Origin of the sequence: Yinghuangia seranimata (assembly GCF_029953285.1) — a bacterium.
Lineage (GTDB): Bacteria > Actinomycetota > Actinomycetes > Streptomycetales > Streptomycetaceae > Yinghuangia > Yinghuangia seranimata.
Genome location: NZ_JASAOI010000010.1, coordinates 57277 through 287962, shown reverse-complemented (window position 1 = coordinate 287962; position 230686 = coordinate 57277). Strand labels below are relative to the sequence as shown.

At 73.6% G+C, this 230686-nt stretch carries 179 protein-coding genes and 1 pseudogene (1 of these 180 cut by a window edge); 105 read left to right on the top strand and 75 right to left on the bottom strand.

Features of this window, described 5'->3' with window-relative positions; genetic code table 11:
• Window positions 1-215 precede the first annotated feature (215 nt).
• Window positions 216-1217 carry an S-methyl-5-thioribose-1-phosphate isomerase gene (gene mtnA, locus QI554_RS07500; protein ID WP_281467232.1) on the top strand — a complete coding sequence of 334 codons (1002 nt, stop codon included), beginning with the start codon at window positions 216-218 and terminating at the stop codon, window positions 1215-1217.
• Between the two features lie 102 nt (window positions 1218-1319).
• On the opposite strand, the gene mtnB is transcribed toward mtnA, so the two are convergent.
• A complete protein-coding gene (gene mtnB / locus QI554_RS07495) occupies window positions 1320-1979 on the bottom strand; it encodes a methylthioribulose 1-phosphate dehydratase (RefSeq protein WP_281467230.1) in 660 nt (219 codons plus the stop codon).
• A 322-nt stretch (window positions 1980-2301) separates the two neighbouring features.
• On the opposite strand from mtnB, the gene QI554_RS07490 reads away from it, so the two are divergent.
• The 3 genes from QI554_RS07490 (at window position 2302) to QI554_RS07480 (ending at window position 6317) form a co-directional block, all read left to right on the top strand.
• Window positions 2302-3078 carry a mechanosensitive ion channel family protein gene (locus QI554_RS07490; protein WP_281467228.1) on the top strand — a complete coding sequence of 259 codons (777 nt, stop codon included), beginning with the start codon at window positions 2302-2304 and terminating at the stop codon, window positions 3076-3078.
• Window positions 3079-3202: 124 nt separating this feature from the next.
• Window positions 3203-4426, top strand: coding sequence for a hypothetical protein (locus QI554_RS07485; RefSeq protein ID WP_281467226.1), 1224 nt, complete (start codon window positions 3203-3205; stop codon window positions 4424-4426).
• A gap of 178 nt (window positions 4427-4604) precedes the next feature.
• Window positions 4605-6317: an alpha/beta fold hydrolase gene (locus QI554_RS07480; RefSeq protein ID WP_281467224.1), complete on the top strand. Its 1713-nt coding sequence runs from the start codon at window positions 4605-4607 to the stop codon at window positions 6315-6317.
• Window positions 6318-6331: 14 nt separating this feature from the next.
• Here QI554_RS07480 and QI554_RS07475 read toward each other — a convergent pair whose 3' ends face one another.
• The 3 genes from QI554_RS07475 to QI554_RS07465 all read right to left on the bottom strand — a co-directional run bounded on the left by QI554_RS07475 (window position 6332) and on the right by QI554_RS07465 (window position 8309).
• Window positions 6332-6913: a hypothetical protein gene (locus tag QI554_RS07475; protein WP_281467222.1), complete on the bottom strand. Its 582-nt coding sequence runs from the start codon at window positions 6911-6913 to the stop codon at window positions 6332-6334.
• A 50-nt stretch (window positions 6914-6963) separates the two neighbouring features.
• Window positions 6964-7371, bottom strand: coding sequence for a VOC family protein (locus QI554_RS07470; protein WP_281467220.1), 408 nt, complete (start codon window positions 7369-7371; stop codon window positions 6964-6966).
• Between the two features lie 131 nt (window positions 7372-7502).
• A complete protein-coding gene (locus QI554_RS07465) occupies window positions 7503-8309 on the bottom strand; it encodes an enoyl-CoA hydratase/isomerase family protein (protein ID WP_281467218.1) in 807 nt (268 codons plus the stop codon).
• 236 nt (window positions 8310-8545) lie between these two features.
• On the opposite strand from QI554_RS07465, the gene QI554_RS07460 reads away from it, so the two are divergent.
• Entirely contained in the window at window positions 8546-8728 is a 183-nt protein-coding gene (locus QI554_RS07460) for a hypothetical protein (protein ID WP_281467215.1), read from the top strand.
• A 102-nt stretch (window positions 8729-8830) separates the two neighbouring features.
• Here the strand turns inward: QI554_RS07460 and QI554_RS07455 are convergent, their stop codons facing one another.
• Window positions 8831-9895 (bottom strand): MsnO8 family LLM class oxidoreductase, encoded by a 1065-nt coding sequence (locus QI554_RS07455; protein WP_281467213.1) that lies wholly within the window; start codon window positions 9893-9895, stop codon window positions 8831-8833.
• An 87-nt stretch (window positions 9896-9982) separates the two neighbouring features.
• Between QI554_RS07455 and QI554_RS07450 the strand changes: the two genes are divergently transcribed.
• Window positions 9983-10624: a pentapeptide repeat-containing protein gene (locus QI554_RS07450; RefSeq protein WP_281467211.1), complete on the top strand. Its 642-nt coding sequence runs from the start codon at window positions 9983-9985 to the stop codon at window positions 10622-10624.
• Window positions 10625-10660: 36 nt separating this feature from the next.
• Here the strand turns inward: QI554_RS07450 and QI554_RS07445 are convergent, their stop codons facing one another.
• Window positions 10661-11167, bottom strand: a complete 507-nt coding sequence (locus QI554_RS07445; RefSeq protein ID WP_281467208.1) for a methylglyoxal synthase — start codon at window positions 11165-11167, stop codon at window positions 10661-10663.
• A 139-nt stretch (window positions 11168-11306) separates the two neighbouring features.
• Here QI554_RS07445 and QI554_RS07440 point away from each other — a divergent pair, with 139 nt between their 5' ends.
• The 3 genes from QI554_RS07440 to QI554_RS07430 all read left to right on the top strand — a co-directional run bounded on the left by QI554_RS07440 (window position 11307) and on the right by QI554_RS07430 (window position 13787).
• The gene (locus tag QI554_RS07440; protein WP_281467206.1) at window positions 11307-11690 is read left to right on the top strand and encodes a DUF488 domain-containing protein; all 384 of its coding nucleotides are present in this window, start codon (window positions 11307-11309) and stop codon (window positions 11688-11690) included.
• Between the two features lie 163 nt (window positions 11691-11853).
• Window positions 11854-12945 (top strand): Dyp-type peroxidase, encoded by a 1092-nt coding sequence (locus QI554_RS07435; RefSeq protein WP_281467204.1) that lies wholly within the window; start codon window positions 11854-11856, stop codon window positions 12943-12945.
• Entirely contained in the window at window positions 12942-13787 is an 846-nt protein-coding gene (locus tag QI554_RS07430) for a family 1 encapsulin nanocompartment shell protein (protein ID WP_281467202.1), read from the top strand. The genes QI554_RS07435 and QI554_RS07430 overlap by 4 nt, the downstream gene beginning before the upstream one ends.
• 77 nt (window positions 13788-13864) lie before the next feature.
• On the opposite strand, the gene QI554_RS07425 is transcribed toward QI554_RS07430, so the two are convergent.
• From QI554_RS07425 to QI554_RS07415, 3 genes are all read right to left on the bottom strand, one after another.
• Window positions 13865-15166, bottom strand: coding sequence for a hypothetical protein (locus tag QI554_RS07425; RefSeq protein ID WP_281467200.1), 1302 nt, complete (start codon window positions 15164-15166; stop codon window positions 13865-13867).
• Window positions 15163-15741 carry an RNA polymerase sigma factor gene (locus QI554_RS07420; protein WP_281467442.1) on the bottom strand — a complete coding sequence of 193 codons (579 nt, stop codon included), beginning with the start codon at window positions 15739-15741 and terminating at the stop codon, window positions 15163-15165. The genes QI554_RS07425 and QI554_RS07420 overlap by 4 nt, the downstream gene beginning before the upstream one ends.
• 80 nt (window positions 15742-15821) lie before the next feature.
• Window positions 15822-16739, bottom strand: coding sequence for a LysR family transcriptional regulator (locus tag QI554_RS07415; protein WP_281467198.1), 918 nt, complete (start codon window positions 16737-16739; stop codon window positions 15822-15824).
• Window positions 16740-16811: 72 nt separating this feature from the next.
• Between QI554_RS07415 and QI554_RS07410 the strand changes: the two genes are divergently transcribed.
• Together QI554_RS07410 and QI554_RS07405 are read left to right on the top strand one after the other, a co-directional pair.
• On the top strand, window positions 16812-17807 hold the full coding sequence (locus QI554_RS07410; RefSeq protein WP_281467196.1) for an NAD-dependent epimerase/dehydratase family protein: 996 nt from the start codon (window positions 16812-16814) through the stop codon (window positions 17805-17807).
• A 181-nt stretch (window positions 17808-17988) separates the two neighbouring features.
• Window positions 17989-18927, top strand: coding sequence for an aldo/keto reductase (locus QI554_RS07405; protein ID WP_425527932.1), 939 nt, complete (start codon window positions 17989-17991; stop codon window positions 18925-18927).
• Window positions 18928-18942: 15 nt separating this feature from the next.
• Here QI554_RS07405 and QI554_RS07400 read toward each other — a convergent pair whose 3' ends face one another.
• A complete protein-coding gene (locus QI554_RS07400; protein WP_281467193.1) occupies window positions 18943-19851 on the bottom strand; it encodes a LysR family transcriptional regulator in 909 nt (302 codons plus the stop codon).
• A 123-nt stretch (window positions 19852-19974) separates the two neighbouring features.
• Entirely contained in the window at window positions 19975-22893 is a 2919-nt protein-coding gene (locus QI554_RS07395; RefSeq protein ID WP_281467191.1) for a SpoIIE family protein phosphatase, read from the bottom strand.
• A gap of 587 nt (window positions 22894-23480) precedes the next feature.
• Between QI554_RS07395 and QI554_RS07390 the strand changes: the two genes are divergently transcribed.
• From QI554_RS07390 to QI554_RS07305, 18 genes are all read left to right on the top strand, one after another.
• Window positions 23481-23972 carry a winged helix-turn-helix domain-containing protein gene (locus QI554_RS07390; protein ID WP_281467189.1) on the top strand — a complete coding sequence of 164 codons (492 nt, stop codon included), beginning with the start codon at window positions 23481-23483 and terminating at the stop codon, window positions 23970-23972.
• 236 nt (window positions 23973-24208) lie between these two features.
• Window positions 24209-24616, top strand: coding sequence for a rodlin (locus tag QI554_RS07385; RefSeq protein ID WP_281467187.1), 408 nt, complete (start codon window positions 24209-24211; stop codon window positions 24614-24616).
• A gap of 374 nt (window positions 24617-24990) precedes the next feature.
• A complete protein-coding gene (locus QI554_RS07380) occupies window positions 24991-26022 on the top strand; it encodes a 2,5-dihydroxypyridine 5,6-dioxygenase NicX family protein (RefSeq protein ID WP_281467184.1) in 1032 nt (343 codons plus the stop codon).
• A gap of 71 nt (window positions 26023-26093) precedes the next feature.
• Window positions 26094-27365 carry an FAD-dependent monooxygenase gene (locus tag QI554_RS07375; RefSeq protein WP_281467182.1) on the top strand — a complete coding sequence of 424 codons (1272 nt, stop codon included), beginning with the start codon at window positions 26094-26096 and terminating at the stop codon, window positions 27363-27365.
• A 66-nt stretch (window positions 27366-27431) separates the two neighbouring features.
• On the top strand, window positions 27432-28319 hold the full coding sequence (locus QI554_RS07370; protein ID WP_281467180.1) for an FAD binding domain-containing protein: 888 nt from the start codon (window positions 27432-27434) through the stop codon (window positions 28317-28319).
• On the top strand, window positions 28316-30928 hold the full coding sequence (locus QI554_RS07365; RefSeq protein ID WP_281467178.1) for a xanthine dehydrogenase family protein molybdopterin-binding subunit: 2613 nt from the start codon (window positions 28316-28318) through the stop codon (window positions 30926-30928). Before QI554_RS07370 ends, QI554_RS07365 begins: the two co-directional genes overlap by 4 nt.
• Complete coding sequence (locus QI554_RS07360) at window positions 30925-31452, top strand: (2Fe-2S)-binding protein (RefSeq protein WP_281467176.1); 528 nt, start codon at window positions 30925-30927, stop codon at window positions 31450-31452. Before QI554_RS07365 ends, QI554_RS07360 begins: the two co-directional genes overlap by 4 nt.
• Entirely contained in the window at window positions 31452-32147 is a 696-nt protein-coding gene (locus QI554_RS07355; protein WP_281467174.1) for an SRPBCC family protein, read from the top strand. The genes QI554_RS07360 and QI554_RS07355 overlap by 1 nt, the downstream gene beginning before the upstream one ends.
• Before the next feature lie 131 nt (window positions 32148-32278).
• Window positions 32279-32959 carry an isochorismatase family protein gene (locus QI554_RS07350; RefSeq protein WP_281467438.1) on the top strand — a complete coding sequence of 227 codons (681 nt, stop codon included), beginning with the start codon at window positions 32279-32281 and terminating at the stop codon, window positions 32957-32959.
• A 211-nt stretch (window positions 32960-33170) separates the two neighbouring features.
• Window positions 33171-34064 (top strand): alpha/beta fold hydrolase, encoded by an 894-nt coding sequence (locus QI554_RS07345; RefSeq protein ID WP_281467172.1) that lies wholly within the window; start codon window positions 33171-33173, stop codon window positions 34062-34064.
• Window positions 34065-34165: 101 nt separating this feature from the next.
• On the top strand, window positions 34166-34642 hold the full coding sequence (locus tag QI554_RS07340; protein ID WP_281467170.1) for a MarR family winged helix-turn-helix transcriptional regulator: 477 nt from the start codon (window positions 34166-34168) through the stop codon (window positions 34640-34642).
• 70 nt (window positions 34643-34712) lie between these two features.
• A complete protein-coding gene (locus QI554_RS07335) occupies window positions 34713-35468 on the top strand; it encodes a maleate cis-trans isomerase family protein (RefSeq protein ID WP_281467168.1) in 756 nt (251 codons plus the stop codon).
• Window positions 35469-35708: 240 nt separating this feature from the next.
• On the top strand, window positions 35709-36983 hold the full coding sequence (locus QI554_RS07330; RefSeq protein WP_281467165.1) for an ABC transporter substrate-binding protein: 1275 nt from the start codon (window positions 35709-35711) through the stop codon (window positions 36981-36983).
• Window positions 36984-37023: 40 nt separating this feature from the next.
• Entirely contained in the window at window positions 37024-37887 is an 864-nt protein-coding gene (locus QI554_RS07325; RefSeq protein WP_281467163.1) for a branched-chain amino acid ABC transporter permease, read from the top strand.
• Window positions 37884-38930 carry a branched-chain amino acid ABC transporter permease gene (locus tag QI554_RS07320; protein ID WP_281467161.1) on the top strand — a complete coding sequence of 349 codons (1047 nt, stop codon included), beginning with the start codon at window positions 37884-37886 and terminating at the stop codon, window positions 38928-38930. The genes QI554_RS07325 and QI554_RS07320 overlap by 4 nt, the downstream gene beginning before the upstream one ends.
• Window positions 38927-39703: an ABC transporter ATP-binding protein gene (locus tag QI554_RS07315; protein ID WP_281467158.1), complete on the top strand. Its 777-nt coding sequence runs from the start codon at window positions 38927-38929 to the stop codon at window positions 39701-39703. Before QI554_RS07320 ends, QI554_RS07315 begins: the two co-directional genes overlap by 4 nt.
• Complete coding sequence (locus QI554_RS07310; RefSeq protein ID WP_281467157.1) at window positions 39696-40421, top strand: ABC transporter ATP-binding protein; 726 nt, start codon at window positions 39696-39698, stop codon at window positions 40419-40421. The genes QI554_RS07315 and QI554_RS07310 overlap by 8 nt, the downstream gene beginning before the upstream one ends.
• A 246-nt stretch (window positions 40422-40667) precedes the next feature.
• Window positions 40668-41690, top strand: coding sequence for an alpha/beta hydrolase (locus tag QI554_RS07305; RefSeq protein ID WP_281467155.1), 1023 nt, complete (start codon window positions 40668-40670; stop codon window positions 41688-41690).
• 90 nt (window positions 41691-41780) lie between these two features.
• Here the strand turns inward: QI554_RS07305 and QI554_RS07300 are convergent, their stop codons facing one another.
• Complete coding sequence (locus tag QI554_RS07300) at window positions 41781-42365, bottom strand: TetR/AcrR family transcriptional regulator (RefSeq protein WP_281467153.1); 585 nt, start codon at window positions 42363-42365, stop codon at window positions 41781-41783.
• Window positions 42366-42524: 159 nt separating this feature from the next.
• Between QI554_RS07300 and QI554_RS07295 the strand changes: the two genes are divergently transcribed.
• Together QI554_RS07295 and QI554_RS07290 are read left to right on the top strand one after the other, a co-directional pair.
• Window positions 42525-43679 (top strand): NAD(P)/FAD-dependent oxidoreductase, encoded by a 1155-nt coding sequence (locus QI554_RS07295; protein ID WP_281467152.1) that lies wholly within the window; start codon window positions 42525-42527, stop codon window positions 43677-43679.
• Window positions 43680-43806: 127 nt separating this feature from the next.
• Window positions 43807-44040: a DUF6296 family protein gene (locus QI554_RS07290; protein WP_281467150.1), complete on the top strand. Its 234-nt coding sequence runs from the start codon at window positions 43807-43809 to the stop codon at window positions 44038-44040.
• A gap of 156 nt (window positions 44041-44196) precedes the next feature.
• On the opposite strand, the gene QI554_RS07285 is transcribed toward QI554_RS07290, so the two are convergent.
• The 3 genes from QI554_RS07285 to QI554_RS07275 form a co-directional block, all read right to left on the bottom strand.
• The gene (locus QI554_RS07285; RefSeq protein WP_281467148.1) at window positions 44197-44832 is read right to left on the bottom strand and encodes a DUF3060 domain-containing protein; all 636 of its coding nucleotides are present in this window, start codon (window positions 44830-44832) and stop codon (window positions 44197-44199) included.
• A gap of 180 nt (window positions 44833-45012) precedes the next feature.
• Window positions 45013-46095 (bottom strand): sensor histidine kinase, encoded by a 1083-nt coding sequence (locus QI554_RS07280; protein WP_281467147.1) that lies wholly within the window; start codon window positions 46093-46095, stop codon window positions 45013-45015.
• Window positions 46092-46829, bottom strand: coding sequence for a response regulator transcription factor (locus QI554_RS07275; protein ID WP_281467145.1), 738 nt, complete (start codon window positions 46827-46829; stop codon window positions 46092-46094). Before QI554_RS07275 ends, QI554_RS07280 begins: the two co-directional genes overlap by 4 nt.
• 111 nt (window positions 46830-46940) lie before the next feature.
• Between QI554_RS07275 and QI554_RS07270 the strand changes: the two genes are divergently transcribed.
• Together QI554_RS07270 and QI554_RS07265 are read left to right on the top strand one after the other, a co-directional pair.
• Window positions 46941-49193: a molybdopterin-dependent oxidoreductase gene (locus QI554_RS07270; protein ID WP_281467143.1), complete on the top strand. Its 2253-nt coding sequence runs from the start codon at window positions 46941-46943 to the stop codon at window positions 49191-49193.
• Between the two features lie 160 nt (window positions 49194-49353).
• Complete coding sequence (locus tag QI554_RS07265; protein ID WP_281467141.1) at window positions 49354-50268, top strand: LysR family transcriptional regulator; 915 nt, start codon at window positions 49354-49356, stop codon at window positions 50266-50268.
• A gap of 11 nt (window positions 50269-50279) precedes the next feature.
• On the opposite strand, the gene QI554_RS07260 is transcribed toward QI554_RS07265, so the two are convergent.
• Entirely contained in the window at window positions 50280-51806 is a 1527-nt protein-coding gene (locus QI554_RS07260) for a DUF2079 domain-containing protein (protein ID WP_281467139.1), read from the bottom strand.
• A gap of 273 nt (window positions 51807-52079) precedes the next feature.
• On the opposite strand from QI554_RS07260, the gene QI554_RS07255 reads away from it, so the two are divergent.
• Window positions 52080-52262, top strand: coding sequence for a hypothetical protein (locus QI554_RS07255; protein ID WP_281467137.1), 183 nt, complete (start codon window positions 52080-52082; stop codon window positions 52260-52262).
• Between the two features lie 249 nt (window positions 52263-52511).
• A complete protein-coding gene (locus QI554_RS07250) occupies window positions 52512-53699 on the top strand; it encodes a PP2C family protein-serine/threonine phosphatase (RefSeq protein ID WP_281467135.1) in 1188 nt (395 codons plus the stop codon).
• Between the two features lie 24 nt (window positions 53700-53723).
• On the opposite strand, the gene QI554_RS07245 is transcribed toward QI554_RS07250, so the two are convergent.
• Entirely contained in the window at window positions 53724-54650 is a 927-nt protein-coding gene (locus tag QI554_RS07245; protein ID WP_281467133.1) for an NADP-dependent oxidoreductase, read from the bottom strand.
• A gap of 245 nt (window positions 54651-54895) precedes the next feature.
• Here QI554_RS07245 and QI554_RS07240 point away from each other — a divergent pair, with 245 nt between their 5' ends.
• Window positions 54896-55876, top strand: coding sequence for a zinc-binding dehydrogenase (locus QI554_RS07240; RefSeq protein ID WP_281467131.1), 981 nt, complete (start codon window positions 54896-54898; stop codon window positions 55874-55876).
• Window positions 55877-55927: 51 nt separating this feature from the next.
• On the opposite strand, the gene QI554_RS07235 is transcribed toward QI554_RS07240, so the two are convergent.
• The 4 genes from QI554_RS07235 to QI554_RS07220 form a co-directional block, all read right to left on the bottom strand.
• Window positions 55928-56758 carry a hypothetical protein gene (locus QI554_RS07235; RefSeq protein ID WP_281467129.1) on the bottom strand — a complete coding sequence of 277 codons (831 nt, stop codon included), beginning with the start codon at window positions 56756-56758 and terminating at the stop codon, window positions 55928-55930.
• Between the two features lie 30 nt (window positions 56759-56788).
• Window positions 56789-57301 carry a SigE family RNA polymerase sigma factor gene (locus QI554_RS07230; protein ID WP_281467126.1) on the bottom strand — a complete coding sequence of 171 codons (513 nt, stop codon included), beginning with the start codon at window positions 57299-57301 and terminating at the stop codon, window positions 56789-56791.
• A 100-nt stretch (window positions 57302-57401) separates the two neighbouring features.
• A complete protein-coding gene (locus QI554_RS07225; protein ID WP_281467124.1) occupies window positions 57402-58118 on the bottom strand; it encodes a TSUP family transporter in 717 nt (238 codons plus the stop codon).
• 474 nt (window positions 58119-58592) lie between these two features.
• Window positions 58593-64022 carry an ATP-binding protein gene (locus QI554_RS07220; RefSeq protein ID WP_425527927.1) on the bottom strand — a complete coding sequence of 1810 codons (5430 nt, stop codon included), beginning with the start codon at window positions 64020-64022 and terminating at the stop codon, window positions 58593-58595.
• Window positions 64023-64504: 482 nt separating this feature from the next.
• Between QI554_RS07220 and QI554_RS07215 the strand changes: the two genes are divergently transcribed.
• The gene (locus QI554_RS07215) at window positions 64505-64765 is read left to right on the top strand and encodes a hypothetical protein (protein ID WP_281467120.1); all 261 of its coding nucleotides are present in this window, start codon (window positions 64505-64507) and stop codon (window positions 64763-64765) included.
• Between the two features lie 48 nt (window positions 64766-64813).
• On the opposite strand, the gene QI554_RS07210 is transcribed toward QI554_RS07215, so the two are convergent.
• From QI554_RS07210 to QI554_RS07200, 3 genes are all read right to left on the bottom strand, one after another.
• Window positions 64814-65695 (bottom strand): acyl-CoA thioesterase, encoded by an 882-nt coding sequence (locus QI554_RS07210; RefSeq protein WP_281467117.1) that lies wholly within the window; start codon window positions 65693-65695, stop codon window positions 64814-64816.
• A gap of 181 nt (window positions 65696-65876) precedes the next feature.
• The gene (locus QI554_RS07205) at window positions 65877-67028 is read right to left on the bottom strand and encodes a penicillin-binding transpeptidase domain-containing protein (protein WP_281467115.1); all 1152 of its coding nucleotides are present in this window, start codon (window positions 67026-67028) and stop codon (window positions 65877-65879) included.
• A 167-nt stretch (window positions 67029-67195) separates the two neighbouring features.
• Window positions 67196-67753, bottom strand: coding sequence for an arsenate reductase/protein-tyrosine-phosphatase family protein (locus QI554_RS07200; protein ID WP_281467112.1), 558 nt, complete (start codon window positions 67751-67753; stop codon window positions 67196-67198).
• A gap of 165 nt (window positions 67754-67918) precedes the next feature.
• Here QI554_RS07200 and QI554_RS07195 point away from each other — a divergent pair, with 165 nt between their 5' ends.
• Both QI554_RS07195 and QI554_RS07190 read left to right on the top strand, forming a co-directional pair.
• The gene (locus QI554_RS07195; RefSeq protein ID WP_281467110.1) at window positions 67919-68188 is read left to right on the top strand and encodes a hypothetical protein; all 270 of its coding nucleotides are present in this window, start codon (window positions 67919-67921) and stop codon (window positions 68186-68188) included.
• Window positions 68189-68428: 240 nt separating this feature from the next.
• Window positions 68429-69829, top strand: a complete 1401-nt coding sequence (locus QI554_RS07190; protein WP_281467108.1) for a DUF5685 family protein — start codon at window positions 68429-68431, stop codon at window positions 69827-69829.
• Window positions 69830-69919: 90 nt separating this feature from the next.
• On the opposite strand, the gene QI554_RS07185 is transcribed toward QI554_RS07190, so the two are convergent.
• The 7 genes and pseudogenes from QI554_RS07185 to QI554_RS07155 form a co-directional block, all read right to left on the bottom strand.
• The gene (locus QI554_RS07185) at window positions 69920-72778 is read right to left on the bottom strand and encodes a serine/threonine-protein kinase (protein ID WP_281467106.1); all 2859 of its coding nucleotides are present in this window, start codon (window positions 72776-72778) and stop codon (window positions 69920-69922) included.
• Window positions 72779-72892: 114 nt separating this feature from the next.
• Window positions 72893-75187: an FdhF/YdeP family oxidoreductase gene (locus QI554_RS07180; RefSeq protein WP_281467104.1), complete on the bottom strand. Its 2295-nt coding sequence runs from the start codon at window positions 75185-75187 to the stop codon at window positions 72893-72895.
• A 69-nt stretch (window positions 75188-75256) separates the two neighbouring features.
• Window positions 75257-76840 carry an FAD-binding oxidoreductase gene (locus tag QI554_RS07175; protein WP_281467102.1) on the bottom strand — a complete coding sequence of 528 codons (1584 nt, stop codon included), beginning with the start codon at window positions 76838-76840 and terminating at the stop codon, window positions 75257-75259.
• Window positions 76841-77209: 369 nt separating this feature from the next.
• The gene (locus QI554_RS07170; protein WP_281467100.1) at window positions 77210-78829 is read right to left on the bottom strand and encodes an ABC transporter substrate-binding protein; all 1620 of its coding nucleotides are present in this window, start codon (window positions 78827-78829) and stop codon (window positions 77210-77212) included.
• 2463 nt (window positions 78830-81292) lie between these two features.
• Window positions 81293-82024, bottom strand: a pseudogene (locus tag QI554_RS43530) (serine/threonine-protein kinase); the annotation flags it as partial.
• A 607-nt stretch (window positions 82025-82631) separates the two neighbouring features.
• On the bottom strand, window positions 82632-83819 hold the full coding sequence (locus QI554_RS07160) for an acyl-CoA dehydrogenase family protein (protein ID WP_281467096.1): 1188 nt from the start codon (window positions 83817-83819) through the stop codon (window positions 82632-82634).
• The gene (locus QI554_RS07155) at window positions 83819-84868 is read right to left on the bottom strand and encodes an acyl-CoA dehydrogenase family protein (protein WP_281467094.1); all 1050 of its coding nucleotides are present in this window, start codon (window positions 84866-84868) and stop codon (window positions 83819-83821) included. Before QI554_RS07155 ends, QI554_RS07160 begins: the two co-directional genes overlap by 1 nt.
• 249 nt (window positions 84869-85117) lie before the next feature.
• On the opposite strand from QI554_RS07155, the gene QI554_RS07150 reads away from it, so the two are divergent.
• From QI554_RS07150 to QI554_RS07140, 3 genes are all read left to right on the top strand, one after another.
• Window positions 85118-86173, top strand: a complete 1056-nt coding sequence (locus tag QI554_RS07150; RefSeq protein WP_281467092.1) for a hypothetical protein — start codon at window positions 85118-85120, stop codon at window positions 86171-86173.
• A 421-nt stretch (window positions 86174-86594) separates the two neighbouring features.
• Window positions 86595-87167, top strand: a complete 573-nt coding sequence (locus QI554_RS07145) for an ATP-binding protein (protein WP_281467091.1) — start codon at window positions 86595-86597, stop codon at window positions 87165-87167.
• 532 nt (window positions 87168-87699) lie between these two features.
• The gene (locus QI554_RS07140) at window positions 87700-87936 is read left to right on the top strand and encodes a DUF397 domain-containing protein (protein ID WP_281467090.1); all 237 of its coding nucleotides are present in this window, start codon (window positions 87700-87702) and stop codon (window positions 87934-87936) included.
• A gap of 165 nt (window positions 87937-88101) precedes the next feature.
• Here QI554_RS07140 and QI554_RS07135 read toward each other — a convergent pair whose 3' ends face one another.
• Entirely contained in the window at window positions 88102-88968 is an 867-nt protein-coding gene (locus QI554_RS07135) for a helix-turn-helix domain-containing protein (protein ID WP_281467089.1), read from the bottom strand.
• Between the two features lie 290 nt (window positions 88969-89258).
• On the opposite strand from QI554_RS07135, the gene QI554_RS07130 reads away from it, so the two are divergent.
• Complete coding sequence (locus tag QI554_RS07130) at window positions 89259-90638, top strand: SWIM zinc finger family protein (RefSeq protein WP_281467088.1); 1380 nt, start codon at window positions 89259-89261, stop codon at window positions 90636-90638.
• Window positions 90635-93442 carry a DUF7824 domain-containing protein gene (locus QI554_RS07125; RefSeq protein WP_281467087.1) on the top strand — a complete coding sequence of 936 codons (2808 nt, stop codon included), beginning with the start codon at window positions 90635-90637 and terminating at the stop codon, window positions 93440-93442. The genes QI554_RS07130 and QI554_RS07125 overlap by 4 nt, the downstream gene beginning before the upstream one ends.
• Before the next feature lie 592 nt (window positions 93443-94034).
• On the opposite strand, the gene QI554_RS07120 is transcribed toward QI554_RS07125, so the two are convergent.
• The gene (locus QI554_RS07120) at window positions 94035-94697 is read right to left on the bottom strand and encodes an O-methyltransferase (protein ID WP_281467086.1); all 663 of its coding nucleotides are present in this window, start codon (window positions 94695-94697) and stop codon (window positions 94035-94037) included.
• A 242-nt stretch (window positions 94698-94939) separates the two neighbouring features.
• Between QI554_RS07120 and QI554_RS07115 the strand changes: the two genes are divergently transcribed.
• Window positions 94940-95305, top strand: a complete 366-nt coding sequence (locus QI554_RS07115; protein ID WP_425527931.1) for an ankyrin repeat domain-containing protein — start codon at window positions 94940-94942, stop codon at window positions 95303-95305.
• Window positions 95306-95338: 33 nt separating this feature from the next.
• Window positions 95339-96067, top strand: coding sequence for a hypothetical protein (locus QI554_RS07110; RefSeq protein WP_281467084.1), 729 nt, complete (start codon window positions 95339-95341; stop codon window positions 96065-96067).
• A gap of 101 nt (window positions 96068-96168) precedes the next feature.
• Here QI554_RS07110 and QI554_RS07105 read toward each other — a convergent pair whose 3' ends face one another.
• The 4 genes from QI554_RS07105 to QI554_RS07090 all read right to left on the bottom strand — a co-directional run bounded on the left by QI554_RS07105 (window position 96169) and on the right by QI554_RS07090 (window position 100271).
• Entirely contained in the window at window positions 96169-97575 is a 1407-nt protein-coding gene (locus QI554_RS07105; RefSeq protein ID WP_281467083.1) for a M16 family metallopeptidase, read from the bottom strand.
• Window positions 97572-98936: a M16 family metallopeptidase gene (locus tag QI554_RS07100; protein WP_281467082.1), complete on the bottom strand. Its 1365-nt coding sequence runs from the start codon at window positions 98934-98936 to the stop codon at window positions 97572-97574. The genes QI554_RS07105 and QI554_RS07100 overlap by 4 nt, the downstream gene beginning before the upstream one ends.
• A gap of 217 nt (window positions 98937-99153) precedes the next feature.
• On the bottom strand, window positions 99154-99582 hold the full coding sequence (locus tag QI554_RS07095) for a type II toxin-antitoxin system Rv0910 family toxin (RefSeq protein ID WP_281467081.1): 429 nt from the start codon (window positions 99580-99582) through the stop codon (window positions 99154-99156).
• Between the two features lie 209 nt (window positions 99583-99791).
• Window positions 99792-100271 (bottom strand): winged helix-turn-helix transcriptional regulator, encoded by a 480-nt coding sequence (locus QI554_RS07090; RefSeq protein ID WP_281467080.1) that lies wholly within the window; start codon window positions 100269-100271, stop codon window positions 99792-99794.
• 93 nt (window positions 100272-100364) lie between these two features.
• On the opposite strand from QI554_RS07090, the gene QI554_RS07085 reads away from it, so the two are divergent.
• From QI554_RS07085 to recD2, 3 genes are read left to right on the top strand one after another with little or no spacing between them, the layout of a single operon-like run.
• A complete protein-coding gene (locus tag QI554_RS07085; protein WP_281467079.1) occupies window positions 100365-101861 on the top strand; it encodes a DHA2 family efflux MFS transporter permease subunit in 1497 nt (498 codons plus the stop codon).
• Between the two features lie 2 nt (window positions 101862-101863).
• The gene (locus QI554_RS07080; RefSeq protein WP_281467078.1) at window positions 101864-102760 is read left to right on the top strand and encodes an SCO6745 family protein; all 897 of its coding nucleotides are present in this window, start codon (window positions 101864-101866) and stop codon (window positions 102758-102760) included.
• A 54-nt stretch (window positions 102761-102814) separates the two neighbouring features.
• Window positions 102815-105103: an SF1B family DNA helicase RecD2 gene (recD2, locus tag QI554_RS07075; protein WP_281467077.1), complete on the top strand. Its 2289-nt coding sequence runs from the start codon at window positions 102815-102817 to the stop codon at window positions 105101-105103.
• 265 nt (window positions 105104-105368) lie between these two features.
• Here the strand turns inward: recD2 and QI554_RS07070 are convergent, their stop codons facing one another.
• The 7 genes from QI554_RS07070 to QI554_RS07040 form a co-directional block, all read right to left on the bottom strand.
• On the bottom strand, window positions 105369-106088 hold the full coding sequence (locus tag QI554_RS07070; protein WP_281467076.1) for a response regulator transcription factor: 720 nt from the start codon (window positions 106086-106088) through the stop codon (window positions 105369-105371).
• Entirely contained in the window at window positions 106067-107272 is a 1206-nt protein-coding gene (locus QI554_RS07065) for a sensor histidine kinase (protein WP_281467075.1), read from the bottom strand. The genes QI554_RS07070 and QI554_RS07065 overlap by 22 nt, the downstream gene beginning before the upstream one ends.
• A 48-nt stretch (window positions 107273-107320) precedes the next feature.
• Entirely contained in the window at window positions 107321-108085 is a 765-nt protein-coding gene (locus tag QI554_RS07060; protein ID WP_281467074.1) for a rhomboid-like protein, read from the bottom strand.
• A 47-nt stretch (window positions 108086-108132) separates the two neighbouring features.
• On the bottom strand, window positions 108133-108861 hold the full coding sequence (locus QI554_RS07055; protein WP_281467073.1) for a rhomboid-like protein: 729 nt from the start codon (window positions 108859-108861) through the stop codon (window positions 108133-108135).
• 168 nt (window positions 108862-109029) lie between these two features.
• Window positions 109030-109872: a CDP-diacylglycerol--serine O-phosphatidyltransferase gene (pssA, locus tag QI554_RS07050; protein ID WP_281467072.1), complete on the bottom strand. Its 843-nt coding sequence runs from the start codon at window positions 109870-109872 to the stop codon at window positions 109030-109032.
• A complete protein-coding gene (locus QI554_RS07045) occupies window positions 109859-110536 on the bottom strand; it encodes a phosphatidylserine decarboxylase (protein ID WP_281467071.1) in 678 nt (225 codons plus the stop codon). The genes pssA and QI554_RS07045 overlap by 14 nt, the downstream gene beginning before the upstream one ends.
• A 355-nt stretch (window positions 110537-110891) precedes the next feature.
• Window positions 110892-112577, bottom strand: coding sequence for an N-acyl-D-amino-acid deacylase family protein (locus tag QI554_RS07040; protein ID WP_281467070.1), 1686 nt, complete (start codon window positions 112575-112577; stop codon window positions 110892-110894).
• A gap of 155 nt (window positions 112578-112732) precedes the next feature.
• Between QI554_RS07040 and QI554_RS07035 the strand changes: the two genes are divergently transcribed.
• The 3 genes from QI554_RS07035 (at window position 112733) to QI554_RS07025 (ending at window position 115221) form a co-directional block, all read left to right on the top strand.
• Entirely contained in the window at window positions 112733-113344 is a 612-nt protein-coding gene (locus QI554_RS07035; protein ID WP_281467069.1) for a TetR/AcrR family transcriptional regulator, read from the top strand.
• A gap of 127 nt (window positions 113345-113471) precedes the next feature.
• Entirely contained in the window at window positions 113472-114341 is an 870-nt protein-coding gene (locus tag QI554_RS07030) for an alpha/beta hydrolase (protein WP_281467068.1), read from the top strand.
• A gap of 79 nt (window positions 114342-114420) precedes the next feature.
• On the top strand, window positions 114421-115221 hold the full coding sequence (locus QI554_RS07025) for a TIGR03084 family metal-binding protein (RefSeq protein WP_281467067.1): 801 nt from the start codon (window positions 114421-114423) through the stop codon (window positions 115219-115221).
• Between the two features lie 57 nt (window positions 115222-115278).
• Here QI554_RS07025 and QI554_RS07020 read toward each other — a convergent pair whose 3' ends face one another.
• Together QI554_RS07020 and QI554_RS07015 are read right to left on the bottom strand one after the other, a co-directional pair.
• On the bottom strand, window positions 115279-116184 hold the full coding sequence (locus QI554_RS07020) for a haloalkane dehalogenase (RefSeq protein WP_281467066.1): 906 nt from the start codon (window positions 116182-116184) through the stop codon (window positions 115279-115281).
• Window positions 116185-116243: 59 nt separating this feature from the next.
• Window positions 116244-116834: a TetR family transcriptional regulator C-terminal domain-containing protein gene (locus tag QI554_RS07015; RefSeq protein WP_281467065.1), complete on the bottom strand. Its 591-nt coding sequence runs from the start codon at window positions 116832-116834 to the stop codon at window positions 116244-116246.
• A gap of 97 nt (window positions 116835-116931) precedes the next feature.
• On the opposite strand from QI554_RS07015, the gene QI554_RS07010 reads away from it, so the two are divergent.
• The 3 genes from QI554_RS07010 to QI554_RS07000 all read left to right on the top strand — a co-directional run bounded on the left by QI554_RS07010 (window position 116932) and on the right by QI554_RS07000 (window position 119283).
• The gene (locus QI554_RS07010) at window positions 116932-117660 is read left to right on the top strand and encodes an aminoacyl-tRNA hydrolase (protein ID WP_281467064.1); all 729 of its coding nucleotides are present in this window, start codon (window positions 116932-116934) and stop codon (window positions 117658-117660) included.
• A 253-nt stretch (window positions 117661-117913) separates the two neighbouring features.
• A complete protein-coding gene (locus QI554_RS07005; RefSeq protein ID WP_281467063.1) occupies window positions 117914-118288 on the top strand; it encodes an STAS domain-containing protein in 375 nt (124 codons plus the stop codon).
• Between the two features lie 80 nt (window positions 118289-118368).
• Window positions 118369-119283 carry an NAD-dependent epimerase/dehydratase family protein gene (locus QI554_RS07000; protein WP_281467062.1) on the top strand — a complete coding sequence of 305 codons (915 nt, stop codon included), beginning with the start codon at window positions 118369-118371 and terminating at the stop codon, window positions 119281-119283.
• Between the two features lie 18 nt (window positions 119284-119301).
• On the opposite strand, the gene QI554_RS06995 is transcribed toward QI554_RS07000, so the two are convergent.
• On the bottom strand, window positions 119302-120501 hold the full coding sequence (locus tag QI554_RS06995) for a phytanoyl-CoA dioxygenase family protein (protein ID WP_281467060.1): 1200 nt from the start codon (window positions 120499-120501) through the stop codon (window positions 119302-119304).
• Window positions 120502-120721: 220 nt separating this feature from the next.
• Between QI554_RS06995 and QI554_RS06990 the strand changes: the two genes are divergently transcribed.
• From QI554_RS06990 to serS, 3 genes are all read left to right on the top strand, one after another.
• Complete coding sequence (locus tag QI554_RS06990) at window positions 120722-122128, top strand: peptidoglycan-binding protein (RefSeq protein WP_281467058.1); 1407 nt, start codon at window positions 120722-120724, stop codon at window positions 122126-122128.
• A gap of 44 nt (window positions 122129-122172) precedes the next feature.
• Window positions 122173-123579 carry an SPFH domain-containing protein gene (locus QI554_RS06985; RefSeq protein ID WP_281467056.1) on the top strand — a complete coding sequence of 469 codons (1407 nt, stop codon included), beginning with the start codon at window positions 122173-122175 and terminating at the stop codon, window positions 123577-123579.
• 211 nt (window positions 123580-123790) lie between these two features.
• Entirely contained in the window at window positions 123791-125077 is a 1287-nt protein-coding gene (gene serS, locus QI554_RS06980) for a serine--tRNA ligase (RefSeq protein WP_281467054.1), read from the top strand.
• Between the two features lie 57 nt (window positions 125078-125134).
• Here serS and QI554_RS06975 read toward each other — a convergent pair whose 3' ends face one another.
• Window positions 125135-126058 carry a winged helix-turn-helix transcriptional regulator gene (locus QI554_RS06975; protein WP_281467053.1) on the bottom strand — a complete coding sequence of 308 codons (924 nt, stop codon included), beginning with the start codon at window positions 126056-126058 and terminating at the stop codon, window positions 125135-125137.
• Window positions 126059-126158: 100 nt separating this feature from the next.
• Here QI554_RS06975 and QI554_RS06970 point away from each other — a divergent pair, with 100 nt between their 5' ends.
• The 5 genes from QI554_RS06970 (at window position 126159) to QI554_RS06950 (ending at window position 132945) form a co-directional block, all read left to right on the top strand.
• Window positions 126159-127622, top strand: a complete 1464-nt coding sequence (locus QI554_RS06970; protein ID WP_281467051.1) for a carotenoid oxygenase family protein — start codon at window positions 126159-126161, stop codon at window positions 127620-127622.
• Window positions 127619-129373: a class I adenylate-forming enzyme family protein gene (locus QI554_RS06965; RefSeq protein WP_281467049.1), complete on the top strand. Its 1755-nt coding sequence runs from the start codon at window positions 127619-127621 to the stop codon at window positions 129371-129373. The genes QI554_RS06970 and QI554_RS06965 overlap by 4 nt, the downstream gene beginning before the upstream one ends.
• Window positions 129370-130605, top strand: a complete 1236-nt coding sequence (locus QI554_RS06960; RefSeq protein ID WP_281467047.1) for an acetyl-CoA acetyltransferase — start codon at window positions 129370-129372, stop codon at window positions 130603-130605. Before QI554_RS06965 ends, QI554_RS06960 begins: the two co-directional genes overlap by 4 nt.
• A complete protein-coding gene (locus tag QI554_RS06955) occupies window positions 130602-131828 on the top strand; it encodes an acetyl-CoA C-acyltransferase (protein ID WP_281467045.1) in 1227 nt (408 codons plus the stop codon). Before QI554_RS06960 ends, QI554_RS06955 begins: the two co-directional genes overlap by 4 nt.
• Before the next feature lie 151 nt (window positions 131829-131979).
• Window positions 131980-132945: an LLM class F420-dependent oxidoreductase gene (locus QI554_RS06950; RefSeq protein ID WP_281467043.1), complete on the top strand. Its 966-nt coding sequence runs from the start codon at window positions 131980-131982 to the stop codon at window positions 132943-132945.
• Between the two features lie 79 nt (window positions 132946-133024).
• Here the strand turns inward: QI554_RS06950 and egtD are convergent, their stop codons facing one another.
• The 5 genes from egtD to QI554_RS06925 all read right to left on the bottom strand — a co-directional run bounded on the left by egtD (window position 133025) and on the right by QI554_RS06925 (window position 138209).
• On the bottom strand, window positions 133025-134005 hold the full coding sequence (gene egtD / locus QI554_RS06945; protein WP_281467041.1) for an L-histidine N(alpha)-methyltransferase: 981 nt from the start codon (window positions 134003-134005) through the stop codon (window positions 133025-133027).
• 6 nt (window positions 134006-134011) lie between these two features.
• A complete protein-coding gene (gene egtC / locus QI554_RS06940) occupies window positions 134012-134755 on the bottom strand; it encodes an ergothioneine biosynthesis protein EgtC (RefSeq protein WP_281467039.1) in 744 nt (247 codons plus the stop codon).
• Window positions 134755-136107, bottom strand: a complete 1353-nt coding sequence (egtB, locus tag QI554_RS06935; protein WP_281467037.1) for an ergothioneine biosynthesis protein EgtB — start codon at window positions 136105-136107, stop codon at window positions 134755-134757. The genes egtC and egtB overlap by 1 nt, the downstream gene beginning before the upstream one ends.
• The gene (gene egtA, locus QI554_RS06930; protein ID WP_281467035.1) at window positions 136088-137443 is read right to left on the bottom strand and encodes an ergothioneine biosynthesis glutamate--cysteine ligase EgtA; all 1356 of its coding nucleotides are present in this window, start codon (window positions 137441-137443) and stop codon (window positions 136088-136090) included. The genes egtB and egtA overlap by 20 nt, the downstream gene beginning before the upstream one ends.
• A 202-nt stretch (window positions 137444-137645) precedes the next feature.
• The gene (locus tag QI554_RS06925) at window positions 137646-138209 is read right to left on the bottom strand and encodes a hypothetical protein (RefSeq protein ID WP_281467033.1); all 564 of its coding nucleotides are present in this window, start codon (window positions 138207-138209) and stop codon (window positions 137646-137648) included.
• Between the two features lie 109 nt (window positions 138210-138318).
• On the opposite strand from QI554_RS06925, the gene QI554_RS06920 reads away from it, so the two are divergent.
• Both QI554_RS06920 and QI554_RS06915 read left to right on the top strand, forming a co-directional pair.
• The gene (locus tag QI554_RS06920) at window positions 138319-138996 is read left to right on the top strand and encodes a response regulator transcription factor (RefSeq protein ID WP_281467031.1); all 678 of its coding nucleotides are present in this window, start codon (window positions 138319-138321) and stop codon (window positions 138994-138996) included.
• Window positions 138993-140366, top strand: a complete 1374-nt coding sequence (locus tag QI554_RS06915) for a sensor histidine kinase (RefSeq protein WP_281467029.1) — start codon at window positions 138993-138995, stop codon at window positions 140364-140366. Before QI554_RS06920 ends, QI554_RS06915 begins: the two co-directional genes overlap by 4 nt.
• 329 nt (window positions 140367-140695) lie before the next feature.
• Here the strand turns inward: QI554_RS06915 and QI554_RS06910 are convergent, their stop codons facing one another.
• Window positions 140696-141178 (bottom strand): OsmC family protein, encoded by a 483-nt coding sequence (locus QI554_RS06910; RefSeq protein WP_281467027.1) that lies wholly within the window; start codon window positions 141176-141178, stop codon window positions 140696-140698.
• Window positions 141179-141320: 142 nt separating this feature from the next.
• Between QI554_RS06910 and QI554_RS06905 the strand changes: the two genes are divergently transcribed.
• The 6 genes from QI554_RS06905 to QI554_RS06880 all read left to right on the top strand — a co-directional run bounded on the left by QI554_RS06905 (window position 141321) and on the right by QI554_RS06880 (window position 147446).
• On the top strand, window positions 141321-142013 hold the full coding sequence (locus QI554_RS06905; RefSeq protein WP_281467025.1) for a DUF6629 family protein: 693 nt from the start codon (window positions 141321-141323) through the stop codon (window positions 142011-142013).
• Window positions 142014-142136: 123 nt separating this feature from the next.
• Window positions 142137-143081, top strand: coding sequence for an NADP-dependent oxidoreductase (locus QI554_RS06900; protein WP_281467023.1), 945 nt, complete (start codon window positions 142137-142139; stop codon window positions 143079-143081).
• 148 nt (window positions 143082-143229) lie between these two features.
• The gene (locus tag QI554_RS06895) at window positions 143230-144027 is read left to right on the top strand and encodes a metallophosphoesterase family protein (protein WP_281467021.1); all 798 of its coding nucleotides are present in this window, start codon (window positions 143230-143232) and stop codon (window positions 144025-144027) included.
• Between the two features lie 33 nt (window positions 144028-144060).
• Window positions 144061-146574 carry a DEAD/DEAH box helicase gene (locus QI554_RS06890; protein ID WP_281467019.1) on the top strand — a complete coding sequence of 838 codons (2514 nt, stop codon included), beginning with the start codon at window positions 144061-144063 and terminating at the stop codon, window positions 146572-146574.
• Between the two features lie 174 nt (window positions 146575-146748).
• A complete protein-coding gene (locus tag QI554_RS06885) occupies window positions 146749-146964 on the top strand; it encodes a chaplin (RefSeq protein ID WP_281467435.1) in 216 nt (71 codons plus the stop codon).
• Window positions 146965-147122: 158 nt separating this feature from the next.
• Window positions 147123-147446: a hypothetical protein gene (locus tag QI554_RS06880; RefSeq protein ID WP_281467017.1), complete on the top strand. Its 324-nt coding sequence runs from the start codon at window positions 147123-147125 to the stop codon at window positions 147444-147446.
• Here the strand turns inward: QI554_RS06880 and QI554_RS06875 are convergent.
• The gene (locus QI554_RS06875; RefSeq protein WP_281467015.1) at window positions 147426-148391 is read right to left on the bottom strand and encodes a slipin family protein; all 966 of its coding nucleotides are present in this window, start codon (window positions 148389-148391) and stop codon (window positions 147426-147428) included. The two genes, QI554_RS06880 and QI554_RS06875, sit on opposite strands and share 21 nt — an antisense overlap.
• Before the next feature lie 167 nt (window positions 148392-148558).
• On the opposite strand from QI554_RS06875, the gene QI554_RS06870 reads away from it, so the two are divergent.
• On the top strand, window positions 148559-149647 hold the full coding sequence (locus QI554_RS06870; protein WP_281467013.1) for a PP2C family protein-serine/threonine phosphatase: 1089 nt from the start codon (window positions 148559-148561) through the stop codon (window positions 149645-149647).
• Window positions 149648-149740: 93 nt separating this feature from the next.
• On the opposite strand, the gene QI554_RS06865 is transcribed toward QI554_RS06870, so the two are convergent.
• Window positions 149741-150766, bottom strand: a complete 1026-nt coding sequence (locus tag QI554_RS06865; protein ID WP_281467011.1) for a terpene synthase family protein — start codon at window positions 150764-150766, stop codon at window positions 149741-149743.
• Between the two features lie 284 nt (window positions 150767-151050).
• On the opposite strand from QI554_RS06865, the gene QI554_RS06860 reads away from it, so the two are divergent.
• Together QI554_RS06860 and lnt are read left to right on the top strand one after the other, a co-directional pair.
• The gene (locus QI554_RS06860; protein WP_281467009.1) at window positions 151051-152796 is read left to right on the top strand and encodes a GMC oxidoreductase; all 1746 of its coding nucleotides are present in this window, start codon (window positions 151051-151053) and stop codon (window positions 152794-152796) included.
• A gap of 45 nt (window positions 152797-152841) precedes the next feature.
• Window positions 152842-154536 (top strand): apolipoprotein N-acyltransferase, encoded by a 1695-nt coding sequence (lnt, locus tag QI554_RS06855; RefSeq protein WP_281467007.1) that lies wholly within the window; start codon window positions 152842-152844, stop codon window positions 154534-154536.
• A 36-nt stretch (window positions 154537-154572) separates the two neighbouring features.
• On the opposite strand, the gene QI554_RS06850 is transcribed toward lnt, so the two are convergent.
• Window positions 154573-155223, bottom strand: a complete 651-nt coding sequence (locus QI554_RS06850) for a VOC family protein (RefSeq protein WP_281467006.1) — start codon at window positions 155221-155223, stop codon at window positions 154573-154575.
• 200 nt (window positions 155224-155423) lie between these two features.
• Between QI554_RS06850 and QI554_RS06845 the strand changes: the two genes are divergently transcribed.
• From QI554_RS06845 to QI554_RS06830, 4 genes are all read left to right on the top strand, one after another.
• Window positions 155424-156335 carry a class I fructose-bisphosphate aldolase gene (locus tag QI554_RS06845; RefSeq protein ID WP_281467004.1) on the top strand — a complete coding sequence of 304 codons (912 nt, stop codon included), beginning with the start codon at window positions 155424-155426 and terminating at the stop codon, window positions 156333-156335.
• 186 nt (window positions 156336-156521) lie between these two features.
• The gene (locus tag QI554_RS06840) at window positions 156522-156899 is read left to right on the top strand and encodes a DUF485 domain-containing protein (RefSeq protein ID WP_281467003.1); all 378 of its coding nucleotides are present in this window, start codon (window positions 156522-156524) and stop codon (window positions 156897-156899) included.
• Window positions 156896-158584, top strand: a complete 1689-nt coding sequence (locus QI554_RS06835; RefSeq protein ID WP_281467000.1) for a solute symporter family protein — start codon at window positions 156896-156898, stop codon at window positions 158582-158584. Before QI554_RS06840 ends, QI554_RS06835 begins: the two co-directional genes overlap by 4 nt.
• 380 nt (window positions 158585-158964) lie before the next feature.
• Complete coding sequence (locus tag QI554_RS06830; protein ID WP_425527930.1) at window positions 158965-160020, top strand: cytochrome c oxidase assembly protein; 1056 nt, start codon at window positions 158965-158967, stop codon at window positions 160018-160020.
• 66 nt (window positions 160021-160086) lie between these two features.
• On the opposite strand, the gene QI554_RS06825 is transcribed toward QI554_RS06830, so the two are convergent.
• Complete coding sequence (locus QI554_RS06825) at window positions 160087-162063, bottom strand: hypothetical protein (RefSeq protein WP_281466998.1); 1977 nt, start codon at window positions 162061-162063, stop codon at window positions 160087-160089.
• A 61-nt stretch (window positions 162064-162124) separates the two neighbouring features.
• Window positions 162125-162712 carry a TetR/AcrR family transcriptional regulator gene (locus QI554_RS06820; RefSeq protein ID WP_281466996.1) on the bottom strand — a complete coding sequence of 196 codons (588 nt, stop codon included), beginning with the start codon at window positions 162710-162712 and terminating at the stop codon, window positions 162125-162127.
• A 104-nt stretch (window positions 162713-162816) separates the two neighbouring features.
• On the opposite strand from QI554_RS06820, the gene QI554_RS06815 reads away from it, so the two are divergent.
• Window positions 162817-163680 carry a TIGR03620 family F420-dependent LLM class oxidoreductase gene (locus QI554_RS06815; RefSeq protein WP_281466994.1) on the top strand — a complete coding sequence of 288 codons (864 nt, stop codon included), beginning with the start codon at window positions 162817-162819 and terminating at the stop codon, window positions 163678-163680.
• A gap of 225 nt (window positions 163681-163905) precedes the next feature.
• On the opposite strand, the gene QI554_RS06810 is transcribed toward QI554_RS06815, so the two are convergent.
• The 5 genes from QI554_RS06810 to QI554_RS06790 form a co-directional block, all read right to left on the bottom strand.
• Window positions 163906-164430 (bottom strand): hypothetical protein, encoded by a 525-nt coding sequence (locus QI554_RS06810; protein WP_281466974.1) that lies wholly within the window; start codon window positions 164428-164430, stop codon window positions 163906-163908.
• Between the two features lie 37 nt (window positions 164431-164467).
• Entirely contained in the window at window positions 164468-166009 is a 1542-nt protein-coding gene (locus QI554_RS06805; protein ID WP_281466972.1) for a glycoside hydrolase family 31 protein, read from the bottom strand.
• A gap of 206 nt (window positions 166010-166215) precedes the next feature.
• Window positions 166216-167571, bottom strand: coding sequence for an ABC transporter substrate-binding protein (locus tag QI554_RS06800; protein ID WP_281466970.1), 1356 nt, complete (start codon window positions 167569-167571; stop codon window positions 166216-166218).
• 253 nt (window positions 167572-167824) lie between these two features.
• On the bottom strand, window positions 167825-168787 hold the full coding sequence (locus QI554_RS06795) for a carbohydrate ABC transporter permease (RefSeq protein WP_425527926.1): 963 nt from the start codon (window positions 168785-168787) through the stop codon (window positions 167825-167827).
• Window positions 168784-169668 (bottom strand): carbohydrate ABC transporter permease, encoded by an 885-nt coding sequence (locus tag QI554_RS06790; protein ID WP_281466968.1) that lies wholly within the window; start codon window positions 169666-169668, stop codon window positions 168784-168786. Before QI554_RS06790 ends, QI554_RS06795 begins: the two co-directional genes overlap by 4 nt.
• Window positions 169669-170109: 441 nt before the next feature.
• Here QI554_RS06790 and QI554_RS06785 point away from each other — a divergent pair, with 441 nt between their 5' ends.
• The 7 genes from QI554_RS06785 (at window position 170110) to QI554_RS06755 (ending at window position 180086) form a co-directional block, all read left to right on the top strand.
• Window positions 170110-171111: a LacI family DNA-binding transcriptional regulator gene (locus QI554_RS06785; RefSeq protein ID WP_425527929.1), complete on the top strand. Its 1002-nt coding sequence runs from the start codon at window positions 170110-170112 to the stop codon at window positions 171109-171111.
• A 125-nt stretch (window positions 171112-171236) separates the two neighbouring features.
• The gene (locus QI554_RS06780; RefSeq protein ID WP_281467430.1) at window positions 171237-173306 is read left to right on the top strand and encodes a beta-galactosidase; all 2070 of its coding nucleotides are present in this window, start codon (window positions 171237-171239) and stop codon (window positions 173304-173306) included.
• Window positions 173307-173358: 52 nt separating this feature from the next.
• Window positions 173359-174450, top strand: a complete 1092-nt coding sequence (galT, locus tag QI554_RS06775; RefSeq protein ID WP_281466964.1) for a galactose-1-phosphate uridylyltransferase — start codon at window positions 173359-173361, stop codon at window positions 174448-174450.
• The gene (galK, locus tag QI554_RS06770; RefSeq protein ID WP_281466962.1) at window positions 174447-175631 is read left to right on the top strand and encodes a galactokinase; all 1185 of its coding nucleotides are present in this window, start codon (window positions 174447-174449) and stop codon (window positions 175629-175631) included. The genes galT and galK overlap by 4 nt, the downstream gene beginning before the upstream one ends.
• A complete protein-coding gene (locus tag QI554_RS06765) occupies window positions 175628-176740 on the top strand; it encodes an aldose epimerase family protein (RefSeq protein ID WP_281466960.1) in 1113 nt (370 codons plus the stop codon). The genes galK and QI554_RS06765 overlap by 4 nt, the downstream gene beginning before the upstream one ends.
• A gap of 84 nt (window positions 176741-176824) precedes the next feature.
• Window positions 176825-178732, top strand: coding sequence for a glycoside hydrolase family 5 protein (locus QI554_RS06760; RefSeq protein ID WP_281466958.1), 1908 nt, complete (start codon window positions 176825-176827; stop codon window positions 178730-178732).
• Between the two features lie 220 nt (window positions 178733-178952).
• On the top strand, window positions 178953-180086 hold the full coding sequence (locus tag QI554_RS06755) for an MBL fold metallo-hydrolase (protein WP_281466956.1): 1134 nt from the start codon (window positions 178953-178955) through the stop codon (window positions 180084-180086).
• A 78-nt stretch (window positions 180087-180164) separates the two neighbouring features.
• Here the strand turns inward: QI554_RS06755 and QI554_RS06750 are convergent, their stop codons facing one another.
• A complete protein-coding gene (locus QI554_RS06750; RefSeq protein WP_281466953.1) occupies window positions 180165-180707 on the bottom strand; it encodes an ArsR/SmtB family transcription factor in 543 nt (180 codons plus the stop codon).
• 66 nt (window positions 180708-180773) lie between these two features.
• Here QI554_RS06750 and QI554_RS06745 point away from each other — a divergent pair, with 66 nt between their 5' ends.
• Complete coding sequence (locus QI554_RS06745) at window positions 180774-181994, top strand: MFS transporter (RefSeq protein ID WP_281466951.1); 1221 nt, start codon at window positions 180774-180776, stop codon at window positions 181992-181994.
• Here QI554_RS06745 and QI554_RS06740 read toward each other — a convergent pair.
• From QI554_RS06740 to QI554_RS06730, 3 genes are all read right to left on the bottom strand, one after another.
• Window positions 181979-182404, bottom strand: a complete 426-nt coding sequence (locus tag QI554_RS06740) for a VOC family protein (protein ID WP_281466949.1) — start codon at window positions 182402-182404, stop codon at window positions 181979-181981. The two genes, QI554_RS06745 and QI554_RS06740, sit on opposite strands and share 16 nt — an antisense overlap.
• Before the next feature lie 34 nt (window positions 182405-182438).
• Entirely contained in the window at window positions 182439-183053 is a 615-nt protein-coding gene (locus QI554_RS06735; protein ID WP_281466947.1) for a DUF6461 domain-containing protein, read from the bottom strand.
• A gap of 173 nt (window positions 183054-183226) precedes the next feature.
• Window positions 183227-186481 (bottom strand): hypothetical protein, encoded by a 3255-nt coding sequence (locus tag QI554_RS06730; RefSeq protein WP_281466945.1) that lies wholly within the window; start codon window positions 186479-186481, stop codon window positions 183227-183229.
• A 457-nt stretch (window positions 186482-186938) separates the two neighbouring features.
• Here QI554_RS06730 and QI554_RS06725 point away from each other — a divergent pair, with 457 nt between their 5' ends.
• The 7 genes from QI554_RS06725 (at window position 186939) to QI554_RS06695 (ending at window position 200459) form a co-directional block, all read left to right on the top strand.
• Window positions 186939-187973 carry a C40 family peptidase gene (locus tag QI554_RS06725; protein ID WP_281467428.1) on the top strand — a complete coding sequence of 345 codons (1035 nt, stop codon included), beginning with the start codon at window positions 186939-186941 and terminating at the stop codon, window positions 187971-187973.
• Window positions 187970-188662, top strand: a complete 693-nt coding sequence (locus tag QI554_RS06720; protein WP_281466943.1) for a hypothetical protein — start codon at window positions 187970-187972, stop codon at window positions 188660-188662. The genes QI554_RS06725 and QI554_RS06720 overlap by 4 nt, the downstream gene beginning before the upstream one ends.
• 89 nt (window positions 188663-188751) lie before the next feature.
• Window positions 188752-191298 carry a hypothetical protein gene (locus tag QI554_RS06715; RefSeq protein WP_281466941.1) on the top strand — a complete coding sequence of 849 codons (2547 nt, stop codon included), beginning with the start codon at window positions 188752-188754 and terminating at the stop codon, window positions 191296-191298.
• A gap of 896 nt (window positions 191299-192194) precedes the next feature.
• Entirely contained in the window at window positions 192195-193463 is a 1269-nt protein-coding gene (locus tag QI554_RS06710) for a hypothetical protein (protein WP_281466939.1), read from the top strand.
• 540 nt (window positions 193464-194003) lie between these two features.
• Window positions 194004-195470, top strand: coding sequence for a hypothetical protein (locus tag QI554_RS06705; RefSeq protein ID WP_281466937.1), 1467 nt, complete (start codon window positions 194004-194006; stop codon window positions 195468-195470).
• Between the two features lie 119 nt (window positions 195471-195589).
• Window positions 195590-198007, top strand: coding sequence for a hypothetical protein (locus QI554_RS06700; RefSeq protein ID WP_281466935.1), 2418 nt, complete (start codon window positions 195590-195592; stop codon window positions 198005-198007).
• A 70-nt stretch (window positions 198008-198077) separates the two neighbouring features.
• Window positions 198078-200459, top strand: a complete 2382-nt coding sequence (locus QI554_RS06695) for a hypothetical protein (protein ID WP_281466933.1) — start codon at window positions 198078-198080, stop codon at window positions 200457-200459.
• A 90-nt stretch (window positions 200460-200549) separates the two neighbouring features.
• On the opposite strand, the gene QI554_RS06690 is transcribed toward QI554_RS06695, so the two are convergent.
• Together QI554_RS06690 and QI554_RS06685 are read right to left on the bottom strand one after the other, a co-directional pair.
• Complete coding sequence (locus QI554_RS06690) at window positions 200550-202127, bottom strand: amino acid permease (RefSeq protein ID WP_281466931.1); 1578 nt, start codon at window positions 202125-202127, stop codon at window positions 200550-200552.
• 52 nt (window positions 202128-202179) lie between these two features.
• Window positions 202180-203190 carry a phosphotransferase gene (locus QI554_RS06685; protein ID WP_281466928.1) on the bottom strand — a complete coding sequence of 337 codons (1011 nt, stop codon included), beginning with the start codon at window positions 203188-203190 and terminating at the stop codon, window positions 202180-202182.
• 242 nt (window positions 203191-203432) lie between these two features.
• Between QI554_RS06685 and QI554_RS06680 the strand changes: the two genes are divergently transcribed.
• The 4 genes from QI554_RS06680 to QI554_RS06665 all read left to right on the top strand — a co-directional run bounded on the left by QI554_RS06680 (window position 203433) and on the right by QI554_RS06665 (window position 208340).
• Entirely contained in the window at window positions 203433-204209 is a 777-nt protein-coding gene (locus QI554_RS06680) for a GntR family transcriptional regulator (protein ID WP_281466926.1), read from the top strand.
• A complete protein-coding gene (locus QI554_RS06675) occupies window positions 204206-206728 on the top strand; it encodes a GcvT family protein (RefSeq protein ID WP_281466924.1) in 2523 nt (840 codons plus the stop codon). Before QI554_RS06680 ends, QI554_RS06675 begins: the two co-directional genes overlap by 4 nt.
• An 82-nt stretch (window positions 206729-206810) precedes the next feature.
• Entirely contained in the window at window positions 206811-207542 is a 732-nt protein-coding gene (locus tag QI554_RS06670; protein ID WP_281466922.1) for a DUF7873 family protein, read from the top strand.
• A 642-nt stretch (window positions 207543-208184) separates the two neighbouring features.
• Window positions 208185-208340 carry a hypothetical protein gene (locus QI554_RS06665; protein WP_281466920.1) on the top strand — a complete coding sequence of 52 codons (156 nt, stop codon included), beginning with the start codon at window positions 208185-208187 and terminating at the stop codon, window positions 208338-208340.
• A gap of 82 nt (window positions 208341-208422) precedes the next feature.
• Here the strand turns inward: QI554_RS06665 and QI554_RS06660 are convergent, their stop codons facing one another.
• The 4 genes from QI554_RS06660 to QI554_RS06645 form a co-directional block, all read right to left on the bottom strand.
• Entirely contained in the window at window positions 208423-209928 is a 1506-nt protein-coding gene (locus tag QI554_RS06660) for a sialidase family protein (protein WP_281466918.1), read from the bottom strand.
• A gap of 286 nt (window positions 209929-210214) precedes the next feature.
• Window positions 210215-212752 (bottom strand): Tex family protein, encoded by a 2538-nt coding sequence (locus QI554_RS06655; RefSeq protein ID WP_281467426.1) that lies wholly within the window; start codon window positions 212750-212752, stop codon window positions 210215-210217.
• A gap of 133 nt (window positions 212753-212885) precedes the next feature.
• Complete coding sequence (locus tag QI554_RS06650) at window positions 212886-213296, bottom strand: nuclear transport factor 2 family protein (RefSeq protein WP_281466916.1); 411 nt, start codon at window positions 213294-213296, stop codon at window positions 212886-212888.
• 54 nt (window positions 213297-213350) lie between these two features.
• Entirely contained in the window at window positions 213351-214271 is a 921-nt protein-coding gene (locus tag QI554_RS06645; RefSeq protein ID WP_281466914.1) for a zinc-binding dehydrogenase, read from the bottom strand.
• Window positions 214272-214472: 201 nt separating this feature from the next.
• Between QI554_RS06645 and QI554_RS06640 the strand changes: the two genes are divergently transcribed.
• The 7 genes from QI554_RS06640 (at window position 214473) to QI554_RS06610 (ending at window position 227515) form a co-directional block, all read left to right on the top strand.
• Window positions 214473-215414, top strand: coding sequence for a LysR family transcriptional regulator (locus QI554_RS06640; protein WP_281467424.1), 942 nt, complete (start codon window positions 214473-214475; stop codon window positions 215412-215414).
• Window positions 215411-217453, top strand: coding sequence for a hypothetical protein (locus QI554_RS06635; RefSeq protein ID WP_281466913.1), 2043 nt, complete (start codon window positions 215411-215413; stop codon window positions 217451-217453). The genes QI554_RS06640 and QI554_RS06635 overlap by 4 nt, the downstream gene beginning before the upstream one ends.
• A gap of 216 nt (window positions 217454-217669) precedes the next feature.
• Complete coding sequence (locus tag QI554_RS06630) at window positions 217670-220486, top strand: fibronectin type III domain-containing protein (RefSeq protein WP_281466911.1); 2817 nt, start codon at window positions 217670-217672, stop codon at window positions 220484-220486.
• 29 nt (window positions 220487-220515) lie between these two features.
• Window positions 220516-221529, top strand: a complete 1014-nt coding sequence (locus QI554_RS06625) for an AAA family ATPase (protein ID WP_281466909.1) — start codon at window positions 220516-220518, stop codon at window positions 221527-221529.
• 211 nt (window positions 221530-221740) lie between these two features.
• Window positions 221741-222937, top strand: coding sequence for a DUF58 domain-containing protein (locus QI554_RS06620; protein WP_281466907.1), 1197 nt, complete (start codon window positions 221741-221743; stop codon window positions 222935-222937).
• Window positions 222938-223096: 159 nt separating this feature from the next.
• Window positions 223097-225442: a transglutaminase TgpA family protein gene (locus QI554_RS06615; protein ID WP_281466905.1), complete on the top strand. Its 2346-nt coding sequence runs from the start codon at window positions 223097-223099 to the stop codon at window positions 225440-225442.
• Between the two features lie 906 nt (window positions 225443-226348).
• The gene (locus QI554_RS06610) at window positions 226349-227515 is read left to right on the top strand and encodes a methyltransferase (RefSeq protein WP_281466903.1); all 1167 of its coding nucleotides are present in this window, start codon (window positions 226349-226351) and stop codon (window positions 227513-227515) included.
• Between the two features lie 4 nt (window positions 227516-227519).
• Here the strand turns inward: QI554_RS06610 and QI554_RS06605 are convergent, their stop codons facing one another.
• A protein-coding gene (locus QI554_RS06605; protein WP_281466901.1) for an FtsK/SpoIIIE domain-containing protein crosses the window boundary here: on the bottom strand, window positions 227520-230686 show its 3' portion. 1345 nt of this gene lie beyond the right edge of the window; 3167 of the gene's 4512 nt are visible here — the last part of the coding sequence; its start codon lies beyond the right edge, outside the window; the stop codon is at window positions 227520-227522.

The following is a 230686-nucleotide window of genomic DNA, read 5'->3' as shown; positions in this document are numbered from 1 at the left end:
CCGGCAGGTGGCTGGAACTTAACACCCCGTCTCGCCAGGTGGTCAATATGTCCAGCATGTGGGCAGCGCTGTGAGATTCCCGGTTGCGTCCCGTTAACAACCTGGTCATACGATCGACTGTCCGGCTGACCACCGCCGGCCGTCCGGCGACGGGCCCCGCCCCCGGCCCGCAGCGCTCCGGACCGCCCGACCGCACCACACCCCTGGGGAACACCGTGGCCCTCGAAATCCGGTCGCTTGCCTGGCACGGCAAGGGACTTCACCTCATCGACCAGACCGCGCTGCCGCACGAGATCGTCCGGCTCGACGTCACCGACGTCGACACGCTCGTCGACGCCATCCGCCGGCTCGCGGTCCGCGGCGCGCCCGCGCTCGGCGCGTCCGGCGCGTTCGGTGTGGCGATCGCCATGCTGCAGGCCGAACGCGAGGGCTGGGACGCGGCCGCGCTCGACGCGGCGATCGCCCGCATCCGCGACGCCCGGCCGACCGCCGTCAACCTGGCCGGCGGCGTCGACCGCGTGCTGCCCAAGGTCGCGCTCGGTGTGGACGCCGTCGTCGCCGAGGCCGAGGCCGTCGTGCGCGAGGACGTCGCCGCGAACAAGGCGATAGGCGCGCACGGCGCCGACTGGATCCTGGAGCGCGTCGCCCGCCGCCCGCTGCGCGTGCTCACGCACTGCAACACCGGCTCGCTGGCCACCGCCGGATGGGGCACCGCGCTCGGGATCATCCGCGAACTGCACGCGCGCGGCGTCCTGGAGGTCGTGTATGCCGACGAGACCCGGCCGCTGCTGCAGGGGTCCCGGCTCACCGCGTGGGAGCTCGACCAGGAGGGCATCGCGCACTACGTCCAGCCCGACGGCGCCGCGGCCAGCACGATCCTGCGGGGCCTGGTCGACGTGGCCGTGATCGGCGCCGACCGGATCGCCGCCAACGGCGACACCGCCAACAAGATCGGCTCGGTCGGCGTCGCGCTGGCCTGCGCGGACGCGGGCATCCCGTTCGTCGTGGCGGCGCCGCAGACCACCTTCGACCCGGCGACGCCCGACGGCACGCGGATCGAGATCGAGGAGCGCCCCGAGTCCGAGGTGCTCGAGTGGGGCGGCGTCCGGGTCGCGCCGGCCGGCTCCCGCGCGTTCAACCCGGCGTTCGACGTGACCCCGGCGCGCCTGATCAGCGCGATCGTCAGCGAGGACGGCGTGCTCGAGCCGCGGGGCTGAGGACGGAGTCCGCCGAAGGGCGGGCTGTTCGGCCGAGGCCGCCGGGATTGCCGGGGGCCGTCCACAGGCGCGGTCGGATCGTCGTACGAGCGGGTGGGGCCGTCAGCCTTCCGCGACGCGGTACTCCAGCAGCCACTGCACGACCTCGACGTGGTGCCGCGCCTGCATCGGGTCGGCGCCCCACACGTACATGCCGTGCGACGCGACCACCACCGCCGGGACGCCCTCGACCATCGCGGCCTCCAGGCGGTCGCCGAGCTCGCCCATGTCCTGGCTGTTCGCGATCACCGGGATCGTGACCGTCTCGTCGTGCGCGGACCGGCCGATGCCCTTGAGCATCTCCAGGTCCCGCAGCTCGATGCCGCCCGGCCAGCGCGCACCCGCCTGCACCGCCTGCAGCGTGTGCACGTGGAACACCGCGCCCGCGCCGGTCAGCGCCACCACGCGGGCGTGCAGCGCGGCCTCCGCCGACGGCTTGCGCGGCGTGCCGGGACCCTGGTCGGCCGGCACGGGGACGCCCGCGCCGTCGACGACCACCAGGTCGTCCGGGCCCAGCTCGCCCTTGTCGAGGCCGCTCCCGGTCACCGCGAGCCGCACCGGGTCCCGCGAGACCACGACCGACAGGTTCCCGGACGTCCCGCGCATCCACCCGAGCCCCGCGAACCGCGCGGCCTCCTGGGCGAGCACCATCCCGGCGGCGGCCCGGTCGGCGGCCGTCACCACGGCGGGAGTGGGGGAGGCGGGCGAGACAGGCGAGCTCATGGTGCGGGTCCTTCGCAGACGTACAGCGCGGCATCCGGGCGGTATGGGGGCGCCGGTCGGCCATCATCGCATCCGGATGTTGCCGGCGGGCCGACGGTTCCGCGATCCGGGACGGCTGCGGGGCCGGGCCCGAGGCGCCTCGCCCGCCACGCCGTCCACCGGGTCGCTCGAACGGGCGGGAGGCCCACCCGGTCGGGCTATTCAGGCCGTTCGCGGGGCGACGGGGCGCCGTTCGCGGTGCTACCACATGGCGTCATCCCGTCGACGCCGCGCGCTTTGTCCCGCGCGGCGTCCGCCTCCCCGCAAGCAGAGAGACCAACGCATGTCGCAGAGCCTTGCCCTGTCCGTCGACTTCGGCCAGGGGTTCACCGACGCCTGGGCCGGCGTCGCGAAGTTCGTGCCGAAGCTGGCGGCGTTCCTCGTCGTCATGTTCGTCGGCTGGATCGTCGCGAAGCTCATCGCGCGGATCGCCGACGGGGTGCTGCGGCGCGTCGGTTTCGAGAAGGCCGCCGAGCGCGGCGGGGTCGCGCAGGCGCTCAACGGGTCTGCGTACGACGCGACCGGCGTGATCGTGAAGGTCGTCTACTACGCGATCCTGCTCATGGTGCTGCAGCTGGGCTTCGGGGTGTTCGGCCCGAACCCGGTCAGCGACATGCTGCGCGGCATCGTCGCGTGGCTGCCCAAGGCGATCGTGGCGTGCGTGATCATCGTGGTCGCGATGGCCGTGGCCCGCGCGGTGCGGGACGTCGTGGGCGGTGCGCTCGGCGGCGTCTCGTACGGCAGGACCGTGGCCACCATCGCGTGGGTGTTCATCGTCTCGCTGGGCACCATCGCCGCGCTGTCGCAGGCCCAGATCGCCACGTCGGTGACCGGCCCGGTGCTGATCGCGGTGCTGGCGAGCATCTCGGGGATCCTGGTCGTCGGCGTCGGCGGTGGGCTCGTCCAGCCGATGCGGTCGCGGTGGGAGCGCTGGCTGGACAACGCCGAGCGCGAGTCCCTGAACGCGCGGGCGAGCGTCGAGGCGTACCAGCGCGGACGGGCGGACGCCCTGGCCGCGGCCGAGGCGGCGCGCCGGGAGCACACCAGCCTGAGCGCCTGACCGACCTCGTGCCGGTGCGTGCGCGCGGCCGTCGCCCACCCGGGCGGCGGCCGCGCCGCGTTCGGGGGAACCTCGTACCCACCCCGGCATGGCAGAACGGGCATTTCGGGCGTTGTGGTGTTGTATGCCGATCATGTTGTCGTCCGCCGGCCGCTCGGCACGCCGCACGTCCACGGCACTCACGCTCGTGGGCGCGGTGCTCGTCCTGCTCCTGACCGTGTACCTGGTCGACCCGGCGTCGGCGGCGGACCCGGCCGTCGCGCGGGGCCGGCTCGTCCGGCTGGAGATCAGCCGGGTCCCCGCGCTCGGCCTGACGGCGTTCGACGGCGCCCACGGCAAGGCCGACACCCCGCCGCCGGAGTCCGAGGACCCGGGCGACTACACCGACCCCGACGGCGTGCTCGGCTATGTGACGATCGGTGCCGGCACCGTCCGCACCGCGCGCAGCTCGGCGAAGCTGTACGCGCAGGCGCACATCAGCGGCATCGAGGTGAAGCTCAACGGCCGGGCGCTGGTCAAGGCGGAGCCGAGGCCGCAGGCGCCGGGCGGTGGTTCGGCAGGGGCGGTGGACACGTACGCCGAGTGCACGCCGGCGCCGTACCTGGTCACGGCGTTCGCGTACGCGCGCGTCGACGGCGGCACCATCACCGTGCTGGGCCACCTCGTCCCGATCGGCACCACGACCGTGGGCTTCACCGGCTCGGACATCGGGCGCACCGGCATCGGCGCGAGCACCCTGACGGTCACCGTCGCGCCGTACCAGCGCCCGGACTCCGGAAGCCCGGTCGTCGGCGCCAAGGCGGCGCGCGCCGGCGTCGACGTCACCGTGACCGGCACCGTCAACGACACGCACGGCACGCGGCTCTACCGGGGGCCGGTCACCGCACTGCAGCTCGGGCACGTCGAGGTCGTGTGCGATCCGGCGGTGATCCCGCCTACGCCGACCCCGACCAACACCGAGGAAGACCCGACGCCGCCGCCTCCGCCTACGAGTTGGCCGCCTACGACTTGGCCTCCGACGAGTCATCCGCCGACGAGTTGGCCGCCCACCAGCCAACCGCCGACGAGTTGGCCGCCGACCAGCCAGCCGCCTACGAGTCGGCCGCCGACCAGTCCGCCGCCGACCAGTACGTCGTCGAAGCCGCCGGCGTCCGGTTCGCCCGTCCCGCCGGTCACCGGCAACCCGCCGCCCGACACCGGTCGGCCGGTGCCTCCCCGCCCCCGCCCCCGCCCGCTCCCGGGCACCGGCATGCCGTCGATGCCGCTGATGCTGAGCGCGGCCGCCGGGTTCCTGGGCATCGGCACCGTTCTCGTGCTGGCGGTACGGCGCAGGGACGACCGGGACTGAGGCCGGAGCGCCGGAGCGCCGGAGACGCGTCGTCGTGGCGCGTCCCCCTGGCCCGTCCGGGAGGGATGACCGGCCGCGGCCCCCTCAATCCCTCCGACTATCCGACTTTCTGGGGTGCGGGTGAACGGGCGTGGCGCCTGCGGGATTTCGCGCGGCGCGCGTGATGGCATCGCGGACGATGGCTGTCCTCTCCTCATCCCCCGTCGCCGGGCTGCGCGCCGTGCTGCGTTCGGCCGCGCGCGCGGTCCGGCGTACGCCCGCATCGGTGCCGGCCGTGCTCGCCGCGCTCGCGCTCGCCGTCCCCGCCGCCCCCGCCGCGTTCGCCGCCTCCGGCGGCCCGCTGCCCGACCCGATCGCGCTGGTCCGCCCGCCCGCGGCCGTCGTCGGGGCGCCCGCCCTGACATGGACGCCGTGTCCGGCGCCGCAGACCGGGTTCGAGTGCGGGACGGTCCGCGTGCCGCGCGACCACCGGAACCCGCTCGGGCCGACCATGCCACTCGCGGTCATCCGCAAGCCGGCCGCCGACCCCGCGCACCGCATGGGCACGCTCGTCCTGCAGCCGGGCGGGCCCGGCGGGTCGGGTGTCGACTTCGTCGTCGACAATTACGCCGACCTTCCGTCCCAACTGCGGGACCGTTTCGACGTGTTCGGGTTCGACATGCGCGGCGTCGCCCGCAGCGGCGCGCTGCGCTGCTGGGACGACACCCGCTACGCGCGGGCCGTCACCGAGGCGCTCGGGCACCCGGGAGACGGCGCGTTCGACCGTGCGGTGGGAGAGGCAGCCGACTTCGACGCCGCCTGCCAGGCCGGGTCGGGCGATCTACTTCCGTACGTCGGCACCGACTTCGCCGCCCGCGACCTCGACCTGCTGCGCGCCGCCCTCGGCGAACGGCAACTGACCTTCTACGGTCGGTCGTTCGGCACCTACCTCGGGGCGGTCTACGCGGACCTGTTCCCCGACCGGGTCCGGGCGATGGCGCTGGACGGCGCCTACGACCCGGTCGCGTACGCCGACCGGCCCTACAGCTACGACCTTCCGCAATACCTGGCGCTGGACGGTGCGTTCGGCCGGTTCCTCGACTGGTGCGCGGACGCCGGGGCGGCGTGCCCGTTCGGCGGCGGCGACCCGCGCGGCGCCTTCGACCGGCTGCTGGGGGCGCTCGACGCCGACCCGGTCGTCGTGCCCGGCCGCGGCACAGCCAACGGCTACACGGTCGTGTACCGCGTGATGTTCACCGTCAACTCCGGGCGTGCGGACTGGCCTTCGCTCGCCGACGCGCTTGCGCGCGCGGAACGGCGCGACCCGGCCTCGTTCGTGCTGCGTCCGCCGTCGTCGGCCTCGTACGCGTTCCTGACCCCGAACGTCGTGGTGGAGTGCGCCGACCGCGACTACCCGGCCGACGACGGCTACACGCTCGCGGCACACCTGCGGACCGCGTCCGAGCGGGCGCCGCTGCTGGGGCCCGCGATGGCGTACGGGCCGCCGACGTACGACCACAACCATGCGACGGCGTGCACTCGTTGGCCGGCCGAGCGGCTGAGCCGCCACGAAGGTGATTACAGCGCGGCGGGTTCGGCGCCGATCGTCGTGCTGGGCACGACCGGCGACCCGGACACGCCGTACCAGGACGCCGTCGCGCTCAGCCGCACGCTGGACAACGCCCGGCTGGTCACCTTCGACGCGGAGGGCCACACCGCGTTCGGCCGCAGCCACTGCGCCCAGGCCGCCGTCGTGCGCTACCTGGTCGACCTGATCCCACCCGACGACGGCCTGGTCTGCGCCGACGAACCCGACACGAGCGGCCAACGCTCCACGTTCGGCCCCGACACCCATGGCGGAGCCGCCGAGCCGGGCGACGACACCCGGGAGCTGATCGGCACCCCGAGCTAGCGCTGTCCGCCGCACTAGCGTCGGCGGGGGTCCTCCGGCGGTTGACCGCGCAGGACGCGCCACGGGACGAGGTGCGCGTCGACGAGGTAGACGTGTGGTGCCAGGACGTCCAAGGCCCTTGCCATGGCCTGCATTTCACGAGGCTCCCACTGGGTGGGCACGCTGGTCGTCGACACCGGCAGCCCGATGCCGAGCGATCGGTCGCTCATGCGGTCGAGCCGACGCGATCCCCGGCCGGTGCGCTCGCGGTACGCCTCGGTGGTGGCGACGCCGAGGTGATGGCCTTGCCCGTGGCGCGGATAGGCCGCGATGCCCTCGACGTCCGCCCACGGGATCCTGACGGCCTTCCGAAAGACCGGGATGGGTGCGAGGAACACGCCCTCGGCGTCCAGGCGGAGGACCAAGGGGGCGTACCGCGGCATCAGCCCGACCGCGAGCATCGGTACGGTCAAGACGGCCAGAGCGAACGGGATGTACGTCCACGGGAAGTTCGGGGCGAGCCCGAGCAGAGGCATGCCGATCCCGGCCGCGCACATGAGCCAGTGCAACACGGTGTAGCGCCGCCGCAGGTCGAACGTGCTCTCCAACTGCTGCATGCGCGGGATGGTGGCGGAAAGTCGATCACATGTACATGGGTGCCAAGCGGTCAGTCGCGTGCGGGGAGCGGTCCCAGGGTGGTGAGTTCGACGAAGTTGCCCGAGGGGTCGGAGACGAATGCGGCCCAGTTCTCGCCGTTGTGGAACGGGTCGATCAGGAACGGTACGTCGGCGGCGCGGAGTTCGGCGATGAGCGGGTCGTAGTCGGCGGGGTCGACGTGCAGGGCGATGTGGGGGAGGCCGCCGCCCGGGGTGGGCATGTCGTCGGTCTGGACGAAGTGCAGTTGCAGGTCGCCCACGCGCAGCCACATACCGGGGCCGATGTCGTCGGGGCGGGGGAGTTCCTCGAAGCCGAGGAGGCCGGTGTAGAAGGCGCGGGCCGCGTCGAGGTCGGTGGCGCCGACGCCGATGTGGCTGTATCCGCGCACGCGGGGGCGGGCGGGCGTGGTGTCGGTCATGGGCGTGCCTCTCCGTGCCGTGGGGTAGCTGCGGCCGACCGCGGGCGTTCGGCCGCATTCTGGCACGGGAGGCGCATTGTCGAACAGGTGCTTCGACTAATCGAACGGCGGGCTACGCGCCCATCACGTGCCTACATGCCCTTCCACACCGGCGCGCGGCGCTCGCGGAACGCCGCGGCGGCCTCGGTCATGTTGCCGGTGAACGTGCCCAGCACCTGCGTGCGGTTCTCCAGCTCCAACTGCTGGCGCAGGGAGGTCGCGTCGACGCCGGACCACAGGCCCTTCTTCGTCATCCACACGCCGTACTCGGAGTTCTCCGCGATCGCCGCGGCCAGTTCGAGCGCCGCGTCGACGTGGCCGCCCTCCGGGGTGAGCCTGTTGAGCAGGCCGAAGCGGTCGGCCTCGTCGGCGCTGAAGTGCCGGCCGGTGAGCATCAGTTCGGCGGCGCGGGTGGGGCCGACGAGGCGCGGCAGGAAGTAGCTGGTGCCGACGTCCGCGGACGACAGGCCGACCTTGATGAACACCGAACCGAACTTCGCGGTCGGGTCGGCGACGCGCAGGTCCGCCGCGAGGGCCAGGGCGAGGCCGCCGCCGACGGCGGCGCCGTGCACTGCGGCGATCACCGGCTTCTCGCACTCGTGGACGGCCAGGATCAGGTCGACCAGGTGCTCCTGCGTGCGGTAGACGAGGCCGAGTTGGCCGCGCCCCTCGACGTCCGGCGCCGGGTCGGACTCGCCGCTCAGGTCGGCGCCGGAGCAGAACGCGCGTCCGGCGCCGGTCAGCACCACGGCGCGGACGCCGCGCTCGCGGTTGACGGCGCGGAACGCGGTGATGGCGTCCGACACGAGGCTGGGGCTGAGCGCGTTGAGCCGCTCGGGTCGGTTGAGCCGGATCAGGGCGATGCCGTCGGCGGGGCGCTCGATCTCGGCGTACTTCATCGACGGCTCCAGTGCTGCTCGGGGCGGGACGCGCGGTGTGGTGCGGGGGTGGCGCTGTGGGGTGGCGCTGTGGGGTGGCGGGCGCGGAGGGCGCACGGCGAGCCTCAGGAAAACAGGTTTTCCCGGCCGGGGCAAGAGGGGCGGTGGGCCCACCACGGGGGTGACGGTGCGCTACCGCTCCGCCACGACAGGGCGTACGCTCGGCTGATCCGCCGACCCGGAAGGGGGGAGGCCCGATGTCTGAGTCGCTGTACCGGCCCGGACGAGGCAAGGGTTTCGCGACCGAGCGCACGCACACCGATGGGTCGCGGCACGATTGGGCGCAGCTCGGGCCCGGCACGTGGCAGTGCCGCGAGTGCCAGTTCCGTACCTCGCGCGCGCCCTCGCTCGTGGACGACGAGGCCGAGCGGTCGCTCTGACGGCCGGCGGGAGACGTTTCCGACGCCTGATGCCGGACGCCGGACGCCGGACGCCGCGCGTCTGGTGTCGCGGTGCGTGGCCGACGGCCGACCGTGGTGGTGTCAGGCCGCCGGCGTCCACGCCGCGTCGTCGGCGTCGTCCCTGTGAACGGCGTCTTCAGGTGTCGCGCCGAACAGGCCCGCCAGCCGCGTGTACGTGTCCAGTTGGGCCGCGCGGTCGTACGTGCTCGTCGTCACCATGAACTCGTCGGCGCCGGTGCGCGCGAGCAGGCGTTCCAGCGCGTCGGCCACCCGGTCCGCGGTGCCGCGGACGTGCCCGCGGCGGGACTCCTCGAGGTGGCCGCGTTCGCGTTCGGTCATCGCCAGGCCCTTGATCTCGGCGACGGGGGCCAGCGGCGGGAACACCCCGTGCGTGCGTGAGTAGGCCGCCGACCAGGCCTCCGGCAGCAGCAGGTCCTCGGCCTCCGCGTCGTCGTCCGCGACCACGACGGTGCCGGCCACCGTCACGTACGGCCGCGCCGCCCACTCCGACGGCCGGAACTCCTCCCGGTACCGCTCGACCGCCCGCAGCAGCCGGTCCTCGCCGCCGAACGCCGCGATGACCAGCGGCACTCCGGCCCGCGCCGCGTGTCCCGCGCCCTCGCCGGTGGCCAGCACGAACGGCGCCGGGCGCAGCCCCTCGGCCGGGCGCGCGTGCACGTCGGGGTGGACGTCCTGCGTGCCGGTGAAGTAGCCGAGCAGTTCGGCGAGGTGGCCGGGGAAGTCCTCGGCGTCCGCCTTGTCGTGCCCGAGCGCCCGCCGGATGCCGTCCGTGAACCCGACCGAGCGGCCCAGCCCCATGTCGACGCGGCCGGGGAACAGTGACTCGAGGACGCCGAACTGCTCCGCGACGACCAGCGGCCGGTGGTTCGGCAGCATCACGCCGCCGGTGCCCACCCGGATGCGGCTCGTCGCCGCCGCGACCGCGGCCGCGAGCACGGTCGGCGCGGATCCGGCGACGCCCGGCACGCCGTGGTGCTCGGACACCCAGAACCGGTGGTAGCCCAGCGCCTCCGCGTCGCGGGCGAACCGTACCGTCGCACGGAGCGCCTCCGGGGCGCTCTCGCCCTGGCGGGTCCGCGAGCGGTCGAGGACCGAGAACGGCGTGGTCTGCAGCAGAGAGGTCACCTCTGCGACAACGCGCGCTCGGGCGCGGCATTCCCGGGCGGGCGCGCCGTGGGGCGCGGTGTCGGTGCCGCCGTGTTGAATCGACGGATGACCGGACGCACCCCGCACGACCCCGACCGCCCCGGCTCCGGCGAGCCGCCCGAGGACGACGAGGGGCGGGTGGTGAGCGGCGAGGACTGGTACGCCCGCGAGTTGGTCGACGAGACCTTCACCGGCTGGACGTTCATCGACACCGACTGGACCGAGGTGGCCGACGACGGCTGCGTGTTCGACCGCTGCACGTTTGTGAACGTCGGCTTCAACGCGTCCCGGCACACCGCGGCCGCGTTCACGAACTGCCGGTTCCGCGCGTGCACGTTGTTCGACGTCGAGTTCGCGGACTGCAAGATGGTCGGCAGCAGCTTCGAGCGGTGCACGTTCACGCTGCTGAAGGCGACCGGCGGCGACTGGTCGTTCGCGGCGCTGCCGGGCGCCGGGCTGAAGGGCGCCACGTTCGACCGCGTGCGCATGCGCGAGGCCGACCTGACCGGGGCGCGCCTGGAGAAGGCGCAGGTGACCGGCGTCGACCTGTCCGGCGCGTCGCTGCGCGGCGTGGTGCTGACGGACACCGACCTGCGCGGCAGCGACCTGTCCGCGCTCGACCCGCGCACCGCGGATCTGCGGGGCGCGACGATCGGGCTGGAGCAGGCCGCGGTGCTCGCGGCCGGGTTCGGGATGACGATCGCCTGACGGCGGGGGCCCGTGTGCGCCGGGGCGGCGCCGGGGTCAGGACGCGAAGCGGCCCGCGAGGCGGTGTTCGACCGGTTCGCGGTGCCCGCTGCCGCCGAGCAGCGGCGAGGTGATGATCAGGTCGGCCGTGGAACGGTTGCACGCCACGGCGACGTTGGCGAGCACGGCGAGGCGCAGCAGGGCGCGGACGTCCGGTTCGTGCGGCTGGGCGGTGAGCGCGTCCCAGAAGAAGATCAGCAGGTCCACCTCGCCCTCGGCGATGCGGGCGCCGACCTGCTGGTCGCCGCCGAGCGGGCCGCTGCGGAACCGTACGACGTCCAGGCCGGTCGCGTCGGCGACGAGGCCGCCGGTGGTGCCGGTGGCGTAGAGGCGGTGGCGGGCGAGCACGTCGCGGTGCCGGTTCGTCCACTCGACCATGTCGGGCTTGCAGCTGTCGTGGGCGACCAGGGCGATGCCCATGTCCTCGCGGAGCGCCGGCTCGGCGAGGCCGGTGTCCGCGGTGCGTGCGGTGTCGGCGGTGCGTTCGGTCGGTATGTCGGTCACAGAGCTCTCTTCCGTGTCGGTCGGGGGCGGTTTCCGGCCGGGTCCGGTCGGCTGACGGCAATTATCGGTCAGCACGGTGGCGGCGTGTCGGCCGCGTTCCGTCCGTGAGATGAACGCGTCCGGCGCGGATACTCGACGCATGGCCAAACGCTCCGCGGACTTGCCCGTCTTCCGCCTGCGCCGCGTGCAGGACCCGCCCGAGGCCGCCGACGGCTGCCGCGTGCTGGTGGACCGGCTGTGGCCGCGCGGCGTGAGCAAGGAACGGGCCGCGCTGGACGCGTGGGCGAAGGAGGTGGCGCCGTCCACCGAGCTGCGCAAGTGGTTCCACGCGCAGGGCGAGGGCGTGTTCCCGGAGTTCGCGGCGCGGTACGCGGCGGAGCTCGAGGGCGACGAGCAGCAGGCCGGGATCGCCGATCTGCGGGCCCGGGCGCTCGACGGGCCGGTGACGCTGCTGACGGCGGTGAAGGACCCGGCGGGCAGCTACCTGTCGGTGCTGCTGGAGGAGCTCACGGGCGACGCGTAGCCGGCGCTCCCGCGCTCCCGCTGACCGGCGGCGAATCGGCCGATATGGCGTAGGTCTCCCCATCTCGGGACCAACGTCACGCATGGCCCGGTGCGGTGCCGGGCACCGTCACGTGGTCCGATCGCCGAGCCGGCGACTCCCGACCGCCAGGAGAGCGCACCGCATGACCGAGCCGCGCCCCGAGCCGCAGCCGCTCCTCGCCCCGCTCACGAGCTCGGCGATCTTCCTGGTCGCGACGATCGAGCCGGGCGGCGAGCGCACCGTGCGCGACCTGCTGTCCGAGGTGCCGGGGCTGGCCCGGGCGGTCGGGTTCCGGGCGCCCGAGTCCCGGCTGTCGTGCGTCGTAGGGGTCGGCTCGGACGCGTGGGACCGGCTGTTCGCCGGGCCCCGCCCGGCCGAACTGCACCCGCTCGAGGAGCGGGTCGGCCGCGTCCACCGCGCCCCCTCGACACCCGGCGACCTGCTGTTCCACATCCGCGGCCAGCGCATGGACATGTGCTTCGAGCTCGCCGGACGCCTGGCCGGACGGCTCGCGAACGCCGCGGCCGTCGTCGACGAGGTGCACGGTTTCAAGTACTTCGACAACCGCGACCTGCTCGGGTTCGTCGACGGCACCGAGAACCCGGTCGGCTCGCCGGCGTACCGGGCCGTCGTCATCGACGAGACGCTCGACCCGGGCGCGGACGCGGCGTTCGCCGGCGGCAGCTACGTGGTCGTCCAGAAGTACCTGCACGACCTGACCGCGTGGAACGCGCTGCCCACCGAGGCACAGGAGCGCGCGGTCGGCCGCACCAAGCTCGCCGACGTCGAGCTCGACGACGACGTCAAGCCCGCCGACTCGCACGTCGCGCTCAACACGGTCGAGGACGAGGCCGGCAACGAACTGCAGATCCTGCGCATGAACATGCCGTTCGGCTCCGTCGAACGCGGCGAGTACGGAACCTACTTCATCGGCTACTGCAAGACGCCGTCGGTCATCGAACGGATGCTCGACAACATGTTCCTCGGCGACCCGCCCGGCACCCACGACCGGCTCCTCGACTTCTCCACGGCGGTCACCGGGTCGCTGTACTTCGTGCCGTCGCAGGACTTCCTCGACGACCCGCCGCCCGCACCCGGCGCGGCCGACACCACCGAACCCGTCCCCGAGACCGCATCCGAACCGGCGTCCGAAGCGCGGGCCGAGCCGGACGCCGCCGACGCGCACGCCGGCTCGCTGCGCATCGGCAGCCTGAAAAGGAGCACGACCCGATGAACAACCTGCACCGCGAACTCGCGCCGGTCTCCGACGCCGCCTGGGCCGAGATCGAGGAGGAGGCCCGGCGCACCTTCACCCTGCACCTGGCCGGCCGCCGCGTCGTCGACCTGTCCGGCCCGTCCGGACTCGGCGTGGCCGCGGTCGGCACCGGGCACCTCGCGCCCCTCGACCCGCCCGCCGACGGCGTGACCGCGCACACCCGCGTCGCGCAGCACCTGGTCGAACTGCGCGTGCCGTTCACCCTCGACCGGCAGGCCGTCGACGACGTGCTGCGCGGGTCCAACGACTCCGACTGGCAGCCGGTCAAGGACGCGGCGCGCACCATCGCGCTGGCCGAGGACCGGGCGGTCTTCGAAGGCTGGCGCGACGCCGGCATCACCGGCATCCGCACCGGCGCGAGCACCACCTCGGTCGCCCTGCCTGCCCGCGTGGAGGACTACCCCGACGCGGTCTCCCGCGCCCTGACGGGCCTGCGCCTCGAAGGCGTCGGCGGCCCGTACGCGCTCCTCCTCGGCGCCGACACCTACACCGCCGTCAACGAGACCTCCGACCACGGCTACCCGGTCCGCGAACACGTCGCCCGCGTCCTGTCCGGCGGCGAGATCGTCTGGGCCCCGGCCATCGAAGGCGCCGTCCTGCTCTCCACCCGCGGCGGCGACTTCACCCTCCACCTGGGCCAGGACCTCTCGATCGGCTACGACTCCCACGACGCCACCAGCGTCGACCTCTACCTGACCGAGTCCCTGACGTTCTCCCTGTACTCCCCGGAAGCCTCCGTCACCCTGACGACCCCGACCCGCGCCAAGGCGACGAGCAAGACCCGCGCCTCGAAGTTGTGACGGCCGCGGTCGCGGGGTGACGCGCCGGGAGCCGGCCTCCGGGTGGGGGCCGGCTTCCGGGGTGGGGTGGGGGTGGGTCAGTGGTTCCAGGGGGTGGTGGGGCCGCAGGTGGGATCGACGTGGACGCCGATGAGGGTGTCGCATATCTTCTCGTCGTTGTCGCGTTCGGCCAGGAGGGTGCCGCCGGCGTCGTAGGCGCGGATGGCGGTGGTACCGGCGGCCGGGTCGAGCTTCGAGGGGTGGGGGAAGTCGCCGTCGGCGAACCAGACGCCGTCGCGGACGACCGCGCGGGTGACCTTGCCGTCGGGGGTGGTGACGTCGACGCGGGCGACGTCGGCCGAGACGCGGCCCCACAGGGCCGAGCGGTTGTTGACGACCTCGGGCCGCTCGTCGACGAGCTCCATCGGGACGGCCGTCATGTTGACTTCGATCGGGCCGGAGATGCGGCCGTCGGCTCCGACGAGGATCGCGGACGCGACGAACTGCCCGCCTCCGAACGACGTGCACTCCAGCAGGCCCGTCTGCCCGGCCGCTCGGCCGAGGACGAACGGCTCGAGGCCGCCCTTGGCGTTCGTACGCCATGCGGTGAAGTACGGCTGGTAGTCGGTGTTCGGGTCGACAGGTTTGATCACCGGCGGGTCGCCGTACGGCACCGGCGGCACGGTGAACGGGCCCGGCGACATCCCCGGGGACAGCGGGCCGACGGACGCCGACGCGACCGCGACGCCCGGTCCGCTCGGCGATGGGCCGCCGGGCAGCGCCGCCGGGTCCTTCGGATCGTAGGCAGGCAGGGTCGTCGGGCGGTCCGTCACGGACGACGGGAAGCCGGGCGGGTACTCGCCTCCGGTGCTGAACCCCGGCACGGTGGCGGTCGCCGTCGGCTTCGGCTCGGAGGCGCCCTTCGGCACGCCCGGGGATGGGGACGCCCCGGGACCGAACGGCCCCGGTACGCCGCTCTTCATCGGCACCGGCCCCGGTACGCCGCTCTTCGCCGGCACCGGGATCGCCGAGGCGCTCCCGAAGGCCTCCCCGCCCGACACGCCGCCTGATCCGGAGCCGTTCTTCATCGCGCCCAGGCACGACTTGAGCGCCGCCTTCGCGTCGGCGGCCGGCACGGGGTCGCCCGGCTTGGCGCGGTCGCGGGGTACGCCCTGGTCGGCGGCCGTGGACACGTTGTGGCCGTCGGACGCCCACGGGCGCGCGACCACCACGCCGACCGCCGCGGTCGCCAGGACCGCCGCCGTCGCCACCAGCGGCACGACCGCGCGGCGGCGGCCGCCCGCGCGGTCCAGGTCCGCGTCGTCGGTGTCGATCAACGCCATCAGCTCCCCGCGCCGCCGGTCGTGCCCCGGCAGCCGGTCCTCGTCGTACGGGCTCATGGGTTCCTCTCCAACTCCTCCGGCACCAAGGTGCCGAGCCGCTTGCGCGCCCGGTGCATGCGCGACTTCACCGTCCCCACCGACACGCCCAGCGCGGCGGCCGCGGCCTGCTGGTCGAGGCCGCCCCACACGCACAGTTCGACGACGTCCCGCTCGTGCCGCGGCAGCCGGCCGACCGAGCGGCGCAGCGCCCTGGCCTGCTGTTCGGCGTCGAGGCGGGCCGCGACGTCGTCGGCGTGGTCGGGCACGTCCGGCGGCGCCGGGGTGCGTTCGACCAGGTCGCGGTAGCGGCGCAGCGCGCGGCGCCGGTTGGCGAGCGTGTGGTTCGCGGTGCCGAGCAGCCACGGCAGCGCGCTGTCGCGGTCGAGGGTGATCTCGCCGCGTCGCCGCCACGCGGCGAGAAACACCGCCGAGGTCAGGTCCTCGGCCTCGGTGTGCTCGCCGGTGCGGCGCAGCAGGTGGCCGTACACGGCGCCGGCGTGCCGGTCGAACAGCGCGCCGAACGCTTCGCGGTCCCCGACGGCTATCTGCTGCCACAGGTCGGCGTCGGACCGGTCGTGCCGTTGATGGGTCATCACGTCCCAGGAGTGTCCGGCCGCACGGGGAGGGTTCCCGGGTGTCGGCCGAGACGTCCCCCGAGGCCCGGCGGCCGGGGTCAGCCGGCGGGCGCGTGCTCGGCGGCGGCGGTGCGCAGGGCGTCCGCCATCGCCGCGACCAACTGGTGCGAGGAGCGGGTGCGGCGGGCTGTGACGATACCGAAGTGCCGTGTCGGGCGCGGGGGTTCTACGGGCAGGACGACGACGCCGGGCGGCGGTGCGAGCAGGGACACGTACGGGGCGAGGGTGATGCCGACGCCGGCGGCGACGAGGGAGACGGCGAAGAAGTAGTCGGAGGTGCTGCCGGAGATGCGCAGGTCGAATCCGGCGATGCCGGCGTAGCGGCGCAGGAACGCCTCGGTCTTGCGGCAGCCGAGGACCCACGGGTCGTCGGCGAGTTCGCTGATCTCGACGGTGTCGCGGCCGGCGAGCCGGTGACCGGTCGGGACGACGACGGAGAGGGGGTCGGCCATGAGGGGTTCCCAGGCCAGTCCGGAGCGGTCGCCGGTGCGGGCGGGCGGGGGACCGTCGAAGTGGTAGGCGAGGGCGAGGTCGGCGACGCCCTGCCGGACGAGCGGGAGGCTGCCTTCGGGTTCGTGTTCGACGACGTGGACCTCGACGCCGGGCTGTGCGGCTGTGAACACCGTCAACGCGGCGGGGAGGAGGTGACGGCCGCCGCTGGTGAACGTCGCGACGGTGAGTCGGCCGCGGCCTTCGGAGAGCCGGGCGATCTGGTCGCGGGCGTGCCGCAGCTCGGCGGAGATGGCCTCCTCGGCCTCGACGAGGAGCCGTCCGGACTCGGTGAGCGCGACGCCGCGCGGGCTGCGCGCGACGACGGCCGTGCCGACGCCGCGTTCGAGCGCGGCGATCTGCTGCGAGACGGCGGACGGGGTCACGTGCAGCGCGGCGGCGGCCTTGTTGAAGCTGCCGTGCCGGGCCACCTCGCTGAGTACGCGCAGCCGCTGCAGATCAGTCATTAGCGATCCCTTAAAACCGGTTAAGCAAGTCAGCAGTTCCGCTGAACACCGTCAGGCAGCAGAGTCTGACGCATGCGAAACGTCCTTGTCATCGGCGGGAGCCGGTACTTCGGAAAGATCCTGGTCGAGCGGCTGCGGGACGCCGGCGACCGGGTCACCGTCCTCAACCGCGGCTCGGCGGTCCCGCCGGCCGGCGTCGGGCACGTCGTCGCCGACCGGTCCGACGAGGCCGCGCTGGCGGCCGCGCTCGGCGCCGCCGAGTTCGACGTCGTCCTCGACCAGGTGCTGTACAACCCGGCGGACGCCGCGGTCGCGGGCCGGGTGTTCACCGGGCGCGCGGGCCGGTACGTGATGACCTCGACGATGGAGGTGTACGACCCGGCCACCTCGGCCGTGCTGCCCGCGCCGGTGCCGGGCCGTCCGGTCGCCGAGGACGCGGTGGACCCGGCCGGGTGGAAGGTCGACGAGGAGCTGTGGCGCGACCCGGCCCGGGTGGCCGCGCTCTACGACGAGGCGACCGCGTACGCGGAGGGCAAGCGGCAGGCCGAGGCCGTCCTGGCGCGCGGCGCGGTGGCCCTGCCGTACGCGGCGGTCCGCAGCGCGCACGTGGTCGGCGGCGGCGCGCAGGACTTCACGGGGCGGCTGGCGCACTACGTGGAGCGGATCGCGCAGGGCCGCCCGGTGGTGGTGCACAGCGACCCGTACGAGACGTCGTTCGTCGGGCACCGGGACGTCGCGGCGTTCCTGCACGCGGTGGCGGGCTCGGACGCGGTCGGCCCGGTCAACGCGTGCATGACCGCGCCGCTGTCGGTGCTGGACCTGGCCGTGCTGGTCGGGGAACGGGTGGGCCGGGCGCCGGTGTTCGCGGCGCCGGGCGAGGTCCCGGGCGAGGTCCCGGGCGAGGAGGTCTCGCCGTACTCGTTCGACCGCTACTACGCGATGGACAACCGGCGGGCCGAGGCGCTGTGGGGCGCGGCGGTCGGGCGGGGCGCCGCGGCGCGCTTCGGACGGACGGTCGACACGCTCGCCGAGGCGGTCGACGCCGCGGCGCGCGAGGCGGGGTACTGAGATGCGGCCCGCGACGGGGGCGCGCACGAAGGAACCGGGGAGTGGCACGGGAAGGGGCACGGGGATGGGCGCGGCGACGGGCACGGCGAGGGGAACGACGGTGGGAACGACGGTGGGAACGGGATCTGACATGGCTGCTGGCATCGGGACTGGCACTGCGGCTGGCGTGCGCGCTGGGCTGGTGGCCGGCGAGGGGAGCGCGGTAGCGCGCGGCGCGGCCACGGGGGAGCAGCGGAGGATCGGCCGCGTCGAGGTCGGCGCGATCGGCCTGGGCGCGATGCCGCTGTCGATCGAGGGCCGCCCCGACGAGGCGCGGGCGATCGCCACGATCCACGCCGCGCTCGACGCGGGCGTCACGCTGATCGACACCGCCGACGCGTACCACCGCGACGCGGGGGAGGCCGGCCACAACGAACTCCTCGTCGCCAAGGCCCTGGACGCCTACGGCGGCGACCGTTCGGCGGTGCTGGTCGCCACCAAGGGCGGCCGCGGCCGCCCAGGCGACGGCAGTTGGACGGTCACCGGCGACCCGGACCACCTGCGCCGCGCCGCGCACGCGTCGCTGCGCCGGCTCGGCGGGGACAGCATCGGCCTGTACCAGCTCCACAAGCCGGACCCGGCGGTGCCGTTCGCCGACTCGGTGGGCGCGCTGAAGGAGATGCACGACGAGGGCCTGCTGCGCGCCGTCGGCCTGTCCAACGTGACGGTGGAGCAGATCCTCGAGGCGCGGGGGATCCTCGGCGACGCGCTGGTGTCGGTGCAGAACGAGTACTCGGCGGCCGTCCGCGACAGCGAGGCGCAGCTTCGGCTGTGCGAGGAGCTCGGGCTCGCGTTCCTGCCGTGGAGCCCGCTGGGCGGCATCTCGCGCAGCTCGCTCGACGGCGCGTCGGGTCCGACGTCGGCCGGGACGGCGTTCCACCGGGTCGCGGCCGCGCACGGGGTCGGCCCGCAGCGCGTCGCGCTCGCGTGGCTGCTGGCCCGCAGCCCGGCGATGGTCCCGGTGCCGGGGGCCAGCCGCCCCGAGACGATCCGCGACTCGGCGGCCGCCGCCGGGCTGCGCCTGGACGCCGCCGAACTGGCGCTGCTGGACGCACCGGACGCGTTGGACGTGCGGGGCTGAAACGGGGCGGCCGGGTCAGTCCTCGGCCGGGGGGCGCTGCGCCAACGCGTCCTCCGCGGCCCGCGCGAACGCTTTGATCCGCTCGTTCTCCCCGCTCGTGTGCCACACCAGCGCCCACTCGGTGCGCGGGTCCTCGGCCAGCGGCACGAACACGAGGCCGGGATGCGCGTAGTAGCGGGCGCCGTGCCGTCCGGCGTACGAGATCGCCAGGCCGGCGGACACGATCGAGAACAGCTCGTGGACGGTGGCCGCGTCGGGCCCGGCCGGGATCGGACGGCCGCTGGGCGTCACGCGCGGCGCGTGCGCCTCGATCCAGTACGAGGGGGCGCTGCCTACGCCGGGCTGCACCGTCACCTCGTCCGCGAGCTCCTCCATGGAGACCGACTCACGCCCGGCGAACCGGTGCCGCGCCGACACCGCGACGACCACCGCGTCGGTGCCGACCGTCGGCCCGACCGTGAGGTCCGGCTCGCGCACCGGCAGCCACATGACCGCGACGTCGACGTCGCCGGTGCGCAGCGGCTCGAACGGGTCGGCGAAGTGGATCTCCCGGATCTGCACCTCGCAGTCCGGGTGCCGGGCGCGGAACAGGTCGAGCACGTCGAGGATCTCGTTGCCGTACGCGCCGAGCACGCCGAGCCGCAGCACGCCCGCCACACCGCGGGCCGCGGCGGTCGCGCGGGCGAAGCCGTCGAGCACCGCCCGGTACGGCTCGGCGACGTCGTCGCGCAGCCGGCGGCCGAGCGGGGTGAGGCTGACCCGGCGGCTGGTGCGTTCGAACAGCGGTGCGCCGATCCGGCGCTCCAGCTTGCTGACGGTCTGGCTGACCCGGGCGCGGGACACCAGCAGGCGGTCGGCGGCGCGCCCGAAGTGCAGTTCGTCGGCGACCGCGAGGAACGTCTCGATCTCGTGCCGCTCCAGCACGCCGCGAACCCCCTCCTGGCCGACCGGTCGCACGGTGGTCCGTACGGTGCCGATCCTGGCCTGTCCCGGGGCGGCCCGCAATTGTCGCACCGGTCCGACCGCGCCGGTCGGCGGGTGGGCGCGCTACTCGGGCAGGCCCGCGATGAGGAGCGCCACGTCGTCCTCGGGGCCCGCGGGCAGGATCCGCAGTGCGGCGTCGCGCAGCTGGTTGGGGTCGGGCGGCGGCACGGTGCCGGGCCGGTTGGCCGCGTCCAGGGCGCCGACCAGGTCCTTGATGCCGGTGTCGATGTCGTAGCCGCGGCGTTCGACGAGGCCGTCGGAGTACAGCACGATCGTGGCGCCGGACGGCAGCAGGCTGGACGTCTGGTCGAACGCGATGCCGCCGATGCCGAGCAGCGTGTTCGGCGGTCCGTCCAGCACCCGGGTCGGGGCGCCGGGGACGACCAGGAGCGGCGGCGGGTGGCCGGCCCGCGCCCAGGTGAGCGTGCGGTGCGCGGGGTCGAAGACGGCGTAGACGCAGCTGGCGAGTTCGCCGTCGACGGCGAAGTCGTCCATCAGCGAGTCGACGTGCGCGAGCAGCGCGGCGGGCGGCAGGCCGAGCCGGGCGACCGCGCGCACCGCGACCCGCAACTGGCCCATCAGCGCGGCGGCTTGCAGGCCGTGTCCGGTCACGTCGCCGACGACGAGCGCCACGCGGCCCTCGGCGAGCGGGATGACGTCGTACCAGTCGCCGCCCGCGAGCCGGTCGGTGCGGGCGGGCTGGTAGGCGTACGACAGGCGCAGGCCCGCGACGGAGGGCAGGTCGCGCGGCAGCAGGTGGCGCTGCAGCGTGCGCACGGCGTGCCGCTGGCGCACGCGGGCCTGGGCGTTGTCGATCGACGAGGCCGCGCGCAGGCCCAACTCCTCGGCGGTGGACACGTCGTCGGCCTCGAACGCGGGACTGCCGGCGACCCGCGCGAACACCGCGACACCGAGCGCGCGGCCGCGGGCGATCAGCGGCACGATGATCCGCGAGTGCATGCCCGCGGCGATCAACGGCAGTTTGAGCGGCGGGGGTTCGGGCTCCTCGCTGTCGAGGTCGGGCTCGGACAGCTCGGCGCGCTGACGGCGCAGGGCGGACCGGACCGAGTCCGGTGCGGGGAACGGGGCCTGGTAGTCGCGGACCGAAAGCCCGGCCAGGACGGGGGCGTCCGGCGTGAGGACGGCGGCGACGGTCCGCATGGTGGCGCCGTCGGGCGGCTCGAACCCGGCGTCCGGGCCGGGACCGGGAGCGACCGGGGTGTCGAAGAGGGCGACGGCGGCGGCGTCCGCGAACGACGGGACGCACACGAGCGGCACCTGCTCGGCACACCCGGCGACGTCCTGGCTGGACCCCATGCGCAGCTCGGCCTCGCTGACCAACGCGAGGCGGGCGCGGACCTGTTCGAGCCGGGTGAGGGCGGCCTGGTCGCCGGTGACGTCGGTGACGGTGACCCCGACGCCGCGCGGGCCGTGCTCGTCGCGCACCGGCCAGACCCCGAACGTGCACAGGTAGGAGACGTCCGCACCGGGGAGGAGGCCTCGAATGACCCGGTGCACCTGCGGGACCCCGTCCTCGAGGCACCGCAACACGGCGGCGGTGACCTCGGGATGCGCCAGGGGCCCGGGCAACTCCCGGACGTGCGTGCCGTGCAGGTCCGACGCGGGTAACCCGTGCAGCGCCGCCAACGCGTCGTTGGCGGCGAGCACCCGCGCCTTGTCGTCGAGGATCCCGAGCCCGAACGGACAGTCGGTGAACAGGGGATCACTGGCACTGACCGCCCACCAGTCGCCCCCGGCCTCCGACGAGGAGGAGGCCGAGGGCCCGCCGGACGGAGGCGGGCTGACAGGTTCCGACGTGGCCGCGCTCTTGCCGAGCCGCGGCCGGGGGCTGGGCGACGCGGACGGGTCGGGTTGCTGCGTGGCTGAAGCAGCAGGCTCGGCCGCCGACTTCGCGCGGCGGATCCGGCCCCGGGGCGCGGTCTCGGCGACCGGCGACGCGGGAGCGGGTGCGGTCGACTCGGGTGCCGGGGCGGAGGAGGCGTGCTCCGGCGCAGGCTTCGGCTTGCGGATCCGGGGACGCGACGTGGTGGAGCGGGCAGGCGCCGGCGGTGTCTCCGGCTCGGCCGCAGGGCGGGTGCCGTTCACCCGGGCGGCCGGGTCCGGTTGCGGCGTGGGCGAAGCATCCGGCTCGGCCGCCGACTTCGCGCGGCGGAGACGGGGACGAGAGGCGGCGGGACGCGCGGTCGCCTGCGGGGTCTCGGACGCGGCCGCAGAGGGAGTGCCGTCCATCTGCGAGGGCGAGGACACCGCCTCGGCGGCCTGCTTGGCCTTGCCCAGGCGCCGCCGAGGGCTGGGGGCGGGCGCGTCGGCCTGCGGCGTGGGGGAAGCCGCGGGCTCGGCGGCCGACTTCGCGCGGCGTGTCCGGCCTCGGGGCGCGGTCTCGGCGACGGGTGGCGCGGGAGCGGGAGCGGGTGCGGCGGGCTCGGGTGCCGCGTGCTCCGGTGCGGGCTTCGGCTTGCGGATCCTCGGGCGCGGCGTGGCGGAGCGGGCAGGCGCCTTCGGGGTCTCCAACTCGGCCGCGGGGCGGGTGCCGTTCACCTGGGCGGGCGAGGGTTCGGCGGCCTGCTTGGCCTTGCCCAGGCGTCGCCGGGGGCTGGGGGCGGGTGCGTCGGGTTGCGGCGTGGGCGAAGCATCCGGCTCGGCCGCCGACTTCGCGCGGCGGATCCGGCCCCGGGGTGTGGTCTCGGCGACCGGCGGGGCGGGAGCGGGTGCGGTCGACTCGGGTGCCGGGGCGGAGGAGGCGTGCTCTGCCGCGGGCTGCGGATTGTCCGCGGTGCCGGGTATTCGGTCTGGGGTGTCCTGCTTGGCGGCGGGGCGTTCGCCGGCGGTCGAGGTGCCGTTTGCCTTGGGCTGCTTCGGGATCGCGGCCGTGTGGTTGGGGCGGTCGGTGGGGTCGGCGTTCGGGCGGGGGTTCTTGCGCGTGCTGGTTCGCGCACCGGCGCGTGCGCCGTCACGTGTCACGCTCGACTCCTCGGCCGCCGTGGCGTCGATGTGCGACCTCCCAACCCCGTGCGTCCGCTCGGCGTGTTGCCCTCGCAGACCAGGATGTCGCACGTCAGGCCGGTCGTCAGGGGCATGCCTCGCGATGTTTAGAGAACGTTTGTACACGGTCGGGCGACCCCTGTGTGCGCCGGAGCGCGGATCGACGATCCGCAAACCGTACGAATCACCGCGTTCACCCGTCCCGGGCATTCGCCTGCATGATCGTTCAGCCCGGCGGTCGACCTGCCGATGCGGGACGCGACGACAGGTCGGGAGCGGTTTCTACGGCGATCGGGGCGCGGCGTGACAGGTGGCAGGGTGCGGGTGCAGTCCCTGGTCTGGACCGTCGGGGGCGTCTCGCAAGGGGAGTTCGGCACGACCCCCGGCGCCGGGCGCAGGGCCGACGCGCCGCCCCGGCAGGGGCTGTCGCGGCTGCTGCCGGGTCCCCGCGCGGCTATGGCGAACGCCACAGCGTCCGGTGACCGGTTGATCGCCAAGGGTTCTGGACACGGAAAGTAGCGCCTGTTTGACTGCACGTCAGGATCGGCGTCATCGAAGGGGGAATCATGACGCATCGACCGGACCGGTCGGCTCGCGCGACGATCGCGGGAGTGAACCGGTCGGCAGTCCGCGGCCACCGAGTGTGGCGTACGGCCGTCGTCGCACGGGGCGGCCATCCGCCGCCCCAGCTCGCGGTGGCGCGTAGGACGCTGGGTTCGGCGGCGCTCGCGCCGGACCCGGTGCTCGGTGACGGCCGCTTGGTCGTCGACCCGAACGACCGGACGGTGTCGGTTGCCGGGCGGGTGGTGGAACTGGCGTATCTCGAGTTCCAGTTGCTGCACCACCTGATGCGGCATCCCCGGATGGTGTTCACGCGCGGGCAGCTCATGTCCGCGGTGTGGGGCTATCCGGAGGCCGGTTCGGGCCGCACTGTCGACGTCCACGTGGCGCGGCTGCGCCGCAAGCTGGGCGCCGAGGCCCGGGAGGCGATAGTGACCGTGCGGCACGTCGGCTACAAGTACGTGCCCAAGGCGGAGCCCGCGCTGGTGCGGGGGTAGTGCCGGGCGGTTCCGGCGGTACGGCGGCGGCGCGGGTCCTGTGGCGGCAGGGTCCGCGCCGTCGGCGTTCCCGGCATTAAGCAGTTCGTCGGTTCATCCGACCGCACCGATTTGTTGCTGCATCCGGGTGAACGCGCGCAACCCCTGGGCCAAAACCGAAGTTGGGTAGTTTGCCGCGGCAGCGGAGAAGGAACGCAGAACCCCAGATTTTCCCCCAGCGTGAGAACGGAAGACTCATGTCCAACCTGCTCAAGAAGATCAGCGCCTCGGCGGCCGTCGTCGGCGCCGTCGTCGGTGTCGCGGCCGCCACCGCGCCCCAGGCCGTCGCGGCCGGCAGCAACGACGGCAACAACGCGGCGTTCATGGGTAACTCCAACAAGCAGGCGATCGGCAACACGAGCAGCAACGGCAACCTCAGCCCGAACTTCGCGCTGATCCAGGGCGGCGTCGCCAACTGCGTCGACATCCAGAAGGTCGAGGCGCAGATCCCGGTCGCGGCCCTCATCGGCGTGGCGGTCCCGATCCAGGACGTGCTCGGCAACGACCAGATCAACCAGACCTGCACCCAGCAGTCCGTGCAGCAGAACGGCGACGACCCGCTGTCGCACATCCTGACCCACGTGCTGTCGGAGAACGGCGGCTGAGTCCAGCCCGTCTCGCGTCGCAAGGTCGCCGGGCCCCGCGCCCGGCGTCTTGCGGCGCTCCTCCCCTCGTGATCCGCAGGGGCGTGTTCGTGCGGCGGCACCCGGAATGCTTCGGCCGGGTGCCGCCGCCGCGCGTTCGGGGGTCGGGCGAGAATCGAACCGGTTGGGCGGTCGCGGCCGCGTTCCGGGGGGTCAGGAAACAACCGTGTTAACTCGCGCCGGCACCCTTGCCAAGCCGAGATAGTACGTGTTCGGATTATCTCCGTCGGGCCGCTCCGGTCCGGCGCACCGCGCGGTGCCGCACGCCCTTCACCGGGCGTTGTCCGGCGCGCGCTCCGTGACACGGCCGTCCCCGCGAGCTTGGGAGCAACGCCTTGTTCGACTTCACTTCCGCCGACCTGCTCGACGCCTTCACCCGCGAACTGCGGCTGTGCAAGCTGGTCCCCGGCGAGCACGTCGTCGTGCTCGCCGAGCCGACCAGTCGCGGCGACTACGTCGCGGCCGCGTTCGGCGCCGCGAAGGCGTGCGGCGCGCACGTCATCGCCGCCACCGTGCCGGGCGGCAGCCCCGCCCCGATGCCGAGCACCCACACGGGCGCCGGCCCCGGGCTGGCGTCCGTGCTGGCCGACACCGCCGCGCAGGACCTGCTGAAATCGGCCGACCTGGTGGTCGACCTGACCCGCGAGGGCTTCATCCACGCGCCGGTGCAGCAGGAGATCCTCAAGACCGGCACCCGCATCATCTTCGTCTGCGACGCGCCCGACGTGCTGATCCGCAACCTGCCGTCCGAGGGCGACAAGGCCACCGTGCTTAATGGAGTAAGCAGGTTGAAGGAGGCCGCGGTCATGCGTGTGACCTCGGCGCACGGTACCGATCTGACCGTGCAACTCGCGGGCTCTAAGCCGGAGTTCCAGTGCGGTTTCGCCGACGACCCGGGCCGCTGGGACCACTGGCCGAGCACCATGGTGCTGTGCTGGCCGGAGATCTCCGACGGCACGCTCGTGCTCGCGCCGGGCGACATCCTGCTGCCCTTCAAGGAGTACGTCCGCGAACCCGTCTCCCTGACGGTCGAAGGCGGCCACATCACCGCGATCGCGGGCGGCGCCGAAGCCGTGCTGCTCGAGACCTTCTTCGCCGACGCCGCCGACCCGTGGGCGCGCAGCCTCTCCCACCTGGGCTGGGGCCTGATGCGCACCGCCGACTGGTTCGCCACCGCGATGTACGGCAAGGGCGACCTGATGGGCATGGACGCCCGCGCGTACGCCGGCAACTTCCTGTGGTCCACCGGGCCGCACCCGGTGCTCGGCCGCGAGTCGTACGCCCACCTCGACATCGCGATGCGCGGCTGCACCGTGGCCGTGGACGACGCCGTGGTCGTCGACGCCGGCGAACTCGTCGACGCCTGAACAACCACACGCGAGACCGCGCCGGCGCCCACCCGGCGGGCGCGGTCGAGAGAACGAGAGGAACAAGGCCAGTGGCCTCCACCCAGTCGTACGAAGTCACCGTCGTCGGCGGCGGACTCGGCGGGCTGACCGCCGCGCTGGCGATGCGCCGGCGCGGACTGCGGGTCACCGTCCTGGAGTCCGCGCCCGAGCTCGGCGAGATCGGCGCGGGCATCCAGACCGCCCCGAACGCCAGCCGCGTGCTGCTCGGACTCGGCCTGCGCGAACGCCTGGAGGCCATCCACACCGAGCCGCTCGACCAGGTCCGGCGCCGCTGGAAGGACGGCAGCGTCATCGGGCTGACCCCGCTCGGCGAGACCGTCAAGCGCGCCTACAACGCGCCGTACTGGCACTACCACCGCGCCGACCTGCACCGCGTGATCCTCGACGCGTGCCTCGACCCGGACGAACCCGGCCCAGTGGTACAGATGTTCACGGACAGCCGCGTCGTCGAGCTGGACCGCTCCGACCCGGCCCGCCCGGTCGCGGTCACCGCCGGCGGGCGCCGCCACGTCGCCGACGTGCTGGTCGGCGCCGACGGCATCCGCTCGACCGTCCGCGACCTCATGGGCGCCGAGGACACGCTCGTGTTCTCCGGCGAGATGGCGTTCCGCGCGCTCATACCCGGCGAGCTCGTCGCCGCCGACCCCGCCACCCGCTGGCTCGTCGACCGCTACCAGAGCACCATCTGGTACGGCCCCGACCGGCACCTGGTGCACTACATGATCCGCCGCGGCGAGTTCCTCAACGTCGTCGCCTGCGTGCCGTGCACCGACGAGGTCGCCGAACGCTGGACGGTCCCGGCGACCACCGCCGAGCTCGTCGAGGCGTTCACCGGATGGGACGACCGGGTCGCCGCGATGCTGTCCAAGGCCAAGGACGACGTCGCCGCCTTCGCCCTCTACCACCGCCGCCGCGACCCCGTGTGGATGGACGGCCGGGTCGCCCTGCTCGGCGACGCCTGCCACGCCATGCTGCCCTACCAGGCGCAGGGCGCCTCGCAGGCCATGGAGGACGCGGCCGTGCTGGCCGAGGAGTTGGGCGCGGTCACCCTGGACGGCGTCGAGGGCGCGCTGCGCCGCTACGTCGACCGGCGCGCCACGCACGCCGGGATGGTGCAGCACGCGTCGCTGCGCAACAAGGACCTCTACCACCTGCCCGACGGGCCCGAGCAGCGCGAGCGCGACGACAAGCTGCGGCGCGGCTTCACCGGCGAGTCGGACCTCTCGTACGACTGGCTGTGGTCCGGAACCCCGCTCAACGACCCCGACCAGCACGCGTTCGCCTACCAGTTCGCGCGCTGACCGCGGCCCGTCCGGATCCCCGGGAAGACCCCGGGGAACCGCGACGGCCACGTCGAGGAGACCCCCATGAAACCCGCCCCGTTCACCTACCACCGGGCCCGCGACACCGAGGGCGCCGTGCGGCTGCTCGCCGAACTCGGCGACGACGCCAAGCCGATCGCCGGCGGCCAGAGCCTGGTCGCGATGATGGGCTTCCGCCTCGCCCGCCCCCGGCACCTGGTCGACATCGCCCGCCTGCCCGACCTGGACTACCTGCGCCGCGACGCCGACGGGGCGCTGCGCATCGGCGCGCTGACCACCCATCACACCGTCGAGACGGCCGGCGACGGCGCCCTGGGGGCGGGGTACGCGGTGCTGCGGGACGCGATGCGGTGGGTCGGACACCTGCCCATCCGCACCCGCGGCACCGTCGGCGGGAGCATCGCGCACGCCGACGCGACCGCCGAATGGTGCCTGCTGGCGGTGCTGTTCGACGCCGAGCTGACGGCCTACGGGCCGCACGGCGAACGGCGCATCCCGGCCGCGGAGTTCTTCCACGGCTTCTACACCAACGCGCTGGAGCCGGACGAACTCCTCGTCGACGTGCGGTTCCCGGCTCCGGCGCGGCACGCCGCGCTGACGGAGTTCGCCGAGCGGCACGGCGACTTCGCGATCGTGTCGGCGGCCGTCACGCTCGACTTCGGTCCGGAGGAGGGGGCCGGACCGGGGACCACCCCGCTGCGGGGCGGGCGCGTCGCCCTCGGCGGCGTGGCCCCCACCCCGGTGCGCGTCCCCGAGGCGGAGGAGGTGCTCGCCGCGGGCGGACGGGCCGACGCCGCGCTGTTCGCGGAGTGCGCGGCCCGCGCGGCCGCCGCCGTCGATCCGCCGGGCGACGCCAACGGCAGCTCCCAGTACCGGCGTTCCCTCGTCCGGACGCTCGTCGAACAAGCACTTGAGGAGGCGGTGAACCGATGACCACGACCGCGAACCCGACGAGGGGCGGCCTGACGGCGAGGGCACTGCCGCCGGAGAACCTGGTGACGGCGGGGGAGGTGGCGGCGAGGGAGGGGACGGCAGGGCGGCCGCGTGCCGCGGACTCCTCTGCGGCCCGCCGGGCGGCAGGCTCCGTCCCAAGCGCCGCGACGGGCGGCGAGGCCGCGCACCCGACCGCCGTGGACTCCGGTGCGCGCCACCACCGGCCCGCCGGGCGGCTGGTCGGCGCGTCCGTCCGGCGCCGCGAGGACCCGCGCCTGCTGACCGGGCGCGGCCGGTTCGTCGACGACCTCCACCCCGCCGGCGTCCTGCACGCCGCGTTCGTGCGCAGCACCGTCGCGCACGCCGAGGTCGCCTCCGTCGACCTCGCCGACGTGCTGGCGACGCCCGGCGTCGTCGCGGCGTTCACCGCCGACGACCTCGGGCTCGGCGACATCTCCGCGCGACTGGCGCGCCCCGTCGAGGAGTTCGTGCCCACCGACATGCCGATCCTGGCCCGCGACCGGGTCCGGTTCGTCGGGGAGCCGATCGCGATCGTGATCGCCGACGACGCGTACGCCGTCGAGGACGGCCTGGAGGCGGCCAAGGTCACCTACCGCACGCTGCCCCCGGTCGTGTCCGACACGGCCGCGCTCGCGCCCGGCGCCCCGCTCGTCCACGACAACGCGCCCGCCAACACGCTTGTCGACGTCGCCATGTTCGCCACGCCCGGCATCGACGAGGTCTTCGCCGGGGCCGCCTGCGTCGTGCGCGTCCGCACCAAGACCGGCCGGCAGAACGCGCTTCCGCTGGAGACCCGCGGCGCGGTCGCCGAGTGGATCGACAAGGACGGGCAACTCGTCCTGCACACCTGCACGCAGACGCCGCATCAGGTCCGCACCGTGGCCGCCCGCAGCCTGGGCCTGGACGAGCAGGCGGTCCGCGTCGTCGTCCCCGACATGGGCGGCGGGTTCGGCATCAAGTGCGTCGTCGGCCGCGAGGAGATCGCCGTCGCCGCCGCGGCGTTGCGGCTGCGCCGCCCCGTGAAGTGGATCGAGGACCGCAAGGACGCGCTCACCGCGTCGTTCCTGGCCCGCGAGCAACGCTACGACGCACGCGCCGCGTTCGACGCCGAAGGCCGCATCCTCGCGCTCGACGCCGACGTGGTGTGCGACATGGGCGCCTACTCCTGCTACCCGTTCACCGCCGGCATCGAGCCGCTGATGGCGTCCGCCGAGATGCCGAGCGTGTACCGGGTGCCGGCCTACCGGGTGCGCGGCCGCGCCGTCACCACGAACAAGGCGCCCACCGCGCCCTACCGGGGCGTCAGCAGGCCGCAGTACGTGATGGTCGTCGAGCGGCTCTTCGAACGCGCCGCCCGCGAACTGGGCCTGGACCCGGTCGAGATCCGCCGCCGCAACGTGATCACGGAGTTCCCGTACACCGGCGTCAACAACATCACCTACGACCCCGGCTCCTACCGCGAGTCCCTCGACCTGTGCGAGCGGCTCGTGCGCGAGGAGGGCTGGTATGAGGCCAAGGCGGCCGCCGCCGCGGAGGGCCGGCACCTGGGCATCGGCTACTCCTGTTTCAGCGAGCGCACCGGATACGGCTCCGCCGCGTTCGCCGCCCGCAAGATGGAGGTCGTCCCGGGCTTCGACATCGCCGAGATCCGGATGGACACCACCGGCGCCGTCACCGTCACCAGCGGCACCCAGAACCACGGGCAGAGCCACGAGACGACGCTCGCGCAGATCGTCGCCGACCGGCTCGGCCTGGACCTGGCCAAGGTGCGGCTCCAGCAGGGCGACACCGACCGGATCACGTACGGCTGGGGCACGTTCGCCAGCCGGTCCGTGGTGGTCGGCGGCAGCGCGGTCGGACGCGCCGCCGCGAAGCTCGCCGACAAGCTGCTCGTGCTCGGCGCACACCTGCTCGGCACCGAGGCCGGCGAGGTCGAACTCGCCCCGGGCGGCGGCGTCCGGGTGCGGGGCGACCACGCGCGGGCGGTGCCGTACACCGCGATCGCCGAGATCGCCTACCTCAAGTCCAACCTGCTGCCCGAGGGTTGCGAGCCGGGGCTGGCGGCGACCGCGTCGTTCGACGTCCTCGACGACGGCACGTTCTCCAACGCCACGCACGCGTGCGTCGTCGAACTGCACGCCGGCACCGGGCGCGTGGAGATCCTGCGCTACATCTGCGTCGAGGACTGCGGCGTCGCCGTCCACCCGCAGGTCGTCGAGGGCCAGTGCCGCGGCGGCATCGCGCAGGGCATCGCCGGCGCGCTGTTCGAACAGGTCACCTACGACGACAACGGCGAACCGTCCGCGACCAGCTTCATGGACTACAAGGTGCCCACCGCGCTGGAGATCCCCGACGTCGCCATCCACCACCTCGAAACGCCGTGCCTGTTCACGGAGACCGGCGCCAAGGGGGCCGGCGAGGGCGGCACCATCGGCGCACCCGCCGCCGTGCTCAACGCCGTCAACGACGCGCTCGCGCCCACCGGGACCGAGCTCGACGACACCCCCGTCACCCCCGAGACCGTCCGGAACGCGCTCGCGAACGGCCCCCGGGCCGCCGCGGCCCCGACCGGGGAGGAGGACCGATGACCGCCGAATCCACGGCGCAGGCCCGCACCGGATACCGCGAACGCCAGCTCGTCGTGCTGGACGTCAACGGCACCGAGCACGAGGTCCTCGTCGAACCCCGGCGCACCCTCGTCGACGTGCTGCGGCACGACCTCGGGCTCACCGGCACGCACGTCGGCTGCGAGCACGGCATCTGCGGCGCGTGCACCGTCCTCGTCGACGGCCGACCCGCCCGCGCCTGCCTGATGTTCGCCGCCCAGGCCGAGGGTTCGGCGGTCCGCACCGTCGAGTCGCTCGCCGGGCCCGACGGCGAACTCAGCGACCTGCAGGAGGCGTTCACCCGCCACCACGCCCTGCAGTGCGGATTCTGCACCCCCGGGTTCCTCATGCTCGCCGAGGGCCACCTCGCCGCGTGCCCCCGGACGGACAAGGCGGAGATCCGCGAGGTCGTGGCGGCCAACCTGTGCCGCTGCACCGGATACCAGACCATCGTCGAGGCCATCGACGACTGCGCGCGGCAGCGCAGGAACCGCGAGGAGGACTGATGCGGCTCACCAACACCGTCGCCGTCGACGCACCGCCGGACGCCGTGTTCGCGCTCGTCAACGACGTCGAACGGGTCGCCTCGTGCATGCCGGGCGCCCGCCTGGAGGGCCGCGACGGCGACGCGTGGCGCGGCGGGGTCAAGGTCAAGGTCGGCCCGATCACCGCGGCCTACGCCGGAACCGTGCGGTTCCTCGAGGTGGACCCCGAGAACCGGACCCTGCGCGTGCACGCCCGCGGCGCCGACACGCACGGCAGCGGCGACGCCGAGGCCGAGGTCGTGCTCGTCGTCGCGGAGACGCCCGGCGGGGCCCGGCTCGACCTCACCACCGACCTCGTCATCCGCGGCAAGATCGCGCAGTTCGGCAAGGGCGCGATCGGCGCCGTGTCGGACCGCATCCTGCGGCAGTTCGCCGCCAACCTCGGCGGACTGCTGCACCCCGAACGCGCACCGGACGCGGCGCCTGTGCCGGGGACCGCGTCCGGTGCGCACGCTCCCGCCGCGGGTGGGGCCACGGCCACCAGCGCCGCGCCCGCGGCGGAGGCGCTCGACGGACTGGCCCTGCTCGGCGGACCCGCGCTCGCGAAGTACGCGCCTGTGGCCGCGGCGTTCGCGTTCGGGGTGTTCGAGGGCTGGCTGCTCGGACGCCTGACGTCGATGAAGCGGGAACTGCGGGCGATACGGAGGGGCGCGTGAACGCCCGGGACAACGACGGCGCGGCGCGCCTCCGACGTGCGGGAGCCCACCCGACCGAGGCCGCGGGCGAGGAACGCGCCGGGCTGCGGGTCGTTCCGCCGCCGGGACCGGACGGGGCCCGGGCCGCGTCGATCCGGGCGGACGCCGGGTCCGACGTCGAACAGACCTACCTGCGAGCTGGGTTCGGCGCGGAGGTACGACGGGGGACGCGGCCCGCGGTGGTCGTCGTCGACCTGACGCGGGGGTTCACCGAGCCCGGCTATCCGACGGGCGCCGACCTGACCGACGAGGTCGCCGCGACCGGCGACCTGCTCGCGGCGGCCCGGCGCGCGGGGGCGCCCGTGGTGTTCACGGCGATCGCCTACACCCCGGCGGAGGCCGACGGGCACGCGGTCGTGTGGCTCGACAAGGCGCCGGGCATGCGCGCGCTGCGGGAGGGCTCCGACGCGGTCGCGCTCGACCCGCGCCTGCCGATGCGGGAGTCCGACCACCTGGTGGTGAAGAAGGGCGCCTCGGCGTTCTTCGGCACCGGCCTGGCCGCGCTGCTGTCCGGCATGGGCACCGACACGGTGCTGGTGTGCGGCGCCACGACGAGCGGCTGCGTACGCGCGACGGCCGTCGACGCCGTGCAGTCCGGGTTCCCGGTGCTGGTCCCCGCGGAATGCGTAGGCGACCGCGCCCGAGCCCCGCACGACGCGGCCCTGTTCGACATCCAGGCCAAGTACGGCGACGTCGTGACCCTCGCCGACGCCGTGGCCTACCTCGACGGCCTCGCCGCGCGGGACGAGTCGGGTCAGGAGGAACGCCTGTGAACAACGTCAACGCGCGGAAGGGGAGGCCACTTCCGAGCACACGCGGCGCTGCGCGACGGGACTCGTGCACGCACGGGTCCGCGTCGGCCGCCGGGCTGAGCGGTCGGCCGCGAGTCGGCGGTACGCAACATGTCGGCTGTGCGCGCAGGCCGTCGGGCCGCGCCGCCGTGGCCCCCGTCCAGTGCTCCGTCTCACGTCCGGGAGGGCGTTCATGACCGTGACCAGTCTGTCCGCCGGCGGCTCGCTCGGCGTCGTTCCCGCTGGGGAGCGGGTGGTGCCGGGCGAGGCGCTCGAGGACCTTGCGGAGCTCGACGCCGTCAGTCGGTGGGTGCGGGTTCCCGGTGGGCCCGTTCTCCACGTCCTCGACTACGGCGGGGCGTTGCCGCCCGTGCTCGTCGTGCCCGGGATCACCAGTCCGGCCGTCTCGTTCGACTTCGTGGCGCGGGAGCTCGTCGACCTGGTGCGGCCGATCGTGCTCGACACGCGCGGACGCGGGCTGTCCGGGTCGGGCGGGTCGTACACGCTCGACGACTACGCCGCGGACACCGAGGCCGTCGCGATCGCGCTCGGGCTGGACCGGCCGCTGCTGCTCGGCCACTCGATGGGGGCGCGCGTGGCCGCCGCCGTCGCGGTGCGCGGGGTGGTGCCGGTCGCCGGGTGCGTGCTGGTCGATCCGCCGATGAGCGGGCCCGGGCGGGCCCCGTATCCGACCACCCTGGAGGTGTTCATGGCGCAACTCGCCGAGGCCCGCGAGGGCACCGACGCCGAGGCCGTCGCGCGGTCCTGGCCGCGCTGGCCGCACCGCGAACAGGCGCTGCGGGCGCGCTGGCTGGCCAGCTGCGGCGGTGACGCCGTCGCGGAGACGCACGCAGGGTTCGAGGCCGAGGACTTCTTCGCGCTGTGGCCGCAGGTGCCCGCGCCGGCGGCGCTGCTGTACGGCGCGGACAGCCTCGTCGTCACCGAGGCCGGTGCCGCCGAGGCGGTGCGCGGCAATCCCGGCGCGCGGTACGAGGCGGTCCCGGACGCCGGACACATGGTGTTCTGGGACAACCCGCCCGCAGGGCTGGCCGCGACCCGTGCCGCGCTGTCCGCGATGCTGCCCTGACCGGCGGCCCGCCGCCGCCCGGCCGGGCCGGGCGCGGTCCGCGCGGCAGTCCCGGCGAGGGGCCGCCCCGGCGGGGCCGCGGCCCGTGCTCAAATGGGCGTATGGCAGACGACACCGCAGCCCGTACCGTCCCCGGACCTCCCGCCGCGCTGGCGGCCGCGCCCGGATACCAGGTACGCCGCCTGTACCAGGCCTACCTGGCGGCCTGGGTCCGTACCGTCGACCCGGTGCTGACCGGCCCGCAGTACGCGGTGCTGACCGCCGTGGACAGCGAGCCCGGGCGCGACCAGAGCTCGCTCGCGTCGGCGGTCGCGCTGGACACGTCGACGATGGCGGACGTGGCGCGGCGCCTGGAGACCCGCGGCCTGATCGTGCGCCGCACCGCGGCCGGCGACGGTCGCCGCAAGCTGCTTTTCCTGACCGAGGAGGGCGAGAAGGCCCTCCACAACACCAACGCGCGGGCACGCGCGCTCGACGAGCGCCTGCTCGCACCGTACGACGCGGCGGAACGCGCCCGGCTGATGCAGCTGCTGGGCGAACTGGCCGCGCACTGGGAGAGCGTCACCGAAGGCTCGTAGGCCGCCGCTCCGCGGCGGGCCGGGCCGGGCGGCGCGCTCCCGCCCCACCCTCGACCCCGCGGAGCACTTCGTGACCGAGCACCACATCGGCCTGATCGTCCCCAGCTCGAACCTGACCATGGAGACCGAGCTCCCGCGCATGCTGCGGGCGCGCGAGCTCGCCGACCCGGACGGCACCGGCGACCGGTTCGTCTTCCACAGCAGCCGCATGCGCATGAAGCACGTCACGCCGGAGGAACTGGCGCGGATGAACGCGCAGACCTCCCGCGCGGCGGCCGAACTCGCCGACGCGCGCCCGGCGGTGGTCGCCACCGCGTGCCTGGTCGCGATCATGGCGCAGGGCCCCGGCTTCCACTGCACGGCCGAGGCCGAGATCACCGCCGCGCTGCAGGCCGAGGGCCACGACGCGCCGGTCGTGTCCAGCGCGGGCGCGCTGATCGACGGTGTGAACGCGCTCGGCGCCCGCCGCGTCGCGATCGTCACCCCCTACATGAAGCCGCTCACCGAGAAGGTCGTCGCGTACCTGGAGGACGCGGGCGTCGAGGTCGTGGACGCGCTGAGCCTCGAAGTGCCCGACAACCTCGCCGTCGCGCGCCTGGACCCCGAGGACCTGACCGAGCACTGGCGGCGCCTGGACGTGTCGCGGGCCGACGCGATCGTGCTGTCGGCGTGCGTGCAGATGCCGTCGCTCGCCGCGATCCCGCGCGTGGAGCGGGAGTCGGGGCTGCCGGTGCTGTCGGCGGCCACGGCGACGGCGTACCGCGTGCTGCAGTCGCTCGGCCTGCCGCCGGTCGTCCCGGACGCGGGCGCGCTGCTCGCCGGCTGACCCCGGCCGGCTGACCCCGCCGGGTGACCCGCAGTGCGCGGGCCCGGCCCCGACCCGACCTCCGTCCCCTCCCGTCCCCGCCCTACCCACCCCGTTCCTCCGCTTCTCCTCCGTTCCAGACCCCGCGATCCGCCCGGGGACGGCGCACCGGCCGCGCCGTCCCCGGGTACCGCACACCCTCGTGCAGCGGACAAAGACCCCGAAACGCAGTTTTTTCCTCCCCCTGTCAGGAGACCTGCCATGAGAACCAGCCTGCGTCTGGCCGCCGTCGCGTCGGCGGCCGTCCTCGTCCTCGCCGCGTGCGGCGGCAAGGACCCCGCGTCCGGAAAGGGCGGCGGCCCGCAGCAGAACGCCGCCGGCAACGGCGCCAAGGGCACCGTCACCGTCGGCCTGCTCAACCCCGTCACCGGCCCGTTCGCCGCGCTCGGCACCGACGTCAACGCCGGGTTCGAGCTGTACCTCAAGTCGAAGGGCGGCGTGCTGTCCGGCTACGGCGTCAAGACCTCCAAGGCCGACGAGGGCACCGACGCCGCGCAGGGCACCACCAAGGCCCGCCAGCTCGTCGAGCAGGACAAGGCGCAGGTCGTCGTCGGCCTGGTCAACTCCGCGATCGCGTACGCCGTCGCGCCGTACCTGGAGCAGGCGGACGTGCCGCTGCTGGTCACCGTCGCCGGCGCGGACGGCCTGACCCGCAAGCAGAACGGCAACACCTTCCGGCTGAGCTACACCAGCTCGCAGGACTCGATGCCGCTCGGCCCCTACGCGTGCAAGGACCTCGGCTACAAGAAGGCCGTCATCCTGGGCCTGGACTACTCGTTCGGCTGGGAGGCGGCGGGCGGCTTCGCGCGCACCTTCAAGGACGCGGGCTGCACGGTCACCAAGGAGATCTACGCTCCGCTCGGCACGCAGGACTGGGGCCCGTACGTCAACCAGGTCGACAAGGACGCCGACGTCGTGTTCGCGGTCGCGCCCGGCCAGGACGGGGTGCGGCTGCTGAAGGCGTACCGCGACTTCGGCGTGAAGGTGCCGGTGATCGCGCACGGTTCGACCGTCGACGAGACGATCCTGCCGACCGAGGGGGCGAGCGCCGAGGGCGTCGTCTCGTCGCTGCACTACACGCCGCAGATCGACTCGCCGGCGAACAAGGAGCTGGTGAAGGCGTTCTCCGACGCCAACGGCGGCAAGAGCGCGAACCAGTACGCCGAGGAGGGCTGGGCGGCCGGCATGGCGCTCGAGGCCGCGCTCGCGCAGATCGACGCGGACCCGACGCCCGCCAAGATCCGTGCCGCGCTCGCCAAGGTGAAGATCGACGCGCCGCGCGGACCGGTCTTGTTCGACGCGTACGGGCAGGCGATCTACCCGGTGTACATGCGCAAGGTCGAGTCCAAGGACGGCAAGCGTGTGAACAGTGTTGTCAGCACGGTCCCGAACGTCACCCAGTTCTTCACCTACGACCCGCAGGCGTACCTCGCCTTCCCGGGCTACGACAAGCTCAAGGGCTCGTGGGCGAAGTGACCGACCGCCACCCGGCGCACGCCGCCCCGGAGGAGGCCGGATGCTGACCTGGCTCACCCACACCGTCAACGGACTGGCCTACGGGTCACTGCTGTTCCTCGTCGCGAGCGGCCTGACGATCACGTTCGGCCTGCTGCGCACCGTCAACCTCGCGCACGGCGCGTTCTACCTGCTCGGCGGCTACCTCGCGTACGACCTGGCGTCGGACGGCACCGACTACTGGATCGCGCTGGCTCTCGCCGTGCTCGCCGCGGCCGCCATGGGGACCGTGGTGCAGCGCGCGTTCCTGCACTACGTCGCGGGCCGCGAACTGCCGCAGATCGTCCTCACGTTGGGGATCGCCTACATCATCGGCGACCAGATCCTCGCGAACTACGGCGGCGACCCGGTCGCGCCGCAGACCCCGCCGGGCCTGGAGGGGCCGGTCACCATCGGAGACTGGACGTTCCCGAAGTTCCGGCTCGTGATGATCGGCGTCGCGATCGCGGTCGCCGTGTTCGCCGGCGCGCTGCTGCGGTTCACGCCGACCGGCGCGAAGGTCCGGGCGGCCGTCGACGACGAGGAGATCGCCCGCGCGGTCGGCATCCGCGTCCCGCTGATCTTCCTGCTGGTGTTCGGTTTCGGCACCGGGCTCGCCGCGTTCGCGGGAGTGTGGGGCGGGGCGTTCACGTCGCTGTCCCCGGACAGCGGGTTCGACATGCTGCTGCTCGCGCTCATCGTCGTGGTCGTCGGCGGCCTCGGCTCGATCGGCGGCGCGCTGCTCGCGGCGTTCGCCGTCGGGCTGATCGACCAGTACGGCAAGGTGTGGTTCCCCGAGTGGGCGCTGTTCACGCTGTACGCGTCGGTCGCGGCCCTCCTCGCGGTGCGCCCGCGCGGGCTGTTCGGGAAGGCGGTCACCCGATGACCACGCCGACCTCGACGAAGCCCGACACGCGGCCCGCCGCCGCGGCCGCGCCCGGGAGATCCGCGCCGCGGCGCTGGGCCCCCGGCGCCGGCGTCCTGGTCGCGGTGGCGCTGCTGATGTTCGTGCCCGCGGCGACCGACTCCTTCTACACGTTCGTCGCCACCCGCATGCTGCTGCTCGGGCTGCTGGCCACCGCGTTCAACGCGGTGTTCGGGTTCGGCGGCATGTCCTCGCTGGGCCACGCCGCGTTCTTCGGCATCGGCGGCTACGCCGTCGGTATCGGTGTCACCCGCTGGGACTGGTCGCCGGGCACGGTGCTGGCGGCCGCGCTCGCCGCGGGCGCGCTGGCCGGCGCCGTGTTCGGGCTGGCGTGCCTGCGGGTGCGCGGCATCTACCTGCTGCTGCTCACCCTGGCGCTCGCCCAGGCGCTGTTCGGGCTGGCGTTCTACCAGACCGAGTGGACGGGCGGCGACAACGGCATCCCGAACATCCCCCGGGACGGGCTGCCCGCCGCCGTCCGGGAGGGCGACGGCTACTACCGGCTGACGCTGGTCGTCGTCGTGCTCTGCGTGGCGCTGCTGTGGATGTACCAGCGCTCGCCGCTGGGCATGTCCGTCGTCGGCACCCGCGAGAGCGAGTCGCGGATGAGCGCGGCCGGCTACCGGCCGGGTGCGCTGCGCACGGTGGCGTTCGCGGTCTCCGGCGCTTTCTCGGCGGTCGCCGGGGTGCTGGAGGTGTACCTGCAGGGCTCGGTGTCGACGGCGTCGATGTCGTGGCAGATCAGCGCCGACGTGCTGGTCTACGCGATCCTCGGCGGCGCCCGGCACTTCTTCGGCCCCTTCCTGGGCGCGGTCGCGGTCACCGGCCTCGAGGTGTGGGTGAGCACCTACACCGACCGCTGGATGACGGTGCTGGGCGTCGTGTACGTCGTCACGGCGCTGTTCCTCGCCGACGGGGTCCTCGGCCGCGCCGCGTCGCTGCTGCGGCTCGCCCGCACCAAATCCGGTGCCGGATCCGGAACTTCGGCGGAGGCGAGGACATGACCACGACGACGACCACGACCCCTGAGTACGCCATCGCGGCCACGTCCCTCACCGTCCGGTTCGGCGCGTTCAAGGCGACCGACGACGTCACGCTCGGCGTCCCGGTCGGCGAGCGCCGTGCGCTGATCGGCCCCAACGGGGCCGGGAAGTCCACGCTGTTCAACCTCCTCGGCGGCCAACTGCGGCCCACCGAGGGCCGGGTCAGCCTGCTCGGGCACGACGTGACCCGGCTGCCCGCGCACCGGCGCTCCCGCCTCGGGCTCGCCCGCACGTTCCAACTCACCAACCTGCTCGCCGAGCTGACGGTGCGGCAGAACGTCGAGCTGACCCTGGCCGCGCGGTCCAAGGCGGCCTGGGTGTTCTGGCGACGTCTGGGCGCCGTCGACGGGCTGGCGGAACGGGCCCTGGACGTCCTGGCCCGCTGGGACCTGGACGGGTCCGCCGACCGCCCGGTGCGCGAACTCGCGTACGGGCAGCAGCGGGTGCTGGAGATCGCGCTCGCGATGTGCGGCGACCCGGAGGTACTGCTGCTCGACGAGCCGACCGCCGGACTGTCCCCGGCCGACGCGCGGCGGCTGACCGGGCTGGTCGCCGACCTGCCCAGGACGGTCACCGTCGTCCTGATCGAACACGACATGGAGGTGGCGTTCGCGCTGGCCGACCGGGTCAGCGTGCTGCAGGCCGGGCGCATCATCGCGGACGGCACACCCGACGAAGTGTCCACCGACAAACGGGTCCTGGAGGCCTACCTGGGGGAGGCGACCAGTGCTTGAACTCGACGCGGTGCACACCTACTACGGCGCGAGCCACATCCTGCAAGGCGTCTCGCTGACCGTCGCCGAGGGCGAGGTCCTCGGCGTCCTGGGCCGCAACGGCATGGGCAAGACCACGCTCGTGCACACCGTCGCGGGGCTGCTGCGGCCGCGGCGCGGCCGGATCAGGTTCCTCGGCCGCGACATCACCGGGGCGTCCGCCGAGCGGATCTCCCGCGCGGGCATGGGGCTCGTGCCGCAGGGGCACCGGGTGTTCCCGTCGCTCAGCGTCAAGGAGAACCTGAAGGTCGCGGTGCGGCGCGCCCGGTCGGGCGGCCGCGCGCGGGGGACGGTCGCCGACGGCGTCCCCCGGTTCCCCGTCCTCGGCGAACGCTGGGGCCTGCCGGCGGGCGTCCTGTCCGGCGGCCAGCAGCAGATGCTGGCGCTCGGCCGCGCGCTCGTCGGCAACGCCCGGCTGGTGCTGCTCGACGAGCCGACCGAGGGCCTCGACCCGCAGACCGTGGCGCGCGTCGGCGACGTCGTCGACGAACTGCGCCGCCGCGGCACTTCGGCGGTACTCGTCGAGCAGAAGGTCGACTTCGCGCTGCGGCGCGTCGACCGGGTGGTCGTCATCGGGCGCGGCAGCGTCGTGCACGAATCGGCCGACCCGGCGGGGCTGCGCGCCGACACCGCGACCCTGCGCGACCTGCTGGCGGTCGGCGGAACGGTGGCCGCCTGACCGCCCTTTGAACGTCCCGCCACGGCACGGGCGGGAGCCCCCGGTCGGATGGCCAGGTACGGCCGGGGGAGTGCGGGTGCGCGTCCGCGTACGGACGCGGCACCAGAAGCACGGCCCGTACCCGCACACGGCACGGGCCGCACAACCCGGTACGCGCCGCACACGCGGCACGCACCGGGCGCACGGCACGCACGGCAGCAAGGCACCTCAGCACCACGCACTCCTGCACACCGAAAGGCAACGCTCGTGCCCTTGTCCCGCAGAACCGTCCTGGCCGCGACCGCCGCAGCCCCCGTCGCGGCGCTCCTGCCCGCGTCCGCGGCCGTCGCCGCACCGTCCGTTTCCCCGGCGTCCCGGCCCGGTGCCCCCAAGGGGCCCGACCACGGCGCCCGCGTCGTCGCCGAGGAGCGGCTCGACGCACGCCTCCTCGACCTGACGATCGACTCGCCCGCGCTCGGCCGCACCGCCAAGGTCCGGCTGCTCCTGCCGACCCGCTGGGACCGCGAGCCGCACCGCGACTGGCCCGTGCTCTACCTGCTGCACGGCGCGTTCGGCGACCACACCACGTGGACGAACCACCCGCTCGTCCGCTCGCTGACCGAGGACTACGGCGTCCTGGTCGTGATGCCGGAGGCCGGCGCGGTCGGCTACTACTCGAACTGGTGGAACCAGGGCGCGTGGGGCGCGCCCGCGTGGGAGACGTTCCACATGCACGAGCTGCGCCGACTGCTCGAACACGGCTACCGGGCGGGCGACGCGCGCGCGGCGGCCGGGCTGTCGATGGGCGGGCAGGGGGCGCTGACGTACGCAGCCCGCAACCCCGGCGTCTTCCGCGCGGCCGCGTCGTACAGCGGCGTGCTGCACACCGCGATGGTCGACGGAGACCTGTCCGGGCCCGACGTCATTGGTAAGTTCGTCGGGTTCGGCGGCCTCGACCCGTCCGACCTGTGGGGCGACGTCGAGGCCCAGCGGTGGCTCTGGGCGGGGTTCAACCCGTACGATCTGGCCCCGCTGCTGCGCGGCGTACGCCTCTACGTATCGTGGGGGAGCGGCGCGCCGGGTCCGTTGGACCCTGCGGGCACCAAGACCGACGACATCGAGCGGCTGTGTGGACGGATGTCGGAGCTGTTCGCGGCACGTGCGCGGCGGCTGCGCCTGGACATGGCGGAGGTGACGGGGCCCGGCACGCACACCTGGCCGTACTTCGAGCGGGGACTGGCCGATTCGTTCCCGATGCTGATGGGGACCATCGGCGCTCGGCGCGGCTGACGCCCTGAGACTGGGGCGGGGTTCGGCACCCAGGGACGGCTGCCGCACCCCGCCCCGACCCATGCCCGGGCCGTTTCGGTCAAGCTTCGGTCAGCGTGCGCTGAGGAGCCGCACCACCTGGTCCAGGTACGCGCGCCGGTCCTCCTTCGCGTGCGGAAGGACGCCGGGCGTCGAGTGCGCGAGCTGGCCGTGCCCCAGGAAGGCGCTGTAGGCCAGCAGCGCGCGTGAGCGGGCCTCGTCAGGTGCGAAGCCGAGCTCGGTGAACAGGCCGGTGACGGCGGCGAGCCGGGTGTCGGTGACGCGTTCCAGCACCGGGGCGACGGCGGGGTGGTGCGCGCTGGCCAGCAGCGCGAGGCCCACGGGGTCCTGCTCGGCGGTCGCGACGACCCGCACGATCAGCAGGCGCAGCATCGCGGCGGGGTCGAACGCCGCGTCGCGGACGTCGCGCAGCACGGCCGTGGTGGTGCGGTCCTCCCAGCGCGCCAGCGCCGCGTCGAGGAGCGCCTCCCGGCCGGCGAAGTGGTGGTAGAGGCTGCCCTTCGTGGTGCCCACGCGGGCCGCGAGCGCGTCGACGGTGACCGCCGCGAGTCCGCCCTCCGCGATGAGTCCGAGGGCCGCGTCGGCCCAGTCCTCGGGGGTTCTGCGGCGGCGGGGCCTTGCCGTGGCGTCGGTCATGTCCATACCTTAGTGAACGGAAAACATTCCATCCAGTATGTTCTGGAGGAGGTTCGGTATGGAGCGCGGCACCGGATACGACGTGATCGTGGTGGGCGCCCGGGTGGCCGGCGCGGCGACCGCGCTGCTGCTCGCCCGGCGCGGGCTGAGGTCCTCGCCGTGGACCGGGCCGGCTTCCCCAGCGACACCGTCTCCTCGCACCAGGTGCAGATCCCCGGCGTCGCCCGGCTCGCCGCCTGGGGTGTGCTCGACCGGCTGCAGGAGGCCGGCACCCCGCCGACCCGCCGGATCCGCTTCGACGCGCAAGGCGTGGTCCTCGACGGGGAGTTCCCGGCCGGCGACGGCGGCGTCGACACGCTGTACTCGCCCCGCCGCTCGCTGCTCGACAGCGCACTCGTCGACGCCGCCCGCGCGGCCGGCGCCGAGGTGCGCGAACGCGCGCGCGTCGAGGAACTGGTGTGGAGCGAAGGCCGCGTGACGGGGGTTCGGCTCTCCTCCGGGCGCGGCGGGGCGGCGGTGACCGAGTCCGCGAGGCTGGTCGTCGGCGCGGACGGCAAGCACTCGTCCGTCGCGCAGGCCGTCGGCGCGCGGGTCTACCGCGAGGTGCCGGTACGGGCGTTCGCGTCCTACACCTACTGGCGCGGCCTACCGACCGTCGCGGGCGGAGGCGAGATGTACCAGCGGCGCGGACAGGCCGTCGCGGTGTTCCCGACCAACGACGACCTGACGATGGTGTACCTGTCGTGCCCGATCGCCGAGTTCGACGCCTTCCGCACCAACCTGGAAGGCAACTACCGGGCTAGGCTCGCGCGTTGCGGGGACCTCGGTGAGCGGCTGGCCGCCGCCGAACGGGTCGAACGGCTCCGCACCACGCCCGACCAGCCCAACCGCTTCCGCGTGCCGTACGGCCCCGGCTGGGCGCTCGTCGGCGACGCCGGGGTGGTCATGGACTCCGTCAGCGCGCAGGGCATCAGCAACGCGCTGCGCGACGCCGAACTGCTCGCGGACGCGGCGGGGGCGGCGCTCCTGGACCCGCCCGCCCCGGGCCCGCACGGCGAAGCGGCGCCGTTCGCGGCGTACCACCGGCTGCGCGACCGCGGCATCGCCCCGATGTACGGCTTCACGACCGACCTCGCGCGTCACACGGCCGGGCGTACGGAACGGCTGTTCTTCGCCGCGCTGGCCGGACGCCCCGACGAGATCAGCCGCTGCCTCGGCGCGTTCGCCGGAATCACCCGACCGGACCGCTACTTCACCGCCGGGACACTGCTGCGTGCGTACGGCGGCCGCGTCTGTTCCCGTGCCGCCGCGTGACCCCCGGCCCGACGGACGGGACGGGGGCCACGGGACCCGGTGGGGGACCGGGTAGGCGGATCCGCGCGGCGCTCGGGGTTCGACGCCGCCGGATGCGGACCCGCCGGGTCCGGGTGAAGGTGGTGCCATGACCGATGCCCCCGAGCGCTGCGCCGTCAGCCTGCCCGGCCGACCCGGCACACACGCCGCGCCGACCGCCGTCATCGTGCGACTGACCGGCGGGACCGGCCCGCAGGGCGAGCCCGAATACGCCGCCGAGGACGGCACACTCGTCGTCCGCGTCACGGGCGACGTGGCCCAGGTGGTGGCGGGAGCGGACGAGTACCAAGGGCAGTTGCTGGCGGTCGTGCCGGTGGCCTGACGCGAGAGCCCGCAGGTTGGCGGGTGCGCGGGGCGCACGTGGCCCGACCGCCGGATGAGGCACCCCCTGCGGCCACAACGGAGGGTGGGCGCGCAGGGGATCCGGGCGTGGTCTCGGTCCTTCGTGCGAGTGGCGTGCGCCCCCGCGGCGTGGGCGCTACTTGCTGTGCAGCTGGTTGCTCGTGCCGGTGTCCTTGACGGTCGGCGCGGTGCCGTCGCCCTTGACGCCGTAGAGGACCAGGTTGTCCGAGCCGGTCACGGTGATCGTGTCGAACCAGCCGGTCTCGATGCTGCTGTCGTTGCCGATCACGGTCAGCGACTTGCAGGTGCCGACGAAGCTCATCGACACCGTGCTGGCCACGATGCTGACGTCACGGCCCGTGCAGTCCGTCGTGGGCTGGTCGCCGTCGGCGGTGATCGAGATCGTGCCGGTACCCGTGGGCTTGACGGTCGTGCCGGACTTGGGCTTGCCGGTGCCGCTGCCGCCGCCTGCGGTGGTGTCGCCGGTCGCGGTGGTGGACTTGCCGGCGCCGGTCGGCGTCGCGGGCGTGCCGGCACCGGCCGACGCACCCGTGCTTGCGCCCGAACCCGCCCCGGCGGACGCCCCGGCCGCCGAGCCCGCGACGGAACCCGCGGAGTTCCCGGCCGACGCCCCCGCCGCCGCACCGGTGTTCGAACCGCTCTGTGAGGCGGCCCCGTTGTCCTTCTTCTCCACGCCCGCCTCGCACGCCGTGGCGCCGAACACGACGGCACCGACGAGGACGGCGGACGGCAGGACGGTACGAATACGCATTGGAATCCCCCCATGGTTGGCCGCGGCCCCCTCGGCCGCTGCACACAACGCTAGAGACCGCGTGTCGCGGCGATGTGGCGGCGATCTACCAGCCCTGAGACACGCCTGTACACGCAGCCCGACGCCCGTCGAGGCACGCCCGACCCGCCCCCGATGCCCGCCGACGCCTCGTGGCGCGTGTCAGGCGCTCGGCAGTCGCAGCCGTACGACCGTTCCGGACTCCGGACGGCTGCGGATCTCGCACCGGCCGCCGTGCCGGTCGACGACGGCGTGCACCAGGGCCAGGCCCAGCCCGCTCCCGGGGGTGCCCCGGGCATCGCTGCCTCGCACCAGTTCGCCCCACACATAGGGGAGTTCGTCGGCGCGGATGCCGTGCCCGGTGTCGGCGACCTCGACGACGACGTAGCCGTCCTCCTCGAACGCGCGCAGCTCGATGCGGCTGCCGGGGCCGCTGTACTTCAGCGCGTTGCCGACCAGGTTCTCCAACGCCAGCTCCAGCAGGTCCGGGTCGCCGGCGACCGTCGGCAGCGGCCACGGCACGCGCGGCACCGACACCGACACGTCCCGCTCGGCCCCGCCCGGCAGTTCGCGGGCGGTCTCGCCGGCGTCCTCGAGCAGCACGCCGACGTCGACGGGCAGACGCTCCAGCGGGCGCGACTCGACGTCGGCCAGCTTGCGCAGGTCCCCGGTGATCCGGGTCAGCCGTGCGACCTGCTCCTCGACGCTGCGCACGGTCCCGTCGCCCTGCGCGTCCAGGCGGCCCGACGCCGAGACGTTGGCCAGTCCGAGCCGGATCGCCGTCAGCGGGTTCTTCAGCTCGTGGTCCAGCCGCCGCAGGAACCGGTGGTGCTCGGCGGCGGCCTCCGCGGCCACCTGCGCCCGGGCTTCCACGACCCGCCTGGTGAACAGCAGCCGGACACCGAACCCGGCGGCGACGAGCGGCCCGAGGACGGCCACCGCGAGCACGGGCGCGAACCGCAGGTACACGCGGTAGTCCGACGCGAACACGCCCGTGACGGCGACGGCCGCGCCCCAGACGCCCAGCGCGACCGCGTAAGGAACGGCCCGCCGCGAGATCCGTGCGCGTCGCGCGACCGGCGGCTTGCCGGCGGGGGAGGGCGATGCGGGCGCCGTCCTCGGTCGCGGTACGGGAGGCGGCAGTTCGTGCAGCGCGAGCGGCCGCCCCGCGCCTTCGGCAGGCGCCGTGCCGGGCGGCGTTCCGCCCGGGAACTCGTCGGGCGGCGTTCCGTCCTGGCCCGTCATCGTTCGGCCTCCACCCTCGGGACGAAGCGGTAGCCCTCGCCCGTCACCGTTTCGATCCACGCCGGTGCCGCCGGGTCGTCGCCCAGGGCTCGGCGGAGTTCGGCGACGCGGTTGTCGACGGCGCGGGTGGTGCTGGCGGACTCCCAGCCCCACAGGACCTCCATCAGCCGTTCCCGCGACAGGAGTTCGTCGGGGTGGGTGACGAGGTAGTCGAGCAGCGCGCCGGCCTTCGGGGTCAGGACCAGTTCGCGGTCGGCGAGCCAGGCGCGGCGGGCGGTGCGGTCGACGCGCAGCGCGCCGGCGCGTAGCACGCGCGACGAGGCCAGCGGTGGAAGGCCGGTGCGGGAGCGGCGCAGCAAGGCCCGCATGCGGGCGATGAGTTCGTAGGGGTCGAACGGCTTGTTGAGGTAGTCGTCCGCGCCTTCCTCCAGGGCCATGGCGCGTTCGGTCGACTCGCCGACCTGGGTGAGCAGGATGACCGGGATCCAGGCCCCGTCGGCGCGTATGCGGCGCAGGACTTCGCGTCCGTCCATATGCGGCATGAGGACGTCGAGGACGACGAGGTCGGGTGCCGGTGCGCCGGTCGCGGCGGCGAGGGCGGCGGTGCCGTCGTGCGCGGTCCGGACATCGAACCCGGAGCGTTCGAGGAGCGGCCCGAGCTGTTCGGTGATGGCGGTGTCGTCGTCGGCGAGCAGCACGGAGGGCCGCCGGGTGTCCGGTGTCGGGCGGGTCACGGCGCCAACGTACCCGAGGCGCCCCGAGGGCATTTAAAGGATGTCTTTAACCCGGTGGGCTTCTCTGCCATAGTCGGCCTCCGCCGCGACGCGCCCGGGGAGGCACCGACCATGAGCAGCGCACCCGACAGCACGGGGAACAGCACCGTCCACCACCGCACCTGCCATCTCTGCGAGGCCATGTGCGGCCTGGAGGTCCACGTCTCCGAGGGCCGGGTGCACAAGATCCGCCCCAACCGCGCCGACGCGTGGAGCAAGGGCCACATCTGCCCGAAGGGCACCACCCTCGGCGCGCTCCAGGACGACCCGGACCGGCTGCGCGCGCCCGTGATCCGTACCGGCGACACGTGGCGCGAGGTGACGTGGGACGAGGCGTTCGCCGAGTGCGAGCGCCTGCTGCGCCCGGTCCTCGAGGAACACGGGAACCAGGCGCTGACCGCGTTCCTGGGCAACCCGCTCGCGCACAACATGGCGCTGGCCCGCTACTCGGGGATCCTCATCGGGATGGCCGGGATCCACCACATCTACTCTTCCGGCACCGTCGACCAGTGGCCCAAGAACGTCTCGTCGCTGCTGATGTACGGCGGCATGTGGACCATCCCCGTCCCCGACCTGCGCCGCACCTCCGACCTGTTCGTCGTCATGGGCGCCAACCCGCAGGCCTCGCAGGGCTCGCTGCTCGCCTGCCCGGACGTGATGGGCGAGATCAAGCGCATCCGGCGCGGCGGCGGCAAGGTCGTCGTGGTCGACCCGCGCCGCACCGGCACCGCGGACGCCGCCGACGAGTGGCTGCCCATCGTGCCCGGCACCGACGCGGCGCTGCTCATGGCCGTCGTCCACGTGCTGTTCGCCGACGGCCTCGTCGACCTCGGCCCGGCCGCGCCGCACATCGCCGGGCTCGCCGACCTCGAGGAGCTGGCGCGTGACTGGACGCCCGAGTCGGTGGCCGGCGCCTGCCGCGTCCCGGCCGACCGCATCCGCCGGCTCGCGCACGAACTGGCCGCCGCCCGCTCGGCCGTGGTCTACGGCCGGATCGGGCTGTGCAACCAGGAGTTCGGCACGCTCGCCAGCTGGCTCGTCGACGTCGTCAACATCCTGACCGGCCACTTCGACACGCCGGGCGGGCTGATGTTCCCCAAGCCCGTCAACTGGTCCGTCGCGACGCTCACGCAGCACGCCAAGAAGGCCGAGGGCGCGCCGTTCGGACGCTGGCACTCGCGTGTGCGCGGCGCCCCCGAGGTGCTCGGCCAGGTCCCCGCGTCGTGCCTCGCCGAGGAGATCGACACCGACGGCGAAGGGCGTATCCGCGCGCTCGTCACCATCGCCGGGAACCCGGCCGTCAGCGCGCCGGGCGCCGACCGGCTGCGCGCCGCGCTGCCCCGCCTCGACGCGATGATCAGCATCGACAACTGGCTCAACGAGACGACCCGGCACGCCCACGTCGTGCTGCCCGGGCCCGGCCCGCTGGAGACGGCGCACTTCGACGACCTGATGTGGAACTTCGCGGTCGGCAGCGCGGGCAAGTGGTCCGAGCCCGTGCTGCCGCCCGCCGACCCCGACCGGCCCGCGGAGTGGGAGATCGTGCTGCGCCTGGCCGGCATCGCCGCCGGGCAGAAGGCCGACGCGGTCGACGTCAAGGCGCTGGACGACATGTGGTTCTCGGTGCTCGTCCGGGCGTGCGGCCTCGACCCCGACGAGGTGCTGCCGCACTACACCGAGGGCGGCCCCGAGCGGATCGTCGACCTGTCGGTGCGCACCGGCCCGTGGGGCGACCGGTACGGGCGGGTCGAAGGCGGCCTGACGCTCGCCGACTTCAAGGCCGCGCCGAACGGCATCGACCTCGGGCCGATGGTGCCGCGCGTCGCCGAGGTGCTCGCCACCGACTCCGGCAGCGTCGAGCTGGCCCCCGCGTACATCACCGCCGACCTGCCCCGGCTGCGCGCCCACCTGGACCGGGGCGGCGCGGACGAGCCGGGCGGGCTGGTCCTGGTCAGCCGCCGCCACCTGCGGTCGAAGAACTCGTGGCTGCACAACGTCCCCGCGCTGGTCGGAGGGAGCAACCGGTGCACGCTGATCATGCACCCGGACGACGCGGCCCGCGCCGGGCTCGCCGACGGCGGCACGGCCGAGGTCGCGTCCGAGGCCGGCAGCCTGCGGGTGGCCGTCCAGGTGAGCGACGAGATGATGCCCGGCGTCGTGTCGATGCCGCACGGCTGGGGCCACGACGACCCCGGCACCCGCATGGCGACCGCCCGTGCGCACGCCGGCGTCAACTCCAACGTGCTCGCGCCCGGCACGTTCGTCGACGCGATCTCCGGGAACGCGGCCGTCAACGGCGTCGCGGTCACGGTGACCGCCGTGTGACCCCCGCCTGATCGTTAACCGGTGATGAACGACGGGCCCGTCCGTTTCGCGCGGACGGGCCTGACCTCCACCGGCGGCCGAAGATCACATTAAGGTGATCCACGGCAAGACGCCGGATGCACCATTCATCACCGGTTATCGGTCCGGAGGGAGACCATTGATGGAGCGGCACGAGATCGAGATCTTCCTGACCCTCGCGGAGGAGCTCCACTTCGGACGTACCGGGGAGCGCCTCCACGTGTCCGCCGCCATGGTCAGCCAGACCATCAAGAAGGTCGAGCGGCGGCTCGGCGGGCCGCTGTTCGAACGCACCAGCCGCAAGGTCGAGCTGACCGCGCTCGGCAGGCAGCTGTACGACGACCTGCACCCGCACTACGTCGGCATCCAGCAGGCCGTCGGCCGCGCCGCCATCACCGCCAAGGGCATCGCCGGGACGCTGCGCATCGGCTTCCTCGGCGACCTCGCCGGCGCCCAGGCGCACGCCGCCGCCCGGGTGTTCCGCGAACGGCACCCGGACTGCACCGTCGAGATCAACGAGGTGCAGATCGGGGAGTACATCTTCCCGCTGCGCGACGGCGAGCTCGACATGATGATCACGCTCTCGCCGCTCGTCGAGCCCGACGTCACCGTCGGGCTGATCCTGCCGCGCCGCCAGACGTACGCGGGCCTGCCGTCCGGGCACCGGCTCGCCCAGCGCGAGTCGCTGGTGCTGGAGGACCTCGCCGGAATGGCGTTCCCGTCGCTGGTCGAAGGCGTCCCGGACTACTGGATCGAGCCGTACCACCCGCGCTGGACGCCCGGCGGCCGGTCGATCGGGCGCACCTCGCAGCGCTGCGCGACCTACCCCGAGTTCCTCGCGCTGGTCGCCTCCGGGCAGGCGGTGTGCGTCGGTGACAGCCAGGTGCTGGACTTCTACACGCGGCCGGACGTCGTGTACGTCCCGCTGCTGGACGCGCGCCGCATCGAGCACGCGCTGGTGTGGCTGACCTCCGCCGAGAACGCGCGCATGCGGGCGTACATGGAGGCCGTGCGCGACACCGCCGAGACGATCCTCCCGGAGGTCGGCGCGGCCTGACGGCCGGTCCGTCAGTCCCGCCGCAGCAGCGTCACCCCCGCGTCCGACGCCACCGGCCGGAAGCCGTTGCGCTCCAGTTCGGCCGTCCACGCCGACACCCACTCCTGCTTGCCGTCCCACACGTCCACCACCGCCCAGCCGGGCCCGGGCAGCACCACCGGGAAGTTCGTGACCCGGGTGCGGGACGTCAGGTGCGGCGCCAGCCGCTCGGTCGAGGTGACCTGGACGTCGTCCGGCACCAGGGCGACGATCCGGTACGCCCGCTCCACCTTGTCCTCGACCGCCCACGCGCGCTTGTGCGCCAGCTCCAGCATCGGGAAGTCCCGGCACAGCGCGAGCGACACGGCCAGCGGCACGATCGCGGCCTTGGCCGCGTACCGGCGCAGCCAGTCGCGGCGCGACGCGCGCAGCGTCACCACGGCGTCGGCGAACGCCGCGAACACGATGGGCATCAGGACCGCGCTGTAGTGGAACCACGGCCCCCAGTACAGCTGGTTGCTGGACGTGAACCGCCACAGCAGCGTCGGCACCGCCATCGCCAGCAGCGGCGAGCGCAGCGCCAGGAATCCCGTCGGCAGCAGAAGGGTGAACAGCGTCATCCACTTCTGCGACGGCAGCAGCATGTTGTGCGGCAGCCCCAGCAGCAGCGTCCCGACCGGCACGTCGTGGTCCCGGTTGCCGGCCGCCGCCGACCCGATGCGGGCGCCGCCGCCGTCCATGCTCTCCCAGAACGGGTACGCGCCGTGCGGGTTGATCGCCGGCAGCACGACGAACACCACCAGCGTGAACACCGCCACCCCGGCAACGGCCGCGACCACCGCCCACCGCCACTGGCGGCGCACCGCCAGGAACACCGACGCGGCCGCCACCGCGAGCGCCAGGTCCTCCTTCACCAGCATCGACGCGCACAGCCACGCCATCCCCGCGCCGTACTCGGCCTTGAGGAACCGCTCCAGGCCGAACGCCAGCATCGGCACCGCGAAGCAGACCTCGTGGAACTCGAACGACACCGCGCTCTGCAGGCCCCACGACAGCGCGTACGCCGCCCCGAACACCGCACCGCCCAACGGCCCGAACGCCCGCTGCCCGATCCGGGTCATCGGCACAGCCGACAGCGCGATCAGCATCGCCTGCGCCACCAGCAGCGTGTCGGCCGACGGGAGCAGCCGGTACACCGGGCCCAGCAGCGCGAGGACCGGGTGGAAGTGCTCGCCGAGCACGTTGAAACCCGGCTCGCGGATGTCCGAGACGGGCGCGCGGAAGTGCGCGTAGTTGCGCACCACCTGCTCGAACAGGCCCAGATCGTAGGCGTGCGTCTCCATGCGGCGGTGCTTGAGCAGCGAGTACGTCGCGTACAGGACGAACGCCGCCGGCCCGATCAAGTACGGCACGTCCGCCGCCCGGAACAGCGGGCCGCGCCGCGGCTTCGGCGGCGTCCGCGGAACGTGCACCAGCGCCGTTCCGGGACGCGGTCGTCCGACCTTCGCCAGGGCGGACGACCGGGCGTCGGACGGGGTGCGAGGAGGTGTGGTGGCCATGGTGGCTGGGACCCTACGGCGGCCCGCGGGCCCGCGCGGGCGACTGCGGCCGACAGCCCGCCGGAAGCACTCTTTCGGGCGAAATCGGCAGGGGCCTTAGGCGCGTTCTGAGGTGCCTTAGGAGGCGTCTAAGGCCCCCCGGGCCGTCAAGATCGGGCATCCGCCCGATGCCCCGGGCCCCTCTGGGGCGCGAACCTTAAGGCATGCCCCGGACGCCGGGGAAGCCCCCGGACGGACAACCGGGCGGGGGAAACGCCATAAGGAGTCACCGAGATGATGCAGTACCAGCTCTTCCAGGCCCGCCAGCAGGAGCTCCACCGCGACGCCCAGCACGAGCGCGTCGTCACCCTCGCCCTGCGCGGCCGCCGCGCCGCCCGCCGCACGCAGCGCGCCGAGGTCGATTCCGACGCACGGGTAGCCGGTGGCCTCGCGCGAGCAACCAGCCGCGCGGCGTGAGCCGGCAGCCGGCCGGTTCGCAGCCACGCGGGGTGCGAGGACCGGTCGGACCACACAGGGGTCCAGGCGCTGTAGGGGGCGCCTGGACCCCTTAGGTCGTTCCCGTTCGCTCCCGTTCGTTCCCGCCGTTTGTTCGTGCGCGATTCCCGGTCATTCCGGGGGCTGATTCGCGGGGACGGCCGCGCGTCACCCGATCGGCGGATGCCGCAAAGCGCGGCAGGGGCGCCGTCGTTGGCGACCATGGGACAGATGATCGGTCTCGACGCGCAGCGTGCGACCGCAACCGCCACACGGCCGCTGTTGCGGCAGGTCGGGCTGCCCGTCGCCATCCTCGTCGTGGTCACCGTCGTCGACCTGGCGACCGGGCCCGACACCGTCTACTACCCGTTCCTCCTGCTCGCCCCGACCCTCGCCGCCGCCACCGCGCGGCCCCTCGCCATCCTGGCGATCGGGAGCGTGTCGCTGCCGCTGCGCTACTGGCTCGCGTCCGAGGACGGCTACCAGAACACCGAGCTCTTCCAGGTCAGCACCTGGATATACGTCATGGCGACCGGCCTGGCCATGTACCTGTCGGCCGCGCGCCTGCGGTACGAGCGGTCGCTGGTCGCGCTGTCCCAGGTCGCCGTCGCCGCCCAACGCGCGATCCTCCTGCCGCCGCCCGACGGGCTCGGCGGCGTACGGCTCGCCGTGCGCTACTTCGCGATGGCCGACGAGGCCGAACTCGGCGGCGACCTGTACCTCGCGCTCGACACGCCGCACGGCATGCGCATGATCATCGGGGACGTGCTGGGCAAGGGCCTCGGCGCGGTCCGCACCGCGTCGATCACCATCGGCGCGTTCCGCGAAGCCGCCTACAACCAGCCGGAGCTGGCCGACGTGGCGCGGCTCATCGACGAGAGCATCGTCCGCAACGCGCCCGCCGAACAGTTCGTCACCGCGCTGCTCGTCGAGGTCAGGGACGGGGAGGTCGAGTTCCTGCACCGGGGCCACGAGCAGCCCGTGCTCATCGGCGCGGACGGCGGCGTGCGCGTCCTGGAACCCCCCGACCCCGGCCTGCCGCTCGGCCTGACCGAACTCGCCGCGGCGAACGGCTCCGAAGCGTGGGCGGTGCCGTTCGGCGGCCGCGACCTGCTCGTCCTCGTCACCGACGGGGTCGCCGACGCGCGCAACGCGGACGGCTGCGACTACCTGCTGGTCGAGCGCATCACCAAGCTGCTCGGCGGCACCGCGTACGTGCACGACCCCGCGGTCGCGGTCGAACGGCTCGGCGACGACCTGAGCCGGCACGTCGGCTGGCTGCCCTTCACCGACGACGCGCTGATCATCGCGCTCGCCCGCGCGGCGGCCGGCCCGGCCGGCGACGGGCACGCCCCGGCGGGTGACGGGCACGCGCCGACGGGTGACGGGCACGCACCAGAGGGCGGCCCGGGGCACTGACCGGGCCGCCGCCCCTTCGCTTCGCTAGCCCGCCACGGTCAGCACGACCTTGCCGCGCCCGTGTCCGCGCTCGACGTCGCGGTGCGCGTCCGCGGCCCGCTCCAGCGGGTACGTCGCGCGGATGTGCAGCGTGAACGCGCCGTCCACCCACAACTGCGCCAACTCGCCCAGCAGCGCGCCGGAACGCACACCCGACCACTCCGGCAGGCCCAGGTCGCGGGCGGTCTCGTCCGCGACCATCGTCAGGATCCGGCCGCGGTCGGCGACCACCTCGACCGACGCGTACAGCGCGTCGGGGCCCGCGGTGTCCAGGGCGGCGTCGACGCCGTCCGGTGCCACCGCCCTGACCCGGTCCGCCAGGCCCGGACCGTACGTCACCGGCACCGCGCCGAGGGAGCGCAGGTAGTCGTGGTTGGCCTCGCTCGCCGTCCCGACCACCCGGGCCGCGCCCCACGCCCGTGCCAGCTGGACGACGATCGTGCCGAGGCCGCCCGCCGCGCCGTGCACGAGCACGGTGTCGCCCGGCCCGACGGCGAGCTGACGCAGCGCCAGGTACGCGCCCTGCCCGTTCCCGGACAGCGCCGCCGCCACGTCCCACGGCATCGAGGCCGGTTTCGCGGCCAGCTGGTCGGCCGGCACCACGATCTCCTCCGCGTACCCGCCCGTCGTCGAGAACCCCAGGACCTCGTCGCCGGGCGCGAACCCGGTCACCCCGTCGCCGACCTCCGCGACGACGCCCGCGAACTCGTTGCCCGGAACAGCAGGTTTGTCGGGGAACCCCGGTGTCATCGTCGGCGGGAACTTGCCCGCGCGCAGGCCCGTGTCGAACGGCAGCACACCCGCCGCGCGGACCGCGACGCGTACCGCCCCCGGGCGTATGGCCGGCGCGGGCGTCTCCGCGAGCCGCAGCACCTCGGGGCCGCCGAAGGTGGTGAACAGCGCTGCCTTCATGGTCTTTCCGTCCTTTCGTCCGACGCGGTCACGGCGCGGCCTCGGGCGCGGTCGGCTGCCGCCGCGGCCGTCCCGTGGACGGTAGGCCGCGGCGCGGCGGAGAACCCCAGGTCGCGTGACGGGTATCGACAACCCGGTCGATGCCGCGCGCAATCCCGGTCATCCGACGGAAATCCGCCGGCACCCTGCGCGGTTGGCGTTGGTGGAGTTGATCACCGCAGTTCCGCACACCTCACGGAGGACCCGTGCACGCCATCACACTCAGCGCCTTCGGCCCCGCCGAGAACCTCGTCCACGCCGAAGTCCCCGACCCGGAGCCGGGCCCCGGCGCGCTCCGCATCGCCGTCCGCGCCGCGGGAGTCCACCTGCTCGACGCCGCGTTGCGCGAAGGCGACGCGGCCGGCCTGCCGTTCCCGCTGCCGGAGCTGCCGATCGTGCCCGGGCGCGAGGTCGCCGGGGTCGTCGACCGGGTCGGCGACGGCGTCGACCCGTCGTGGCTCGGCCGCCGCGTCGTCGCCCACCTCGGGACCGCCAACGGCGGCTACGCCGAACTCGCCGTGCGCGAGGCCGATGCCGTGCACCCGATACCGGACGGGCTCGGCTTCGAGGCCGCGGTGGCGATGATCGGGACGGGCCGCACCGCGCTGGGCATCCTGCACGTCGCGCAGCCGACCCCCGACGACGTCGTGCTGGTCACCGCGGCGGCGGGCGGCGTCGGAACGCTGCTGGTGCAGGCCGCGCTCGGCGTCGGCGCGACCGTCGTCGGCATCGCGGGCGGCGACGCGAAGGTCGAGCGGGTCCGGGCGCTCGGCGCGCACGCCGTCGACTACACGCGGGCGGACTGGCCGGAGCGCGTGCGCGAGGTGCTCGACGGCCGCGACGTGACGGTCGCGTTCGACGGCGTGGGCGGCGACGCGGGCCGCGCGAGCCTCGAACTGCTCGGCTTCGGCGGCCGGTTCATCATGTTCGGCTGGTCCGCGGGGAAGCCGACCGAGCTGACGGGCAAGGACCTCTACGACAAGGTCCTGAGCGCGACGGTCGCCCTCGGCCCGCGCCTGCTGTCGGCCCCGGGAGGGCTGCGCGGCCTGGAGGAACGCTCCCTGGCCGAGGCGGCGGCGGGCCGGCTGGTCCCGGCGTTCCAGACCTTCCCGCTGCGCGAGGCGGCGCAGGCGCACATCGCGGCGCAGGGGCGGGGCACCGTGGGGAAGACGGTGCTCGTGCCGTAAGCGCGTCCGCGCACCCGCCGGAGGGCGGCGGGTGCGCGGACCTGCGGTTGTTCAGGACGCCGGGCGGCCGGTGGAGCCGGGCGGCGTCTCGACCGCGTCCGAGGCCGCGCCGACCATGGCGGCGTACACGTCGGGCTGCGACGCCAGTTGGGTCAACTGGGCGACGGTGAGGAGCTGGACGTCGGGGCCGCCGGGGCCCTCGACCAGGTTGTTGTTGCTGTCGAGGCCGCGGGACGTGCCCCCAGGCGCGATCAGGCCGAGCGAGATGATGCGCTTGCCCTCGCCGTCGCGCCAGTCGCTGCTGATGGTCTTGGCGCCGTTCGGCAGCGTGTCCCGCTTGCAGCCGGTCGGCAGCGGGGCGCCCTTGCGGTCAGGCATGAACGACGGGTCGCACATGTCGTCGGGCTCGGAGCCGGGTGCCTTCGCGTTGCCCACCGTGAAGGACAGGACGGACTTGGAACCGTCCTCGCGGGTGAGGATCATGCTGTACGGGGAACCGGGCTTGGGCTCGGCGCTGACGATCCCCGCGGGCAGATGCGCGGACACCGCGGCCAACAGGCGGACGCTCGAATCCATGGGCGAGACGGGTTTGCCGCTCGGCGCGCCGCCGCCGGCGGGTGCCGACGGGGACGGCAGCCCGGCAAAAGGCGGGACCGCCGCGGGATTGGTCTCGGACGCCGGCCCCTTCGCCAGCACGGTCGCCCCCACCACCGCGCCGCCCAACACCGCCGCCACGGCCACGGAGCCGGCCGCGAGCCGGATGCGGGCGGTCCTCCGTACCCGCGCGCCGCGCGCCTTCACCGCGGCCACGTTCACGATCACCGGCGGGTCGTCGGTGAGCAGGTCGTCGAACATCGCGTTCAGCTCGTTCTCGTCACGCATGGTCGTTGTCTCCGTAGTCGTCGATGCCGGTCAGGCACGGGCGATGTCGTGCACGGACTCCCCGAGCACGCGCCGCAGTTGCTCGAGCCCGCGGGTGGTCGCGGACCGCACCGCCGCCGAGCTCTTGCCCAGCAGCGCCGCGGTCTCCTCGACGCTCTGGTCCTCCCAGAACCGCAGCACGAGCACCGCGCGGTAGACGGGAGTCACCCGCGCCAGGGCGGCCAGCAGCGCCAGCCGCCGGGCGCTGTCCTCGCCGGCACCGGGAGGCACGCCGGGGTCCGGGATGTCCGCGGACGGGAGTTCCTGGCTGCTGCGCTTGCGCCGGGTGTCGACGTACACGCGCACCAGGACGCGGCGCGTGTACGCCTCGACGGACTCCGTGTCGTGGACGCGGTGCCAGACGGCGTAGAGCTTGGCGAGCGCCGTCTGTACCAGGTCCTCCGCCAAGTGCCAGTCGCCGCACAGCAGATAGGCCGTGCGCAGCAGCGGACGGCTGCGCGCCGCCACGAACTCCTCGAACTGGCGCTCCAGCGCGGGCTTCATCGTGCGTTCCCCCGGGGGGTCGGGTGTGTTGCGGACACCCTTATGAACGGGCCCGGTCTTGAGGGATGTTGCGTCAGGACGTCGACCGGTGGCGAGATACTCAGATCCGCAGCAGGCCCTTCGCCAACGTCCCCGCTCCGCCCGCGAAGGCGAGTGCGAGGACGACCGCGGTCAACCGGTGCGCGGGGAGGCGGCGGGCCAGGAGTTGGCCCAGGGTGATGCCCGCGGCGACCGCTCCGGCGCACCACAGCCATACGGCCGTCGAGAGGTCGGGCGTGCCCCTCGCGGCGAGGGAGGCCGCGTTCACCAGGACGCCGTAGAACTGGGCGTTCGCGACGAACTCGGGTCCCTGCCAGCCGGCGTTCACCGCGTACAGCGCCACCGGCGGGCCGCCCACGCCGGCCGCGGCGTTCATGACCCCGCTGGCGGCCCCGGCGGCGACCGCGCCGCGACGGCCCTTCAGCGAGCGCACCCGTATCCCGGCCGCCGTCACCGCGACCGCGGCCACCACGACGGCGCCGATCGCCGCGAGCAGCGCGGGCTCGGGCAGCACCCGTACCAGCGACGCCCCGACCGGAACGGTGACCACGGCCGCCGCGACCAGCGGCAGCATCGCGCGCAGCCGTACACGGCGCCACGTCACGGCGAGTCCGGCCGCGCTGATCGCCCCGGCGGCCGCGTTCGACGCCCCGACCCCGGCCGCGGGCCCCAGGAGCACGACGAGGCCGGGCCCGGCCACCAGGCCGAACCCGAGCCCGGTCGCGCGCTGCAACGCGGCCGCGACCAGCACCACGGAGGCCACCGCCAGAAGCTCCACCGGCGGATCGTCCCACCACGGGGAGGGGCGGCTCGGGGCGGGGTCCCGCCGCACGCGGGATGCCGACGCGGAGCCGGCGCGCCTCCGGCCTGATGCCCCCGCTTTCCGCCGACGCGGGATGCGGACGTTGTTGCTCGGCCCCTGCCGGCGCACCCGGGGGTGGCGTCGGTCGCGGTGGCGCCGCGGCCGAGTGCCGTGACGGGCAAGATCGGCGTCGCGCGGTCGTTCTCGGTAAGCCGTCGCTGCGCGCCTTGCGCGCCTTGCGTGGCCGTCACCGCCTCGAACCTCGCCGTCAACGCTCCCTCGCGGCCGTCCGCGCGTCTCGCCGCCGTCCGATCCACGCCGCGGCCACGCGTCCGCTCACCCGGCGGCCGCCCGCTCACGCCGCGGCCCCCCGTCCGCCCGTCCGCGAAACGCCGGAGGCCGCCGCGTCCGTCCCCCGTAGGGGCGGACACGGCGGCCTCCTGTGCCGACTTAGCGCGTCGACCAGCGCTTCATGCCGTCCTCGACCGCCTCGACGATGCGCGGCCGCAGCTCCGCGGCGTTGATCACCGCGTCGACCGAGCCGACCTCGACCGCGCGTCGGATGCTGTGCACGCCGTCGAACTCCGCGGCGACCTCGCCGAGCTTCTCCGCCCGTACGGTGGGCCGCAGTTCGGCCAGCTGCGCGTGCAGCGCGGCGCGCGCTGTGCCCTCGGCCGCGCCGGCCCGGGCCTGCAGCTCGGTGACGCGCGGGTCGTTGGCGGTGCGCTTGTCGACCTCGCCCGAGAACACCACGGCCGCCGCGGGCGCGCCGCCGAGCACGGACGCGAACGAGCCGTCCAGCGCGAGCACCGTCATGTTCGGGTTGAGCGCCTTCGAGAACACCACGAACGCGCCGCCGTGGTACCGCGAGATCACGCAGAACACGATCGGTCCGTCGAAGTTGACGACCGCCCGGCCGATCTCCGCGCCGTACTCCAGCTGGAGCTTGCGCATCGACTCCGGCGAGCCGTCGAACCCGGACAGGTTCGCCAGCACCACCACGGGCCGGTTGCCCGACGCCGCGTTGAGCGCCCGCGCGGTCTTCTTCGACGACTGCGGGAACAGCGTGCCCGCGGTGTACGTGTCGGGGCCGTCGGTGGGCGGGAAGCCGCGCCGCGGCACGGCCCGCGACTCGATGCCGATCAGGCACACCGGGCGGCCGCCGAGGTGCACGTCCTGGACGACCGAGGTGTCCGCGTCCGCCATGCCGGACCACCGCTCGAGCACCGGGTGGTCCTGGTCGGCGAGCGCGCGCATCACGGTGCGGATGTCGAACGGCTTCTTCCGGTCCGGGTTGTGCGCCGCCGAGAAGATCTCGCCGACCCGGGTGAAGTCGCTGCCCTCGACCGCGTGCGGGAAGTCCGACACGTCGCGGTCGACCGGGTCCGTGGTCGCGGCGGTGCGCGGCACCGACTCGCCCGCGGCGACGTAGCTGTGCTCGTAGTGCGCCATCAGCACGTCGTGCGCGGCCGGCAGGTTCGGCGCCCAGTACTGCGCCTGGCCGTTCGGGCCCATGACGCGGTCGTAGCCGCCGATGCCGTGGTTGTCCTCGGCCGACACGCCGCCGGAGAAGTCCAGCGAGTGCTTGCCGGTGAGCACCATCGCCGACTCCGGCGTCATCACGAGAACGCCCTTGGTGTGCATGAGCATCGTGGCTTCGGCGTTCCAGTACGGCTGCGCGCCGACGTTGATGCCGGCCACGACGATGTTGATCTCGCCGCCGTTCTGCGTGAACTCGATGATCCGCTTGAGCGCCGCGGCCACCCAGTCCATGTTCTCGGTGCCCGAGTCCATGGAGATGCGGGCGCCGGCGGAAAGCGCGTACCACTCGAGCGGGACGCGCATCTGCTCGGCGAGGTCGAGTGCGGCGATGATGCGGCGGCACTCGGGTTCCGACACGGCGCCGAGCGCCTTGATCGGGTCGCCGAGCAGCGCGACGCGGGTGACCCCCTGCGGGTGCCGTTCGGTGCGCTTGGTGACGACGCCCGCCACGATCCCGGCCTTGTTGCGGCCCTTCGGCCGGTCGACCGGGACGAGGCGGTGCTCGGCGTCGAGGTCGTGCTCGACGAAGTCCCCGAGCATGTCGGTCAGTTCGTACGGGTACGTGGTGTTACGGGCCTGGGCGCGCAGCACCTTCAGGCGGTAGTCGTCGAGCGGCTCGACCGCGTCGACGGGCGGTTCGCCGATGATGAGTTCGGCGCCGCCGGCCCCGCTGAAGGAGAACCGCACCGCGACCTTGCGCAGCGCGCCCGTCTCCTTGTCGCGCTGCCGCGCGATGAAGAGGATCTCCTCCAGGCCCGCGCCCGCGGTCGTCGGCATCATGCGGCGGCCGATCATCTCGACCTCGGCGCGCGTGAGTTCGATGGGCGGCCACACGTACACCACGACGCGGTTCGTGTGGAAGCGGCGCTGCGCCGGGCGGCCCGCGTGGGCGCGCCGGATCGAGTCCAGGCACGCCGCGACGGTGTCCTCGGCGGTCGGCAGCGAGACCAGGTTGCCTTCGTGGTCGCGGAGTTCGGTCAGGTCGCGGACCTGGGCGAACGCCACGAGCCGGTCGTCCGCCGGGTTTTCGCGTGCCACGCACTGGAAGAGGTAGACCTCTTCGTCCGACGACGGCAGGCGGGTCAGGTCGAAGCCGCTCCACCGCTCCATCTGCATCCGCTGCGCGATGTAGGGGTGCAGGCCGCGGATCAGCCGCTCCTCGACCATCCCGGACTCCGACGGGCGGAACGTGAAGTGGTGGTGCATCACGGCGCCGCCGCGGCCGGCGACCGTCGCGGTGATGCGGCGGACCGAGCCCGGCAGCGGGTGCGCGGCGAGGACGTCGCGCAGCGCGGCGGCCATCGCGTCGAAGTCGCGCGGCTGGCTCTCCCACGCCAGGTAGATGTCGGCGTCGATGGGCTGCGCGCCCTCGGCCAGCTCCGCGAGGCCGCGCAGCGCGTCCCCGAGCCCGTCGAAGCGCACCGCGGCGGACGCAACGTCGGCCTCCGCGCGCTGGGCGACCACGAACGTGCAGCCGGCGGACTCGCGGGTGGCGACCGAGATCAGGCTCTTGTTGCCGTAGTAGCGGCGGGTCAGCACCTCGAGCATGTCGGCGTTGTCCAGGCCGTCGCGGACCAGGCGCTGGCCGAGCAGGCGCACCAGCGGCTCGGTGCTGCGGACCATGTCGGCGATGCGCTCGTCGCGGTCCGGCGCCGCCGGGTTCGCGTCGAGGTGGCGCAGGTGCGCGCGGATCCCCGCGTACACGCGCGCCCGGTTGCGGCGCAGCAGCGGACGGGCGAACCACGCGAACACCACGCCGCGCGCCAGGTCGGACACCACCGGGAAACGGACCTGCGTCGCGGTCACCAGGTGCTCGAGCGCGCGGCCGACCGGCTCGCGCAGGCTCTCCTCCGGCGGCATGTCGTCGAGCCACTCGCGCAGCAGCGCCGCGACGAACTCGGCGTCGGCGGACGCGCGCCGCTGCGCGAGGAAGACGCGGAACACCGCGGACTCCAGCTCGGGCGTGCGGTCCAGGCCGGTGACGCCGTAGCGGCCGAGGGCCTTCGTGAGGCGGGCCTGGAACGCGGCGGGCAGGCCGGCGCGTTCGACGTCGAGGCTCTGCAGGTAGCGGTGGAAGTGCTCGCGGGCGCTGTAGGCGTGGCCGTCGCCGACGTCCTCGCTCGCGGGGCGGTTGCGGCTCAGCTCGGCGAGGTCGGCGAACGCGCCGATGAGCTCCATCTCCTCGGCGAGCGGGCGGCGCCCGGCGGCGGCGAGCTCGCGGCGCGCGGCCAGGTAGTCGTCCAGCACGCGGCGGTCGTCGTACGGGTCGACGTCGTAGCCCAGCAGCAGGCTGCGCAGGTCCTCGAGGCCGCGGGCGGCGCGCGCGGCGGCGGCGACGTCGCCGGGACGGCCCGGCAGGTCCGGCGCGACGGCCTCGGCGGCCGTGGCCTCCTCTTCGGCGCCGTCGCCCACCGGCTCCAGGCGCAGCAGCGGGGCGCCGGTCTCGACCTGGCTGCCGACGGAGACGACGCACTCCTTCAGGCGCGCCTTGAACGGCGCCCGCAGCACGGTCTCCATCTTCATGCTCTCGAGCACCAGCACCGGCGCGCCGGCCTCGACCTCGGCGCCGACCTCCAGCGGGGTCGCGACGACGAGCGCGGGGGCGGGGGAGCGGACTACGCCGCCCTCGTCCAGGCTGACCCGGTGCGCCACCCCGTCGACCTCGACCAGGTAGGTCGGGCCGTGGGTGCCGACGAGCAGGCGGAAGCGGGTGCCGTTGACGACGATGCGGCCGGAGTGCTCGTCGAAGCGCTGCAGCTCGACGTCGGCCGTGTGGACCTCGCCGCCCGCCTCGATACCGACGCGGAAGCGGTCCGCGCCGACGCGGGTGGCGCGCACCCGGTAGGCGACGCCGCGCAGCCGCAGGTCGAGCGGGCGGCCCGACTCGTGGCGGACCTGCGGGCGGCCGCCGAACGCCGTGGACAGCAGGCGGGCGCGCTCGACGCGCTCCTCCTCCTGGTACGCCTCGACGGCCGCGGCCGCCAGGGCGACACCGGAGTGCCGGTGCGAGACCAGCCGGCCTTCGCCGCGGACCCGGTCGATCCAGCCGGTGTCGGCGGAGCCGTCGATCACCTCGGGCTGGTCGAGCAGGTCGAGGACGAAGCTCTTGTTGGTCGCGCCGCCCTCGATGACGACGGTGGTCTCGGCCATCGCGCGGCGCAGGCGGCCGAGCGCCTGCTCGCGGTCGCGGCCGTACGCGATGATCTTCGCGATCATCGAGTCGAAGTCCGCGGGGATGTCGTCGCCCTCGCTGACGCCCGTGTCCACGCGGATGCCGGGGCCGGCGGGCAGCACGAGGCGCGCGATGTGGCCCGGGGACGGCGCGAAGTCGCGGTCGGGGTCCTCCGCGTTCAGCCGTGCCTCGACGGCGTGGCCGAGCTCGGCCGGACGCTCGCCCTCCAGGCGGCCGCCGCTCGCGACGTGCAGCTGGAGGCGTACGAGGTCGGTGCTCGTGGTGACCTCGGTGATCGGGTGCTCGACCTGGAGGCGCGTGTTGACCTCGAGGAACGCGAACAGCTTCTCGCCCGGGTGGTACAGGAACTCGACGGTGCAGGCGCCGCGGTACCCGACGGCCAGCGCCAGGCGCTCGGCCGAGGCCTTCAGCTCGTCGGCCTGCTCGGGGGCCAGCACCGGGGAGGCGGACTCCTCGATGATCTTCTGGTTGCGGCGCTGCACCGAGCAGTCGCGCACGCCGAGCGCCCACGCGGTGCCCTGGCCGTCCGCGATGACCTGCACCTCGACGTGCCGGGCGCCGGTGACCAGGCGCTCCAGGAACACGATGCCGGAGCCGAACGCGCGCAGGGCCTCCTGGCTGGTGCGCTCGTAGGCGTCCGCGAGGTCGTCGGGCGACGCCACCATGCGGATGCCGCGGCCGCCGCCTCCGGCGGTCGCCTTGAGCATCAGCGGGTAGCCGATCTCGCCGCCGGCCCGCAGCGCCTCCTCCAGCGTCGCGACCTCGCCGCGGCTCCACGGCGCGACGGGGACGCCGACCTCCTCGGCCAGCAGCTTCGCGCCGATCTTGTCGCCGAGCCGGCGCATCGCCTCGGGGCTCGGGCCGACGAACGTCACGCCGATGCGGTCACAGAGCTCCGCGAACCCGGCGTCCTCGGCGACGAAGCCCCACCCGACCCAGGCGGCGTCCGCCCCGGTCTCCCGCAGCGCGCGGGCCAGCAGCTCGTGGTTCAGATACGGCCGCGCCGACGCGGGGCCCAGCGGGTAGGCGACATCGGCCTCCCGGACGAACGTCGCGTTACGGTCGGCATCGGTGTACAGCGCCACCGTCTCGATCCGGGCTCCGGTCTCCGCGGAAAGGTCCCGCACCGCGTGAATGAGCCGCATCGCGGCCTCTCCACGGTTGACGATGGCGATACGACGAAACACGGACTGGGCCTCCCAAGCGCCTGCGCATCACAGGTGACGGATCCGGGTTAGGTCGCCCACCTGCACATGTGTCTCCACCCTGCTTGATCGCGGTCGTCGATACCAATGCCTCAACCACGCGTGCCGGAGCCCTGATGTTGTAGAGACCCTACAAAACGACCCCGAAGGTGGGCCGCACGGGGTGCTGCCGCCCCTCGAAAAACCGACTGTTAGGTTCCTCTCTCGTCCCCCAGTAGTCACACCCCTCCCTTCCTTTCTCATCCCCCTCGCGTGTCTCCCCGGAAAGCAGTCGCACCCATGCACCACCCCCGCCGCACCCTCGCCCTCACGACCGCCGCCGCCGTCCTGTCGCTGACAGCGGTGGCCGGGTGCTCGGGCGGCGGCGGTGGGAGCGCTAAGGGGCGGAAAATGGCGTCGGCTCTGACGGGGCGGAATGAGGCGTGCTGATGCTCGGGGTGGCCGAACGGGCGGCAGAGGAGAGCCAAGGAGTATCCGGCGCCTGGTGGGTCGTGCTGGCCGCCGCGTGGGTGTTCACGCTCCTTGCGTGGCGATTCCTTCGCTACGCAAAGCGGCGTATGCCCGAGATGGGGCCTGATGAAAGGGAGTTCATGGAGCGGCGCGTCGGGCCTCTCAGGGTGGTCGCCGCCGTGTTCACAATCGGTGCGATAGGGACCACGATCACGCTGATCCGGCAGGCGTGAGCGGCTCGACGTAGCTCCGCGTCATGCGGGTCGCGCTGCTGCGTGGCGTCAGTGTTGGCGGATTACGGCTTCTTGGACGGCGCTGGCTACGAGGGTGCCGTTGTGGTCGTAGAACTCGCCCATGGCGAAGCCTCGGGCGTCCTGGGCGGTGGGGGAGGCCTGGGCGAAGAGGAGCCATTCGTCGGCGCGGAAGGGGCGGTGGAACCACATGGCGTGGTCGAGGGACGCCATCTGGAGGTTCTGGGGGTCGGTGATGTGGGGGGCGGCCGCGGTGCCGGCGAGGGTGAGGTCGGACATGTAGGCCATCGCGCAGACGTGGAGCAGCGGGTCGTCCGGGAGCTTTTCGGCGGCCTTCATCCAGACGCGCTGGTGGGGGATGCCGTCGGTCAGGTGGGTGGCCGGGTCGGCGGAGGTGGGGACGAAGCGGAGGTCCATCACGAGGCGGGTCTGCGAGACCTCGTAGTGGCGGCGGGCTTCGCGGGGGAGGCCTTCGTACGGGTCGGGCAGGTCCTCGGGGCGCGGGACCTCCGGCATGGCGCGGCGGTGCTCGGGGGTGGTCTCCGGGACCTTGAAGGACGCGGAGAGCGCGAAGATCGTCTCGCCGTTCTGGACGGCGGTCACGCGGCGCGTGGTGAAGGAGCGCCCGTCGCGGACCCGGTCGACCAGGTAGACGATCGGGGTCGTGGTGCGCCCCGGGCGCAGGAAGTAGCTGTGGAGCGAGTGGACGTGCCGGTCCGAGACGACCGTACGGCCCGCCGCGATCAGGGCCTGCGCGGCCACCTGGCCGCCGAAGGCACGCAGCGGGGCGCCGGCGTGGCACGTGCCGCGGAAGATGTTCTGCTCGATCTCGTCGAGGGCGAGGAGGTCGACGAAGGTCTCGGCACGGCCGCCGGCGAACGAGGCCGGCCGGTCCTCAGAAAGATCGCTCACCGGGTCATGGTGCCAGATGGGGGCGAGGGAGGGGAGGGCGCGGCTTCCGTGTTGGGTTCGGGACGCGTGGGCGGGTTGCGCTACGGAGCGGCTCGGGGAGCGATGCGTCGGCTTCGGGGCCGCGGTGCGCAGGTCCGGGTGGTCGGGGCCCGGCGTCGAGGCCGGGCCCCGCGCCTATCGGCTAGCTCGGGACGGCCGCGAGGAACTGCTTGATGATCGGGCCCGCCGCGCCCGAGCCCGAGGTGCCGCCTTCGACGAGGACGGCGACGGCTATGTCGCCGCGGTAGGCGACCATCCAGGCGTTCGTCGAGGTGGTGCCGACCTCCGCGGTGCCGGTCTTGCAGCCGACGTTCGACATGCCGCGCAGGACCTCGGCGCCGGTGCCGCCGCCGGTGGCGCAGTCGACCATCATCGTCTTGAGGTCGCGTGACACGCTCGCCGGGAGCTTCGAGGAGACGGTGTAGACGTCCTGGCCGCGTTTGAGGACGGGCTGGTGGAACTGGCCGGTGACGGCGGTGGCGACGACGGAGGCCATGGTCATCGGGTTCATCTTGAGGGAGCTCTGCCCGATCATCTGGGCGGCGCGGTCGTTGAGGCTGCTCGCGGGTGGGACGACGCCGTCGGTGGTCCCGGCGTCGGCGCCGACCTTCCAGGCGTTGCTGTTGAGCCCGAAGTACTTCGTCGAGAACTCGGACAGCTCCTTGTCGCCGATCTTGTCGTAGAACGCGATCAGGCCGTTGTTGCAGGACTTGGCGAAGTCCTCGCGGAAGGTCGCGTTCGACAGTTCCATGTCGTGCACGTTCTTGAAGGCCTGGCCGTTGACGGTCAGCGTCTTGGCGCAGGGTGCCTTGGTGCCCGGTGTCACCGCGCCCTTCGAGAGCAGCAGCGCCGAGGTGACGATCTTGAAGGTGGAGCCGGGCGCCAGGTTGCCGGACATGCCGTTCTGGCGGTGCACGGTGGCGACGATCTCGCCGTTCTTCATGTTGAGCGCGACGAGGGACGCGGAGCCGTCGTTGCCGACGGCGGTGACCGCGGCGTTCTGGAGCGCGTCGACGATCGTGGACGAGCCGGGCCCGGTGTCCGGCGTCGTCGCGCTCGGGGACGGGGCCGCGGAGGAGGGCGGGGCGCTGGTGACCGGCGGTGCCGAGGTCGCCGGGGCGGCCGGGGGCGCGACCGCGGCGGTCGGGGACTGGCTTTCCGCGGAGGTGTTCTTCGCGCCGTCGTCGTCTCCGCCGAACAGGCCGCAGCCGGAGACGGCGGCCGCGAGGAGCACGCTGCTCAGGGCGGTGACGGATATGCGTTTGGCGCGCTGTGTGGTCGTCGGCTTGGGCATGCCGGTCGATCTCCGTTCCCCCGTGTGGTCGCCTCTGCTCACGCGACCGACTGGTTGCTGAAGCTGGAGGGCGATCCTAAGCCGTTGGGGTGACGGGCCGTTGGCGGGGTTGCGTCCGCCGGCCTTTCGGGCGCCGAGTCGTGATCGGGGCTCTTTGCGAACGCGGTTCAGTCCGCGGCGGGCGGCGCGAGCAGCGCGACCAGGCGGGTGACCTGGTCCTCGGCGCGGTCGGCGAGTTTGCGGTACGTCTCGATCGGCTCGCCGAGCGGGTCGGCCAGTTCGTCGTCCGAGCGGGCCATGCGGCGGGCGTCGCGCAGGGCGTCGACGCGCGCCACCCAGTCGCGCAGCGGCTCGTCGGGCCTGCGCGGGCCCGCTTTCGCGCCCAGGCGCGCGAGTTCGCCGAGGACGAAGGCGCGCGGCTCGGCGGCGGCGGAGCGGGCGGTGACGCCCCAGATGTGCTCGCGGGTCATGCCGAGGACGACGTCCGAGGCGTCGAGCATGTCGGCCGACAGGCGGCGCGAGGTGTGGGCGTGCGGGACGACGCCGTGTTCGCGCAGGACGGCCGCGCTCTCGTCGGTCATCGGCGCGTCGCCCCAACCGAGCGTGCCGGCGGACGAGACCGCCCACGCGTCACCGGTCAGGCCCGCGGCGGTGAGGCGGTGGCGGAGCATCGCCTCGACCATCGGCGAGCGGCAGATGTTTCCGGTGCAGACGACGAGGATCACGGCGCGAGGGTACTGGGGATCATGCTCGGCGGGTGTGCCGGTCCCCCGGCCGCGCGCCCGATGTTCCGTACGCGCCGCCCCTGGCACGCGCCCGGACGGGTGAAGCCCCGACGATGCGGTGGCCGCGCAGGTGCGGGGTCCGGCGGCTTCGGTCATCGTGGAAATGTGGACTTTCACCGTGATTCAGATCGAGCAATCGACGTCGACACCCGCCTGCTCGGAACCGGAGCGTTGCTGGCGGTCGGCGGCGCGGCACTGGCGTCCGTAGGGGTGGCGATGTGCGCCGTCGCGGTGGCCGCCGCGGCACGCCACTGGGTGCGCCACCGCGAACGCAACTCCCGGGTGGCCGTCACGGCCCACCGGGCCGCGGACGCGGCACGGGCCGGGCGGGAGGCCTGGCGGGCGAACCCGGACGCCCGAACCGCGTCGGTCTAGCGGCCGCCGAAGCCGTGTGACCGAGGCTCGGCGACGCGCGTCGCCCTGATGCCCCCGACGCCCGGCCCGTCCAACACCGAGGGGCGGAACCGCACTCCGCCATGCGTCCGTGCGGACGCCCCGCCGCCCCACGCGGGGGTTGCGCCGGATCGCTACCCTTGACCCCTGCCGGTCCGGGGGGCGACCTGCGGGAACGGTGTCGGAGGGACCGGTATCGGGGAAGCGGGGAGGACACACGCGTTGTTCGGCATCATCAGACCGTGCCGTCATCGGCTTTCGGAGGGCCTGCGGGATGCCTGGATGGCGCATCTGTGCGGCCTGTGCCTCGCCCTGCGTGACGACCACGGCCAGGCGGCGCGCGTCGCCACCAACTACGACGGCCTGATCATCTCCGTCCTCGTCGAGGCGCAGGCCGGGCAGACCGCAAAGGCCGGGCGCCGCAAGGCCGGACCGTGCCCGCTGCGCGGCATGCGCACCGCGGAGGTGGCGCGCGGCGAGGGCGCGCGGCTGGCCGCGGCGGTGTCGCTGGTGCTGGCGTCCGCGAAGATGCGCGACCATGTCGAGGACGGCGACGGCGTGTTCGCCCGCAAGCCGGTCGCCGGCGGCGCGCGGCGCATCGCCGGACGCTGGGCCCGGCAGGGCGGCGACACCGGCCACGACCTCGGGTTCGACACCGCTCTCCTCACCGAAGCCGTCGGCCGCCAGGGGGAGATCGAGGCGCTCGCCGGCCCCGGCACGTCCGTGCTGACCGTCACCGAGCCGACCGAGACCGCGACCGGCGCCGCCTTCGCGCACACCGCCGTGCTCGCCGGACGGCCCGACAACGCCGAGTCCCTCGCTGAGGCGGGCCGGCTGTTCGGGCGGCTCGCGCACCTGCTGGACGCCGTCGAGGACGTCTGGGCGGACCGCGAATCCGGCTCCTGGAACCCGCTGCTGGCCACCGAGACCGGGCCCGACGAGGCGTACCGGCTGTGCCGCGACGCCGCACACGGCATCAAACTCGCCCTGCGTGACGTCGAGTTCGAGGACAAGCGGCTCGTGCACACGCTGCTGGTCCACGAGGTCGAGCGCGCCGTCGACCGGACGTTCGAGCACGCGGGCTACCCGGTGCCGAAGCGCGGCAACTCGTGCTCGGTGAAGGGGCACGAGCACAAGAAGGCCGAAGGACGCGCGGGCAGCGGCAGCGGGCAGGGGACGATCGGCATGCAGCGCGACGGAGACGTCGCGTTCGGCATCGCCGACGGCACCGACACCGCCGCCTCGTGGCCGCAGCAGAGCCCGCCCGGCTGGCAGCCCCCGCCGACGGGCCCCGGCCCCGGCCACGGCAACCCGTTCGGCCCGAACCCCGGCGGCCCCGGATCCGACCCCAACCAGGGCGGCCCGTGGGGCACTCCGCCCGGTGGTCAGCCTCCGCGCGGACGCCGCCACAACCCGCTCATCGGGTGCCTGATCTGGGTCGGGCTGTGCTGCACCTGCCAGGCGTGCTGCCGCGAGGAGTACACGAACCCGTGCACCGGCCGCCAGCACAAGGGCGCGTGCCGGGACTGCGACTGTGACTGCGACTGCTGCTCGGCCTGCGACTGCTGCGATTGCTGCGGGGACTGCGACTGTTGCGACTGCGGCTGCGACTGCGGTTGTTGACGGGCTGAAGGCCGTGGGCCGGGGCGGGGTGCGTCGCTAGGGCGCGTGCGCGGGGTGGGCCGACACGAGCCCGCTCGGCCCGGCCCTCCCTCACGTACTCGGCTTCGACTCGTTGAACTTCTGGTCGATCAGCGCGTTGGCCTGGGCCGCCGCCGTGGCCGGGTCCATCCCCTGGAGCACGTTCGTCGCGAACGTGCGCAGGGGCTGGACCGTCCAGCCCGACGCGGTCGGGTACGCGCGGGTCGCCAGGTCGGCGACCTCCATCCCCGCCTTCACCATGGGGTTCTTCGCCGAGCGGTCCGAGGGCAGGCCCTTGCGCGCCGGGAGCAGGCCCGCGGCCTTCCCCCACGACGCCTGGAACCGGTCGGCGAGCGCCAACGCCAGCAACTGCGCCGCACCCGCGACGCTCTGGCTCTTCGCCGAGACGCACAGCAGCGTCCCGGTCGAGCCGACCGGCGCGGGAATGCCCGCCTGCGGCCCCGGCAGCGGGAACGCGCCGAGCTTGGCGGCCATGGTGGGGTCGTCCGACACCACCGTGTCGTAGAGCCAGTCGGACGCGACCGCCATGCCCGTCGCCTGCTTGGCGAGGATCTGGTTCGGCGGGTTGTTCACCATGTAGTCGGTGTCGGTCTTCAGCGCGGTCGAATAGCCCTGCAGCTTCTGGAAGAACCGGATCCCCGTCAGGGCCTCGGGGGTGTCCAGCTGGCCCTTCCACCTGCCGCCGACCCGCTCGGCGATCTGGCCGCCCGCCGCCCACACGCACGACGAGATGACCTGCCACGCCTGACCCGGCAACAGGATCGCCTGGAATCCCGGCGTTCCGGTGTTCTTCGCGCGCACCTTCTCCAGGCCGGCGAGCCAGTCGTCCTGCGTCTTCGGCACGGTGAACCCGGCCGGGTCGCACAGGTCCTTGCGGTAGACGACGACCGGGATCGAGTTCCCGATCGGCACGGCCACCAACTTGCCGTTGTACGTGCATGCGTCGCGCAGCCCGGGGATCCACGAGTCGACGTGGAACAGCTCCTGGTACGGCGTCAGGTCCGCGAGCTGCCCGGCCTCGGCGAACTGCGCCAGCTGCGAGGCCTGGACGTCGAACAGGTCCAGGGCGGCCCCTGCGGCCAGCATATTCGTGCGCTTGGCCTCGAGTTGGTCGAACGGGGACAGCGTGTACGTGAGCTTGCCCGACGGCGACAGCTTGCCCACGTCCGAGTTGAGCCCGTCCATGGCCGACTTGACGTCCGTGTCCGACGGGTCGCCGAACGACTCGGTCAGCCAGGTGAGCGTGTACGGGCCGGAAGGCTTGGGCGCGGGTGCGACCGGCGGCGGGTTGGTCGTCGGTCCGGGCGGGTTCGGTGAGCTGATCTTCTCGGAGGAGGAGTTCTTGGCCCCGTCACCGCCGTCGGAGCGCCCGAGCAGCCACGCCGCGATCCCGCCGCCGGCCGCGACCGTCGCCGCGGCCGATCCGATGGCGATGAACCGGCGCCGCGACACCCCGGGTCGGGGCTCGGGTACGGGCGGGCCCGGGATACCGGGCGGCGGGAATCCGGGCTGCGGGGCGTGCGGTTGCCCCACGTTCGGCGGCTGCGAGCTGGGCGGTTGCGGGATGCCCGGCTGCGGGCCCGGCGTCGGCGGTTGCCACACCGCCGCGGGAGGCGGGCCCTGCTGCGCGGGAGGCGTGCCCTGCACGGGCGGGCTCGCGGGCATCGGGGGAGGCCCCGCGGGGTGCCGCGGCATCGTCGGCAGGTACGGCGCAGGGGACGGGGGCGGCGTGGGCACGGGCGAGTGCGGCGCGCTGTCGAACACCGACGGCGGGGGCGGGAGCGTGGGCGGCCCCGGGATCGACGGGACCGCGTCGGGCTGGCCCGAACCGGGCGCCGCGTCGGCCGGGCCTGACACCGGCACCGCGTCCGCCGGGCCGGACGACGGCTGCGAGGACGGCACCGACGGTGCCCCCGCGTCCGCCGGCCGAGCAGCCGGCCGAGCAGCCGGCCCCGAAGCCGGCCCCGAAGCCAGCCCCGAGGCCGACACCGAAGCCGCGTCGGCCGCGCGTCCCGGCTCCCCGTAGCCCCACTCCGCCGTCGCCGCGGCCACCGCCGCCGCGACGGGCTCCGGGAGCCAGCCGCGCGGGCCGCGTACCGCCGTCGCGTCGCCCGGGGCCAGGGCCTCCGCCAGCACCTGTCCGGCCCTGGGCCGGGCCGCCGGGTCCTTCGCGAGGCAGCGGGACAGCAGGTCCCGCAGGCCTTCCGGTACGCCGTCCAGCGACGGCGGGTTGTGCACCACGCGGAACAGCAGCCCCGGCACCGAGCCGCCGCCGAACGGGCCCGCGCCCGTCGCGGCGAAGACCACCACCGACGCCAGCGAGAACACGTCGGACGGCGGCCCCACCTCGTGGTCGTTGGCCTGCTCCGGCGACAGGAACCCGGGCGATCCCACCACGAGTCCCGTCGCGGTCACGCTCGTCTCGTCGGCCGCGCGGGCGATGCCGAAGTCGATGACGCGCGGCCCGTCCAGTGCGAGCAGAACGTTGGACGGCTTCAGATCCCGGTGCACGAGCCCCGTCGCGTGGATCGACTGCAGCCCCTCGGCCAGCCCGGCCGTGAGCACGCGCAGCGACGGCTCGGGCAGCGGCCCGTGGTCGCGTACGGCGGCCTGCAGGCTCGGCCCCGGCAGATACGCCGTGGCCAGCCACGGCAGCGGCCCGTCGGTGTCCGCGTCCACCACCGGCGCGGTGTAGAACCCGCCGACCCGGCGCGCCGCGGCGACCTCGCGCGCGAACCGGACCCGGAACTCCTCGTCGCCGGCCAGGTCAGGGCGCACGACCTTGATCGCGACCATCCGGCCGCTCGGTGACCGCCCCTGGTACACCAGGCCCATTCCGCCCGCGCCGAGCCGGCCGGTCAGCCGGTAGGACCCGATCCGCTCCGGATCCGACGCCTCCAACGGCTGCATGACCCTCCCCGTACCGTCGACTGGGTCCGCAGTCTGCCAGAGCCGAACGGCGCGCGGCGTGGGGGAGGACCCCCGCGTCGCCGCGCGCCGTCACACGCTCGTAGCGGTGCGCCGCTACGCCTCCGCGGCCACCAGCCGGACCACCACGGACTTCGACGTCGGCGTGTTGCTGACCTCGGCCGTGCTGTCGAGCGGGACCAGCACGTTGGTCTCCGGGAAGTACGCCGCGCAGCAGCCCTCCGCCGTCGGGTACGCCACGACCCGGAACCCGGGCGCGCGCCGCTCCCCGTCCGCCCACTCGCTGACGAGGTCGACCATCTGGCCGTCCGCGAAGCCGAGCTGCGCGAGGTCGGCCGGGTTCACGAACACCACGCGGCGGCCGGCCTTGATGCCGCGGTAGCGGTCGTCGAGCCCGTAGATCGTGGTGTTGTACTGGTCGTGGGAGCGTACCGTCTGCAGGATCAGCCGCCCGGCCGGGACCCGCAGCACCTCTAGCGCGTTCACGGTGAAGTTGGCCTTGCCGGTCGCCGTCGGGAACCGGCGCTCGTCGCGCGGCCCGTGCGGCAGTACGAACCCGCCCGGCACCCGCACCCGCCGGTTGAAGTCGGTGAAGCCCGGCACGACCCGCTCGATGCGGTCCCGGATCACGTCGTAGTCGTCCCGGAACGCCGCCCACGGCACCGCGACGCGGTCGCCGAGCACCTTCTCCGCGATCCCGCACACGATCGCCACCTCGGAGCGCAGCTCGCGGGACGCCGGCTCGAGCCGTCCCGTCGACGCGTGCACCGCGCTCATCGAGTCCTCGACCGTCACGAACTGCGGCCCCGACGCCTGTACGTCGGCCTCGGTGCGGCCCAGCGTCGGCAGGATCAGCGCCCGGCGCCCGGTCACCGCGTGCGACCGGTTCAGCTTCGTCGAGACCTGCACGGTCAGCGCCGTGTTCCGCAGCGCCGCCTCGGTGGCCGCCGTGTCGGGCGTCGCGCCCACGAAGTTGCCGCCGACCGCGAGGAACACCTTGACCTTGCCGTCGCGCATGGCCCGGATCGCGTCGACCACGTCGTGCCCGTGCTCGCGCGGCGGCGCGAACCCGAACTCCGCCTCCAGCGCGTCCAGGAACGCCGCCGACGGCTTCTCGTAGATGCCCATCGTGCGGTCGCCCTGCACGTTGCTGTGCCCGCGCACCGGGCACACGCCCGCACCCTCGCGGCCGATGTTGCCGCGCAGCAGCAGGAAGTTCACGACCTCGCGGATCGTCGGCACCGAGTTGCGGTGCTGCGTCAGGCCCATCGCCCAGCACACCACCACGCGCTCGGACCGCAGCACGCGTTCGTGGATCCGCTCGATCTGGGTGCGCGGCAGGCCGGTGGCCTCCAGCACGTCCGCCCAGTCGGTCTTGCGGACGTCGTCCGCGAACTCCTCGAAACCGTGCGAGTGTTCGTCGATGAACGCGCGGTCCAGCACGGTGCCCGGCGCGGCGTCCTCGGCCTCGAGGAGCATGCGGTTCAGGGCCCGGAACAGCGCGAGGTCGCCGTTCAGCCGGATCTGCGCGAACTCGTCCGTGAGCGAAGTGCCGCCGCCCACCAGGCCGTTCGGCTTCTGCGGGTTCTTGAAGCGGAGCAGGCCGGCCTCAGGCAGCGGGTTCACCGCGACGATGTGCGCGCCCGCGCGCTTCGCCTTCTCCAGGGCGCTCAGCATCCGGGGGTGGTTCGTGCCCGGGTTCTGCCCGACGACCAGGATCAGGTCGGCCTTGTGCAGGTCCTCCAGCGACACGCTGCCCTTGCCGACGCCGATCGTCTCCGACAGCGCCGAACCCGACGACTCGTGGCACATGTTCGAGCAGTCCGGCAGGTTGTTCGTCCCGAACGCCCGCACGAACAACTGGTACGCGAACGCGGCCTCGTTGCTCGTCCGGCCCGACGTGTAGAACGCCGCCTCGTCCGGCGAGCCGAGCTTCGCCAGCTCCTCAGCGACGATCCCGAACGCCTCGTCCCACCCGACCGGCGCGTAGTGCGACGCGCCCTCCGCCAGGTACATGGGATGCGTCAGCCGGCCCTGCTGCCCGAGCCAGAAGTCCGTCCGCCCCGCGAGGTCCTCCACGGAGTGCGCGGCGAAGAACTCCGGCGTCACGCGCCGCAGCGTCGCCTCCTCGGCGACCGCCTTGGCCCCGTTCTCGCAGTACTCGCCGATCGGGCTCCGGTGGTCGCCCTCGGGCCACGCGCAGCCGGGGCAGTCGAAGCCGTCCTTCTGGTTCACCTTCAGCAGCGTGAGGGCGGTCCGGCGGACCCCCATCTCACGGCCCGCGTGCTTCAGCGTCGACATGATGGCCGGGACCCCTGCGGCGTACCGTTTCGGCGCCGACACCCGCATACCGCTGTCGTCGACATCTCCGACCGGTGCCTTGCCGACCATCTCTCCGCCGCCTCTCGGTGCCCAGGTACACGGGGCCCCCGCGGGCCGCCGCACCCCCCACCGTATTCCCTAGCGCGCCTCCAGCAGACGGTCGCCCTGGGACACCGCGTCCAGGCTCTCGGTCAGCAGTCGGCCGGGCTCCACGCCCAGCTCCCCGGTGAGCCGCAGCCGTGTCGCGCTGACCATCGCCGACGAGCCGCTGATGTACACGTCGTGGTCGCGCCAGTCGCCGTAGCGCGCCAGAACGTCCGGCAGCGTGCCCCGGGCACCCGAGAACGACAGGTCCTCCGACACCGCCGGGACGACGTGCAGCCACGAGTACATCTCCGCCATCTGACTCAGCGCCCGCAGGTCGTACAGCTCCGAGGTACGCCGCGCCCCGATGAACACATGCGCATCATGCGCGAGCTGACGTTGCGCCATGTGCTCCACCAGCGCCTTGATCGGTGCCAGCCCCGTGCCGCCCGCGACGCACAGCGCCCGGCGCAGCGACTCCCCGCGCATGACGAGCGCCCCGCGCGCCGGGCCGAGCCGCAGATGGTCCCCGACCCGGGCCCGGTGCACCAACGCCTGGCTGACCCACCCCGCCGGGACCGCGCGCACGTGCAGCTCGAGGAGGTTGTCGGGGCGCGGCGCGTTGGCGATCGAGTAGTGCCGCCACACCCGCGGCCACCACGGCGTCTCGACGGTCACGTGCTGACCGGGCCGGTACGGCAGCGGCCGGTCCGGCGCGACGGTCAGGATCGCGATGTCCGGGCCGCGCCGCTCGTGGACGATGATCCGCGCGTCCCACCACGGCGGCGACACCATCGCGTCCTCCTCCGCCGCCTCGATCATGACCCGGGACGCCCAGGAGTAGAGGCCCAGCCACGCCTCCTGCGTCGCCTCGTTCCAGCGGTCGCGCGAGAAGCGCGCCAGCGCGCCGATCAGCGCGACACCGACGGCCGCGTAGTGCTCGGCGAGCACGCCGTACTTGCGGTGGTCCCGGCCCAGCTGGCGCAGGAAGCCCCGCTGCGATTCGGGATCGCCCGCGCTTGCCCCCAGCCGCAGCAGGGCGGCCAGCAGTCGGTCACGCTGCGCGTCCATCATCGGCGGGAACATCGACCGCAGATCCGGGCGCTCGATGAACAGCAGCGCGTAGAAGTGCGACAACACGGCGTCCGCGCGCGGCGCGACGACCGCCAGGCTCTCCTGGATCAGCCGCGGACCCAGCGGATCCACCGGCGCGGCCGGCCGCGGGGGGAGCGTGTCCTGGGGCGGGGGCGGGGGCGGGGGCGGGGGCAGGGACGGGTCGGGGTCCGCGGTTGTGTACGAGCCGGTGGGCGGGGGTGTGTACGAGGAGCCGTATGAGGAGCCGTACGAGGCGCCGGTGGCCCCGTCAGGGCCGGCCGGGAGGTCCGGATCCGAGCCCGGCACAGGCTGGAAGCCCGGACCGGTGAAGCTGCCGTCGGACACCTCCCAGCGCGGAGCACCGAACCCGTCGGGGGTCGGGGACGCGGCGGCTGCGCACACGGGGGCGACGTCGAGGGCTCCGGCCGGGCCCGCGGCTCCGGCGCTGTCGTCCGCGCGGACGGGGTCACCGGCGGGCTCCGGCACGGAGGCGCCCAGCGGCGGAGACAGCAAGGGCAGACGCGGTACGGCGTACCCGGACACCGCGCCACCGTGCGCCGGCACCGGGGCCAACCCCCGTGGCCCAGAAGGATCCTGTGGAGCCAAAGCACTCATATGGTGCACTCGAACAGCGTGAGCATGGCGTACCGCACCCTCGTGGACTCGGAGCGTGACCGGCCCAAAGCGCACGGGTGCCGGTCGAGGACGAAGCGACGAAGCACCTCGACCGTAGGGTGGCGATACGGGCGGTAACCCCCGTTTCCCAGGGATAGGAGACGACCCGGCCCCGGGCGGCGTAACGTGGGTCGGTTGCCGGTGTCGGGCTCGGCTGGGGTGCGGCGGCGGCGAGTTCCGGCCACGGGGTCGGCGTACGGGCCGACGGAGAAGCGGCCCGCACGCCCGCGCCGCCCGCTAGGCCGACGCCTTCCCGAACTCCGCCGCCACGACCTGGTTCGCCGCGGCCGCGGCGACCAGCGCGTCCCCGCCGGTCAGCACCGCGTGCCCGAAGTCCACCACCGGCCGCTCCGACCAGCCCGGCGCGACCGGGTACGCGTGGCCGTTCTGCGCCGCCGCCACCGCACCCGCCCGGAGCATCGGGTTCTGCCCTGGCACCGCCGACTCGGGGACCGTCCGAGGCGAGTTCACGCGCCCCAGCGCCGCCACCTTCGCCCGCCAGGGATCCGACGCCAGCGCCGCGAGCACCTCCGCCGCGCCGTGCAGGTCATGGCAGTTCGACGACACCACGAGCGCCGTCCCGCGCACCCCCACCGCGCCCGGCTTGTCCGGCAGCGGCCCCGGCATCGGGAACGCGCCCAGCGTGCCCTCCAGCGACGGAACGGACGACATCGCCGCCGTGTGCAGCGCGGCACTGCCGATCATCGACCCCGTCGCCCCGCTCCGGAACCAGTCGCCCGGCAGGAAATCGCCCTCCGTCAGATCCCGAGCCTCGGGAGCGTAGCTCTGCAACTCCCGGAAGAACCGCACCCCTTCGATCGAGCCGGGCAGATCGAACGCGCCCCGCCAGGTGTCCCCTTCACGCAGTGCGAGCGCACCGCCCGCCTCCCACATGAACGACGACAGAACCGGCCACGCCTTGCCCGGCAGGTACAGGCTGCGGAACGCCGGGTTCGCGGCGTTCGCGACCCGCAGCCGCTCCAGGCCGTCCACCCACTCCTCGCGGGTACGCGGCACCGCGACACCCGCCGCCGCGTACAGGCCGACGTGGTACAGCACCACCGGGACCGACGCCGTCATCGGCAGCGCCACGAGCTTGTCCCCGACCCGCGCCGCCGAACGCAGTGCGGGCAGCCACGCGTCCGTGTCGAACCGGCCCTGGAACGCGGTCATGTCGGCGATCCGCCCCGCCGCGAAATGCCCGGCCAGGGACAGCAGGTCGACCTCGAACACGTCCGGCGGCTGCGGACCGCGTAGTCGGCCGAGCAGGCCCTCGGCGTAGCCGGCCGCCGGGAGCGACTCCACGTCGAGCCGGACGCGCCCGCCGCTCTGCTGCAAATCGCTTTGCAGGGCGGCCAGTTGGTCGTTCGGCAGCGACGAGTCCATCAGCGACAGGCGCAGCGGAGCCACCGGAGGCGCGGGCGGGAAGTACGTCGGCGGCGCCCCCGCGGGATCGGCGCGCACGGACGTACCGCCGTCGCCACCGCCCCACAGGATCGCCCCCGTCGAAGCACCCGCGATCACCGCGGCCCCGCCGGCCGCCCAGGTCAGGAACCGGCGCCGGTTCACGACCGGGGGAGTGCCCGAGGGTTCCTCCGGTTGCTCCGGCTTCGCCGCGTGCCGGGGTTCCGACGGGGGCGGCGTGGACGCACGACGTCCGCCCGGTGGGGGAGCCGAAGCGCCGCCTCCTGCCCGGCCCGGACGCCGATGGCCCGACGGGCCCTCGGCGGGACCGGCGGCCGCGCGGGGCGGCAACGGCTCGTCGTCATCGACGAGTTCGGCCTCGATGATCTCGTCGTCGAGCGGGTCGTCGTGCCACGACCCGTTGGCGCCGCCGATGCCGCCCGTGCCGCCCACGCCGCCGGAGCCGTCGCCCGGGAACGCCTCCGCCGCGCCCCCGAACGAAGCAGTGGAGCTGTGGTCTGTACGTCGTCGCCGACCCTTGCCCCAACCACGCGAGCCCGCGGCACCGGGATCCGAACCGCCGCCGAGCGACGTGGGGGAATCCGGCGGGCTCGCCGGGCGTCCGACGTTCTGTTCGCCCGACGAGGCGCCGGCCCGACGCCTGCCGGTGGGGGCGTCGTCCTCCGGCGAAGTCGCGGGGTGGGGAATCGAGTTCGCTGTGCCGTCCGGTGTGGCGCTGTCGGACGAACCGGCCCCCGACCGGGCACGTCGCCGTCCGCCGGACGGGGCGGCCGAGGAGGCCGCATCCGACGGCCCGGCAGACGACGGCGGTACGACGGACTCAGACGCGCCGCCGACCGCCGCCTCGGCGGCCGGGCCCGCCGTGGGCGACGAGGCGGGGGAACCAGGGGACGGCGGCGTCACGACGGGCTGAGTGGTCCCGCCGGGCTGGACCGTGGTGTCGGCGTTCCGGCCGGTGTCGGGGGCCGAAGGCGTGCCTGGCTGACCGGAGTGCCGACCAGCACGCCTACGCCCCGGACCGCCCGCGTCGTCGACGGGACCTGCCTGCGAGGCTCTCGACGAGGACGAGGCGCTGGACGACACGGAGGCAGAACCCGCAGACGGCGTGGACGCAGGCGGCGCACTTGCGGCGGTTTGCGCTCGACCACGGCTGTCGCCCGGCGGTGTGACCGAACGGGGAGGTAGCACCTCGCCGGACGAAGTCGCGCCAGGCGGAGCGTCGCCCGAGCGTCGACCTCGGGATGCCGCCGAAGAGGGCGTGTCGGTAGACGGTGCGTGTGGCACCGCGTCGCGCGGGCCGCCGGACCGCGTGGCATCTGGGGCTGAACTCGACGGAGCGCCAGGAGTCGACGTGTGAGCCGCGGGCGGCGTGGTCGCGGATCTGGTAAGGGGTCCTGAGTGCTGTGCGGAGGATGTCGCGCTCGCTGCGGTGTCCGCGGCCGGGTTCGCGGGTCCCGAGGCAGGCGCGGTGTCGGTGCTCGAACTCGTTGGAGCGCCGAATCGCGACACAGGGGCCGCAGGCGGCGTGGTCGCGGTGCGCGAGTCCGGGGGCTCCTGGCCCGGAGCGTGCGGCGCTGCGGCGTGATCGGGCGCATGCGTGCGCGACGCGGGTGCGGATCCGGTGGGCAGGCCTCCGCGCGGTGCCGGCGGCGACGCGCTGTCCGCCGCGTTCGCGCCCGGGTTCGCGGGGCCCGATGCCGACGCGGGGGCTGTGCCGGAACTCGGGTGAGCGCCAGAGCCCGACGCGGAAGCCGGCCGTGAGGTCGATCGACCCGCCTGTCCGGCGGACGGGGTTCCGGTTGACGCGGCGTCTGCGGCGGCGTCGGAAGGGGCGGGCAGCGGTGCGGTGTTCTCGGCCGGACTCGTCGGTCTGCCGGCCGGGGGTGCGCCCGAACGCCCCGCCGTGCCGGGCCGGGGCGGCGTCGCCGGGGTGCGGGTCGGCGCGTTGGGCGGCTGTGCGTCGGGACGCGGCGGCGTTGCCGCAGGAGTTCCCGCAGGCGCGGCGGAACTCGGCTGGGGGATGGGCGTGCTCGCCGGTCCGGTAGGTGAGGAGACGCCTGCGGCTCCGCCCGCGCCGGTCGGTCGGCCGGCGGGAGCCGCGTCTGTGACGACCGGTGGCGGGCCGGGCGGGGGCGGCGGCGGGGCGGTCGGGCGTGCCGCCGGGGTAGCTGGACTCACTGCGGGGTTCGGGGGCGCGGCTGGTCCCGTCGCTCCCTGTGGGCCGACCGGAGGCGGCGGGGTCGGGGGCATCGGCGGGGCCGGTGGACGGTTCGTGTTCGCCGCCGCTTGCGCGTGTGCTCCCGCGCCGGCGGCCGGCGGTGGCGGCGTCGTCGGGCGGTTCGGCGTCGAGGGGTTGCCCGCTGCCGCTCCGCCGGGGACCGGGGGCGGCGTCGGCGGGGCCGGTGGTACGACAGGTCGTCCGTCGACCGGTGGTGCCGGGCTGGGTACCGACGCGCTGTTCGTCCGGGCGCGGGTGCCTGGGCTCGGGGGCGGTCCTGGTGGAGGCGGCGGTGTGGCGGGGCGTCCGGCCGTCGGGGGTGTGCTCGTCGGCATGCCTGCACGCGCGCCCGGGCCCGTTCCCGCGTCCGGCATGTCGGCGAACCCTGCGGCCGTTCCGGCACCTTGGCTCGTCGGACCGACACCGGGGCCCTGCCGGGCCTCGGCCGCGCCCGAGGTCGGTGGGGCCGCGAACGGGGTGGCGTTGCCGGTCGGGACGCCCTCGTCGTCGGTCTGCATCGAGACGTACGACCACAACGTCGCCGCCCGCTGGGCGACTTCGGCCGCGAGAGGCCTGGGCAGCCAGCCGGGTCCGTCGAGGCCGCCGGTCGTAGCGGCGTGGACGCGGTCGGCGGTCGGGCGTCGGTCGGGGTCCTTGTCGAGGCAGGCGGCCGCCAACTCGCGCAGCCACGACGGCAGGCCGTCGAGGTCGGGGGTGCCCCGCACGACGCGTTCGCGGACGCCCGGGGTGTCGTCGTTGCCGAACGGGCCGCGCCCGGTCGCCGCGTGCACCAGGACGCAGCCGAGCGAGAACACGTCGGCCGCGGGCCCGGCGACGCCGCCGTCCAGTTGTTCGGGGGCGCGGAACGCCGGTGCCGGCAGCACCGATCCGATGATGAGCCCGGTCTCGGTGACGGCGGGCCCGTCGGGGGAGCGGGCGACGCCGAGGTCGACCACGCGCGGTCCGTCGGGCGCCAGCGCGACCTGGTTCGGGGCGAGGCGTCCGTGGGTGAGCCCGACGGTGTGCATGGCGTCGAGCGCGTCGGCCAGTCCCGCGGCCAGGACCTGGACGGTCTGCGGCGGGAGCGGACCGTACGCCTCGACGGCCTCGCCCAGCGGGGGGCCCGGCATGTACGCGGTGGCGATCCACGCCACCGGACCGTCGGTGTCGGCGTCGACGACGGGGACGGCGTATGGGCAGGCCAGCTTGCGCGCCGCGGTGACCTCCTGCGCGAAGCGCGCGCGGAAGTTCGGGTCGGCGGCGGGCAGCGGCCGCACGGCCTTGAGTACGATCGGCCGGCCGGCGGGCGTCGCACCGAGGAAGACCTGGCTGACCGAGCCCTCGCCGAGCACCGCGACGAGGCGGTGGCCGCCGATCTGGCGTGGATCGTCCTTGTGCAGGGGCCGCATCGCACTCCCTCGTTCGGCCCGGACCGCGCGGACGGGCGCCGCGGCCACCGCCGCGCCGGACCTGCGATCGAGGCCACCTCGTGGGTACGCGCCCCACGCGTGCGTGCCACGCACAGGCCGTCAGGCGACTGTCCCACCGGACGGGGACGCAGTCTGCCAGAAGTTAAGACCGGCTTATGCGCCATCGTCGGGCACCGTCAGTTCATCGCGTGTTGACGATCCGTTATACCGGCGGGTAGCTCCGCACTCCGGAACACGGGCGCCGCAAGGCAGTTGGGCCAACCACCGTGTGGGCGCCGGGTTGGCGTCGGGTAACCGGGGCAATTGGCATATGCCACCCGGTCGGAGCTGTCGCGCATCACGCCGGATCGGGTGAAAGCACCACCGGCCGGGCCGCCGTGACGCATCGGGCGCATCGCCCGGCCCGGGCCCGAACGCCCGGACGCGGGCGGGGTGTCCGAGGTGTGCGTGAGATCACGCGGTGTGGCGGGAACCCGTGGTCCTCCACGGCGGCGAACCCGGCCGGGCCGCACCGCAACGGGCGCGGACGGAAACCACCCGTCCGCGCCCGTGTCGTGAGGCCCCGCCGCAGTGCGGAGCGCCCGCCTCACCGGGCCCGAGGCAGGCCCAGCCGGTGTTCCGCGATGTTGTTGCGCTGGATCTCGCTCGTCCCGCCGTAAATCGCGGTGACCGGCGCGTCGCGCGCCGCCAGGTCGACGAACCCCCAGTCCCCACCGTCCCCGCGCACCGGCGACAGCAGTCCGGCCGTGCCCGCCATCTCCTGGCACGCCTCGGCCGCGCGGTTGTAGGCCTCGCTCGCGAACAGCTTCGCGACCGATCCCTCGGTGGTCGGCAGCCGCCCCTGGCTGGCGAGCAGCGCGGGGCGCAGCGCGAGCAGTCCGGTGATCTCGTTGTCGACGGCGATGCGGGCGAGGCGGCGGCGCACGCCGGGATCGTCGATCAGCCGGGTGCCGTCGGAGCGTTCGGCGGTGCGCGCCCACTCCGCGAAGCGGCGCAGCAGCGTCACGCCCTGGTTCATGTTGCCGAACACGCCGCGTTCGTACGCCAGGGCGACCTTCATGACGTCCCAGCCGCCGTTGACCTCGCCGAGCCGCCACCGGTCGGGCAGGTGCACGTCGGTGAAGTAGGTGATGTTGGTGCGGTCGCCGCCCATCGTCTCGATGGCCTGGAAGTCGATGCCCGGCAGGTCCATCGGCACCAGGAACATCGTCAGGCCGCGGTGCTTGGGGAGGTCGGGGTCGGTGCGGGTGAGGAGGATGACGTACCCGGCCTCGTGCACGAGGGTGGTGAACATCTTCTGCCCGTTGACGAGCCACACCGCCTCGTCGCCCGGGTGCCCGGGGACGCGTTCGGCGCGGGTGGCCGCGGCGGCGACGTCGGACCCGGAGCCCGGCTCGGAGTAGCCGAGTGCCGCGATCGCCTCGCCGCTGTGGAACTTCGGCAGTACCTCGCGGATGTGGAAGTCGCTGCCGATCTGCTCGATGATCCCGGCCACCAGCATCGCGTTGGCGAGTCCGTAGAAGGGGGCGCCGGCGAGGCCGAGCTCGTCGAACAGTACGTACAGTTCGAGCGGGTCGCGCCCGGTGGCGCGGCCCGGGCCGGCCATGCCCTCGGCGATGACGCCGGTGGCGGCGAGCGTGCGGTGGAAGTCCCAGTCGTGGAACGTGCCGGTGCGGTGCGCGCGTTCGACCATCTCGGCGGTGAGGTGGTCGGCGATGAAGCGGCGGATCGAGGCGCGGAACTCCTCGACGGACGGCTTGGGTGCGAAGTCCATCAGCCCGCCACCTCCGTGCCCGCCGCGCCGACGGGACCGAACAGCCGGTCGGCGAGCCGCAGGTACTCGTCCTCGGGATCGCCCAGCACCAGCGGCCAGCCGCGGGCCCGGCGGAAGAACAGCTGGATGTCGTACTCCAAGGTCACGCCGTAGCCCCCGTGGTAGTGCAGTGCCGCGTACGTCGCGTCGCGCGCGACCTCGGCGGAGGCCAGGAAGGCCATGGAGGCCAGCCGCTCGGACTCGGCCTGGTCGCCCTCGTCCTGCGTCCACGCGGCGCGCGCGGTGAGGAAGGTGACGCCGTCGATCGGGCCGACCAGGTCCGCGAGGCCCTGTTGTACGGCCTGGAACGCGGCGATCGGCCGGTCGAACTGGCGGCGTTCGAGGGTGTACTCGACGCCGATCTCCAGTGCGCGGGCAGCGAGTCCGCCGAGTGCGGCGGCGGTCAGCAGCTGCCAGTCGGCGACCATGCGCGCGAACAGGGCGGCGGCTTCGGCGCCGTCGGCGAGTACGACGCGCTCGCCGGTGCGCAGGTCGCGGTCGGCGAGCGGGGCACTGGCGTGGTTGGGCGGGGCTTCCATGGGGGCGTCGGAGCGCACCGCGACGAGTTGGTCGTCGTCCAGGGCGACCACGACGTCGGCGACGGCGCCGCCGGGCACGAGGCGGGCGACGCCGTCCCGGGCCGGGCGGGGCGCGGCGGCCGCGACGGTGTCGCCGTCCACGAGGGACGCGAACCACGGCGCGGCGAGTCCGGAGGGGGTGCGCGCGAGGGTACGGGTGGCGGCGAGGTGCTCGGCCAGCGGCAGCGGGGCCAGCACGCGGCCGGCCTCCTGCATCAGCAGCACCAGGTCGAGCGCGGTCGCGCCGCCGCCGCCGTGTTTGTCGGGGACCGCCATACCCGGGGCGCCGGTCTCGCGGAGGCGGGCCCACAGCGCCGGGGCGTGGCCCAGCGGCTCGGCGTCCCGGACCACGGAGACGGGGCAGCGGTCCGCGAAGAAGCGCGCGAACGCGTCCCGGACGGTCTTCTCGTCCGTCGTCAGTTCCAAGTCCACCGGGGCACCGTACAACCGGGCGTCTTACGTTGACATGGTCAAATGTGTTCGAAGATCTCGATCACGTGACATTACCCGCCGGTAGGTGACCTCGTGGTGAACGGCTGCAAGGATCTCCTACCTGCGAGTGACTCATCCGCGAAGTAACGCTCCTGCGCCCGGCCCGGTCCGCACGGCCACCCCGTGCCCCGGCCGAAGGGCCCGCGCGGTGGGCGAAGGGAGATTCCGGCTGTGCGTACGTTCCGCCGTGTGGCGTTGGCACTGGTGTTGTTGCTGGGCATCGGGTTGATCGTCTTCCCGCTGGCCGACGGCCTGCCCAAGAAGACCCAGGGCGTCGACAACGTCCAGGACACGTTCCGTGACGCGATGTCGAAGGAGGGCCTCAAGACCAGCCGCGACGACCTGGTCACCATGCAGCTGATGCTCAAGCAGCTGAAGACCGAGACCCTCCCGCAGCTCGCGGCGCGCAACGGTCAGACGCCCGAGCAGCTGCAGGTGCTGCTCGGCAGCGTGTTCCCGGCGGTCGGCAAGGGCCTCAAGGACGTCGACACGATCATGCCGCGGTTCGAGCACCTCGTGACCGTCATGGAGCAGCAGGGCCCGAACTTCCGCACCGCCGACGAGATCCCCACCGCGGACGTGCCCAACACCGGCGTGACCTACCTGTTCCTGGTGCCGGGCATCATCCTGACCGTGGTCGGCGCGGCGGGCCTGTTCTTCTCGTTCCGCCCCGGCCGCTCGGTCGTCCCGACGATCGCGCTGGCGACCTCGGTCGCGCTGGGCGTGGTGATGGTCGCCGGCACGCTGGCCACCGACCAGCTCGGCAAGACCAAGGCGGCGGCCGAGATGTTCGACGCGTTCCGGCCCACCTTCACGCAGGAGGGCTACACGCAGTCGCGTGACGACATGAACACCCTCAAGGCGTTCGCCGACGAGATGCAGACCAAGGCGATCCCGTTCCTGGCCGCCGCCGCGAAGCAGACCCCGGAGCAGTACACCGCGGGCCTCTCGTCGCAGTACCAGGAGGTCGGCAAGGGCCTCGCGCAGACGCCGCGGATCCTGCACCGCTTCGACAGCATGGTCAACGACATCGGCACGAACGTGGACAGCTTCCACCAGGCCGACAGCATCCCGTCGTACGACGCGAAGAACAGCAAGGTCGAGCAGGTGCCCTGGTACATCCTGATCCCCGGCATCGCGCTGATCCTGGTCCCGGGCATCGCCCTGCTGCCGCTGGGCCGCGGCGGCGCCTCCGCGAGCGGTTCCTCGGACGCTCCGGCGAACCGGGCGGCGTCCGCGGTCTGACGCCGGGACGGGCCGTGCGCCCGGCCAGAGCCCACTCCGCCGACGGGCGGCCCCGCATCCGCGGGGCCGCCCGTTCGCGTTGCGGGGTGTGACGGCGACCACGCGTCAACAAATCGGAAATCTCGCCGGAAATGCGGTCCAGAGGTCGCGTGCATGCTTTGGATGCACGTGCATCCGAGGCTTGCAGCTGCAATTTACGAGACTGCACGTGCATCTGGTCTTGCACCCGCCGTGAGCATCGACATAATGAACAGGGTGCACACGCGGGTATGTACACGCGTGGATACGCATCGGATCCGGGTCGATTCACGGGAGGCATGACGGTGGTCGGCAAGTCCCACCGCGGCACCGGAGCGGGCCCGGTGTTGTTACGAGGGACACGGACGGCGCGTCCGGGTCGGGTGCCCGCCCGGAGGTGCATATGACCGCCGCCAGTGCCGCCGCGGGCTTCTCCGTGGCCACCCTCTTCCGGATGGACCCGTTGGGCGACGACGACGCGCTCGCGGCCGAGTCCGGACCGGTCACCGACATCGCGGTACGCGCCCTCGGGCCGCGCCGCGACTCGGTCAAGGCCGCCCGAGACTTCGCGCAGGACACGCTGGCCCGCTGGGGAGCCGCCCAGCTGTCCGACGACCTGGCCCTCGTGGTCTCCGAGCTGGTGACCAACGCGCTGTGCCACGGCGTCGGCGCGTCGGGCGAGCCGGGTGCCGCGACGGACACGGGGGGCGCGCGGGACACCGCCGCCGACCCCGGTACCGCCGGCCACCCGGTCCAGCTCGCCATGCTGCGCAAGGGGCGCAGGGTCATGTGCGCCGTCCAGGACCCCGGTGCGGGACTGCCCGCGCCGCAGGACCTCGGCGACGGCGCGGAAACCGGCCGCGGACTTCACATCGTCGAATGTTTCAGTAGTTCGTGGGGCTGGTTTCCGCTGACCGGCGTGGCCGGACGGACCGGGAAAGTGGTCTGGGCGATGTTCCAGATACCCGGGCAATAGTCCGCCCCGGTCGGCGGCCGTGGTGAAGAGGAATTCATCACATCCGGGGAAGTGCGGCAACGGGACCGCACTTCCCGCGCGTTGTATATAGGAAGCGCGGGGCGGGAACACCGCTCCGGGTATTTGCGTATTCGCGTTCCGTGATTAGCGCGAAGCGGCCCTGCGGGTTGTGCGGTGGCTTGTCCGAAAATTCCGTCCGGCTTGGGCGATTTTGCCGCCGCAGGTTCGTTGTGAACGTTTTCGGCGCCCTTCGGCCCGGCATTCTTAAGCCCTTCTTAGGGCCTTCCTGTAATGCTGGATATAGGGCTTCCCGAGCTTGCGTGGCGGCCTGGGGCCGTGCGCTATCATCACACCGTACGCTGCATTTGCATGGTCAGATGCACGTGCAGATACAAGAGGCAGGGACACGGCGAACGATGCCGGGGCAGCCCAGGCAGGCCCCGGACTCGGGCGCGACGAACGGCACAGGTCGTACCACCGGGGGTGGGCAATCGTCGCCGGTTCGCCCGGCAAGAGGTCCAGGAGAGATGTCATGCACGGAACGCACAACGGGATGCCGGCCGGGTCTTTGCACGGAGTCGCGTGGCAGAAGAGCCGGCGCAGCAACTCGCAGGGCAACTGCGTCGAGATGGCCCAGCTGCCCGACGGAGACATAGCCGTGCGGAACTCGCGGTTCCCTGACGGGCCCGCCCTGATCTACACCCGCGCCGAGATCGTCGCGCTCATCCTGGGCGCCAAGGACGGCGATTTCGACAACCTCATCGCCTGACCGTCCACGACCCTCCGCTCCGGGCCGCACATGGCCCGCACGGCGAAACGCGGGCACGGCGAAACGCCCACCGTGCTTTCGGGCCGGGTAACGCGCCCGGGTCGCGTCGGAAGGTGTTCAGCGCACTTCAGCGCACTCGGTAACACCTCGGCGCGGCCCGGCCGGTCAGGTCTCCTTGAGGATCCTCGCGAGCAGGTCGACACTGCGGTCCGGCGGCAGGCCGTCGACGCTCAGCCGCTCCATCACCTCGGTGTACTGGTCGACGTCGTCGCGCTTGTCGAGGTACAGCGCGCTCGTCAGCTGCTCGAGGTAGACCACGTCCGGCAGATCCGGCTCCGGGAACCGCAGCAGCGTGAACGGGCCGCCCTCGGCCGCGTGCGCGCCGAACCGGAACGGCATCACCTGCACCGTCACGTTCGGCAGCGCCGCCGAGTCGATGAGGTGCTGGATCTGACCGCGCATCACCTCGCGCCCGCCGATCGGCCGGCGCAGTGCCGCCTCGTCCAGTACCGCCCACACGCGCGGCGGCCGGTCCCGGTTCAGGATCAGCTGACGCTGCGTCCGCAGCCCCACCCGGCGCTCGACTTCGGACACGGGGGCGTTGGGCTGCCCCGCGACCACCACCGCCCGCGCGTAGTCCGGGGTCTGCAACAGACCGGGTACGAATTGCACTTCGTAGGTACGGATGACCGACGCCGCTTCTTCCAGGCCTACGTACACCTGGAACCAGCTCGGCAGGATGTCACCGTAACTGTGCCACCAGCCCGTGGCGTTCGCCTCCCGGGTAAGGTTCAGCAGAGCCTCACGCTCCGTCTCGTCCGTCACGCCGTACATCGTCAGCAGGTCCGCGACGTCGCGGTCTTTGAAGCTGACACGGCCCAGCTCCATTCGACTGATCTTCGATTCGGAGGCGCGGATCTCATACCCCGCCTCCTCGCGCGAAATGCCTTTGGCCTCGCGGAGTCGGCGGAGTTGGGAACCGAGGAGAATACGGCGAACCGTCGAGCCGCTCCCCGGCTGCGCTGTGGGCATACGTCCTACCTCCGGCAGAATGGACCAGCGCATAGTATGACAGCGCCATCTCGCGTGTCCCCCGAACCGCGGGATCAACGGTTGCTTTACGCCATCTTGCCCGGGTCGTTGATCCCCGTGGGGGATCGCCGACCTGACGGTGTGTCGTGAGTGAGACCGGTGAAACGGCCGAAAGGTTGCGCCAGGGTACGCCACGGGGCGTACGCCGGGCGCGTGCCGATCGGCCCCGCGGCGGCGCGGTGACCTGCGCCGGTGCCGCTTCTGTCGGACTCCCGCCGTACGTTGCGGACATGGCGTCCACCACGCACTCCCTGACCTATCTGCGCCCGTCGGCGGTCCGCGCCGCTTCGGACGGCGCCCCCGCGCTCGCGCTGGAGACCGGCGGCGGCCTCACGTCGCACGGACTCGCGCCGTTCCCGCGGTTCTTCTCCGGATTCCTCACCGCGCCGCAGGCCGCCGCGGGCGGACTGCTCGCCGTCGCCGACGTCGCCGCGACCCGCTACTGGCAGCCGCAGAACCGGGCTTCACTCGACCCGGTGGTCACCGGCAACGGCGACCGGCTGCGCTTCGAGTCGTTCTCCGGCTGCGGCGGCGTCTACGCCCGCCTCGACGTCCTGGCCGCCGGTATCGACGGCGAGATGCTCGGCACCGGCACCACCAACGTCGACGTCAACGCGCCGCTGCGCGAAGCCCTCGCCATGGTCGGCGGCGGCGATCCGCTGCACGTCGCCGTCGGCCCCGACGACGTCACCGTCACCACGTTCGACGGCCCGGTCGTGGAGAAGAAGGTCCCGCTGCCCGAACGCTGGCTGCGCGGCTTCGCCGAAGTCCAGGTCATCGCCTCCCGCTTCGACCTGCGCGCGGAACTCGGCGCGGCCGCCGCGGCGCGGTTCCTGCGGAGCCTGCCCAGGAACACCCGCCAGGTGCTGTGGGCGGTCCCCGCCGCCGGCACGCTCCGCGCCGCGTCCGCCGCGAGCCCCGGCGCCGTGTGCCTGGCCGGCCCCGACCGGCTGCGCGCCCTCACGCGCGTCCTGCGGCACGCCACCGCCCTGCGCGTGTACGGGCCCGCCGTACGCGCCGGAGAAGGGCCGCAGGCGTCCGCCTGGGAGGTCGAACTCCCCGGCATGCGGCTCACGTTGACCGTCTCGCCCGACGCCGCGCGCGGATTCTCCGGAGAAGGCGCCGTCCTCGCCGGCCTCGCGGACCCGCACGCCGCCGACGACGCCGACCTCGTCGCGGCACTGCTCGCCTGGGAACCCCGCGTCGAGATCGGCGCGCTCGCGCTCGAGTCCGGGCTCACCCCCGAGCGGGTCCGCGCGGCACTGACGCGGCTCGGTACCGCCGGGCGCATCGGGTACGACGTCTCCGAGGCCGCGTACTTCCACCGGGAACTGCCGTACGACACCGGCCGTGTCGAGCACATGAACCCGCGGCTGCGGCACGCCCGCCGACTCGTCGCCGAACACCGCGTCAGCCTCGCAGGGGACACCGCGCGCGTCATCGGCGACACCGCTACGTACGCCGTCCGGCTAAGCGGAGACGGCTCTTGCACATGTGAATGGTGGGCCGGGCACCGCGGCGGGCGCGGCCCCTGCAAGCATGTCCTCGCCGCCCAACTGACCGCGCGCGCCGCGGCCGACGACCGGAGCACCGTGGAGGTGAAGGCGTGACCGCGCCGACGTGGAGCGACGTCCAGGCCGCGTACGGGACCGGCGGCGCCGCCGCGCTGCCGCCGCTGTTCGACGGGCTGACCGAGGCCGAACGGCGCACACTGGTGCCGGACCTCAAAGCGGCGCTCAAGGACTACACGGCCACGTGGCAGACCCGCCGCGACGTCCTCGTCCAACTCGGCGTCGTGGGCGCGGCGTGCGTCGGCGGGGCGGCAGGCGTCAGTCAATGGCTCACCCGCCGCGACCTGCGCGGGTTCGCGGACACCCGGGCCGCCAAAGACGCCGTCATGACCGTCATAACGCAGCGCAACGCCGCCTGGTTGCCCGACATCGCGCAACGCCTCGCAAATCGGCTGACCCTTGACAGCCTGTTCGCCGACTGGGAGCTCGCCGACCTCTTCGTCGTCGCCGCCGGCATCCCGATCCCGCGGACCGACGGCTATGTGCGCGGCTGGTACGACTCGATGGGCATCAAGCGCATGCGGGGCACGCTCGTCCAGGCGCTCCACGCCGACCGGCGGGCCCGCGAGTTCGTGCCGCTGCTGTGCGGCGTCGAGCAGCTCGGCCGCCGCGTCGACAGCGACGAGCGCGGGAACGAGGAACGCCCGGAACGGTGCTGGTCGCGCGCGCTCCGCACGCTCGCGGACCACGACGTCGTCGACCGCGGCGGCTACCTCGACGCGCTGCTCACCCGGTTCCTGCTCGGGGTGTCTGCGGCCGTGGACGTACGCGGCTTCCGACGGCTGTACGACGGCCTGGAGGTCACCGACGCCGAGGCCGCCGCCCGCGTCACCGTGTACCTGCGGCTGCTGCCGGACAGCCCGGCCGCGTTCGCCGAGATCGCGCAGGCCGCACTGCGCCGCCTCGACGAAGCGGGCGGCCTGACCGTCGAGCAACTCGTCGAGGCCGGCCGCGCGGTGCTGTTCCGGCCCGAGAAGAAGCTGGTCCGGGCACAACTGACCTGGCTCGACAAGGCCGCCGCCCGGCACCGCGACCGCGCGGGCGAGGTGCTGGCGACCGTGACGACCGTGTTCACCCACGAGAGCGCGGACCTCCAGGAGCGGGCGCTGAACACGGCGGCCAAGCACCTGCCGAAGCTGTCGGCCGATCAGGCGGCCGTGCTGCGCGACGAACTGCGGGCCTCGGCCGAACTGGTGGACGACACCCTGCGGGCCGACCTCGCCGCCCTCGTCGGCGACCCGGTGCCGGCCGCCGATAAGCTCGCCGGGCCCGTGCGCCCGCCGCTGCCCGCGCCGCGCGAACTGCCGCAGCCGATCGACGGGCTCGACGAACTGACGGAGGAGCTCACCGTCCTGTTCGCGACCACGATGCAGAATCCGTGGTCCGGCAGGGCAACGGCGAACGCCGACCCGTGGGCGCTCGAACGCGTCGTCGACGGCCTGCTGCGCGAACACGCCCGCGACCGCGAGGCGCTCGCCGAGGCCGTGGCACCGCTGGACGCCAAGCACCGGCCGCTCAGCCACAACGACTGGCAGGCGAACCGCACGGTGGGCGCGCTCGGCGCCCTGGTCGCCGCCGCGAGCCGGCTCGGCGGGGCCATGGGCTGGTTCCGCAGGCTGTTCGCCGGCGACGGGCCGGCCCTGACACCGCACGACGCCCTGCCGGGACCGCACCGCGTCCACCTGATGCGCCTGCACGAGGTCGCCCGCCGGCTCCGCACGCCGCAGGCCGACCCGCACCTGGCCCGGCCCGCCGACGCCGCCGGGTACGTCGACCCGGACGCGCTCGTCACGGGACTGGCCGCGTACGAGGCCGCGGGGCGCACGCCATGGCCGTACGACCTCGGCCAGGCACTGCTGCGGCTCCCGAAGGACATCGACCCCGCGGTGCTCGCACGCGCGGACGAACTGACCTCGCCCGAGGGCAAGCGCACGGCGGCGCTGATGCGCGCGGGCGGCTACACCGGGCCCGAGGTCGCCGTACAGATGTTCCTGACGTCGTGGCCCTACCAGTGGCGTTCGGACCTGCCGGGCTCGAGCAACCGGCCGGCGATCACAGGCACGCTCGACGAGCGGATCGCGGCGGCCCGCGTGTGGCTGGCCGAGCGGTCGGCGCACCTCTACGGGTTCGACCTCCTGGCGACGGTGGGGCCCGCGGACGCGTCGATGGCCGAGGACATGGTCGCCTCTGCGCTGTGCGGCGTCGAGGACCCGGGGGAGAGCGCCAACCGGCGGCGGGACTGGTTCCAGGACCGCACCGAGATGGCGTACTGGGTCCTGGTCGCGCCCGGGCACCGCGACCTGATCGCGGCGCACGCGTCGATGGCGCTGGTGTCGCTGGCCGACAACGGCGACGGAGGCACCGGCGTCCTGCCGCTCCTCGCGGCCGCCGACGGCCGGACCGGGCCCGGGACAGCGCTCGCGTTCGCGTACGGCCTGGGAGCCCGCGACGAGGAGGACCGGGCGCACGCGGTCGACGGCTACCTGACGCTGGCCGCGCGCGGCGGCGACGACTGGGACCCGGCCGAACTGGGCGTCACGATCGCCCAGGCCGTCGTGCTGGGCCGCATGAAGGCCGGCCGCGTCGCGACCGCGCTGACCCAGGCCGTGGCCGCCGACGCCCACGAAGCGACCTGGCGCCTGCTGACCGGCCTCCTGCCCCGCCTCCTCGCCGAACCCCGCCGCAACCCGGCCCTCGCCGACCTCCTGGCCCTGGCCGCAACCTGCGCGACGAGGTCCGGCGCCAAGGCCGAACTCCCCGGCCTGGCCGCCCTCGCGGCGGCCAAGGGCGGTTCGAGGGCGGTCCGCGAGGCGAAGCGCCTACAGGAGGCGCTGACGGCCTGAGTCCGCCCCGACCGGCGGACTCGCCCCCCGACGCGGGGACCGAGCTGACGGGCGTAGGTGCTTGCCGGGTCACCCGCTCGCGCCTCGAGGAGCGCGGCGGCCACTCGACGGGCGACGGCGCAGACGCGTGACCGGCGGTCCCCGGACTCAGGCGCACGAACCGCGGCCGCGCGTGTTGGCGTGTGCTTGCCGGGCTGGCCGCCCTCGCCGCGGCGAAGGGCGGTTCGAGGGCGGTCCGCGAGGCGAAGCGCCTGCAGGAGGCGCTGACGGCCTGAGACCGCCCCGAGGCACAGCGGTTTCAGTGCGGTGACGCTCTGAGGCCGCTCCGACCGGCGGGCCCTGCGCCGAGGAGTGCGGGCGCGACTCGACGGGCGACGGCGTCGGCCGCGTGACCGGCGGTCGCGGCCTCCGGCGCACGAACCGCGGCCGCGTGCGTCGGCGTGTGCTTGGGGCGGCGCCTGCTCAGGCGCCGACGTGGGTGCGCGCTGACCGAAGACGGCGGGGCGGGGCGGCCGTTGTCGGTGCGTGCCGCCTGTCGTCGCGACCGGGCGCGCGGGGGACTTTGTTGCCGCGCGCCCGGTCGGGGCCGGGGTCAGCTCTTTACGCGGGCGAACGTCAAGCCGTCCGCGATCGGCAGGATCACCACGTCCACCCGCGGGTCGTCGCGTACGTGCTGGTTGAACACGTGGATGTCCGCCGCGGGGCCCTCCGGGTGGGCGTCGGCGACGCGGCCGCTGTAGAGGACGTTGTCGGCCAGGATCAGCCCGCCCGGAAGCATGCGCGGGACGAGTGCCTCCCAGTAGCCCACGTAGCCGTCCTTGTTGGCGTCGATGAACGCCAGGCCGATGTGCGGGTACGACGGGAGCGCGTTCAGCGTGTCCAGTGCCGGGGCGATGCGGAGTTCGACGCGGTCGGCGACGCCCGCCTTGAGCCAGGTCTCGCGGGCGATGGAGGTGTACTCGTCGGAGACGTCGCAGCACAGGAGGCGGCCGCCCTCCGGCAGGCCCCGTGCGATCGCCAGCGACGAGTAGCCGGTGAACGTCCCGACCTCGACGGCGAACTGCGGCGCCGCCAACTGGGTGAGCATGGTCAGGTACACCCCCTGCTCCGGGGGGACCTGCATGACCGCGTGGTCCGGCAGCACCTCGTGGGTGCGCGTGATGAGGTCCTGCTGGACGCTGTCCGGGGGTGTGCTGTGCGCCAGGATGTAGGCGTAGAGCTCGTCCGTGATCTGGACGTTCTTCGACGCGGTCATGGGTCCTCCCGTCCGGCGCTCGCGCCCGTGCGCGGGCCGCCACGGTGATCCTGCCAGCCGCACGGGGCGGTCCCCGGGATCCGGGCCCCGATCCGCCAGGATGGTCACGGGAGCGCGCGGGCGCCCCGGACCCCGGCACCGGCCCGGGGGAACACCGAGCGAAAGGCGCGGACATGACCGACAGCAACCCGAACGAGCCGTGGAACCAGCGGCCGGACGTCGCCAAGGAGGAGGAGGCCGCCATGGAGGAGCTGGCGGCCCGCGTGTTCGGGGCGGCGCGCGGCGGGGACGCCGAGATGCTGGCCAGCTACGTCGACGCCGGCCTGCCGGTCGACCTGGCGAACGACTCCGGCGACACGCTGCTGATGCTGTCGGCCTACCACGGCCATCTGGCCTCCGTGCAGGTGCTGCTGAAGCGTGGCGCGGACGCCAACCGCGCGAACGACCGGGGCCAGACGCCGCTGGCCGGCGCCGTGTTCAAGAACGAGCCGGAGATCGCGCGGGCGCTGCTCGACGCGGGCGCCGACCCGGACGCCGGCACCCCGTCGGCAACGGACACTGCGCGCATGTTCGGCAAAGAGGACATGCTTTCGCGCCCCGCCGGGTAGGTACGGACCGCCGAGGAGGCGGAGGCGAGCGCGATGGGCGGCGACGGGCCGGACACCTGGGACGCACTGCGGCGGTTCGAGTTCGGGGCGGGACTGCTCCATGTGCGCTCGGACCTACCGGTCGTGACGGACGGTTCGTTGGCCCCGCGGAGCGACCCGTACCACGGGCAGGTGCTGCGGGTTCCGGGCGTGCGCCGGGTGCGGCGGTTCGAGCTCGCGGGCGCTTTCGCGGCGAGCGGCGAACCGGGTGCCGCGCCGGTGTCGGTCGGCGAACCGCCGGAGCCCGCGCGGTTCCTGACGCTGTACGACCTCAAGCATCCGGGTGTGCTGGACACCCCCGCGTTCCGGGCCGTCGACACCGCCGACGCCGCGGTGGTGCCGGCCGAGCCGCCGGACGAGCCGCCCTGCGGGCTGCGGGGCGGCCTGGACGGCCTGCGCCTGGTGTGCCTGGAACGCTGCCGCTGGCCGCGCGTGTCGATCGCCCGGCTGTTCCCGGCGGGGGACAAGCTGCTGCACCTCGCCGTCCAGGGGGAACGGGCCGCGATGGAGCGCTGGTTGGACGAGGAGGCCGTCCCGACGCTGCTGCCCGCGCTCGGCGCGGTCGGCGTGCGCTGGTTCGACGCGGGCGAAGGCCGGCACGTGGTGCTGTGCGAACTCCAGGGGCCGATATGGCCGTTGCCGCCTCCCGTCGCGCACGACCTCGGGCCGGCGGTGTGGAGCGCGTACCGGCAGGAGTACGTGCGCAACGCGCCCGGCGAGTGAGGCCGCTGCGGCTCCTCGGAACCCCAAGTGGTCGGCGAGGGGCGGCGGTCCCGCGGGTGCGGGCCCGCCGCCGATGTCCGTCCGCGCCTTCGCGCGTTCGGTCAGACGTCGTCCGCCCGCACGACCTCGAAGCCGTTCGCCTCGAGGCCCGGCAGGACGGCTTCCGCGTCGCCCTCGACCACGACGGTCAGTGCGTCGGGCCGCAGATAGGTGGCCGCGGCGCGGTCGAGGTCGGCGCGTTCGGCGGCCACGATGGCCTCGTACTCGCGCGTGACGTGGTCGTCGGGCAGCCCGTGGACGACGGCCTCGCGCAGCCGTGCCCCGATCGCACGGGGCGACTGCAGGCCGATCGGCATGCTGCCCAGCGCGTGCGCCCGAGTCGTCGTGAACTCCTCCTCGGTGACGCCGCCTTCGTGCATCGTGCGGACCTCGGCGAGGGCGTCGGCGAGCGCGGCCGCGGTGACCTCGGTGTGCACGGACGCGGCGACGGCGAACGAGCCGATGCGGCGGCCGTGCGCGAACGACGCGCCCGCGCCGTACGTGTAGCCCTTGACCTCGCGCAGCTGGTGGTTGACGCGCGACGTGAACGACCCGCCCAGCACCTCGGAGAACAGGTCGATCGCGACGAGGTCGGGGGTGGAGCGCGGCGGCGCGGTGTGGCCGAGGCGCAGCACGGACTGCACGGCGCCGGGCCGGTCGACGAGGAACACCCGGGTGCGGTCGGGGTCGTCGGGGATCGCCGGCACGGCGGCGGGCCGGTCGGGCGCGCCGGGGTCGGCGTCCGCGAAGACCAGGGCGCCGAGCGCGACCGGGTCGACGGTGTCCAGGTCGGCGGCGACCAGCAGGGTGCCGGGTGCGGTCATGCGGCGCGCGTGGAAGGCGCGGATGTCGTCGGCGGTGATGCGCGCGTTGCTCTCCGGTGTGCCGTCGAGCAGCCGCCCGAACCGGCTGTCGGCGCCGAACAGGGCGCGCCGGTAGGCGATCTGGGCGCGGGTGCCGGGCTGGGCCCAGGCGTGCTTGAGGGAGGTCGCGACGTCGGCGAGGTAGCGGTCGACGTCCTCGTCGGCGAACGCGGCACGGCGCACGGCTTCGGCGAGCAGCCCGACGCCGTCGGCGGCCCGGGCCGCGGGGACGTCGACGCCGATGCACTGGGTCTCCCAGTCGTGGCTCCACGTCCAGCGCGCGCCGAGGCCTTCGAGGGCGAGCGCGAAGTCGTCGGCGGAGTAGCCGCGGGTGCCCTCGTCGACGAGGCCCGCGGTGACCCGGGAGAGACCGTCCAGGCCGTCGGGTTCGTGCAGGGCACCGCACTCGAGGACGAGGCCCGCCCACGCGAGCGCCCGGCCCGGCAGGTGCGCGGCGACGATCGCGCCGCCGCCGGGCGCGGTGAGGCGGCGCACCTCGGGGAAGACGTACGGGCGCGGGGGCGCGCCGGCGGGGCGTTCGGCGATCAGCCGGTCGGCGTACGGGTCGGTGTCGGGGCCTGCGGCGACGAGGCGTTCGGTGGTCACGCGGCGTCCTCCTCGTCGGGCGCGGCGCCCGCGGCGCCGGAGGCGGCGTCGGCGGGCAGGTAGGTGAGCACGATGCGGTTGTCGGGGTGGAACGTGTCGGCGGCGACGCGGCGCAGGTCGTCGGTGGTGACGGCGTCGAGGCGGGCGACGCGTTCGCGGACGGTCTCGGCGTCGCCGAACCGGGTGGCGTACTGGCCGAGGAGGTCGGCGCGCCGGTTGACGGTGCCGAGTTCGCGCAGCCAGTCGGCGGTCAGCATGGTGCGGGCGCGTTCGAGTTCGGCGTCGGTGACGCCGTCGCGGGCGGCCTCGTCGCAGACGTCGGCGTAGGCGGCGGCGACCTCTTCGGGGGTGACGCCGACGCGCGGCGCGCACGCGCCCATGACCATCGACGCGTGGTGCATGAGGCCCCATGCGGCCATGAACCCGCCCTCGGACTGGGCGAGTCCGCGCTCGGTGACGAGCGTGCGGTACAGGCGCGAGCCGCGGCCGCGCCCGAGGGCGGCGGCGAGCAGTTCGACGGCGGGGGAGTCGTCGGTGCCCCAGGCGGGTCCGCGGTGGCACAGGAACACGCGCGGCATCGGGACGTCCTCGGCGAGGGTGACCTCCAGGGGTGCTCCGAACCGGCGTGGCAGCGGCGGGGGTTCGGGTGCGGGGAAGGTGCCGACGGGGACGAGGCGGCCGAAGTAGCGGTCGGCGAGGGCGACGACGTGGTCGGGGTCGACGTCGCCGACGACGGTCAGCACGGCGTTGTCGGGCGTGTAGTAGGCGGCGTGGAAGGCCGTGAAGTCGTCGAGGGAGGCGCTGTCGAGCTCGGCCATCGAGCCGATCGTGGAGTGCGCGTAGGGGTGGCCTTCGGGGTAGGCGAGGCCGACCATGACCTCGGTCCAGCGGCCGTAGGGCACGTTGTCGTAGCGCTGGCGGCGCTCGTTCTTGACGACCTCGCGCTGGTTGTCGAGGGTCTCCTGGGTGAGGGCGAGCGAGCCCATGCGGTCGGCCTCGAGCCAGAGCGCGAGTTCGAGCTGCCCGGACGGCACGGTCTGGTAGTAGTTCGTGCGGTCGGGGTTGGTGGTGGCGTTGACCGAGTCGCCGCCGCACGCCTGGATCAGCGCGAAGTGCTCGCTCTTGGCGACGTGCGCGGAGCCCTCGAACATGAGGTGTTCGAAGAGGTGCGCGAAGCCGTGCTTGCCCGGGGGTTCGTGGCGGGCGCCGACGTCGTACCAGAGGTTGACCGCGGCCAGCGGCACGGCGGGGTCGGGGCTGACCACCACCCGCAGCCCGTTGGCCAGCGTGGTCTGGTGGATCGGCCACGGGTACGCGTCGGGCGCGGAATCGGTCGATGCGTCGGTCGCGGTGTCGGTCACGGTAGGCCCCTCCCCGGGACGCCCCGCGCACGGCATCGCGCCCCGCACCGGCGGCCCACCTCGAATCCTGCGATGTGGCGACGCTGTCCACGGACGTGGACGGCGAAGTCGCCAGTATCACAGGCGGAGGGGCGCGCCGGTGCGGGGCGCGGGTGCTTCGGGTGGTCGGTGCCGCGGCCGACGAGGGCGGCGGTCAGCGACCGGTCGTGCTACCGGTTCAGGCGAACAGCGCCGAGAACTTGGCGAGCGACTCGACCAGGGCCTCCTGCGTGGCCTTGGTGACCTTGCCGGCCATCATCGAGACCGCGCCGCCCTTGACCTCGGAGTCGATCTTGAAGAGGGTGCCCTCGCCGTTGGCCTCGACGATGAACGACTCGATCATCGAGACGCCCATCGGGCCCTTGCCGTCGAGGTCGATGCGGACGCCCTCCTCGACGTTCTTGATCGTCCACTTGATGTCCGCCGGGAAGCCCATGAGCTTCATCTTCTCGTCGTACGCGACGCCGGCCTCGAGCTTCTCCGGGCCGCCGGCCGGGAACTCGACGTGGGGGACCATCCACTTGCCGAAGTCGGCGAAGTTGGTGAGCTGGGCCCAGACCGCCTCGGGCGCGGCGGCGATCTCGATCTGCTCGTTGATGACAGGCATGCTCATGGTCCTTCTGCTCGGCACGGGGGCGGGCGGACCGCCGCGTGCGGTTATCGCAGTCCTCGGGCGCTGCTGGTGGCTCCGCGAGGCCCGGCGCGCGTACCCGCGCACGAGCGTCCCGACGGAACCGGGCTGCCGCGAAGCTATCGCCGATATTTGGCACAGTCAATGGTGTCGGGGAGCACCCGGACCCGCCGGGCGGCGGGGCGTCAGCGCAGGTGCGGCGGCAGGATCGTGCCCTCGGGATCGCCAGGACCGGCGGACACGGTCATCGTGTGCGGGCCGAGGCGTTCGCCGCAGTGGTCGCACACAGTGACCGCGTTGACCTGGTGCCCGCACGCCTTGTGGGTGGCCACGACCGGGGGGCCGTCGGGCGCGGCCCAGTCGTCGCCCCACTGCCGCATGGCGTTGACGACCGTCCACATCGCCCGGCCCTTGTCGGTGAGCCGGTAGTCGTAGCGCGGCGGGTTCTCCTGGTACGCCACGCGCTCGAACACGCCGTGCCCGACCAGGTGTTCCAGCCGCTGGGTGAGCACGTTGCGGGAGATGCCCAGGCGGGTCTGGAAGTCGTCGAAGCGGGTCACGCCGAGGAACGCGTCGCGGATCACGAGCATCGTCCACCACTCCCCGGCGACCTCCAGGAACTGGGCGACCGAGCAGGGCACGTCTTCGAACGACTTGCGGCGCATACCGCGATCCTAGTGGGTTGCGTCAAGAAACTCACTGTCCCTACATTGAGTTTCGTCATAGAACTCACCGTTCGTGAGCACCAGGGGAGACCTGTGTCCCAAGCCGCCCCGCGCACCCCGGAACCGCCCCGGAGCCGCGCCCTCGTCGCCGCCGTGGTCTGCGCCGGAGTCGTCCTCGTCAACATCGACCTGTTCATCGTCAACGTGGCCGTGCCCGCCATGGCCCGCACATGGTCCGGCGCCGACCTCGCCGACCTGTCCTGGGTCCTCAACGGCTACGCCGTCGTCTTCGCCGCACTGCTCGTCCCCGCCGGACGCCTCGCCGACCGCAGCGGGCACCGCGCCGCGTTCCTGCGCGGCACCGCGCTGTTCACCGCCGCCTCCGCGCTGTGCGCCGCCGCGCCCAACGTGGGCTTCCTCGTCGCCGCGCGCCTCCTCCAGGCCGCCGGCGGAGCGCTGCTCGTGCCCAGCTCGCTCGGACTCCTGCTCACCTCGTTCCCGCCCGAGAAGCGCGCCGGGATCGTGCGCGTGTGGGCCGCCGTCGGAGGCCTCGCCGCGGCCGTCGGCCCCGTCCTCGGCGGACTCCTCGTCGAACCCGGCTGGCGCTGGGTGTTCCTGATCAACCTGCCGATCGGCGTCGCCACCGTGCTGATCGGCGCCCGCGTCCTGCCCGCCGGAACGCCCGCCGCCGAGCGCGCCCCGCTGCCCGACCTGCTCGGCGCCCTGCTCTTCGTCGTCGCCATCGGCGCGCTGTCCCTCGGCCTGGTCAAGGCCGAGGACTGGGGCTGGGCGTCGCCCCGCGCCGACGCCGCGTGGGCCGTCGCCGCACTCGGCGCCGCCTGGTTCGCGGTGCGCACCGCCCGCCACCCGCGGCCGCTCGTCGCGCCCGGCATGCTCCGCGTCCGCGCGTTCAGCGTCGCCGGCGCCGCCTCGGTGCTGTTCGGCGTCGCCTTCGCCTCGATGCTGCTGGGCATCACCCTGTGGTGCCAGGACGTGTGGGGCTGGTCCGCGCTGCGCACCGGCCTGGCCATCACCCCCGGACCGCTCCTGGTGCCGCCCACCTCGATCCTGTCCGGCAGGTGGGCCGCCCGGCTCGGCGCCGCCACGCTCGCCTCCAGCGGCGCGGTGGTCTTCGCCGCCGGGACGCTGTGGTGGGCCTACTCGCTCGACACCGGCTCCCCGTACGCGTCGAGCATGCTGCCCGGCATGATGGCCACCGGTGTCGGCGTCGGCCTGATGCTGCCCACCCTGGTCGCCGCAGCCACCACCGCGCTGCCGCCGCAGTTCGCCGCGACCGGCTCCGGCGTCGCGACCATGCTGCGGCAACTCGGCTCCGTGCTCGGCGTCTCACTCGTCGTCGTCCTGCTCGGCACCCCCACGACCACCGCGGGCGTCCTCAACGGCTTCGACCGCGTCTGGTACCTCCAGAGCGGCGCCGCACTGGCCGCCGCGGCCGTCGCCCTACTCCTCGCGCGGCCGCGTGGGACCGATCGCATAGGGTCGAAGGCAGCCGCCTCGGCACCCGGCAGGGCCACGTCCGGGACCGCCGCGGCCGGCGCCGACCTGACGACCTCCGGTACGGAGAGATGACCATGACCGCCGAGCACACCGGACCCGCCGCGGGCGCCGCCACCGTCGACGACCACCCCGCACGCCGGCTGTGGGGCGCGATCGAACCGATCCACGCGATCTGCTACTTCGCCCCCGAGGTCACCGCGGCCGGCGAGGAACTCGGCCTCAAGGGCTGGTTCATGGGCTACTTCGCCGGACGCGCGGCACCGCTCGGGGCGGTCGGCCCCGACGCCGTCACCGCGATGTTCTTCGGCTTCGCCCCGAGCCGGGCCGCCCGCGCCCTGCCGGACGCCTGGGCCATCGCGACACCCGAGCAGGTCCTCGCCGCGCGCCTGGCCTCCGTCGACCGCGCCCTCCAGGCGGCGCTGCCCGCCGACGCCGACCTCGACCGGCTCGCCCGCCTCCTCGAACACGCCGCCGCCGGCTGCGACTTCGGCGGGCGGCCGCTGGCCGCGGCGTGGTCCTCCGTGCGACTGCCCGAGGACGCCTCGCCGCACCTGCGTGTGTGGCTCGCCGCGACCGTCCTGCGCGAACACCGCGGCGACGGGCACGTGCTGGCCGCCGTCCACCACGGCCTCGACGGCATCCAGAACTCCGTCACCCACGCCGCCACCGGACTCGCCCCCGGCGAATGGCTGGTGACCAGCCGCGGCTGGACCGAACAGCAGTGGGAGCGCGCACTCGTCGACCTGATGGGCCGCGGCGCCCTGGACACCCAGGGCGACCTCACCGACGCGGGCATCGCCCTGCGCACCTCCGTCGAGGACGCCACCAACCGGCTCGCCTCCGCCCCGCTGCGCGCGCTCGGCGAGTACGCCGTCGAGGAGGCCATCGCCCTGGCGACCCCGCTCGCCCGCCACCTCGTCGACACGGGCGCCGTCCCCGTCCCCAACCCGATGGGGGTGCCCCGCCCCTAAGGCCTGTGGACAACGTCGGGCCGGTGTCCGGGGGAACGGCTAGCGTGGGCCGGCATGACCACCGGTATCCGGCCCGAAGCGCCCCGCGGCGCCGCCGACGTGCCCGCGGCCCGGCAGGGCGGCGGAGCGGGCGGGGCGCGTCTCGAAGCGGTGCTGGAGCGGATCACCTACCAGAACGACGAGAACGGGTGGACCGTCGCCCGCGTCGACACCGGACGCGGCGGCGGGGACCTGCTCACCGTCGTCGGCGCCCTGCTCGGCGCCCAGCCGGGCGAGTCGCTGCGGATGACCGGCCGGTGGGGCAGCCACCCGCAGTACGGCAAGCAGTTCGTCGTCGACGCCTACGAGACCGTGCTGCCGGCGACCGTGCAGGGCATCCGCCGCTACCTCGGCTCGGGGCTCATCAAGGGCATCGGCCCGCGGATGGCCGAGCGCATCGTCGAGCACTTCGGCGCCGCCTCGCTCGACGTCATCGAACAGGACATCGCCCGGCTCATCGAGGTCCCCGGGCTCGGCCCCAAGCGCCGCGACCTCATCGCCGCGGCGTGGGTGGAGCAGAAGGCCATCAAGGAGGTCATGGTCTTCCTCCAGGGCATCGGCATCTCCACCTCGCCCGCGGTGCGGATCTGGAAGGAGTACGCCGAGCAGTCCATCACGGTCGTGCGCACCGAGCCCTACCGCCTCGCGTCGGACGTGTGGGGCATCGGCTTCAAGACCGCCGACGCCATCGCTCAGGCCGTCGGCATACCGCACGACTCGCCGCAGCGCGTCAAGGCCGGCCTCCAGTACACGCTGTCGGAGGGCGCCGACAACGGGAACTGCTACCTGCCGCAGGACGACCTGGTCGCCGCCGCCGTCAAGATCCTCGAGGTCGAGGCCGCCCTCGTGCGCGCCTGCCTCGACGAACTCGCCGACGAGGAGGGCGTGGTCCGCGAGGAGATGCCCGGCCCGGTGACGCCGTCGGGCTCCCAGGGCGACCCCGTCCAGGCGGTGTACCTCGTGCCGTTCCACCGCGCGGAGATCTCGCTCGCCGGCCGGGTCCGGGCCCTGCTCGCCGGGCCCGACGACCGGCTCGCCGGATTCCGCGACGTCGACTGGGACAAGGCGCTCGGCTGGCTGCGCTCGCGCACCGGCACCGCGCTCGCCCCCGAGCAGGAGGCCGCCGTCAAGCTCGCGCTGACCGAGAAGGTCGCGGTGCTCACCGGCGGCCCCGGCTGCGGCAAGAGCTTCACCGTCCGCTCCGTCGTCGAACTCGCCCGGGCCCGCAAGGCCAAGGTGGTGCTCGCCGCGCCGACCGGGCGGGCCGCCAAGCGGCTGTCCGAGCTGACCGGTTGCGAAGCGGCCACCGTGCACCGCCTGCTCGAACTGCGGCCCGGCGGCGACGCCGCCTACGACCAGGACCGCCCCCTCGACGCCGACCTCGTGGTCGTCGACGAGGCCTCGATGCTCGACCTGCTCCTCGCGAACCGCCTCGTCAAGGCCGTACCGCCGGGCGCCCACCTGCTGTTCGTCGGCGACGTCGACCAACTCCCCTCGGTGGGCGCCGGTGAGGTGCTGCGCGACCTGCTCGCCGCGCCCGCCGTGCCGCGCGTCCGGCTCACCCAGGTGTTCCGGCAGGCGCAGCAGTCCGGCGTCGTCACCAACGCGCACCGCATCAACGCCGGCCGCCCGCCGGTGACCGACGGCCTGAACGACTTCTTCCTGTTCGCCGTGGACGAGCCCGAGGACGCCGCCCGCCTCACCGTCGACGTCGTCGCCGAACGCATCCCGCGCCGCTTCGGCCTCGACCCGCGCCGCGACGTCCAGGTCCTGGCGCCGCGTCACGGTGGCACCGCCGGCGCGGGCGCGCTCAACCTCCTCCTCCAGGAGGCCCTGACCCCGAGCCGCCCCGGCCTCGCCGAAAAACGGTTCGGCGGCCGGGTCTTCCGGGTCGGCGACAAGGTCACCCAGATCCGCAACAACTACGACAAGGGCGAGTCGGGTGTCTTCAACGGCACCGGCGGCGTGGTGACCGGGATCAACGCCGACGACCAGAAGCTGACCGTGCTGACCGAGGAGGACGAGTCGGTGCCGTACGACTTCTCCGAACTCGACGAGCTCACCCACGCCTACGCCGTCACCATCCACCGCTCCCAGGGCAGCGAGTACCCCGCCGTCGTGGTGCCGGTCACCATGAGCGCGTGGATGATGCTGCAACGCAACCTCCTCTACACCGCCGTCACCCGGGCCAAGAAGCTCGTGGTCCTGGTCGGGTCCCGCCGCGCGCTGGGCCAGGCCGTCCGGACCGTCTCGGCCGGCCGCCGCTGGACCGGACTCGACCACCGCCTCGGCCGCTTCGGCTGACACCGCACCGCCGACGTGCCGCACCCGTACAGCAGCGCGGCGGCCTGGACCTTGGCCTGGACGACGCGGCCGCGGTGCGGCACCAGCGCGAAGGTGGCCGGCGACGAGCGCTGCGACCACTCCGAGCTGATCGTCTGCCGGCGGAGAGGCCGCGGCCGGGCACCGACGAGGCGCAGCACGCGCGTTCGTCCGGCACGAAGCCGACCTGAACGCCGCGCGCCGCCGACGGACGGAACACGCCGCCGAACCGCCGCAGCCCGCCGGCTCAGCCGTTCGGCTCGCCGGTCTCCTGCGCGTCGTGCACCAGCAGCGCGATCTGGACGCGGTTGTTGAGGTCGAGCTTCGACAGGAGCCGCGAGACGTACGCCTTCACGGTCGCGACGCTGAGCGAGAGGGATCGGCCGATCTCCGCGTTGGTCGCGCCCTGGCCGACCAGGGCCGCGACGTCGCGTTCCCCGCTGCTGAGCCGCCCCAGCAGGTCGCGGGCCCGCTCGCGGCGCGGGTCGGCGCCGGTGTCGACCACGATGTCGAGCATGCGGCGCAGCACGGACGGCGACAGCATCGGCTCGCCGGCGGCGACCTGGCGGACGGCGCGGGCGATGTCGGCGGGCGGGGTGTGCTTGAGCAGGAACCCGGCCGCGCCCGCGCGCAGGGCGCGCAGCACGTGGTCGTCGGTGTCGAAGGTGGTCATCACCAGCACCTGCGGCGCCGACGGGCGGGCGCGCAGGCGCGCGGTGGCGGCGAGGCCGTCCATCACCGGCATGCGGATGTCCATCAGCACGACGTCGGGCCGGTGTTCGCGCACCGCCGCGTCGACCTCCGAGCCGTCGGCGGCCTGGCCCACCACGAGGATGTCGTCGGGGGAGGACAGCATGATCGACAGGCCGGCGCGTACCAGCGCGTCGTCGTCGACGATCAGGACGCGCACGGGCGTCGGCGGTGCGGGCTGGGCGGTCTCGGTGCTCACGCCGTCCACGGTAGCCATGCCCAGAGCCGGAACCGGTCGGCGTCCTGCCCGTGTTCGAGGCGGCCGCCGACGAGCGCGACGCGTTCGCGCAGCCCGATCAGGCCCGCCCCGGCGCCGGGAAGCCCGGCCGCGGCGGTGCGCTCAGGCGCGGGGAGGTCGCTCGCACCGTGCCGCAGCGGGTTGACGATCTCCACCGCGAGTCCGCTCTCCAGGGTGACGTCCAGGCGCACCCGCACGGGCTCGCCGGGGGCGTGCTTGCGGGCGTTGGTCAGCCCCTCCTGGACGATGCGGTACGCGTGCCGGCCGATCCGGGCGCCCAAGTCCCCGACGTCGTCCGCCCCTTCGTACGCCACCCGGGCGCCGGCCCGCCGGGACTGCTCGATGAGCGCGGGCAGGTCGGCCAGCGTCGGCTGCGGCCGGTCGGCGTCGCCGTCGGCCGCGGTCGAGGCGTTGTCGGTGCGCAGCATGCGGATGACGTCGCGCAGGTCCTCCATCGCGTCGTGCGCGGACTGCCGGATGACACCGGCCGCCAGCGCCTCCTCGGCGGACGAGCCGGTGCGGAACTCCAGCGCCCCGGCGTGCACGGCGAGCAGCGACAGCCGGTGAGCCAGCACGTCGTGCATCTCGCGGGCGATGCGTTCGCGCTCGAGGTGGCGGGCCTCCTCGACGCGCAGCCGCTGCTCGGCCTCGGCCTGCCGGGCCCGGTCCTCCAGCGAGCCGACGAGGGCGCGTTGGGAGCGCACGAGCATGCCTGAGGTCAGGGTGACCAGGTCGAGGAACAGGAAGCTGGCGGACGCCTGCCAGTACTCGGACCAGGAGTCGGTGGCGATCCGGAACAGCACCAGCACGAGGCCTGTGTGCAACCCGGTCACCAGGGCCGCGGTGCGCGCCCCGCGGAAGGCCGCGACGCTGAACAGCGCCGCCGCGCTGGCCCCCGCGGCGGCGGGGGAGAGCAGCCCGGCCGGGATCAGTACGAGTGCGAGCCCGACCGGGGCGAGGCGGCGGAACAGCACGAGGGCGGCGATCGACGCCGCGCCGGTGGCGCAGATCAGCGTGAGCCCGCCGTCCACGTCGTCGTCGGCGATGGTCGCCGCGAGGAGGACCAGGCCGACGGCGAGTGCGGCCGTGCCGAGCGCGCCGTCGACCACCCATGCGCGCCGCGGGCGGCGCAGACCGCGGACCCACCCCGGGACTCCGGACATCCCCCGAACCCCCTTGTCGCGGGTCGTGCCTGTCGAACGCCGTCGAGACTAGCCGCCGGCGTGACGGCCCCGGGAGAACCGGAAGTCGACGGCCGTACCGACTTTGGTATCGAGCCGCGTAGCCGACCGGCGAGCCTCCCATGTCCGCCAGGCGTCCCTGCCCCACGCCACCGGGTCCCAGGTCCCGCGCCCGCGCGTGATCGGGTAGCAGGCCACCCCGAGCAGCAGGGCGGAGAAGTGCCCGACGTCGGTGAACGAGACGCCGTCGAAGAACGGGATCACCACGGAGAGCAGCACCCCGGCCAGGTACAGCCAGCGCCAGGGGCGTACGAGGTACCAGACCAGGACGCCCATGACCGCCTTGAGCCCGTAGCTGACCCCGACGTCCACGACGTCCTTCATGCTCTCGGACAGCACGCCGGTCTTGATGCCGAGCAGCACGAGGCCCTGGCTCAGATAGGTGGCGCCGACGTGTCCGATGGCCACGACCAGGAGCCACCGCCAGGTGCCGAGCCAGCGCTCCGCGACCGCGTGGAAGACCGTGAACATGATCGCGTACTGGACCATCCCGCCGCCGCTGGTCCACAGCGCGCTGCCGACGAGCACGTGCACCGGGTCGGAGTTGAGGTGGTCGATGTTGGTGCTGCGCTGCTGGAGGAAGACGTCCCGGGCGTCCTCCGGCAGGGACGCGTAGATGAACGTGGTGACCAGCAGGAGGAGCAGCCAGACGTAGGTGCCGGGTGCCGATTTGATCCAGTCGCGGACCGCCTGGGCGACCCGTATCGCCGTGGCCCTCGTGTCATGCAGCCGCACCGAAACGCGCCTTTCGGAAGTATTCCGTGCTACTTGCGAAGCTTGCGCTACTTGCCGGAATTCTCCCAGAGCAACGGCGATTCGGCGCGGCCGCGCGTCCTCAGCCGCGCCGCGAGCCGGGTCACCGGGCGCGACGTCCGCAGGTCCCACTTCGGCCGGCCCTTCACCAGCTCGTAGCAGGCCAGCCCGATCAGCGCGGCGGTCACATGCCCGGCCGAGGTGAAGTCGCGGTCCCGGTAGACCGGGAAGCCGACATAGGCCCCGAGCGCCGCCAGGTACACCCACCGCGTCGGCCCGGCGAACTTGTAGAACAGCACGCCCGCGACCGCCATCAGCCCGTAGCTGGGCCCGACGTCCACCGCGTTCCGCATCCGCTCCGGCAGCTCACCGGTCTTGATGCCCAGCAGCACCAGCGACTGGCTCAGGTACGACGCACCCACGTGCCCGAGGGCCGCGACCCCCAGCCACCGCCACGTCCCCATCCAGCGCTCCGCCACCGCGAAGATCACGGTGAACATGACCGTGAACTTGATCAGGTGCGACCCCTCGGCCCACACCGCGCTGGACGCCAGCACGTGCAGCGGGTCGGTGTTGAGGTGGTGGATGTTGGTGCTGCGCCGCTTCAGGAAAGGCGTCTGGTCGTCGCTGGGCAGATGGAGGTACACGTACGTCGTCACATAGACGGTCAGCAGCCAGATGTACGTGCCCGGAGCCGACGCGGCCCAGTCGTGGACGCCGCGCAGCGCCCGCCAGACCGCCCGCGAACCCCGCCGCATCCGCCGCCCTCCTCGCCGGGCTCCGCCGGAGCCCGCTTCCGCCCGATCCAGCCCATCAAAACACAGCGGCCCCGGCAAGGACCGGGGCCGCTGAAACGCACAGGAACGCGCGGGAACTCACAGGACACGCTCAGGACGCGTCACCAGGCCGCCCGCCGCGCGGACCGCCTAGCGGATCATCCGCACGCCGATGAACCGCGCACCGCGGCGGGTCATCGCCATCACCGGGATGCTCATCGCGAGGCTGATCTGCAGGCTCGCGCCCATCATCAGCATCGAGTCGCCGCCGGGGGAGTCGGTCGCCCACAGCGTCAGGCAGCTCACGCTCGCCGCGATGAACAGCATCGTCAGCAGCGCCAGCTTGCCCTGCGGCTTCGGGTACTCGACCCGGCTGACCATCAGCCACGCGGTCAGCACGATGCCGGCCGCGCCCACCGCGAACGGCAGGTCGAGCAGCACGATCGACACGACCGTCAGCGCGCCCATCGGGATCGGCATGCCCTGGAACACCCCGGGGCGCCCCGGCGTGGACGCGAAACGCGCCAGCCGCAGCACACCGGCGATCAGCACCGACAGCGCCACCAGCACGGCCGGCGTCTTGCCGGGACCGAGCGGGATGGCCGCCCAGGTGACCACGAAGAACGCCGGGGCCACGCCGAACGTGATGACGTCCGCGAGGTTGTCCAGCTCGGCGCCCAGCGCGGAGCGGCGCAGCTTGCGCGCCACCAGGCCGTCGCACAGGTCGAACAGCGCGCCGATCAGCATCAGGACCACCGCCGCGCCCGCGCTGCGCCGGTCGGCCGGCACGCCGGCCCCGTTCAGCTGCTGGCCGATGGTGGCGACCGCCAGGAAGTAGACCGCCAGGAAGCCGCACGCGGCGTTCCCCAGGGTCAGCACGTCGGCGGCCGAGATCCGCGACGAGAGAGGAGTCTCCTCGTCGACGGCGTCGAGCTTCGGAATCGGCCGGTCGTCGCCGAACTCGGCGAGATCGTCGAAATCAATCCCGGTCAAGGCGCGTCTCCCCGGCTACAGTCCGCTGTCCCACCGTCACCGCGGGCTCGACGCCCGGCGGCAGGTACACGTCCACGCGCGAGCCGAAGCGGATGAGCCCGATGCGCTCACCGACCTCGACCTCCGCGCCCGGCTCCAGGTACGGCACGATGCGGCGGGCCACCGTGCCCGCGATCTGGATCAGCTCGATCTCGCCGCGCGGGGTGTCGAACACCCACACGACGCGCTCGTTGTGCTCGCTCTCCTTGTTGAACGCCGGGATGTAGCCGCCCGGCTTGTGCTCGACGGACTTGACGACACCCGTCAGCGGCGCCCGGTTCACATGCACGTTGAGCGGGCTCATGAACGTGGCGACCCGGATCCGGCCGTCCGGCCACGGGTCGATGCTCTGTACGACGCCGTCGGCCGAGGCGATGATGCCGCCTCGTACGTCGTCGCCGGGGGTGCGCTCCGGGTCGCGGAAGAACCACAGCATTCCGCTGGTGAGGGCCAGCGTCGGCACGGCCGCGTAGGCCCAGCGCCGGGAGCGGAGCGCCGCGCAGCCGGTTACCGCCGCCGTCAGCGCAGTCGGCACCAGCCAGGGGGAAGCCCCCTTGGCGAGGCGCACGGAGGTGCGGCGCGGCGGGGCGACTGCGGAGGTCGGCGCGGGGGAATCGTCACTCATCGAGAACCTTTGTCGGGGGCGTGCCCGTCGGTAGTGGGGCGGCACTCGGCGGATGCTACCTACACTGAGGGTCATTGCGCTCTATGCCTGGTCGACCTTTGAGCATGGAGCGCCGCGCATATCACCAGAATCGGATCGTTCCAGGGCCTTGCGAGCACGGGATCCACTGCTGCTCGTGCCATCCAGGTTGCCCTTCGGATACGCCCCGTGCCAAATCCCCTCTCCCGAAAAAGCGCGCCAGACGAGGGATAAGGGGGCTTAAGACCCCCTTGTTGCACGATTTGTGACAAGAGCGTGACAAACGCCGGGCCGGGGAGGCGCCCCGACCCGGCGTTCCACCGGTCTTACACCCTTCCTACGCGCGGCGCCCGATCATGGTTCCCGGGCGCGCGCCGGTCGGTTCCGCGTCCAGCACGGTCGGTGTTCCGGCGACCACCGTCGCACGCACGCCCGAGGGGCCGCGGGTGAACCGCCACGACCCGTCCGGGTTGTCGTGGACCTTGGTCTCCGGGCGCACCTCGATCTCGTCGAGCGCGAAGACCGCGAGGTCGCCGGCCTTGCCCGGGGCGATGACGCCGCGGTCGCCGAGCCCGAAGTAGCCGGCGAGCTTGCCGGTCAGGTTGTGCACCGCCTCCTCGACCGTGAGCAGGCCCGCGTCGCGCACGTACCGGGTCAGCAGGTAGACGTTCTCGCCCGACCCGCAGAACAGCTGCAGGTGCGCCCCCGAGTCGTTGATGTTGGTCAGCGTGTGCGGCTCCTTGAACAGCTCCGAGACGGCCTCCTCGTCGAAGGCGTCCGGGATGCCGCGCATGCACGAGCGGATGCCGTTGGCGAGGATCCAGTCCGCCAGCGCGTCCGAGAGGTGCTTGCCCTCCTGTTCCGCGTACGCGCGCCAGGAGACCTCCAGCGGGCCCGCGCCGGTCTCGGAGATCGCGAAGATCAGCGTCTCGGGGCGGTCGAGCCGCGACGTCGACGAGCTCACCCGGTTGTCGTAGTCCTCGCGCGCCCGCGCCCGCCACTCGGGGTCGGCGAGCGTGGCGAGCTTGGTCTCCTCGGGGCCGTTGATCCACTCGTTCCACGCCGCGACCCGCTGGAAGGTCAGGGCGCGCTCGAAGTTGAAGAACGGCTCCAGCGGCTTGTGCGGGACGTTCGGCCAGAAGTCCGCGCCGCTCTCCCGGATGCGCCGGTGCAGCGCAATGGTCTGCTCGCGCAGATAGTCCTCGCGCACGGTCGCCGGGATGGCCGTCCACTGCCCGCGCACGCCGCGCGGCGCGCAGATGCGGGCGAAGCGCTCGACGTCCCCGTCGATGCTCTCGGGCTCGTTGAAGCGGGTGATGACCTGGAGTGTCGCGCCCTCGTGCCGGGCGAGGACGTCGACCAGCGCCTCGAACTCGGCGTCGTCGGCGAGCCGGGTCGGCACGAGCTTCAGGTAGCGGTCCTTGTCGAAGACGTTCGTCGACAGGCCGATCGCCCCGTGCGCCAGCGACTCGTCGAGGAGCTCCGCCATCGCGGCGATCTCCTCCGGCGTCGCGGCGCGCTCCCAGGCGGCCTCCGCCCCCATGACGGTGGTGCGCAGCGTCAGGTGCCCGACGAAGCCGGCCACGTTGAGGGTGGTCGCCTGGCCCTCGCACGCGGTGCGGTACTCGGGCCAGCGCTCCCACGTCCACGGCACGTTCTTGTGGAACGCGTCGAGGGGGAGGTCCTCGAGGAAGGTGAACAGGTCGAGGACGGGCTCGCGGGCGCTCTGCCGGAGCGGGGCGACGGACATGCCGCAGTTGCCGAAGACGGCGGTCGTGACGCCGTACGCGGGCAGCGGGTCCAGGTCGGGGTTCCACCACATGCTGCCGTCGAGGTGGGTGTGCATCTCGATGAAGCCGGGGGCGACGTACGCGCCCGCGGCGTCCAGCTCGCGCTCGCCGCGCGGTTCGAGGTCGGGGCCGACCTCGGTGATCACTCCGTCGGTGATGCGGACGTCGGCGCGGAAGGCGGGCGCGCCCGTCCCGTCCACGACGGTTCCTCCTCGTACCAGCAGATCGGCCACGGCGTCTCCTCGCGGTCGGCGTTTCGTCGTCCCCCGGTTATGATGCAGGTTGTAATTTAACTAGGTGAACTAGTCAAGGGCGGGGGCCCGCTGCCACAATCCGGACCGTTCCCACCCGTCGCCCCCCACCGCCCATATTCGAAAGGGCTTCGCCCTTGCCCCCCTCGACGACCTCAGCCGACGCACGCCGCCCGCTCGGCGGTCGGCCGCGCGACCCGCAGATCGACGACGCGATCCTCACCGCGGTCCGCGACCTGCTGGCCGAGGACGGCTACGCGCGGCTCAGCTTCGAGACCGTCGCGCGCCGCGCGGGCGTGACCCGGCCGACGATCTACCGGCGCTGGCCCTCCAAGGCGCACCTGGTGCACCAAGCGGTCTTCCCGGCCCGCGACGCCGACGTGCTGATCCCCGACACCGGCGACTTCGCGGCCGACGTGCGCCGCATGATCGGCGACACGGTCGCGTCGTACGAGCGACCCGAGGCCCGCGCCGCGCTGCCGGGCCTGCTCACCGACCTGCACCAGGACCCGGGGCTGCGTGCCGCCGTCATCGACGGCCTGGAGAACCGCGTCAGGGGCCAGTTCCGTGCCCTGCTCGAGGCCGCGGTCGCCCGCGGCGCCGTCCGGGCGGAGGTCGACCCCGAGGTGCTGTTCGACGCCGTCCTGGGCGCGGTCTTCACCCGCGCGGTGCGCGGCGTCACGATGCCGGGCGCGTTCGTCGACGCCCTGACCGCCCTCGTCGTCGACGGCGCCGCGCCCCGGCCCTGATTGCGTCCGCTCCGCGGCGCGGCCTCGCGACGAAACAGTCGTGGTTCCCGTCGCTACCTCGTGCGATCCGTGCCACCATGCGCCGGTGCCGCCCGATCGCGGCGGTGAGGCAACGGAGGGCGCGGCCATGGGACTCGAGGCGTGGAACCTGCCGGACGAGCGCGTGGGGCGGCCCGCGCCCGACGACCTCGCGGAGCGGCGCAAGGCCGTCGCGCAGCTGCCGCAGAACCCCGACCCGGCCGCCGTCGTGCGGTCGCGGGCGTACGGCGGTGTCGCGTGCCTGGTGGTCGAGGCCCCCGAGCCCGACGTCACCGTCCTGTACCTGCACGGAGGCGGCTACCGGCTCGGCGAGGCCGCCGGGTGGACCGAGTTCGCGGCGCGGCTGGCGTCGGCCGCGCACGCCCGCATCGTGCTCGTGGACTACCGGCTCGCCCCCGAGGCGCCGTTCCCGGGGGCGCTGCGCGACGCGGCGGCCGCCTACGACGCCGCCTATGAGGCGCACGGCCCGCTGGTCGTCGCGGGCGACTCCGCCGGCGGCGGGCTGGCCGCCGCGCTCGCGCTCGCGGCGCGCGACGCCGGCCGTCCCGCGCCCTTGGGCCTGCTCCTCCTGTCGCCGTGGCTCGACCAGACCTTCGCGTCGGGCGCGTTCGAGCGCAACGCCGCGACCGACGGCATGTTCGGCATGGACGCGGCCCGGGTCGGCTCCGAGTTCTACCTGCAGGGCCACGACCCGCACGACCCGCTGGTCTCGCCGCTGCTCGGCGACCTCGCCGGCCTGCCGCGCGTGCAGTTGTTCGCGGGCGGCCACGAGGTGCTGCTCGACGACGCGACCGCGTTCGCGGCGCGCGCGGCGGCGGCCGGCGTCACTGTGGAGGCGCACTTCGTCGCGGGCATGCAGCACGTGTGGCCGACGGTCTTCCCGGAACTCCCCGAGTCGCGGGCCGCGCTCGCGGCGATGACGGACTTCCTCCGCGGCGCGGCGACCGCTTCGCGCTGACGGGCCCGAAAGGGTGTCGCCAACCGCCTGGATCATGCATCCTTGACTGAGTCAGGGAAATCGACACGTGGAGGGCCGCATGGCACCCGGCCAAGGCACGGACATCCTGCTCGACCTGAAAGCCGAAGGCGACGCGCTCGACGCGCTGGTCGCCGAACTCACCCCCGAGCAGTGGGGGATCCGCACCACCGCCGAAGGCTGGACGATCGCCAACCAGGTCGAGCACCTCGCGGCCAGCGACGACCTCGCGACGCTCGCCGGACGCGACCCCGAGGCGTTCCGAGCCGCCGAAGCGGGCGTCGTCGCCATGCTCCAGACCGCGATGGACGCGGTGGGCCCGCAGGTCCCCGGCGAGACCCCCGCCGACCTGCTCGCCCGCTGGCGGGCGGGCCGCGCCGGCGTCCTGGAGGCGCTCGGCGGCCACCCGCCCGGCACGCGGCTGCCGTGGCTCGGTTCGTCGTTGAGCCCGGGAGCCATCGCGACCGGCCGGCTCATGGAGCTGTGGGCGCACGGCGGCGACGTCGCCGACGCGCTCGGCGTGCGGCGCGAGCCCACCGCGCGCCTGCGGCACGTCGCGTGGCTCGGGGTGAAGACCCGGGACCACGCCTTCCGGATCTACGGACTCCCGGTCCCCGAAGGCGAGTTCCGCGTGGAACTCACCGGACCGGACGGAGACCTGTGGACGTTCGGCCCGCCGGGCGCGGCGCAGACCGTCACCGGCCCCGGCCTCGACTTCGCCCTGCTGGCGGTCCGCCGCGTCCACCGCGACGACACGGCCCTCAAGGCGACGGGCCCGGACGCCGACCGGTGGCTCGACATCGCCCAGACGTTCGTCGGCCACCCGGGCCCCGGCCGCGCGCCCGGCGCGCGCGGCGCCTGAAACGGCGTCGGCCCGGCGGAGGAACCCCGCCGGCCCGACACCGTGCGCTCCAGCCGCCTAGAGCCCGGCGGCGAACTCCCGTACGGCGGCGCCGATCTCGTCCGCCGAGTCCTCCTGGACGTAGTGGATGCCGGCCACCTCGACCTCGCGCTGGTTGGGCCACGTGCGCGCGAACTCCAGCGCCCGGCCGACCAGGATCGCCCCCGGAGCGGCCGAGATCAGCAGCTTCGGCACGGACGAGCCGGCCAGCCACGCGCCGTACGCCTCGACGATCTCGGCCACATCGGCCGGCGTGCCGTCGATCGGCAGCTCGCGCGGGAACACCAGGGTCGGCATACGCGACTCCCGCGTGGCGAACGGCGCGCGGTAGGCGTCCATCTCCTCCGGGTCGAGGGTGCGCAGGACGCTCTTGGGCAGCACCGTCTCGATGAAGAAGTTCTCGTCCAGGCAGAGCCGTTCGCCTTCCGGCGAGCGCATCGCGCGGAACAGCGTGTCGCGCCCCTCGGGGAAGTCCGCCCACAGGCGCGGCTGAACGATCGCCTCCATGTACGCGATCCCGCGCACCCGTTCGGCGTGCCGCGCCGCCCAGTGGAAGCCGAGTGCCGACCCCCAGTCGTGCAGCACCAGGGTGACCGGCCCCTCGGGGACGACCGCGTCGAACCAGGCGTCCAGGTAGCGCGCGTGGTCCGCGAAGCGGTAGCCGCCGTCGGTGACGGGCCCGGACGCGCCCATGCCGACGAGGTCGGGCGCCAGCACCCGGTGCCGGTCGGAGACGTACGGGATGACGTTGCGCCACAGGTACGACGAGGTCGGGTTGCCGTGGAGGAACACCACGGGCCCGGTGCCGGCGGCGGCGCCGGTGTCGACGTAGCTCATGTACGTCCCGAGCACGTCCGCCGTCTTGCGCGGGTGCGGGTCGAGGGCCGAGCCGGTGGTGTGCGCCTGGGTGGTGTGCGTGGTCATGATGGTGCCGTCCTTCCGTACGCGTGTGTGGGGGAGGGCAGTGCTGTGGAGCGGGTGTGTCAGCCGCGCGGCACGAGCAGCGCGTCGAACACGACGGTCTTGAACCTGTGGAGCGGCGCGGGGGAGCGCTCGACCTTCATGCGGAGCATCGCCCCCTGCCACGAGGCCATCAGGAAGTCCGCGCAGTCCGCGGCCGGCATGGGGAGCTCGACGCCCTGCTCGCGGGCCGCGTCCTCGAGGCAGCGTGTGAAGGGCTCGTGCCACTCGGCGTACACCTCCACGAGGTGCGTGCGGATGGCCTCGCTGGCCTCCACCGAGTCGACGCTGGTGTTGCCGATGAGGCACCCGTCGTGCCACTCGCGGGCGCCCAGCCGTTCGGTGATGACGTCGAAGTAGGCGCGCAGCCGCTCCAGCGGCGACCGCGACAGGTCGTCGAGCGTCTCGGCGACGATGCCGCGCACGCCCTCGAAGTAGCGGTCGATCACGGCGATCCCGAACGCCTCCTTGGAGGCGAAGTGGTTGCCGAACGACCCGAGCGGCACCTCGGCCGCCGCCGTGATGTCGCGGACGCTGGAGCCGACGAGCCCGTGGCGGCGCACCGCCCGCATGCCCTTGTCGAGGATCTGGTCCTTCTTGGAAGCCCTGGCCATGAATCCAATATGAACGTTCGTATTGGTTCTGTCAACAGGCCGCCGCCAGGGGTCCGCCCCCGCGCGGACCGGCGCGCGGCGCCCCCCCCCCCGCCGGGTGCGGCATGATCGTCAGGTGAGCAGCCCCAGGGACACCACCGCAGACCGCGACGCCGCGCCGCAGTTCGTCCTGCCGCTCGTCGTGCGCATCGAGCGCGACGCGCCGCCCGCGCGCACCGCCGCGCTGGAGGCCGCCGCGCACGCGGTGCTGGCCTTCCTCTCCGACGAGCGCTCCGTGGCCGGCGAGTGGGCCGAGCGCGTCACCGCGTGGACCGACGGCCGCATCCGCAAGGTCGTGCGCCGGGCCCGCGGGGCCGAATGGCGCCGCGCGTCCGTGCTCGACGGCCTCACTGTGGCGCACGACGGCGCCGAGGTGCGGGTGTTCCCGCCCGTGCCGCTGGACGCGTGGCCCAAGGAGCTGGCCCGGCTCCAGGTTTCCGGCACCGACCTGGACGATCCGGAGCCGCCGTCCGCGCCCGCGCCGGGTGTTCCCGTCCTGTGGTGCAATCCCGAGCTGGAGATGACCGCGGGCAAGGCGATGGCGCAGGCCGGCCACGCCGCGCAGCTGGGCTGGCTCGCGCTCGGGCCGGACGCCCGCAACCGCTGGGCGGCGGACGGCTTTCCGCTCGCCGTGCGTACCGCGTCGGCCGCCGACTGGCCCGCGCTGACCGCTCCCGGTTCCGGCCTTCCGGTGGTGCGCGACGCGGGGTTCACCGAGATCGCGCCCGGCTCGTGCACGGTCGTCGCCGACCTCCCGGAGCTGCGCGCGGCCCGCGGCCGGGCCTGACCGTACGTCACATCGCGGCGCCCGTAGCGGTGTTGCGCCCCCTGCGCGAGGGACCGATCGGCCCGTTCACGGGCAGGTCGGTGACGGTTTCGGCGAGCAAACGAGACCGGCGCGTAACCGTGCCTTCCCCGAACGGCCAACGGCCGAGGGCTACGGTGGTCCCTGGCCGGGGCACCGATCCGGCCCCCGTGCCGCGCGGCCAGGGTCCCGGTCGCGCCGCGGCGCGGCCTGCCGACCAGGGAGCTGCCTCGACGTGAATCTTCAGGTGACCACCGAGGACCACCAGGGCTGGACCGTGCTGTTCGTCTCCGGGGAGGTCGACTTCGCGGTCGTCCCGGAGCTGGGCGAACACGTCAGGCGGGCGGTGGCCCAGGGGCGCCACCACCTGGTCCTGGAGCTGACCGACGTCGTGTTCTGCGACTCGACCGGCATCGGCGCGCTGGTCGGCGCCCGGCGGTTGCTGCGGTCGTGCTCGGGGCAGTTGCGCCTCGTGCTGCCCGCGAACCAGGAGCACCACGTCAACCGCGTGTTCACCGCGCTGGGCCTGCGGCGGCTGTTCGATGTGCACCCGGTACTGGCGGACGCGCTCGCGGACGACGAGCCGGCGGGGGCCGCGGAGGCCGGCTGACCGCCCGGGCGATCATTGCTTGAGTCAAATGCCTGCGCTACGTTGCGGCCTGAAACGGCCGTCGCGTGGAAGGGCTTGGCATGGCACTCAAAGGCTCCAAGATCGTCGTCACCGGGGTCACCGGACAGGTCGCCGAGCCGGTGGCCAAGCTGCTCGCGCGCGACAACGAGGTCTACGGCGCGGCGCGGTTCACCGACGACGAGGCGCGTGAGCGGCTCGAGGCGGCGGGCGTGAAGTGCGTCAAGATCGACCTCGCCGCGGGCGAGGTCGCCGACCTGCCCTCCGACGCCGACTACGTCGTCAACTTCGCGGTGGCCAAGAGCGGCGACTGGGACGCGGACCTCGACGGCAACGCGGGCGGTGTGCTGTGGCTCATGGACCACCACCGCTCCGCCCGGGCGTTCCTGCACTGCTCGTCCACCGCGGTCTACCAGCCCAACGGGCACAAGGCGTTCAAGGAGTCGGACGCGCTCGGCGACAACCACCGCGTGTGGTCGTTCCTCGAGACCTACAGCATCTGCAAGATCGCCGCCGAGGGCGCGGCCCGTTGGGGCGCGGCGCGCTACAACCTGCCGACCACCATCGCGCGGCTGAGCGTGCCGTACGGCGACAACGGCGGCTGGCCGGCGATCCACTTCGAGATGATGCTCGCGGGCGCGCCGGTGCAGGTGCACTCGGACGCGCCGAGCGTGTACCACCCCATCCACGAGGAGGACATCGTCGCCTCGCTGCCGAAGCTCTTCCGTGCGGCCGGCACCCCTGCGACGACCGTCAACTGGGGCGGCAGCGAAGCCGTCAGCATCGAGGAGTGGTGCACCTACCTCGGCGAGATCACCGGCATCCAGCCGGAGTTCGAGCCGACCGACGAGACGATCAGCAGCGTCGCGCTCGACCTGACCCGCATGCACGAGGTCATCGGCACGACCGACGTGCACTGGAAGGACGGCATGCGGCGCATGGTCGCCAAGTTCCACCCCGAGCTGCTCAAGGGCTGACGCCCCCCGGCCGCGTGGTCAGCGGCCGAGCCCGGCCTCCAGCTGCTCGGCGCTGCGGCTGCGGATCAGGTCGTTGACCGCGAGGCCCGGGCCGACGTGCTCGAACAGCGCCGGCGGGTGGTACGTCACGTACATCGTGCGCCGCCCGCCGGCGCCGGTCGGGGCCGGCGAGGCGTGCAGCACGTCCGCGATGTGCACGGTCACGTCGCCCGGGTCGGTCGGCACGAGCATGTACGGCAGGTCGCCGAGGTCGCCCTTGTCGGGCGGCGGGCAGGTGCGCCCGTGCGTCCCGGCGACCGCCTCCAGGCAGCCGGTCTCCGGCGACGACCCGGTGAGCTGGATGCCGATGGCGACCGACGGGCACGTGATGTGGTGTCCGCCGAGGCCGCAGTCGGTGTGCCACGGGATGTTCGCCAGGCCCTTGAGCCGTCCGGAGGGCTTGAGCAGGACGCCGATGCCCTCCATACGGTCGGTGGACGGCGCCAGGTCGTCGTGCAGCAGCGAGGACAGCCGCAGCAGGCGCGGGTCGCGCGCGAGGTCGCCGATCATTCTGGAACGCTCGCTCGCGTAGACCAGGCGGCACAGCACGTCGGCGCCCGACTCGTCCTGCGCCCACCACGAGCGGTCGTCGCCGACCCGCGCCTCGGCGGCGAGCCGGTCGACCTCGGCGTCGAGCGCGGCGACCTCGTCGGCGGAGAACACCCCGCGCACCCGCATGACGCCGGTCGCATCGAAGAAGTCGGCGAGGTCCGCGTCGGTGTCGTCCAGCGTCCAGGCGCGCTCCAGGTCGACGGCGCGGCCGTGCCGGTCGGTGAGCGCGGCGCCCGTCGGCAGGAAGACCGGCACGCCCTGGTAGAGCGCGCGCAGCGCCGGTTCCCAGGCGAACAGGTCCAGCACGCTGCCGCCTTCGACCCGCACGTCCCCGGCGATCGCGAGGGCGGCGGCGGTGCGCAGCTGCGTGACGAAGTCGGTCCACGCGTGTGGGGACAGCGAGCACACGGAGCCGTCGGCGTCCGCGTCCGGGGCGGTGCCGCGGGGTTCGACGCGCAGCCGGCCGTCCTGCGCGCGGTACGTCCAGGCGGCGTCGTCGACGACGAGCGTCAGCGGGCGCAGCCCGGCGAGGCCGGTGGCGGCGAGCAGCCCTCTTTCGCCGGCGAGCAGCCCGGGCACGATGTCGCGGTGGTACGTCTCGGCGTCGATCAGGTCGGCCGCGTGCATGCTGTGCCCCTCCCCGCAGGTGACATCGGGCGCAGTATGCCGTGCCTGACGGGGTGTCACCAGGGTTGCGGGGGCCGGGTCGTGGAGCCCAACGAGTGAACCGAGGTTTATGAGGCTTTCGCGAGAATTGCCGGAATTGGTACGAATGGGCGTGACTTGTGTGATTAATGGTGTTCAATCGTCTTGATCATCCGTGACCGCGAGGCAGAGGCAGGCGCCCATGGACACCCCGGTATTCGACGACATCGCCGACCCCTCCTGCACATGCCTCGCGTGCGTGTCCGCCCGCAGGCAGGAGGCGCTCGCCCAACGGCACGGCGGCGGACCGGCGCGGCGCGCGCGCCGTACCGCCGCCACCGTGGTCACCGCCGGCTTCGTCGCCGCGGGCGTCGCGCCCGCCGCGGCCCGCGTGCTCGACCACGACACCGCCGTGGACGACCAGGGGCCGCGGCAGCCGCTGTCCGACGGGCCGCTCGACCAGGAGCAGCGGCCGTTCGACGGGACCGCGGCGGGCTCCGCCGTCGACGCCCTCGACGACACCTACGGGGACGTGGAGACGCCGCAGGGCGAGCCCGGCCCGCTGCGCTTCGGCGGTTCCAGCGGCGGCAAGACCGTAACGCCCGGGCTCGGTACGGCGGGGCTGGGCACGGGGCTCGCCACCGTCACCCGGCAGCAGATAATCGACCGCGCGCAGGGCTGGGCCGACCTCGTCGTGCCCTACAGCCAGTCCGGGTACCGGGGCGGCTACCGCACCGACTGCTCCGGCTTCGTATCGATGGCCTGGGGCCTGTCGGAGAACGCGTGGACGGGCAACCTCGACGACTACGCCGTGCTGATCACCAAGAGCGACCTCAAGCCCGGCGACATCCTGCTCTTCCACAACTCCGCCGACCCGGTGCGCGGTTCGCACGTGGTGATCTTCGACCGGTGGGTCGACGGGTCGCACACCAGCTACGTCGGCTACGAGCAGACCCCGCCAGGCACCAAGCACCGCACGATCCCGTACGCGTACTTCAGCTACGCCTCCAGCTACAAGCCCTACCGCTACAAGAACGTCGTCGACGACGGGACCGGCGGCGGGACGACGACGCCGAGGGGCGCGGTGTTCCCGGGCGCGCAGTACTTCGGCCCCGGGAAGTCGAACGCGTACATCACCCAGCTCGGCACCATGCTGGTCGCCGCCGGCTACGGCCGGTACTACAGCGAGGGGCCCGGCCCGACCTGGGGTTCGGCGGACCAGAACGCCACCGCCGCGTTCCAGCGCGACCAGGGGTGGACGGGCTCGGACGCCGACGGCATCCCGGGCAAGGACACCTGGGCCCGGCTCACCGCCGCGGCCGGAACGGGCGGCGGCTCGAGCGGCGGCGGCACGACGACCCCGCGCACGGGCAACGCGTTCCCGGGCGCGCAGTACTTCGGCCCCGGGCAGTCGAACGCGTACATCACCCAGCTCGGGCAGGCGCTCGTCGGCAAGGGCTACGGCGGCTACTACAGCGAAGGCCCCGGCCCGACATGGGGCGACGCGGACCGGAACGCGACCGCGGCGTTCCAGCGCGACCAGGGGTGGACGGGCTCGGAGGCGGACGGGATCCCGGGCAAGGACACGTGGGCGCTGCTGATGCGCTGACGCGCACCGGGCACGGCTCACGGCGAGCGGGATGAGGAGCACACGTGACACGTGATGACGCGGCCGGGGGCACCGGTGCGCCGGACGGGGCCGGCCCGGGCGGTGCGCGCCGGCGGCCGGGCGGTGCCGCGCGCGTGGTCGTCGTCTGGGACGGCGCCCCCCGGCCGGGTGTTCCCGACATAGCCGGCGCCGAACGCGGGTACCCGGACACCCGGCGTCCGCGAACGGCACACCCGGACCACCCGACACGCACCGAACACACCGCACCCACCGAACACGCAGGACACACAGCACAGACGGCGTACGGGGACACCGCACTCGACGGACGCATCCTGGACACCGCCGAGGTACGCGCGCTCAGCGCGGCCGGCCTCGGCTCGGCCGCCCCCGCCGCGCACGCGGCCGGACCGCGGGAACGAGGCACGCACATGGCGACACAGGCCACCCCCAACACCGCCCCGGAATCGGCGTACCCCGCCGAGACCACCGACGCCCACGAGGGCCTGTCCGCGACCGTCGTGCGCGCCCGATTCCCGCGCGCCGACCAGGACTTGCGCGAACGCAACGCGCTCACCCTGCCCGGCTGGCTGGCCGGCCCCGCGCTCACCGCGGCCGTCTGCGCCGGAGCCTGGACGCTCGCCGCGACCGGAGCCGTCGACTCGAGCCTGCCCGCGAGCGTGCGGAAGAGCCCGCTGCTGGACGCCTCGTCCACGACGGTCTTCACGGTCGGCGCCGTCGCGGCCGTGGTCGGCGTGGTGCTGCTGCTCGGCGTCATGGTCGTGCAGGCCGGAACCGTGCGGGTGCTCAGCCGCTTCGGGCGCTACAAGGGGACCGTGCGGCGCACCGGCCTGGTGTGGGCGGTGCCGTTCACCCGCCGCCGCAAGGTCGACGCGAGGCTGCGGCACTGGCGCAGCCGCCCCATGGACCTGACCGACCGCCAGGGCACCCCGCTGCAGGTGATGGTGCTGGTCGTGTGGCAGGTCCGGGACTCGGCCAGGGCGCGCTTCGGGGTCCGCGACCACGAGCAGTACCTGCGGCAGCAGATCGAGGCGGCGGTCAGCTCGGTCGCGGCGAGCCTGCCGTGCGACAGCTTCACGCGCGGCCACCCCTCGCTGCGGGACAGCGACACCATCGGCGAGGAGATGACCCGGCGGCTCGCGGGCGCGATGACGGCCGCCGGCGTGCAGGTGTTCTCCGTCCAGCCGCTGCACATCGACTACGCGCCGCAGGTCGCCGAGTCGATGCTGCGCCGCCGTATCGCGAGCCTGGACGCCTCCACCCGCACCGCCGTGCTGGACGACGTCGTCGACACCGTCTCGCAGGCGGTCGACCAGTTCACCAAGCGCGCGCTGGTGCGGCTCGACGAGGACGGGCGCACCGAGTTCGTCCGCGACCTGACGGTGGCCATGTACACCACGCGCGGCACCGCGCGGCCCGCCTCGCGCGACTGACCGGCCACCCGCTCCGGCACCTGACCGGTCACCCGGTCCGCGACCGCAATTCCGCGGGGGCCGGTGATGGTAGCATGATTCCGTTCTGTCGGCTCGCTCAAGAAATACGGTCGAGGCCCGAAAAACCTCGGAATACCCTGGCCCGGCGACCACAGAATGTGGGGCAGCCCATCCGAGGCGAGTGACCGATGAAACGGAGCGCGACAGTACCATGCTAGATGCCGCCGCTATTCGCGAGGATTCCGAGCGCGTCCGCCTGGCTTTGGCGAAGCGCGGGGTCCACGTCGATCTGTCGGAATTCCTGGCGATGGACGAGGAGTTCCGCCGGTCGCGGACCGAGTCGGAGCAGCTGCGCGCCGAGCGGAAGAAGCTGTCGGGCGAGGTCGCCAAGGCCGCGCGCGAAGGCGGCGACGTCGAGGCGCTGCGCGAGCAGGCGAAGGCCGTCGGGACCAGGCTCGCCGAGCTCGAGGCGCGGCTCGGCGAGGTCGAGGAGGCCCGTCAGCGGTTCCTCGACGCGCTGCCCAACCTGCCGGACGACGATGTCGTCGCGGGCGGCAAGGAGAACAACGCGGTGGTCCGCGAAAGCGGATCCAAGCCGGAATTCGAATTCACCGCCAAGGACCATGTCGATTTGGCGAGCGGGCTCGGCCTGATCGATTACAAGCGCGGCGCCAAGCTCGGCGGCTCCGGTTTGTGGGTGTACAGCGGAAACGGCGCGATGCTCGAATGGTCGCTGCTCAACTTCTTTGTCGAGGAGCACCGCAAGGACGGCTACGAATTCGTCCTGCCGCCGCACATCCTGACCTACGAGGCGGGCTACACCGCGGGTCAGTTCCCGAAGTTCGCCGACGAGGTCTTCGTCATCGAGCAGGGCGAGGACGGCCGGCCGGCGAAGTTCCTGCTGCCGACCTCCGAGACCGCGCTGGTCAACCTGCACCGCGACGAGACGCTGCCCGAGGCCGAGCTGCCGCGCAAGTACTTCGCGTACTCGCCGTGCTACCGCCGCGAGATCGGCAGCTACCGCGCGTCCGACCGCGGCACGCTGCGCGGCCACCAGTTCAACAAGGTCGAGATGTTCCAGTTCACCCGGCCGGAGGACTCCGCGGCCGCGCACGAGGAGCTGATCGGCAAGGCGGAGGCGCTGGTCGCGGCCCTCGGCCTGCACTACCGGGTGAGCAAGCTGGCGGCGGGCGACACCAGCCCGGCGATGGCGCGCACGTACGACATCGAGGTGTGGCTGCCCAGCCTCGACTCGTACATCGAGGTCTCTTCGGTCTCCAACTCCCGCGACTACCAGGCCCGGCGCGGCAACATCCGGTACCGCCCGGCGGACGGCAAGTCGGCGTTCGTCCACACGCTCAACGCCTCCGGCCTGGCCACCAGCCGGCTGCTGCCCGCGATCCTCGAGCAGCACCAGCAGGCGGACGGCTCGGTCGTCGTCCCGGAGCCGCTGCGCAAGTGGGTCGGCGCGGAGATCCTGAAGGCGCCCGGCGCCTGACGGTACGACCTGTTCGGCGCCCGGCCCCGCACACCGCGGGGCCGGGCGCCGGCGTTTTCAGGCCGACCCGCTGAGCGCCGCGCGGGTGAGCGGGGCGTTGCACGCGTTGCACGTCCACCGCGGGACCAGCTCGGCGCCGCACGCGCGGTGGGTGATGCGGACGCCTGCGCGGCCGTCGCTGGTGAACCACGCCCCGGACCAGGCGATCAGGCACGCGAACGTCGGGAAGAAGTCGTGGCCCTTCGGGGTGAGCCGGTAGCCGTGCCGGCGGCCGCCCGCGCGCAGCGGCTCCTTGGCGAGGATGCCCTGCTCGGTCAGCAGCGCGAGGCGGCTGGTGAGGGTGTGCGGGGCGGTGTCGTGCAGCGCGGTCTGGAAGTCGCCGAAGCGGCGGTGCCCGAGGAACGCGGCGGCCAGCAGCGCCGTCGACGTGCGGTCGGCGAGGACCGCGGCCGACGCGACCGGGCCCGCCGGGTCGGCGTCGCCCGCCGCCGGTCCCGCGCTCGCCGAACGGTGGTAGCGGCGACGCGGGTTGGTCGCGGCGAACGGCACGTCGGGGTCGACCTCGGCGGTCGTGTCGCGCGCGCTCAGACCGATCGCGCCGCACGCGCCGCACCCGAAGACCGGGTCGGTGCGGTGCCCGCACGCGTCGTGCACCAGCGGGGTGCGCAGCCGCAGCGGTGAGCCGGGCGCCCAGCGCCGGTCCCACGCGTGCAGGGCGACGAACGCGGGCCATGCCGCCAGTGCCGCCTCGGTCGCGGTGTACTCGGCGCGCTCCCCGGCGCGGACCAGGCCGTCGTCGGCGAGGTCGCGCAGCCGGCGCACCAGCACGGGATCGGAGATCCCGAGGCGCTGCTTGAGGTCGAGGAATCGGCCGGGTCCGGCGGTGAGCAGACCGCGGACGAGCAGCAGGTTCCACAGGTCGCCGAGCACCAGCAGGCCGTGCCCGAGTGAGGTGTGCCGGTTCGCGGCTGTCGCTTTCACTCTGGAAGTATTGCGCAGCCAGGAGTACCGTCGCGACCGCTTCAGGAACGTCGTACCACCCGGAACACCGAACGAGTGCGACCGCTCGGCGGAGGCGGAAATGACGGAAACCCGGAACGATACGCGCACTTCGGGACCCCTCGAGGGCGAGGAGAACCCCTATCTGCTGGGTGTGTACGCCCCGGTGGATACCGAGATCTCAGCTGACGATTTGGAAGTGATCGGTGAGATCCCGAGGGATCTCAACGGCGTCTACCTGCGCAACGGGCCGAACCGGAGGTTCCCCGCGCAGGGCCGCTACCACTGGTTCGACGGCGACGGCATGGTGCACGGCGTGCACTTCGAGAACGGCCGCGCGCGCTACGCCAACCGCTGGGTGCGCACGGCCGCGTTCGCCGCCGAGGACGCCGCCGGGCAGGCGCTGTGGACCGGTGTCATGGAGGACCCGAAGGGCAACCCGTTCGGCAACGGCCACGGGCTCGGCATCAAGGACTCCGCGAACACCGACGTCATCTTCTTCAACGGCCGGATCCTGTCGACCTGGTACCTGTGCGGGTCGCCGACGACGATGGACCCGCTGTCGCTGGAGACGCTCGGCGCCGAGACCTTCCTCGGCACGCTCACCGGCGACTTCATGGCACACCCGAAGGTCGACGAGGCCACCGGCGAGCTGTTCTGGTTCGACTACGGGCCCGAACCGCCTTACCTGCGCTACGGCGTCGTCGGCCCGGACGGCAAGGTCGCGCACACCGCGGACATCGGCCTGCCCGGGCCGCGGCTGCCGCACGACATGGCGATCACCGAGAACCACGTGGTCCTCATGGACCTGCCGCTGATCCAGGACCAGGAGGCGCGCCTCCAGGGCCGCTACCGGATCCACTTCGAACGCGAACTCCCGTCGCGCTTCGCCGTGCTGCCGCGCCGCGGGGACAGCGCGTCGGTGCGCTGGTTCGAGGCCGCGCCCGGCTACATCTACCACGTCGTCAACGCGTGGGAAGAGGGCGACGAGATCGTCATGGACGTGTGCCGGGTCAAGGACCCGCAGCACCAGCCGCGCATCCGCCACCCGCTCGCGCGCATGCTCGCCTACCTGCGGCTCGACGCCCAACTGTGGCGCTACCGCTTCGACCTGCGCACCGGCCGCACCACCGAGGGGCCGCGCGACGACGACAACACCGAGTTCCCGATGGTCGACTCGCGCGTGGTCGGGCGGCGCAACCGGTTCGGGTACGCCGTGCACATCGCCCCCGAGGACACGCTGCTGTTCGACGGCCTGGTCCGGTACGACCTGCACACCGGCGAGCGCCAGGACCACAGGTTCGGCCCGGGCCGGTGGGGCTCCGAGGCGCCGTTCGCGCCGCGTGACGGCGGGACCGAGGAGGACGACGGCTACCTGGTGTCCTTCGTGACCGACGAACGCGAGGGCCGCTCCGAAGTCGTGGTCCTGGACGCCGCCGACCTGGCCGCCGGACCGGTGTGCCGGATCCTGCTGCCGCAGCGCGTGCCGACCGGCTTCCACTCGTGCTGGGTGCGCGCCGACCAGCTGGACGGGGCCGCCCGGTGAGGCTGCATCCGCCCGTACGGGTCGCCGAGTTCCGCGCGGCCGGATGGTGGGGCGTCCCGACGTGGGACCGCCTGTTCCGCGACCGGACGGCCGAACGCCCGGACGCCGTGGCCCTCGTGGACCCGCCGGACAAGGCCGCCCACCTCGACGCGGAGGCGCTGCGCCTGACGTGGGCCGAACTGGACGCGTACGTCGACGACCTGGCGTGCCGTCTGCTCGCGCACGGGGTCGGGCGCGGCACCGTCGTCGGCGTCCAGCTGCCCAACAGCGCCGAACTGGCGGCCGTGTACCTGGCGGTGCACCGGCTTGGCGGCGCGGTCGCGCCGTTCCCGGTGCAGCACCGCGAACACGAACTGGGCACGCTCGGTGCGGTCGCCGGGCTTTCGGCGTTCGTCACGGCGACACGTGTCGGCAAGCGCGCTGCGGCCGCCGCCGCGCGGGAGGTCTACGGAGACGAGGTCACGGTCTTGGCGTTCGGCCCCGCCCGCGACCTGCCCGACGGCGTCGCGTCGCTCGACCGCGGGGACGCCGTCGGTCCGGACGAACTCGCCCGGCACATCAGCCGGTTCACCGCAGACCCGGGGGAGTGCGTCACGGTCTGCTGGACGTCCGGCACCGAGGCGACCCCCAAAGGCGTGCCGCGCTGTCCCGACGACTGGTCGCCGATGGCGCTCGGCAGCGTCGACGAGGCCGGGCTGACCGGCGACGACGTGCTGCTCAATCCGTTCCCCATGGTCAACATGGCAGGCATCGGCGGCATGTTCGTGCCGTGGCTGATGACCGGCGCGACGCTCGTCCAGCACCACCCGTTCGACGCCGGGGTGTTCTTCGAGCAGATCGCCAAGGAGCGCGTGACGTACACCGTCGTGCCACCCGCGCTGCTGTCGACGGTGCTCGCGCACCCTGCCCTGCCCGAGGGCGCCCTCGGCACGCTGCGCGTCGTCGGCTCCGGATCGGCACCGCTCACCGAGGCGATGACCGTCGGCTGGGCCGACCGGTTCGGCATCGAGGTCCTCAACTTCTTCGGCTCCAACGAGGGCGCCAGCCTGGTCGCCGGGCCCGTGACGGTGCCCGGACACCGCGACCGTGCGCACTACTTCCCACGCTTCGGATCCCCGACGCACACGTGGCGCAACCGGGCCTCGCACGGCATGCGCACACGCCTGGTCGACCTCGCCACCGGAGCCGAGGTCACCGCGCCGGACACGCCGGGGGAACTGCGCATCAAGGGGCCCGGCGTGTTCTCCGGCTACCTGCCGGTGCCGGGCCGACCGGACGCGTTCGCCGAAGCGTTCGACGACGACGGCTGGTTCCGCACCGGCGACCTGTTCGCGTACGCCGCCGACGCCGCGGGGGACCCGCGCTACCTGCGCTATGTCGACCGGGCCAAGGACATCGTGGTGCGCGGCGGCATGAACATCTCCGCGGCCGAACTCGAAGGCCACCTCGCCGGACACCCCGGCGTCGCCGAGTGCGCCGTCGTCGGCGTCCCCGACCCGGTGCTCGGCGAACGCGCCTGTGCCGTCGTCGTCCCGGCACCGGGCGCGGACCCGCCCGACCTCGCCGGCCTCGTCGGCTATCTGCGCGAGATCGGGATCGCGACCTACAAGCTGCCCGAACGCCTGGAAACCGTCGACGCGTTGCCGCGCAACCCGGTCGGCAAGGTGGCCAAGGCCGAGCTGCGCGCCCGCTTCGCGGCACCGGCCGAGGACGACTCCGCACCCGCAGTCCCGCCGGAGGAGGCACCATGACCGCGTTCATCCTGGGCGGCGCGCAGACCGACTTCGCGCGTCACTGGGCCAAGGAAGGCCTCGGGCTGCGCGACATGCTGCGCGAGGCCGTCGAAGAGGCGCTGGCCGACGCCGCCGTCGACGTGGCCGACGTCGACGTCGTGCACATCGGCAACCTGGCCGGGGAACTCTTCGCCGGACAGGCCCAGTTGGGCGGGCTCGCGGCACTGGCCGTGCCCGGGCTCGCCGGCCTGCCCAGCACCCGGCACGAGGCGGCGTGCGCGTCCGGCGGCACCGCGCTGCTTGCCGCCGACGCCGACCTGGCCGCCGGGCGCTACGACCTGGCGCTGGTGGTCGGCGTCGAACTGATGCGCAACGTGCCCGCCGACCAGGCCGCCGCGCACCTGGGCAGCGCCACCTGGGCCGGCCACGAGGCGATCGGCGCGACCTACCCGTGGCCCGCGCTGTTCGCCGAGATCGCCCAGGCCTACGACGAACGCTTCGGCCTGGACGCGGACCTGCTCGGCGAGATCGCCCGCTCCGCGTTCGCCAACGCGGCCCGCAACCCGCTCGCGCAGGCCCGCGACTGGCGTTTCGAGCCCTCGGCGTTCACCGCCGACGACACCGCGAACCCCGTCGTCGAGGGCCGGCTGCGCAAGACGGACTGCGGGCGCATCACCGACGGCGCGGCCGCCCTGCTCCTCGCCTCGCCCCGCTACGCGGAGGCCTGGGCGCGCGCCCGCGGCCGCAGCCTGGACACGCTGCCCGCGCTGCGCGGCTTCGGCCACCGCACCGACGTCCTGCCGCTCGCCGACAAGCTCGCCCGCCGCGACCCCGGCGGCGTGATGTTCCCGCACCTGGCCGGAACCGTCGCCGACGCCTACCGGCGCGCCGGCATCGCCGGGCCCGGCGCGATCGACGTCGCCGAACTGCACGACTGCTTCACCATCACCGCGCTCGTCGCCCTCGAACACCTGGGCCTGGTCGGCCCGGGCGAAGGCGGCAGGCTCGTCGAGGACGGCGTCGTCGCGGCCGACGGCACGCTGCCGGTCAACCCCGGCGGCGGCCTGCTCGGACTCGGCCACCCGGTCGGCGCCACGGGCGTGCGCATGGCGCTCGACGCCGCCCGGCAGGTCGCGGGCACCGCCGGGCCCCTGCAGGTCGAGGGCGCGCGCACCGCGCTGACGCTGAACGTCGGCGGATCGCTCACCACGACCGTCGCCACCGTTATCGGACGCGGAGAGGACGCATGACGGAAGCTCAAAGCGCGGACCAGGCCTACCTGTTGGCGCATGTGCGTACACCGCGCGGAAAGGCCTCGGCGCGTGGGGCGCTGGCGTCCGTACCGCCGCTCGACCTCGTCGTCGGGCTGCTCGACGCGCTGGCCGCGCGCACCGGCCTCGACCCGGCGCGGGTGGACGACGTCGTGCTGGGCTGCGCGGGCCAGGTGGGCGACCAGGGCGGGAACCTCGCACGCACCGCCGCCCTGATGGCTGGCTGGCCCGAGGCCGTGCCCGGGCAGACCGTCAACAGGTTCTGCGCGAGCGGCATCGACGCGGTGGCGCTCGGCGCGGCCCTGGTCCGCTCGGGACAGGCGGAGCTGGTGGTCGCGGGCGGCGTCGAATCCAGCTCGCGCGTACCGATGTTCGCCGACAAGGGGCCGCTGTGGACCGACCCGGCGGTCGTCGACCGGATCGGCAGCGTGCACATGGGCATCGCCGCCGACGTCGTGGCCACCGAAGAGGGGCGCGAACGCGGCGAGTTGGACGAGTACGGCGTCCGCACCCAGGAACGCGCCGCTCGGGCCTGGGCGGAAGGCCGCTTCAGCGACGGCGTCGTGCCGGTGACGGCCGCCGACGGGACGGTGCTGCTCGCCGCCGACGAGCACGTGCGCCCCGGCACCACGCTCGAGCAACTCTCCGGGCTGGAAGCGGCCTTCGCGGAGCTCGGCGCGTCAGGGCAGGACGAACTCGCGCTGCGCCACCTGCCCCACCTGAAGGAGGTGCGGCACCTGCACACCCGCGGCACCTCCCCGTCCCTCGCCGACGGCGCGTGCCTCACCCTGATCGGCACCGCCCGGCAGGCCGAACGCCTCGGCCTCACCCCGGTCGCCCGCATCGCGGCCTCCGCGAGCGCCGGCTGCGACCCGGTGCGGATGCTCGTCGCCGGGCAGACCGCCGTCGGTTGCGCGCTGGAACGCGCCGGACTCGCGAGCGGAGACGTCGACGTCGTCGAGTACGCCGAGGCCTTCGCGGCCCTGTGCCTGAAGATCCAACGCGACCTCGGTTTCGGCGACGACCGCTTCAACGTCAACGGCGGAACCATCGCCATGGGGCACGCCTTCGGCGCGACCGGCGCGATCCTCGTCGGCGCGTGCGCGGACGAACTACGGCGCTCAGGCGGCACCTTCGGCGTCGCGGCGGTCAGCGGCGCCGCCGGACTCGGCACCGCCGTCGTCCTCGAGGCGGCCGGATGACCCTAGGGCCTGTCTGGGGGACCCGGGCCTTGCGCCGGGCCTGGCCGACAAGATCCCCCCGACAAGCGCTGGGCCGGTCCGGCGCCGCCGCGTCGGGCGGCCGGGATGCCGGCGACCGTCAGCACCTCCACCACGTCCGGAAGGCCCGCCCGTGAAACGCTCCGTGTCCCTCGGCCTGTGGCAGGACCGGCCGCCCGCCGAGGTGCTGGTGACGGCCGAGGCCGCCGACCTGCTCGGCTACGCGGAGCTGTGGATCGGCGAGATGGCCACCTACGACGCCTTCGCCCTCGCCACCGCCGTCGCCGCCCGCACGGCGCGGATCCCGCTGACGGTCGGCCCGCTCGCGGTCACCGTCCGGGACCCCGCGACGATCGCCATGGGCGCCGCCTCGGTCGCCGACCTGACCGGCCGCCCGGTCTCCGTCGCGCTCGGCACGTCCTCCACCGTCGTCGTCGAGGACTGGCACGGACGTTCACGCGCCCGCGCCGGCCGGGCGCTGGAGGAGTCCGCCGTCGCCGTGCGGGCCCTGCTGTCCGGGGACCGCGCCGACCTCGACGGCGACGTGCTGCGCTGCCGCGGCTACCGGCTGCGCCTCCCGGCCGTCCCGGGGCCGTTGACCGTCGCCGCCTTCGGGCCGGCCGCACTGCGCACCGCGGGCCGGTACGCCGACCGGCTCGTCCTCAACCTCGTCTCACCCGAGACCGCCGCCGACCTCGTCGCCGACGTCGAGAAGGCCGCGGCCCAGGCGGGGCGCCCCCGTCCCACCGTCGCCGCCTGGGTGGGCGCCGCCGTGGGACCCGGGCACGAGGCGGGCGCCGAACAACTCCGGCGAGGGCTGGTCTCCTACCTCGCGGCCCCCGGCTACGGCGAGATGTTCGCCCGCGCCGGATACGCCGACCTGGTCGCCCACGCCCGTACCCGCCCGCACCCCCGCGAACTCCTCGCCGCCGTCCCGCGCGAACTCGTCGACGTCGTCGCCCTGTCCGGGCCCGACCGCGACGCGGTCGAGGCCATGACCGCGCGGTACGCGGCCGCAGGCGTCGACGAACTCGTCCTCGTGCCCTGCTCGACGGACGCCGACCCCGGAGGCGTCCAGACGCTCGACGTGCTGCGCTGACCGAAGGGAACAGGCGGGCGCCCGGTCGGGCGATGCCCGACCGGGCGCCGAAGAACCCTGTCCCGTAAGCCGGTTGGGGCTACACCGGGGTGGCGAGGGCCACGCCGAAGCGGTTCTCGCTGTCGGTCCACCAGCGGGTGACCGCGAAGCCGGCCCGTTCGATTTCGGCGGCCAGGCCGGAGGCGCGGAACTTCGCCGAGATCTCGGTGCGCATCTCCTCGCCGTCGGCGAACTCGACGACCAGGTCGAGGTCCCGCAGCTTGACCGTCTGGTCGCCGTGCGAGCGCAGCCGCATCTCGATCCACGCGTTCTGGCTGTCCCACACCGCGACGTGGTCGAAGCGGTCGACGTTGAAGTCGGCGTCGAGTTCGCGGTTGAGGACGCGCAGGACGTTGCGATTGAAGTCGGCGGTCACGCCGGCCGCGTCGTCGTAGGCGCGGACCAGGACCCCGGGGTCCTTGACCAGGTCGGCGCCGAGCACCAGGCCGTCCCCGGCGCGGAGTTGGGAGCGCACCGAGGCGAGGAACACCGCGCGCTGGTCGGGCGTCAGGTTGCCGAGCGTGCCGCCGAGGAATGCGACCAGTGTCGGGCCGGGGCCGTCCGGGATGCCGAGGTGGGCGTCGAAGTCGGAGACGACGGCCTCGACCGCCAGGCCGGGGTAGTCGCGCAGCAGCGCCTCGCCGGCCTCGACCAGCGCGGGTTCGCTGACGTCGACCGGTACATAGCGCTCCAACGAGCCGATCCCGCGCAGCGCGTCGAGGAGCAGCCGGGTCTTCTCCGAGGAGCCGGAGCCGAGTTCGACGAGCGTGTGCGCGGACAGCGTGGCGGCGATGTCCACCGCGTGGCGTTCGAGGATCTCGCGCTCGGCACGTGTCGGGTAGTACTCGGGCAATCGGGTGATGTCCTCGAACAACCGGCTGCCGCGTGCGTCGTAGAACCACTTGGGCGGCAGCCACTTGGGATGCGCGGTGAGGCCGAGCGCGGCGTCGCGGCGCAGCGCGTCGGCCAGGTAGCCGTCGGGAAGGTGGCCGCGCACGGTGAGGCTGGTCGGTCGGGTCACGGGGAGTCAGCTCCTGTCCGTCAACGGGTGCAGGTGAACGGCCTCCCTTGTGGCCGTCACGAGCGTGCGGTCCGGGACCGGGGTCCAGTCGCCGGCCGCGTCGGGTTCGGACGCGACGCGGACGCCGCCGGGGGTCTCCCGCACGTACAGCGTGTCGCCGTACGCGGTCGCGGTGATGGTGTGTCCGTCGGTCAGCAGCACGTTGAACCGGCCGTCGGTGTGCGCCGCCGCGTGCGTGACGACGTCGGCGACCGCCCGGGCGGCGGGCTCGCCGTCGAGGAGGAGACGGCGTATCAGCGCCCACAGCAGTGCCGAGTCGCAGCGCGACTCGAGGCGCAGCAGGTCGGCGGGAGGCAGTGCGGCGGCGAGGGCGCCGAGGCCGTCGGGCCACGCGTCGAGTCGGCCGTTGTGGCTGAACAGCCACGGTCCTTCGCGGTACGGCGCCGCGGCGTCCTCGCCCTGCGTGGTGCCGGCGGTCGCCGAGCGGACGGCGGCGAGCAGCGCGCGGGTGCGGGTGACGCGGGCGACGTCGGCGAACGACGGGTCCGCCCAGATCGGCACGGCGCGCCGGTAGCGGGCCGGGGCCGGGTCTCCGTCGGCGTACCAGCCGACCCCGAAGCCGTCGGCGTTGACCGTGCCGAACTTCTGCTCACGCGGCCGCCACGACTGCTCGTACAGTCCGCACGGGGGTTCGACGACCAGGCTCGCGATGCTCGCCGGGTCGCCCAGGTAGGCCAGATGACGGCACATCAGACCGGTCCCGCGTCGCGTGCGGTGCGGAAGCCCGCGAAGATCTGGCGGCGCTGCGGGTAGTCCCAGTTGCGGAACGTGCCGCGGCACGCGACCTCGTCGGCGCCGAACGAACCACCGCGCAGCACCTTGTAGTCCGAGCCGAAGAACACCTCGGAGTACTCCTTGTACGGCCACGCGACGAAGCCCGGGTAGCCGGTGAAGTCGGACGAGGTCCACTCCCACACGTCGCCGAGCATCTGCCGTACACCGTAGGCGGATTCGCCCGCCGGGTAGGCGCCGGCGGCGGCCGGGCGCAGGTGCCGCTGCCCGAGGTTGGCGTGGTCCGCGGTCGGCGGCTCGTCGCCCCACGGGTAGGTGCGCGAGCGGCCGGTGGCCGGGTCGTGCCGGGCGGCCTTCTCCCACTCGGCCTCGGTGGGCAGCCGTCGGCCGGCCCAGCGGGCGTAGGCGTCGGCCTCGAACCACGAAACGTGCACGACGGGTTCGCCGAGGGGCACGGGCTCCAGGACGCCGAAGCGGCGGCGCGCCCACTCGCGTCCGTCGCGCACCCAGAAGCCGGGCGCGGTCAGTTCGTCGCGGACCCGGTGCTCCCAGCCCTCGGTGGTCCACAGCCGCGGGTCGTCGTAGCCGCCGTCGTCCATGAACCGCAGGTAGTCGCCGCAGGTCACCGGGGTGGTGTCGAGGGCGAACGCGGCGACGTGCACGGCGTGCGCGGGCCGCTCGTTGTCCAGCGCCCACGGGTGCGTCGAAGTACCCATCGTGAACGAGCCCGCGGGGATCACGACTTCGGTGGGCGGCAGGTCGACGGCGCCGGGCGGCTCGGGCGCGTCGATGACCGGCGCGCCGGCGCGCAGCTGGTGCGTCGCCAGCATCGTCTCGTCGTGCTGCTGCTCGTGTTGCGCGATCATCCCGAACGCGAACGCGTCGCGGGTCAGCGGGTCGTCGCCCGGTGCGCGGTCGAGCAGGTCGAGGACGCGGCCGCGCACCTCGTGCGCGTAGCCGCGCGCCTCGGCCGGGCTGAGCAGCGGCAGTTGCGGGCGGGACGCGCGCGGGTGCCGGAACGCGTCGTACAGGTCGTCGATCTCCGGCCGCATCGGCTCGTGGCCGCCCACGCCGCGCAGCAGCCAGATCTCCTCCTGGCTGGCGATGTGCGCGAGGTCCCACACCAGCGGCGACATCAACGGCGAGTGCTGGCGCACCAGATCGGTGTCGTCGACGGCGTCGGTGAGCAGCGTCGTGCGGGCCCGGGCGCGTTCCAGGGCCTCGTAGGCGCGCTTGGCCAGTTCGTCGCGGGACGCCCTGAGGAACTCCGGGAGGTCGTCCGACGAGGTGTCAGCGGGCGGGTGCGGCATGGCGGGTCCCCTCGTGCGCGGCCCCCGGCAGGAGGTCGTCTCCGGGGCATCGGCCCCGGTCTGTGTAGCGGTAGGCGAATTCCACGGAATCTGCGAACACGTCGGCGGGGACGCCCATTCCCGGCAGCGCGTCGAGGGCGGCGGCGGTGAGCGCGCGGGCCGTCGTGCGCAGCAGCGGTTCGTTGAGGCCGAACCGGGCGGCACGCAGCCACCAGGCGTACGACGGCGCGGCGGCGACCGAGCGGGCGAGCTGCTCCGTGTGCTCCCAGGCCGCGGCGGACGCGGCGGGGTCGTCGAGCAGCGCGGTGGCGAGGGCCAGCGGCACGGTCCAGGTGCCGTCGGGCTGCGCGTCGATCATGCGCAGCTCCATGTGGGTGCCGTGCGCGCGCACCGGCGGGAACAGCGTGGACACGTGCAGGTCGAAGTCCGCGACGGTGGGCGCGGGGGTGAGCGCGCCGCGCGTCCAGTCGCGGAAGGTCATGCCCTCGGGGACGAGCCACTCGGCGGGTTCGTCGCGGCGCACGCACATGACCGGCGCGTCCATGACGTAACGCGCCCACGCCTCACGGGGATCCGTGCCGGCGTCGTGCGCGGGCGGGCGGGTGCGGAACGCGTCGAGCCGCGACCAGGCCAGCTGGCGGGTGGACGCCCAGCCGGTCGACCGGCCGCCGTGGTGCGGGGAGTTCGCGAACATCGCGAGCAGGACCGGGCCGATGCGGTGCGCGAGCGCCCAGCGGTGCCGCAGGCCCGCGGTGTCGTCCGTGTCGTCGCCGGGGTCGAGGCACACCTGCACGGAGGCGGTGCTGCACATCATGACCCGGCCCCAGTGCCCGTTGCGGTCGAAGTAGCGTTCCATGGCGACGTAGCGGGGCAGTTGGAGGCTGCGGCGCGGCAGGCGGTAGGCGTCGACGCCGGCGCCGGTCAGCACCAGACCCGCCTCGGCGGCGGTGTCGTGCATGAGGGCGGCGTCCTGGCGCGCCGCCTCGATACATCGCGCGAGCGAGGGATGCGCGGCGGAGCTGAGTTCCAGCTGGCCGCCGGGTTCGAGGGTGACGCGGCCGCCGGCGGGCAGCGGGCCGGTGCCGAGCGCGGCGTTGACGCGTTCGCCGGTGACGGGCCACGCGGGGTCGGCCTCGTCGCACACGAGCCACTCGATCTCGACGCCGACCCGCCCGGGCGGGCCGGTGTGGAAGCCGGTGGCCGCGGCGTGGAGCTCGGCCTGCTGTTCGGTCAGGGGTTCCGATCCCGGGACGGGCGCGAGACCGGGTGCGCCGCCGGCGGATATGTCACCGGGCGTGTCGGACCCGCTCTGCGGCGCTGCACTGATGTGGGACATCTCGCCCCCTCCTGGGAGGAAAAACCGCTTCGAACACGATCCAGGAGCCGCCTACCCGTTAGCCAGAGCGAGCATGCTTACCGAATTCGGACAAGTGTTCGCCACTGGCGTGACCGGAGGGTGTCTCCATGGTTGCCCATGGATGTCGATCATGGTCGAAAAAATTCCCGCGCGCTCGCGGGACGGCTACCCAGAGTGGCGGTCAGGACTCGTAGGTCGTCCCGATCGGCGGGTGGTCGTTCCAGGTGACGAACACCGACGAGGTGCGGTCGCCCTTGGTGAAGTCGACACGCAGCCAGCGGTCGCCCGGCCATACCTTGACCGCCCAGCCCGAGTTGGGCGTCGCGGCGATCAGCGACGCGGAGTCGGTGCCGAACGAGAACGACGCGCGGCCGCCCTTCACCTCGAAGCTCTGCGTGCCGCCGGACACGTCGTCGGCCGGGGCGGCGGGCGCGACGCCCTGGGTGCTCGCCGGTCCCGTGGAGGGCGGCGACGCCGTGCGCGTGGTGGCCGACGGCGACGGGGACGCCGACGGGCGCGCGGACGACGGCGCGGGGCGCGCGGTGGCCGAGATCGTCGCGTCGCGCGCCGGCGTGCCGCCCACCTGGGGGGCCGGCCCCTGGACCGACTGCGCGGCCAGCTCGGGCGCGCGCGGCGGCTCGAAGACGGTGTCGCGCAGCACCGTCCGCACGCCGTACCAGGACAGCGCCACGGCGGCCGCGGTGGCCGCCAGCCAGGCCGCGCTCCTCGTGATCGTTCGTCGCACGCGCACATACTGCCGCGTCCCTTCGCGGGCCCCGGTACCGGACCGGGTTTCCACCGGGATTCGGACGTATGTGCCCGCGTAGCGACCGGTCCCGATACGGTTTCGGGCCATGGCACAGGTGCTCGTGGTCGAAGACGACCAGGTCGTACGCTCGGCGCTGATCCGCTACCTCTCGCAGGAAGCCCACGGCGTACGCAGTGTGGGCACCGCGCTGGAGGCGCTCCGCGAGGTCGCCCAGCATCCGTTCGACGTCGTCATCCTCGACCTGGGCCTGCCCGACCTGGACGGCGGCGAGGCGCTCAAGATGCTGCGCGGCATATCCGACGTGCCCGTCATCATCGCCACCGCGCGCGACGACGAGGCCGAGGTGGTGCGGCTGCTCAACGCGGGCGCCGACGACTACGTCACCAAGCCGTTCTCCGGCGAGCACCTGGGGGCGCGCATGTCCGCCGTGCTCCGGCGCTCGCGCGGGCGCGCGGCCGGGGACGTGCTCCAGGTCGGCGGCCTGCGCATCGACACCCGCCGCCGCGAGGCCGACCTGGACGGCGCCCCGCTCAACCTGACCCGCCGCGAGTTCGACCTGCTGGCCTTCCTCGCGTCCCGGGCCGGCGGGGTCGTGCCGCGCCGCGAGATCCTCGCCGAGGTGTGGGGGCAGGCGTACGGCGACGACCAGACCATCGACGTCCACCTGTCCTGGCTGCGCCGCAAGCTCGGCGAGACCGCCCGACAGCCGCGCTACCTGCACACCGTGCGCGGCGTCGGGGTCCGCCTGGAGCCTCCCGCGTGAGAGGCACCCTGGTCCGCGTCGCGCTCGCGGTCACGACCATGGTCGCGCTGGCCTTCCTGATACCCCTGGGGCTGGTGGTGCGCGAGATCGCCCGCGACCGGGCCTTCGCGGACGCCGAGCGGCAGGCCGCCGCGCTCCAGCCGGCCCTCGTCATCACCGCCGACCAGTCGAAGCTGGACCGGGCGCTGGCGAGCGTCCCCGCGGGCGCCGACGGCCGTATGGCCGTCTATCTGCCCGGGGGCGGGGTCGTCGGCCACCCCCGGGCCGGGGCGCCCGCCCTGGAGCGCGCCAGGGGTCGCGCGCAGGCCTTCCGGGTGCGCACCGGGAACGGCTGGTCGCTGCTGCAGCCCGTCGCGCTCGACCACGGCGACGTCACCGTGATCGAGGTGTACGTCCCGGGCTCCGACCTCGAACGCGGCGTCGGCACCGCCTGGCTGGTGCTCACCGGAGTCGCGGTCGCGCTCGTCGGCGGCTCGCTGGTGGTCGCCGACCGGCTCGGCGCCCGCGTCGTCCGATCCGCCAAGGGCCTTGCGGGCGCGGCCCAGACGCTCGGCGGCGGCGACCTGAGCGTCCGGATCACTCCGCAGGGCCCCACCGAACTGCGCGACGCCGCCAGCGCGTTCAACACCATGGCGGACCGCGTCGAGCAACTCATGGCCGCCGAACGCGAACTCGCGGCCGACCTGTCCCATCGGCTGCGCACGCCGCTGACCGCGCTGCGCCTCAACGCCACCGCGCTCGGCGAGGGCCCGGTCGCCGACCAGACCCGGCACGCGGTCGCGCAACTGGAGCGCGAGGTCGACCAGATCATCCTCACCGCCCGCCGGCACAGCGCGGTCGCCGAGCCGGTCGGCAGCGACCTCGCCGAAGTGGTGCGCGACCGCATGGCGTTCTGGTCCGCGCTCGCCGAGGACGAGGACCGCGACTGGCGGCTGGACGGCGCGCGCGAGGCCGACGGGCCGGTGCGCGTGCCGGTGCCGCGCGCCGAACTGGCCGCCGCCGTGGACGCGATGCTCGGCAACGTCTTCCGGCACACCGCCGAGGGCACGCCGTTCGCGGTCACCCTGCACGTCGGCGGCCCGGCGGCCGAAGGCACCGTGATCCTGCTGGTGGCCGACGGCGGGGCCGGAATCGCCGACCCGGCCGGCGCGATGCGCCGCGGGCACAGCGCCGGCGGCGCCGGGTCCACGGGCCTCGGCCTGGACATCGTGCGCCGCGTCGCCGAGTCGACCGGCGGCGAAGTACGCCTGGAACGCTCCGTGCTGGGTGGGGCGCAGGTCGCGGTGCGGTTCGGCGCCGGTGGCGGGAATCCGCCGGAGCGGCGCACCAGGCGCGCCCGGCGCGGGCGCCGCAAGACCGGGGCGCGCTGACGTCGGGGCACGCAAAAAGGGGCGCGGGCGCACCGGGTGGGGGTGGGTGCGCCCGCGCCAGGGGATTGCATCCCCTAATGGCACAGACCCTGGGGGGTTGGGTCGAGCCTCGGCCGTCCCTGGAGGGGGGGAGCCCCGTGAATTCCGGGACGGCCTGCGGTGCAACGTTAACGACTGGGGCCGTGCTTGAACACCTGATCCGGCCGATTTAAGGAAGGCTTAAGTCGAACGGGTCACTCAGGTGCGCGCTATGCCCCACCTGTGACGGATCGTCAGACAGGTAGCCGACGGATGGCCGCCGACCTGCCGGGAAACGGCTCCCGGGCCGGTCAGGAGGCCGCGACGGTGGTCGGCTCGTGGCGTACGGGGAAGTTCACCGAGCGTGCGATGAAGCACTTGGCGTGCGCCGTGACGTGCAGCGACTCGGCCTTCGCGGCCATCGCCGGGTCCGCGACGGTCACCTGCGGACGCAGTACGACCTCGGTGAACTGCCCGGCGCCGTCCCGCTCGGTGACCATGACGCCCGACGCGTTGTCGCGGTAGTCGGTCACCACGACACCGGACTGCGCGGCCAGCGCGAGGAACCACAGCATGTGGCACTGGCTCAGCGACGCGACCAGCAGGTCCTCGGGGTTCCAACGGGCCGCGTCGCCGCGGAATCCGGGGTCGGCCGAACCGAGAAGCACCGGCTTCCCGGGAATGCGGACGTCGTGGTCGCGGCTGTAGCCGCGGTAGTTGACGGTGCCTTCTCCGGTGTTTCCGGTCCACTCGATCTCGACCGAGTAGTGGTGCTCGGGGGAGTGCGCTGCCATGGCGGGACCTCCTGGCGTGACGTCGCGTGATCGGACGTCCATGTATACGCCGCAGGTCGGCGGCCCGGACACCCGAGCCCGCCCGCGCACCCGGGTGCGCTCCGTGACAGGCTGGAAGGAACCAACGGGAGAGTCGGAACACATGTGCTGGAGTGCCACTGCGGACACCGTCGCAGGAACCGTCGTCAGTGCCGTGGGGATCGCGACCCTGGCTTGCGTACGACGGCCCCGTGACGCCGTGTTGGCCGCGGTGCCGCTCGTCCTCGGCGCCCACCAGCTGATCGAGGCCGTGGTGTGGCGCGGCGAGGAGGGCGAGGTCTCCGACGGCGTCGCGGAACTCGCCCGCAACGTCTGGGCCTTCATAGCCTTCCCGCTGCTGCCGTTCATGGTGCCGCTCGGCGTGCTGCTCGCCGTGTGGCCGCAATCCGGGCCCGGCAGAAGGCGCTTGCTCGGCGGGCTGTTCGCGGTGGGTGCGGTGGCGTCCGCCGCGCTCGCGAAGGCGCAGTGGGAGCGCGGCGTCGACGCGCACATACACGGACACACCGTGCAGTACTCCATAGGCATACCGAACGCCCATCTCGTCATCGCCGCCTACCTGGTCGCCACCCTCGGGGCCCTGCTCGCCTCCGGGGACCGCCCGTTGGTGCGCTTCGGCGTGGTGGGCGCGCTCGGCGCGGCGTTCTGCGCCTGGATGTGGACCGTCGAGTTCGCCTCGACGTGGTGCGCGCTCGCCGCCGTCGGGTCCGTGATGCTGCTCGCTTGGGTGCGAGGACGGCCGAGCGAGCGGAAGCAGGCCGGGGACCGCGCGCTCGGGACGGTGCGCGCGGGATCCTGACCGCCGCGCGCGGGCCCGCGCCGCACGCGCTGCGCGATCGGCGGGCCCGGGTGAAGATGGCCGGGTCGGACACGTTCCGCGTGCGGCCGGTCGCTGTGCGCGATGAAACCCGAGGAGAACCCCGTGCGCGCAGTCGCCGTCATGCAGCTGGGGGCCGCACCCGAGCTCGTCGACGTCCCCGTGCCCGAGGCGGGCCCGGGCGAGGTGCTGGTCAAGGTCTCCGGCGCCGGGCTCAACCCGTTCGACTGGAAGGTCGCCGACGGCACCGCGATGGCCGACGCCGAGCACACCTTCCCGCTCGTCATGGGCGTCGACTTCGCCGGCATCGTGGCCGCGGTCGGACCCGGCACCACCGCCTTCGAGACCGGCGACCGGGTGTACGGGCAGACCGTCAAGGTCCCGGTCGGCACCGGCACCTACGCCGAGTTCGTCACCGTGCCCGAGGCGGCCGCGGTCGCCCTCGCGCCGTCCTCCATCACCCTCGTCGAGGCCGCGGCCGTCCCCACCGCGGGCATGGCCGCGCTCAGCCTCGTCGAGACCGCGGGCCTCGGCGCCGGGCAGACGCTGCTGCTGATCGGGGCGTCCGGCGGCGTCGGCTCGTTCGTCACCCAGCTGGCCGCCGCCCGCGGCGTGCGGGTGATCGCGGCCACCCGCGGCCCGCAGGGGCAGCGCATGGGCTCGCTGGGCGCCGCCGAGAGCGTCGACGTCCTCACCCAGGACCTCGCCGAGCACGTCCGCGCCGACCGTCCCGACGGCGTCGACGCACTCGTCGACCTGGTGTCCGACGCCGCCGCGTTCGACGCCATGAGCGCGCTGGTGCGCGACGGCGGCGTGGCCGTCACGACCCGCTTCGCGGCCGATCCAGCGGCCACCGCCGCGCGCGGTGTCGAAGGCGTCAACTTCAACCTCGCCGCCTCCGCCGGGCTCCTCGAACGGCTCGCCGCGGAGCTCGACACCGGGCGCCTGCGGCTGGAGGTCGAGGCCCAGGTCCCGCTCGCCGACGCCCCCGCCGCGGTCGCCCGCAACAAGGCCGGCGGCGCCCGGGGCAAGACGGTCTTCGTGGTCTGAGCCGCCGCCCGGGTTCTGACGTTCCGTCAACATGCTTGGCCCGGCTCCCGCTACGGGTGCCGGGCGACGATCCGCTGAACGTTCGATGTTGATTTCGATGTTGATCAAGTAAGGCACGTACCGGCGGCGACGCCGTACCGTGGGGTGCATGCGCGTTCTCAACGGCAAAGTGGAGCCGGTCACCCAGGTCCGATACCTGCGGGCCCGCCGTGGCGGCGGGACCGAGAGCGCGCTGCTCACCGTCGAGCAGATCCGCGTCGACACGCTGCCCGACGGCGTCGACGCCGTGGTCCTCACCGGCGACCTCCAGGGCATCGCGCCGTCCCCCTACGGCGGCGACGACGTGCTGCTCGGCATCGCGCTCGCCGACCACATGACCGTCTGGTCGGGCGCCGGCGTCCTGCCGCCGCTCGACCGCACCGGCGTCGTCCTCGCCGGCGACCTGTACTCGGCACCGCGCGCCAACCGGCGCGGCGCGTCCGGCGAGGTGCTCGACGTGTGGCTGGCCTTCGCCGCCGCCGGCTGCGCCTGGATCGTCGGCGTCGCCGGCAACCACGACCTGCTCACCGCCGAGGAGGTCGCCGGGCTCGGCGGCTCCGCCGCACTGCTCGACGGCGACTGCGTCGAGCACGGCGGCATCCGCTTCGGCGGCGTCAGCGGCGTCATAGGCGACCCTCGGCGCACCGACCGGCGCGCCGAGGACGAGTTCCTCGCCCTGCTCGCCGAGGTCGGCAAGGCCCACCCCGAGGTGCTCGTGCTGCACGAGGGCCCGCCCGGCGTGCGCCGCGAGCAGTACGGCAACCCGGTCATCGGCGGTCGGCTCGCCGACGACACCTCGCCCGCCCTGACCGTGTGCGGCCACGTGCACTGGGACCGCCCGCTGGCCCGGCTCGGCGGCGGCCACGTCGTCAACGTCGACGGACGCGTGGTCGTACTGACCCGCTGACCCGGTCGCCCCGCGCGGCGGCGACCAGGCAGGATGGGGGGCGTGAACCTCATCGACCGGCTCCCCTCCGACACCGATCCCGACAGCCTCTTCGAGGCCTTCTCCGCGTGGACGGAGGAGCGCGGGATCACGCTGTACCCGGCGCAGGAGGAGGCGCTGATCGAGGTCGTCTCCGGCGCGAACGTCATCCTGAGCACGCCGACCGGGTCGGGGAAGTCGCTCGTCGCCGTGGGCGCGCACTACTACGCCCTCTCGCGCGGCGTGCGCACCTTCTACACCGCGCCGATCAAGGCGCTGGTCTCCGAGAAGTTCTTCGACCTGGTCAAGGTCTTCGGGACGTCCAACGTCGGCATGATGACCGGCGACGCCAGCGTCAACGCCACCGCGCCGATCATCTGCTGCACCGCGGAGGTGCTCGCCCAGATCGCGCTGCGCGACGGCGCCGAGGCCGACGTCGGCCAGGTCGTCATGGACGAGTTCCACTTCTACGCCGAGCCCGACCGCGGCTGGGCCTGGCAGATCCCGCTCATCGAGCTGCCGCACGCCCAGTTCGTCCTGATGTCCGCGACGCTCGGCGACGTCACGCGGTTCGAGGAGGACCTGACCCGGCGCACCGGGCGGGCCACCGCGGTCGTGCGCTCGGCGGTCCGGCCGGTGCCGCTCACGTACGAGTACGTGACGACGCCCATCCACGAGACGCTCGAGGAGCTGATGCGGGTCGGCCAGGCGCCGGTCTACGTCGTGCACTTCACGCAGGCCGCCGCGGTCGAGCGGGCCTCGTCGCTGATGAGCATCAACCTGGCCTCCAAGGAGGAGAAGAAGGCGATCGCCGACCTGATCGGCCACTTCCGCTTCACCACCAAGTTCGGCCGGAACCTGGAGCGCTGGGTCAAGCACGGCATCGGCGTGCACCACGCCGGCATGCTGCCCAAGTACCGGCGGCTCGTCGAACGGCTCGCGCAGGCCGGGCTGCTCAAGGTCATCTGCGGCACCGACACCCTCGGTGTCGGCGTCAACGTGCCGATCCGCACCGTGCTGTTCACCGCGCTGTCCAAGTACGACGGCGTGCGGGTGCGCCGGCTGCGGGCCCGCGAGTTCCACCAGATCGCCGGCCGCGCCGGGCGGGCCGGGTTCGACACCGTCGGACACGTCGTCGTCCAGGCGCCCGAGCACGAGATCGAGAACCTGCGCGCGCTCGCCAAGGCCGGCGACGACCCCAAGAAGCGCCGCAAGGTGGTGCGCAAGAAGGCGCCGGACGGCTTCGTGTCGTGGAGCGGCGAGACGTTCGAGCGGCTCCAGACCGCCGAGCCGGAGCCGCTCACCTCGCGGTTCAAGGTGTCGCACGCGATGCTGCTGTCCGTCATCGGCCGCCCCGGCAACGCGTTCCACGCCATGCGGCGGCTGCTCACCGACAACCACGAGGACCGCGCCGCGCAGCGCCGGCACATCCGCAGCGCGGTCCAGATCTACCGCTCGCTCGTCGACGGCAGCGTCGTCGAACGCCTGGAGGCGCCCGACGCCGAGGGCCGCATCGTGCGGCTCACCGTCGACCTGCAGGAGAACTTCGCGCTCAACCAGCCGCTGTCCACGTTCGCGCTGGCCGCCTTCGAACTGCTCGACCGCGAGTCGCCGTCCTACGCGCTCGACCTGGTCTCCGTCGTCGAGGCGACCCTCGACGACCCGCGGCAGATCCTCGCCGCGCAGCAGAACAAGGCGCGCGGCGAGGCCGTCTACCAGATGAAGGCCGACGGCATCGAGTACGAGGAGCGCATGGAGCGGCTCCAGGACATCACGTACGAGAAGCCGCTGGAGGAGCTGCTCTCGCACGCGTACGAGGTCTACCGCACGGGGCACCCGTGGGTCGGCGACCACGAGCTGAGCCCGAAGTCGATCGTGCGGACGATGTACGAGCAGGCCATGACGTTCGTGGAGTTCACGAACTTCTACGAGCTGGCGCGCGCCGAGGGCATCGTCCTGCGGTACCTCGCGAGCGCGTACAAGGCGCTCCAGCAGACGGTCCCCGACGACCTGAAGACCGACGAGCTGCTCGACCTGATCGAGTGGCTCGGCGAGATCGTCCGGCAGGTCGACTCCAGCCTCCTGGACGAGTGGGAGCAGCTGGCCAATCCGGAGGCGGTCGCGGCGGGGCCCGACGTGCTGGAGGAGAAGACCAGGCCGGTCACGTCCAACGCGCGCGCCTTCAAGGTGCTGGTCCGCAACGCGCTGTTCCGGCGCGTCGAACTGGCCGCCCTGCGGCGCTGGTTCGACCTGGGCGAGCTGGACGGCGAGGCGGGCTGGGACGCCGACCGGTGGTCCGCGGCGATGGGGGAGTACTACGCGGAGCACGCCGAGCTGGGCACCGGGCCGGACGCGCGCGGGCCGAAGATGCTGCTCATCGAGGAGGAGCAGGGCGGCTGGACCGTACGCCAGATCTTCGACGACCCGGCCGGCGACCACGACTGGGGCATCAGCGCCGAGGTCGACCTTGAGGCGTCGGACGAGGAGGGTCGGGCGGTCGTTCGGGTGACCGGAGTTGACCGGCTCTGAGCCGCAAAATGACCCGGTTTGACCGGATCATCCTTTCTGTTGCTATTTCACCCATATGCCGCTTGCCGTGCCGCGCCCAGGGCCCGACGGTGGATCATGACGCCGACCGCACGGCGGCGTCATGGTCCCCCGAACAGGGAGAAACACGTGACTCACTGGGTCAAGAAGACGACCATCGCCCTCGTCGCCGCCGGCGCCGCCCTCGCGTTCTCGGCCGGCACCGCCTCCGCCGACGCATGGGCGCACGGCGCGGCGGTGGGCTCACCGGGCGTCCTCTCGGGGAACGTGATCCAGGTCCCCATCCACGCGCCGATCAACATCTGCGGCAACACCGTCAATGTCATCGGCTTCCTCAACCCGGCGATCGGCAACGTCTGCGTGAACCGCTGACGACCCGGGTCTGACGACCCGAGCGAACGGCCCCCGCGTATTTCTTCCGTGGACGCGGGGGCCGTTCGCGTGACCGGGGGAACGCCGGTCCGCGCGGGGGTTCGGTCGTGGGGCGCGGTGGGGCGGTGGGACGCGCGGGGATGGGGGACGATGGGCGGATGGATACCGCCGTTTCCGCTGCCGCCGCTGCCGTGACCGAGCCGTCCACCTCGAAGTGGTCGGTGGGGTCGGAGCGTTCGATCCTGTCGCTCTGGTCGCGGGGGTCGGTGCTGTCGATCGGGTCGGACGGCTCCGTGCTGTCGATCGGGTCGATCGGTTCGTTCGGGTCCGTCGCGTCGATCGGGTCGGCGTTGTCGGTGGTGTCGGTCGGGTCGTGGCTCAGCTTCGCGTCGGCGTTGTCCGCGGCGTCGCGGTGGTCGGTGATGTCGTGGCGGTCGTCCGGGGCCGTGTTGGCGAACGGGTCACGGCGTTCCGTCGGCTGACGCGGGTTCGGCCTCTTCCGGGCCCGGCTTCGGGTCGGGGGCCGGGCCTACGGCCTCCGCGAGCTTCGCGGCCATGCCGGTCACCGCGGCGACGGGGTCGCCGGAGGTGGCGAGGGGCTTGGCCGTGCCCTCGTCCTCGGGGGTGGCCACCGGCCGCGGGCCCGGCGGCGGGGCGTTGCGGCGGGCGATGTCGGTCGCGGCGTGGTCGAGGTAGCGCAGCAGTTCGACCGGGAACGGCAGGATCAGCGTCGAGTTCTTCTCCGCCGACACCTCGACGATCGTCTGGAGCAGCCGCAGCTGGAGTGCCGTCGGGGTCTGCGACATCACGTCCGCGGCCGCGGCCAGCTTCTCGGAGGCCTGCAGCTCGCCGTCGGCGGTGATGATGCGGGAGCGGCGCTCACGCTCGGCCTCGGCCTGCCGTGACATCGACCGCTTCATGGACTCCGGCAGCGCGACGTCCTTCAGCTCGACCCGGTCGATCTCGATGCCCCAGCCGACCGCCGGCGAGTCGAGCATCAGGGCGAGGCCCTGGTTGAGCGGCTCGCGGTTGGTCAGCAGGTCGTCCAGGTCGCTCTTGCCGATGATGGACCGCAGCGACGTCTGCGCGACCTGCGACATCGCGTACATGTAGTCCTGCACCTCGACGATGGCCCGCACCGGCTCGCGCACCCGGAAGTACACGACGGCGTCGACGCGCACCGTCACGTTGTCGCGCGTGATGCCCTCCTGCGCGGGCACCGGCATCGTGATGATCTGCACGTTGACCTTGCGCACCTTGTCGAGGATCGGCACGACCATGGTCAGCCCGGGCGGCCGCGTCTCGGACTGCACCTTGCCCAGGCGGAACACGACGCCGCGCTCGTACTGCTGGATGACGCGCGCGCCCCGCGCGGTCGTGAACAGCACGATGAGCGCGATGATCACAACGACGATCAGAATGGCCATGCTCGGCTCCGATGGCTCGCACAGACGCTCGGGACTGTTGCTAACCCCAGGGTAGGGCGATGTGGCGCGCGCCACTAAGGTCCGGGACCTTCGACCCTGGCCCGGCCCCGCCGTCCGGCCCCAGGCTGGAGGACGATGCACTCGGGAGCGGTGAAGGAGGCCACGTCGTGACCGCCGCCCCGACCGGGCGCAGCGCGTCGGAGGGCACGGCCCGGTGGCTGATCCTGGCGCTCACCGCCGTCTACACGCTCGGCGTCGTCGTCGCCGACCTGGTCGGGCCGTACGAGGTCCACCTGCACTCCGCGCTGGTCGCCCTGCCCGCGCTCGTCGCCCTCACCTACCGCGCCCGCTGGACGCTCGCCGCGGGCGCGCTGGCCATCGGTGTCAGCGTGGCCCTGCACTTCCGAGGGGACGCGATCCACGAGGCGCCGCTGCGCAGCATCGGCATCTTCTGGGCGATCCTCGTCGTCACCGCGGTCGGCTGCGTCGCGTCCCGCGACCGCACCCGGCACACCGCGCAGCTCCGGCAGGTCAGGTCGGTCGCCGAGGTCGCGCAGCGGGCCGTGCTCCGGCCGGTCCCCGAGACGCTGGGCGGCCTGCGGCTGCACGTGCGCTACCAGGCGGCGGCGGCCGAGGCGCGGATCGGCGGCGACCTCTACGAGGTCCTGGACACGCCGTACGGCGTGCGGCTGCTGCTCGGCGACGTGCGCGGCAAGGGTCTGGAGGCGGTGGAGACCGCCGCGGTGGTGCTGGGCGCGTTCCGCGAGGCCGCCTACGACCACGCGAAGCTGTCCGACGTCGCCGAGCGCGTCGAGGTCAGCCTGCGCCGCCACCTGGGCAGCGAGGACTTCGTGACGGCGCTGCTCGCCGAGTTCCCGGCCGGCGGGGGCGTGCGGATCGCCGCGTACGGGCACGAGCCGCCGCTGCTGGCCCGCGACGGGCGGGTCTCGCGCGTCGCGTTGGGCCGCGAGCAGGAGCTGCCGTTCGGGCTGCACGGGGTCGGCCCGGACGCGGAGTTCTCGCCGCTGGAGCCCGAGACGCTGCCGTTCGGGCCCGGCGACAGGCTGCTGCTCTACACCGACGGCGCGGGCGAGGCGCGCGACGCCGGGGACGCCTTCTTCCCGGTCGAGGCCGCGTTCGCGCGGCACCACGGCGGCCCGCCGGAGCGGGTCCTCGCGGGCGTGCACGAGGACCTGCTCCGGCACGTGGGCGGTCACCTGCACGACGACACCGCGCTGCTGCTGGTGTCGGCCTGACGGTCACCCGGGACCGCCGCGGCCGACCGTCCCGCCGGTTTGCCGAATCCCCCTTCCCGGTGCCTCCCGGTGTGGTTGTGTGGTCGGGCGGGCTCAGCCCGCCTGGCGCAGTTCCCCAAGTCCTTCCAGGTACGCCGCGGCGCCCACCGCGGTGCGCGAGGGTGCGGCGACGGTGTAGCGGCCGCTGTTGAGGCCCCACTCGTAGTTGCCGCGGATCCAGTCACCGGTGCCCTGGACGGCGCGGTCGACCGCCGACCGCTCCGTCTCGTCGAGCTGCAGCTCGTCGCACATCTTCGGCACGCGCGTGTGCAGGTCGACGACCTCGGCGAGCTTGTCGTACGTCATGCGGATCGCCGCGTCGAGGGCGGCGCTCCGGGAGCAGCGCAGGTGCCGCTGCAGCACGGTGACCAGGTTGTGCTGGTCGCCGCGGTCCTCCTCACGGTCGAGCGAGTGCACGTCGTTCATGTAGGCGATGCAGTCGGTCGTCGTGTGCCGGAGCCGGCGCATGACGGGGTGCGCCTGTACGTGCGGGGGTACCTCGAAGCGGCCGATCCGCTCGACGGCGTCGAGCGAGTGCTGCAGGCCGACGGTGTGCTGGCGCAGCGCCGCGTAGCCTTCGAGGTCCATCACGGTGCGGTGCGTCGCGAGATGGATCTCGCACACCGCGGCGGCCATGAAACGTGCCCAGTTGCTCGCGAATCTGTTCTGCCAGGTCTCCGACATGCCGTCGCACATCTGCGGCCAGATCTCGGCCCACGCGAGGGTCACGGGGCAGACGACGTCCGGCGGCGTGCCGGCCGGGCGGAACGGTATGGCGATCATCTCGCGCGCCACCGCGGAGACCTGTGACGGCCGGTCGCCCGACGCGTCGAACTGGTCGTCGAACAGGAACGCGAATCCGAACCAGTTGACCAGCATGTCCAGGTCGGCTCCGGTCGCCTCCGGGTACGTGCGCGCGGCGGCCTGGGCCAGGTCCCACGACGCGTACTCGGTCAGGCCCGCCTCGCCGCGGACCAGGTCGTGCGACCAGGTCCAGTCGAGGTTGCGGACCCGAGCACCCTCCAGATCCGGACTGATCCGGGAGGTGAAAGGAATGGTGAAGTGAACATCCTGCGGCATAGGACTTCTCCGTCCGACTCAGCCGGCGACGGTCGCGCCCCGGCTCCCACCCGAGCCGTTACCGAACCCGCGATCCGTCGGCTCGAATCAGCTCTACCGCCGGGTGATGTGTGCCGCAAGGTTCCTATACCGATGAATTACCGTGGGCGGCCCCTCTTTCGACTGATCGTCAAATAGCCCAAAAATAGCGTCAGTTCCGCGTGGGGCCGGTGACCGGATTTGAATTTCCGGGGCCGTGCGGGCAGGGGCTTCCGCGTCGGGTTACCCGGCAGTAATGTCGGGTCATGACGAGCAAGCAGCGCACGGCCACCGCCCGGCCGCCCCGGCACCACTACGACGTCCTGGTGATCGGCTCCGGTTTCGGCGGCTCCGTGAGCGCGCTGCGACTGACCGAAAAGGGCTACCGCGTCGGCGTCCTGGAGGCCGGCCGCCGCTACAGCGACGGCGAGCTCCCGAAGACGTCGTGGGACCTGCGCAAGTACCTGTGGGCGCCGAAGCTCGGCATGTTCGGCATCCAGCGCATCCACGTCCTCAAGGACGTCGTCGTGCTGGCCGGCGCGGGCGTGGGCGGCGGATCGCTGAACTACGCCAACACGCTCTACGAGCCGCCCGCCCCGTTCTTCCGCGACCCGCAGTGGGGGCACATCACCGACTGGCAGGCCGAGCTGTCGCCGTTCTACCGGCAGGCCCGCCGGATGCTCGGCGTCGTCACCAACCCGCACATGACGCCCGCCGACGAACACATGAAGGCGGTCGCCGAGGAGATGGGCAAGGGCGACACGTTCCACCTCGCGCCCGTCGGCGTGCTGTTCCCGCGCGACGGCGAGCGGCCCGGGCAGAAGGTCGCCGACCCGTACTTCGGCGGGGCGGGCCCGGAGCGCACCACGTGCACCGAGTGCGGCTCGTGCATGACCGGCTGCCGGGTGGGCGCCAAGAACACGCTGCTGAAGAACTACCTCTACCTCGCGGAGCGCGCGGGCGCCGAAGTCCACGCCGAGCGCACGGTCCGGCGCGTGCGGCCGCTCACGGGCGGCGGCTACGCCGTCGAGACGGTGCGCACCGGCGTGCACTCAGGTCGTAAGACGGCGCGCACCTGGACGGCGGACCAGGTCGTCTTCGCCGCCGGCACGCTCGGAACGCAGCGGCTGCTGCACCGCATGGTCGACGAGGGGACGCTGCCGCGCCTGTCGCCGCGCCTCGGCGTGCTCACCCGTACCAACTCGGAGGCGCTGATCGGGGCGGCCGCCACGAAGCTCGGCGTCGTCGAGGCGAACGTCGGCGTCGCGATCACCTCGTCGTGGCACCCCGACGAGAACACCCACATCGAACCGGTGCGCTACGGCAAGGGCTCCAACGCGATGGGGCTCATGCAGACGCTGCTGACCGACGGCGACAGGCCGCGTGTGCGGCAGCTGTTCCAGCAGATCGCCAAGAACCCGCGCAAGCTCAAGATGCTCAGCATCAGGAACTGGTCCGAGCGGACGATCATCGCGCTGGTCATGCAGTCGCTCGACAACTCGCTCACCGTGTACCGCAAGCGCGCCCCGTTCGGGCTCGGGAAGAGCCGCCTGACGACGAAGCAGGGCCACGGCGAGCCGAACCCGAACTGGATCCCGGTCGCGCACGAGGCCATGAAAAAGCTCGCCGACCGCGTCGACGGCGAGGCCGGCGGCACGTGGGGCGACCTGTTCAACGTGCCGATGACCGCGCACATCCTGGGCGGCTGTGTGATCGGGGACTCGGCGGAGAGCGGCGTGGTCGACCCGTACCACCGCGTGTACGGGCACCCGGGGCTGCACGTCGTGGACGGCTCGACGGTCAGCGCGAACCTGGGCGTCAACCCGTCCCTGACCATCACGGCGCAGGCCGAGCGCGCGATGTCGCTGTGGCCCAACAAGGGCGAGAAGGACCCGCGGCCCGAGCCGGGGGCGGGGTACGAGCGCGTCGCGTGCGTCGAACCGAGGCGCCCGGTGGTGCCGGAGAGCGCGCCGGGGGCCCTGAGGCTGCCGATCGTGGAGATCAAGGGGTAGGTGGCGTAGTGGAGTGCCTTTGACCCCGTGTGGTGAGATACCCGGATGACGACGAACGGCGTGAGCGCGGCCGAGACCGCCCCGGTCCCGGCCGACGGCGGCCCCGGCACCGCCGTGCCGGAGGCGGCCGGCCCGGCCGCGCCCGCCGCGTCCGTCGAGGGCGCGACCACGCCGTTCGCGCCCGGTCGGCGCGGGCTCGTGCTGGCTGTGCTCGGCGGGCTGCTGCTGTTCGCGTCGTTCGAGCCCGTCGACTGGTGGCCGCTGGCGTTCGTCGGGCCCGCGCTGCTCGTCGTCGCGCTGCACGGCCGCACGGCGAAGCAGGCCTTCCGGTACGGCTTCGTGTTCGGCGTCGCGCTCTTCGCCCCGCTCGTGTTCTGGCTGACCAACCTCGGCTGGGCCCCGTTCCTCGCGCTCACGCTCGCCGAGTCGGCGCTGTTCGGGCTGCTCACCATGCCCGTGCCCGCGCTGCTGCGGCGGCGCGCGTGGCCGGTGTGGGTGGCCGCGTGGTGGATCGCCGTCGAGGCGATCCGGGGCCGCCAGCCGCTCGGCGGGTTCCCGTGGGGGCGGCTCGCCTTCAGCCAGGCCGACTCGCCGGCACTCGGCTGGGTGACCGTCGCGGGCGCGCCCGGGCTGAGCCTCATTGTCGTCCTCGTGCCGGTCGCGCTCGCGTGGCTGGTGCTCGCGGGGCGCGCACGGCGCAGGCTGCCCGCCGCGGGCCTGGTCGGCGCGCTCGCGCTGGTCGCGGTGGGGCCGCTGCTGCTGCCGTCCCGCACCGGCGGCGGGCCCGAGGCGACCGTCGCCGCCGTGCAGGGCAACGTGCCGCGCGCCCGCAACCTCGAGGAGCAGACCCGGGTCAAGCACGTCACCGAGAACCACGTCAACGTCACGCACCAGCTGGCCGCGGACGTCCGCGCGGGCAAGGTGCCCCGGCCGCAGCTGGTGGTGTGGCCGGAGAACGCGACGGACTCGGACCCGCGGCACGACCCGTACCTGGGGCGCATCATCCGCGAGGCCGTCGACGACCTGGGCGTGCCGGTGCTGGTCGGGGCGATCCTCGACAGCCCGGACGGCTCCGACCGGCCGTACAACTCGGGCCTCATGTGGCGTCCGTCGAACGACCCCGTCTCGCCGGGGCCCGGCGAGTGGTACGCGAAGCAGCACCTGGTGCCGTTCGGCGAGTACATCCCGATGCGGGACGTCCTCGGCGGCCTGGGCGACCTGCAGCTGATCCCGCGCGATTTCCGGCCCGGCGCCGGCCCGGTGCTGTTCCGGACCGGACCGATCGTCGTGGGCGACACGATCTGCTACGAGGTCGGCTACGACGGCGTCGTGCGCGACTCGGTGACCCCGGGCGCGAACCTCATGGTGATCCAGACCAACAACGCGACGTACGAGCGAGGCGTCAGTTTCGGCCAGAGCAAGCAGCAGCTGGACATGGCCCGAATCCGCGCCGTGGAGCACAACCGGGCCGCCGTTGTCGCCTCCACGGTCGGCATCAGCGCGGTCATCGCGCCCGACGGAACGGTGCTGGCCAAGAGCGGGCTGTGGGAACCGGCCGTGATCGTCAAGACGGTCCCGCTGCGGGACGGCACGACGCTCGCCGACCGGGTCGGGTACTGGCCCGAGCTGGCGGTCTGCCTGGTCGCGGCCTACGCGGTGCTCAGCGGCGTGCGGTGGCCCGCGGTCGCGGCGCGCGTGACCCGGCGGGTCAGCCGGAAAGCGACCGGTCCCGAGGCCTGACCGCGCCGCCGGACCGGCCCCGGCCGGTGCGGCAGGTCAGTCGATCCGCACGATCCCGTCGTCGGTCTCGAAGAACACCGCGGTCAGCCCCGCGTCGATGTCCTCGTCCTCGCCGGGCGGCGTCCAGTCCACGTCGACGTCGTCGAGCGGGTGCTCCGCGGGCTCGCCGAGCCACTCCGACACCGTCTCCGGCGACCCCACGATCGCCAGCTTGCGGATGCGCACCGCCGTGCGGACGTCGACCGACGGGTGCTGCGCCATGTCGAGCCACTGCACGATGTACGGCAGCTGCGGGTCGTCCATCAGGTCGAGCACGCCGATCTGCCGCCACTTGAGGTCGTAGCGGTCCGGGCGCACCCGGTGCCCGTCGGTCGCCGCGCGGCCGAGCCGCTCCTCGACCGGCGCGATGTCGTCGACCCGCGCGACCCAGCCCAGCCAGCCGCCGCCCAGCTCGGCGCGGCGCTTGACGGCGCGGCCGAACGGCGCCGAGTCGGTCGCCGGGTGGTCGAGCGGCGTCACGACCTCCACATAGGTGCCGCCGGCCAGCGGCAGGACGAAGTTGCGGGTGCCGAAGCGCGGGTGCACGCCGCCGTCCTGGAACGGGGCGCCGAGCATCGAGCCGAGCCGCCCGACGGTGGAGACGAACTCACCGGGGGACACGGCGTAGGAGACGTGGTCGAGTCGCATGCCGCGGCTCCTTCCCAGGGCGTGCGGGCCCAACCACCCGGCTTGGCGGAACCCCCCGATCGAGGGACGCCCGGCTGTCGCCCGTGGTCGAATCGTCCCCCGTCACCCCGCTGGCCTGCGCGTTCAGCGGCTGTTTAACGGGTGCCGCGACGCTGCCGGCGGCAGCACGTCACGGGGACCAACTGAAGAGGGTGTAGGAGATGCATTACCCGTACGAGGGTTCGGGCAAGGCGGTGCGGATGTCCCGTCTGTCCGGCGCGGGCAACGGGCGCTACCTGATGGTGCGGACGGCCGACGAGGGCGGGGCGTCGGCGTCGGCACCGGTTCCTGGGGCCGGCGGGGGATCCGGGACCGGGGGGCGGGCGGGTGTCGCGGGCTCCGCTGTCTCCCCCTCCGTTTCCGCTCCCGCCCTCGACGTCGACGGGTTCCTGCTGGCCGCGCACGCCGCGGTCGACGCGGGCGCCGACGCGCTGATCGTGCCCAAGGGGCGCACCCGGCTGCTGGCCCCGGACCTGTTCGGGCGCTGCGCGCTGGTCGTCCACCTCAGCTCCGGGCTGCCGTACGACGCGCACGCCGACGCCCGGCAGGTGCTGGTCGGCGGTGTGACCGACGCGTTGCGGCTGGGCGCCGACGCGGTCAGCGTGCACGTCAACTTCGGCTCGGACGGCGAGCTCGCGCAACTGCGCGACGCGGCGGCGGTCGCCGAGGAGTGCCGGGACTGGAGCATGCCGCTGCTCGTCGCGGCGCACGCGCGCGGCCCGCGGATCGCCGACCCGCGGTCGGTCGAGACGCTGTCGCGGGTCGTGACGATCGCCGCCGACCTGGGTGCGGACCTGGTCGCCACGTCGTTGCCGGTGCCGCTGTACCGGATGGTCGAGGTCGTCGCGAACAGCCCCGTTCCGGTCATCGCGGCGGGCACCCCGGTGGGCGGCGTCGACCTTCCGGGGTTCGCGCGGGCCGTGCTGGCGACGTCGTGCGCCGGGCTCGCCGTGGACGCGCGGGCGCTCGCCGGGCCGCTGGTCGGGCAGGCCGTGCGCGAGCTCGCGGGCGTCGTGCACGACCCGTTCATCCCCGACCGGCCACGGCTGCGGCACCTGGTCTCGGTGTCCTGAAGGCCGCACCCCGTCAGCCTTCCGGCGGCTTCCCCGTGAGCGTCAATCGGCCGTTCAATGCGTGTTTATCACCGCTCGCGATCGTTGGGCTGTCTGGCTGACAACAGCCTTATTTCTCCGCATGTATTCAGGAGACCCTCCAGCAATGACCTCCATTCGTCCCCGCGTGTCCTCGGAGCACCGCCGATGACCGCCAACCCCTCGGCGGCGCAGACCGCCGTCAACGCCGCCGCGGCCGCATCCCGTGCCGCGGAGGCGGCGTCCGGAACCCCGGCCGCCGTCCTGCACGCGGACCCGCGGTTCCGCGAACTCAAGCACCGCTTCCGGTGGTTCGTCTTCCCGGTCACGGCGATCTTCCTGGCCTGGTACCTGCTGTACGTCCTGCTGTGCGCGTACGCACGGGACTTCATGGCGCACAAGGTCGTCGGCAACGTCAACGTCGCGCTGGTGTTCGGACTCGGGCAGTTCGCCGCGACGTTCCTGACCGCCTGGGTGTACTCGCGCTACGCGGCCCGCCGCCTCGACCCGCTGTCCGCCGAACTCCGCGCGGAGGCCGCGAAGTGACCGACCACAAGACCCTCACCATCGCGCTGTTCACCGTGTTCATCGTGGTGACCCTCGCGATCACGGTCGTCGCGGGCCGGCGGACCCGCAGCGCCGCCGACTTCTACGCGGGCGGCCGGTCGTTCTCGCCGCTGCAGAACGGCGTCGCGATCGGCGGCGACTACATGTCGGCCGCGTCGTTCCTCGGCATCGCGGGCATCCTCGCGCTGTCGGGCTACGACGGCTTCCTGTACTCGATCGGGTTCCTGGTGGCGTGGATCGTCGCGCTGCTGCTGGTCGCCGAACCGCTTCGCAACAGCGGCCGTTTCACCATGGCCGACGCGATCTCCGAGCGGCTGCGCTCACCGCAGGTGCGGGTCGCGGCGGGCATCTCGACCATCGTCGTGTCGATCTTCTACCTGATCGCGCAGATGGTCGGCGCGGCGTCCGTCATCTCGCTGCTGCTCGGCGTCTCGTCGGACGCGTCCCGGATCTGGACGATCGTCGCCGTCGGCGCGCTGATGATCTTCTACGTGACGGTCGGCGGCATGAAGGGCACCACGTGGGTGCAGATCGTCAAGGCCGTGCTGCTGATGATCGGCGCGTGCGTCATGACGGTGTGGGTGCTCGCGAAGTTCCACTTCAACATCTCCGACCTGTTGGGCGCGGCCGCCCACCAGTCCGGCAAGGGCGACGGGTTCCTGCAGCCGGGCCTCAAGTACGGGGCCACCGACGGCTGGTCGAAGCTCGACCTGATCAGCCTCGGCATCGCGCTCGTCCTGGGCACCGCGGCGCTGCCGCACATCCTCGTGCGGTTCTACACCGTGCCGGACGCCAAGTCCGCGCGGAAGTCGGTGAACTGGGCGATCGCCATCATCGGCACGTTCTACCTGATGACGCTCGTCATCGGCTTCGGCGCGGCGGCACTGGTCGGCAGCAAGACGATCAAGACCGCCGACCCGTCGGGCAACACCGCGGCCACCCGCCTCGCCGAGTACCTCGGCGGCGGACCGGGCACCAACGGCGGCGCCGTCATGCTGGCCTTCATCGCGGCGGTCGCGTTCGCGACGATCCTGGCCGTGGTCGCGGGCCTCACCCTGGCGTCCTCGTCGTCGTTCGCCCACGACCTGTGGGCCGGCGTCTTCCGGCGCGGCCGCACCACCGACGCGGGCGAGGTCAAGGTCGCCAAGATCGCCGCGATCGTCATCGGCGGCGTCGCGATCGCCCTGTCGGTGTTCGCCCGCGAGCTCAACGTGGCGTTCCTCGTCGCCCTCGCGTTCGCCATCGCGGCGTCCGCGAACCTCCCCGCGATCGTGTTCTCGCTGTTCTGGAAGCGGTTCACCAAGGCGGGCGCCGTCGCCGGCGTCTTCGGCGGCCTGGTCTCGGCGATCGTCGTCGTGTCGCTCTCCCCGATCGTGTGGGGCGGCGCCAGCGACACCAAGCCGGCCGTCACCCTCACCGCGGCCCAGGCCGACAAGTGCGGCGTCGACGCCAAGAACAAGCACGTCGGCAACGCCACCGCGCTGCTGTCCTGCACCAAGGTCGCCCCGATCCCGCTGGAGAACCCGGGCCTGATCTCCATCCCGGTCGGCTTCATCTGCGCCGCGGCAGGCACGATCCTCACCTCCCGCCGCCGCACCGACGCCGACGACCAGGCCTTCGAGGAACTCGAAGTCCGCGCCCTCACCGGCGCCGGAGCCCACTGACGGGCCCCACCCGAAGAGCCGCGCCGCCGTCGAGTCACTCGCAAACACCCGACGGCGGCGCACCTTCGCTTTCCGCCCGCTTCAGGACCGGCCGAGCCGGCGCGGCCCGGTCTCCTTCGCTGGAAAGAGCGAAAGGGCGGGCAACTCTTTGTCAAGAGCGCGACCCGGTGGCCGGTTACCGAGCGTGGTAGGTCACAGTGGATGCCATGGCTCCATCACCTCCGCGTACCCCGGGACCCGGTGCCTTCCGGGCCGTCGCGTTGATCGCTCTCGGGATCGCCCTCTTTCTCGGCGCACTGATGCTCGGGGACAGCCAGACCGACCTGCACGGATCGGGGCATGGCGGACATTCCGGCCAGGGTGGCGAGGCGCTCAGCGGCATGGCCGGTATGGCCGCCGTGCTCGGCAAGCCGACGATCGCGAAGATGTTCGGCTGGCACCCCGAGCCGCTGTTCGTCGCCGGCAGCATCGCGGCGGTGCTGCTGTACTGCGCGGCGGTGTGGCGGCTGCGCAGACGTGGGGACAAGTGGCCGATCGGCCGGCTGATCAGCTGGCTCGCGGGCGTGGCGACGGTGGTGTTCGCGACCTCGACCGGGCTCGCGGCGTACGGCACGGCGCTGTTCAGCATCCACATGATCCAGCACATGATCCTGAGCATGCTGTCGCCGATCCTGCTGCTGCTCGGCGCGCCGATCACGCTCGCGCTGCGCGCGCTGCGGCCGGCGGGGCGGGGCAAGCGAGGGCCGCGTGAGGTGCTGCTGGCGGTCCTGCACAGCCGGTTCTCGGCGTTCATGTCGTCGCCGCTGGTGACGCTGCCGCTGTTCATCGCGAGCCTGTACGTCCTGTACTTCACGCCGCTGCTCGACGCCGCGATGGGCAACATGTGGGGCCACCGGTGGATGATGATCCACTTCCTGGCGGTCGGCCTGCTGTTCTTCTGGCCGATCATGGGCATCGACCCGGCGCCGCGGAAGACCGGCTACGTCATCAAGATGCTCGAGCTGTTCGCGGGCATGCCGTTCCACGCGTTCTTCGGCGTCGCGGTGATGATGTCGTCGTCGCTGTTCGTGAACTCGTTCGCCACGCCGCCGGCGTCGTGGAACGTCGACACGTTGAACGACCAGCAGGTCGGCGGCGCGATCGCCTGGGCGTTCGGCGAGGTGCCGACCGTGCTCGTGCTGCTGGTGATCTTCTCGCAGTGGATGAGCTCGGAGGAACGCCTCGCGCGCCGCAAGGACCGCCAGGCGGACCGGGACGGTGACAAGGAGCTGGACGCGTACAACGCCTATCTGGCGCGGCTGGCGGGAGGCCCCGCGGCGGCCGCCGTGTCGGCGGAGTCGGAGCCTGAGTCCGGGGACGAGGCGGTCGACGCCGCATCTGCGGCTGACGGCGAACAGGCGGTGGCGGTGTCGGAGGACCGGCAGCCTGCCACCTGACATGTGGAATCGCGGTGCGGCCCCGGGAGCACAGCTCCCGGGGCCTCGCCGCGTCCGGGGCTCGGCTCAGCCGCGGACGGCGGTCGCCGCGGTGGTGAACAGCTCGGCCAGCGTGCCGGCGAACTCCTGGTGCAGGTTGAGCGCCACGACCCAGACCTCGACGTCGTCGGCCGCGGGGCCGAGGTGCTCGCGTGCCGCGGTGGCCACGGCGGTCGAGGCCGGGCCCTCGCGGACGGCCGCGAGCCGGGCCGGGGCCACCAGCTGGACGACGTCGGCGGCGCTGACCCGGCCGGTGTCGACCAGCTCGGCCAGCGGGCGGGGAAACCACAGGCGGGCCGCGTCCTCCGAGTGGTACAGCGCGGCCGGCCGCCGCAGCGCCGCGCGCAGTGTCGGGTACGGCCACTGCGGTGAGACCTCCGGCCGGGACCGGTAGTACTTCAACAGCAGGCGGGCCGCGGCTTCGGGGACGTCCGGGTGGACGAGCAGCGACCTCGCGGTGTGCGCATCGAACGCTCCGCCGGACCGCAGATGGGACGTGAGCTCGTCCCAGTCGACGTTTTCGTGCGGTTTCACGAACCATGCGCCCGGCGGGCGGTCGACCGCCGAGACCCAGGGCCGCGGCGCGTCGTCCTGTGCGGCGACCGCGACCGGCGGCCTCCGCCGCTCGGCGGTCCGTGTGACCGCGAGGGCGGCCTCGGGCCGTGCCGTGTGGCGGCGGCCCAGGTCCACGGCCTCGTCGGGGGTGAGCAGGGTCAGGGTGTCGGCGACGCGGGCGGGCTCGGAGAGTGCGAGCAGCAGTTGCAGCAGCGCGGGGTCGGCCGCGGGTTCGGGCTGCCCGGATCCGGGGCCCTCCGCGGTGAGGAGCTCCGCGAGGGTGCGCGTGCCCGTGTCGCGTGCGGCGGCGACCAGCTGCGCTGCCGTGGCGCCGGAGAGCAGCCGGTGCAGGACGCCGACGTGCTGCTCCTTAGCGCTGCTGCTGCCGGGGCTGAGCAGCGCCAGCAGACGCACAGGCGCGCTGTGCAGGAGGAGCTCGGCGGGTGTGACCAGCTCGCTGTCGAGAAGCCACTGGGCGAACTGCCCGAAGTGGGCCTTGCCCTGGCCGAACTCGGCCGGGGTGTCCGGGGCGTTGCGCAGGAGTGCGAGGACCGTCGCGGGCGGGCAGAGCTCCTCGAGGATCAGGCTCCTGCAGACGGCGCCCGCCAGCGGCCGTGTGCGGTGACGCCGTATCAGCTCCGTGTCGTGCGGGTCGTCCGCGACCGGGGCGTGCAGGGCCATGCGGACGTGGCGGGGATGGCTGCGCACCAGGGCGAAGCGAGCGCCGGGGGAGTCGAGCAGGGTGCTGTACTGCCGCAGTACGGCGAGGGCCTCGTCGGGGTCGCCGGCCCGACGGCCGAGGAGGACGTCGAGGCGGCGCCGGATCGGGCGGCGCAGGCTGCCGTGGGACACGGGGGCGGCCCGGAGTGCCGCGACGCCTTCGTTCGAGCCGCCCAGGAGCAGCAGGATCGCGCGGGCCTTCTCGTGGTCGGTGACCTCGTGCTTGGAGGCCTCGACGAGGCGCAGCGCGATGCGGTGGTCGCCGGTGGCGAGCAGGGGCCGGACGAGGTCTACGGAGACGGAATCGTGGAGGTGTTCGACGAATGCCGGGGCGTGGACACCGCGGGCCAGCAGGCGCCGGGTCCGCGGTGCGGCCTCCCTGTCGACGTACACGGCACGGGCGACGTCGGCGTGCGCCGGGTCGGCGGCGACGCGTTCCGCGATGCGGTGCAGCGCCAGGCGCCGCAGGTGGCGGGGGCGGTCGGCCGGCCAGACGGTCGAGTGTTGGACGGGTGTGCGGAGCCGGGCCACCGCGGCGAGGTGCTCGCCGCGGCCGTGGGCGACGACCGCCTCGACCAGCGCTCCGGGGAGCAGCCCGCCCTCGGGGACGTCCGTCCCGGGCACGGCGCCGCCGAACGCCCGGTCGATGACGGGGACGACGACGTGCCGGGGCATCATTTCGACGAGCGCCCGGAACGCCCGGACTTCGGCATCGGCCTGCTGGGTCACAGGAGAGGGGACGGCCGAGGACGGCGTGGGGTTCCCGGGGCCGCCGGCATGCCGGCCGTCCCTAACGAGGCCGTACGCCGTCCAGCGCCAGCCCCAACAGCCGCTCCGTGTCGGCCGCGCCGTCCGCCGTGTCCTCGGTGGCGAGGCAGATGGCGCTGACCAGCGTGAGCAGTTCGACGATCGTCACGTCCTCGCGCACCGCGCGTGCGGCGCGGGCGCGGGCGAGGAGTTCGCCGCCCGCGGCGGTGATCATCGCGTGGCAGGTCTCGCCCCACGTCGGGTCGCCTGCGCCGTGCGCGCCGTGGACGAGCGCGGCGGCGAGGCCGCGGTTGGCCACCGCGTGCCGGCCGACCGCGTGCAGCCAGGACGTGAGTGCCTCGCCGGCGTCCCGCTCCTCGGTGAGGTCGTGGGCGCGGTCGCACAGTGCCGCCACCCGGTCCTTGAACACCGCTTCGAGGAGCGCCTGGCGGGACGGGAAGTGCCGGTGCAGCGTGGCGGATCCGACCTGTGCCGCGCGCGCGACCTCCTCCAGCGAGACGTCGGCGCCGTCGCGTGCGACCGCGGCCCCGGCCGCCGCGACGATGCGGTCGCGGTTGCGTTGCGCGTCGGCGCGGAGCGGCCGTCCGGGGGCGGCGGGTGCTGCGGGCACGGGCGTCTCCTGACGGCTTGCCAAGTGGGGTGGTCCTCCGGATAGCCTAACGCGCCGGTGAAGTGGGGGAGGCCCCCACTTGTCGTCCGCACGGAAGGCGGCACATGGATCAGCCACGCCCGCGGCTCGGACGCGTCGGCGTCTGGGCCGGCGAACTCGACAGCCGTCCCGTCGCCGAACTGCGCGCAGCCGCCTCGCTCGTCGAGGAACTCGGGTACGGGGCACTGTGGTTCCCCGAGACGACCGGCCGCGAGGCGGTCGCCCAGGCGGCGATCCTGCTGGCCGCCACGCGAGGCATCACCGTCGCCGCGGGCATGACCGACATCTACGCCCGCGACGCCGTCACCGCGGCCGCCGCGCAGCGCACGCTCGACGAGGCCTATCCGGGGCGGTTCCTGCTCGGCCTGTGGGAGAGCCACCCGAGCCTGGTGGACGGCGTCCGCGGCCACGGCTACGAGCCGCCCGTGCACGCCATGTCCGGCTACCTCGACGCACTCGACGCCGCCCCGTTCGGCCCGGCCTCGCAGCCCTCCTCACCGCACCGCGTGCTCAACGCCCTCGACCCGGCGATGCTCGCCCTCGCCGCCGAACGGGCCTGGGGCGCGACGGTGTTGGGCATGCCGGTCGAGCACACCCGCGCCGCGCGCGCGATCCTCGGGCCGGACGCGCTGCTGGCCGTCACCCAGATCTGCGTGCTCGGCCGCGACCGCACGGAGACCGCCGACGCGGCACGCGGAGCCGCCGCGTCCGCCCTCCCGAACCGCCGCGCGCTGCTCAAGGACCTCGGCCACGACGACCCCGACGCCCTCGGCGACCGCCTCGTCGACGCACTCGTCGCCCACGGCCCGGCGGCGCGCGTCGCCGAGCGCGTGCACGCCCACCTGGAGGCCGGCGCCGACCACGTCAGCCTGCACGTGATGGGGGCGACGGGGCAGGCGTGGCGCCTGCTGGCAGGCACGTTGTGGTGACGGGGTGACAGGGGCTTGCGTTCGCACGCCCCTTGGCCGCAGACTGCGGGGTCCTGCCGTTGGGTTGCGGCAAGCGCGTGTGGTCCTCGGTCCCACTCGTCGTGCACCACCAGCCTGCCGCCTCCGGGGACCGGACCCGCACTTGCTCACCGCTCGATCGTTCCTGCGACGACGGAAGAAGCATGCGGGCCGGTACCGGTGGCGGGGGCTGGACCCGTCCGTCCGCTAGCGCAACGGCGCCGGGTAGTCGGGGTCCCGGGTCATGACGACCTCGCGCGGGTTGCCGCGGGGGAACGTCCAGACCCATCCGCTGGTGCTGGTGGCGGTCAGCGACGTCTCGTCCAGGACGACCCGGCCGAAGGGGTTGGAGTCCCACGAGACCATCAGCCACTCGAGCGACTCGCCACCGTCCTCGTCGACCCTGACCAGGGCGACCCAGCCGTTGCTGCCGTGGCTGGACTCGCCGCCGTAGGCGCGGAAGCGGTCGAGCGTGTACGGCGCCGTCCCGCTGTCGAGGGGAAGCCACTCCGGCACGGTCCACCCCGTGGCGTGGAGGGTCTCCTTCAGGTGCCCCCGGTCGGCCTCGAGGTAACCGTCGACCGAGTCGTCGCCCTGGTGCCAGCACGAGAGCACCAGGGACAGGGACCCGTCCCCGAACACGACGCAGTCCTCGTCGGGCCCTTCCCTCCTGCGCCACAGCTCGTCGGCAAGTTCGACACCGCTCAACGTCTCAAACCCGTGTTCCGTCACGCCGCCATGATGCCGAACGCGCCCGCGCGGCCGCCTGTCAGGCGCGGCGGAACCACGGCAGGCGGGTCAGCGGGGCGTCGATCTCGACAACCGCCGGGCCCTCGTACGCGGTGCCGTCGTCGGCCCGCCAGGCGCCCGGGGGAATCGCGACCGGGCGGGAGGTGGCGCCCTTGGTCACGACCGGGGCGACCATGAGGTCGTCGCCGAGCATGAACTGGTCGTGGACGTCGGCGTAACCCTGGCCCGGGTGGGCCCATTCGAGCGGGCGCTGGACCGGGTCGCCGGTGCGGGCGGACTCGGTGGCCAGGGCGAGGATCTCCGGGGCGAACCTGGCGTGCAGGAGGGCGGCTTTGCGGACGGCGTCGAGGTGGGCCGGGTCGTGCAGGACGCGCCACGGGGCCGCGGAGAACTGCATCATCGGGAACAGGGCCGCGACCTGGGCGTAGCGGACGAAGAGCTCCGGGTCGAAGCCCTCGCCGTCCTCGCTCGGCACGAAGCGGAACTCGCCGCCGCCGATCATGTCGGGGCAGGTGAACGCGTGACCGGTGACCGCCTGCGCGAGGGCGTTGGGGATGAGGCTCTCCAGCCCGAACTGCCCTTCCCACTGGTGGTACTTGTCCTGCTGCCGCTGGGCGAGCGGGAGGCCGGCCGCGCGCCAGGAGTCGCGGAACTCGTTGAGCGGCCAGCCGAGTCCGAAGCGGTTCCAGGCGTGCGTGTACGCCTCCGGGTCGGCGCAGCCGAGCTGGCGCCACCACGGGGCGTCGCCGCCGTCGAACTTGAAGCCGTCCACGCCGAGTTCGTCGCGCAGCATGGTCAGGTGCGTGTTGAGCCACGCGGTCGTGTCGGGGTTGAGGAGGTCGAGGGCGGCGCTCCAGCCGTTCCACCACCAGCCGACCTTCATGCGTCCGCCGAACGCGTGCTCGTGGGACTCGGATTCGCGGACGAGCAGACCGGCGTCGTTGAGGCGGCGCGCGGTGGGCGAGTCGGGGGTCACGTACGGCACCAGCCACAGCATGACCTTGAAGCCGAGCTCGTGCAGCCGCGCGATCATCCCCTTGGGGTCGGGGAAGCGCCCGGGGTGGAAGGTCCAGTCGCCGTAGTCGACGCTCCACCGGTCGTCGATCATGATGACGCCGGGCGGGAAGCCCTCGGCGACCAGCCGTTCCGCGTAGGCCAGCACCTTGTCCTGCGAGGGCTCGAAGACGGTCTCGATCCACAGGTTGTACTGCGGTGCGGAGAACAGCAGTTCGTCGGGCATCGTGCCGGTCGCGGGGTAGTGCTCGCGCATCGCGTCGCGGTACGCGCCGCGCAGGTCGCCGAAGCCCTCGCCGTGGGAGATGACGGCGTCGGACTCGTGGGGCGTCGCGGTCAGCACGCCGGAGCCGATGGTGAAGGTGAACGTGCGCGTGCTGTGCACCCAGCGCCCGCGGCTGGAGACCAGCAGCGGCATGCCCTGGTTGGCCATCACGTCCCGCAGGTCGAACGAATACCCGTCCGGGAAGGGCATGTTGCGGCCGTCGGCGACCGCGCCGCCCCACCAGCGTTCGCCGTCGAGGAGGGGGAGGGTGAGCGTGGGCATCGTGCGGTCTTCTCCTCGGCGGGGGACGTCGCGGAAACGTGCTGGTGGGGCGGCGCGTGGGCCGGGACGGCGTCCACGCGCCGCCCCGGCCGGGGCCGCGCCCGCCGGCGGATCCGGGCGGGCGCGGCGGTTCAACGGCGGTTCAACGGCGGTTCAACGGTGGTGCGAAGGACGGCTCGGCGGTAGGTGCCGGCCGCCGAGCCGGGCTACTTGATGGTGAAGCCCTGCTCCTTGCCGTACGACTTGATGCGGTCCTGCCACGAGCCCAGCGCGCCCGTCAGGTCGCCGCCCGGCTGGAGCGCCTGGCCGACGGTGTCCTTGAACACGCTGTTCGCGTACACCTGGAACGGCAGGTACTGCCACTCGGGGCGCACGGCCTTCGACATGTCGGCGAAGACCTCGTTGGGCTTCTGGCCGGGGAAGTACGGCACGTCCGCGCCGCGGAAGCCCGGGTCCTCGAGCAGCGCCTTGGTGGCCGGGAACAGGCCGACCTCGGAGTTGAGCGACTTGACCGCCTCCGGGTCGGAGTTGAGCCACTCGGCGAAGGCGACCGACGCCTCCTTGTTCTTGGCCTGCGTGGTGACCGCGACCGACGAGCCGCCGTTCTCGGCGCTGACCCCGCCCGGCATCGGCGCGACGGCCCACTGGCCCTTGGCCTGCGGGATGTTCTTCTCGAGGACGGCGGGCGCCCAGGCGCCGGCCATCCACAGCGCGTACTTGCCGGCCGCCATCGACTTCCACCACTCGTCGTTCCAGCTGCCGGTGGAGTCGACGAGCTTGTCCTTGATCAGCGGGCCCCACGTGTTGGCGTACGCCTTGGCGCCGGCGTCGTCCTTCAGGTTGACCGTGACGTCGGTGGTGCCGGAGACGGTGTACGGCTTGCCGCCGAAGTCCCAGACCATGCTGTTCGAGGTGCCGGCGTCGCCCGGGTCGACGTACGTGACGTAGTTGTTCGGGTCGGCGTCGTGCACCTTCTTGGCGAGCGCGGTGAACTCCTCCCAGGTCTTGGGCGGGGTCGCGCCGAGCTTCTCCAGCACGTCCTTGCGGTAGAACATCGCCATCGGCCCGGTGTCCTGGGGGACGCCGTAGATGCCGCCGGCGACGTTGACCTGCGACCAGGCGGAGGCGGCGAACTTGTCCTTGAGGTCCGCGGCGCCGTAGTCGGCGAGGTTGACCAGCGACTTGGTGAGCGCGAACTGCGGCAGCGCGAAGTACTCGATCTGCGCGACGTCCGGGGCGCCGTTGCCGGCCTTGAGGGCGGTCGTCAGCTTCGTGTACTGGTCCTTGGACTGGCCGACGTTGGTGACGTGCACCTTGACGTTCGGGTGCTTCTTCTCGAACAGGGCGACGGTCTTGTCGATGTTCGGGACCCAGGTCCAGAAGGTGATCTCGGCCGGCTTGTCCAGCGCGCCCTGCACGGCGGCGGGGTCGGCCTTCTTGCCGTCGTCCTTCGAGCCGCCGCCCGAGCCGCCGCCGCACGCGGCGAGGGACAGGGCGAGCGCGGCGGCGGTCGTCGCGGTGAGCGCGCGGGCGACGCCGCGACCGGCGGAGATTCTGTGCATTTCGGGCACTCCAGGGGCAGGGTTGGACAGGACGGTGGACACGGGCGGGGCAGGTGGAGACGGGGGGGGGGGCGCGAGGGGCGGGGGGGCCCGCCGGCCCGCGCGGGGGCCCGGGGGGGGGCTGGGGGCGCCGGCGCGGGGGCCCACCGGGGCGCGGCCGCCGCGCGGAACAGGGGCGGACCGGTGTGGATCGACGGGTCCGGTGTGGATCGATGCGGCCCGGTGTGGACCGGTACAGCAGGGGGCGCGGCGGCTACTGCTTGACGCCGCCGGCCGCCAGCCCGGACTGCCAGAAGCGCTGCAGGAACAGGAACGCGATGATCAGCGGGACGATCGCGAGCAGGCTCCCCGTGAGCACCAGCGGCAGGATCGGGGTGTCGCCGGCACCGCTGCCGCCGTGCGCGAACGAGTCCCACTGGTGCAGGCCGACGGTGAGCGGGAACAGGTCGGGGTCGTTGAGCACGATCAGCGGCAGGAAGTAGTTGTTCCACGTCGCGACGAGCGTGAACAGCAGCACGGTGACGAACCCGGGCGCGAGCAGCCGCAGCGCGATGGTGAAGAAGATCCGCACCTCGCCCGCGCCGTCGATGCGCGCGGCCTCGAGCATCGAGTCGGGCACCGCGTCGGCCGCGTACACCCGCATCAAGTACAGGCCGAACGGGCTGGCCAGCGAGGGCAGGAGGACCGCCCACGGGGTGTTGACGATGCCCATCTCGCTGAACAGCAGGTAGGTGGGTACCGCGAGCGCGCTCGCCGGGATGGAGATCGCGCCGATGACGAGCGCGAACAGCACGCGCCGGCCGACGAAGTCGTACTTCGCCAGGGCGTAGCCGCCCATCGTCGCGATGATCGCCGCGCCGCCGGCACCGACCACCGAGTACAGCAGGGTGTTGCCGAACCAGGTCAGGTAGATGCCGTCCTGGTACGTGAAGACGTCGTGGATGTTGTCGAACAGGTGGAACCCGTCGCCGAACCACAGGCCCGGTGAGTCGAAGAGCGTCTGGTTCGACTTGGTCGCGCTGATGAACAGCCACACCAGCGGCAGGACGGTGTAGACGAGCATCAGGCCCATCGCGACGGTCAGCGCGGTGGACTTGCCCTTGCGGCGTGCGGCCCGGCGGGGCGCGCGGCGGAGGGGGCGGCGTGCGGGGGTGGTTCCGTCCGGGTCGGCCGGGTTCGCCGGCCCCGGGACGGGGCCCGCGGTGGTCGCGGTCACAGCATGCGCTCCCTTCGCGTCGTCACCAGCTGGACCGCGTACGCGACCAGCACCGTCACCAGGCCGAGCAGGACCGCGATGGCGGCCGAGTAGTTGAACTGCCGGCCGTCGAACGCGAGGTTGTACGCGTACATGTTGGGCGTGTAGTTGGTCGTGATGACCGCGGGCGCCAGCTGCTGCAGGATGCTCGGCTCGTTGAACAGCTGGAAGGTGCCGATCACCGAGAACGTGGTGGTCATCAGCAACGCGGGCCGCAGCGCCGGGAGTTTGATGCTCCAGGCCTTGCGGAACGCGCCCGCGCCGTCCATCTCGGCGGCCTCGTACAGCTCTTCGGGTATCGAGCGCAGTGCCGCGTAGAAGATCAGCATGTTGTAGCCGACGTACGACCAGGTGACGACGTTGCCGATCGACGCCAGCATCCAGTGCTCGGACAGCAGGTCGGGCAGTTCGGTGTGGAACAGGTCGCCGATCTCGCCGGCCAGGCCGAAGCGGTCGCCGTACAGGTAGCCCCACATCAGGGCCGCGACGACGCCCGGCACCGCGTACGGCATGAAGATGCCGATGCGGAACACGCCTGGCGCGCGCAGCCGTCCGCTGTCGATGGCCAGCGCCGCGAGCAGCGCGAGGATCAGCATCAGCGGGACCTGGATCGCGAAGAACAGTGCCACGCGGCCGAGGCCGACGTGGAACAGCTCGTCCTTGAAGGCCTTCGTGTAGTTGTCGAGGCCGGTGAAGACGGTCCCGCCGATCATCTTCTCCTGATAGAGGCTCAGGTTGATCGCGTAGACCAGCGGCGCGATGACGCCGATGACGAAGACCGCCAGGAACGGCAGGAAGAACGCGTGTGCGGTGACGTTGCGCCGGACGGCGCCGCGCCTCACCGCGGGCTCCGGCGGTGCGGGACGCGGTCGCGGCCCACGGCTCGCTCGAATCTCACGGAAGGCCCTCCGGTGGTCCGCGGGGTTGGGGGCGGTTGATGTTAGCGCCAACATGGCGGCGCGCTCCGAGAGTGTTCCCGGACGTTACCGGGGTGTCAATAGGCGACTTGCCGGTTTTGTTATTCGCGTGCAATGTCCGTGTTTAGTGGGGTGTTAGGCGGAGAACGCTTCCCGCAAGGCTGGTTCCGTGTGCACGTTGCGCCGGGCTGTGACCGATTTGTGCGGCGACTGTTGACCCATCGGCATGTTTGCGTAAACATGGCGGCCGTCGGCGCCCGCACCGGGTGCCGCGGGTGAGAGGATCAGCGCATGGCACAGGACGGGAAGCGGCGCGCGGGCGCAACGCCCGGCGCGTCGGCCGCGGCGCGTGCCCGGCCCCCGTCCATGGCGGACGTCGCCGCGTTGGCCGGGGTGTCGGGGCAGACCGTCTCCCGCGTGGCCAACAACCGCAGCAACGTCGACGAGGCCACCCGCGAGCGGGTGCTCAGCGCGATGAAGATGCTCGGGTACCGGCCCAACACCGCGGCCCGCGCCCTGGCCACCGGCCGGTTCCGGATGATCGGCGTCGTGACGTTCGACCTGAGGGCGCACGGCAACGCGCGCGTCCTGGAGTCCGTCGTCTCGGCGGTGCAGGACACGGACTACTCGGTCAGCGTCGTCGCCGTGCGGTCGCACAGCGAGCAGGCGGTGCGCGAGGCGTTCGACCGGCTCAGCACCCAGGCGGTCGACGGCATCATCGTCAACGAGCCCCAGATGCTGGACACCGCCGCGCTGCGGCTGCGCAGCGACCTGCCGATCGTGGTCGTCGACCGCGACGACCGGCACCGCTACCCGGCGGTCGGCTCCGACGACGCCGAAGGCGTCCGGGCGGCCGTTACGCACCTGCTCGACCTCGGCCACCACACGGTCGCGCACCTGGCCGGGCCGCAGGACTCCTACCCCGCACGGCGCCGCGCCGAGGCGTGGCACCGCACCCTCAAGGACGCTGGGCGCCTTACTCCGCCGGTCGACTACGGCGACTGGAGTGCCGAGAGCGGCTACCTCATCGGCCGCCAGATCGCCGAACGCCCGGACGTGACGGCGGTGTTCGCCGCCAACGACCAGATGGCGCTCGGACTGCTCCGCGCCCTGCACGAGGCCGGCCGCCCGGTGCCGGACGACGTCAGCGTGGTCGGCTTCGACAACCTCGCCGAGTCGGCCTACTTCCTGCCCCCGCTGACCACCGTCAACCAGGACTTCGAGGAGATCGGCCGGCAGAGCGTCGCGCTGCTCCTCGACCAGATGGAGTCGGCCCCCGCCGAGGGAACCGCCCCGCGCGGCGCCGCGGCCGTCTCCGTCGCACCGCGACTGGTGGTGCGCGGAAGTACCGCGCCCCCGCGCGCCTGAACGCCTTCCCGACCCGTACCGCACCCGCCGGCGCGCGGCCGCGCCCACCTGCCGCCGCGCCCTGCGCACCCGCCCCGAGGGACCACCACGTGACCACCACCCGCGACACCCAGTCCGCCGAGCGCATGCGCGTCCTCCGCTCCCGCCTCGGCGGCCTCGCGTTCGGCGGCGACTACAACCCCGAGCAGTGGGACGCCGCCACCCGCGCGGAAGACCTGCGCCTGATGGCCGACGCCAAGGTCAACATGGTCAACCTCGGCGTGTTCGCCTGGGCCCGCGTCGAACCCGCCCGCGACGCCTACGACTTCACCTTCTTCGACGAGGTCATGGACGGGCTCGCCGCGCACGGCGTCACCGCCGACCTGGCCACCATGACCGCGTCCCCGCCGCCGTGGCTCGGCCACGAGCACCCCGAGATCCTGCCCGTGACCGCCGACGGCACCGTGCTCTCGCCGGGCGGCCGCCAGCACTTCTGCCCGTCCAGCCCGGTCTACCGCGACCGCGCCGCCCGCCTCGTCGAGGCCCTCGCGACGCACTACCGCGACCACCCCGCGCTCGGCCTGTGGCACATCGGCAACGAGTACGGCATCCACGTCGCCGAGTGCTTCTGCGACGTCTCCGCCGCCGACTTCCGGCGCTGGCTGCACGAGCGCTACGCGGGCGACATCGACGCCCTCAACGCCGCATGGTCCACCGACTTCTGGTCGCAGCGCTACGCCGCGTTCGACCAGGTCCTGCCGCCGCGCGCCGCACCCACCTACCCCAACCCGTCGCAGCAGCTGGACTTCAAGCGGTTCAGCAGCGAAGCGCTGCGCGCCTGCTTCGAAGTCGAGCGCGACGTCCTGCGCCGCGTCACCCCCGACGTGCCGGTCACCACGAACTTCCTCGCCGGGCACAAGACCGTCGACGTGTACGACTGGGCGCCGCACATGGACGCCGTCGCCTTCGACAGCTACCCCGACCCGCACGAGAAGCACGCCCACATCGGCGCGGCGCTCTCGTACGACGCGCTGCGCGGCGCCGTCGACGGCGCGCCCTGGCTGCTGACCGAGCAGGCCCCGTCCGCCGTCAACTGGCGCTCCCGCAACGGCGGGAAGGCACCCGGCCAGATGCGCCTGTGGAGCTGGCAGGCGGTCGCGCACGGCGCCGACGCCGTCATGTACTTCCAGTGGCGGCAGTCGCGCGGCGGAGCCGAGAAGTTCCACTCCGGGATGGTGCCGCACGGCGGCGCCGACACTCGCGTGCACCGCGAAGTGCGGGCGCTCGGCCGCGAACTGGCCGCCGTCCCCGAACTGGCCGGCACGCACACCCGCAACGAGGTCGCCGTGCTGTTCGACTGGAACAGCTGGTGGGCGCTCGAACTCGACTCGCACCCCTCCGAGGGCGTGCGCTGCATCGAGCAGGTCCTCGACTACTACGGGGCACTGTTCGAGGCCGGCGTCGGCATCGACGTCGTGCACCCCTCGGCCGACCTGTCCGGCTACAAGCTCGTCGTGCTGCCCGGCCTCTACCTCCTGTCCGAGGAACACGCCGGTCGCGTCGTCGACTTCGTCGCCGCGGGTGGCCACCTCGTCGTGTCCTTCTTCACCGGCATCGTCGACGAGCACGACCGCGTGCATCTCGGCGGCTACCCGGCGCCGCTCGGCAAGGCGCTCGGCCTGCACGTCGAGGAGTTCTGGCCGACGGCGGAGGGCGAGTCCGTCGCGCTGCGTGCCGCCGACGGCGAACCCCTCGCCGGCGACGGGTCGTTGTGGCGCGAGGACGTCGTGCTCGCCGGCGCCCGCCCCGAACTCCTCTTCGCCGGGCCCGACTGGGAGGGCAGGCCCGCCGCCACCGTGCACACGTTCGGCGGCGGCACCGCCCGCTACGTGGCCACCCGCCCGCACCCCGCCGACCTGGGCGCGCTCGTCGCCCGCGCCGTCGCCGAGTCCGGTGCCGCGCCCGTGCTCCCCGGACTGCCCGCCGGCGTCGAGGCGGCACTGCGCCGCGGGGACGGCTACGACGTCCTCGTCCTGCTCAACCACGGCGACACCGCCCACGACGTCGACCTGCCCGAACCCCGGGCCGACCTGTTGGCCGCCGACCGGCCCGAGGTCCGCCGCGTCGCGCTGGAACCGCGCGGCGTCGCGGTGCTCGGCAGCCCGCACCTCGGCGGCCCGCGTCCGGACGACGCGGCCCCCGCGGCCCGGGACTGACCCGCGCCCGACCGGAAACCATCCGCGCAGGACCCCAGGGGAGGAAGGCCCGATGGACCTGATCGAGACGCGGCTCGCCGACGACCGCGAGCTCATCTACTTCTACGACAAGACGGCCCCCGAGGCCGGCGTGCCCGCCGACCGGCGCGTGCTGCCGGAGGTCGCCACCGCGACCGAACTGCGGTACGACGCGCTGCGCGGCGAGTGGGTCGCGATCGCCGCCCACCGGCAGGGCCGCACCCACCTGCCCAGCGACGACCAGTGCCCGCTGTGCCCGTCCACCCCGCAGCGGCGCACCGAGATCCCCGCGCCCGCGTACGACGTGGCCGTGTTCGAGAACCGCTTTCCCTCGCTCGCCCTCGACGTCCCGGAGCCGCCTCCCGGCTCCGAGCACCGCGCGGGCCGTGGCCGCTGCGAGGTGGTGTGCTTCACCAGCGACCACGACTCGTCGTTCGGCAAGCTGACCCCCGAGCGCGCCCGCACGGTCGTCGACGCGTGGGCGCACCGCACCGAGGCGCTGTCGCAACTCCCGGACGTGGAGCACGTCTACGTCTTCGAGAACCGCGGCATCGAGATCGGCGTGACGCTGTCCCACCCGCACGGGCAGATCTACGCCCTGCCGTTCGTCCCGCCACGGGTCCGCCGCACGCTCGACGTCGTCCGCGCCCACCGCGAGGCCACCGGCGGGGACCTGTTCGCGGACCGCTTGGCCGCCGAAGTCCTCGCGCAGGTACGCGTCGTGGCCCGCACCAGGCACTGGACGGCCTTCGTCCCGATCGCCGCGCGCTGGCCGTTCGAGATCCACCTGTACCCGAACCGCCGCGTCGCCGACCTCGTCGGGCTGGACGACGCCGAGCGCGACGACCTCGCCCGCGTCTACCTGGACGTGCTGCGCATGCTCGACGGCGTCTACGGCGTGCCCATGCCGTACATCGCCGCCTGGCACCAGGCGCCCGTGCGCGGCGCGGACCGCGAACTGGCGTGGCTGCACCTGGAGTTGTTCTCGTCGCGGCGCGCCCCGGAGAAGCTCAAGTACCTGGCCGGCACCGAGTCCGGCATGGACGTCTTCATCAACGACATCGCGCCGGAGCGGGCCGCCGAGATGCTGCGCGCGGCCGGCGCCGGCCCGGAGGGGACGCGATGACCGCCACCTTCGCCGACGCGTTCGGCGGCCTCCCGAAGCTCGCCTGGCGGGCCCCCGGGCGCATCAACGTCATCGGCGAACACACCGACTACAACGACGGGTTCGTGCTGCCCGCCGCCATCTCCTACGGGGTCACCGCGAGTGTGGCGCCCCGTACGGACGGGCTGCTGCGCATCGCGTCCGCCCAGATCGGCGGCGACCCCGCGGTCGTCCCGCTCGACGTCCTGGCGCCCGGCATCGTGCGCGGCGGCGCGGCCTACGCCGCGGGCGTCGTCTGGGAGATGAAGCGGCGTGGCCTCCCGGTGGCCGGCGTCGACATCCACCTGGACGGGAACGTCCCGCAGGGCGCCGGTCTCTCGTCGTCGGCCGCGCTGGAGGTCGCCGTCGCGACGGCGCTCGACGAACTGTGGGGGCTGGCACAGGACCCGCTGACGCTGGTACGGATCGCGCAGGCCGCCGAGAACGACTTCGTCGGCATGCCGTGCGGGATCATGGACCAGTCCGCGGCCATGCTGTCCCGCGCCGGGCACGCGCTGTTCCTCGACACCCGCGACATGGCGACCCGTCAGGTCCCGTTCGACCTCACCGCCTACGGGCTCGAGATCATCGTCATCGACACGCGCGCCCCGCACCGGCTCGTCGACGGCGAGTACGCCAGGCGCCGCCGCAGCTGCGCCAAGGCCTGCGACATCCTCGGCGTGTCCGCGCTGCGCGATATCGGAATCGACGACCTGGCCCGGGCGTTCGCGGTCCTCGACCCCGTCACCTCACGGCGCGTCCGCCACGTCGTCACCGAGAACGAGCGTGTGCTCACCGCGATCGGGCTGCTCGACGCGGGCGAGGACCCGCGGGCCATCGGCCCGTTGCTCACCGCGTCGCACCACTCGCTGCGCACCGACTACGAGGTGACGGTGCCGGAGCTCGACACCGCCGTCGAGGCCGCCCTCGCGGCGGGCGCGCACGGCGCGCGCATGGTCGGCGGCGGCTTCGGCGGCTCGGTCATCGCGCTGGTCGACACCGGGCAGCGCGACCGCCTCGCCCAGGTCGTCACGGCCACCGCGGAGCGGCGGCGGCTCGCCGAACCGGCGCTGTTCCCGGTCGTGGCGGCGGACGGCGCGCACGCGGTGGACGTCCCGGCGGCGTCCGGCGCCTCCGCGGGGACGGGGCGGGCGGGAGAGTGAGCGACGGCGTCCACCAACAGGCCGCACCCTCCGCGGCGGGCGAACCCACCGTCCGGCAGGAGCCGTTCGGGTCCGCGCCCGACGGCACGCCCGTACACCGCTGGATCCTGGAGAACCCGGCCGGCGTCCGCGTCGAGGTGATCTCGTACGGCGCGGTCATGCGCTCGTGCCGCGTCCCCGACAAGAACGGCTTCGCCGACGACGTCGTCCTCGGGCTGCCCCGCGTGCTCGACTACGCCGTGGACGACGCGTACCTGGGCGCGGTCGTCGGCCGCTACGCCAACCGCATCGCCCGAGGCACGTTCACGCTGGACGCGGTCGCGTATGAGCTCCCGCGCAACGACCGCGGCCACACCCTGCACGGCGGCCCCGACGGCTTCCACCGCCGGGTGTGGTCCGGCGTCGGCTTCACCGAGCCGGGGCAGGCGGGCGTCCGGCTCCGGCTGCGCAGCCCCGACGGCGACATGGGCTTCCCCGGGCGGCTCGACGCCGAGGTCACCTACCGGCTCGACACGGCCGGGACGCTCGCACTCGACTACCGGGCCACCGCGGACCGGACGACCGTCGTCAACCTGACCCACCACGCGTACTGGAACCTCGAGGGGCGCGGCCGCGACGTGCTGCGGCACCGGCTCGCGGTGGCCGCCGACGCGTACCTGCCGGTGGACGGGGAGGGCATACCGTACGGCCCGCCCGAGCCGGTCGCCGGGACCCCGTTCGACCTGCGCGCCGCGGCCCCGCTCGGGGACCCGGTACGCGCCGACCACCCGCAGACCGCGGCGGCCGGCGGACTCGACCACTGCTTCGTGCTGCGCGACGGCGGTGACGAAGGCGGTGACGGCGGATCCGGACCCGCCCTGCGGCACGCCGCCACGCTGACCGACCCCGCGTCCGGCCGGACCCTCGAGACGTGGACCACCGAACCCGGCCTCCAGGTGTACACCTCCAACGCCCTCGGCGCGCCGTTCGCCCCGCACGCCGCCGTGTGCCTGGAAACCCAGCGCTTCCCCGACGCGCCCAACCGTCCCGAGTACCCGACGGCCGCGCTGCGCCCTGGGGAGGTCCACCGCTCCACCACGCACTACCGCTTCACGCACCTGAGCACCTGAGCACCTGAGCACCTGAGCACCTGAGCACCTGAGCATTTGAAACCCTCTCCATCCCACTCCGCGAAGGGACTTGTGAAGGACACCGTGAAGAGACACCTGCTGCGGTCCGTGCTGGCCGGCGGGTTGCTGGTGGGGGCGCTCGCCGCGCCCGTGACCGCCGCGACACCGGATCAGGGCGCCACCGGCACGGCCGCGGCCGCCTCCGTACCGCTCGCCGACACGTGGAAGGGCCCGCTGAGCACGCGCGGGCGCTACATCGTCGACGCCGACGGGAACCGCTTCAAGCTGAAGTCCGCCAACTGGCACGGCGCACAAGGCTCGTGGACCGGGTCAGGGGACATCAACGACCCGGCGAACCACAACTCGCGGGAGAAGTCCGACGAGATGCCGCTCGGCGTCGACCGGGCGCCGATCGCGAAGATCCTCGCCGACTTCCACGCGCTGGGGGTGAACAGCTTCCGGCTGCCGTTCTCCAACCAGATGCTCCACGACACCACCCCGGTCTCCGACGCTTCGGTCGCGGCGAACCCGCAGCTGCGCGGTAAGACCCCGCTCCAGGTGTACGACGCGGTCGTCGCCGCGGCCACCGCCGAAGGCTTCGCCGTCGTGCTCAACAACCACACCAACACCTCGCGTTGGTGCTGCGGCCTCGACGGGAACGAGCGCTGGAACACCAGCCAGTCGACCGACCAGTGGGAAGCCGACTGGCTGTTCATGGCCAAGCGGTACAAGGACAACAAGCGCGTGGTCGGCGCCGACCTGTACAACGAGGTCCGGCGCACCATCACCGACGACGCGAACTGGGGCTGGGGGGACGGCCACGACTGGTACGCCGCGTCCCAGCACGTGGCCGACCGCATCCTCACGGAGGCCGACCCGGACCTGCTGATCGTCATCGAAGGCATCAACTGGCAGGGTGTCCCGGCTGACGGGCTCCCGCACTGGCGGCCCACGCTGGAGCCGACCCGGACGCTGTCGCACACGCTGGTGGCGTCGAACAAGCTGGTGTACTCGGCGCACTTCTACGGCTACACCGGCCCGAACCACACCGGCGCGACCGGCACGGGCGAGACCCACGACCCGCGTTACCGCGAGTTCAGCCGCGGCGACCTGTTCGCGACGCTGCAGCGGCAGGCGTTCTTCGTGGCGGCCGACACCGGGCAGCACTACACGGCGCCGGTCTGGATCAGTGAGTTCGGGGTGGGCGCGGACGACACGAACCCGCAGTCCCGGACGTGGTTCGCGAACTTCGTCGACTACCTGATCGCGAACGACACGGACTTCGCGTACTGGCCGGCCGTCGGCTTCGCCGGGCAGAACCCGTGGAACCTGCTCGACTACGACACCGCCGGCAACCGCTCGGGCATCCTCGACGGCGGCGACTGGCGGGTCACGGACTGGCAGCGCCTGGTCAACGCCTCCGGCAAGACCGGGCCCGTCGCGGCCGTGGACACCTGGGACATGCTCGACCTCGACCACAGCGACCAGGTCGAGTCGGCACGGGTGAAGGCGCAGGGCGACTGGGACTCGGGCGCGCGCAAGGGCGTGTGCCCGGACGGGCAGCGGGTCATCGGCGTGTCCCACAAGGACGGCCGCGGGCTGTGCACGGACGCGGGTGCGGCGGGGCTGTCCGCCACGTCCGCGCCGCTGACCGTGGTGCAGGACGAGCGCTACGTCCAGCAGGGCGACTGGGCCGGCGGCTACACCAAGTTCCAGTGCGGGCAGAACCAGTTCATGATCGGCTACAGCGTGCGCGGGCAGGCCGTGTCCGGTGTGCTGTGCGCGACCGCGAACCGGGCGCTGCCGACGACCGGGCGGACCGTGTGGTTCGACCGGGGCGACAACCGCCCGGCCGGCAACCCCGGCGGCGAGTTCGCGTCCGGCAACTACAAGGGCCAGTGCGGCACGGACGAGTACATGGCCGGCATCGCCTTCACCGGGGCGTACGCCAAGGGCAAGACGCCGGACGGGATGCTGTGCCGGAAGCTCTGACGGGGGACCGGTGCGCCCGACCCGTGGGCGAGCCTGTGAACCGTTGATCCGTTGATCCGTGCTCGACCGCATCGGCCGCGTGGACCCGCCTTGGCGGGACCGCGCGGCCGATGTCGTCGTGTCCGGAGAGGCCGGGAACACTACGGCCGCGCGAGTCGTTGATGACCTACAACGATATTGCTGATCTACGGATCATCTGCGGGCGAGGAGTGTGCGGCCGATGGCAGGACGTCAGACGGCACGACGACTGGCGGTAGGCGGCGCGGCGCTCGCCGTCGCGGGATGGGCCGCACTGCGGAACGTCCCGGCGGAGCTGGGCGGCACCGCAGAGGGCGAACGGCTCGAACGCATGCTGCGCTCGCCGCGCTACCGCGACGGCGCGTTCCACAACCCGGTGCCGGCGAGCCTCGTGCAGCCGCAGAACTCGCCGGGACTGTTCTGGCAGCTGATGCGGGAGCAGGAGCACCGCCGCCCGGCCGGGCCCGTGCCGCTCGTCGCGACGCCGGACACCCCGGCCGCGGGGCGGGACGGGCTCAGCGTGGTCTGGTACGGCCACGCCAGCGCCCTCGTCGAGATCGAGGGACGGCGGGTGCTGCTCGACCCCGTGTGGAGCAAGCGGGTCTCGCCGTCGCAGCTGGTCGGCCCCGCGCGGCTGCACCCGGTGCCGGTCGCCTTGGAGACCCTGCCGTCCGTCGACGCGGTGCTGATCTCCCACGACCACTACGACCACCTCGACCGGGCCACCGTCCTGGCCCTGACGGCCGCGCACACCGCGCCGTTCCTCGTCCCGCTCGGCATCGGCGCCCACCTGCAGCGCTGGGGCGTGCCGGACGAGCGGATCATCGAACTCGACTGGGAGGAACGGGCGGAGGTCGCGGGCCTGACCTTCACCTCGACCGCGGCCCGGCACTTCTCGGGCCGGACGCTGCGGAGGAACGACACCCTGTGGGGCTCGTGGGTGATCGCGGGTGACGCGCACAAGGTCTTCTACGCGGGCGACTCGGGCTACTTCGACGGCTACGCCCGGATCGGCGCGGAGCACGGCCCGTTCGACCTGACGCTGATGCCGATCGGCGCCTACAGCGAGAACTGGCCGGACATTCACATGAACCCGGAGGAGGCGGTCAACGCCCACCTGGACCTGGGTGGGGAGTTGCTGCTGCCGGTGCACTGGGCGACCTTCAACCTGGCGTTCCACGCGTGGACCGAGCCGGTGAACCGGCTGTGGGGCGAGGCCAAGGCGAGGGACGTCCGGATCGCCGTGCCGCGCCCGGGCGACCGCGTGGACGTGGCGGACGCCCCGCAGCTGTCGGCCTGGTGGGAGCTGACGGGGCAGGCGCCGATCCACGCCTGAGCCGCGGGCCCGCGGGCCCGGCCACCCCCCGTCGAGGTGGGTCGAGGTGGTCCGCCCGGCGCAGCCGTGCGTGCCCGCTCAGGACTCCGGGGTCGGCTGCGGCGCCGGCTCGTCCGTCATCAGGAACAGCACCACCGTCCCGCCGATCGGCACGGTTCCCTCGGCGTGAGGGGCGTGGGCGGCTTCGTGGAGTTCGGTCATCAGGGCGGCGAGGCGGGTGCGGAGGGCGTCCCAGTCGGCCGGCTTGAGCCACAGTTCGGCGTCGGTCGTGACCCCCGGGGCGTCCGGGGCGCGTCTGCCCGCCCGCTCGCGCAGGTTGTGCGCCAGCGTCTCGGCGAGCAGGGGCATGTCGACCTGCTGGTCCGCCAGCGGGGTTCCGCGGACGGCCTGGTAGCGGCGTTCGGCGCCGCCCCGGGTCGACCGGGTCTCGGTGAGGACCAGCAGCCCGGCCGCGTCGAGCGTCCGCAGGTGGTGGCTGGCCAGGGCCTGGGAGACGCCCAGTTCGCGGGCGAGTTCGGCGGCGGACTGCGGCGTGGCCCACAGCAGGGACATCATCCGCAGCCGCGTCGGGTGCGCGAGGGCGCGCAGCACCGGGTCGTTGGTCTTCGGCTGCCGTGGCATGCACACAGTCAACCACAACCGCCAAGCATTGACTTGGAGGTCGTGGTCGCGGCAGCCTCGTCCGGCATGACGACTGGTGCTGTCCGCGTGCTGCGGGACCGAAACGCCGGGCTCTATCTCGGCGGCGTGGTGGTGTCCGGGTTCGGGACGTCCGCAATGGTGCTGGCCTCGGGCGTGTGGGTGAAGACCCTCACCGACTCGAACGCGCTCGCCGCGCTGACCGGCGTGTGCCTCTGGCTGCCCACGCTGTTCGGGCCGGTCATCGGCGTCGCCGCCGACCGCGTCGACCGGGCCCGCCTGTTGGTGCGCGGCAACCTCGCGATGGGGCTGGTGCTGTGCGTCCTGCTCGGCGTGCGGTCCGAGGACCAGGTGGGGATCGTCTTCGGGGTGCTGCTCGTCTACGGGGTGAGCGGCGTGCTGCTCGACGCCGCCGAGGCGGGGCTGGTCGCCACCACCGTTCCGGCCGAGGTGCGGGGGGACTTCAACGGCCTGCGCATGACCGCGAACGAAGGCATGAAGCTCCTCGCCCCACTCGCCGGCGCGGGGCTGTTCGCGCGGTACGGAGGCCATGCGGTGGCGGCGCTGGACGCGGCGACGTTCGCGGTCGCGGCGCTGGCGTTCACGTGCGTGCGGGTCGAACGCGCCGGGCGCGAGCCGTCGGTGGAGACCGAGTCCGACCGGAGCTGGCGTCGCGACACCGTCGAAGGTGTTCGTTACCTGTGGTCCCACCCCGCCCTGCGCCGCCTGGTCGGCGCCGGGGCGCTCACCATGGCGGCGGCCGGGCTCAACGGCGCGGCGGTCTACGCCGTGGTCGACGAAGGCCTCGAGCGCGCCCCCGAGTTCGCGGGCGTGCTGTACGCCGTCCAGGGCGCCGGGTCCGTGCTCAGCGGTGTGCTCGCCGGCCCGCTCATGCGCCGCCTGTCCGAACGAGGCTTCGCGGCGGCGGGGATCGCCGTCTTCGGAGTCGGCGTCGCGATACGGGCGTTCGGCGACACGACCCTCGTGCTGACCGGCAGCGCGCTGGTCGGCGTCGGCCTGCCGTGCGTGATCATCGCGGCCATGACCGCGGTCCAGAACCGGACACCCGAAGGGCTGGTCGGGCGCGTGGCGGCGACCGCGGGAACCGTCGTTTTCGCCCCGAACGCCGTCGCCGCGGGTGCGGGCGCCGGGCTCGTCGCGGTCGTGGACTACCGGGCGGTGCTCGCCGCGGCGGTCGTGGTCACAGCGTTGGCCGGCGGCCTGCTCGTACGCCGGGCCGCCGTCCTCGCGGCTCAGTCCTCGTCGTAGTGGCGGGCCTCGAGGACGTTGCCGTCCGGGTCCGTGAAGTAGAACGTCCGCGGCGCGAACCCGCGCGCGCCGAACGAGTCGGTGATGCCGACCGAGGTGTCGCCCCCGTCGGCCTCGACCCGCGTGCGCAGCGCCTCGTAGTCGGCGAACGGCAGAGCGATGCACAGGTGGTTCACGGGGTGCCCGGACGCGCCCGGGGTCTTGAAGTTCTCGTCGATCTTCGCCGCTCCGGACTTGGCCATCAGGTCGACGATCGCCGTCGGGGACACCCGCACGCTGGGGAACGGCGCGTCGCCGTCCCGGAACTCCTGGGCGCGCACGCCCTCGAAACCCACCACGCGCTCGTAGAAGTCGAGCGAACGCAGCTGGTCTTCGACCCAGATGACGAGGTGGTCGATGGTCGCCTGCACGCCGACACGTCCTTACCGTCGAAACGGGACAAAGCTACGGAAGCCAGGCGGCCTCCGGATCGTCGAACATGGTAGCCGGGTCGGGCAGGATGACCGCGCTGAGCGGCTTGACCATCCAGTCCCGGTCGATCCGCACCCGCATGACCCGCTCCATGAGCGCCAGGCACGACGCGCCCGGCGCCTCGGTGTCGGGCCGCACGCCCTCCGCCCAACGCGGCAGCGGGACCGCGGCCCCGGCCGGTATCCGCCGGGTGTCGACCGGGTCGAAGACCACGCGCACGTCGCCGTCTTCCGCGTACATCACCTGGTGGTCGCCGTGCATGTCCCAGTACGCGCTGAAGAACCGGCCGCCGCCCGCGGACGCGCGCCGGGCGATCTCCGGGATGCTGCCGTGGTAGCCGGTGTTCTCTATCGTCACCACGCAGGTGCCGGTCGAGACGATGAGCATGGGGTGGAGGGAGCCGGCCTCGGGGAGGGCCAGCATGTCGCCGATCTGGCGGAACGTCATGAGGCGGCGTGCCGCTTGGCCGCCTCCGCCGAACGCCCGGACCACTTCGTCCTCGGTGCGGCCTGCGACGACGGTGATCGTGAGTGCGACGAGACCGTCCTGTTCCGCCCACCGGTAACGCTCCACCAGCGTGTCCAGCATCGGACCCTCCAGCTTGTCGTGATCGTCCCCACTCCAGCATGCCCGCCGGGTGCGACAGACGCGGGTGGTTCACGCAACGCGAACACCCGTCTACCCAGAAACCGGTCGCTCGAACGGTGCGGTATCGCCGTCAGTCGATCAAAAGTGTGATAGGCGGCGACGCCTTTCGTTCATCAATCGCCGGAAATGAGCACGCTCAGGTGGTCGCGCGCAGCATCCAGCGCGGCGCCGTCCGGACCCGGGACGATCCTCCGCAGATCGACTATCCCCGGACCGAGGGTACGCGCCGCGTCGGTACGGCCGAGCCGCAGCCACAGCGACTGTGCGGCGTCGGCGGCCGAACGGGCGCCGGGAGCGTCCGGATCCACCGCCGCCGCGACGCGCTGCGCGAGCGCCGCGTACTCGCGCGCGGCCGTCGCGAACAGACCGGCCGCGGCGGTCAGATGCGCGCGCACCTCGTACGCGTTGAGCGTGTACGGATGCGCGGGCCCGTGCCGCGCCTCGACACCGCGGGTCAGCTCCTCGGCGAGGGTGAGGGCCTCGATGTGGTTCTCGTGCGCCGTCGCCTCCTTGATCGCGGCGAGGTACGCGCGGACCTCGGCGGGGGGCGGGGCGACGGGGGGTTCGGGCGCCGGGTCCTCGTGGGGCGCGTCGGGCTCGGGGTGCTCGGAGGCGGGGGTGGTCGCGGGTTCGGGTTCGGGCGCGACGGGGGCGGGGGCGTGATCCGTTGTGGGTTCGGGCTCCGGTTCCGGATTGGGGTCCGGTTCGGGTTCCGGGTCCGGTTCCGGTGCCAGGACGGCCGGTTCGGGGTCGGGGTCCGTCGCGGATGCGGGCTCCGGCGCGGTGGATTCGGGCGCGGGTTCCGTCGCCGCTTCGGATTCGGCTTCGGGCCCGGGTCCGGACTCGGGCTCGGGCTCGCGCTCGGGCTCGGATTCGGCGTCCGCTACGGCGGGTTCGAAGCCGGCTTCGGACGCGCGTTCCGGCTTCGGTTCGGGCGCGTGGTCGGCTTCGCTCTCGCTGAGGGCCGGTTCGAGCGCCGCCATGCGGGCCTTCGCCCCCGCCAGCCCGCGACCGCCGGGGCCCGGCACGTGCTCGCGCAGGGCGACCAGGCGACGGCCCGACGCCTCGGCGGCGGCAGCGTCCTCGGGATCGGCCAGGCGCAGCCACAGCGCGTGCGCGTTGTCGACGGCCGCGACCGTGTCCGGGTGATCGGACCCGCCCGCGGCCAGCCGGGCCTTGGCGATGCCGAGGTACGCCTCGACGGCGTCGGCGACGTCGCCCGCCTCGGCGGTCAGATACGCCCGGATCTCCCGGACGTTCAGTGTGTGGGGGTGGTCCCGGCCGACGTCGGCGGTCAGCGCGTCGATCACGGCGTCGGCGGCGCCGAACGCCTCGGCGTACCGGCCGTCGGCGGCGATCGCGGCTATGTCCGCCAGCGCCTCCCGCAGTTCGGGTGGCGGCGGGAAGGTTTCCTCGCGCGCGTCGGGGGCCGGGTCGGGCCCGGGAGCCGTCGTAGCCTCGGGTTCGGCCTCGGGCGTGGTGTCGGGCGCCCGAGCTTCGCGGGACGGCGTCGCCGCGGCCGGCTCGGCTACGGGCGCCGCCAGCGTGGCCAGATGCTCCGCGGCGGACTCGCGGGCCCGGGCGTTCGGCCCGAGTACGAGTTCGCGCAGCGCCACGACGGCCGGACCCGACGCGCGGGCCTCCTCGAGGTCGCTGACACGAAGCCACAGCGTGTACGCGGCGTCGGCGGCGGCACGGGTCGTGGCGTGGCCGGGACCGTGGATGCGGGCGCTGCGGCGCGCCGTCTCCGTGTAGACCTCTACCGCCTCGCCGACGTGGTCCGCCCGGGCGGCGAGCCAGGCCCACGTTTCCAACGCGTCCAACGTGTCGCGGTGTTCGGGGCCGAGGCCGTACCGCGCCTCCATGTCGTGGGCGAGCTCGCGCACGAGGTCGAGGGCGACGTCGTGCTGTCCGCCGGAGACGAGACCACGCAGCTCGTGGACGCGCTGCCGGTAGAGGTACGGCCCGGCGGCCGCCGCGTGCGTCGCCGAACGGTCGGGGCTCTCCGACCGGGGAGCCGCGGCGGACGAGGGGGCACCCACGTGGTCGGCGGCGGATCCGGCGTCGGCGGAGGAACGCGCGGACGGCACCCATTTGCCGACGCCGCGTCCGTCCGACGAGCCCGAATCCGGGGCCGGCGCGTGAATGCCGTGCGCCTGTGCGGCGGTTTCCTCCGGTTGCACCACCGGCAGGACCTCGGTCGTCGCTTCGTCCCACAGCGGGTCGTCCTCGAGGTCGGCCGCGGCCGGCGAAGGGAACTCGGGCTGCCGCGGCTGAGTGCTGGGCGCGGGTTCGGCGGGGGAGGCGGCGGCCTGCGTCCAGGCCGGTTCGGCCGACGGTTCGGCCGACTCCCGTGTGTCGTCGGCGGGTTGTGGATGCCGCCACATCGGCAGCGCGTACGCCGGGCCTGTCGGCATCGTCTCGGCCGCGTCGGGTCCCGTCGTCTCGGCCTGCCGCGTGGCTGCGGCCTCGTCGGACCGCCGTACGGTCGGCGCCGGCTGAGTGACCGTCATCTGTGCCTGCGGCTGCGGCCACGCGGCCGGTCCGCCCCCGTTCGCCGGGCGTGCGGCCGTCGGCGTGCCGGTCGGGGTCAGAGACACCACGTACTGCGTCGTGTCCTCCGCCGGAAGCCGGTTCACCAGCGCCAGCGCGGTCCCCGGAGGCGGGACGATCTGCACCGTCGCGGCCGGAAGTTGTGCTCGGCTGAAGACCTCGGGGTGCATGGTCGCCGCGTCGACCAGCGCCGGGCATCCGATGAAGCCGCGGCGCGCGGCGACCGTCAGCGTGCGGGTGAAGGCGTGCGCGGGTTCGTGGTGCGTCGGCGACGGGGTCAGCACGCCCCACAGCGGCAGCCGGTCGGCGAGTACGCCCGGGGACGCGTACACCTGCCCCCGAAGTTCCTCGGACGCCGTCAGGTCGGCGATCACGAGGGTCTCGCGCGGGTCGCGGATCCGCAGGGTCTCGGCGAGCCAGGCCCACGGCAGTCCGTCGTAGCGCACGCTGTTCGACGTCGAGTCGCGCAGCGTGACGTGCAGTTCGCCGCGTCGGTCCGGCATCAGGTGCCCGGTCAGGAAGACCAGGACCGGGCCGCGCGTGACCGAGGCGCGCTCCAGGTATCCGCGTACCGTCTGCGGCCCCGAACCGGCCGGCAACTGCACGACGTCGGCCGGTGCGTCGGGGACGAGGATCTGCGGCGGGAGCCCGACCCAGCCCGCGAGCGCCGCCTCCGAGTCCTCCAACAGGCGGCTTTTGCGCCGCCCGTGACCGACCCCGGCGACGAGCAGCACGAACCCCCGGCGCTCCGCCGCGCCGTGGTGCCCGCGTCCGTGGTCCGCGATCCCGTTTTCCGCGCTGTTCTGCCTGGACATTGCCTACCCCCGCGCGATGACGCGATTCCGGCCAGCAGCGGGAACCTACCGCACGTCCCGATGCACCCGGTATGCCCGAACGGCCGTCCCCGCGTCCAACCTTCCGGTAGTGGCCGCGAGTTGGCCGGATACCGGGCACAATGCCCTACGTCTCGCACGCTTATGCGGTTCGGGGTGGTCGGAGGTACACCGGCTGGACACACGGGGGTGGCGTCGGGGCAGGATGGCGGAACCGAGGGCTGGATCGGACTCGAACGAGATCGGCGTGACGCTTTTCGGTGGGCCGGGCACCGCCCTGCGCGGACCGCCGGGGGATCGGGGGCACCATGCGGTATGCGCGTCATACACGGTTGGCACCGTTCGCACGGTCGACTGCGGCGAAGGCGGTACGTGACCCGAGGGTCGCCGGCGTTGTGCCCGGCCGCAGCCCGTTCCCGGGTGGTGCGCCGTGACGCCGATGAAGGCCGTAGGCGGCTTCCTGGCCTTCCCGTTGGTCGTGATCGTCGGCGGACTCCTCGTGATCGCCGCGATCGCCGGCGGACTGCCCGCGTCGAGCGTTGCGGGCCCGCTGAACGCGCTGTACAACGAGGCTCGCGTACCCGCCCAATACCGCCAGTGGATCGCCAAGGCCGGCCAGGTGTGCCCCGAGGTGACGCCGCAGTTGCTGGCCGCGCAGATGGAACAGGAGTCCGGCTGGGACCCGTTGATCGTCAGCCCGGTCGGCGCCCAGGGCATCGCGCAGTTCATGCCCGGCACATGGGCGACGTGGGCGACCGACGGCGACGGCGACGGCACCAAGAGCGTGTGGAGCCCGGCCGACGCGATACTGGCCGCCGCCCACTACGACTGCGCGTTGGCCGCCCAGGTGCGCGGCTACGTCGACTCCGGGCGCGCGCACGGCAACATCCAGGACCTCATGCTCGCGGCGTACAACGCGGGCCCCAACCGCATCGTCGAGTACGGCGGCATACCGCCGTTCGCCGAGACCCAGGGCTACGTGCGCACCATCCGCGCCCTGATGGACAAGTACCAGTCGATCGTCCCGAACGTCCCGCAAGGCACGGGCTTCGGCGCCACCGTCGTCTCGGTCGCGCTGCAACAGCGCGGCCTGCCCTACTCGTGGGGCGGCGGCGACGTCGACGGCCCCTCGGAGGGCTTCGGGCCGACCGGCGCGGGCATTCTCGGCTTCGACTGCAGCGGGCTCGTCATCTACGCGATCTACCAGGCGTCAGGCGGCAGGATCTCGCTGCCGCACTCGTCGGAGATCCAGGTCACGATGGGGCAGGCCGTCCCGCGCGACTTCGCGGTGATGCAGCCCGGCGACGTCATCGGGTTTGATCTGAAGAACAACGGCGACTACGGACACATCGGCATCTACATCGGGAACGGACAGATGGTGCACGCCCCCAAGCCGGGCGACCAGGTCAAGATCTCGAGCCTGACCGACGCCTTCTACGCCGGCGCCACATGGCAGGTCAGGAGGTTCGGGTGAGCGGACCGGGCATGAGCAGCGGCGCCGGAGGCGCGGGCGGCATGCGCGGCGCGGTCGCGGTGCTGGCGTTCGTCGCGTTGCTGGTGGGCGCGGCGCTGTTCGGCGGCTGCGACCTGGTCGGCAAGGAGACCACGTCGCGCGGTGGGGACGCGGCGGCGACCGCGGCCACGAGCGCGTCCGGTACGTCGGCGAGCCCCTCGCCGGTGTCGGTGCCGCCGGCCGAACCGATCCCGCGCGGCACCGCGACCCCGACCCTCCCGCTGCCGTCCCTCGACAAGACCGCGCAGAACGACCCGGGCGCGGTGTCGCAGGCGGCGCTGACGGTGCTGTTCACGTACGACACGACGACCGACACGACGGCACAGGACGCGGCGGTGCGCGCCGAACCGTGGCTCACCCCGAAGTTCGCCGCGTCCCAGCGCCAGCACACCGTGGTCGGCGCGCCCGGCGCGGGATGGACGACCTGGGCGTCGCACAAGGCGTACACGACGACCGCGCTGGAGGCCGGACACGAGGAGACACCGTCCGACCAGCCGACGGCCGCATACCGGCAGTGGATCGTGCGGTACACCCCGGTGGGACGGGACGGATGGAAAGGGGAGCCGACGACCGTGATCGCGTTTGTGACACTCGCCAGGGCGACGGCGAACGACCCTTGGCGGGTGTCGGATCTGCTGCTGCGCTCCTGATGGCGGTCGGGAACGCGGCGTGCGGCGGCCGGACGAGACGGTCCGACGCGTCGCGGTGAACGGGGTGACGAAGGGTGGGGTGGGAACGGATGGGCAACGAAAGGAACGCCCCCGGCTCGGGGTTCGGCGACCTGCCGACGCCTGCGTGGCTGCGGGACCTGGACGACGAGCCGGACCCGGCCGCGGGCGGGTCGGGGTCGGAGCGGACGGGGGAGCGTTCCGGGGAGGCCGACGCGGCGGCGACGGACGCGACGGCGGCTGGGTCGACGGCGGCCGAGGCGTCGGCGGCTGCGCCGACGGCGGCCGAGGCGACTGCGCCGCGTGCGGAGGCTACGTCGTGGCCGTCGACCGACGAGTTGCCCGCTGCGACGCCCGCGGCTGACACACCGCCGCCTGAGGTGCCGCGGACCGCCGCCGAGCCCGCTGCCGCCGAGGACGAGGACGAGGACGAACCCGGCACGTCGACGGGGTCGTTCGGGGCCGTCACGGGCATGGTGCGCAGGAGCACCGCCGACCCGGCGACCGGGGCTTGGGAGACCGCGTCCACGGTCGTGCCGGCGTGGGAGTCGGCGGGCCACACCGAATCCACGCCGGACGAGGGAGGCGAAGCCAGGACGGCCTCGGCTCCGGCGCCGGTCTCGGCCCCGGCTCCGGTCTCGGACGTGGCCCCGGCCCTGGACGCGGGTTCGGACCGGCACGGCACGACGCGGGCTCAGGGCGCCTCGCCGGAACCGGCGGGGGCATGGGATCCGGCTGGCCACATCGATTCCGCGCCTGACGCGGCACGCGAAGCCGCGACGGACTCGGCCTCGGAAGTGGGTTCGGACCGGCACGGCACGACGCGGGCTCACGGCGCCTCGCCGGAGCCGGCCGCCGCGCCGACACCGTCCGTGACCGAGGTGCTGTCCGGCTCGTTCGCCGCCGTGCCGCCGCCGCCCGCGCCGGAGACGCGTGTCGAGCCGCGCGTTCCGCAGCGGCGTGAGCCGGAGCCCGGGCCCGAGACCGCGCCGTACGGCGTGCCGACGGTCACCCGGCCCGCCGCCCAGCACGCGGCCCCGCCCGCGTCGCCGTCCGCTGTGCCTTCCGAGGCGCCGTGGCAGCGGGAGACCGCGTCGGCGCCGCCCGTTCCGCCCGCGTCACCCACGCCGCCGCCCGCGGCCCCGACCGTCCCGCGTCGGTACGAACGGGCGCCCGCACCGGACTTCGAGCCCGACCCGTTCCCGGCCGCGGCGTACGTCACCGAGGGCGCGCCGTGGGACCAGGCATCGGCCGCCGCGGCGGCCCGTACGACGTCCCACACGCCCGACGACGACGTCGAGGACACCCAGCAGCGCTTCATCCGCTACCAGGGCGAGGAGAACGGCTGGGAGGAAGGCGCGCGGCACACCCCGTTGTTCCGCCGACTGGTCATCGTGGCCGTCGTGTTCGCGGTGCTGGTCGCGGCGTTCGTCGTGCTCGCGGTGGTGCACCGCGGCGGTGGCTCCGGCGGCACGAAGCAGTCCCCGACCCCGTCCGGTGGCGGCGCGACGTCCCAACCGCCCGTCGACACCACGCCGGTGCTCCCGGCGCAGGCCCCGCCCGGCTGGTCGAAGAAGGCGGCCTGGCTCGTCAAGGTGGCCGCGCCGAGCGCGAAGGCGCCGACCATCGCGGCGTCGACGACCGCCGTCGCCGTCATCACGACGGACAACAAGGTCGCCGTGCTCGACCCCGCGACCGGGCGCGTCCGCCGCGGCTTCGACCTTCCGGCGGGCGAACACCGTGGCGTGCGGATGGCGAGCGTGGGCGGCACGCCGTCCGTCCTCGTCCAGGTCGGCGGCAAACTCATCTACGCGCCCGCCGACGGGTCCGCCGCACCCACGACGCTCGACCTTCCGGACGGCGCGGTCGTCACGTACGCGGGCGACTCGCCGCTCGTGACCGTCGGCACCGGCGCGCTGGTCGTCACCGACGGCAAGACCGTCGAGGCCAAGGTCCCGGCGGGCGCCACCGCGATGGCCGCGGACGGCACGACGGTGATCTCCGCGGTGCCGTCCGGCCAGTGGTGGCACGCCGTTCCGGGTCAGGAGCCGGTCTCCGTCACGCCCGTGCCACCGCGCACCGGGGCCACGATCTTCCGCATCGCCGCCGCCGGACACGGGCGCGTCGCGGTGATGTGGAGCGGCCCGGACGCCGCTACGGTCACCGTCGTCATGTACGACGCCGACACAGGCCAGGCGCAGATCACCGCCGACGCGCCGCTCGAACAGATGCGCAAGACCGCGTGGGTGTGGGGCGCCGACGGACAGGCCGCCGCGATCGGCTCGCTCGTCTACGACCTCAAGGCCGGAAAAGCCGCGGTACGTAATGGGTTCGCACCGGTCATCGGTTGGGGCAACCTCCTGTACGGACTGACCGGAACCGATCAGCAGACGAACTACGTACTGGACGCCACCGATCCCAACCGACCGCCCACCTCGTTGGGCACCGGAGTGCCGCTCCCGTGGGGGGCGCCCACTGGCCGATTGCTGCTCATCCTCGACGCCACACCGTCCTCGACCCCTACCTTGTACGCGCTCACCCCCGAGCAGAACGGCCCCGCCGCGAGCGGATCCGCACCGTCGGGCGGCACGGGCGCGGGCAAGGCGGGGACGTCGTGACGGCCCGCACGACCGGAACCACAGGACCGACCCGAACGACCGCGACGACCCGAACGCCCCGACGACCGAACGCCCCGACGACCGAACGCCCTTCGAGCCCACCACCGGATCCGACGAACCCCGCCAGGCCAGCCCCACGGACAAGGAGTCCGCGCATGGACCACGCGCTGCGACGCAAGCTGATCACCACGGCCGTGTCGGTGTCGTTGACCGTGGCGGCGTTCTCATCGGCGGGCGCCGCACACGCCGAAGCGGGCCCCGAACCAGCCCCGGCGCCGGGGCAGTCGGGCCCGCCGACGGGCGGCGGACCGGGGCCCGCGCCGAACGACGTACCCACGGTCCCGGCCGCCACCACCCCGCCGGCGGCGCCTCAAGTGCCGGGCGGCGCAGCGGGCGTTCCGCAGCCGGGCCCGGGAACGCCGGTGCCCACGACGCCGACGGCACCTGGCGCCCCTTCCGCACCGACGTCACCCACCGCACCGGCGCAGCCGCCTGCGGGGCCTGCTGAGGGCGGCACTGCGGGCCAGGCGCCCGGCACCGAGCCGCAGACCGGGACGGGCCCTGGGACGGGCACAGGAGTGGGATCCGGCCCCGGAACCGGCACAGGAGCGGGGACCGGCGTCGGCGCCGGGACCGGTCCTGGCGCGGGGACTTCCGTCGGCACCGGCTCCGGGACATCGGTCGGCACCGGCGCGGGGACGGCCCACGGCGGCACCAACTCCGGTCAAGGCGCTGGACGTCCGGACAATCCTGCCGCGCCGGGGTCCGCCACCGCGCCGCTCCCCGGCGCCCCCGCCGCACCGCTGCCCGTCACTGCACGCGGCCCGGTCGCCCCCGCCGACCAACCGCTGCCGGGGCCCGCGTCCGACGCCGCCGCCTCGCAGGGCGGGCTCGCCGTGCCCGGGCCCACGAGCCAACCCGTCCTCGCCGCCGACTACCAGCAGGCCCCGGGCATCGCCCCGGGCACCGGCACGGCGGTCGGAACCGGCCAACCGCAAGGCGCCCAAGCCCTCGTGGCGTTCGGCCCGTTCGTCGCCGACGACCTCCCGCTGCCCGCAGCCGCCCAACCCCTGCCCGCCGCCCAGCCGCTGCCAGGCGCGGCGCCGGGCGGCACCACCGGCCCCGCACCCCTCGCCCCGGCCGCCGACGCACGAGGCGGGCCGGCACCGATGGGCCCCTTCCTCCCCGACGACCTCCCGCTCCCGGCGCCCGCCGCCGACCTCCCGGGCCGCCCCGACACCCCGCGCGGCCCGTCCGTCCCCGAGGTCCCCGAACTCCCGCCCGCCCCCAAGCCGGTCGACCCGATACCGGCCCCGGTCAGCCCCGTCGTACCCCCCGTCGACGACTCCCAGGAACCCCCCGCCGGCCGCGCCAAGCCCCCGGCCGCCCCCAAACCACCCGCCAAGCCCGCCGCCGCCAAACCCCCGGCCAAACCCACCGCCCCGACCCGCCCGGTCATCCCCCTCCCACCCCTCCTCCCCGCGACCCCACCGGAGCCCCCGGCCGCCCCGCCCCAACCCCCGGCCCCCGCAAAGCCTGAGACCCCTCCCCAGCCGGAATCCCCGACCACCCCCGTCGCCCCGGCGCAGCCCGAGACCCCGACGACGCCAGTCGCGCCGACGAAGCCCGAAACGCCGACCACCCCGGCCTCTCCCGCGAATCCTGAGACGCCGACCACCCCAGCCGCTCCGGCGAAGCCAGAAGCCCCGACAGCGCCCGCCGTACCGACGCAGCCCGAAACCCCGGCTGCTCCGGCGAAACCGACGGTGCCCACGACTCCGACCACCCCCACCGAGCCGACCTCACCCGCGCCGACGGACCCGACCACCCCGGCGAAGCCGGCCACGCCACCCACCACGCCCGCGAAGCCGGCCCCAGGCGTCCCGGAGACGCCCACGCCGAACCAGCCGCAGGGCACCCAGCCTCAGGCGCCAACTCCGGTACCGCAGAAGCCTGACCCCGCGCCAACGCAACCGACGACGCCCGCCCCGGCCCAGCCACACGATCCCGCCCCACAGACCCCCGCCCCGGGGACCCCGAAACCCGCCCCCACCACGCCGCCCGCCACCCCGCACCCGACCACGCCTCCAACCACCTCGGCCCCGGTCACCTACACCGCCACCATCACCCCGGCCCCCGCCACCCCCGCACAAGGAACACCATGACCGGCGCCAGACGTGAACGGCAGGCTCCGTCGCCGTCGTCGGACTTAACCCACCCGAACGCCGCGGTAGGGGTTCGCCCGGGACGCGTCCGCTCGGCGGCGTCAGTTCCGCTGTTGGGGCCGCGCGCCGCAGCGCGTGGGGCGGTGTCGGAACGCGGCTACACTCCACAGCGCCGCGTGGGGCTGAACAGCGGTGACCCCGCTTCCCTCGCACGGTTCTCGGTCGGCCGCGTCCACACTCCGTCGGGGCCTGGCGGAGCGGCAGGGCGCGCGATCCCGGGTCGCCCGGAGACGCGTGAACCCGTGCGCGAAGCCTCCTTTCGTGTTTTCCCGCCCGCAGCCTGGACCGGCTGCTCCGGGCGTCGCCACAAGGCCGGTTCGGGCCTGCGGACGGCCGGTTGGCGTCGCGTCCTCCGCACGTGCGAAGAGCCCATACCCTGCCGCGGGCCGGCAGCGGGGGAAAAGCCACCTCCGTGACATCCGACGGCCCGCACACGGGATCCTGAACAGCGCATGACGTTCCCACCACGCAGGAGTTCGTATGACCGACCGACCGCACACCTGGCTCCGCCCGGTCGTTGTGCTGCTGCTGGCCGTCATGGGGGCGTTCCTGCTGGGTGGCACGACAGCGGCGGCCGCTCCGGGTGACGCGGTCGCGGTCGCACGGGCCACGGGCGACGTCACCGTGTGGCAGAAGGCGCCGACTCCGACTCCGACTCCGACACCCACGCCTACGCCCACCCCTCCGGCCACGCCGGGACCGGGCGGCGGTGGTGCGGACTTCTGCTCGCAGCTTCCGAGCCCGGCCAAAGAGGAGTGCCAGAGCCGTACGAGCACTCCGTTGAGCTTCGCCACCGACCCCCTCGGCTCCATCGCGAAGTCGACCGCCGAGGCGGCGGTTTGGTTCATTCAGAAGCTTGCCAAGGCGATCAACGCGACCACCAGCGTCGACTTCACGAACCCCGGGTTCCTCAAGCAGTACGCCGTCGTGTTCGCCGCGTCCGCGTTTCTGACGCTCATTGTCTGGATGGTCGCGGTCACCAAGCGCGCGATTCGCGGGGTGCCGCTCGGGACGGCGATCGGGGAGGCCGTCGGGTATTTGTGGCTGGCGGTCATGGCGTCGGCGTTCACGCCGGCCGTGCTGCATCTGCTGGTTGCCGTCGTGGACTCCATCACGGCGGCGATCGCGACGGGCACGCAGCAGGACACGGACCGTTTCCTGGACGGGTTTTCGAAGGGGTTGGACCCGAACAGCCTCGGCGGCGGCCCCGTCACGCTGATCTTTGTGTCGATGTTCGCGATCCTGGCGGCGATGATCCTGTGGATCGAACTGCTGGTGCGGGCCGCGCTGTTGTACGTCGGGGCGATCCTCGGCACCGTCGTGTACGCCGGGATGGTGGACCGCAACATGTGGGGCCAGGTGCGGCGTTGGGCCGGGATGATGGTGGCCATTCTGTTGGCGAAGCCGATCATCGTGATCGTGCTGGGGCTGGCGATGGCGGCGAGCACCGGTGGGGGAGACGACAAGCTCGGCGGGGTGCTGACCGGGCTGGCGATCATGTTCCTGGCGATCTACGCGTCGGTGATGGTGTACCGGTTCATTCCGGCGTTCGGCGACGACCTGGCGGCGCTGCGGCAGGGCCGCGAGCAGATGAGCGGCGGCGTGAAGGGCGCGGCGGTGCTGACGGGTGGGACGGCGGCGACCGTGCGGGCCGGCATGGGTGTGCACGCCGGTCGTACGGCGAACGCCGCGCCGTCGGCGTCCGGCGGTGGCGTCGGGGCGGCGGGAGGGGCCGCCGGGGCTGTGGCGTCCGGGATTTCAGCGCACGGTGGTGGCGGCGCGTCGGGCGGGGCCCAGTCCGGTGGGGCGACGGCCGCCTTGCGTTCGCCGAAGTGGTTGTCGGGCGGTGAGGGCTCGGGCGGGGCGCCGCCGTCGCCGCCGATGTCGTTGCCGGTCGACCCGGCGCCGGCTCCGCGGGCGCCGCTGCCGCGCAATCCGGAGCCGTAGACTCCGTCCGCCCACGTCCGCGCAGACCTTCGTCGGAGCGCTGTGTCAGGATCGGACCGCCGCGGTCGTGCCGGGGCTTTCCACGTTCCGGTTGTGACGATCCACGAGGACGGTTGCGCGTGTTCGAGCTGGTCACCGCGTTGCGCTTGGCGCCGCCGAAGGTCGCGGAGGCGTTGGTCGAGCGCTTTCGGCCGAAGGTCGTGGGCGTGTTGGAGACGTGGCTCGGGGTTCCCGAGGCCGGGGTGGAGCGGTTGCTCGACGAGGGGGCGGTCGACGCCGTACGGGCGTTGACCGCGCCGACGGAGGAGTACCGGCGGGAGCTGTTGGTGCGGGTGGCCGCGTTCGGGGTGCCCGAGGTGGCGGCGCGCGTGCTGCGCGGGGCGGACGCCGAGGATCTGGAGCTCGTCGACGCGCTGTTGGAGGGGTTGGCGGAGTCCGGCGACCGGCGGTGGGCGGAGCAGGCCGGGCTGGAGCCGCAGTTGCGGGTGTTGTTGCGGCGGGATCCGTACGGGCCGTTGCGCTGGCCGTTCGACGAGCTGGTGCGGCAGGCGGCGTTCGAGTTGTGTGCGCGGGTGCCGTACGCGGTGGCGGTCGACCTGCTCGTGGGTGTGGCGGAGCGGTGCGGCCCGTTGGCGTTGTTGCAGGTCGCCGAGACGCGCCTGGGACACGAGGGCCTGGCGGAGCTGATCCGCGCGGCGGCGGCGTCCCGGAAGCCGGCCGAGACGCTGGCCGCGGCCAGGCCCGAGGGCGAGTGGACGGACCGCACGGCCGTGCGGGCGCTGGTGCGGATCCGGGACGCGAACGGCCGTCCGCCCGCGGAGAAGCCGCCGTTGGACTGGGAGCTGGTCCGCCGTGAGCACGAGCGCCGGCCGTTCTCGCCGGATTCGCTGGTGTGGCTGTCGGCGTGGCCGGGCTGCCCGGACGACCTGGTGGCGCTGGCGACGGAGGCCAACGTCTGGCAGGCGGTGACGCACGCCGCGCGGCTTCCGTTCGAGGTGGTCGGCGACGCCAAGCTGCGCGACCACGACTACCAGTTCCGCAACGCGATGTGGCGCGGTGTGCGGGAGGGCTGGTGGTCCGCCGAGCGGGTGATCGCCGAGGCCGAGCCGGTGGTCGCGGTGCTGGGCGCGCTGCCGTTCCAGGAGCCGGTGGTGGGCGAGGCGGTCGCGAAGGCGTTGGCGCCGCTCGGCACCGAGCCCTCGGCGTGGCTGACGCTGTGTTCGCGAATACCGCGCTACAAGGGCCCGCTGGGTGCCCTGGTCGCGGAGATCGTGGAGGTGAACCCGCGTACGGGCGCCCCGCGCCGCAAGCGCGTCGAGGCGTGGCCGCGCGCGCTTCCGGCGGTGTTCCCGGCGACGGAGCCCGACAACACGAGGCGGCTGTTCCTGGACCTGCTCGGGTGTGTGTCGGAGGACGTGACGGTCGCGCTGGCACCGCACTTCGACGTCCGCGCGGTGCAGCACCTGCTGGCTTTCGGGACGCCGTCGGAGCGGGTGCGGGACGCGTTGGTGGAGGTGTACGGCCAACGGGCGCTGGTGGCGTACGCGTCCGGCCCCGACCTGCCGGAGCCGGCGGCGAAGTGGCTGGCCGCGCAGGCGGACGACGCCGTGGACGCCGCGCTGTTCCGGTACGCCCCGCTGACCCACGCCTTCCGCGCCGACCTGCTCGCCGGACGCCACCACCCGGCGGGCCCCGAACTGCTGGAGGCGCTGGGCGAGGTGCTGCCGCAGCACAACCGCTCCCGGCTGACGGCCGGGATCGGCTCGGGCGACCCGGCGGTGGCCCGGGTGGTCCTGGAGCGGATCCGGCTGGCGACGGAGCCCGCGCGCCTGCGGCTCCTGGAGAAGGTCTGGGCGGGGCACGGCCCCGACGCGGTGGCGGCCCTGCTGGACCTCGGCCGGATGCCGGCCGCGACGACGGCCGCGGTGCGCGGCGACCTCGCCGCGCCGGACGGCCTGGAGCTGCTCCGCGCCCGGCTGGTCGCGGCGGAGGCGCCGGACCGGGTCGTCGCGCACCTGTCCCGCAAGGTGGTGACCACCGGCGCCGCCCACGACCTGCTGCGGCAGTTCGAGGAGGAGGGCGGGGAACTGCCGTGGCCGGAGCTGGCCCAGGCGGTGCGCGACGGGGTCCTCGCCCCCACGGTGACCGGCGCGCTCGCGCTGCGCCCGGAGTGCACGCGGGAGTTCGCGCTCGCCGCCCTCGACGCGCAGCGGCTGCGCATCGAACGCACGGGCCGGGGCGAGCAGTACGACTCCGAGTGGCGCATCCGGCTGACGAAGGCGGGCACGCTCACGCCGGCGGACCTCGTCGAGGGCGCAGCGCAGCCCGGCCAGTACCTGCGGTACGTCGCGGCCGACCCGCAGCGCGAAGGCTCCGGCCCGGAGAGCGAACCCTGCGCCGAGGCGCGTGCTCTGACCGAGCGTCATCTCGGTGACGACGCCGAGGCGTGGACTGTCGCGGTGCGCCTGCTCGAGGAGTTCACCGGCACGCTGCCCGAACTCCTGGCGGTCGCGGGCGCCGCGACCCGCATCGCCTGACCGCGTCGGCACGGCCCGGCCCCCGCAATCGACCCCGTCCCGTCCCCGTTCGACCGAAGGAAGCCCCCAAGTGCGTGAACTGACCGCCGCGCTGCGCCTCGCCCCGCCGCGGGTCGCGGCCGAGCTCGTGGACCGGTTCCGGTCGCAGGCCGAGGAGATCCTGGCCGACCACTCCGGCATACCGCGGCACGCCGCCGCCAAGATCCTCGCGCAGGGCGGCTTCGACCTCGCCGGCTACCTGAACGACACGACGGACGACAGCGCGACGGACCTGTACCTGCGCGCGGCACGGCTGGGCGACCCGCGGACCTCCACCGACCTGTTCCAGATGCGCGACCGAATAGCCGCCTCGGTGCTGGACGAGGTCGTGGCGCACATCGCCGACCCCGACGACCCGGAGTGGCACACCGACAGGGGCCTGGTCCACCTGCTGCGCATGGTCGCGCGGGTCGACCCGGTCGAGGCGATGCGCTGGCCGTTCGCGGTGCTGACGCGCCAGGTCGCCGCCGCGGGCTGCCGCCTCTACCCGTTCGCGGTCGCGATCGACATGTGCGTCGCGGTCGCCGTACGGGGCGGCCGCGACGCCCTGCGGGACCTGGCGAACCACGACCTGGGCCACCCCGGGCTGGCCGACATGGTGCGGGCCGCCGCCAACGTGGAGTCGCCGACCGCCTACCTGGCCGAGCGCCGCCCGCCGGGCGAGTGGACCGACCGGGCGGCGGTGCGCGCGCTCGGCGCGGTGCGGCACAACACGAGCAAGGTCAGCCCCGAGGACGTCCCGCCGCTGGACTGGGACGCGGTCCTGCGGGAGCACGAGCGCCTGCCGTTCGACCGGAACCCGATGGCGTGGGTGACCGGATGGGCGGGCTGCCCCGAGGAGTTGGTGCGCGAGGCGTTCGCAGTCAACGTGAGCGGCACCGTCGAGCACGCGGCGGCGCTCCCGTTCGACCTGCTCACCAGCGCGAAGCTGCTCGACGAGGAGCAGTGGTACTTCACCAAGGGGGTGCGCCGCTGGGTCGCGAACGGATCCCTCGACACGGCGCGGATGTTCAAAGAGGTGCCCCGCGCCGGGCTGGTGCTCGCCTCGCTGCCGTACGGCGAGCCCGGCGTCGCCGAGGCGGTCGCGGAGCTCCTCGCCCCGCTCGGCACCGACGCGGGCAACTGGCTGACGTTCTACGCGCGTTTGGCCCGCTACACGGGGACCGCCGCGGAGTTCGTCGCCGAGGTGGCGTCGGGGACCGGCAAGCGCAGCGTGCGCTGGCCCCGGCCGCTGGAGCCGGCGTGGCCGGCGACGCACGCGGAGAACACCCGGGAGACGCTGCTGGCCGTGCTGCAGTGCATGCCGGACGACGTCCTCGTCGCGCTCGCGCCGCACCTGGACCTGCGCGCGGTGCAGCACCAGCTGGTGTTCGGCAACCCGTCGGACCGGGTCCGCGACGCGCTGCTGGAGGCCCACGGCCCGGCCGGATACGCCGCGTTCGGCGCCACCGCCCGGCACACCCCCGAGGTCCGGGAGTGGCTGCTCGACCAGGACGTCCCCGAGTGCGACGCCGCGTTGTTCCTGCACGGGAACATCAGCATGAAGGAGCGCGTGCGCCTGCTGGACGGCACCCGCCGCGACGGCACCCGCGGCCCCGTCCCCCAGCCGATGCTGGACGCGCTCGAGACGGTCAACCTCGGGCACTACCGCGCGCACGTGGTCGCGGGCCTGCCGTCCGGCGACGCGGGTGTGGCGCGCGTGATCGCGGAGCGCCTGCGGCTGGGCACCGAAGGCGGCCGGCTGCGCCTGCTGATCGCCCTGTGGGAGCGTGAGGGGGCGGACGCCGTCGGCCCGGTCCTGGACCTGGAGCGGATGCCGGTCAAGACCGTCAAGACCGTCCGGGAGGCGCTCGCCGAACCGGACGGCCTGGACCGGCTGCGCGCGCTGCTGGCCGTCGAGGACGCGCCGGAGAACGTCCTCAAGCGGCTGCGCAAGCGCGCGGACGACCCGGAGGCGCTGGTGCGCAAGGTCGCGGGCGAGGGCCTGCCGATGCCGTGGACGGAGCTCGCGGAGGCCGCCGACGAGGGCCTGCTGACCCCCGTGATGGTCGCGGCGCTGGCCGACCGCAAGGACTGCTCGCGGGAGTTCGCGCTGGCGGCGGTCCGTGCCACGGTCGGCCACGGGCACGCCACGTGGCACCGGCTGGACTCGCTGCTGTACCGGAAGACGCTCACGCCGGTGGACGTGCTGTTGGAGGCGCCCGAGGTGAGCCGGTTCCTGAACGACCTCGCCATCGACCGGCGTTACTACAGCCGCCGCACGTGGAGCGAACCGTGCGCCGAGGCCCGGGAGTTGACCGAACGTCACCTGGGTGGGGACACCGACGCGTGGGCGGTGGCGATCCACCTGTTCGACAGCTTCCACGGGACGTTCCCGGAGCTGCTGGCCACCGCGTCCGCCGCGTCCGCCTGACGACCGGGGCGGGCACGTACCGCCGGAACGGCGCGCGGCCCCGTCCCGGCGGTACGTCCGGGCGGGGCCGCGCGTTCGGCGAGCCGCGGGTCAGTCGGCCGCGGCCGCCGCCTTCTCCGGCGCCTCGTCGACGGTGCGGCGGGGGCCGGTGAACCAGGTGCGGGCGCTGAGGAACCACCACAGGGTGATGCCGATCAGCACCGTGCCGAGCGCGATCGGCGAGTAGTTGACGGCCGTCCAGTCGAACTCGTCCTTGCCGGGGATGCCGGCCGGCGAGAACGGCAGGACGAAGTACACCGAGATCACCGCGATCTCGCTGACCGCCACCCAGCACATCCACTTGTACTTCGGCCCCAGGTTCCACGGTCCGACCTGGAACGACTCGCCCTGCCGCAGCCGCAGCCAGATCGGGATGAGGAACGCGAGGTACAGGCCGATGACCGCGACCGAGGTGACGGCGAGGAACGCGGTCGGCTGGCCGTTCGGGCTCTTGTAGAGGGCGGGGAGGGTCAGTACCGCGGCCGCCACGGTGCCGCCGAGGACGGCGTTCACCGGCGTGCGGTTGGCGTCGACCTTGGACCACAGCTTCGACCCGGGCACGCCGCCGTCCCGGCTGAACGCGTAGCCCATCCGCGACAGGCTGGTCACGCAGCTCATGCCGCACAGGAACTGGCCGACCACCGAGATCAGGATGACGGTCTTGGCGAGCGCCGAGCTGAGCGCGGTGGTGAGCAGGACGTTGATCGCGCCGCCGCCGCCGTTGATCGCCTCGACGTCGGTGGCGGCGAACAGGAAGGCGAGCAGCAGGATCCAGCCGCCGATCGCCGAGTAGAAGATCGACTTCCACAGGCCCTTCGCGGCGCTGACCGACGCGCCCTTGGTCTCCTCGGACACGTGCGCGCACGCGTCGAAGCCGGTGATCGTGTACTGCGTCAGCAGGAAGCCCATCGGCAGGATGAAGAACCAGAACCACGACTCGCCGAAGCCCGAGTTGTTGATGCGCTCGGTGAAGACGAACGACGCGCTCTGGTGCGAGTCCGGGCCGAACAGCAGGATCGCGACGACGACCAGGACGCCGAACACGTGCCAGTACACGGAGACGTTCTGCAGCAGGGCGATCAGGTGGTGGCCGAAGATGTTGATCAGCGCGTGCAGGGCGAGGATGCCGAGGAAGATGTAGAACGTCGCGTGCAGGTCGCCGGTGTCCCAGCTGCTGTCGTACATGCCGACGAGGATGCTGGTGAAGGACGCGCAGCCGTAGTCGACGGAAGCGGTCACCGCGATGAGGCCGACCAGGTTGAGCCACCCGGTGTACCAGCCGTGCACCGGCTTGCCGAGCTTGGCCGCCCACCAGTAGATGCCGCCGGCCGTCGGGTACGCCGAGACGAGCTCGGACATGCAGAACCCGATGATCAGGATGAAGCCCGCGATCACCGGCCATCCCCAGGTGATCGCGATCGGGCCGCCGTTGTTCCACGCCTGGTAGAAGGTCGTGAAGCAGCCCGACAGGATCGAGATGATCGAGAACGAGATCGCGAAGTTGGAGAAACCGCTCCAGCTGCGCGACAGCTCCTGCTTGTAGCCGAGCTGGGCGAGCCGTTCCGCGTCGGCGTCGGCCTGCGGGGCGGGCGCGTTGCCGGGTACGTCCTCGGGCACGGTGGTCGCCATGGCACCTCCTGGGGATGGGTCGGGGGACGGAGCGGGACACATGGGGGGCCGGTCAGGGGCGGCCGCGGGAGGGTGGTCCGGTACGTCCGGCCGCGCACGCCAGCAGCGCGCCGAAGTCGGCGGCGTCCAGCGCGGCGACGGCCCGAGCCCACTTGTCGGCGGCCTCGCCCTCGTAGTCGAACCCGGGGGACGCGGCGGCGCCGGCGAGCAGGCCGTGGTGGACCGCGAACCACAGGGTCCAGGCGATGTCGGAGGCGATCCGGTAGAGCCGCACCCGCGCCAGCAGCGGCGCGGTCAGCTCGGCGCCGAAGTAGCCGGCGGCCAGCACCTCGACCAGGTCGGGGGACAGGCACGCCTCGGCGGCGATGTCGCCGAGCTCGAAGGCGGGGTCGTTCATGCCGGACAGCTGGTAGTCGATGATCCGCACCCGGTCGCCGTCGTCCAGCAGGTTGGCGGGCAGCAGGTCGTTGTGGCACGGGACGGCGGGCAGCGGCGCGGCGGCCACCGCCTGTTCGATGCGGGCCAGGTCGGCCAGCCGGTCGGCGTAGTCGGGCGGCACCGGCAGGTCGTGCCGCCGGCAGCGGTCGAGGAGCTCCTCGGCCTTGCGGAAGACGTCGAAGCCGTTGTCGAACCGGGCCGTGCCCGTGTGCAGCCGGCGGCAGGCCGCCGCGATCCGCGCCAACCGGTCGGGGTCGGTCAGGTCGGCGGCGGTCAGGGTGCGGGCGTCGATGAACTCCAGGACGACCGCCGGAGGTTCCACGACCACGCCGACGACCCGTGGGCCGACGCCGGCCCGTGCCGCGGCGACCGTGTTGGCGATCTCCCGTTCGGCCGGGACGCCCAGTCCGGCGGCGCTGACCGCGGGGTCCAGGACGCGCAGGATCCACCGCTCGGGACCGGCGTCGACGCGCACGACGCGGTGGCTCAGGCCGCCGGTGAGCGGTGTGAAGACCGGGTCCTGGCCGGGGGTGACCCCGGCCCGGACCAGCAGGTCGGCGAAGCCGGGAGGCGGCGGTCCGACGGGACCGGCACCGCCGGGGGTGGGAACCGGGGCAGCCGTCACGGTGTGTCCAAGCGGTCGGCGCTAACTGAATGGGTTGCCCTTAACCCATTCGAAACACGGCAGGCGTCAGGGCGTTTGCTGAGCAGGTGCTGGGGACTCGCGGCAGGGCTTTGACGTGCGGTGCTCCGGAAGTCTGCGAGTCTCGGCGAGCGGCGTCAAGAGTTCGCTCAGGGGAACTTTGGTCCGACCGATGCACCAATTGGTATGTCCTTTGGCGGGGTTCGGGTGATAGGAACGGCGGCATGCCCGACGACACTCCCGTCGCGACCGCCCCGGACGCGTCCCTGCGCGGCCGCGCGTGGCGCGGCGTCGCCGACACCATCCGCGCCGGCGGCTACCGGCAGGGCGACCGGCTGCCCTCGGAACGCGAACTGGCCGACCGGTTGGGCGTGAGCCGCTCCACGCTCCGGCTCGCGCTGCACGACCTCGAACGCAGCGGCTTCGTGGTGCGCCGCCCCGGACGCGGCGGCGGCACCTTCGTGGCCGCCCCCAAGGTCGAGCGCGACCTCGGCGCGTTCAGCGGACTCGCCGACTACATCCGCCGCCAGGGCCTGGAGGCCGGCGCGCGCATCCTGTCCGTCAGCCTCGCCCCCGCCGACGCGCGCGTCGCCGCCGCGCTGCGGCTCGCCCCCGACGCGCTCGCCGTGCACATCACCCGCGTCCGGCTCGCGGACGGCGAGCCCATAGCGCTCGAACGCTCCCGCTTCCCCGCCGAGTTGTTCCCCGACCTGGCCGAACAGGCGCTCGGTGGCTCGGTGTACGAGCTGCTGCGTGACCGCTACGGCCGCGCGCCGCAGCACGCCGTGGAACGCATCGAGCCGGTCGCGGCCGACCACGAGATGGCCGTGCTCCTCGAAATCCCCTACGGCACCCCGTTGCTGGCCATCGAGCGGACCGCCTACGACGCGTCCGGCGTCCCGGTCGAGCACGCCGACGACCTGTTCCGCGGCGACCGCACCCGCGTCGTCGTGTGGACCACCCACGACCACGACCACCGACCGGAAGGACCCACGCCGTGACCCGCGAACTGCCGTCCCGTGCCCGGATCGTCGTCATCGGCGGAGGCGTCGGCGGCACCAGCGTCGCCTACCACCTCGCCCGGCGCGGCGAGACCGACGTCGTCGTCCTCGACCGCGCCGAGCTCACCAGCGGCTCGACCTTCCACTCCGCGGGCCTGGTCGGCCAGCTGCGCGCCGACCCGACGCTCACCCGCATGAACATGTACTCCGCCGAGCTCTACCGCGAGCTGCAACAGGGTGAGAACCCGCCGGGGTTCGTCGAGTGCGGCGGCATCCGGCTCGGCTGCACGCCCGAGCGCATGGAGGAGATCCGCCGGCAGATCGGCTGGGCGCGCACCGTCGGACTGCCGCTCGTCGAGATATCCCCGGCCGAGGTCCGTGAGCTGTTCCCGCTCGCGAGCACCGAGGGCGTGCTCGGCGCCGCCTACCTGCCCACCGACGGCTACGTCGACCCGTCGCAGCTGACGTACTCGCTCGCCGCCGGAGCCCGCGCGGCAGGCGTCACCATCGCGACCCACACCCGCGTCGTCGCGATCGACACGCACGGCGGCCGCGTCGTGCGGGTGCGCACCGACCGCGGCGACATCGAGACCGAGGCGGTCGTCGACTGCGGCGGCATCTACGCCGCCGAGATCGCCCGCATGGCGGGCGTCCGCGTCCCGGTCGTGCCGATGTCGCACCAGTACCTGGTCACCGAACCGCTGCGTGAGCGCGACGGAACCCACCTGCCCACGCTGCGCGACCCGGACCGGCTCGTCTACTTCCGCGAGGAGGTCGACGGCCTGCTCATGGGCGGCTACGAACGCACCTCGAAGCCCTGGGCGCTCACCCGCGGCTCCCGCGACGCGGTGCCCGCCGACTTCAACGGGCGGCTGCTCGCCGAGGACTGGCCGCGCTTCGAGGAGATCGCCGAGAACTCCGCCCTGCGGGTGCCCGCGATGGCGTCGGTCGGCGTGCGCAAGCTCATCAACGGCCCCGAAGCCTTCACCCCGGACAACGAGTTCGTCCTCGGCGAGAGCGAGGTCGGCGGGTTCTACGTCGCCGCCGGCTTCTGCGCGCACGGCATCGCCGGCGCGGGCGGCATCGGCCAGGTCATGGCCGCCTGGATCCTCGACGGCGAACCCGGCCTGGACGTCCACCACATGGATATCCGGCGATTCGCCACCCACTACCGCTCGCCGGGATACACACTCAAGCGCACGGTCGAGAACTACGAGAGCTACTACGACATCCCGTTCCCGGACGCCGAGCGCACCGCCGGCCGCCCGCTCCGCGTGTCGCCCGCCTACGCGTGGCACGTCTCACACGGCGCGGTGTTCGGCGAGAAGGCCGGATGGGAGAGGGTGAACTACTACGCGCGGTCCGCCGGATCGCACGAGCCCGGGGGGTCCGGGCAGCCGGGGGAGGAACGGATTGGTGAGGATGGGCGGCACAGTCAGGGGGCAGGACTCGGGACGCGGCCCCACGGTTGGGCCGGGCGGGACCACGCGCCCGCCGTCGCGGAGGAGCACGCCGCGACCCGCGCCGCGGCCGGCCTCTTCGACGAGTCCTCGTTCGCCAAGATCGAGGTGACCGGGGCGGGTGCCGCCGGACTGCTCGAATGGCTGTGCGACAACCGGGTCGCGCGCGACGTGGGCGATGTGACGTACACGCAGATGCTCAACGCGCGCGGCGGCATCGAGGCCGACCTGACCGTCACCCGCACCGCCGAGGACGCGTTCCTGGTGGTCACCGGCACCGCCTCCGGGACGCGCGACCTGGCGTGGATCCGCGCGCACGCGCCGCGCGACGGGTCGGTGCGGGTCTCCGACGTCACCGGCGCGCTCGCCTGCTTCGCCCTGTGGGGGCCGCACGCCCGCGACCTGCTGGCCCCGCTCACCCCTGACGACCTGTCGGACGCGGCCTTCCCGTACCTGACGTCCCGTGAGACCACCGTCGGCGACGTGCCGGTGCGCGCCGGGCGGGTCACCTTCGTCGGCGAACTGGGCTGGGAGCTCTTCTGCTCCGCCGAGTACGGCGCCGCGCTGTGGCGCACGCTCGCCGAACTGCCCGGCGTGACGCCCGGCGGGTACCGGGCGATCGAGACGCTGCGGCTGGAGAAGGGCTACCGGGTGTGGGGCACCGACCTGACGCCCGAGACCAACCCGTACGAGGCCGGCCTCGGCTTCTGCGTCAAGCTCGACGAGGCCGCCAAGCCGGGCGGGTTCCTCGGCCGTGACGCGCTCGTGCGGGCCCGTTCCGAGGGACTCGCCCGCAAGCTGGCGTGCCTCGTCCTGGAGGACCCGCGCGCGGTGTGCCTGGGACGCGAACCGGTCTGGCTGGACGGCGCGGTGGTCGCGCGGGTGACCTCCGGCGGCTTCGGGCACACGGTCGGGAAGTCGATCGCGTACGCGTACCTGCCGGCCGACCGCGCCAAGCCCGGAACGCCCGTCGAGGTCGAGCTGTTCGGCGACCGCTACGCGGCCGAGGTGGGGCCCGCGGTGCTCTACGACCCCGCGGGGCTGCGGGTACGAGGCTGAGCCGCATCCCTCGCGCTCCCGCGAACCGCCAACTCGGAAAATCCGTAGGTCGTTTCATCGGATCTCACTAGGGTGGTCGACCGTGACGAAGCTGAACCAGATCATCGCCGTCGAGAAGGGCGTCAAGGCCAAGGCCTTCCAGGACCTGACGCAGGCGCACCACGACCTGCAGAAGGCCACGCTGCTGTCCGGCATTTCGCGCACCTACCAGGCCAAGGACGAGGAAGGCGAGCAACTGCCGCCCGAGTCCACCCGCGTGCAGGTCAAGGCCGAGGACGTGCTGCGCGCCACCGCGGCCACCCTGACCCGGCTGTTCGACGTCACCGCGACGAAGGACTGGTCCAACCGCGAGGCGTGCGCCGACGTGGTGGTCGCCGGCACCACGCTGCTGCGCGAAGTCCCGGTCTCCTACCTGCTTTTCCTCGAGAAGCAGCTGGTAGACCTGCACACGTTCGTGCGCAAGCTGCCGGTGCTCGACGCCGCCGAGACCTGGACGCAGGACCCGTCGACGGACGCGTGGCGCACCGAGCCGGTGCGCACCGTCCGCACGAAGAAGGTGCCGCGGAACCACGTCAAGGCCGAGGCGACCGCGGAGCACCCGGCGCAGGTCGAGATGTACTTCGAGGACGTCGCCGTCGGCTACTGGACGACCGTGAAGTTCTCCGGCGCGCTGCCCGCCCGCCGCATCAACGAACTCCTCGACCGGGTCGAGAAGTTGCAGCACGCCGTCAAGTTCGCCCGGGAGGAGGCGAACAGCGCCGAGGTGACCGACCGCAGCGTCGGCGCCGTGGTGTTCGACTACCTGCTCGGGTAGTCTCACAGACTCCCGGGGCCGCCGCTCAGGTCGGCGCCGGGACGCGCCAGGAGCGCAAAGCTCACGCTGAGGCTCGTTGTCACAACGCGGTACGGTGCAGGTTCGAATCCTGCCCCCGGCACACGCACGCCGGGGTGGCCCAACTGGCAGAGGCAGCCGCGGTCCTCGTCAACTTCTCGCTCCAGTCTGAGTATTCGCCACCACGGCCCGGATCGCCCGGGGTCGGGCGGTCGTCGTCGGATGCGGGTTCGACTCCCGTTCTCCGCGCTTCGTGCGGAGATGGTCCAATGGGAAGACACGGCGATTTCAGAATGACCCGGCCTCTTAAACGTGCCGGGCCACACGATCGGTGGCACACCGGGGCCCGGGGGCAGGCTAGACCCCCGGGCTCCACCAATTCACTCCCACTCCAGGGTGATTCGCGAAGAGTAATCGCGTGACTGCGGAGCGTGATATTCTCGGCCCCTGGGAAAACGAACCGATTGCGAACTTCACGGATCAGTCGTGATTTCGTCCGGGTTCCATGACGAGGCCGCCGCCGCCCGCCACCCCGGGTCCCCCGTTGATGTTGTGTGCGGTATCGCCTTCTCACTCCGTCGAGTGAGGAAGCGGTACACCGTTCGACGCACACGGAGGTGTCCCGTGAGTACTTGGGGCTGGAAGTGCCTGATCACGTCGTGTCCGACCATTCGCGGCAAGGACCGGCAGCGCTACCGCTCGGCCCACGCGGCGTCCGTCGCGGGGCGGGCCCACAGCACGGCGACCGGCCACCCCACCCAGGTCGTGGAATTCCGTTGAGCACACCGCGGCGGGGGGGGGGGGGCGGGGGGGGCCCCCCCCCCCCCCCCCCCCGCCGCGTCCTACGTCGGGGGCCGCTCGGTCAGGGCGACTCCCCGCCCTCGCCGAGCGCTTCCTCGATGCGCTTCTGGATTTCGTCGATCGCCGCGTACACCTGCGAGAACGTCGCCTGCTGCGCGGTCTCCGCGACCGCGGCGGAGCTGCCGGCCAGCGGCGTCACACCGCCGGACGGCGTGTACGCGGCCTGGTTGAAGGTGCTGCCGGACTTCGCGGCGGCGACCATGAACACCGGGAACGCCTTGCCGTTCAGGAACGACGACGAGATGTAGTCGCCGACCATCGGGCCCTGCGTCGTACCGGGCAGCCACGACAGGCTCATCGGCCCGGCCAGCTGCGTCGGCGCGGTCCACGTCGAACCGCCGTTGGTGGAGCTGACCTGGCCGACGTTCAACTGGCACGTGGACACGGTGCAGTTGGCCACCGGGTAGTAGTAGTACGTCAGCGACAGCTTCGCCGTCGCGCCCGACGTCGTCGGGTCGACCGCGATGCCCGGGATGAAGTGGTCGACGGTGCTGGACGTCGCGTCGATCGGGATGCGGGTGACCGCGGACCACGACGTGCCGTTCGTCGACGTCGACATCACGATGTCGTTCGACGTGCAGGACCCGCCCGAGGCCCGGAAGCGGCAGTCCTGCCACACCACGTAGACCTTGCCGGACGCGTCGATCTCGGCGCTCGGCATCGCGCTGGTGCGCAGCCCGCCGGCGACCGTCCGGCCGCTGATCGACGAGATCGTCGACGCGCTCGACCACGTCGAGCCGCCGTTGGTGGACCGGAACACGCGGATGCTGGTGGTGAACGCGTTCGCCATCGGCACGATCACCGTGCCGTTCGGCTGGACGACCGGCTGTCCGCCGATGCCGGTGGCGTTGCCACCGGTGTTCTTCGCGGCGCCCCAGGTGCCGGCGCCGTCGCTCGACGTCGACATCTTGATGCGGTTGCCGTTCCCGTGGTCGTCCCACTGGGTGTAGCAGTTGCCGTAGAACGGGCTGGCGGGCGTGTTGTCGCACACCGTCCAGTTCTTGTCGAGGTCCGCGCCGGTGGCCACGGTGGTGGGCGCGGTCCAGGTCAGCCCGCCGTCGGTGGAGCGGCTGGTGACCACGGCGGCGCCGTGCACGCCGCCCGACTCGAGCAGGCCGAGCGACGAGACGATCCATGTGGCGTGCTTGGCGTCGTACGCCACCGACGCGTCGGTGGCCCGGTCGTAGATGCCGCCGCCCGCGAACTTCGTGACGCCGGGCAGCAGGCCGTGGGTCCACGTCGCGCCGTTGTCGGTGCTGGTCGCGAAGCCGGTGTCGGTCGCGCCGCCGTCGTTGATCCGGCCGACCTGGAACGCGGCGACCTCGGTGGAGCCGAAGCTGAAGGTGTCCGGCTCGACCTCGGCCGCGTGCTGGCCGGTCTGCGTGGTGAACGGGTCGGTGCTGATCTGGATCAGCGGCACCACAGCGCCGGCCGATCCGTTCGTGAACACCAGGGCTGCGGCGGACGCGATCGCGATCGCGGACATCCGCATGGGCCATGTGGACAAGGCTGATTCCTTCCGGGGATGTCGGGATGGAACTGCCGTGCCGTGCAAGGGGCGCTGACGCCCGGGCCGGGGGAGTACCGCACCACGGTCCGCGGGCGGACACATGCTGTCAGAGGGGCGGTCGGGCGGGTGGGCCGCAATACCGAGTGATTACCGACGATCTACCAAACTTCGGGAGATCACCGGTCAGGTCATCGCATGCTGAACACGCCGAAGGGCGGGCCCGGAACTCCGGGCCCGCCCTTCGTGCTTCGCTCAGCCCCCGGCCCTGCGCCGGGGAGGCGGGTCAGCGCTTGCCGCGCGCCGGTCCGCCGTCGCCCTCGACCAGCCCGGCCCGGCGCAGAGCGTCCGCGAGTGCGCCGCCGCCGGCCGGCGCGTTGCCGCGGCCGCGGTCGTCGCGCCGGCCCCGGTCGTCCCGCTGCCCTTGCTGCTGCGGCCGTCCTGCACCCTGGCCGCGGCCGCCGCCCTGGGTACGGCTGCCCTGGCCGCCCTGACCGCTCTGCCCGCCCTGACCGCCGCCCTGACCGCCGCCCTGGCGCCCGCCCTGGCCGCCGCCGGTCTGCGGACGGCGCGGCCCCGGCGCGGTACGGCGTCCGCCGCCGCCCTCGCCGGTGCCCGAACCGCCGCCCGCCGCGGGCTCCTCCAGGCGCAGCGTCAGCGAGATCCGCTTGCGCGGGATGTCGACGTCGAGCACCTTCACCCGGACGATGTCGCCGGGCTTGACCACGTCACGCGGGTCCTTCACGAACGTGTCGGACATCGCGGACACGTGGACGAGGCCGTCCTGGTGCACGCCGACGTCGACGAACGCGCCGAACGCCGCGACGTTCGTGACCACGCCCTCCAGCAGCATCCCCGGCGTGAGGTCGGTGAGCTGCTCGACGCCCTCCTTGAACGCCGCCGTCTTGAACGCCGGGCGCGGGTCACGCCCCGGCTTCTCCAGCTCGGCGAGGATGTCGGTGACGGTCGGCAGGCCGAACTGCTCGTCCACGAAGTCCTTCGGGCTGAGCGAGCGCAGCACCTGCCCCTTGCCGATCACCGCGCCGACGTCGCCGCCGACCGCCGTGAGGATGCGCCGCACCACCGGGTACGCCTCGGGGTGCACGCTGGACGCGTCCAGCGGGTCGTCGCCGCCGGGGATGCGCAGGAAGCCCGCGCACTGCTCGAACGCCTTCGGCCCGAGCCGGGCCACGTCCTTGAGCGCCTTGCGGTTCCTGAACGGGCCGTTCGCGTCGCGGTGCTGGACGATGTTCTCCGCCAGCCCGCCGCTGATGCCCGACACCCGGGTCAGCAGCGGGGCCGACGCGGTGTTGACGTCCACGCCGACCGCGTTCACGCAGTCCTCGACCACGGCGTCCAGCGACCGCGACAGCTGCAGCTCGGACAGGTCGTGCTGGTACTGGCCGACGCCGATCGACTTCGGGTCGATCTTCACCAGCTCGGCCAGCGGGTCCTGCAGGCGCCGCGCGATCGACACCGCGCCGCGCAGCGACACGTCCATGCCCGGCAGCTCCTGCGACGCGAACGCCGACGCGGAGTACACCGACGCGCCCGCCTCGGACACCACGACCTTGGTGAGCGACAGGTCCGGGTGCCGCTTGATCAGGTCGCCGGCCAGCTTGTCGGTCTCGCGCGACGCGGTGCCGTTGCCGATCGCGATCAACTCGACGCCGTGCGCCTTGGCGAGCCGCGCGAGCGTGTCGATCGACTCGTCCCAGCGGCGCCGCGGCTCGTGCGGGTAGATCGTGTCGGTGGCCACGACCTTGCCGGTCGCGTCGACGACGGCGACCTTCACGCCGGTGCGCAGGCCCGGGTCCAGGCCCATCGTGGCGCGCGTGCCGGCCGGCGCGGCGAGCAGCAGGTCGCGCAGGTTGGCGGCGAACACCCGGACCGCCTCGTCCTCGGCGCTCTGCCGCAGCCGCCCGCGCAGGTCGATGCCCAGGTGCACGAGGAACCGGGTGCGCCACGCCCAGCGCACCGTGTCGCCCAGCCACCGGTCGGCCGGGCGGCCGCGGTCGGCGATGCCGAACCGGCGGGCGATGCGCTGCTCGTAGTCGGTCGGGCCGGCCGGCGGGGCGAGCTCGTCCGACGCCTCCTCGGGCTCCAGGGTGAGCGTGAGCATCTCCTCCTTCTCGCCCCGGAACATCGCGAGGATGCGGTGCGAGGGGAGGCGGGTGAACGGCTCGGCGAAGTCGAAGTAGTCGGAGAACTTCGCGCCGGCCTCCTCGCGGCCCTCGCGGACCTTCGCGACGAGGCGGCCCCGCGTCCACATGCGCTCGCGCAGGTCGCCGACCAGGTCGGCGTCCTCGGAGAAGCGCTCGACGAGGATCGCCCGGGCGCCGTCGAGCGCGGCGGCGGCGTCCGCGACGCCCTTGTCCGCGTCGACGTAGCCGGCCGCGTTCGCCTGCGGGTCCTGCTCCGGGTCGGCGAGCAGCAGGTCGGCGAGCGGCTCGAGGCCCGCCTCGCGGGCGATCTGCGCCTTCGTACGCCGCTTGGGCTTGTACGGAAGGTAGATGTCCTCGAGCCGGGCCTTGGAGTCGGCGGCCATGATCTGCTCGCGCAGCGCGTCGTCGAGCTTGCCCTGCGCATCGACCGACTCCAGGATGGCGGTGCGCCGCTCCTCCAGCTCCCGCAGGTAGCGCAGCCGCTCCTCGAGGGTGCGCAACTGCGTGTCGTCGAGGGTGCCGGTCACCTCCTTGCGGTAGCGCGCGATGAAGGGCACGGTCGCTCCGCCGTCGAGCAGCTCGACGGCGGCCTGCACCTGACCTTCGCGAACGCCGAGCTCGTCGGCGATCCTCTTGTTGACAGAGGGTGTGGACGTCACCACGGACCTGAACCACCTTCACATCGGGGTACCCCGGCATTCTGCCGATCTCTCGGCCGGAATGCCGCACCGGCGTGGTCCGCGCGTGTCCCCGCCGGTCACCGGACCGGCGGGGACGGGTCGCGAGGCCGGGTCACGGGAACAGTACGCGCGCGGTGTGCTGGGTGTCGGCGTACTCGCGGACCTCGGCGATCCGGCCGTCGCGCACGACGAACACGCCCAGGCAGCGGTTGTGGTACTCGACGCCCTCTGCGGACAGCGCGTCGGACGTCCACTCGGCGACGACCTGGTCGCCGTCCGCGATGACGTTGGTCAGCCCGATCACCATGGAGCCGGGCACGAACCGGGCGCCGGCCCCGCCGAGGAAGCCGTCGACGATCTCGTCGCGGCCCCGCCAGACCTTGGACCACGGCGTCTCGCCGGGGTAGAGCCAGGTGGCGTCCTCGGCGAAGCTGTCGCGGACCACGGGCAGGTCGCCGTTCCTGACGGCCTCGACGTAGCGGATGACGACGCTCTTCGGGTCGGTGGCGGTGTTGGTGGTCACGGTGAACTCCTTTTCGGTGGCGGTGCCTTGGGGTGGGTCGACGCGTGCCGCGGGTCAGGCGACGGTCAGGACGGCCTTGCCGCGGACGCGCCGGTCGCGCAGGTCGGTCAGGACGGCGGCGGTGTCCGCCCAGTCGGCGACGCGGCCGATCTCCGGGTGCAGCCGGCCCTCGGCGACCAGCCGCACCAGCGTCGCCAGGTCGGGTCCGTCGGGTCCGTCGGCGTCGGCGGTGGCGAAGTGCCGGATCGTCGCGCCGACCGGGCCGGCGAAGAAGTCGAAGAAGTCGAGCGTGACCGGGGTGCGGCTGGCCTCGCCGAACCACAGCAGCAGACCGTGCCGGGCCAGCGTGGCGAGCGCGACCGGCAGCGCCGTGCCGCCGGTCGACTCCATCACGACGTCGAACGGCCCCTCCGCGGCGGCGACGTCGTGGACGACCCGGGTGGCGCCCAACTCGCGCAGCCGCGCGCCGCGTTCGGCGTCGGCCGTCACCGCGGTCACCTCGGCCCCGGCCGCCGACGCCAGCTCCGTGACGTAGTGGCCGACGCCGCCGGACGCGCCGGTGACGAGCAGGCGCCGACCGAGCAGCGGCCCGGCCTCGCGCAGCAGCCGCAGCGCGGTCAGGCCGGCCAGCGGCAGCGCGGCGGCCTGGGTGACGCACACGCCCTCGGGGATCTCGGCGAGCTGCGCGACGGGGACCGCGACGTACTCGGCCCAGCCGCCGGACGCCGGGTGCCCGACCACCCGCCGGCCGACCGCCGGGCCGCTGCCGTCGGCCGCGGCCTGGATGACCAGCCCGGCGACGTCCTTGCCGGGGATCAGCCCCGGGCGCGGGTTCTCCAACTGGAAGGTCTCGCCGCGGTTCACCGAGAACGCCGCGACCTTGACCAGCGCCTCGTCCGGCTTCGGGACCGGGTGCTCGGCCGTGCCGAACACCACGCTCTCGGCGGGGTCGCCGGTGGGGATGAGCGCCTTCACTTCGCACCTCTTTCGCTTCGCCGGTGCCGCGAGCCGCGGTACCGGCGCCTGTTCGTCCGCCATGTGCTTCGTTGCGGGAACAGCTCACCGCGCAGGGGGTTCCGGCGGCCAACATCCGGTGGAGGGGGTTGACAACCCGCGGTTGTCGGCAAAGGTAGGGCCGTGAACTCCGCGTCCGTCCCGCCTCCGCCCGACCTCGACATGGCGCGCGTGCGCGCCTTCGCCGTGACCGCCGAGCTGCTGCACTTCGGGCGCGCGGCGGCCTCTCTGGGCATCAGCCAGCAGGCGTTGTCCAAACGCGTCGCGCGCCTGGAGGACGAACTCGGCGCGGCCCTGTTCGTCCGCGGCGGCCCTGCGGTCGCGCTCACCGACGCGGGACTGCGCCTCGTCGAACCGGCCGCGCGGGCGCTGGCCGCGGCCGACGCCGCCGTCGCCGCGGTGCGGGGCAGTGCCGCGCGACCCGTGCGGCTCGACGTGTGGGGGCACCTCTACGCGCCCATGCGCACCGTCGCGCACGTCGTGGACGCCCTGACCGGCGTCGAGTTCGAGCCCGGCTCGGGCCGCGACCTGCCGTCCGTCGCCGCCGCGCTGCAACGCGGCGACACCGACCTGGGGTTCGGCCGCGTCCACAGCACGCCCGGCACCGAACTCACCGGCCTGAAGCACCGGCTCGCCCGCCTCGAACCGGTCGACGTCGTCCTGAGCGCGGACCACCCGCTCGCCGGGGCGGGCGAGCTGCGGCCCAGCGCGCTGGCCGACAGCGTCCTGTGGTGCCCGGCCGCGATCGAACGCCTGGACTTCCTACGCCGGTTCGCGGAGCGCTTCGGCATAGCCCGCTGGGAGGCGGGCGCGAACCTCGGCGTCGAGCACAGCGTCGACTACGTGCGCGCCAACCCGCACTGCTTCACGCTGCTGCCCGCCGACTCGCCCGTGCCCGACGGGCGCGGCGTGCGGTCGATACCGCTGGTCGCTCCGACGCCGCTGTACGCGTGGTCGCTGCTGTGGCGCGACGACCACGCCCACCCCGAACTCACCCTCGTACTCCGCATGTTCGCCGAGCAGGCCGCGGCGCGCCGCTGGCTGGAGTACGACCCGGACCACGACTGGCTGCCGGACGTCGAGCCGGGCGGAGGCGACGCGTGACGCCGTTGGAGACGCGGTCGTTCCGCCTGCCGGACCTCGTCGCCCTCGCGACGTTGGCCGGCGCGGGCGACGCGCGCCAGACCGGTCTCGCCCTCGCGCGCCTCGACGCCGACGCACGTGCGCAGGTCCTGCGGTACTGCGCGCTGCGGCCGAGCGTCGTCGCGTGGTGCCTGCTGGAGGGATCGGCCGCCGACCGCGCGGCGTTCGCCCGCAGCCAGTACATCGACCACCGGACGACGGCCGCGCTCGCCGCCGACCCCGATCCGGACGTCCGGGCGGCGGTGTTCTCCCACCACCGCACACCGGGCTCGCTGCGCCGCCGCGTGCTGGCCACACTCCCGATCGCCCCCGCGCTGCGCCGACGGCTCATGACCACCGAGTCGCTGCCCGAGCTCGCCACGGCGATGGACAGCCTCGACCCGCAACTGGCCGCCGAGACGTACCGGACCGTCCTCGGCAGGCGGCCCCTGCCGCCCGAGGGATCCGGCGCGCTGGTGGCCGGCCCCGACGCGTCGATGCCGCGCGGCCACGACTGGTTCACGGAGACGCTCGCGCTCCTGCGCCCGGAGACGTGGACCGCCGACGACTGGGCCGCGACCGCCGTGCGGCACCTCGAAAAGCCCTGGTACGACCGCGAGTGCGTGGCGCTCGTCGGCGAACCCGCCTGCCCGGCCGAGACCGTGCTCGCCTTGCTCGCGTACGGGCCGACGGACGACCCGTACACGTTCCCCGCCCGGGTGGCGCTGGACACGGGCACGGTCACGCCGGACGACATCCTGCGCCGCGGGCCCGGCGCGGCGCGCTTCCTCGGGCTGATCGACGCGTTGGACTGGGCGCCGCCCAACGACGACTGGGTGAGGGCGACGCTCGCCGAGGCCGAGGTCGCAACCCTCCGACAGGGCCTGCGCGACGCGGTGCGGGCCTCGCTCGGCACCGACACCGACGCGTGGCGCGCGGCCGCGACGCTGCTCACCCGGGACGCCGAATACCCCGGCAGCGTCCTGGCGTTGCTCGACGAGGCGGCCACCGTGCCGTGGCTGGCCCCGCCCGGCGCGGTGAAGACCCCCGCGGGCAAGGCCCCGACGGCGTGGGCGGACTTCCCGTGGCAGCTGCGTCCGGCCCGCCCGCGTTCGGCCGGCCCCTCGCCGCTGGGGCTGCTGTTGTCCTTCGCCGAGGTGGACGCGCTGCCCGCGATCCTCGCGGCGTTCGACGACGACGTCCTCCCCGCGCTGACCGCGGTGAGCCGTCCGGGCCGGGCCGTGATCGCGCCTGCGCTCGTCCTGCCGATCGCACGGGAGTTGGCGGCGCGCCGCCCGGAACTGCTGCGCGACCTCGTGGCGGACGTCGAGCGCGACGAGCGGATCCGCGCCGCACTGGTCGGACTCGGGAACGCGGCGGTCGACAGCGCGCTGATCGCGGGCCGGGCCCTCACCGGGTACCAGCGCGCGGAGCTCGTCGCCCGGACGGCGGGGACGGCTGCGGGCCCGGGCCTCGTCGCGGACTACGCCCCGCTCGGGGCCCCGGTGTCCTGGGACGCGGTCCTCGAGGAGGTCGCCTCGGGACAGGCGCAGATGAGCGTCCTCGACACGTTCAGCCGCCACCCCGCGCTGCCGGAGGCGGTCGCCGCGGCCCTCGTCGAAGCCGAGCCGCAGCGCTACGCCCGGCTGCTCCCGGCGCTGTCCCGGCCCACCGCGCTGGCGCTGCTGCCCGCCGCGGCCCGGATGTGGGCGCGCCTGGAGAGCTCGGGGTGGACGCTCGTCATCCCGGCGCTCGCCGAGTGCCTGCGCTCGGGCGCGCTCACACCGGACGACCTGCTGACGCACGCCCCGGCCGCCCCGTTCGTGCTGTGGGCGTTCGGCGACGAGCAGCGGAGCCGCAAGCAACTGCGGCCGCTGGCGGAACCGTTGCGCGCGCTCGTCGACACGCACCTCGGCGAGGACCCCGACGCGTGGACCATCGCGATGCGGCTGGTACCGGACTTCGCAGGCTCGGTCGACGAGTTGCTCGCCACCGCCGCCCGCGCGGCCGGTCGTTCGTGAGCCCGCACGGCGATGTCCCTTCCCCGGAACCGGAGTTACCGTGACAACCAGGCGTTGGGCGGGTGGCGGATGACATTCCGGTGAACGGCGGGCGGCGGGTCGCGGAAACCTCCGCGCCCGGCCACAAGCGGAGGTTGATCTTCTGCTGTGCGCAGGTAGCTTCAAATCCGGTCGTACAGAGATCGATTTTGATGCCTGCGGGGGTGGCGACACACCATGGATCGACACGGCGGCGGCCTGCGGCCGCACCGGCTTGACGACGATGGTGGCGACGGCCGCTCCGGCTCGGCCAAGGGCCGCCGGTTCGGCCTGCGCGGTGCCGACAGGCATACCGCGGAGCCGGCGAAGGCGTCCGACCCGCTCGCCAAGTCCACGGCACACAGTGTGAGTTCGAGTGTCAAGACGGGCGCAGGGAAGACCGCCGCGCTCGCGGCCGGAGCGGCGTCGGCCGACAAGGACACCGAGGGCGGCTGGCTGCGCCGCCGGCTGCGCACCAAGGCCGACCGCGTCACCGCGATCGTCGCCACGGGCGTCGTCGGCGCACTGGTCGCGGGGTCCGTCGTGGTCGGCCTCGGCGCCGCCGACGCGCTGCCCAACCTCGGCGACCTCGGCGCCTGGCTGCCCAACTCCGGCAACGGCAGTGCCTCGCACGTCAACGGACCCACCGGCCGCACCGACGGCCGCGTCCCGCTGCCGGGCACGCAGGGCCACCCGATCCAGATCACCGAGGACGGCAACCGGGTCGTGGTCGTCGACCAGCAGACCGGCGTCGTCTCGCGGATCGACCCCGCGCAGCTGACCGTTCCGTTCCGCTACGACTACGGCGCGCCCGGCCTGCGCCTGGTGTCCGGCGGCGGACGCTCGTGGCTCGTCGACGAGGCGCAGGGCACCGTGCGCCCGATCGACCCGGTCGAACTCAAGCCGATCGCCCAGCCGCTCGACCTCGGCGACAAGCCGGTCGGCCGCGCGCAGGCCGACTCGCGCGGCACGCTGTGGGTGCCGCTACCCAACAAGGGCCAGCTGCTGCCGATCAACGGCGCCACGCCGGGAGTTCCCGTCGCGGTCGCCGCGCCGGGCAGCGTGCTGCGGCTGACGCTGGCCGGCGACCGGCCGGTGGTGACCGACCCGAAGGCCGGCACCGTCACGGTCGTCGCGCAGGGCGGCCCGACGCTCACCGTGAAGCTGCCCGAGGCGGTCGGGCAGGCCGACGCCTCCCGGACGCTGACGCCCGAGACCACGCCCGGCTCGCTGGTGCCGGTGCTGTCCGGCGACACCGGCCAGCTGGTGCTGGTCGACCTCGACAAGGGGGCCGTCACGGCGGTTCCGCTCGGCATCGGCGCGACGGCCGGCTCGTACGCGCCGCCGCAGGTGCTCGGCGGCAAGGTGTACGTGCCGGACCGCGTGCACGGCAACCTGCTCGTGTACGACACCGTCAAGGCGCAGTTCGACCAGCAGATCAAGGTGACCGGGCAGGCCGGCCCGCTGGAGTCGTTCGTCCGCGACGGCATGCTGTGGGTCAACGACCAGAACTCGTCCGCCGCGACGGTCGTCGACGCGTCCGGCGTCGCGCACCCGGTCGGCAAGTACGCTCCCGACGCGCCCTCCGGCGCCGGACCGACCGCCGGGCAGAACGGCGCCACGGTCCCCGCCGACATCGCCACCGTGAACGGGGGCTTCCCGCTCGGACAGGGCGGCGGGCAGAACGGCAACCAGAACGGCGGCGGGCAGGGCCGACAGAACCCGCAGCCCACGCACGCGCGTCCGGAGCCGCCGGCGAGCGTCGAGCCCACCGGTGTCCCCGAGCCGCCGCACGGCGGACAGCCCACCGGTCCGCAGCAGCCCCAGGCTCCGCAGCCGACCGGACCCGGGACCGAGCCGGGGCCCGGCACGCCGACCGGCGATCCGGCCACCACCGGTCCGGCCACCACCGGCCCGGCGACCACGGCCCCCGCGACCACCGGGCCGACGGGCGCCCCGGCGACCACCGCCCCGGCGACGACCGCGCCCGCGACGACTCAGCCGGCGACCACCGCCCCGGCCACGACCGCGCCCGCGACCACGGCGCCCGCGACCACCGCCCCGGCCACGACCGCGCCCGCCACGACGGCACCGGCGACGACCGCGCCCGTGACGACGGCCCCGGCCACCACGAAGCCGCCGACCACGACTCCGCCGACGACGCCGCCCGGCCAGCCGCAGGCGACCTCCGGGGTCGGCAAGATCACCCTCGTGTTCGCGCCTTCGTCCGGCGGTGAACTGCCCTCGTACTACTCGCTCCAGCTGCCCGGCAACGCCCCCGCGGGCATGAAGGCCACGCCCGCGCAGGTGACCCTCGACGGGCCGTTCCAGTTCGTGGCCACCGGCGGCGACTGCGGCAGCGAGTACAGCTTCAAGGTCATCGCCCACTACCCGGGCGGTCGCACCCAGACCTCGCCGTCGTCGACGGCGGTACGCCCGTGCACCACGCCCGGCGGCGTCGGCAGCGTCAAGGCCGTGCCGAACGCGGCCGGCGACGGCGGCACCATCACGTGGTCGCCCGCCGCGGCCAACGGCGCGAGCCCGAGCCAGCTCACGTACGTGGTCGAGGTCGACGGCAAGTACAACGACAACATCACCGGCACGTCGTTCACCGTGAAGGGCTTGACGCCCGGCAAGAAGTACCAGGTCACGGTGAAGGCCGGGAACCCGGCCGGATGCGGCACGCCGACCGTCGTCACGCTCGACCTCACGCCCAAGGCGACGCCGTACGTCCTCGGCCCCAACAGCAACAACGGGGTCGACGTGGGGGTGCGCAGCGAGCCGGCGGCGAGCACCGGGCACCGCGTCGGGGCGATACCGGCGGGCTACAACGGGTCGATCGACGTGTACTGCCAGACGGCCGGCGAGCAGGTCACCCGCGACGACAAGACGGCGTCCGGGAACATCTGGGACCGCGTCGAATGGAAGGGCGCCAGCGGGTACGTCAGCGACCTCTACATCCGCACGCCGAATTCGGCGCGCGGGACGTTCTCCAGCGGCCTCCCACGCTGCTGACAGCACCACGGAGCAGGAGTAGCACCCACGTGACCACCGTCCCCGTCCAGGCCGCCAACGGCAGTTCCGCGCTGCCCGGCCCGCTCAAGCTGTTCACCGAGTGCTTCGGCGCGGTGGCCGACAACATCGAACTGGTCGTCAAGGGCAAGCGCGAGGTCGTCGAACTCGCCCTGATCTGCCTGTTCGCGGAAGGCCACGTCCTGGTCGTCGACGTACCGGGCACCGGCAAGACCACGCTCGCCCGCGCGCTCGCCGCGTCCGTCGACGGGTCGTGCCACCGCGTGCAGTTCACGCCCGACCTGCTGCCGTCGGACATCACGGGGGTGTCCGTCTACCGGCAGGACTCGGGGCGGTTCGAGTTCCTGCCCGGGCCGGTGTTCGCGAACGTCGTGATCGGCGACGAGATCAACCGCGCCTCGCCCAAGACCCAGTCGGCACTGCTCGAGGTCATGGAGGAAGGCCGCGTCACCGTCGACGGCGCAGCGCACGAAGTACCGCGCCCGTTCATGGTGTTCGCCACCCAGAACCCCGTCGAGATGGCCGGCACCTACCCGCTGCCCGAGGCACAGCTCGACCGCTTCATGATGCGGGTCACCGTCGGCTACCCCGACCACGCCAGCGAGGTCCAGGTCGCCGCCGGAACCGCCGCCGACCAGCTCGCGCAGCTGCGGACCATCGCGACGGCCCGGCACGTCGCCGAGTTCGCGCAGGTGGTCCGGGAGCGCGTGCGTGTGCCCGAGCCCGTCGCCGACTACGCGGTGCGCGTCACCGCAGCCACCCGCGAACTGCCCGGCGTACGCCTGGGCGCGGGCCCGCGCGGCAGCGTCGCGCTGGTGCGGGCCGCGCGGGTGCGCGCCGGGGCGCGGGGCCGGACGTACGTGCTGCCGGAGGACGTGAAGGCACTCGCGGGGCCGGTGCTGGCCCACCGCATGCTGCTCGCGCCCGAGTCCGAGCTCACGGGCGTCACCGCGGAAGACCTGGTCGCCGAGGTGCTGGCCCGCGTGCCGGTGCCGCAGCCGGGGGCCTTCGCGAGTGCGGAGTAGACGCGAGGTGGGGCCGGCGGCCCGTGGGGGCGCGGCCCCCGCGTCGGGGGCGACGGGCACGAACGGCGAGCAAGTCAAGGGTGGTTCGACCGGAACTGGCGCCGGCAGGCGTACCGCGGTCGCCGCGCGCACCGCGAGCGGCCCGAACCGGTGGAGCCGTGCCCGTCGCACGCTTCGCCGCTGGTGGCCGGTCACCGCACTCGGCAACCGCGTGCTCGGCCTGTCCGTGCTGCTGCTCGCGGCCGCGTGGCCGACCGGCTACCCCGAGGCCGCCGGGCTCGGCGCCGCCGGGATCGCCGCCGTCGCGGGCGCCGTCGCCTGGACGCTGCCGCCGCAGCGCGTCACCGCCGAACGCACGGTCCTGCCCGCCCGGGTGGCCCGCGGCGACCGCGCCGACGCCGTGCTCACCCTCGTCGACCGCAAGCGCCGCGGAGCGCGCCGTGTGGACCTCGAGGACCATGTCGGCGACAGCGTCGTGTACGTGACCGCGCGCGCCCTGCCGACCGGCGAACCGAACGTCACCCGCTACGCGTTGCCCACCCGGTGGCGCGGCCGCGTCACCGTCGGGCCGCTCCTCGCCGTCCGCGCCGACCCGCTCGGGCTGGCCCGGCGCGCCCGGCGCTGCGCGGCCGACACGTCGGTGCTGGTGCGCCCGCGCGTCCACCCGCTGCCGCTGCTGTCGTCCGGCCGCGCCCACCACATCGAGGGCCCGAGCTCGGCCAACGCCGACGGCGGCAGCCAGACGTTCCACACGCTGCGCGGCTACGTGCTCGGCGACGACCTGCGCCGCGTGCACTGGCGGTCGTCCGCCCGCACCGGCGAACTGATGGTGCGGCAGATGGTCGACGTGAGCATGCCGCACACGACGGTCCTGCTCGACACGCGGACGACGGCGTACCCGGAGCCGGCCGTCTCAGACGAGGTCGACGAGGAGCGCGGGGAGGCGCCGCCGCCGGACGCCGACGCCGCTCTCGACGAACCGTTCGAACTCGCCGTCGAGGTCGCCGCGTCCGCCGCGTTCAGCGCGCTGCTGCACCGGTTCCCGCTGCGCGTCCTGACCGAGACCGGCACGGTCGTCGCCGACTCGCGGCGCGGCGGCACACCCGACGACCTGCTCGACGCGCTGGCCGTTCTCGAACCGTCCGACGAAGCGACCCTCGCCGGGGCGCTCGACGAGCTCGAGCGCAGCCGCGCGGGCGGCACCCTCGTCATCGCCACCGGCCACGGCGACCTCGCGGGCATCGCCGAACTGCCGCGCATGATCGCCCGGTTCGAACGCGTGCTGGTGGTACGCACCGGGCGGCCCGCGGACGGCGACGGAACCGCGCTGCCGCAGGACGTCCACCGCATATCCGTCGACAGCCCGCGCGCGCTCGTGGCCGCGTGGCAGCGAGAGGCCATCCGATGAGCGCGGTGGGTTCCGGGTTCGGGCCGTGTGGGGCAGCGGTTGCTGTTCGTGACGGCAACGCCCTTGAGGCGTTCGCTGTTTGGTTGCCGGGACGGCGTCGAGGCGCGACCTGCGCCCCGAAGGCGAACCGGCGTGTCCAAAGCGTGTGGAGGTGACCCGTTGAGTACCGGGCTGCGGTTGCCCCGCCTCGACAAGGCCGCCGACCTCCGTGCGGTCGATCGGCCCCGGCCCGCGATCCTGGTGCACCAGGACGCCGGCAACACGCCGTACGACCCGCGGACCCGGCGCACCGCGCTACCCGCCGCGTTCCTGCTCGCGCTCGCCGCCGGAGCGGCGTTCCACCGCGTCTACCACCTGCGTGCCGTGCTCCCCGTCGCGGCGCTTGCGGCCGCCGCGCCGCTGCTGCTCAGCGCGCTGCTGTCCGCGCCGCGCCGCGACGGCACGCGGGCGGGCATGTGGCGGTCGATGCTCGCCACACCGGTCGTGTGGGCCCTGGCGGTGTGGGGGCTGCTGTACCGGGGGAGCACCCCGAGCGCGGGGCTGGTGCGCACGGTCGGCACCGACCTCCTCGACGCGCCGCACCGGGTGCTGACCACGATCGCGCCCGTCCCGTCGGACGGGGCGCTGCTGATCCTGCCGTTCACGACGGTGTGGCTGGCCGCCTACGCGTCCGCCGAACTCGCGTTGCGCACACGGGCCGTGCTGGTGCCCGCGCTGCCGCCGCTGGCCGTCCTCGCGCTGGCGTGCGTGCTCGGCGCGGGCGGGCCCGGCGGCAACACGGTGCCGGCCGCGGCGTTCGCCGGCGCGGTCGTCCTGCTCGTCCTGACGCGCGCGCCGCGCCGGCACGCGCCCAGCCGCGTCAGGCGGCTCGCCGCGCTGCCGCTGGTCGCCGTCCCGGCCCTGGTCGCGGCGCTCGCCGCCCCGGCACTGCTGCACGACAGGACGCCGCTCAGCCCGCGCGACGAGGCCGCGGCGCCCGACCCGCTGCACGTCGTCGGAGGCAACCCGCTGGACATGGTGGGCGCGTGGCTGCTCGACCCGCTGCGGCCGCTGTTCCTCGTGAAGGCGACCGCCGCCACACCGGACGACAGCGCGCGGCTCGCCGACCACGACTGGCGGCTCGCGGTGTTCGGCGGGTTCGACGGCATCACGTGGTCGCCGAGCAGCCGCCTGGCGCCCACCGGCGGCCGCATCCCCGACGCGCCCGCCGCGCGCGACGGCGTGCGGACCGTCACGCTCGACCAGCACGTCACGGTGCAGCAGCTCGGCGGGGTGTGGCTGCCGTCGTCCGACCGGCCGGGCACCGTCACCGGCGCCCCCGCGGGGCGGCTGGCCATCGACACCGACAGCGGCGCGGTGGCGACCACCACCCCGCTGCGGGACGGCGACACGTACACCGTCACCGCGCACGTCCCGCTGTTCGACGCGACGCGCGTCCAGTACGCCCCGACCGCCGACGACCCGGCCATGACCCGGCTCCCGGACTCGCCGACCCTCGAACTGATGCGCGCCAAGGCCCAGGAGGCCACCGCCGGAAGCCGGTTCCCCTACCAGCAGGCGCTCCGGCTGGCGGCGTGGCTGCGCGACAACCACGTCTTCGACGTCAACGCCGTGCCGGGGCACACCTACCGCAGCCTCGAGTTCTTCCTGAAGGAGACCAAGCGCGGCACCTCGGAGCAGTTCACCACCGCGTTCGCCGTGATGGCCCGCAGCCTCGGGCTGCCGACCCGCGTGGTCGTGGGCTTCCACCACGGCGAACAGACGCCGGGCGGCTGGCAGGTCACGGGGCAGGACGCGGTCGTGTGGCCCGAGGTCGAGTTCGCCGGCGTGGGATGGGTCCCGTTCCAGCCGACGCCCGGCGAGCGAATGGCCAACGTCCCCGCCCCGCCCGCCGCCCCGGCCGTCCCCCAGGGCGCGGCACCGCCGAGCGCCCCGCCCGCTCCGGCAGGCGCCCAGCGGCAGGCCGACGACCAGAAGATCATCGGCTCGCCCCACACCAACCCGCCGAGGCCCGACACCGTCGCGGCCGGCCACGACGGCGGCGGAACGGACTGGCGGCGCTGGTCCGTCATCGGCGGCGGGGCCGTCGCCGGCGTGGCCCTCGCGGTCGCCGTGTGGCGCGCCCTGGGCCCCTGGCGCCGCCGCGCGAAGGAACGCCGCGGCACCCCCGCCGCCCAGACCCTCGCCGCCTGGCGCCGCATCGGCGCGTCCCTCCACCGCCTCGGCATGCCCGACCCGGCGACCCTGACCGCCGAAGAGGTCGCCACCTGGGCCGTGGCCCACCTGCTCCCACTGCCCCGCAAGGCCCCCGACCCCGCCGCGTCCCTCCCGTCGCTGGCCGCCCTCGTCAACGAGATCGCCTACGCCGGCCGCCAGGCCACCCCGGCGGAAGCGGCGGCCGCCTGGCGCGAGGCAGCGACCGTACGCAAGGCCTGCCAGGCGACGGCGAAGGCCAACCGACGCGGGGGGAGGGCCGCAGCGGGGGAACCGGTCGCGACGACGTAGCCGACACCGTGTGCCGCGAGTGTGATTCGCAGGTGTGATCGCAGGTGTGACGGCGCAGGGGCCGGGGGCCGGGGGCCGGGGGCCGGGGGTTGGGCTGTTCCGCGGCGGCGTGGGAGTCGAAGACCATGCACCGTCCCGGGCCTGTTTGTCGGCGGTGGCCTCCTCCCCCTCCCGATTTCGGATTGTCCGCGCGGCCGGTCGGCTGTCAAGGCGCGGTGGACCGGTCTTCGGCCGGTGGCCTGTCGCGGGTTCGAGGGGGCGCCTTGACAGCCGCCCGGCCGCGCTTAAGAACGCGGCAACTATCGGGAGGGGGAGGCGGTGTGGAGGCGCATCGGGTGCGTTGCGTTGCCGGGTTGCGGTTCCGGTGTGGTGGCCGCGCGGCCTGCCTGGTGCCCGGCCGCGTTCCGCGCACCGGCGCCACCGGTCCTCGTCCGCCCGCCGCGTGCTGGAAACCGTTTTCATGTGACGGATCGGGCAAGATCTTGCCCAATCCGTCACATGACGCGAAGTCAACAGGGATCACGACACCCTATTGCACTGATTTGGCCGATATGTGATCCAGTCCGGGGTGTGAGGGCGGGTCACGCGTCGTCAAAACCGGCGCCCCCGACCACGGCGACCACGCTGGGGCCGCAGGCGAGCAGCGCAAAGCTCGGGGAGCGGCGCCACACTCCCCGCCCCTCCCGCTAGGTGCGAGGTTGTCAGCGCGGACGGGCCGCGGGTCAAGCCGCCCCCTGAAGCACGGGACGGGCCGCCTTTGACAGTGAGGGTTCGGTGCGGCTTGAGGCGCGGGCCGGCCGCGCGGAAAATCCAAAAGCGGGAGGGGCGGGAGGCCGTCAACAGCGCTGCAGTCCAGGAACGGTGCGGCCAGAGGTCTGCCCCCGCCCGAGATACCCTGGCCTGATCATGAACGGCTTCAGCACGTCCCCCGGTGACCTCGCGCTCGACCGGTTCCCGCACGACTCCCGGGATCCCCTGCGGGCCTGGGACGCGGCCGACGCCTACCTGCTTCGCCGGCTCGCCGGGCTGCCCGGGCCGGAGGGGGAGCCGGTCGCGGCGGCCGACCTCGGTGGCCGGGTGGTCGTTCTCGGCGACCGTTGGGGTGCCCTCACCACCGCACTCGCGGCCTTCCGTCCGACGCTGGTCACCGACTCGTACCTGACCGCCGAAGCCACCCGCCGCAACCTCGCCGCCAACGGTGCCGACCCCGACCAGGTGCGGATCACCACCACGCAGGACGCCCCGCCCGAGCGCGTCGACGTCCTGCTCGTCCGCGTCCCGAAGAGCCTCGCGCTGCTCGAGGACCAGCTGCACCGCCTCGCGCCCAGCCTGCACGAGGGCAGCCTCGTCGTCGGTACCGGCATGACGACGGAGATCCACACCTCGACGCTCGACCTCTTCACCCGCCTCGTCGGCCCGACCCGCACCACGTTGGCCGAGCGCAAGGCGCGGCTCATCCTCGCCACGCCCGACGCCGCCCTCGCCCGCCCCGCGAACCCGTGGCCGCTGACGTACGCGCTCCCGTCGGACATCGGCGTGATGGCGGGGCGCCCCGTGGTGAACCACGCCGGGGTGTTCTGCCCCGACCGGCTCGACATCGGCACCCGGTTCCTCCTCGAGCACCTGCCGACCCCGCCGGCGAACGGGCACGTCGTGGACCTCGGCTGCGGCAACGGCGTCGTCGGCACCGCCGCCGCGCTCACGACCCCCGGCGTCCGGGTGACGTTCGTCGACGAGTCCTACCCGGCCGTCGCCTCCGCCGAGGCCACGTTCCGTGCCAACACCCCGGACGCGAAAGCGGAGTTCGTCGTCGCCGACGGCCTGTCGGGCGCCGCGCCCGCGAGCGTCGACCTGGTCCTCAACAACCCGCCGTTCCACACCCACCGGGCCACCACCGACACGGTGGCCTGGCGGATGTTCCGCGACTCCCGCGCCGCGCTGCGGCCCGGCGGGGAGCTGTGGGTCATCGGCAACCGCCACCTGGGCTACCACGTCAAGCTGAAGCGCCTGTTCGGCAACTGCGAAGTCGCCGCGTCCAACCCGAAGTTCGTGGTCCTGCGCGCCGTCAGGTGACCGGTCAGGCCGCCGACGGCGCCCGGGTCATCGGCACCTGGACGATGATCGGTTCACCGTCCCCCAGGTGCATGACGCCTCGCCCGGCCTGAACCGGCTGCCCCACCAACGACCGCGCCAGACGCAGCCCGATCAGGTCGCCGTCCATCGTGTTCTGCGGCGACAGCAGCAGCCCGCGGCGGGCCTTCTTGACCTCCAGCTGCCAGCCGGTGAACCCGGTGCAGATGTCGTCGGCGTCTCCCGCCAGGATGAGCCCGAGGTCGGGTCGCGACGACCGGCGCGGGATCCGCACCAGCTCGGAGCCCGCGTCGACGTCGCGCAGCAGTTCGCCGTCGTCGACCAGCACCACGCCGGGTCCGGACAGCTTGTCGACCGCGATCGCGAACTCCTCGGCGGAGACCTCGGTTCCGGTGAACATCGCCACGACGCCCGGCGCCTCCCGCAGTTCGCGGATCGGCGACTCACGCGGCGCGAAGACGATCAGCTCGGTGCCCTCCGTGAGGTATGTGCGAGCCGCCGACAGCAACGCCGTGCTGCGCCCCGACTGCGCGGGTCCGGCGATGACGAACGCCGGTGTGCCCTGCGCGAGATCGGGCCCGAGCGCGGCAAGCGTGTCGCCGCCGACGGCGACCATGCTCCACAGCGGCCCGCCGGGCGCGGGCGCGGTGCCGCGGCCGCGCATGGCCCACGCGGCGGGGAACTCGATGCGGTTCGGCAGCACGTCGACGCCGAAGGGCCGCTGCGAGGGCAGGACGTCGGCGTCGCGCTCGTCGGCTGCCTCGGCGATGGAACGCAGTTCGGCGGCCTGGGCCTGGCCGCTCGGGTCCTCGCCGAGCAGCGCGACCTGCAGCTCGACCGCGCCGACGCGGTACGCACGGCCCGGCGGCAGCGTGTCGGGGGCCTTGCGCGACGGCAGGCCGACCAGTCCGAAGTCGCCCTTGTCGCTCATCGAGAACGCCATGCGGTTCTCGGTCAGCGTCGAGATCCGCCCGGTGAGCAGCGTGCGGTCGCCGGTGACGATCACGTGCACGCCGACGCTCGCGCCCTCGCGCATCAACTGCAGGACCACGTCGTTGTAGTCGCCGTGGTTGAGGGCGCCCAGCGACGACTGGAACCCCTCCCAGCGGTCGAGCAGCAGGACCAGGTGCGGCAGCTTGTCGGCGGGCGCCGAGTGCGCGCGCTGCTCGCCGATGTCGGTGAAGCCCAGTTCGCCGAACAGCGCCATGCGGCGCTGTACTTCCTCGCTGATCTTGCCGAGCAGCCGGGTCGCGCGCTCGGTGTCGCCCGAGCGGGCCACGGCTCCGCAGTGCGGCAGCGCCTCCAGCGCCAGCAGCGCGCCGTTTCCGCAGTCGAGCCCGTAGATGTGCACGTCGGCACAGGAGTTGGCGACGGCCAGCCCGCCCGCGATGGTGCGCAGCAGCTGCGAGCGCCCGGTGCGCGGTGCGCCCGCCACGAGCAGGTGGCCGAACGTGCTCAGGTCGACCGACCGCACCCTGCGGGCCTGTTCGGTGGGGATGTCCTCGACCGCGTACGGCGCGGGCGCGAGCGTCCCGGGCGCCACGGCGGCGAGCGCCCGGCCCACGGAGGCCATGCGTGCGCCCGCGCCCGCCGGAGCCTCGGCGCCGGGGACGGCGCCGGCCACGAGGGCCTCGCCCCGCTCCCGCGCGCCGGCCTCGGCGGCGATCTCCGCGAGGTCGTCCGGCGTCAGCAGTTCGGGCAGCGGAGGCGCCCACGGGCTGTGCTGCGGGGGGATGCCGAGCCGGGTGTTGGCGTCCCGTACGGCGTCGACGAGGACCGCGAGGTCGGTCAACAGGTCGTTGTTCTCGGCAGTGGTGCCGCGCGGTGCCGCCGGGAGCGGGGATCCGAGGGCGGACCACGGGAGTTCGACGACCCGGGGCGGCGGCAGCGTCTCGTCGTCGCGCAGCCCCGGGCGCCGGCCGCCGACGCGGGCGGACTGGAACGGGAGCAGCGAGGTCGCGCCGAGCCGGGCGTACGCGCGTCCCGGCGTCGACTTGGAGATGCGTCCGGCGTCAGGCGCGTCGATCACGTCCGAGCTCTCCGCGCCGTCGGTGACGCGGAGCGCCACCCGCAGGTTGGTGTTGGCGCGGATCTCGGGGGAGACGGCGCCACTGGGGCGCTGGGTCGCGAGGATGAGGTGGATGCCGAGCGAGCGGCCTCGGCGGGCGATGTTGACGAGCGCCGTGACGTACTCGCCCATCTGCGTGACCATCTCGGCGAACTCGTCGATGACGATGAGGAGCCGCGGCAACGACCTCAGCGACGGGTTGGTCCGCATCGCGATCTGGTAGTCCTCGAGGTCCTTGGTGTCGGCGGCGGCCAGGATGTGCTCGCGGCGCCGCAGTTCGGCGGCGAGCGACTCCAAGGCGCGTTCCACCAGCCGGGCTTCGAGATCGGTGACCATGCCGACGGTGTGCGGGAGCCGTGCGCAGTCCTTGAACGCGGCGCCGCCCTTGAAGTCGACGAGCGCGAACGTCATCTCGTCGGGCCGGTTGGCGACCGCGAGCGACGCGACGATGGTCTGGAGCAGCTCGGACTTGCCGGAGCCGGTGGTGCCCGCGACCAGGCCGTGCGGGCCGTCGCGCACCAGGTCGACGCCGAACGCGCCGTCGAAGGACTCGCCGACGACCGCCACGGTGGAGCGACCACCGAGCGCCCAGCGGGCCGCGATGGCGTCGCCCGTGGGCGGTTCGAGTTCGAGGACGTCCAACAGCCGTGAGGAGTCCGGGAGTCCGGCGGCCTCCTCGTTCTTCGCGTCGCGGATCGGCGCGAGGCCGCGCGCGAGGTCGTCGCACCACGCGGCGGAGACCGCGTCGGGGCGGACACCGTCGGCAGGGGCGGCGCCGCTGCGGGTGACCCGCAGCGTGCCGTACCACTCCTCCTCGACGACCGCGCCGCACTCCTGCGGCAGCAGGCGCCGGTCGGCGTCCAGGCACACCGCGTAGATGCCGACCCTGGGGCCGTCGCGCAGGATCTGGGTGACGCCCGGCACGGTGCGCAGGCGCCGCGACCCGTCCATGACGACGAGGACGTCCGGGTCGGGGAGCCGGCCCTCGGCGCCGTTGCGTTCGGCCAGGGCGTCCTGGCGCGTCGTCAGCAGCGCCAGCAGCTCGGCGATACGCCGCCCGACGGATTCGGCGTCGGTGCCGACGA

Bases quoted from the DNA above. Each gene is read 5' to 3' on its own strand.
- QI554_RS07300 (WP_281467153.1), bottom strand. From the start codon at position 42,365: ATGACCGACGCCACGGCAAGGCCCCGCCGCCGCAGAACCCCCGAGGAC.
- QI554_RS07120 (WP_281467086.1), bottom strand. From the start codon at position 94,697: ATGACCGCGTCGAAGAACGTCCAGATCACGGACGAGCTCTACGCCTAC.
- QI554_RS06690 (WP_281466931.1), bottom strand. From the start codon at position 202,127: ATGGCGACCACCGTGCCCGAGGACGTACCCGGCAACGCGCCCGCCCCG.
- QI554_RS06955 (WP_281467045.1), top strand. From the start codon at position 130,602: ATGACGGAAGCTCAAAGCGCGGACCAGGCCTACCTGTTGGCGCATGTG.
- QI554_RS06730 (WP_281466945.1), bottom strand. From the start codon at position 186,481: ATGTCCAGGCAGAACAGCGCGGAAAACGGGATCGCGGACCACGGACGC.
- QI554_RS06745 (WP_281466951.1), top strand. From the start codon at position 180,774: ATGACGACTGGTGCTGTCCGCGTGCTGCGGGACCGAAACGCCGGGCTC.
- QI554_RS06960 (WP_281467047.1), top strand. From the start codon at position 129,370: ATGACCGCGTTCATCCTGGGCGGCGCGCAGACCGACTTCGCGCGTCAC.
- QI554_RS07290 (WP_281467150.1), top strand. From the start codon at position 43,807: ATGACCGATGCCCCCGAGCGCTGCGCCGTCAGCCTGCCCGGCCGACCC.
- QI554_RS07390 (WP_281467189.1), top strand. From the start codon at position 23,481: ATGACGCATCGACCGGACCGGTCGGCTCGCGCGACGATCGCGGGAGTG.
- egtA (WP_281467035.1), bottom strand. From the start codon at position 137,443: ATGTCCCACATCAGTGCAGCGCCGCAGAGCGGGTCCGACACGCCCGGT.
- QI554_RS07340 (WP_281467170.1), top strand. From the start codon at position 34,166: ATGGCAGACGACACCGCAGCCCGTACCGTCCCCGGACCTCCCGCCGCG.
- QI554_RS07065 (WP_281467075.1), bottom strand. From the start codon at position 107,272: ATGTCCGGAGTCCCGGGGTGGGTCCGCGGTCTGCGCCGCCCGCGGCGC.
- QI554_RS07485 (WP_281467226.1), top strand. From the start codon at position 3,203: ATGCCGATCATGTTGTCGTCCGCCGGCCGCTCGGCACGCCGCACGTCC.
- QI554_RS07265 (WP_281467141.1), top strand. From the start codon at position 49,354: ATGGAGCGGCACGAGATCGAGATCTTCCTGACCCTCGCGGAGGAGCTC.
- QI554_RS07030 (WP_281467068.1), top strand. From the start codon at position 113,472: ATGGGACTCGAGGCGTGGAACCTGCCGGACGAGCGCGTGGGGCGGCCC.
- QI554_RS06750 (WP_281466953.1), bottom strand. From the start codon at position 180,707: ATGCCACGGCAGCCGAAGACCAACGACCCGGTGCTGCGCGCCCTCGCG.
- QI554_RS07205 (WP_281467115.1), bottom strand. From the start codon at position 67,028: ATGCCCAAGCCGACGACCACACAGCGCGCCAAACGCATATCCGTCACC.
- QI554_RS06680 (WP_281466926.1), top strand. From the start codon at position 203,433: ATGCCCGACGACACTCCCGTCGCGACCGCCCCGGACGCGTCCCTGCGC.
- egtB (WP_281467037.1), bottom strand. From the start codon at position 136,107: ATGCCGCACCCGCCCGCTGACACCTCGTCGGACGACCTCCCGGAGTTC.
- QI554_RS07440 (WP_281467206.1), top strand. From the start codon at position 11,307: ATGGCCAAACGCTCCGCGGACTTGCCCGTCTTCCGCCTGCGCCGCGTG.
- QI554_RS07235 (WP_281467129.1), bottom strand. From the start codon at position 56,758: ATGCGTGACGAGAACGAGCTGAACGCGATGTTCGACGACCTGCTCACC.
- QI554_RS07045 (WP_281467071.1), bottom strand. From the start codon at position 110,536: ATGAGTGACGATTCCCCCGCGCCGACCTCCGCAGTCGCCCCGCCGCGC.
- QI554_RS07365 (WP_281467178.1), top strand. From the start codon at position 28,316: ATGACCACGACCGCGAACCCGACGAGGGGCGGCCTGACGGCGAGGGCA.
- QI554_RS07430 (WP_281467202.1), top strand. From the start codon at position 12,942: ATGAACAACCTGCACCGCGAACTCGCGCCGGTCTCCGACGCCGCCTGG.
- QI554_RS07255 (WP_281467137.1), top strand. From the start codon at position 52,080: ATGATGCAGTACCAGCTCTTCCAGGCCCGCCAGCAGGAGCTCCACCGC.
- QI554_RS07025 (WP_281467067.1), top strand. From the start codon at position 114,421: ATGGCACCCGGCCAAGGCACGGACATCCTGCTCGACCTGAAAGCCGAA.
- QI554_RS06995 (WP_281467060.1), bottom strand. From the start codon at position 120,501: ATGCACGCGGCCGACCTGATCGACGCCGAGACGTACCACCGCGACATC.
- QI554_RS06845 (WP_281467004.1), top strand. From the start codon at position 155,424: ATGCATTACCCGTACGAGGGTTCGGGCAAGGCGGTGCGGATGTCCCGT.
- QI554_RS07360 (WP_281467176.1), top strand. From the start codon at position 30,925: ATGACCGCCGAATCCACGGCGCAGGCCCGCACCGGATACCGCGAACGC.
- lnt (WP_281467007.1), top strand. From the start codon at position 152,842: ATGACGACGAACGGCGTGAGCGCGGCCGAGACCGCCCCGGTCCCGGCC.
- QI554_RS07490 (WP_281467228.1), top strand. From the start codon at position 2,302: ATGTCGCAGAGCCTTGCCCTGTCCGTCGACTTCGGCCAGGGGTTCACC.
- QI554_RS06920 (WP_281467031.1), top strand. From the start codon at position 138,319: ATGGCACAGGTGCTCGTGGTCGAAGACGACCAGGTCGTACGCTCGGCG.
- QI554_RS07355 (WP_281467174.1), top strand. From the start codon at position 31,452: ATGCGGCTCACCAACACCGTCGCCGTCGACGCACCGCCGGACGCCGTG.
- QI554_RS06725 (WP_281467428.1), top strand. From the start codon at position 186,939: ATGAAGGCCGTAGGCGGCTTCCTGGCCTTCCCGTTGGTCGTGATCGTC.
- QI554_RS07185 (WP_281467106.1), bottom strand. From the start codon at position 72,778: ATGCAGCCGTTGGAGGCGTCGGATCCGGAGCGGATCGGGTCCTACCGG.
- QI554_RS06890 (WP_281467019.1), top strand. From the start codon at position 144,061: ATGGGGGGCGTGAACCTCATCGACCGGCTCCCCTCCGACACCGATCCC.
- QI554_RS07055 (WP_281467073.1), bottom strand. From the start codon at position 108,861: ATGCGGCGGGGTTCGCGGGCGGTCTGGCGGGCGCTGCGCGGCGTCCAC.
- QI554_RS06800 (WP_281466970.1), bottom strand. From the start codon at position 167,571: ATGCACAGAATCTCCGCCGGTCGCGGCGTCGCCCGCGCGCTCACCGCG.
- QI554_RS07180 (WP_281467104.1), bottom strand. From the start codon at position 75,187: ATGGTCGGCAAGGCACCGGTCGGAGATGTCGACGACAGCGGTATGCGG.
- QI554_RS06630 (WP_281466911.1), top strand. From the start codon at position 217,670: ATGGATCGACACGGCGGCGGCCTGCGGCCGCACCGGCTTGACGACGAT.
- QI554_RS07135 (WP_281467089.1), bottom strand. From the start codon at position 88,968: ATGCCCACAGCGCAGCCGGGGAGCGGCTCGACGGTTCGCCGTATTCTC.
- QI554_RS07320 (WP_281467161.1), top strand. From the start codon at position 37,884: ATGACCACGCCGACCTCGACGAAGCCCGACACGCGGCCCGCCGCCGCG.
- QI554_RS07070 (WP_281467076.1), bottom strand. From the start codon at position 106,088: ATGGCTACCGTGGACGGCGTGAGCACCGAGACCGCCCAGCCCGCACCG.
- QI554_RS07285 (WP_281467148.1), bottom strand. From the start codon at position 44,832: ATGCGTATTCGTACCGTCCTGCCGTCCGCCGTCCTCGTCGGTGCCGTC.
- QI554_RS07410 (WP_281467196.1), top strand. From the start codon at position 16,812: ATGCGAAACGTCCTTGTCATCGGCGGGAGCCGGTACTTCGGAAAGATC.
- QI554_RS06880 (WP_281467017.1), top strand. From the start codon at position 147,123: ATGGATACCGCCGTTTCCGCTGCCGCCGCTGCCGTGACCGAGCCGTCC.
- galK (WP_281466962.1), top strand. From the start codon at position 174,447: ATGACCGCCACCTTCGCCGACGCGTTCGGCGGCCTCCCGAAGCTCGCC.
- QI554_RS07130 (WP_281467088.1), top strand. From the start codon at position 89,259: ATGGCGTCCACCACGCACTCCCTGACCTATCTGCGCCCGTCGGCGGTC.
- QI554_RS07385 (WP_281467187.1), top strand. From the start codon at position 24,209: ATGTCCAACCTGCTCAAGAAGATCAGCGCCTCGGCGGCCGTCGTCGGC.
- QI554_RS07000 (WP_281467062.1), top strand. From the start codon at position 118,369: ATGGCACTCAAAGGCTCCAAGATCGTCGTCACCGGGGTCACCGGACAG.
- QI554_RS06970 (WP_281467051.1), top strand. From the start codon at position 126,159: ATGACGGAAACCCGGAACGATACGCGCACTTCGGGACCCCTCGAGGGC.
- QI554_RS07345 (WP_281467172.1), top strand. From the start codon at position 33,171: ATGACCGTGACCAGTCTGTCCGCCGGCGGCTCGCTCGGCGTCGTTCCC.
- QI554_RS06780 (WP_281467430.1), top strand. From the start codon at position 171,237: ATGCGCGTCCTCCGCTCCCGCCTCGGCGGCCTCGCGTTCGGCGGCGAC.
- egtC (WP_281467039.1), bottom strand. From the start codon at position 134,755: ATGTGCCGTCATCTGGCCTACCTGGGCGACCCGGCGAGCATCGCGAGC.
- QI554_RS06805 (WP_281466972.1), bottom strand. From the start codon at position 166,009: ATGCCCACGCTCACCCTCCCCCTCCTCGACGGCGAACGCTGGTGGGGC.
- QI554_RS06815 (WP_281466994.1), top strand. From the start codon at position 162,817: ATGGATCAGCCACGCCCGCGGCTCGGACGCGTCGGCGTCTGGGCCGGC.
- QI554_RS06755 (WP_281466956.1), top strand. From the start codon at position 178,953: ATGGCAGGACGTCAGACGGCACGACGACTGGCGGTAGGCGGCGCGGCG.
- QI554_RS07220 (WP_425527927.1), bottom strand. From the start codon at position 64,022: ATGCGGCTCATTCACGCGGTGCGGGACCTTTCCGCGGAGACCGGAGCC.
- QI554_RS06875 (WP_281467015.1), bottom strand. From the start codon at position 148,391: ATGGCCATTCTGATCGTCGTTGTGATCATCGCGCTCATCGTGCTGTTC.
- QI554_RS06865 (WP_281467011.1), bottom strand. From the start codon at position 150,766: ATGCCGCAGGATGTTCACTTCACCATTCCTTTCACCTCCCGGATCAGT.
- QI554_RS07230 (WP_281467126.1), bottom strand. From the start codon at position 57,301: ATGAAGCCCGCGCTGGAGCGCCAGTTCGAGGAGTTCGTGGCGGCGCGC.
- QI554_RS07465 (WP_281467218.1), bottom strand. From the start codon at position 8,309: ATGAAGTACGCCGAGATCGAGCGCCCCGCCGACGGCATCGCCCTGATC.
- serS (WP_281467054.1), top strand. From the start codon at position 123,791: ATGCTAGATGCCGCCGCTATTCGCGAGGATTCCGAGCGCGTCCGCCTG.
- QI554_RS07090 (WP_281467080.1), bottom strand. From the start codon at position 100,271: ATGCGCCGCAAGTCGTTCGAAGACGTGCCCTGCTCGGTCGCCCAGTTC.
- QI554_RS07110 (WP_281467084.1), top strand. From the start codon at position 95,339: ATGGGCGGCGACGGGCCGGACACCTGGGACGCACTGCGGCGGTTCGAG.
- recD2 (WP_281467077.1), top strand. From the start codon at position 102,815: ATGACCACCGGTATCCGGCCCGAAGCGCCCCGCGGCGCCGCCGACGTG.
- QI554_RS07475 (WP_281467222.1), bottom strand. From the start codon at position 6,913: ATGCAGCAGTTGGAGAGCACGTTCGACCTGCGGCGGCGCTACACCGTG.
- QI554_RS07470 (WP_281467220.1), bottom strand. From the start codon at position 7,371: ATGACCGACACCACGCCCGCCCGCCCCCGCGTGCGCGGATACAGCCAC.
- QI554_RS07480 (WP_281467224.1), top strand. From the start codon at position 4,605: ATGGCTGTCCTCTCCTCATCCCCCGTCGCCGGGCTGCGCGCCGTGCTG.
- QI554_RS07145 (WP_281467091.1), top strand. From the start codon at position 86,595: ATGACCGCCGCCAGTGCCGCCGCGGGCTTCTCCGTGGCCACCCTCTTC.
- QI554_RS06610 (WP_281466903.1), top strand. From the start codon at position 226,349: ATGAACGGCTTCAGCACGTCCCCCGGTGACCTCGCGCTCGACCGGTTC.
- QI554_RS07280 (WP_281467147.1), bottom strand. From the start codon at position 46,095: ATGACGGGCCAGGACGGAACGCCGCCCGACGAGTTCCCGGGCGGAACG.
- QI554_RS06715 (WP_281466941.1), top strand. From the start codon at position 188,752: ATGGGCAACGAAAGGAACGCCCCCGGCTCGGGGTTCGGCGACCTGCCG.
- QI554_RS07245 (WP_281467133.1), bottom strand. From the start codon at position 54,650: ATGAAGGCAGCGCTGTTCACCACCTTCGGCGGCCCCGAGGTGCTGCGG.
- QI554_RS06905 (WP_281467025.1), top strand. From the start codon at position 141,321: ATGTGCTGGAGTGCCACTGCGGACACCGTCGCAGGAACCGTCGTCAGT.
- QI554_RS07080 (WP_281467078.1), top strand. From the start codon at position 101,864: ATGACCGCCGAGCACACCGGACCCGCCGCGGGCGCCGCCACCGTCGAC.
- QI554_RS07260 (WP_281467139.1), bottom strand. From the start codon at position 51,806: ATGGCCACCACACCTCCTCGCACCCCGTCCGACGCCCGGTCGTCCGCC.
- QI554_RS07370 (WP_281467180.1), top strand. From the start codon at position 27,432: ATGAAACCCGCCCCGTTCACCTACCACCGGGCCCGCGACACCGAGGGC.
- QI554_RS06640 (WP_281467424.1), top strand. From the start codon at position 214,473: ATGGCGCGCGTGCGCGCCTTCGCCGTGACCGCCGAGCTGCTGCACTTC.
- QI554_RS07425 (WP_281467200.1), bottom strand. From the start codon at position 15,166: ATGAGCCCGTACGACGAGGACCGGCTGCCGGGGCACGACCGGCGGCGC.
- QI554_RS07325 (WP_281467163.1), top strand. From the start codon at position 37,024: ATGCTGACCTGGCTCACCCACACCGTCAACGGACTGGCCTACGGGTCA.
- QI554_RS06895 (WP_281467021.1), top strand. From the start codon at position 143,230: ATGCGCGTTCTCAACGGCAAAGTGGAGCCGGTCACCCAGGTCCGATAC.
- QI554_RS06705 (WP_281466937.1), top strand. From the start codon at position 194,004: ATGACCGACCGACCGCACACCTGGCTCCGCCCGGTCGTTGTGCTGCTG.
- QI554_RS07420 (WP_281467442.1), bottom strand. From the start codon at position 15,741: ATGACCCATCAACGGCACGACCGGTCCGACGCCGACCTGTGGCAGCAG.
- QI554_RS07115 (WP_425527931.1), top strand. From the start codon at position 94,940: ATGGAGGAGCTGGCGGCCCGCGTGTTCGGGGCGGCGCGCGGCGGGGAC.
- QI554_RS07330 (WP_281467165.1), top strand. From the start codon at position 35,709: ATGAGAACCAGCCTGCGTCTGGCCGCCGTCGCGTCGGCGGCCGTCCTC.
- QI554_RS07450 (WP_281467211.1), top strand. From the start codon at position 9,983: ATGACCGGACGCACCCCGCACGACCCCGACCGCCCCGGCTCCGGCGAG.
- QI554_RS06785 (WP_425527929.1), top strand. From the start codon at position 170,110: ATGGCGGACGTCGCCGCGTTGGCCGGGGTGTCGGGGCAGACCGTCTCC.
- QI554_RS07270 (WP_281467143.1), top strand. From the start codon at position 46,941: ATGAGCAGCGCACCCGACAGCACGGGGAACAGCACCGTCCACCACCGC.
- QI554_RS07315 (WP_281467158.1), top strand. From the start codon at position 38,927: ATGACCACGACGACGACCACGACCCCTGAGTACGCCATCGCGGCCACG.
- QI554_RS07415 (WP_281467198.1), bottom strand. From the start codon at position 16,739: ATGACTGATCTGCAGCGGCTGCGCGTACTCAGCGAGGTGGCCCGGCAC.
- QI554_RS06850 (WP_281467006.1), bottom strand. From the start codon at position 155,223: ATGCGACTCGACCACGTCTCCTACGCCGTGTCCCCCGGTGAGTTCGTC.
- QI554_RS07095 (WP_281467081.1), bottom strand. From the start codon at position 99,582: ATGCCTGTCATCAACGAGCAGATCGAGATCGCCGCCGCGCCCGAGGCG.
- QI554_RS07250 (WP_281467135.1), top strand. From the start codon at position 52,512: ATGATCGGTCTCGACGCGCAGCGTGCGACCGCAACCGCCACACGGCCG.
- QI554_RS06910 (WP_281467027.1), bottom strand. From the start codon at position 141,178: ATGGCAGCGCACTCCCCCGAGCACCACTACTCGGTCGAGATCGAGTGG.
- mtnB (WP_281467230.1), bottom strand. From the start codon at position 1,979: ATGAGCTCGCCTGTCTCGCCCGCCTCCCCCACTCCCGCCGTGGTGACG.
- QI554_RS06990 (WP_281467058.1), top strand. From the start codon at position 120,722: ATGGACACCCCGGTATTCGACGACATCGCCGACCCCTCCTGCACATGC.
- QI554_RS07020 (WP_281467066.1), bottom strand. From the start codon at position 116,184: ATGACCACGCACACCACCCAGGCGCACACCACCGGCTCGGCCCTCGAC.
- QI554_RS07015 (WP_281467065.1), bottom strand. From the start codon at position 116,834: ATGGCCAGGGCTTCCAAGAAGGACCAGATCCTCGACAAGGGCATGCGG.
- galT (WP_281466964.1), top strand. From the start codon at position 173,359: ATGGACCTGATCGAGACGCGGCTCGCCGACGACCGCGAGCTCATCTAC.
- QI554_RS06860 (WP_281467009.1), top strand. From the start codon at position 151,051: ATGACGAGCAAGCAGCGCACGGCCACCGCCCGGCCGCCCCGGCACCAC.
- QI554_RS06735 (WP_281466947.1), bottom strand. From the start codon at position 183,053: ATGCTGGACACGCTGGTGGAGCGTTACCGGTGGGCGGAACAGGACGGT.
- QI554_RS07160 (WP_281467096.1), bottom strand. From the start codon at position 83,819: ATGGACTTCGCACCCAAGCCGTCCGTCGAGGAGTTCCGCGCCTCGATC.
- QI554_RS07140 (WP_281467090.1), top strand. From the start codon at position 87,700: ATGCACGGAACGCACAACGGGATGCCGGCCGGGTCTTTGCACGGAGTC.
- QI554_RS06830 (WP_425527930.1), top strand. From the start codon at position 158,965: ATGGCCGGTATGGCCGCCGTGCTCGGCAAGCCGACGATCGCGAAGATG.
- QI554_RS07460 (WP_281467215.1), top strand. From the start codon at position 8,546: ATGTCTGAGTCGCTGTACCGGCCCGGACGAGGCAAGGGTTTCGCGACC.
- QI554_RS07435 (WP_281467204.1), top strand. From the start codon at position 11,854: ATGACCGAGCCGCGCCCCGAGCCGCAGCCGCTCCTCGCCCCGCTCACG.
- QI554_RS06840 (WP_281467003.1), top strand. From the start codon at position 156,522: ATGACCGCCAACCCCTCGGCGGCGCAGACCGCCGTCAACGCCGCCGCG.